The following is a 230,686-nucleotide window of genomic DNA, read 5'->3' on the forward strand; positions in this document are numbered from 1 at the left end:
CTTCCTCTTCCTCTTCCTCTTCCTCTTCCTCTTCCTCTTCCTCTTCCTCTTCCTCGTCCCCACCCTCGTTTTCGTCTCCTTCCGCTTCGTCCGCTGATTCATCGCGTTCCGTTTCGTCAGTTTCCGCGGCTTCGTCGGTGTCTTCCGCTTCGTCGTCCTCATCCGATTCCGTCACGCTGTCCGTGTCGTGAATCTCGATTTCCATCGGACCCCCTTCGGCTCCGCTGAACTCCCCCAACTCCTCACGGAAATCCGATTCGCTCCGACTCTTCCCGACGAGATAACCAGCGATGAATGCAAATCCGAGGAACAACAGCGTTCGGAGTTTCGACCCCGACCCTTCCGAACCTTCGCTTTCCTCCTCGTCGTCCGCCTGGCGGTGACGAATCTCATCGATGACGGAACGCTGATTCGCGTTCTCGTCCGTTGGCTCATCGTCCGTCGTATTCTCGGGCATACCGTTCGGTTTGCGGGTGAGTGACTTTTCCGTTGTGGTCGCCGAACGAAACGGGCCACTGCTCAAAGTCGGTCATTTCCGGTCGCCCACTCTCGTCGTGGTCGCCACCGTGATTCGATGGACTGCGGCTTCTCTATCGACCTGTTCTGAAAAGTGAAAATCCGTGTTGGGCCGGGTTTTCCCCCTGCCCCCCACAATCCGTTTATTGTGCTTCCGCTTCGGTTTCGACCGACGGGTTCGTCTCGGTTTCGGTCTGCGTCTGGGTTCCGGAGTCCTGCATCTCACGGAGTTCGGTCTCGACTTCTTCGCGACCTTTCTTGAACTCACCCATCGCCTCACCCGTGGAACGTGCGAGTTCCGGAATCTTGTTTGCACCGAACAGGAGAACTGCGATGAGCAGAATTACGACGAGTTCTGCTCCACCTGGAATCGGCCCGAACAGCGGAATCATTTCAACTACCATCTGTGTTAAACGATACCGTTCCGTTATTTATAGGCTTTTTGCCTCGTGTCAATTGTTACCATTGCGAGTGATCGATCAGTAGCGTTACGCAGCTTCGGACTTTCCGCCACGGATGACAGATATCAGTTAAATCCTACCGACTTCATTCACGGAATCGACGGAACGCGTCCCGTAACCCGTGGTTCCCCGTTCAATCGAGAATCCTATACATCGAAATATTTATATAATTTCCCTCATGGGAAACAGAACATGGAGTCAACAGCAACGACGGGCGTCGAATCTCCCCCGGTGCAGTCGAAACGGCTCGCACGGTTCTGCGCGCGTGGGGTCTCGTTCGGTATCCTCGCCTATCTCGTCGGCTACCTTCTCGTCGCCGCATTGTTCGTTTTCGGCCCCGCGAATATCGATCAAACCACACACTTGGACATCCAGCTCAAATGGTTCGGGTTCGTCTTCTACAACGCCCAATTCGTTCCGATCGCTGTCGCTGGCCAATCGTACAACTACATCACGCAGGCCGCGGATCCGGCGGTCCCCCCGCTCGTCTATCAAGCCATTCCGATCCTCGCGCTCGGCGTTGCGAGCGTCGTGTTCGCCGTCCGAAGCCGGTTGGAAGGATTCGTCCAGATGGTCGTCTACTCCGGAGCGAGCGTCGCCGTCGGGTACGCCGTGCTCGCCATCATGGGTGCACTGCTGTTCAGTATCTCTTCCTCGGGGATAACGGCACAACCGGAACTGCTCAAGGCGGCCGTCTACGGTGCCGCGTACCCCATCGTCATTGCGACTGTCGTCACGGGTATCGTCGTGTTCGTCCGTCGGTAAGCTGTTTTCTTACTCCCCCTTCGTTCCTTCCACGAACTGGATGACGGCCTCCGTTCCCTGGAACCCGTCGGCCATTCGTCCGACGAGTTCTCCGTCCTCGAACAGCAAGAGGGTCGGTACGCTCCGGATATCGTATCGCTCGACCAGCGAGATGTCGTCGCCGGGGTTGACCATCACGACCGTTGCGTCGGTCGCGCGGGCCACGTTCCCGACGACGGGTTCGATCGCCTGACAGAGCGCACAGCCGTTGGTGTAGCAATCGACCAGCACGAGGTCGTGGTTCGTGATGACCGAATCGAGTTCGTCGGCGTCCGCGACCCGTAACGGCTTCGTGGATTCGTCGCTCACGGCCGAGCTACGTACCCGTCGAACTTGGGGCGTTCGTTTTCAGATGTTCCGTTCGCCGATGTCCGCCATCTCGGAGAGGAGGCCCCCACGGCGGTCGATTTCCAGTGTGGTTTTCCCCATCTCCGTATAAATTTTCTCTCTGTAGCGGGCTATCGTTCGACACGACTTTGTGGTCCGACGCCGCCCATTCGAGCGATGACCGGCCCGGAAACCGACCCAGAAACGGATCCAACGCCCGATCCGAAAACGGACGTGGAACGCGCCGTCCGTGAGTTCTTCCGTTCCGAACACGCGGGGACGATTTCCGCTCTCCTTCGGTGTGCCGATACGGTCGCTGAAGGGTGGGCGGACGATTCGACGACCGACCGGAGTGCTGTCGTGGGACCCCTCAAGCGAGAACTGCGCGAGTCCGGATTGCTGGCTCGATTTCCCGACATGCTCGTGGGTGCGGCGGGGGCGGCGGGATTCTCGCTCCGAGCCACGCCAGTCCCCGCGCCGCCGTATGTGGCCGTGACAAGCCGTGGGCCGGTCCTCCGGGCGACGGTGTCCGGCGGCCGCCTCGTCGTCGCGTTTCGACTCTTCGACGTCGTTCGTGATGGGGACGTTCGGTACGTTCGAGGAACGAGTGACGCTCGAACCGCCGTTTCGGTCGAGTACAAATAGAGCCGAACGATTTGGCTATTGGCCGAACGTTTTCCCCTTCGTTCGGACTGATGGATGTCCCTCGTTATCCTTCGAATCCGTTGTCCGACAGAACGGATAGCAGATCCGTTACGGGACCGGTATCGTCCGACAGTCCGACCAAATCCCGTTCCTGCTCGTACTCCACGACTCCGTGCTCGCTCAACCGTGGAATATGGTTGTGATAGAGACTCAAATACACGTGTAACACTTCCTGTTCTTCTATGTCGGGGAGTCGAACGTCGTTCTCCGCTACGGCGACTTCCTCGGCCAGATCTGCCAACGTGAGCGCGAGATCGTGCTGTTTCAGGCGATCGATGACGAGACGTCGCCGCCGATTCGCGACGAGGCGCAGAACGGTATCGACCGACAGTTCGCCAGATTGTCGTGTAGCGGATGTCTCAGTTCGGGAATCAGCAACCATACTCCTAGTAACGGGTCTGTATTGGAAAAAATCATTGTGGAATTTCCACCGTCGCGGCTGTGGATTCAGCACTCAACCGCCGTTATCACGTCGGTTTCCACAACTCGTAGCGACGACGACCGATGGAGGTCTTCTCGTCGGTTACTCCTCGATGACTTCCTGTCCGAAGTGGTTGAACGGTTGGGTCCGTTCTACCTTTATTATATCCGTACTCACGATGTCCATCCCCAGTTCGTCTATCTGTTCGGTGATGGAGTCCACCGTGTCGGAGTTGACGGCGATGGCCTCGACGTGCAAGTTTTCGGTCCCAGTCAGCAACTCTCGGACGGTGACGACCCCGGTTATCCCCATCACTTGACCCGCGAGCCTCGAACGGTTGGAGGGAGGGGCACGACAGACGATGAGAACGTGTAACTGGTAGTTCGCCTTCTCGTAGTTGATATCCGGATGGTACCCCTCGATGACTCCCGCGTCCTCCAATCGTTGAATACGGTTTCTGACGGTGCTCGCCGACACACCGACTTCTTTCCCCATCTCCGCCGCAGTGCTGTTTCGGGCATCGTTCTGTAGCGCGTGGAGTATTCCCCTATCGACGTTGTCGAGCCGAACCGGACTCATATGACGGTCTACCTCCGTCTCACTGATCAGGGTTTTGGCGCTTCGAACACGTCTCCGAAACGTTACGTTCCAGCGCAGTGGTCTCTGCGTATGGCTCGGCAACTCGCACCCTGCGTGTGGCTACTCGAACTCGGGATACCCGTCGTCGGAGCCAACGCCTTCCTCGTGGACGACCGGACGGTAACGCGTGACGGTGCCGTAACGCTCGTGGACGCCGGTCTCCCGTGGATCGGCCTGCGCCGCGAACTCGGAGACGCCGGATTCCGTGTCGCGGACATCGACCGCGTGCTCATCACCCACTACGACATCGACCACGTCGGCGGCCTCCACGACCTTCCAGACCTCGACGCGCCGGTGTTCGTCGGCCGACGCGACGCCGACCTCCTCGCCGGAATCTACGACCCGCCGCTGTTCCACCACAAGGGGGCGTTTCACCGCCTCGTCCGGCGATTCGTCTCGGTTCCGTCCCGACTCGACGTGCGTTCCGTGGACGACGGCACGCGTATCGGCGGGTTCACGGCCCATCACACCCCCGGTCACAATCCGGGCCACACGGCCTACGTCCACGACGAACTGGGGGTCGGATTTCTCGGCGACCTCGTCTGGGAACGCGACGGGTCGTTGACGCCGCCCGAATGGTGGGATTCCTACGATACTCGCCAAATCAAACGCAGTATCCGGCGGTTTGCGGGTGCGGTTCCGCCGCTCGAACTCCTCTGCGTGGGCCACGGTCAACCGATCCTACGGGACGGTTCCGAGGCACTTTCGCGACTCGTCCGACGGTTGTGAACGCGTAAAACGATGTTTCGGTACGGTTCGCTCGGCTTCCGTAATCGGCCTACACCTCACTTCGCCTCTCCTCATACGCCCAGTTCGTCGGCCACGTCGTGAATCGAGTCCACGGTCAGGTCCGGTTCGCCGTCGAACGGTTCCCACGGCATGTCCTTTCGATTCAACCACACCCCTTGCAGTCCGGCGTGTCTCGCGCCGATCACGTCGAACCACCCGGCGGTGACGTGTGCGAGTTCCTCGACCGGCGTCCCGATTCGGTCGGCGGCGTGGCGGTACAGTTCGGCGTCCGGTTTGAACGTCCCGATCTCATCGGCGCTGATGGTGTCCTCCAGCAAGTCGCCGATGTCGGCGTGTTCGACCATCGAGTCGAGCATTTCGGGGTTGCCGTTGGAGACGACGTAGCAGTCGTACCCGCCGTTTTGCAGTCGCTCGATGCCGTCGCGCACGTCGTCGAACACGTCGAGTTCGTGGTACACCGACAAGATCTCGTCGCGTTCGTCGTCCCCGATGTCCGCGTCGTGGGCCGACAGGGCGTATTCGAGCGCGTCGCGGTTCATCTCGTAGAACGGTTGGTAAGCGTCCACATGGTTGGCGACGAACGTGTATTCGAGCGACCGGGCGCGCCACAGTTTCGATATTGGTTCGGGGTCGGACACGCGCTCTGCGAGCGCCTTCTCCGCCGCATCCACGTCCACCAGCGTGCTGTACGAGTCGAACGTCACCGTCGAAACCGCCTCGGGGTCGAAAGCCATCTCCTGACGGGTTGGTTCGGGAACGAGTTAATCGCAGGGGCCGGACCGAGAAAACGATTATTTCGCTTCCCGACGTAGTATCGGTATGGCCACATCGAACGACCACGATTCGCTGCTTCGACTGCTCGTCGGGTTGATCGTCGTTCTCCTGTTGCTTCCGCTGGTGATGATGGCGTTCGCGTTCCCGATGATGGGCGGATGGATGATGGGTGGGCGATACGGAACGGGATACATGCCGTTGTGGGGATGGCTCGTGATGCTGGTTCCGCTCGTCCTCCTCTTCGCGCTCGGGTACTTCGTCTATCGTTCCCTCCATCGCGGTGATTTCGGGAGCGACCCCGCGCTCACGGAACTACGGACGGCGTACGCTCGCGGGGATATCTCCGAGGAGGAGTTCGAGCAACGACGACGGCGACTCCGCGAAGAAAAGTGAGCGTTTTCGGTTCGCTCAGTCGGCGGCCTGTGCGCCGTCGTCGCGCATCTTCTTCGGGTTCATCATCCCCTCCTTGACGCCGAACCGGACGAGCGCGGTGTTCACCGGATAGGCGAACAGGAACCCGACCGAGAGCGAGAAGGCCAGCGACCCCCAGAACAGGGGGTCGCCGAATTTCGCCCCCTGTGCGAGCAGGAGGTCGGTGCCGATGGCCGTGATCTCCATGATGGTGATAGACGGCGTCTCGCTGTAGAACGCGTCGGAGAACGCCGTCCGGAAGCTTTCACCTTCCTGCATCAGCGGCCCCATCGTCAACGCGTAGCCGAAGGTGTACGCGAGCGCGAACGTGCCGACCGTCTGTACGAGCGTGCTTCCGACGGCGAGCGCGCCCGCGATGGCGACCATCCCGACGACTTCGCCAGCGCCGCACCCGGAATAACAGTGGGACGTGGAGCGAAAGCCCCGTCGCCAGAGCGAGTCGTTGGAAATCTGGGTTCGCCCGGAGTACCAGTAGACGGCGAGTCCGAACGGTCCGGAGTACGCCACGACGAGCGTCCAGACGAACTTCATCATCGACGGGAGTGCTCGGTTTCTCTTTCGAATATCCCACCAGAGGATCCCGACACAGACGAGGATGAGGACCCCCCAACCGGCGAGGTACGTCGGATTCGACAGTATCGGCTTCAGTACCTTCCGCGCTGGCTCGAACGCGCTCGTGAGGCCGTCGGTGATGGTGAGTAGTTGCATGAAACGTGACCCTCCTTTCAGCACCGCTGTTCTGGGATACAAGACTCCAGTACTACATTGTTCCGGCTAATGGAACAATGTGAGGATGGCGCGTGAGGTTAGATTTCGAACTTCAAGGCCTCCAAAAATTCATATTCAGAGGAAAAAACGCGGTCGGCATCGACGTTCGAATGTGGAGATTACTCGTGACCGGAGACGCGAAGCGGTTCGTACGGCTCTTCGAGATACGCCATGTCGCCGGACGAGAGCGTCACGTCGAGCGCTTCGACGGCCGCTTCCAGGTGTTCGACGCTCGTCGTTCCGACGATGGGGGCGTCCACCGCGTCCTTGTGGAACAGCCACGACAGCGCGATTTGTGCCATCGTGACGCCCTTCTCGGCGGCGAGTTCCTGAACTCGCTCGTTTATCTCCTCGCCGCCGCCCTCCGGATAGGGGTGTTCGCGCGCGTAATCGTCGGTCTTCCCACGCGTCGTGTCCCCGAACTCCTCGTGCGGTCGCGTGAGGTAGCCGCGAGCCAGCGGACTCCACGGGATGACGCCCACTCCTTCCTTCTCGCAGAGCGGGAGCATCTCGCGTTCCTCCTCCCGATACGCGAGGTTGTAGTGGTTCTGCATCGTCACGAAGTGGTCGAGACCGATCCGGTCGCTGGTGTACAGCGCCTCGGCGAGTTGGTGTGCCCACATCGAACTCGCGCCGAGATAGCGGACCTTCTCGCGCCGAACGGCGTCGTCCAACGCCCGCATGGTGGTCTCGATGGGTGTGTCGGGGTCCCACCGGTGAATCTGATAGAGATCGATGGTGTCCATCCCCAGTCGCTCCCGGGAGTTATCGAGTTCCTGTTCGATCGCCTTCCGTGACAACCCGCCGGAGTTCGGGTCGTCTTCGTTCATCTGGAAGAAGCCCTTCGTCGCGACGACCATCTCGTCGCGTCGTCCCTCCAAGGCTTTCCCGAGGATTCGTTCGCTCTCCCCCTCCGAATACATGTTCGCGGTGTCGAAGAAGTTGATACCCAACTCGATCGCCCGCTCGATGATGGGCATACTCTCGTCCTCGTCCAACACCCACTCCCGCCAGTCGCTCGTCCCGAAACTCATACAGCCGAGACAGATACGACTCACTTCCATTCCCGTGTCGCCGAGCGTCGTATACTCCATGCAGGGTGGGTCGCGTCGTGCGAGCAAAAAGCTACGGGCAACGGTGATTCACTCCCCCAACGCGCCGTTTTTCCCACGGCACGATCTCCACAGAGCGACGATAATGCCGTCGATTCCGATAATACTAATTATTAGGCAACGAATACGATAGTTGACAGAGGCGTTGGGACATTGACGAACGACATCCGTGTATTATTCGTTGACCCACTCTCCGACGCGGGTGTTTCGCCGGACCGCCTCTCCGACGCCGTCACCGATCTCACTGTCGTTTCAGCAGCAACCATGGACGACGCGCTCGGTACGCTTTCGGAAACGCGTATCGACTGTGTCCTGAGCGGTTATTCGCTTCCGGACACGGACGGTATCGAGTTGATCAACGTCGTTCGGCAAACGCGTCCGGACCTGCCGTTCATCCTCTGTACCGAATCCGGAAGCGAACACGTCGCCAGCAGGGCGATCTCCGCTGGTGTGAGTGACTATTTTCGGACACAGGAGACCGACGCCGACACGTTGGCGAAGCGAATCGAGCAGACGATACGGCCGTCGAGTTCGAACGAACCCGACCGACGATTCGACCACTATCAGTCCATCGTCCAAGCGATGGGCGATGGGGTATACACGCTCGATACAAACGGTCGGATGACTGCCGTCAACGATACGCTGGTGGAAATTTCGGGGTACGACCGGGAGGAACTCGTCGGCGAACACATATCGCTTCTACTGGACGACGTGGATGTCGAGCGGGGAAATCGAGTCATCAGGGCGCTGCTTGCGGACGATGAGGACGTCGGGCAGTTGCAGGCACACCTTCACACCGTCGAGGGGGGAACGGTGCCGTGCGAGGCTCGAATCGGCTTACTGACACACAACGATGTCTTTCGCGGGACGGTCGGCGTGTTTCGAAGCATTGCGGAGCACGAACACGTCAAACGGGCGCTCCGGGAGGAGAAACAGCGGATCGAGGAACTGCACGAAGTCGCCTCCCAGATGGAGGCCTGCCAGACCGCGGACGAACTCTGTGAGCTAACCATCGATGCCGCGGAAAGCATCCTGCAGTTCGACATCTGTGGAATCGACCTCGTCGACGGAGAATACTTCGCTCCGGCGGCGATTTCGACCGGAATGACGGACGACGGGTACGCCAGACTCCGTACCGATCAAGGGGTGGCAGGGAAAACGTATCAAAATCACGAAACGTACGTCATCGATGACGTGCGGGACGAATCGGATGCGGTCCCGGCGCAGTCCGAATATCGGTCGCTTCTCAGCGTTCCGGTCGGTGATGTCGGCATCTTTCAGGCGGGATCACGCGACTGCTCCGCGTTCGACTGTGAGGACGCCGAACTGGCCGAACTGCTGGTTTCACACACCGCGGAAACGCTTCGGCGCATTCGGTCACAGACCGCCCTCCGCGAGAGCGAGGAGAAGTATCGGACGCTCGTCGAACAGAGCCACGACGCGATTTACATTTATAACGATGACACGTTCGAATTCCTCAACAAGCGTGTCTGTGAACTCACCGGCTACAGCCGTGATGAACTCCTCGACATGAAGATTTGGGATCTGATCCATCCCGACGACCGGGCGGAAGTCGAGCATATCGCCAGCGGTCGTAATCACGAGGAGCGTCCGCCCCACTACGAGGCCCGTGTCGTGACCAAGGACGGCGACGTTCGACATATCGAGTTCAGCGTGCGCGTCATCACCTACGAAGGCGAGTTGGCGAACCTCGGATCCGCCCGTGACGTGACGGAGCGAAAGAAACGAAAGCAGGAGCTCAAGCGACAAAACGAGCGCTTGGAGGAGTTCGCAAGCGTCATTTCACACGACCTGCGGAACCCGCTGAACGTGGCCCAGGGGAACCTCGATCTCGCCAGGGAGCGCGGTGACGAACGACATTTCGAGAAGTCGGAAAACGCCCTCCAGCGAATGGAGAGCCTCATTGCAGACTTGTTGACATTGGCGCGACAGGGACAGGTCGTCAGCGGCACGGAGTCGGTCGAACTCACTTCCGTCGTCCGGCAGGCGTGGGCGAACGTCGAAACACGGGACTGCACGCTCGTCGTGAACACCCTCGAAACGGTCGATGCCGACCGAGGACGACTGCAGGAACTCTTCGAAAACCTGTTTCGAAACGTCGTCGAGCACGCCGGGGACGAGACGACGGTTCGTGTCGGGTCCCTCTCGGACGGTTTTTTCGTCGAGGATGACGGACCCGGGATCACTCCGGAGGAACGCGAGGCCGTCTTCGAGCACGGTCACACGACCGCCGAAAGTGGCTCCGGACTCGGCCTCTCCATCGTCAAGGGAATCGCCAACGCACACGGTTGGTCCATTCGAATCCACGAAGGAACGGACGGTGGGGCGTGCTTTCGAATTCGACGGGCGTAGCTACACCCACCGAAATCCGTCGACGGTCGGCGCTGGCAACGGACTCGATTGTAATCCCTCGCTCGGTTTCGGGTCGTTGTATCCCCGCGGAGCCACGTCGTTCGGCCCGTTCGGATAGAACAGCGACGCCACCAACTGAATCTGGCCGCGACCGACGCCGAGTTCGAATTGCCCGCCGCCGTACAATTCAATCCCGTGTTCGTCACAGTACTCCAGCGTGTCGAGCAGGGATTCGACGCTGCCGAACCGCGACGGTTTGATGTTCATCCACTTGGGTTCGAACGGACGCGATTCGATGCTCTCGATGCCCGTTATCGGCGCATCCCACGAAAGCCGCTCGCTCACGGAATCGAGTATGTCGGCCGTCTCGTCGGTGTACGCGGCGTCTTCGATGACGACGTTTGGGAGCCCCTCCGCGACGCGACGATAGAGGTCGGAATCCGGTGATTGGTTCACCTCCGCCTCGCCGTACTCGGCTTTCATGTCCACGATTCGGACCCGATCAGTGGAAGCCAGTTCGGCGACGAAATCGTCGTCCCATTCCGCTGTGGCGTCGAGTTTGAACCCCAACTCGGGGTCGATGTCGAGCCACTGTCGCACGCGTTCGGCACTTGGCGGGTCACCCAACCGCATGCTCACGACGAACCGCACGGGCTCGGGCGTGCGGTCGAGCAGGCTCGCGAGGTCGGTGTCCGCCTGTCGGAGCGCGAGGTCGAGTGCCGCGCTCTCGAAGGCCCACTGACGGTAGTGTCGGAAATCCGCACGGGACGGCCCGACGGGGAAGAGATCGATGTCCGCGAGCGCCTCCGAGAACTCGTCGAACGTGTACGACCCCGTCAGGTCGAACTCGGCGTCGGCCAGTCCGTGCTGGTCGTCGGCGTCGTACGTCACGTCCTCGCCACGCCCCGTTTCGCCGCCGCCACGCAGGACGATTTCGGTCGTGACGCGCGTGAAGTCGCTCGACGTCTCGCGCTCGTGGGGTTCGAACGAACAGGCATCGATTTCCAGCGGAAGGTCGGCCACCGCGTCGTAAAGTGTCATCCAGTCCTCGTTCGACGCCCAGCGAGTCAATACTTCGCATCGATTCGGTGACGCTCGGTCGTCGCTCGTCCGTCGCTCGTCCGCCGCTGACCGCAATCTCCGGTACCCCTAACAGAACTTGTGTAGCGGCGAGGCTTATGCCGCTCCGAAGCCTATGGACCTGAGACGTGTTCAGAGAAGACGGCCACTTCGCCCGCTGGTCCTCCACCCGACGCACTCCCGTCGAAACGAGACGGTCGGAATCGATTGGGGAGCGAACGTAGCGATGGTCCTCGCCGAGATTCACATCAGCCATCCCGACCTCACGCTAGTGCCAACGATACGTGAGCGGTCGGACGTACTGATTCGCCGGGAGTTCCAACCCGTTCGGAGCGGGTCCAAGCTACTGCTGTTTTTCTCCGTCGAGGGGGACGATTTGGACGGGTTTGAGGAGGCGCTCGACGCGGACCCGACCGTCACGGGTTTCCGTCTCATCGCGGATTACGGCACACAGCGTATCTTCCGGGTTCGGGTCTCGGACGCCGCGAAATCAGTCACGCCGATGCTCGCGGAGTTGGGTATTCAGATTCTCAACGTCCAAAGCGACACCGAGGGGTGGGAACTGCAACTCCAACTGCCGGACAACGACGCACTGGTCGCGTTCCGCGCGTACTGTCGGGACGAGGGCGTTTCGTTCCACGTCGGAACGCTCTACGTCGAAACCGACGGCGGCGGACAGACGAACTTCGGATTGACCGGTCGGCAGCACGACGTCTTGAAGATGGCGTACGAGCGCGGGTATTTCGATGATCCGCGCGGCGTAACTCTCCAGGAACTCGCCGCTAGCACTGGAATCTCCTCGACGGCGTTGGGCCGAAGGTTACGCCGTGGGATGAAACGACTCGTCGAGAAACTGCTCGACCTGTGATGGTCGTGGACGTTCGTAAACCCTTCCCCTCTTAAAGGCGCAGATAGTGAACGGCACGACTGACGTATGCTGGACGACTATCGTCTAACGTGAAGCGAATTGCCCCCAGACACACAGATAACCTCCTCCGAAAGTGTTGATAATATGACTGATATGGACGGTTCATCACCCGATAGGCTCGTGTTCGATCGTACGGAGTACGCCACGGTCAGCGAAGCGGTCGTGGATGCGGTCGCTTCCGTGACCGCCATCGATCCGCTCGAAATGGATCCGCTGTACTCCCTGATCGACTTGGACGCGCTGGAGCGAATCGTCGGCCCGAAACTCAACGGCCAGCGTCGAAACGGGAACGTCACGGTCGAATTTCAGGTGAACGGCCACGACGTCGTGGTGCGTAGCGACGGTCTCATCTACGTGTTCGAGCGGACGGAGACCCACCCCGAACGAATGGACGAACGATGACCGACGACCCCAACGCCAGCGTAACCACCACCGACCGATTCACCGCCCTTTTGGAGGCGACGCTGTCCGCGGCGTACCGAAACGACATCGACGTCGAAGGTGGCTGGTTGATAGAATCCCCATCGTCCGACGTCCCGAACTGGGACATTGAAATCTGGCGGACGGAGAACCCCGACAGTTCGGACTAAGCGCGGATTACCATCGCTCGGATCCCCGACGAGAACAACGTAACGGAAGACGCGTGTATCACAACACCGCCAGCGCTCGAAGTGGATACGGACGAGTTCTTCTCCGATGTGGTTCGATAGTCGAATAGTTGCTCATCTGTCCAATTATTCCGTTTTGACCGAACTTTCGTGAGCGAAGTGGGATCGATTGCGTCGAATCTGGGCGGCCGTTGTCGGTATCTTTCCCGTCAATAGGGCCGTAAAACTACTCCGTCGGAAACGATCCGTAGAGCGAATGGTCTCAAAACGTGCATAATAGTTAATGCCCGTTACGTCGAGTATATCATGGTTTATGGTAGCAATAGACATCGAAACGGAGGAAGGACAAAAGGAAGCGCTACGCCGAATGCTGACGATACGGGCATTCGACACGAAAGCGGGCGAGTTGTTCGGTGACGGGGAACTCCCGGGATTCGTTCACTTGTATATCGGCGAGGAGGCGGTTGCCGTCGGTGCGTGTTCCGCACTGGAGGAGGACGACTACATCACGAGTACACACCGCGGACACGGCCACTGCATCGCCAAGGGGCTCGATTTGGAGGAGATGATGGCCGAACTGTACGGCAAAGCGAACGGATACTGCAACGGCAAAGGCGGGTCGATGCACATCGCGGACGTGGACGCCGGTATGCTGGGTGCGAACGGTATCGTGGGCGCTGGACCACCGCTCGCCACCGGTGCCGCACTCACCTCGCAGATCAAGGACGAGGACACGGTGGCGCTGGCGTTCTTCGGGGACGGTGCGGTCGCACAGGGACAGATTCACGAGGCAATCAACCTCGCGGCGACGTGGAACCTCCCGGCGGTTTTCCTCGTCGAGAACAACCAGTTCGGCGAGGGGACGCCCGTCGAAAAACAGCACAACCTCCAAAACCTGAGCGAAACCGCGGAGGCGTACAACATCCCCGGGTTCACCGTCGATGGAATGGACGTGACCGCCGTCTACGAAGCCGTGAAGGAGGCCCGAAAGCGCGCGATGGACCGCGATGGGCCGACGTTCATCGAAGCGGACACCTACCGCTATCGCGGCCATTTCGAAGGCGACCAGCAACCCTACCGCACCGACGACGACATCGCGCTCTGGAAGGAAAACGACGCCATCGAATCCTTCAGACAGCGGCTTATCGACGCCGGAACGATCACCCAAGCGGAGTTCGACGAGATGGAATCGGACATCAGCGACCGAGTCGAGGCGGCAGCGAAAGAGGCGAAAGAAGCGGCGTATCCCGACCCAACGGAGGCGTACGACGACATGTTCAACGCGACCGTACCCGAGATCGATAGCTTTGCAAAACAGATGCGGACGGATGGTGGTGAGGACCGATGAGCACCGAAAGCGCGCCGTCGTCGGAACCGTCGGAGACCGAGGAGATGACGGTCAGGGAGGCGATTCGGTTGGCGATGCGGGAGGAGTTGGAGGACGACGACGACGTGTTCCTCATCGGCGAGGACGTCGGCGAGTTCGGCGGCGTCTTCGAGGTCACCAGCGGCCTCGTGGACGAGTTCGGGGAGGGCCGAATTCGGGACACGCCCATCAGTGAAGCCGGATTCATGGGTGCGGCTATCGGTGCCGCGGCGACGGGATCACGGCCCGTCGTGGAAATCATGTTCGCGGACTTCATGGGCGTCTGCTCGGAGCAGATCATCAATCAGATGGCGAAAAACCGCTACATGTTCGGCGGCAAAACCGAGATGCCGGTGACCGTCCGAACGACGGAAGGTGGCGGGATGGGTGCTGCCAGCCAGCACTCGGGAACGCTGCACACGTGGTTCGCCCACTTCCCGGGCATCATCGCCGTCGCACCCGGAACGCCGCGGGCCGCGAAGGGGCTCCTCAAATCCGCCATCCGCTCCGACGACCCGGTGTTCGTCTTCGAGAACAAGGCGATGTACGAGCAGACGGGCGAAGTGCCGCTCGATCGGGACTACACCATCCCGCTGGGGACGGCGAAGGTCGAACGCGAGGGGGACGACGTGACGGTCGTCGCGACCCAGCGACTCGTCGGAGAATCGCTCGAACTCGCCGAGGAACTGGCAGGTGAGACCAGCGTCGAGGTCATCGACCTTCGGTCGCTGTATCCGCTCGATACCGACACGCTCGTCGAGAGCGTAGAGAAGACGGGTCGTCTCGTCATCGCCGACGAAAGCCCGCTCTCGTACGGTACCCACGCGGAAGTGGCGACGCGCGTCATGGAGAACGCGTTCTTCAGCCTCGACGCACCCATTCAGCGCGTCGGTGTCGCCGACGTTCACATCCCGTTCAGCCCGGTCCTGGAGGAGGAAGTGCTCCCGGACGCCGACGACGTGAAGGCGGCGATCGACCGCATCGTCTAGTGTCCTCGATAGTCGGTCTCATCGTCAACCCCGTGGCCGGACGGGACATCCGGCGACTGACGGGTGGGGCGAGCGTCAGTAGCAACTACGCGAAACGCCGCACGGCACACTGCGTCCTCGAAGGACTCCGGATCGCCGACGATTCCGAGGTCCTCGTCATGCCGGACAACGCCGGACTCGCGGAGAGAATAGTCGCCGATGCGCCGGACGACCTCGCGATCGACGTGCTGGACGTGGCCGTCACGGATTCCGGACGTGATACGCGAAACGCCGCCGAACGGTTTTCGACCGCGGCCGACGCAGTGGTCGTCCTCGGCGGCGACGGCACCAATCGGGACGTCGCAGTCGGCATCGGCGAGGTTCCGATGGTGAGTATCTCAACCGGAACGAACAACGTGGTTCCCACGCCGGTCGATGGCACGATTGCCGGTGCCGCCGCGGGGTTCGTTGCGAGCGGCGCGGTTCCGGCGTCCGAGACGACGGTACGCCACGGCACAGTCGAAGCGGTCGTGGACGATGGAACGGAGGAACGACGGCTTCGCGGACTGGCGACGGTCGGCGTCCTTGACCAGCAGTTCGTCGGAACTCGGGCGATTCTCGATCCGGAAGACATCATCGGCGGCGTCGTCTCGCGGGCGTCGCCCGCGGAAATCGGTCTCTCGGCGATCGCCGGGGGGTTCGAGACGCACCGTCCGGACGAACCGGGCGGCATCGGATTCCGACTCGGGGATCGAAGCGAATCAGCGAATGAAGACGAACGCGAGGTGCGTGCGGTCACCGTCCCCGGGGTCGTTTCGGACGTTTCCGTCGCGGAGTTCCGTCGGTTGGACGACGGGGAAGCGTTCGCGTTCGACGTCTCAAGCGGCGTCGTCAGTGCCGACGGCGAGCGGGAACTCGAAGTCCGGGACGCGGCGGTCCGTCTCCGTCCCGTGAGCGACGGTCCGCGCCTCGTTCGAATCGACGCGGCGATCGAACGAGCGGCCGACGCGGGCTACTTTCGCGCCAACTGAGTCCCTCATCCTTATTTTTCGCCCGCCGCGATGACGAGCGGCCACGGGTTTTCGACGTGTTCGACCAACGTTCCGAGGAACCGCGCGGCGTCCGCGCCATCGACGATACGGTGGTCGAACGAGAGCGAAAACGAGATTTGCTTGCGGACGGCGACCCCGTCGTCGTCGGTCGGAACCACTTCGCGCCGTATCGCGTTGACGCCGAGGATGGCGATCTGCGGCGGGTTGATGACGGGGTCGAACCGCTCGACGCCGAGGACGCCGAGGTTCGAGACGGTTATCGTGCCGCCGGTGAGGTCGTCCATCGTGAACTCCCCGGAGAGCGCGCGGTCGGTGACTTTCCGCCGTTCCTCGGCGAGGTCGGCGAGCGACATCGAATCGACGTCGCGGATGACCGGTGCGATGAGTCCGGCGTCGATATCGACGGCGACGCAGATGTCGTGTGTCTCGTGGAGTCGATGGACCTCGTCCTCGAACGTCGCGTTGAACTCGGGATGGGCGTCGAGCGCGGCCGACAGCGCCGTCAGCAGTACGTCGGTCACGGACACGTCCGAGGAAAGGGCCTCGTCCGCGGCCGACGCCGCGGCGAGCAACTCCTCCGCATCGGCAGTGCGGTGTTCGGTGACGTGCACCGCCGTGCTGGCACTTTCCCCGAGTCTGTCGGCGATGGTTCGGCGCATCCCCGAAAGCGGTCGGTCCTCCTGCCGGGTTCCGGGGACCGTCTTCGAGTCGTCGCTCGGTTCTTCGGCCGCCGTCGAAGCGGCGACCGATTCGTCGCCTGCCGCCCGCCGAACGTCGGTTTCGGTGAGACGGCCGGTGTCCGCGGTTTCGATCGATTCGACATCCACGCCCAACTCCCGCGCGAGACGGCGGGCGCTCGGGGTGGCGAACACGCGTTCGGCGGGAACGTCGGGTTCGGTCGCTCCCGACGGACCGACATCGGTCGATTCGGCGGCGGCCGGTTCGGGTTCGCTCGCCGCGGCGACCGCTTCGACGTCCTCCTCCGTCACCGCGCCCTGCGGGCCGGTGCCGTCGGCGTCGTGAAGCGCCACGCCCAACTCCTCCGCCCGCCGTTTCGCCCGTGGCGTCGCCTTGACGTCCTCGTCCGACTCGGCGGCCTCGCCGTCGGCCGTCTCACCGTCGGCCGCCGCCTCGACGTCCGATTCGTCCACGGCCCCCTGTGGTCCGGTGCCGTCGATGGTCGTGAGGTCGACGCCGAGTTCCTCGGCCCGTCGCTTCGCTCGCGGCGTGGCTTTGACGCTCGCCGCCGTCGCCGACGAGGATTGGCTCTGAACGCCCGACCCGTGGCCACCATCCTCCGCGGCGGCCGTGGTGGCGCTCTCGGACGACGGTTCGCCCTCCACCGTCGTCGATTTCCCCTCGACCTCCGCGACCAGTTCGTCGATGTCCGCATCCGGCGCGGCGACGATCCCGAGCGGTGCCCCCGGGTCCGTCACGTCACCCTCCTCGACGAAAATCCGTCTCAGAACGCCGTCTTCCCGTGCATCGATTTCTGCCGTCGTCTTCTCCGATTCGATTTCGGCGATGGTCGCGCCCTCCTCGATCGTGTCCCCGACGGAAACCGTCCACGCGTTGAGCGTTCCCGAGTCCATTTCCAGTCCCAACTTGGGCATCTTGACGACATATGCCATGATACGAAAGCACATGGTCTATCATAATAAATGTCTGCTCCCGTCCGCAAATCGGGAATCGATTCCGTTCGTCGATTCCGTCCCTATTGACGAACTCTCGGCGACCCGACCGATTCCCCTCGTGCGTTGCCGTTTTTCACTGCCGTCGCCGACATGCAGTCCAGACAGCCGAACACTTCGTCGTCGTTGTTCCCGAAGACGCGGGCGAAGTCGGGCGTGACGAACGATCCGCAGTTGCGGCATCGACGGTCGCTGTGTTCGAACTCCTCCTGTGATTGTCGTGTTGTGGTCATCGTGATCGGATCAGACGTCGTTCATGCGCTGGCGCGATTCGGTTCCACACTGCACGCATTCCGTGACGCGGTACGGTTCGCGCGAGAACTCGGCGTTCGTTTCGCTGTCGCTTTCCGTGATGATGGTCACGAACACGCGATGGGTCGTCTTCGAATCGCAGTGTTCACACTGTTCGACCGTTTCTTGGGTATTCGATTGTGTCGTTGACATCGTATCTTTGGGCGGCAGTCGTTCTCGTCCCCGTGCTTGCTTCGGAGGGTGCGTTTCTCTATTCATTACTAGCGTTGCCCTCCTGGTCGGTCTACTCGTTGCCAATGCAAGGTGTTCTTTCGTCACTTTCCAAATGAACTGAGATTTCGCGTGAGTGACCTCCGTCTCCGCCCCGTTTTCACTGAGAACCGTTCGTGAATTCCCCGGTCGATATCGGTGAAATCTGCACCACCGTAACCGTTCTGGCGCGAGTTTATCCGGCTTGCAAAGAAACGTGAAAGTATGAAACTACGTGAGCCGACTGCGAGTGACGCGGAGCGGATTCACGAGTTGGCACGGAGTGCGATGACTGCATCGTACTCGCTGAGTCCACAGCAGATAGAGAACGTCATCACCGAGCAGTTCGCCGAGGCGAGGGTGACCGGTCTGGTCGACGCCCCCGACGATCGCGTATTCGCGCTCGAAGACGAGGAGTTCGACACGCTCGTGGGACTCACCGAGGGCCACCTCGACGGGAGTTCCGGCGAGATACGATGGTTGTTGGTGGACCCGGAGCACCGCGGGAAGGGTGTCGGGACGGAACTGTTCGAGACGATAGTCGAGAAGCTACGCGAGGACGGCGCGGAACGAATCGACGCGAACGTGCTCGACGCCGACAGGGAAGGCGCGCAGTTCTTCGAGGAGCAGGGCTTCGAGCGGACGGACGACCGGCAAGTCGAGTACGGCGGCGAACCGTTGGTCGAACACCGGTACTCCCTCGATGCGAGCGAACGGGAGATGTCCGACGACACCAGCGGGGACACCGACCCGACGGAAATGACGTTGGAGAATACGGAGACACACGACGGAACGACGACCGCCGCGACGGAGGACGGGGAGACGGTGTATCTGAACCTGGAGGAAACCAAATCGGGAACCGAACACCCGTTCTTCGTCACATACAGCGACGAAGCGGAGAAGAACAGGTACGGATACTACTGTAGCAACTGTGGGTCGTTGAAAACGACGCGCGACGCCCAAGACCACATCGAGTGTACCGAGTGCGGGAACGTTCACACGCCGAAATCGGCCGAATCGTACGACGATTCGTATCTGTAGTCCTCCCATTTTTCGCCCCCCTCGTCGGTAGCGATAAAATTGACGTGACCGCTCGTCGTAACGGTCGGGCCACGAGCACGGGAGAGTGGAGGGAACAGGGTGAGGTTGCATATTCCAGTAGAATCTTTTCACGGCTCGCGGATGAAAGGCAAAACATGGCAACCGAGTCCAACGAGAAGACGTATTCGTGTGAGTACTGTGACGACGAGTTCGAGGGGAAGGAGGACCTGCACGAACACATGCGAGAGACACACGACGAGACTCCGGACGAGAAGAGCGAGGAATCGGCGGCGGCCGGTACGGACGCGAGCGGGTCCACCGGTTCGATCACCGAGGAGAACAACGAGTCGCCGTCGGCGGCGGAACCGTCGGAGGCCGCTGGACCGTCCGGTAACGAGGACGAGATCGGCCCAGATTCGGACGACTGACGCCGATTCGGACGATTGACGACGGGACCACCATCGCTCCGGTGAGACCATCGGCTAACTACTTTTCGCACCGTTCGATCCCTTCGCCGTCCGGTGAAATCGAATCTCGAACGGTTACGGTCGACTGCGCCGCATCTCCCACAGATCGGAGTAGGTGATTACCTCGATACCGTTCGTCCCGTCGATGTGGGCGAGCAGTTCCTTGTACTCACTTCGGCTCATCGTGTTGTGCGAGTCGAAATTGTGGAAGTTGAGGATGGAACACTGACGGTGCTCGGCCGCCAGCGTCACCGCGCGCTTGGAGACTTCGAGGCGGCTACCGATGGTTCGGGGGAGCACGAGCGGGTCGAACCCGTGGACCCCCGTCATGTTGACGCTGGCCGATTGGTTCATCCCACCCATATAGAAGTATTTGCTGATGATCCTGAGCGCGGTCTTGTCGTAGTTGTTCCCCGGGTAGACGATGAAGTTCGCACCCTCGAAACCGTTGTCTATCATCCACTGTTTGTTTCGGCGCAGGATGTGCTCCAGTTTCTTCGTGGAGATTGTAGCGAACGGATCGCCAGTGCTGCCGTGAACCACGACTTCGTCGCCGTTCTCCTGTCGTTCTCGCAACTCCTCGACGGACATGAAGTACGAGGAGTCGACCTTGTCCGGTTCGATCGGCATCGTGATGACCGCCGGAAAACCGTACTCGTCGTTCAGTGGAGCGGCTTCGTCGTAGTAAATCTGATCCCCATCGTCCCAACTGAGAACGACGTATCCTTTGTCCGGTTTCGGGTGTAGTCGCATGTCATCGACGTGTGCCTGAACGCCGTTCGAGTTGTTGCTGCCGAGTTCGAGTTTGATACGGACGATGTTGCGACGGTCGGGTGGTGTCTCGCTGGTCTCGAACACACCCGGGCAGGTTCGAAACCAGCCGACATCCGGCGGTCGATACGTAACGTTCCGGAGTTCCTGTACGACCCAGTTGTCGTCTGCGTCGTACAGATACACCTGGAAGGAAACGTCCATCGGGGTTTCACTCCGGAACGCGAACGACACGTCGTGGGTGGAAATATCGAGCGGTGCGTCGAGCCGTCGTTCGGCGGTCACCCCTTCGTAACTGTCCGTACTGAGTTTGAGGCTCCGTGTCCCGACGAACGAGATGGAACTATCGGGCGTAACCGAGTTCCGTTTCTCGACCCACTTCGAGCTATCCTCGAAGTCGTCGAAACTCGTTCCGGGTTCGCCGAACCTCTTACGGCTGTTGTAGTCCGTCCGTAGCTTCGGCTTGGACGTCTCTTCGGTGGTCGTTTCCGTCGTCGTCCGTGTCGTGCTGGATTTCGTCGGTCGTCCTGTGGACGTGGACGTACCGGTGGAGGTGCTCTTCGATGAATTCCGTGAACAGCCGGCGAGCACCCCCGTAACGGCGGCACCGGTGAGTTGGAGGAGGCGACGGCGCGTCGTGATTTCGTTCGGGAACATTAGCTCCAATCGGAAACAATTTCACAACTCGTAATATGTTTGTTGGTATCCAATTGGCACACTAATCGTTTATTCTATGTGTGTGGAGTATGACATCACGGAGGATACAACGGAAACTTCCTCAAGCGGGATCGAAAAAAGGGACGAATTCGATGGGTGGACCCAGGTATCCTTCGTCGAACCGTCGGTCGTCAGTCGCTCCGGAGCGACGACGTTTCCTCCTCCGAGTAGCCGAACAGACCCGTCTCGAAATAGGCCAGTTCGAGGATGACGATGACGACGGTGATGGCCGTGACCGTGTAGAAGACGCCGCGCTGGGCGGTGAACAGGTGCCAGAGCATCATCGGGAGGAACAGCACCGCACCGATCAACCCGATTGCGGGCGGAATCGCGGACACGTCCTCGTGGTCACGTTGGGTCAACGCGAGGAAGCTCATCCCGCCGAAGACGACAATGAACGTCAGCGACGCGAACGACGTGATCCCCTCCAGACTGCCGACGACGGTGAACGCGGCGGTCAGCACGCCGAGGATGAGGATGATGCGTTTGGGTAAATCCTCGCCGACGTGGAACTCGTCGGGCGAACTGGCGTCGAGTTTCTTCGGAAGGAGTCCGTTCTCGATGAGTCGGTCCGAGAACTGCGCGCTGGTGAAGAGCGTCGCGTTGATCGCGCTGGCGGTCGAGAACAGCGCCGACAGCGAGATGATGAGTTCGCCCCACCTTCCGCCGAACTTCGAGGCGGCGGTCGCCAGCGCCACTTCCGGATGCTTGGAAACCATCCCGACGCCGACGATACTGGTGGTGACGATTGCGACGCCGATGTAGATCGCCACGGCGGTCGGAATCGAGAGGTAGATGGCGGTCGGGTTGGTGTCGCTGTGGTTCTCGATGGTTCCCTGTGAGTACATGAGCAACTGCCATCCCTGGAACGCCACGAACGACATCGCCGCCGCCATGATTGGGCTGAAGCTCAGCGAATCCGCCCCCGTCTTGATGCCGCCGTGCGACGTGCCGAACCAGAGACCGACCAGTGCGAAGCCGACGAGGACGGCTATTTTGACCACGACGAGCGCGATTTCGACCCAGCCGGACTCCTCCACGCCGACGAGGTTGAGACCGACGAAAATCCCGATGATGGCCAGCGACAGCACCGCCCGAAGCGGTAGCCCCGCGACGTGTTCGACACCGGCGATATCGACGGCGTAGCTCCCGAACGCGTAGGCGTACATCGCAATCGAGCCGACGTATCCGAACAACAGCGTCCAACCGGCCATTCCCGCGAGCGTGGAACTATCGGCGAACCACGCCAGATAGGTCGGCGACGCGCCTTCGGGGTCGCTTAACTGGTTCAACTTGATGTACGAATACCCCGCACACATCGCCACGATTCCCGCCAGGACGAACGAAAACCACGCCAACGGCCCGGCGACTTTCACGACGACGCCGAGGACGGCGTAAATCCCCCCGCCGATCATCCCACCGAGGGCCATCGACACCGCACCGGTCAATCCGAGCCCTCCACCTGCTGCTTCTTCGGTCATTTCGAATAGGTTGCCGACGGGAGATGCATCAGTGTTGTAGCCGAATACTAAACCCATTCATATTAGACGGGGAAACATCGACCTCAACGCGTCCGATAGTCGAAACTGTTTTGACGATTATATTAGACTTAAATCATATGTCCGATGTTGCCCTCCAAAAGACGATTCGCCGGTGTACTGCGTTGCTCGTTATCGCCCTCTCCTCGATTGCCATCATCCTCTCGTCGTCCGCATCGAACTCCGGAGACGGACTGTTCGTTCTAATCGCGTACGTGCTGTTTCTGGGCTCCATTCTGTATCTCGGCTGGAGCATCGTACTTGAGTTCGGCGCTCCGGTCCCCGCAGAGTCGTCCGACGCCGCCGACGAAAGCGAAAAATCAGGTGAACAACCGACCGAGTGAACGGCCCGGTTCTCAGTTTATCTCGTTGTGCATCGCCTCGATGACCTCGTCGAGGTCCGGTTCGCCGCCGCCCGGTTGTCGGCCGTAGGAGAACTCGCCGTTCCCGTCCACCGATTCGCCCTGCGTCCAGCGCTCGTCCGGGTTCGGGCGCTCGTCCTTGGTCGTGGACATGAACTCGTAGTTGAAGTCCTGGTTCTCCTTTTCTTGCGGGAAGCTGTTCGGCACCGGAACGTGGTCCTCCATCGTTTCGAGGGCGGCGTGCCACTGGTTCTGGTGCATCGTGTCGCGGGCGATGAGGTACGACAGCATGTCCTTCATGCCGGGGTCGTCGGTCATCTCCCAGAGCCGTGCGGCGAGGGTTCGACCGGTCGATTCGGCCATGACGTTCGCGTACATGTCCGCCGCGAGGTTGCCGCTGGCGACGATGTAGTTCCCGGTGAACGGCACGCCGTTGGAATCGACGGGCATCGCGTGCAACCCTGCCGAGAGAGCCTGCCGTGGCTGTCCGCTGTTCATCATCTCGGAGATGACCGCGTCCTCGCGCGCCGCCTCGCGCTGGGCGTCGGACGCCCCCTCCAAGTTCTTCGCCACCGCCGTCGCCAGCATCTCGATGTGACCGAGTTCCTCCGTCGCGGTCTCCATCAGCAGCCGTCTGTACTCGCTCTTGTCGGCGGGCACCGCGAACGCCTGAAACATGTACTGGAGCGCGACCCGCATCTCACCTTCCGCTCCCCCGATGGCCTGTTGGAGCATCTTGGCGAACCGTGGGTCTGGCTCTTCGACCGTCACCTCGTACTGGAGTTCGTTGTCGTGGTAGAACATTGTTTTCCCGTGCCGAGCGACAAGGGAAACGTGATTAGGCACACTGCCTGCTAGTGCACGTCAGTTAAACGACCACCTCCAAATCCCCCGCCCGTCCGGGATCGACGACCACCATCGGTCGGCACCGCAGGCACTACTTCCCGGCCACAACAGTTTGCAAGGAGGAGCCTCCTATCCCCAAGGACCATGGTCGACATTGATCTTGACGCCGTGCCGAGTCGTGGCCGAACTGGCTGGTGGGTTTTCATCCTGCTCCTCGTACTCGTCGCGGCGTACGTCGCGTACTCGTTCATCGGGATGGTGGTTCTGGGTGTCTTCGGCTACTACGCCACCCGACCCATCTATCGCCAACTCAGTGGCATCACTGACTCCGACGGGGTAAGCGCGGGACTGACGCTTCTCGTCGTGTTTCTCCCCATCGTCGTGCTCACGTTCTACGCCGGATTTCAACTCGTCAGTCGAGTGGGATCGGTGTTCGGAAACACCACCGATTCGGCGCTCGTGACCCACTATCTGGGGGCGCTTCCGAAGGGCCAACAGCGGACGGTTCTGGAAGCCATCCATCACCCACAACAGCTCCTCTCGAATCCGCAGACGACGGTCATGACCGTGCTCGACGCGGGACTGAAGGTCACCTCCGCCGTCGTCGGCGCGGGGATGCTCATCGCGCTCGCGGTGACGCTGTCGTACTTCCTGTTGAATCACGACGACCAACTCGCCGACGGTCTCGTCCAACTGTTCGACGGGAAGGACACGGCGGCCTACGGCTACGCCGTGGCCGTCGACGAGGACTTGGAGTCCGTCTTCTTCGGGAATTTGCTCTTCGTCATCGGCATGTCCGTCATCGCGTGGGCCGCGTATTCGGGGACGAACCTCCTCGCGCCCTCGGGGCTTCACATCCCGATGGTGTTCGTGCTCGCGTTCCTCACCGGCATCGCCAGCCTGATTCCAATCGTCGTCGGCAAAATCGTCTACATCCCCGTCGTCGGCTATCTGGCCTTTCAGGCGGTCGACTCGGGCGGAAACCATCTGGCGTTCGTCGGCGGGGTGCTCGTCGTCTACTTCCTCCTCCTCGACACGCTTCCCCAGACGTTCCTCCAACCGTACATCACTGGTCGTCAACTCGACATGGTGATGATGATGTTCGCGTACCTGCTCGGCCCGATTCTTTTCGGCTGGTACGGCTTCTTCCTGCTCCCGATACTGTTCATCATCATGCTCGAAGCGGTTCGCATCGTCCTTCCGGAACTCCTCCACGGAGAAGCGCTCACGCCGACCGTCTCGATGGGCGAGTCGGTCGGGACGAACCCGTCCTCCGCTCGAAATTCCCCGCCGAGTGCCGACGGAACGTCGGGTGACGGTTCGGATGCGGACGCCGAATGAGCGTTCGGTCCGACTCGACGCTGATGAGGTCTGACTTAAAGACCATTAGTAACCGGCCGGAAGATACAGCAGACGCAAGCGAATCTAGTAGCCAATGCGAGAGTTGCACGTTCATGCGTCGGCAGGCGAGCGGGAGGAAGTCGCCTCCATCCTCGACGAGTACGATGTCGATTATACGGTCGTGAGCGACGAGGGGGAAGGTGCGCTCTTTTTCTTCCCGCTTCCGACGGCGATGGTGGGACCGCTCCTCGACGAGTTCCGTGACGCGGATATCGAGGAGGACGCCTACACCGTCTCGACGAAGGCCGAACTGGCCGAGACGCCGAACTTCACCGAGCTTCGCCAACGGTTCTCCGACTCGATCCACAAGCTCTCGAAATCCGAACTGCACGCGAAGATCCGGGAGATGCAATGGCCGTACCAACTCTACTATCTCGGTACCCTCCTGAGCGTCATCGCGGCCGCCGCCGGGTTGTTGCTCGACCAACCGGCGCTCATCATCGGCGCGATGATCATCGCACCGCAGGTGAGTTCGGCCCTCGCCGCCCCGACCGGCGTCCTTCTGGGTGACTGGGAACTGTTCGTCAGTAGCGTCAAAGAGCAAGGGCTAGGCCTCGGGATGGCCATCATCGCCGCCGCGGCCTTCGGGTGGTTCGTTCGCTGGGTAGGCTTCGTCCCGCCGGGGGTGTCCGTCATACATATCGAACTCATCGGCGTTCGACTCGCGCCGAGTGCCCTCTCGACGATCGGCGCGATAATCGCCGGGGTCGTCGGTGCGTTCGGATACACGACCGAGCAGTCCACGACCATCATCGGCGTCATGATCGCAGCCGCGATCATTCCGGCCGCGGCGGTGGTCGGTCTCGCGATCGCGTGGATGGAACCACTGCTGGGTATCGGCGCGCTCCTGCTCTTGCTGGTCAACATCCTCGCCATCAACATCGGCGCGCTGTTCACGCTGATCGGGATGGGCTATCAGCCGAGATGGAGTGATTCGGACGGTTCGTTCCGGGAATCGATCCCGTCCGGCCAGCGAACGGCGGTCTACGCGACGCTGCTCGTCCTCCTAGTAGCGACCGTCGGTACTGGGGCGTTGACCGCGTCGAACATATCGTTCAGCCGAACGACGAACGAACAGGTGGAGACGACGTTGAACCAACCGTCGTACTCGAACCTCTCGATGTCCGGCGTCCAGACGGGATACGGCGGTATGGGGTGGGAATCGAAACCGGCGAACGTGACGGTGCACGTCAGTAGGAGTTCGAACACCGGGTACAGTGACCTTCCCAAACGGTTGGAAGGGCGGATCGAGCGAGGGACGGGACGAAACGTGTACGTCACCGTGGAGTACACGGAATCGGGAACGGCGAACGCGAAGACGAGCGGTTGATCCGGCAGTCGATCTCCGGATGGGATGGCAGGCGACTTTCGCTGGCAAGCATAGCGATGGAGTGAACGCTCGTCCAATCCGAACGCACCGATGCCACCCGAAGATCCACACGAAACCGGTCCGTCGGACCGTCCGGACGCGCCGCTGGACGAGCGGTATCCGGGTTTGAACGTTCTCACCGCGGACCCGGAGAACGCGGAAACGTCGGCACGAAGCCACCTCGAAGGCTATCTGACGCCGCGCGAGGAACACTACATCCGAACCCATCATCGAACGCCGGACATCGACGCGGACGACTGGACGGTTTCGCTGACCGGGATGGTCGAAGACGGGATCGAACTCTCGATGGACGAGATACGACACGACTACCCGACCGATTCGGTCGTCCACATGATGGAGTGTTCGGGGAACGGGCGGGCCTATTTCGACCCCGACGCGGCGGGCGACCAGTGGACGGTCGGTGCGGTCGGGAGCGCCGTCTGGACGGGGACGCCGGTGCGGGACCTGCTGAACGACCACGACGCCGCGACCGACGAGGGACTGTGGTTGTCCGTGATGGGTGGCGAAGCCAAGGAGGGTGAGGACGTGTTCTGCCGCTCGATACCGATGGAGAAGGCGCTCGACGACTGTCTGCTCGCCTACGAGATGAACGGCGACCCCATGACGCCGGAACACGGCTATCCGCTCCGACTGATCGTTCCCGGTTGGTTCGGCAACAACAGCGTGAAATGGGTCGATCGAATGCACGTCATGGAGACGATGGTGGCGGGAGAGGAGTGGCAATCACGGAACGGCCACGACTACACGGAGTACCAGCAGTCCTCCTATCGGATCGTTCCGGCACAGGACGACGACCCCGAGCGCCACGAGTCGGTCGAGACGTTCAGCACGTACGAACAACTGCGAAATCCCGAGGAGGTACGGAACGCCTATCTCTTCGACCAACTCGTCAAATCGCTCATCACGTCGCCCGCGGAGGAGACCGCGCTGTCGTCGGACGGGCGAGTCGAAATCACGGGCGTCGCGTGGGCGGGCGACGACGCCGTCGAGCGCGTCGAACTATCGGTCGACGGCGGCGAAACGTGGGACGAGGCTTCGTTCGTCGGTCCCGACCTCGGTCGCCACGCCGTCCGGAAGTTCCGCTACGTCTGGGACGCGACTCCGGGCCAGCACACGCTCCTCTCGCGGGCGACCGACGAGGAGGGACGGGAGCAACCCGCGACCGTCTCGACGCCGGACGAAGGGCTTCGCGGAATCTCCGACGGGAAGTATCCGTGGAACGAGAAGGGGTACGGAAACAACGCGTACGTACCGCTCGGAGTTTCGGTTGCCGTCGAGGAGTGATCTCACTCGATTCGGGACAGTCGCTCGAACATCGCATCGACCACCAGTACGCCGCCAGCGATGACGACCCACAGGAGCGGGACCGCGACCATCAACACGGCCCAGTGGGGAACCGGTGTGGGCGGCGACGATGGAACCGCGTGAAGCGGAATCGGTTGGAGCGGTTGCGCTACCATCGTGGATTCCGATCAGACGTTCTCCGAGGGCGATTCGTGCGGTTCGGGCGAGCGCGTTCGGTAGACGTACCAACCGGCACCGATGAAGAGCAGGCTGACGACGATCCAGTGTGGGTTGTACGCCCCGCCCTGCGAGAGCGGTTGGTGAAGCCCCAACAGGATGTGGTCCACGAGCGCGTCGTAGAGGTCGAACGCGCCGAGTCCGACGAGGATGGACCCGAAAATCGGTCGGACGGGTAACGGACTCGCCGCACGCCGCTCGGCTTTCCAGAGGAGTCCGCCCCCGATTCCCATGATGACGACCATGGCGATCGAGAAGACGCCATCCGCGAGGATGTTCGTTCGAAGCCCGGACATGGTCGTCTGCGGATACAGGCCCGAGAGCAGGTGGTGCCACTGCAGAACCAGATGGAGCAACAATACGTCGATGAGTCCGCTGAACCCGAACCCGACGATTCCCGCCGCGACGAGCGCTCGTCGCGCCACTCCGTCGTCCACCCTTTGGGACTGCTCCACTTCGGTCGTTCGACGCTGACTCATTGTTCTCGAATCAGTACCGTCTTCCTTAGCCGACCGGGCTATCTTTGCAGGTCGTTCAAGGGGGAACCAATCCCGTCGCCGGTTACGCGGCGGCGTCGCTCGCATCCAACCGACCGCGATGGGTGACGAGCAGACCGACGGCGGCACCGAGGAAGCCGACGACGGCGATGACGAGGTACATCTCCTGCACGCCGACGGTGTCGAGGAGGTGACCGGCGATCACCTGACCGATTGCGCCCCCGAGTCCGAGACTCAACCCGCTGAGGAACGTCTGGGCGCTCGATTGTATCCGCTCCGCGGCGACCGCGTGGACGAGGTTCACTGCACCGAGGCTGAGCAGGGCAAAGCCGATTCCGCCGAACGCCTGTACCGCGAGGATCAGTAACGGGTCGGTCGTCACCCCGTAGACGACGTTCGGAATTCCGACCATCGTGCCGCCGACCACGAGCAGCCATTTATACGAGAGGCCGAGACGGGCAGCGTAGACGAACGCACCCGCCTCTAATCCCGTGTTTAACGCCCACACGAGGCCGGTCAGACCGTCCGGCGACAGCGACCACGGGCCGACGACGAGGCTCGCGTGCACCGCCCGCATGTACACCGAGAGGAACGCTTCGCCGCCCATGAACGACAGTCGGAACAGGAACATGGCCGTGACGACGACCATGAAGTTCCAGTTCGTCACGAGCGCTTTCACTGCACGGGCTATCGACGGGTCGTCGGTGTCATCGTCCGCGTCGCCGGAGGCCGCCGACCCGTCCGACAGGGACCACGCGACTGCCATCAGGACGACCATTCCGCCGATGTAGATGTACACTATCGAGACGAGTCCGGCCGCCGCAACCACCAACCCGACTCCGAGACTCCCGATACCGAACGCGAGGGACCCGAAGCTCCGAATATGCCCGAAGTCGTACCCTCGGGAGAGAACCATCCCGGTCGCGATGGGGACGATGGGCGCTCGGAACGCCGAGAAAACGGCCGTCCCGACGGCGATGATCGTGAACGGATCCGTCAGGCTCGCCCCGAACGGATAGGTCAACAGGGCGACCGCGGAGACGAGTGCCCCGACGACGAGAATCGCGCGCTCGATGTGCCAGTAGTCGGTGACGAGGCCCCACAGCGGTTGCACCGCTACCCCGGTCGCCAGCATGAGGAAACCGATCACCCCCATCTCGGCTCCCGACATTCCCATCCCGTCGAGGTAGACGTTCCGAAAGACGATGATGCCGGACCCGGCCGCGAACTGCACGAAGAACAACAGCTGAAACCGTGCTTTTCGCCCGTCGAACTCGCCGCCGCCGAATCTCGCCAGAACACCCGTCCCGGCTTGGGATTTTTCCCCCGCGTTATCCATTCAACTCCACTCCGAATCGCCGAAAACGCGCTCGTCGTTAGTTGCTACCCGTTCCATCACGAGAAACGCAGTACACGAGAGGGGATATATTTTGTCAATTTTTCTAACTACGGTCGTTGTACTTGGAGAGATTGAGTTCCCCGATCTGTACTTTGCATATCTCTCTCGAATTTCCCCGGAATCTCATAGTTCGATCTCGTCCGTCATCCCGTCGATCGCTTCGATGGTGATTCGATCCGCACCGATATCCTCGATCACCGCCCCTTCGCCGCCGATGGTGTAGCTTCCCTCGTCGGTTTCGAGGACGAACGATGCCCGGCCCGCCAGTTGGGCGAGCGTTATCGGGCCGTCGCGGTCACCTTCACCTGTAATATCGACGCCCGTAATCGTCCCCGAAAGGGTTCGTTCCCGACCCGACCCGGTGTGGTAACCTTCAACACTGGCGGCAATCGTGGCACCATCGGACAGCAACGGTTCGATGAACCGGATACATTCGCGTATCGCCACGAAGACGAACGGCGGCGTGTCGTCACGATCGACGTGGATGGGCGGGTACACTTCCCAAAGACACGTCAGGAAGAACCAGTGGAACACGTACGCCGTGTCCCGGTCCTGGGCGAGCACCCCGTACTCCCGCGACGAATCGACGTGTGGCGCAAAGCAGAGTCGCGTCCGGTCGGTCAGCAGGAAAAACGCGTTCTGGAGTTCGCGGCGTCGCGCTTCGGTGCACGTTCCCTCGAAGGCCGATTCCTCGAACGGCAGGTCCTCGTCCGGAGGAACGTAGAGCGAGATTTGGATGTAGACGCCGCGGTCGTGGGCGTCGGCGAGGAGCGGCCGCAGTTCGAGGAACTGCTCCGGCGCGACGGCGAGTTGAACGTGCCGCTCGGCGGTCTCGATGTCGGCACGAGCGCGGCCCAACACCGTTCGAAATCGCCGGATGAGCGTGATCTCGTGGTCGTTCGAGTCCGGTTCCTGCCATCGATGCTGGATCTCATCGGCGGCGGTTTCGTACTGGTTGATCCGCGCCCGTAATCCCGAAAGCGCCTCTTCCGGGTCGGTCGCCCGTGCATACAGTCTATCCTGCTCGTAGGTTACCACGTACCCCTCGTCCTCCAAATCCCGCAGCACGTCGTAGATTCGCGGTCCCGGAACGCCGCTGGCGTCGGCGAGGTCGCTGGCGGACGCCGACCCGTGTTCGAGGAGGGTCACGTACGCGTTCGCCTGATACTGGGACAACCCCGCACTTTCGAGGACCGCTTTGAGTTCGCCGGTGTCCATACCACACAATCGGTGAGAACCACGTAAAACACTCGTTGATACAATAGTTGTCGAGGGCTGACGCGGACGACGGATCGATACGAACCCGTTTCCGATTCGTAGGCGGCCAATACCCTTTGCGCTCGGGATAACACCACGAACGACGGGTTTCGAATGGGGTATCGGTGGAAACTCTGTACGCAGTGGTCACGTCGTGACAGACTGACCATCGTCATCATCGCGGTAGCGACCGCCTTTCTCGTCGGGACGACGCTGTTGCTGGTCGCCGCGAACACCCAGACCTCGGCGATTTCGTCGGGGTTCAATGACTCGATGGACGTCACTCACTACGATTCGGTGGCCGCGGCGGATGCCGCGGCCACGAACGACGACATCGTCCTCCCGGTCGCCGCCGTGAAGCGGAACGGGACGACCGAGTACGTCGTCGGCGTGCCACCGGACGCGCCGACCGTTCTGAAAAAGGTCTCCGTCTCGTGGCGGGAGGCGCGGTTTCCACAGCCACCGTCGAACGCGACGTTTGCCGGTCCGGTCGGGGACCGGACACAGCAACGCTTCGTCGGAACCAATCACACCGAGACCGTTTCGGTCGCCCCGACTTCGACCGAAAAGTCCGTCTTCCCGCGCTCGTGGTACATCGGCAAGCCAGCCACGGTTCGGTCGTTGGGTACGACGGACGCGTACGTCGTCCACACGTCGTCCGCGTCGAACGGGGGGGGACCGGCTCCGTTCGGGAACGAGAATCATCACGCCCGGACTCTATCGGTACTTCATCGCCGGAATGCAGGGCGTGGTTTCCCTGTTGGGGTTGGCCGTCCTCGGCGGCGGCGTCCTCGTCCTCGTGGTCGTCTACAACGTCACCCGAATGAGCGTCCGCGACCGACTGGACGCCATCGAAGTCGTCCGTGCGACGGGAGGAACGCCGCGAAGACTGCTGGTAACCTTCGGCGTCCGTGCTGGTCTGCTCACGATAGTCGGAATCGCGCTCGGCTACGCGCTCGGCGTCATCGTCACCAGCGCTGTCGTCAACGCCGCGATCATTGTCGGCCTCCGGATTTCGCTCGCGCCGACGGTGAGTCCGGCCGTGCTCCGCATCATCGTTCCGGGTCTCGCCGTCCTGTTGTTCGCCGGTACCGGCGCGGGCGTTCTCGCGGTTCGTCCGGCGACGATCACGCCGCCATCCCGCCTCAAACAGGCGTACACTCCGGTCTCGAAGCCGAAACGAACCGGTAAACGGCCGATGCAGCGATTGCGAACGCTGGTCGATACGACCGTCCTCCGCTGGCGGGCGGTCGTTCCGGCGGCGACGATACTCACGATTTTCGTCCTCGTCGTCCTTCTCGTCGGGTCGCTGGTGGGCGTCCTCGCACCGCTCGCGAAGACGTCTGGCGGGACGATCACCGAACCCGGCGCGCCGTACCCGATGGCGAGCAGGATCGACGCCGGATACGCGGACTTGCTCCGGGACCAAGGCGTGAAAGCCAGCCCCGAGATCATCGTCGTCCAGGTCCGGAACGGGCAACCGTATTTGGCACGCGGGGCGGACTGGCGGTCGTTCGCGGCGGTGTCGGACGCGACCCTCGTCGCGGGTCGTCCACCGAAACACAAGTACGAAGCCGTTATCGGCCGCGACCTCGCGCGAACGTTGGGTCTCGGAGTCGGTGACTCGGTCACCCTCGGCGGTGCGTCCTCGCCCGCGTTCACGCAGGTCACGATCACCGGCGAGTTCACGGCGGACGGGATAGGGGACGACCAACTGATCGTGCCACTCTCGACCGCACACGACCTCTCGACGGACCCCGGAACCGTCCAGTTCATCCGGACGAAGGGAGAGGGTTCGCGTCTCTCGCGGTCCCAATCGGACGCCCCCGACGTCATCGTCAGCGGCGTTTCCGCTCCCAGTTCCGCCATTCGTGGACATCGAATACCGATCAGAATCGATATCAGGAACGCCCGTTCGACGGCACAAACCCGGACGCTGACGGCCAGATTCGGCTCCGCCTCGAAATCCCGAACCGTCACGCTCGGCGGCGGCGAGGAGCGTACGGTGCGGATGAACGTCTCGGCCTCGACGGTCGGAAGTCAGACGCTTCGAGTCGGTTCGTACACGCAGTCCGTGGACGTGTATCGTCACTCTCCGTTGGCGGTTCCTTCCCTGCCGTCACAGGCACCGCCAAACGGAACGATGGCGGTACCTGTTCGAACGGAAAGCGGCGCGAACGTCTCGGGCGCGACGGTTCGAATCGGGGACCGAACCACGACGACGAACGAGGACGGTATCGCGCTCGTCCATCTGCCGGGTCGGGAAGGCACCTACAACCTGACCGTCGAGAAGGGGAATCGGGTGAACAGGTCGTCGATTACCGTCGCTTCGGGTGCGGCACGTTCGCCCATGGGAACCGTCGATGTCACCTCGACGGACGTGAGTACCATGTCACACCCGACCGCGAATATCGTCCTGTTCAATCCGTGGAGTCAACCGATCACGCGAAACATCTCGCTCGTCACGCCGACGACCACGGTGACGCGGGAGGTTTCGATTCCTCCCTACAAGTCGGTCGTCACGACGAGGCAACTCGGGGGAACCGCCGACGCTTCCGAAACGGCCGAATCCGGCACGAACGATATGTTGTCGCCGGGTAACTACTCGGTTCGAGTGGTCACCGGCGGCCGAACGATTGCGACGGATTCGTTCACCGTTCACGGCGATAGTCGGACGTTCTCGACGCTCGCCCGAAACACCGACTACTCCAGCGGATCCGGAATCGGCGGGGCGGTCCGCGGCGTGTTCGGGAACTTCAACCTCCTTTTGTTGGTGATGGTCGTGCTGGCCGGATTGACCGCGGTCGGCGGGACGACGGCGACGTTCGCGCAAGCCGTCCACGCGCGCCGCCGCGCCGTCGGCGTCTATCGAGCGACCGGCGCGAACCGGTTGCGGTTGGTTCGAATCCTGCTCACCGACGCTTGTCGTCTCTCGATTCCGGCCATCATCGTCGCCATCATCGCCGCACTGTTGACGTTACGACTCCTCGCCGTCGCCGGGTTGTTCACCGTCTTCGGCGTCCGACTCTCACCGCAGATACCGCTCCCGATTCTCCTGCTCGCGGCCGGGAGCGCGCTGGTGTTGATGTGTCTGAGCGTTCTCATCGCGGCGATGCCCTACCTCGTCTCCGAACCGACGGCGGTTCAGCGCGGAACGACCCCCATCGAACCGGAAGAAAGTAGGGGGGAACGATTGTAGGGGTGATACCATGACCGAAACCGTGCTGGACGCGGATTCAGTCCGTGTCGCTCGGGGGGGGACGGGACGTTATCGAGGACGTGTCGATGTCGATTCCGACGGACGCCCAACTCCTCGTACAGGGACCGAGCGGGGCGGGGAAGACGACGCTGTTCAACGTACTCGGACTGCTCGACACGCCGACGAGCGGGACGGTCAGCATCCGCGGCGAGGACACCGCCGAACTCCCCGAACGAAAGCGCGCCAAGTTGCGCCGTGAGACGCTCGGCTTCATCTTTCAGGACTTTCAGCTCATCGAGGATTTGACCGCGTGGGAGAACGCCGCCCTCCCGCAGGACCACACCGGAACGCGGGACGAGGAATGGCTCGAAACGCTCTTTTCCAGACTCGAGATCAAGGACCGCGCGGACCAGTATCCTGCAACGCTCTCGGGTGGGGAAAAACAGCGCGTCGCCATCGCCCGCGCGCTGGCGAACCGCCCCGCCATCGTGCTCGCCGACGAACCGACCGGCCAACTCGACCCCGACACGACCACGCAGGTGCTCGATTTATTGTTCCGACTGCAGGAAACGGCCGAAACCGCGCTCGTCGTCATCAGCCACGACATGCAACTGCAACCGCGGTTCGACACGGTCGTTCGGTTGGAGGACGGGAAAATCCGGACCGAAGTCGCCTGAGAGGGTGGTTATTCGACGCGTTGAGGACTCGCGTTCCGCTCGACCCGACTGCCGTCGATCACTCCCAGAGTAGTACGAACAAAATCCCGAACAAACCGAACGCAACGACATACATCGTTGCGAAGACGACGCCGCGCACAAATGACCAGTAGCCCCAAAATCCTACGACGGCGAACGTGGCGATCGCTACGTACTTGTGTCGCCGACTTGGAAAATAACCATTGTATTGCCGTTGGTCGTGTAGCGACATCACTTCATGTTTCTCCATCCATCCACATTTATCTCACCTTAATATATCAAGACCAAAAACGATATAATTTTACGTGAAAGTTTATCCGTTTAAATGTTCCTCTCCTCGTGCTCGGTCACTCCCGACGTATCGACTCCGTCCGGAAACCGTTCGCGTGACCGCGGGTGGTTACTCTTCCCTCGATTCCTCCGACGTAGCGGCCTCGTACACCGTCTGTCGGTCGTCGAAGTACACCGGCGCGTCCGCGTCGGCCTCGAACCGGACGACACGGTCCAACGCTTCGCGTCCGTCGTCCACCTCGGAGCGGAGGTCATCGGCGAGGGACCCGTAGCCGTCCGCTAACTCCCGAAACGCCACGATTCGTGCGCGCTTGGCTTCCACGACGGCCTGCGTCTCTTCGATTTCACGCTCCAGTTCGGTCACCGCCGCGGTATCGATTTCTCTTTCGGGACCATCCGTCGATGGCGGGTGCTCCGCCGTTTCGACGTCCTCGGGGCTGTCTTCCAACCGAGCGCGCACCTCCGACACTCTGTCGTCGATGTCGTCCAGCAACGCGTCGGCTTCCGTCGTCATCGTTTCGACGTTTCCCATCAGCAACCCCGCCTGCGTATCACAGTAGTCCACGAACTCCGCGACAGACAGCGCGACGTCGTCTTCCCGGCCCATACGAACTCGTTCGGGCGTCCGGGGGAAACCGTTTGGGACTGGCCGTTACTGTTCCGGCCGTTGGTGTTCCGCCCGTTACTGTTCCGCCTGTTCCAGGTTCCCCCGTTCTTTGACCTGATCGATGCGCGAGCGGGCGGTTACCCGCGTCTCTCCGATCATCGCACCGGCGAAGGCGCCGAGCGCGCCGCCGGTACTTGCCGCGTTTTTGCTGATGAAGCCGCCGATAGCGCCGCCGATGGCGGCACCGATGGCGGCGTGACGAGCACGACTCAACGCGCGTGTAAGGCGAATGGAACGCATACGTTCCTAGTAGTCATCCAACATGATAAACCCACTCGCGCGTCGGCAGCGAAAACGAGGTTAAACTAACCCGAACGACGCACTACGTCCATCGCGGCGAACATGTTGCTGATGGGGTGGTAGCCCGGTTCCACCGCGACACCGCGGTTCGGGTCGTCGCGGTCGTTCGTCCGGTTCAGTCGCTCGAACCAGTTGCCGTGTTTGGGATTGACGAAGTTCTCCCGGGCGTACTCCCACAGTCGATCGTACCAGTCCAGATACGCGTCGTCGGTCCCCCCGAGGCGGGCCGCCGCCCCGATACCCTCCGTGACCGCCCAGCCGTATTTGTCCGCGACGACGGGCGTTCCGTCCGCCTCCACGGTGTAGTAGAACCCGCCGTTCTCGTCGTCCCACCCCATCTCGACCGCGTGGTCGAACAGGTCGCGCGCCGAGGCCCGAATCCAGTCCTCGTCCCTGAACTCGGCGAGGTGCGAGAGGAGCTTCGACCACTCGAGATGGTGGCCCGGTTGGTAGCCCCACGGGCGGAACTGGTGGCGCGGTTGGTCCTCGTTGTAGGCCATGTCGTGCGCCCAGTTCGAATCGTAGTGTTCCCACAACTTGCCGTCCGTTTCGGCCGCGAGGTCGCGGACGATTCCCTCCGCGATGGAGTACGCCCGGTCGAGGTAGTCGGGGTTCCCGGTAACCTCGTGGGCCACGAGCATCGCCTCGCAGGTGTGCATGTTCGCGTTCAACCCGCGGTACGGGACGACTTCGTTCCACTCCCCGTCGGCGCGGTCGGCGTACATCCCGTGTTCGGGTTCCCAGAAGTGACGGTCGATGGTTTCGACGGCCCGTTCGAGTTCGGCTTCCGCACCCGGGATTCCGGCTTCCAGCGCCCGCGCGCTGGCGAGGACGACGAACGCGTGACCGTAGCAGAACCGCGTGTCGTCCACCGTTTCCCGGCCTTCGAGGAGCCAATCGTACCCGCCGTTCTCGGCGTCCCATTGGTGATTCGAGAGGAAGGCGAGTCCGTGTTCGGCCGCCGTCCGGCACCAGACCGGTCCGTCGAGGAGCGCGCCGACGCTGAAATTGTGGACCGCGCGCGCGGTGGCGACGAGGTGTTTCGTGTGGCCGTCGTAGACGAACCCGTCTCGCTCGTCCAGTTGGGCGATGTATCCACCGTAGCGGGTGTCGATGCAGTCGGGATAGTAGAAGTTCAGGACGCGGAGTATCTCCTGTCTGAGACGCTGTGTATCGTGAAACGTAGTATGCGTTGCCATGGTTCGTGGTTCGGACTGTCTCTTTGTTTCGAGGGCGGGGAATTGGCTTTTTGCTTTCGCTAGACCGAACCGAAATGCGCGTCGAGGTGTTCGGCCCAGCGCTCGTTCGCGTCGCGGGTCCGCCCCGCGATGTGGGGCGTGTGCACGACGTTGTGGCGGTCGAGCAGTGGATCATCGAGGGGGAGCGGTTCCTCGTCCCACACGTCGGCGGCGAGGACGATTTCGTCGGCGAGCACGCGCTCCCGGACGGCGTCCATGTCGCAGATTCCGGCCCGCGTGATGAGTACTAGGATCGACCCCTCGGGAAGCCCGTGGATGTGCTCGGCGGTGATGACGCCCTTCGTCGCGGGAGTCAGCGGAATCGTCGGCGCGAAGATTTCGGCGTCGCTCACGAGTTCCTCCATGCTGTACACCTGCCGTGCGCCGGTGCTGTGGAAACAGGGTTCGTCCGCGAACGGGTCGTAGGCGGCCACGTCTGCCCCGAGGTGGTCCGTCGCCGCCGCGTAGCGACTTCCGATGTTGCCGATTCCGGCGACGCGAACGCGCTTTCGCGCGACCGTTCCGCTCACGTAGTTCGGGTCGTCGGCGAACTGGTGTCCCCGCGCACCGGGGATTTCGTTGTCCAGTTGGTCCATGTCCCACGGTTCGTGGCTCTCCGCCATCGCCGCGTGTTTCTGCGGAATTTGGCGAAGCGCGTCGATGGTGAGTCCGAGGCCGAACTCGGACACGGATTCGCTCCAGAAGCCCTCGTTCGTGTGATCGTGAACCGTCACGCCGCGGTCGGTGAGGTACTCCGAGAGTTCCTCGTCGGCGTTGTACATCGAGTCGGTCATCACGAACGCCTCCCGCAGGTTCGTGAATTCGGCGAGGTCGTCCTCGGAGGCCAGTACGCCGAGCGAGACGAGTTTTTCGACGGATTCGGGCGAGGAAACGGCCGCCGCGAGGCCGGTTTCTCTCTCCTCGGGGAGTCGGACGAACTCGACTTCGTCTCCGGATTCGGTCCAAAGGTGGTGCAGGTAGTCGGCCGCGAGCGGCCAAACGTCCTCGAACAGCGGGTCTACGACGATTGTGCGTGTCATTGTGTGATGTTGAAATTGGTTTTCGGTGGTCAGTCGCTCGGTTCGAACAGGTACCGCATGGTGTCGAGTTCGTCGGGCGGCATCCGGTGCGGCGCGGAGTTGTAGGGCGGAATCTCGGCGGAAATCCAACCGTCGTAGCCGACGTCGGAGAGCGCGGCGACGACGCTGTCCCAGTCGATGTCGCCCTGCAACAGGTACGTCGGTCGGTGGGCGTCCGTCAGCCAGTCCTTGACGTGGACCTTCGAAATCCAGTCGCCGAGTCCCCGAATCCAGCGGTCCGGTAGCCCCCAGCGGAAGCCGTTGCCCACATCGAAGTAGGCCGAAACCGGCCCGGAATCCTCGACGGCTTCGAGGAACTCGACGAACTCGCGGGGCGAGTACAGGAAGTCGTTTTGGACGTTCTCGACGGCGACGCCGACCCCGGCGTCCGCCGCGTATCCCGCGATTCCGCGGACGGATTCGACCGCCCGTCGGTAGTCGGCGTCGTAGCCAGCGCCGGGGAAGATTCGTGCCGGGACGATCAGAACCTCGTCCGCGCCGAGGGTCGCCGCCGCGTCGACCATCTCGCACGCGATGTCGATTCCCCGACCTCGTTTCTCGTCGTCGGCGCTCGACAGCGGGTACTCCCAGTGGAGCGTGGTGGAGACGGCCGGAACGGTGAGGCCGTTCCCGTCGGCGGCCTCCCGAACGCGTTCGCGGCCGTCCGCCGTCGTCAGCAATCCGCCCTCCCGATAGTTGGGTTCGACGCCGTCGTACCCCGCGTCCGCGAGGATTTCACACGTCGTTTCGATCTCCGACGCCGGAAATCCGGCCTGATTCAGTCCGTACCTGTGATTCATTTGGATGAATTCTCCTCGTCCGTTCCCCCGACGACCACGACCCGCAGGTCGTTGACGTTGGTTCCCGTCTCGCCGGTTTCGATCAGCGCGTCACGCTCGTCCAAAAATGGATACGTATCGTGGTCTCGCAGCGCCGCCCTCGCCGCGGCGCGGTCCTCGGGTTGGACGGTTTCGCCGTCCACGAGCGCGCCCGCGGCGTCCGTGCTTCCGTCCAACCCGTCGGTATCGACGCCCGCGACGACGATTTCGGATCCCTGGAGTTCGCGCGTCGCGCCGAGCGCGAACTCCTGATTCGGCCCCCCGACGCCGTCACCGTCCACGGTGACGGTCGTCTCGCCGCCCGACAGAATTACGGCGGGTGGCTCGACCGGGTTGCCGGTCGCCGCACTCTCGACGCCGATGGCGGCGTGGGTGCGGCCGACCTCGGCGGCTTCCCCGCCGATCCGCGAGGAGAGGACGAGCGTCGAATACGCCATCTCCCGCGCCCGCTCCGCGGCCGCGTCGATGGCCGTCCAGTTGTCCGCGAGGACGAAGTTCGTCACGTTCTCGACCCCCGAATCGCTGGTCCCATTCTCCGAATCGACGGCGTCGCCTCCGGCGACTGCCGCCGATTCCGATGGTGCTGCCGCCGATTCGAGCGTTTCGAGCGCGGTTTCGATGTCCGCCGGAACGTCGTCGAGGAACTCGTTCAGGATCGCGCTCGCGTCCTCGGCGCTCGCTCTGCTCGAATACGTCGGCCCGCTGGCGACGACCGCCGGGTCGTCGCCGATCACGTCGCTGACGACCAGTCCGACCACCCGAGCGGGGGCGGCGGCCTCGGCGAGGCCGCCGTCCTTCACGCTCGACAGCGCCCGCCGAACGGTGTTGATGTCGTGGATGTCCGCGCCGGAGCGGAGCAGTCCGTCGGTCACGGTGCGGAACGAATCGAGCGAGATTCCTTCCGCGGGTGCGGAGAGGAGCGCGCTGCCGCCGCCCGAAATCGGCGCGATGACGAGCGTTTCGTCGTCGGCCCCCTCGGCGGCCGAGAGGATGTCCTCGGTCGCGTCGCGGTTGCGTTCGCTCGGCAGCGGGTGGTCGCCGGGCCGCACCTCGATTGTCTCCGTTTCGGCGGGCGTGTCGGTGACGACGGTGCCGCCGGAGAGATAGTCTCCGAGGGTGGTTTCGAGGCTGGTCGCCATCTCCCCGGCGGCGTTGCCACCGCCGAGGACGAGGACGGTCGAAAACGAGTCGAGGTCGAACGATTCGCCGTCGACGGTGAGGACGCTTCCGTCGCGCGAGAGCTTTCGGCGCACGACGTGTCGTGGATGTGCGGCGTCGATACCCGCGTGCAGGCAGTCGAGCGCGACCTGTTCCGGCGTCGGCGAGTCTGGATGGTCGTGAGTCATGGATTATGGGAAAATGGGAGCGTCGTTTCAATTACGCTTCGGCGGCGTCACGGGTCAACAGTGCGGTCAGATACTCCGCGTGACACCACGCCAGCGGCATGGCGAACCGGACAACGTCTCGATCCGCCGTCTGGGCTTCGAGGTCGCTGTAGGCCTCCTGCATGTGGCCCAGTTCCTCGGCGACGAAGTCGAAGGACACGTCGCGCAACACGTCCTCGTCGAACTCCTTCTCGAAGTCCAATCCCGTACTCCACTCGTTCTCCACGAACGCCTCGAAGCGCCGTCGGGTCGTCAGGTGTTCCGGAATGTGTCCCTCGGCGTTGGTATAGGACGCGATGGTCGCCAACACGTCGTTTCCGCGGTCGGTCTCGCCGTTGGCGAATCGGTACTGTGCGTGCCACGCCGTGTACTGCAACCACGGCCCGTTGCCGCCGTGCTGGTGCACGTCGAAGTCGCGGTAGAAGCCCATGAATCGCTGAATACCACCGATTTCGGGGTCTTCGAGCGCGGTCGCGGAGCGGTTGGCCGCCTCGTGAAGCGCGTCCCCGAAGAGGTCTTCGAGGCCGAAGTAAAACGGCGCGAACAGCGTCACGTCGGGTCGGACGTCGAGTTTTCCGTCCGGCGTGTACCGCCGAGGAACCTGCGCCGGACTCGTGAACGAGCGTTTCACGCCGCCTTCGAGGTGGGACCGGAATCTTGCGATGTGGTCCTCGACCGTCTCCGAGTCCTCCGGCAGGAGCGAGAGCGCGCGTTCGATGCCGCGCAGGGCGGCGACGAAGACGCAGTTCACCCAGAGCGTGTAGCCCGATTCGATGCGCCCCTCGTGGATGCTCGTCGTGCTCTCGACGAGGTGGGCGTTCGGGTCGAAGAGTTCGTCCTGAACGTGCGCGACGGCCCGCTCCGTCGCGTCGATGATGTCCTGCCGGAATGCAGGATTGGCCGTCTCCAGCGAGTCCGTCGCGTCGAGCGCGAACACCGCGTGTGAGAGAACGTGCAGGCCGTGTCCGACGTTGTCCTCCTGTTGATAGATTCCCTTGTCGGTGCCGTCGAGCGCGTACCGCTGTCGCCAGCGCCCTCGGTCGTCCTGCGCGGCGAGGAAGAACCGTGCGGCACCGAGGATGTTCTCCTGACATTCGCCGGGGCGAACGTCCGCTTCGACCGCGTGAAGCCACGCCTTCGTGATGCACGCGATGTCGCGCGGATAGGCGTAGGGGTAGCGGTCGTCCGGGTCGCTCGCGAGCGGGACCGACCCGGCACACTCGGCCGGATAGACGAGGTCGTCCAACACGTCGAGGTGGAACGTCGGGTCGTCGAGGGCTGTCGTCGGCGAATCGTGGAGCGTCGTATCTGTCGTGTTTTCTGCCATTTATGGGTTGGAAACCGATCGTTTGGGGGGCTGTTCGTCGGGGAGACCGCGTGTCTTGTGCGCGATACCGCTGTCCGCGTCGAAGAGGAACACGTCCCGCGGGGAGACCGTCACGCCGAGCGTCTCGCCGGGGTTCGGGTAGACGTCCGAGGGAACGCGTGCCATCAGGTCGTGTTTTTCGACCGAGAGATGGATGAAATTATCGTTGCCTTGGTACTCCGAGACGGTCACGTCGGCCGCGAACGTCCCGTCCGTCGGGTCGTCCGACAGTCGAACGTCCTCCGGTCGAAGGCCGAGCGTCATCGGTTCGCCGTCGGCGCACTCGACCGTGTCGTGCGGAACCGCCGCGAGCGTCGTCCCGTCGTGGCGGAACTCGATCTCGTCGCCGTTTTCGACGGCGACCGTCTCGAAGGTGTTCATCGAGGGACTGCCGAGGAACGTGGCGACGAACTCGTTCGCCGGGTGGTCGTAGGCGACCTCCGGCGGCGCGACCTGCTGGAGTTCGCCGTCGTTCATGACGGCGATGCGGTCGGCCATCGTCATCGCCTCCGTCTGGTCGTGGGTGACGTAGACGGCCGTGACGTCGAGGTCGGTCTGCAACTGCTGGAGTTCGGTCCGCATCCGCGCCCGAAGCTTCGCGTCCAAGTTCGAGAGCGGTTCGTCCAGCAGGAACACGTCCGGGTCGCGCACGATGGCGCGGCCGAGCGCGACGCGCTGTTTCTGCCCGCCGCTCATTTCGTCCGGTTTGTCGTCCAACAGTTCGGTGATGTCGAGCAGTTCCGCGATGTCCTCGACCTCGCGGTTCCGTTCCGCCTTGCTCAGATCGGTCGAGTGTTTCAGCCCGTAGGCCATGTTCTGACGGGCGGTCATCTTGGTGTACAGCGCGTAGCTCTGGAACACCATGGCGATCGAGCGCGCGCTCGGGGCGAGATGTTGGACTTCGGTCCCACCGATTTCGATGGTGCCGTCCGTCACGGTTTCTAGCCCGGCGAGCATCCGGAGCGTCGTGGATTTTCCACAGCCCGACGGTCCGACGAGGACGAGGAACTCCCCGTCCTCGATGTCGATGTCGAGCGAATCGACCGCGACCTCGCGGCCCTGTGCGTCGTCGTATATCTTCGTCAACTCGTTCAGTTCAAGCGTCGCCATTCGTCTCACCTCCGTGGTTACGATCAGCAGTTCGATTCATCGAATCGCCTCCCCCGACGCGCCGAACGCGTGGAGTTCCGTGCGGTCGAAGGCGACTTCGACCGTCGAACCCATGGACACGTCCTCCGGAAGCGCCCGCAGTCGGGCGATGAAGGTGTCGTCCCCGCGTGCGAGTTCGAGTTCGTACGCGTTGCCGAGCGGTTCGATGACCGTCACCTCGCACTCGATGGCGTTCGTCATGTTTCTCGGGTCCGGTCGGGAGACGTTCGCCACGTCCTCCGCAGGGGTCGAGAGGAGATGCACGTCCTCCGGACGTACACCGAGACTCTCGGTGTCCATGGGGAGCGACGTGTCGAGGGTCGCAGTGTCGCCGTTCGGCAGGAGTTCCACGCCCATGCCGACGGAAACGTCGAAGAAGTTCATCGGCGGATTGCCGATGAACCCGGCGACGAACGCATTCTCCGGCGTCTTGTATATCTCCTCGGGCGTCCCGACCTGCTGGAGTTCGCCGTCGTTCATGACGGCGATGCGGTCGGCGACGCTCATGGCTTCCTCCTGGTCGTGGGTGACGTACACCGTCGTCGTCCCGAGTTCCTGCTGGAGTTCCCGAATCTCGAACCGCGTCCGAACGCGGAGTTGCGCGTCCAGATTCGACAGCGGTTCGTCCATCAGGAACGCTTTCGGCTCCCGAATGATGGTGCGACCGACCGCGACGCGCTGTCGCTGGCCGCCGGAAAGCTGTCCGGGTTTCTTGTCGAGCAGGTCGGCGATTTCGAGCATCTCCGCCGTTCGCTCGACCTTCGCCGTCTTCTCCTCGTCCGAGAGGTCCATCTTGCCGAGCGGGAATTCGAGGTTCCCCGCGACCGTCTTGTGCGGGTAGAGCGCGTAGCTCTGGAACACCATCGAGAGGCCGCGTTTCTGCGGGAGGGTTCTCGTTACCTCCTCGTCGCCGATTTCGATGGAGCCGCCGGTGGGCGTCTCCAGTCCGGCGATCATCCGGAGCGTCGTGGACTTTCCACAGCCCGATGGCCCGAGCAGGACGAGGAACTCGCCCGGCTCGATTTCGAGGTCGAGTCCCTCGACCGCCAGCACGTCGCCGTAGGATTTCCGCAGGTTCGAGAGGTCGATTCCAGCCTGTTCCGTCTCTATTTCGGCGGCGGTGTCAGGTGCCGACTCGCCGTCGGCTTGGGTGAGTTCGGAGGACACGAATCAGCCCTCCACCGACCCGAAGGTCAGTCCCTCGACCATGTACTTCTCCAGGTAAACGAACATGATGATGATGGGAATGCTGGTCAACAGCGATGCGGCCATGATCTGTCCCCACACTTGGTGGAACCCGGACGAGAGCGCGTCCAGACCGATTGGAAGCGTGAAGTTCGTGCGGGTGCTGAGGAAGATGCTGGCGAAGAGGTACTCGTTCCACGCGATCATGTACGTGTAGATGAACACGGCCACGATGGCGGGTGCCGAGAGCGGGAGCGTGATGCGGAAGATGACTTCCAGCCGCGAGTAGCCGTCCATCATCGCCGCCTCCTCTATCTCCGGCGGGACGCTTCGGAAGTAGTTGCCGAGCATGTACAGCGACACGGGCAGCGTCTGGACGAGGTAGGTGATGACCAGACTGCCGAGGTTGTCCACGAGACCGATCCAGACGATGATCTGGAACAGCGGGACGACCAGCAGGATGCCCGAGAACATGTACACGAGCAGGACGCCGCGCGAGAACAGTCCCCGTCCGGGGTAGTTCAGGCGGGCGAAACTGTACGCGCCGAACGTGGCGACCACGACCGACATCCCGGCCGTGATGATCGAGATGATGAGGCTGTTTTTGAAGTACGTCACGAACGGGAACGTCTCCGGACTGAAGACGCTCGCGTAGTGTTTCAGCGTCAGGTCGTGTGGCACGAACGACGGCGGGAGCGAGTAAATCGCGCTCTCCGGCATGAAGCTCGTGACGATCATCCAGTAGAACGGGAGGAGCGAGACGACCATCGTCAGCGCTATCGCGCCGTAGAACACGACCTTCTCCCAGAGGCTGGTTTCGATGCGACTTCGTCCGAAGGCGTTGGAAAAGCCGTCGGACACCGTAGCGAGTATCGTTCCTATCATGTTACCACTCCAGAATCCAGCTCACGTACACGAGGACGAACACCATGAGCGAGGCGAACAGCACCATGGCGATGGCGGCCGCCTGTCCGTGGTTGTAGTTCGCGAACGCGGTCTGGTACGCGTACAGCGATAGCGTGTTCACTTTCTTCGTCAACAGCCAGATGTCGGCGAACTTGTTGAAGTTCCAAATCCAGCGAAGCAGGAAGACGGTGGCGAGGACGTATTTGAGCTCCGCCAGCGTGATGTCCTTGAATCGGGCGATACGGCCCGCGCCGTCGATCTTCGCCGCCTCGTACATATCGCTCGGAATCGCTTGCAGACGGGCGATTATCATCAGGAACGCGAACGGGAAGTAGCGCCACGCGTCGAAGGCGATGACCGTCCACAGCGCCGTCTTCGCGTTGTTGAGCAGGTCGATGTCACCGGAGTAGATGCCGAGGGTGTGACTCAGGAAGTACGGAATCATCCCGTACAGCGGGTCGAGCAGCCACTGCCAGACGTACGCCACCGCGATGAGCGGGGCGACGTACGGCAGCAGCATCAGCCCTCGAACGAGCCGTCGGCCGCGGAATTTTCGATTGAACAGGATCGCCACGCCGAGGCCGCCGACGGTGGCGAGCACGTCGCTACCCAGCGTGAAGATGACCGTCGTTTTCAGTGCCGCCCAGAACTCGCCGCTCGAAAGCAGGGTTCGGTAGTGTTCGAGACCGACCCACGTCGGCGAGGCATCGGGCGAAAGCGGTACGTTCGTAAAGCTCAGATAGACGTTGTAAAGAACGGGATACACGATGACCCCGGCGACCAACAGCAACGCTGGCGCGATGAGCAGATAGCCCAGGATCGCCTCCTTCTGCTCGACGGTGTAGTCGCCGTCCAACGAGAGCTTCGTACGGTTTGCTAAACTCATAAATGAATTGGGGACTTGTGTGGTCGATGGTGGACGACTATTCCTCGATCGCGTCCCGCATCTTCTTCGCCTGCTCCTTCGCGACCGTGTCGGCGCTCTCGCCGTCGGTCACGCGCGAAATCGCCTCCGCGATGAGGAACTTGTTCGTGATGTTTCCGAGTTCCGGGAAGGCTTTGCCGTCGACGTAGCCGAAGCGTTCGATGTTCTCGAAGGCCGCGGAGACGTCCTCGACCGTCGAACCCCATGCCTTCAGCGTCTCGTCGTCCTTGAACTCCGAACTGCTCGCCGTTTCCTTGAGAACGGGGTTCATCCCGCCGGGGGCCATGTGGAGCCATTCGACGTACTTCTTCGTCATCAGGTACTCGGCCAGGTTCTTGCCGTAGTCCAGTTGCTCCTTCGAAGCCGATTCGAAGAGGTTGAGACCGACGATTTGCCCGAACGAACTCTTGCGCTTGTGCTGGACGTACGGGGCGAATTTGGTGTCCTTCACCATCTTGTCGCCCTTGTCCACGAGGTCGCTCATGATGAACGTCGAGTACTGGATCAGGTGGCTCTGCTCGTTGAGGTACGTGTTGTTCGCCGTCTTCCAGGTGTCCTTGCCCGGTGGCGTGTACTTGGAGAGTTTGCCGTAGAAATCGAGCGCCTCGATCATTTCCTTGCTGTCGAAGACGATCTTTCCGTCCTTGTCGAAGACGCGCGCGCCGTTCGAGCGGGCGAAGGGCGTGAAACACTGGCGGGCGAACGCCGTCTTCTTCGTCCCGATAACGATACCGTACTGATTGTTATCGGGGTCGTGAAGCGCTTTCGCCGCCTTCATCAAGCCGTCCCACGTCGTCGGGTCGTCGAGGTTCTTATCCTCGAAGCTACTCTTTCGGTACCACATTCCCTCGACCCAACCGTACATCGGAATCGAGTAGTGGCCGCCGTCGGGCGCTTTCGTCAAATCGAGCGCGCCTTTGTAGAATTTGTCTTTGCCGACGTTCTCGATGACTGCGTCGGCCGCCTTCGTCGAAAGGAGACCGCCACTGCCGAGTTTCTGCATCGGCGAGAGACCGAAATCCGCGATGGTCGGGAGCGTCCCTGATGCGCGTGCCGAAGAGATGCGCGTCGGCAGGTCGTCCTCCTGGACCGCGTTCAGCGTGCTGGAACCGCCGTTGTTCGAGTCGTACGACTTGAGAAGCTTCTTGATGACCTTCTGTCGGTCGTTTTCGACGTTGCTCGTCCAGAACGTGATGTCCTTGTTCTTGCCGTCGCCGCTACTGCCGCCGAGGCTTCCGACACACCCGGCAAGCGCGGCCACGCCAGCCGCTCCGCCGATAGATTGTAGCACCGTACGCCGCGTTTTTTCCCCGTTTTTGTGATCGCCTGTCATAGGAACTCTGTCCTACTCAACCATGAAGAATAAGAAATATATAAATCTTGCTCACGTATTTGATACAGGAGTGAATATGAGAATTCGTATGGACGAAACGGCACTGGATCGGGAACGTCAACTAAAAGATTCAACTCGATAAGATGGGAATCAACACACAGATGGATACCGACGAACTTCGACGTGGACTCCAGGAGGTGGGACTTTCGACGTACCAGATCGACGCCTACGTCACCCTCCTCGATTTGGGAAGCGCGTCCGCGACGTCGCTCGCGGAACGGGCGGATGTACCGCGATCACGGATCTACGACGTGCTCCGGGATTTGGAGGACGAAGGCTACGTCGAGACGTACAAACAGGACGCGCTCCGGGCGCGGGCCAGGGAACCGACGGAGGTTCTCCAGAACCTCAAATCGCGGGCTGAAACGCTCTCGAAGACGGCCACCGAGATTCAGGACAGATGGCAACAGGCCGGGGTCGGCGGACACCGCATCAGCATCCTCAAACGGGTCGAAACGGTCATCGAACGTGCTGAGGAAGCGATTCAGGACGCGACCAATCAGGTACAATTGTCGGTCACACCGGAGCAGTACGACCGCCTCGTACCCGCCCTCAAGACGTGCTACGAAAACGACGTGTTCGTCTCCGTTTCGATCAATACGAGCTACGAACAGCCGACCGACCTCCCGACCGACGAGGAGTTCACCGACGTCGTCACCGAGGCACGGCACCGTCACCTCCCCGCGCCGTTCCTCGTCCTCGTGGACCGTGAAATCGCGTGCTTCGCGCCGCACACGGAACCGACCGGGCAGTACGGTGCGGTGTTCGAAGACGAGACCCTCACGTACATCTTCCACTGGTACTTCGAGGCCGCACTCTGGGAGTCGTGGGCCATCGTCTACACCACCCACAGCGAAACGCTTCCGGCGGAATACGTGAACATTCGGCGGTGCATCCGCGACATCGCACCGCTGCTGGCCGACGGGGCCACCATCACCGCGACCGCTCGCGGACGGGAGATGGGTCGGCGACAGAGTATCACCTTGTCGGGCGAGATAACCGACATCCTGTACGCCAACGGCGACATCCGCGAGGGGGACCAAACGCCGTCACTCTCGACGCTCGCCGGGCAAGCGACCATCGTCCTCCGTACCGAGGACGGCGAGTTCGGTATCGGTGGATGGGGTGCCGTGCTCGAAGATTTGGAGGCCGACAGGATCATCATCGAAGCGGTAACGTACTCGGACTGTGAGGAGGACGCCTGATGCTTCCCGACGACTGTGCGCTCGTCATGGATTCGGGACGACAGATCGTGGTCGATGCACGCGGCGACGTCACGCCCACGACGCCCGAAACCGGCGTGTACGAATCCGACCATCGCTACCTCTCGACGCTCGAAATCGACCTCGACGGATCCGACGACTGGCACGTTCTCGGTCGCGAATCCAGCGACCGCGGCGTGACGACGACGCTCGCCAGCCCCACCGTCGGCACGGGCCGCGGCGAGGGACGACCCTGGATGCTCGGCAAACACCTCGAAATCACGGAATCCGGCTGTCTCGTCCGGGTCCGACTCACGAACAACACGCGGTCGGCCCGCGAGGCAACCCTCTCCATCTCGCTGGCCCCTGACTTCGGCCATATCTTCGAAATCCCTGCCTTCTTCTCGCCGCGTGAACACCAAACGCGGCCGGTCGAAATCGAACGCCGCACGTCCGGCGTCGCCTTCGTCGGCACGCTCGCCGACGACACCGAACGGCGAGTCGAGGTCACGACCGACTCCGACCTCGAAACGAGCGTTTCGGACGACTCGGCGACCTTTTCCGCGGACGTGACCGTCCCGCCCGCTTCGACCCGTTCCATCGAACTCGAACTCGAACTGCCGGATGGACGACGGAACACGCCCGATATCGAGACGAACATCGACTGTCCACGGTACGACCGACTCGTCGGGCGCGCCGCGAAAACGCTCGAATCGCTGACGCTCCCGTGTGGCGTTCCCGCGGCGGGTGCGCCGCGGTTTCTCGCCCCGTTCGGCCGCGATTCGCTCATCGTGAGCTATCAACTCCTGCCGTTCGACCCGACCGTCGCGGAACGAACGCTCCGTTTCTTGGCCGACGAACAGGGAACGGAAACCGACGCCGCGACGCTCGAAGCGCCCGGTCGAATCATGCACGAGAAGCGGTACGGCGACCTCCCCGTAATCGGGGAAAGCGTCCGAACGCCGTACTACGGGACCATCGACGCGACCCCGTTGTTCGCGGCGCTGTTCGCCGATACCGTCGAGGAGTCGGGCGACGAAACGCTGTTCGAGGAACTGTACCCCAACGCGAAAGCCGCCATCGAATGGACGCTTTCCGAACTGGACGACGACGGCTTCCTGTTCTACGAATCACACGACCACTCGCTGGGTCTCACCCATCTCGGATGGAAGGACAGCGCGGAATCGCTCGCGCGGCCGGACGGAACTCCAGCGGAGGGCGCAATCGCGCTCGCCGAAGTACAGGGGTACGTCTTCCGCGCACTGGAGCGGTTCGCGCCGCTCGCGGCGCGGGTCGGCGACGAATCGCTGGCGGACGACTGCCGGGAGACGGCGGGGACGCTCGCGGCGTCGTTCGAGGAGCGGTTCTGGCTTCCCGACGAGGGCTGTTACGCGCTCGGAATCGACGGAAACGGCGTCATCCCGAGCGTCGCCTCGAATCAGGGCCACGCCATCTGGGGCGGATTGGGAAGTGAACGACGCGTCGAACACGTCGCTGAGCGGTTGACGCGCGAGGACATGCTCACCTCGGCCGGACTCAGGACGTTCGCGGCGTCACACGATTCCTTCGACCCCCTCTCGTACCATCGCGGGAGCGTCTGGCCACACGACACGAGCATGGCGGCGATGGGACTCGCCGAGCGCGGCCAACAGGACGCGGCGAGAGCGCTCGCCGTTCGGGGACTGTCGGCGCTGGAGGACACGGTCCGAACCGACTATCCCGACGGGTTCGGCTTCCCGGAACTCATGGTCGGTTTCGACGAGGGCGTCTCGGTCGGCACGCTCCGCCATCCGGACTCCTGTATTCCGGCGGCGTGGAGCGCCGGAAGCGTGTTCGGATTCGTTCAAAGCGTGCTCGACTCCGATCCCGTCGAAGCCGAGACCATCGCGGAACTGATCCGGTAATCAGGTCCAGCGGCGGACGGCAAAAAGGAGCAACGCGGAAACGACGGTCATCGCGGCCAACAGTTCCCAACCGAGGCCGTACCCCGACCGTTCGACCAGCGCGCCGAAGACGGGCGGGGCGATCAGTCCGCCGACGTTGATGGCGGTCTGCCCTCCGGCCGTCGCGGCACCGATATCCTCGCCGTCCACGAGACCGCTCAGACACGAGTAGAACACGCCGGTCGAACCGTAGATGGAGAGTCCGAGTCCGGCGAACACGACGATGGCGAGGGGGAACGACGAGATACCGGTCGCGAGCGCGGCGAAGAGAACGGCACCCCCGGCGATTTGGACGAGTGCCACGGTCGCCGACCCGCGAGCGCCGCCGAGTCGGTCGGCGGCGCTTCCGGCACCGATGCGGGCGATACTCCCCATGACTTGTGTGAGGGCCAGCACGATGCCGCCGATGGCGGTGGTCTGTCCGAGGCCATCCTTGACGTAGAGTTCGATGTATCCGAGCATGGCGAAGATGGACGCGCCGAGGAAAAGCCCGGCGACGACGAGCAGCAGATACGGCCCGTTCGTCCGCAGATCGCTGAAATCGGGGAGGGACATCGTTCCCTCGCCGGACGTCCCGCCGTACGTCACGGCGAACCCGAGCGCGTAGCCACCCGCGAGCACGGCGATGACCCAGAAACCGAGTTGCCAAATCGTGACGGCCGCGATGCCGGTGATGACGAGCGAGGCGACGCCGCTCCCGGCCGTGACGCCGACCTGTTTCAATCCCATGGCGAGGTTCTCCCGTCCGTTCGGCGCGCTGGCGATGATGCCACGGTTCGACGCGGGCATCGCCGAGGAGTATGCGGCCCCCAACACGACGCCCGCGACGAGGAGGAGGGAGTACGACGACGCGAGCGAGACGCCGACGGTGGCGACCGCGAGTCCGGCAAGTCCGACGACCATCACGCGTTTTTCGCCGTAGCCGTCCACGGCCGCTCCGCTCGGAAACAGCGCAATCGTGTAGCCGAACAGCGCGGCCGTCAGGAAGAACCCGACGCTGGACGCCGACAGCGAGAAGGCGTCACGGACGACGCCCGTCGCGGCGAAGATGCTGTAATAACAGAGGCTTGCGGCCGTTTGCCACCCCGTGACCGTCGCGACCGACCGCCAATTTCCCGTTGTCGCCTTCGTGTTCCTCGTCACTGTTTTCGCTTCGAAACACGAACGGCGGTGCGGTAAGTATGACGACTCCGGACAACGATGCCTGGAGAGTGAAACCGGAAGCAGTCGCCGCTTTCCGCCGATATTGGCATTTCCACTTATCCGTCTCGCGCCCGATGTTCCGACTGCTATGTCAGATACGATGCGGGCGGTCGAAGTCGACGAACCGGGAGGGGAATTCGAACTCGTCGAACGGGAGGTTCCGACGCCGGACGCCACGCAAGTTCGCGTGGAAGTCGAAGCCTGTGGCGTCTGCCACAGCGACTCCTACGCGAAGGAGGGTGGCTACCCCGGACTTGCCTACCCGCGCGTCCCCGGCCACGAAATCGTCGGACGGGTCGATGCGGTCGGCGAGGACGTGGAGCAGTGGGAGGAGGGCGACCGCGTGGGCGCTGGCTGGCACGCCGGACACTGTTTCACCTGCGAAGCCTGCCGTCGCGGCGAGTTCGAACAGTGTGAGAACGCGGATATCCACGGCGTGACGGTTGACGGCGGCTACGCCGAGTTCGCCGTCGTCAACGCCGAAGCACTCGCGGCCGTCCCCGACGAACTCGACGCGGCGGACGCCGCGCCCCTGCTCTGTGCGGGAATCACGACGTACAACGCGCTCCGACACACGGACGCCCGACCAGGTGATCTGGTCGCCGTGCAAGGGATCGGTGGACTCGGTCACCTCGGCGTGCAGTACGCCCGACAGGCGGGATTCGAAACGGTCGCCATCTCGCGTGGCACCGACAAGGAGGAGTACGCCCGCGAACTGGGTGCCGACCACTTCATCGACGCGAAGGCCAACGACCCGGCGGAGGAACTCCAGAAGTTGGGCGGCGCGACGGTCGTCCTCGCCACCGCGCCGAACGCCGACGCGATTTCATCGGTCGTCCCCGGTCTCGACACCGACGGCGAGGTCGTCACCGTCGGCGTCCCCGGCGAACCCATCGACGTTTCCGTGGTTGACCTCGTCGGAAGCCGAAGTGCGGTTCGCGGGTGGGCGTCCGGCGACGCTCGTGACTCTCAAGATACCCTGGAGTTCAGCGCGCTTCGAGACATCACGCCGGAAATCGAGACGTTCGACTTGGCGGACGCCGACGACGCCTACGAACGAATGATGGACAACGAGGTTCGGTTCCGGGCCGTGCTGGAACCGTAAGGCCAAACCTCCGGAGGGCCGACACCGCGTCGTAGACCCGATATCGTTTCGTGAAGTCGTGGGTGACGTCGTTTCGTCGCACTACAACCGCGATCAGAAATCGGCTTCTCCCCGATAATTCTCGCGGAGATTACGATGGATAGACACGGCCTCATCTCCGCCCGAACCGAACGTGGCGGTATGGTAATTACCGGCGACGCGAGCCACTGTGATAGTTAAATCAGCTCACTTAGCCACAAAGCGAATGTACTCCCGTGCTGAACGAAAAATATGGCAACACTCAGTGGGGAAGACGAAGGGAAGTTCCTGATGGACAGCGAAGGGGAGCAACTCGGGATCGTGAGCGAGGTTCGGAGCGGGACGGCGTACGTCGATCCCGACCCCAACCTCGGTGAAGCGTGGCTGGAAGTGTTCGGATGGGGGAGCGCCGACGACGACGACCTGGCGGTTCCCGCCAGCATCGTCGATACGGTGACCGACAAGGAGATTCGCGTGAACAAGGACCTCTGATTTTTCGGAAGTCAGCTATCGATTCGACCGGAAAAAATCGAGTTCAGGGACTCGGACTCGGCGATCCGTGATCGCTGCTCGTGTCGAGGGCCGTACCCGTAATGGTCCTGAGTCGGTCGGTGAGGCTCTCTATTTTGGACTCGCCGACGAGCGCGACTTCGAGGACTTCGCTGATGTGCGAGACGGGGACGATTTCGATCATCTCCTTGTACTCGTCCTCGATCATCACGTCCTGCTCGTTGGCCTTCGGGATGATGACCGTCTCGATGCCGGTCTTCGCGGCCGCCTCGATCTTGTGCGTGACGCCACCGACCGGGAGGACGTCACCCCGGACGGAGAGCGATCCCGTCATCGCCACGTTCTGATCGATGGGGATGTCTTCGAGCGCGCTGATGACGCCGGTCGCCATCGTCACGGACGCCGAATCCCCTTCGACGCCGCTGTAGGTCTGGACATACTGGATGTGGATGTCCTTCTCGGAGATGTCCTCGTCGCTGAACTTCTTGATGATGGCGCTGACGTTCTGCACGGCCTCCTCGGCTATCTCCTGCAGTTTCCCGGTGGCGATTACCTTGCCGGAACCTTGTGCCGGGGAGACTTCGGTCATGATGGGGAGGACGCGACCGCTGTCCTCGCCCATGACCGCCAGACCGTTCACGCGACCCACTTCCGCACCGTCGGAGACGGTGAGTTCGTAATCCTTCCGACGTTCGATGTGGTCGTCGGCGATCTGTTGCTCGATGGAGCGCGAGCGCTGTTTCGCTTGCAGGACGTGATCTCGCGTGGTGAACTCGACGTCCTCCGCGCGAGCGATGTCACCGGCAACACGAACGAGGCCACCGAGGTTACGCAGTTTGAGCGTGAGGTGTTCCTTGCGACCGGCGCGGCGCTGAGCTTCGAGGATGATCTCTTCGACCGCCGTGTCCGTGAAGTGTGGAAGCTGTCCGTCCTTTTCGACCTCTTGGGCGACGAAGCGGGCGTACTTGCGGCGCATCTCCGGCGTGTCGTCGATGGTGTCGTCCATGTACACCTCGTACCCGTACCCCTTGATACGCGAGCGGAGCGCCGGATGCATGTTCTCCATCGCGTCGAGGTTCCCCGCCGCGACCATGATGAAATCGGTCGGGACGGGTTCGGTGTGAACCATCGCACCGGACGAGCGTTCGGACTGTCCGGTGATGGAGAACTCGCCCTCCTGAATCGCGGTCATCAGCTTCTGCTGTGAGCGGATGTCGAGGGTGTTGATCTCGTCCACGAACAGGACACCTTTGTTGGCCTTGTGGATGGCTCCGGGTTCCACGCGGTCGTGGCTCGGCGTTTCCATTCCGCCGGACTGGAACGGGTCGTGGCGCACGTCGCCTAGTAGCGCACCCGCGTGGGCACCCGTCGCGTCCTCGAAGGGAACGGTATCGACGTCGGAGTTGTCCACCAACAGGTTCGGGATCACGGCGTTCGTCCCGCGTGAACTGTAGTGGAACAGGAGGTACGTAACGCCAACCGCGATAACACCCAGTAAGAACTCTTTGGCGATGAAGAAGGCGTATCCGGCGACGAGTGCGATGATCGCCCACATCAGGAACGTGCGCATCCGATCACGCTTCATCGCCTCGTCCCTGTGAGCTTGGATTATCTGTTTACCCTTTCCGGCGGGAACGGTCCGAATCTTCGGCTCGTTTCCATCGTCGGGGTTGTGATAGACGAGGACGTCCTGTAACTCCTCCTTGGGGAGGAGCTGACTCATCGACTTCGCCAACATCGATTTCCCGGTCCCCGGCGACCCGATCATCATGACGTGACGACGTTGTGTCGCCGCGTTCACCACGGTTTCACGGGCGGACTCCTGCCCGATGACTTGATCGACCAGTCGGTCCGGAATGGGAATCTCATCGGTCGTCTCGACGTCCAAACCGCCGAGGAGATCGTCGTCCGTTTCGGGGTCGAAATCGTCGGCGACCAGCGATTCATCGACGCTCGTTCCGAGAGCACCTTCCTCAGACGGGACGGAATCGACGGTGGAATCGTCGGGGTCGGCTTCCCCGTCGGAAACCGAGCGCGCATCCCGCCGCTCGTCGGAAGTACCGTCAGAAGCGTCTATATCCGCCTCTGACTGGGAGGGACTGTCAGTGCGTTTTCCATTGCCCATTGACTATTCTTGCCGATAGTAAGCGTAACCCTGCCCGATATACTTTTTGAATCGTTCAACCTCCGTTAGACTATTTGACGACAATGGACCGGCGTTTCGAGGCCGAAACGCGTGTCTCGTACCCTTTCACTCCGATTCGACGCGTGGATCGAGCCCCACATAGGCGAGGTCCTGGAAGAGGTTGCCCAGAATTCCGACGAACGCGATGACCATCGCCACTCCGAGAATGAGCGGTAGATCACGCTGCTGAATCGCGCCGAGACCGAGGCTACCGATTCCCCCGACACCGGTGACGGATTCGAGGACGAAGACGTTCACCACGAGCGTTCCGATGAGGTCGGCGAAGAACAACGAGAGCAGTGGAATCGCGGCGTTTCGAAGGATGTGCCGGGCGACACGTCGATTCGATGCGCCCTTCGCGCGAAGCAACTTGACGAACTCGCGGTAGACGTACTCGCGCGATTCGGCTCGTGCGTACCGCAACTGTCCCGCGAGCAGCGAAATCCCCAGCACGCTCGACAACAGTACCGTCTGGACGTGTGGCGTGAACTGATGGAGCGTCTCGGTGAGCCCCAAGATGCCCGGACCGGCCACGACGACGATCCAGTAGCTCGGAACCCCGAGTCCGACGTACGACCCGCCGGTCACTATCCGTTCGACTATCGACCCCGGATGCAGCGCGGAGTACACGCCGAGCCCGATCCCCCCGACGAGCGCGAACAGCATCGCCGGAACGACGTAGCGTAACGTCGCCGGAATCGCGCCTTCGAGCAGCGTGATCACGGGTGTTCCGTGATGCGTGTGCGACCGACCCCAGTGGAACGTCGTGATATCGACGAGCCAGTTGAGATAGCTCTTCCACACCGGCTCGTTCAGATCGTGTTCCTCCTTGTACTGCTCGATGGCCTCGTGCACGTACGCCTTCTGCTCGGTCGCGTTCAGACGATGGTTTCTGGCCGATTGCGCGGCACCGTACGCCGCCTGAGCGACGCCGGGGTCGGCGGTCAACGCGATGAATCCGAACGTGACGGACAGCACGAGATAGAGGGCGAAGACGGAGAACGCGATCCGTTTGATGACGTAGGAGCGGCGACTCATGGTTTCGACATCAAAAATACCGACAATCGGTATAAAATAGTATCGACAGAAGTGAATTATCCATTCGGTATCTTTTTGTCATGAGGATATATACCACACAGGGAGTACATTCATGCAACCCCTCCCCGTCTACGTGTCGAATCGTCCCTCTCCACCGGGTGGTTTTCGGTGAGCAACGACACCGGCCGACGGTCGGGTGAAACGCCGCTTGCCCCCATCGACTGGGAACAGGAGAACAGTACGGACCGAACTGTCCCCTGGCGCTTCCTGCTATTCTCCGCCGGTCTCGTCGGACTGTGGCTTCTCTACCGATATACGAACTCCCACGGTATCGGCGTCGTCTATCCCTGGCGGCCGACGAAGTTGACGTGGCTGTTCCGGGTGAGTCTCCTCGCCCTCGTCTGTTTCGCCCTGCCGTCGCTCGTCCGAAACACCCGCCGGAATCGGCGGTACTGGGAACGGTTTCGGTCCAACAGGCTCGCGGTCGTCTCCCTCGTCTCCCTGATTCTGTTCGCCATCCTTGCGATGGTCGGTCCCGCACTCCTCGGGCGTCCAGCCACCGACCCAACGGTCGCCCGCCAACCGCCCCTCCTGTTCTCGTCGAAACTCGGGTTGGTGACGTCGACGTGCGTCGGCCCGACCGTCAACGGTTTCTGTCACGGGTCGTTGGCCTACCCGCTCGGAACGAGCACATTGGGACAGGACATGGTGTTGCTGGTGCTCTCGGGGATGCACGTGAGCCTCCAAGTCGGCGTCATTATCGCCGTCCTCATGATTCCGCTCGCGACGGTCGTCGGTCTCGTCGCCGGATACAGCGGCGGTGCGGTCGATACCGTCCTCATGCGATACGTCGACGTCCAGCAGTCGGTTCCGGCGTTCGTCGTCTATCTCATCTTCGTCTTCCTCGCCGGACCGAGTCTGTTCGTGTTCGTGGTCGTGTTCGGACTCCTCAACTGGGGGAGCATCGCCCGCCTCGTCCGAAGCGAGGTCATTCAGCGGCGGGAGGAGGAGTACGTCGAAGCGGCGCGGAGCGCGGGCGTGAGTCGGTGGACCATCCTTCGGAAACACTTGCTTCCGAACGTCTCCAACACGGTTCTCATCGGGACGACGCAGAAGATTCCGCAACTCGTCCTCCTCGAAACGGCGTTGACGTTCATCGGAATCGGTGATGTCGGTCGCTTTGCACCGTCGTTCGGCGACACGATTGCGACCGGCTTGTTGGACAATTTCTATACGATACCGATCAAGGTGTGGTGGATCTGGACGATACCCGTCGTCGTCCTCGTCTTCACCGTCGTCGCCTTGAGCATCGTCGGCGATACGTTGCGCGACGTGTTCGACCCGCGGGGTGACGTATGAGTCCCGACCCCCTGCTCTCGGTGGACGACCTCCGGGTGACGTTCGACACCGACCGCGGCGTCGTGCACGCACTCGACGGCGTTTCGTTCGACGTGAACCGCGGCGAGACGGTCTGTCTCGTCGGCGAGAGCGGTTCCGGGAAGACCGTCGCCTGCGAGTCGCTGACCCGTCTCGTCCCGTCGCCACCGGCGCGGATTTCCGGCACCGTCCGGTTCGACGGGCGTGATTTGCTGTCCGCCGGTACGAAGACGCTCAACTCGATTCGCGGCGGCCGAATCGCGTACGTGTTTCAGAACCCGCAGGACACGCTCGACCCCGTTTACACGGTCGGCCGTCAACTCGTGGAGGCGATCCGACTTCACCGAGACGTTTCGAGGGACGCCGCGCGACGGCGGGCGATAGAACTCCTCGACAGGGTCGGCATTCCGAATCCAGCCGAACGGTTCGACGAATACCCGCACGAGTTCTCGTGCGGGATGAAACAGCGGGTCGTCATCGCGATGGCGCTATCGTGTGAACCCGACCTGCTCGTCGCCGACGAACCGACGACGGCGCTGGACGTGACGACCCAATCGGGCATCCTCCATCTGCTGAAAACGCTCCAAGCCGAACGCGACATGGCGGTGTTGTTCGTTACCCACGACCTCGGCGTCGTTGCGCAGGTCGCCGACCGCGTCGTCGTACTGTACGCCGGGAAGGTGATGGAACGCGGGGACGTCTTCGACATCTTCGACCGTCCGGCCCACCCGTACACCGATGCCCTGCTCGACAGCGTGCCGCGGCGCGGGCGGACGCCGAAACCCATCGGTGGCTCGCTTCCCGACCCGACGGACCCGCCGGACGGCTGTCGGTTCCATCCGCGATGTCCGCACGCGACCGACGACTGCCGGGAGGGACCCCAACCGCCGCTCCAGGCGCTCGAAGGGGATGGCCACCGAGTATCGTGTGTCTACTACGACGACGACCACGACGCCGGGAACGTGAACGAACTGCGCGCGACAGCAGAAACGACGACGGCGACTACGATGGAAGGAACCGACGAGCCATCCGTGCGGGACGAATCGACCACGATACGAGGTGACGAACGATGAACACGGAGACGACGAATCATCAACGAGGAACCGACGACGCGGAACTGAACGACGAGACCGTTCTCTCCGTCCACGGCCTGAAGAAGCACTTTCCGATCACGGAAGGGTTGCTGGCCCGCGAGCGGGGACGCGTGCGTGCGGTCGATGGCATCAGTTTCGATCTACGGCGCGGCGAAACGCTCGGGTTGGTCGGCGAATCCGGCTGTGGGAAATCGACCGTGGCTCGAACCGTCGTTTCGCTCGAAACGCCAACTGACGGGGAAATCACGTTTCGGGACCGCTCGCTCGGGTCGCTGTCGAAGGACGAGCGAAAGCGGTACCGACGGCAGGTACAGATGGTGTTTCAGAACCCGTCGTCCAGTTTCGATCCGCGGATGACCATCGGCGAATCCATCGCGGAGCCGATGCTGACACACGGGTTGACGGACACCGAGCGGCTGACGAAACGGATCGAAACGTTGCTCTCGCTCGTCGGACTCTCGGAGGGCAAGCGCGAGCAGTACCCGCACGAACTCTCGGGCGGGGAGAAACAGCGTGCCGCGTTGGCGCGGGCGCTGTCGTTGGACCCGGAACTGTTGGTGTTGGACGAACCCGTGAGCGCCCTCGACGTGTCCGTGCAGGCCGAAATCCTGGCGCTCATCGAACGGCTCCAGGAGGCGTTGGATCTCTCCATCCTGCTCATCAGCCACGACATGAGCGTCGTTCACCAGCTCTGTGACCGCGTCGTCGTCATGTACGTCGGCGAAGCCGTCGAACACGGACTGACGAGCGACCTGTTCGAGGATCCGAAACACCCGTACACGAAGGCGCTGCTCGATACGGTTCCACGGCCGGACCCGCACGACCGGAACGAGATGGTGGAGTTGACCGGCGACGTCCCCGACCCGTCGTCGCCGCCGTCCGGGTGCCGGTTCCACACCCGTTGTCCGAAAATCGTCCCACCCGAGGAGTACTCGCTCGCCCAGCCGACGTGGGTCGGGATTTTCTCCCTACGTATCGCGCTCCGGGACGGGGAATTCGGTCTCGAATCCACCCGCGAACGGCTCGCCGACGAGCGGGGGGACGGTTCGGTCCCGGAAGCGGCCCTCCGGGAGGCGGTTCGGCGCGAGTACGGGATACCACCGACGGTCGATCACCAGCGCGTCGAAGGGACGGTTTCGAACGCGATCGGGCGCGCGATCGACGGGGACGAGGACGCCGCCGCGGAAACCCTCGGCGAGGCGTTTCCCACGGTGTGCGAGACCGAGCATCCGGATCAGCGGACGGTCGATGGCCGAGCCGTCGCGTGCCATCTGTACGACGGGCCAAACGCGGACCGGTAGCGGGACGATTCCAGCGATTTTGCCAGCCGCTCGTCCCAGCACGCAATCAGCTACTTTGATGTCGGTTCGCCCTCTCGAATCGGGCAGAGAATGCCTATCGAGTTGAACGGGTCGCACACGACCGCCCGCGTGATGGTCGAGGACGAGGCGCTGGTCGAATCCGGTTGTCTCCAACAGATTCAGGAACTCATCGACCACCGTGCGTTCACCGAACCGGTGCGGATCATGCCGGACACCCACTGGGGCGCTGGCGCGCCGATCGGCTTTACGATGCCGCTCCCCGACCGCGTCGTCCCGAACATCGTCGGCGTGGATGTCGGCTGTGGCATGTGCGCGACGAACCTCGGTTCCGCCCTCCCGCTCGCGGACGCCGAGCGCGAGCGTCGCGTCCGCGACGCCGTGCCGATGGGACGCGAAGTCCACGAGTACGACGACGCGCCGCACCTCGTGAACGAGTTCCCGTTCGACCGGGCGAACGAGGTCTTCGACCGCTTCGACGCCGCCTACCGCGAGCGATTCGGTCGCCCCATCGACCCCCTCGCCTTCGACTTCGACGGCTACGGAGAGGCGTACTTCAAATCCCTCTGCGAGCGCGTGCTGGCGGACCAGCGGCAGGGAATGGGTTACGTCATCAAGAGCGCGGGGACGCTCGGCGGCGGCAATCACTTCGTCGAGTTCGCGCAGGGTCGGGAGTCGGGTGACTTCTGGCTCGTGGTCCACAGCGGGTCGCGCTACCTCGGCAAGGCCGTCGCCGAGTACTGGCAGGGTCGAGCCTCGGACTACCGCTCGGCCGACGGGATCCGGAACGCGATTCCGGACGGGTACGGAAAATTCCTCAAGTTCGACCCCGAAACCGTCGGGGACGGCGAGTTATTCACGTGGGTCACCGGCGGCATGGGTGAATCACACATCCGCGCCGAGCGCGTTCGGGAGGCCTTCGACGGGAGCGACATCGAGGACGCGTTCGACACCCTCTCGGGGTCGAACCTGCGCCCCGGCGAGGAGCGAAGCGACGACCTCGATTGGCTCGACGGGCGGGAGGCACACGGCTACTACGTCGATATGCTGTTCGCCCAGCAGTACGCCCGCTGGAACCGCGAGTTGATGAGCGACGCCATCTGCGAGGCCATCGGTATCGACCCGACCGACCGCTTCCAATCGACGCACAACTACATCGATTTCCGCGACATGACGATCCGGAAGGGTGCCACGCCCGCCCGCGAGGGTCAGCGACTCGTCGTCCCGTTCAACATGGCGGACGGGTCGATCATCGCCCGGGGGAAGGGCAACGAGGAGTACCACTCCACGGCCCCGCACGGCGCGGGCCGGACCATGAGCAGAGGGGATGCCTACGACACGATTTCGATGGACGAGTTCGGCGAGGCGATGGACGGGGTCTACTCCGAGTCGGTCGTCGAGTCGGTGCTGGACGAAGCGCCGATGGCCTACAAACCGGCCGACGCGATTCGGGAGGCCATCGAACCGACTGCCGAAGTCGTGGAGTGGTTGGATGTCGTGCACAACCTAAAAGCGAAATAGCGCCGGGGACTCGGTTTGTGGGTTGCTTTTCGATTCTCGTTTCGTCGAGAATACTGGAAAGTACTGTTTTGTACTGATCTCTACTGAATGGTACTGTCGATTGAAGAGATATTTCGGAACTCGGTTTCGAAAGTTCTTGTCTACTCACTACGAGAAAACGTTGCAACTACTTCGACTGCAACTGCCAAGAACACTACCCCGAAAGCCCCCGCTCGCGAACGGATGAGGGCTTTCCTACTCCTCTCCTTCCGGCGCGTACGTATCGCCCGTAATAAAAACAGGCAACTCCGTATCGCGGGTTTCGCGGTCGATACCGTCCAGCCAGTTTCGCACCTTGTCGTGGAGGTCCCGCTTCGTCCGGAAACTGTCGTACTGCACGTCGTAGCCGTACGGCAGTTCGTCGACGGTCGCGCTGGTGAACGACTCGTCCAGATACAGACCGACCCGCTGGCCGGGCTTGTGCGTCGTCGCCGGGTTCCCACGTCGCAGATGAAACTCCCCCAGAATCCCGCCGGTTTCGGTGCCGACGCCGGTCGTGAGCCCCCCTTGCGTGAACAGGAAGAGCACGGCGTCGCTGTGGGCCGCGAACGCGACCGACTGGGCGAGCGGGTCCATTCCCGCCTTGCCCGCTTCGGCGGCCTGTTCGTGGGTCGGGATGTCGATGTCGGTGGCGATGAACGCCCGGCAGTTATGACGCTGGCGGAGTTCCGCACAGAAATCCCTGAGTGCGAGTTCCATGTCCCCACGACCGTCGGTCGTGACGTGGCGCTCGGGGTCGAACAGCGGGTCGGCCTGGAACGGCGTCCGGAGTTCGTCGCCGTCGTCGTAGGCGTACGCCGCACTGAACGCGGTGTACGGTCCCATCACGTAGACGGTGAAGTCGTTGTGACTGCCGAAATCCGGCGGCGTCGGTGCCTGTTCCGACAGAATATCCGCAATCGGCCGACCGTCGTACCGGAAGTTAGTCTCCCCGTCGAACATTTATTCGGGGTTTCGAGACGGCGATCAAATAGCTATCGACAGCCCAACCGACACCGTGAATGGTAATTCAGAAACAAAGAAAAATCTCTCTCTAATCGGTAGGCTGATGTAGTTGGCCGTCGTACACGTACCCATCATGGCCGCCGAATCGACGCCGACCCCAGACGACGAGCGGAACGTCGAGGAGTACGTGGACCAACGGCTGTTCGACGACAGCCTTGGAACGCTCGCGGATCACGTCGCACGGAAAGCCGCCCTCGGCGATACGCGGCGGTATTCGATCCTGTTTCTCCTCTACGAACGCGAGGAAGTCTCGCGGAAAACGCTCGCTGAAGCCATCGACGACGGGAGCTTCGACCTCACTCACCACGTCGGGGAGTTGATCTCCACGGGTCTCGTCGCCCGAACCGGCGCGCCGGAGGGTGCCGACGGCCGCCAAACGTTCTACAAAATCACGCACCTCGGACGGCAAGAGATCGAAGCGGATTACGAGAACGTCACCGGCCACGCGCCGTAGGAACCCGGTTATTGGATTCTCGCAGTTCGCTATTTCGCTATTCGACCGGCTCGAACATCGGCGCGGGCATTCCATCGAGTTCGACGGTGTCGGTACATTCGACGGTCGTTCCGATGTTGACTTCCTCGTCTCCGCCGATTCGGCCGAGGATTTTCGTGTCGCCGAGGTCCACGACGGCGACTTGATACGGCCCCTCGAACCCAACCGGTGGGACGGTTATCGTCGTCTCGCTGTGGACGACGCCGACGTTCGGCAGGGTGTGGGTGTCGAGGTTTCGGTCGCCGCACTCCACGCAGGCCCGCTTCGGCGTGGCCGTGACGTTCCCGCAGGACTCACATTCGAGTCCCACGAGGTCCCCGGCCTTGAGGTAGGCCCGCCAGTCGGCGTACGTCAGTGCTGGAACGTTGTCGCCATCTTCCGAACTCATGCTCGCGCCTCCAGTACGGTGACGACGGTGGTCGCGGCGTCGCCGCCGAGGTTGTGTGCCACCGCCGTTTTCGCGCCCTCGACTTGCCGGTCGTCCGCGTCGCCGCGGAGTTGTTCGGTCAACTCCACGAGTTGGGCCGTTCCGGTCGCGCCGATGGGGTGGCCTTTCGCCTTCAGACCGCCGCTCGGGTTGACGGGCATCTCGCCGTCGATGTAGGTGCGGCCCTCCGCCGCCGCCTGTCCGCCGGTTCCGTCCTCGAAGAGACCGAGCGCCTCGGTTGCGAGGACTTCCGCGCCGGTAAAGCAGTCGTGAACTTCGGCCACGTCGATATCGTCCGGAGTGATTCCCGCCTGGCCGTAGGCCTCGTCGGCGGCGTCACGAGCGGCTTGCGTGGCCGAGAGCGAGACCTTGTCCGCCAGCGGAACCGCGTCGGTTCGGTGGCCGACGCCGGTTACCGAAACCGGTTCTCCGGCGAAACTCTCGGCGAGGTCGTCGGAAACGACGAGGACCGCCGAAGCGCCGTCCGAGAACGGACAGCAGTCCATCAGGTGGAACGGATCCGCGACGATGGGACTCTCCAGTACCGATTCGACGTCCGTGTCGCGGCCGAAGTGTGCCTTCGGGTTGAACTGGCCGTGATAGTGGTTTTTCACGGCGACTTCCGCCAACTGGGCTTCGGTCGTCCCGTACTCGTGCATGTGGCGCTTCGTGAGCAGGGCGAACACGCCGGGGAACGTCAGTCCGGTCGGTTGCTCGTACTGGCGGTGTGAGGCTCCCGCGAAAATCGCGGTCATCTCGCCGGTTCCGAGTCCGGTCTCCGGCGTACAGCGTTCGACGCCGCCGACGAGGGCGACGTCGTGAACGCCGTTTTCGACCGCCTGTACCGCATGTTTGAACGCGTTCGATGAGGTCGCACAGGCGTCCTCGAATCGTTGACAGGGTATTCCCTGAATCCCGATGTGGGTCGCCAGTTTCGGCGCGAGATGGGTGTCGGATTCGGTCTGTCCACCCAGCGCGTTACCGAGATAGAACGCGTCGATTTCGTCGCCAGCGATACCCGCGTCGTCCATCGACGCGAACGCGGCGTCGGCAAACAGTTCCTCCAGCGGTCGGTCGTGCGGGCCGAATCGGGTCATCCCGCCACCGACGATGGCAGCTCGTGTCACTACCCTCATTTTTTCCGGAGCAATAAATAATCCTCCGCTGAACGGCGTCGGTGCTGACAACTCGTGTCACCTTGAATCGTCGTCACGCTGTAGCCGCCGAATGGTTCCGGGGTAGCCATCCGATTTTCCCGCGAGCACCGTTCCAATCATCCCACCATAACCGTCCTCTTTCCCGCATCTGTCGCTCAATCGTTCCGCGTCAGTCGCGCTATCGTCCCGTCGGAAACCCCAGCCTCGCGGAGGACGCTCGCCGTGTGCTCGCCGTGGTCCGGCAGTCGGGTCGGAACGGCCGAACCGTCTGCGTCCACGTCCGCATCGTGTATCGGGAACCCGATTCGCGGCGGGGAACCGTCCGACTCGACGACCATTCCGCGCGCCCTCGTCTGCTCGTGGTCGAACGCCTCCGTGACAGTGTAAACCCCGCCGACGGCCGTATCAACGCCGTCGAACTCGTCGAGCCACTCGTCCATCGTCCGCGTTTCGAAGACGGCTTGGAGGGTCTCCCGAACGGCTTCGCGGATCGCAGGGTCGTCGCTCAGGTGTTTTTCGACCAACTCGGGACGCTCGATCGTCTCGCAAAGCGCGCGCCAGAACTTCGGTTCGAGCACCGCGACCGTGAGATAGCGGTCGTCCGCCGTGCGATAAACGTCGTAGCAAGGAAATTCGCCGGTCAGCATCGTCTTCCCCGGTCGGGGTGTCCGCCCGGCGAATGCCCCGCTCGCGAACACTTGCGCGAACGACAGCATGGTGTCGGTCATGGCGAGGTCAAGGTACGTCCCGCCCACATCGCCTTCACCGTCTTCTCCACTTGCACCGTCACCGCCCCGTTCCCGGGCGAGGAGCGCGCTCACGATGCCGAACGCCGAAAACAGTCCGCTCGCCATGTCCACCATCGGGTAGCCGGGGATAACCGGTTTCGAATCCTCGTCCGGCCGCGTCATGTCCAACAGTCCCGTCTCCCCGGCGTAGTTCAGGTCGTGGCCCGCCCGCTCCGCGTTCGGTCCCGTCCCCCCGAACCCGGAGAGGGAGGCGTACACCAATTCCTCGTTGTACTCCACGAGCGTGTCGTAGTCGATCCCCAGTCGCTCGGTGACGCCGGGGCGAAACGTCTCGAAGACGACGTCCGCCGTCTCGACCAGTTCGTAGAACGCTTTTCGAGCCGTTTCGTCCGTCAAATCGAGCGAGACACTCCGCTTTCCCCGGTTCACCGCCTCGAAAATCTCGCCGTGGCCGCTCTCCCCGATGGGAGCCATCTTCCGCGCGTAATCGCCGCGTTCCGGTTCCTCGATCTTGATCACCGTCGCGCCGAGGTCCGCCAGGAGTTGTGTCGCGTACGGTCCCGGGAGAAGCCGGGAACAGTCGAGGATGAGTATGTCATCCAATTGCATACCTGGGGGATGGTCGGCCAGGAGTAAATCCTTCTGGGGCTACGATGGCGGCGTGGAATGGTCCTCGTGCGGTCGAACGACCGGGTCTCGTTATACACAACCGCACCGCTCTCCAACCGATTCCTCGCACGTCGTACCACAATCACCGCACGTCGTGCCACAATCACTTTGCCGGGCGCTCCCGAACGCCATCGCATGACACCTTCTGGAGCCGGAACGGGTATCGAAATAGCAGCGGGTGACGGTCCCGTCCGCACACCCCGACGTCGAGAACGCGGACGAGGACGCGCACCGTGACCCGCGTGGCCGTCGTGGGTGCCGGTGTGGCCGGGTTGGGCGTCGCGTTCGCGCTGCGCGACGACGCCGACGTAACCTTGTTCGAGCGGACCGAACGCGTCGGCGGGCGTGCGACGTCGCACGAACGGAATCGCTGTGTCTACGACGTCGGCGCGAACTACGTCAAGAGCGACGACGAACGCGTGTCCGAACTCGTCCGCGAACTCGACGAGGGATTGGTCGAAACCGAGGGACCGGTGTGGACGTTCGACGCCGACGAGGAGGTTTCCGAGGGCCGCGATGAGGACGACTCGAAGTGGACGTACAGAACGGGACTGCGAACGCTCGGGGGGCGACTGGCGGAGGCGAGCGGTGCGACGGTTCACACCGACACGCGAATTACGGGCCTCCGGCGCGACGAGTCGAGCGACGCCGAGTCGTGGTACGTCGGGGACGCGAACGGCGACGAGTACGGGCCGTGGGACGCGCTGGTGCTCACGCCGCCAGCGCCGATCACGGCGTCGCTGCTCGACCTCTCGGAGTGGGACGACGACCTGCGTCGTGACCTCCGTGAGACCATCGGGCACGTCCCGTACCGGCCCATCCTCTCCGTCGCGCTCCACTACTCGTTCGAAGTCGAGCGGCCGTACTACGCGCTGGTGAACACGGACAAGGAACACGAGGTCGGTTGGCTCTCCCGCGAGTCGTGTAAACCGGGCCACGTCCCGGAGGACGAGGAGTTGTTGATCGTCCAACTGTCGCCCGAGTGGTCGGCGAACCACTACGACGACGACGATTTCGACGTCGCCACGGCCGCCGCGGGGTACGCGGCCGACCTCCTCTCCGAGCACCCGCTCGCCGCGCCGGACTGGTTCGACGTGGTTCGCTGGCGGGACGCACAACCGAACGACGGGGCCGACGAGGAGGTACTCCGGCGGGCGAACGAAGCGGGTCTCTTCTTCGCCGGTGATTGGGTCGTCGGCGAGGGCCGGGTTCACCGCGCGCTCCGCAGCGGACTCGACGCGGCCGAGGAAATCCTCGACTGACTGCTGGCAAACGACCGTCTCATCCCGTCCAGTCGGCGTGGTCCTGAATTGGAATCGCTTTCTCGCGGTACTCCTCGTACAGGTCGTCGGCCCAGGTTCGAACCGCCGGGTCGTCCGTGTCGGCGAAAACGCGGAGGATGCCGGTTTCGTCGTAGCCGCCGACGCCGACGCGGTCGTCGAACATGACCAGGCCGAACGGCAACTCGTCGTGAACGAACAGCTCGAGCTGGCCGCTCTCGATGGCGTTCACGGTCGCCTCGTGGTGATCGTCCAGTAGCTGATCGATGACGGGAGAGAGGTAGATGACTTCGGTCCGCATGCCGTCGAGGATGCTGTTGCGGATCTCGTCCACGTACATCGGCGCGATAGTGGTGGTGTCGAACCCACGAAGCGTCTCCGACTCTCGCAGGAGGGAGATGAACCGGCGCACCGGCCGGTACGGGTCGCCGGGTTCCTGGACGGTTATCGTCGCGTCGGCGAGCAACTCAACGTCGATATCGGTTCGGTCGAGCGACGGAAGCAGGGGTTCCAACTGCAAGCCGACCTCGACGGTGTCCCGTAGATGTTCGACTTCGCCCGCGACGAGTTGTCCCAACGGGGTTAGTTCGTACAGGCCATCGACGCGGCGGATGAGCGACTTGTCGGTGAGTTCCCGCGTGATTCGGTGGGTCGTCGTCCGTGAGACGCCGATTTCGTCCTGTAGCTCGGAGCGTGCGACCGGTCCGCCGCGCAGTGCACGGAGGGTGTTCGCCCGCTTGACGGCAGTGATGACGATATCCGAGTTCTCACTGTCGCTCATGTTTCCTCCATGGCGTTTCTATGGTATAGTGTTTCACACCTCGAAACACGTTTCGCTTTCCGGACCTCGTTCCGTAAGCTGGGAAAATACCACTGCGTAATTATATCATTTCCTACTGCTAGTTATGTTCATGTCTGTCGAACCAAAAACGACGACCGACGTTACTGAATCGACCAGTTCGGAAACCGGCAGTGGACTCGACGAGAACCTCGCGGGGGCGCTCGCGTATCTGCTCAGTCCGATAACTGGGATCGTGTTCTTCCTGCTCGAAGGGGACAACAAATTCGTCAGATTCCACGCCGCTCAGAGTATCGTCTTCGGTGTCGGGATGTTCGTGATTTACATCGGCATGAGTATCGTCCAGATGCTCCTGCTGTTTATCCCGCGTCTGGGTGGATTGTTCTCGCTGTTGTTCTCGCTGGCGTACCTCGTGGTGGGCTTCGCGGCGTTCCTGACGTGGCTCTTCCTGATGTACAAGGCGTACTCGAACGAGCGGTTCGCGCTTCCCGTGTTCGGAAAATTGGCGGATCGACTCGCCTAAAATGCGACGGATCACGCTCACCCTGGCCGTCGCGGCCCTCGTCGTCCTCGCCGGTTGTACGGGTATTTCGAGTCACCTCGGAAACGCGCCCGATGCGGGGTCGACGGGGTCGGGATCCGGCGCTAACTCGAACGGCGACGGTTCGAACGACGCCTCGGACGCGTCGGAGGACGACGCTTTCACCCCGTTCGCGTTCCAGCATTCGGGCACCTACACGTACGAAACGTACGACGAGGAGGACGGCACCGGCAAACTCGTCTGGGACATCCGGTCGATAGACGGCGAGAACATCACCATGCGGAGTTCGTTCACGAACCAAGGGGAGACCCAGTCGAAGACGGCGACGTTCACCCGCGAGGAGGCCCTGGTTCAACTGGCGTTCATGCCGGGCGGACAGTACCTCATGACGACGATGTTCTCGCCGTCGGCGAACGGAATCTACGGTAACGACTTCCGCGTCGGAAACACGTGGACGGCCCCGTCCTCACAGGGGACGATGACCTACGAGATAACGAAACAGCGGACGATCGCGGGGATATCGTGCTACGACGCCGAAATCCGTATCAACGGCTCCGTCTTCACCGACGCGTGTTACTCCCCCGATCACGGGACCGCCATGTACGGCGTCATCTACGACGAGGACGGAACGAAAGTTCGCGAAATGAAACTGATCGCCTACGAGCGAAAATAACCCATTTTTGCACGCGCTCCGGTTTTCATTCACCTTTTTTCCACTGAACCCCACCAAAAGAACGATACTCCTCTGGTTCCCACAACATATCTCAGACGACCACGAAGAAAGGTATATCATGTTCCGACCTCGCCATCGTACAATCGTGGTGTTCACCGCCCTGCTCCTCGTTGCGACGGTCCCTCTCGGATTCGTCGTCCCAGCCGTCGCGAGTGCACCGGTAGCGGACACGCCGGTACACCACGCACCACCAGCACAGCGACATTCGAACGCAGCAACCCTCGATGACCCCTTCGGCATCGGTTCGCACGGCCACCCCTTCCCGAACGGACCCACGTCGGCGATGGAGTACGCCGATATCGACGAAGCACCCGGTTCGATAACCGTCGGGAGCTACAGTCGGTACGACGGGTCGAACCCGCTCAACAACGCCACGCGGGCCACGATATACGCCACCGTCGCCGAGGAACCCGGACTCTCCCTGTCGGCACTGAGCGAGGAAACCGACATTCCGCGTTCGACGGTTCGCTACCACGTCAGGATCCTGCAGGAGGAAAAGTTAGTCGAGACGACTACCGTCCGCGGAAAACGTCGGGTGAACCCCGCTGGCGACGACAACCCCGCGTTGGCCGCCTCGCTATCGGACGAGGCGACTGCCACCCTGCTCGAAACGGTCGCCCGTGACGGTCCCGCGAGCGTCTCCGACCTCGCGGACGCGCTCGACCGGACCCCCGGCACCGTCTCGTATCACTTGGAACGTCTCGCCGATGACGGCCTCGTGGAGCGGGAACGTGCTGGAAATGCGGTCGTCACGACGCTCCCGGATAGCGTCGCGGCCGCGGTGGGAACGACGACGGACGCCATCGACGCCGACTGAATCCGTTTTGAGAAACTGGTCAAAACCTCCTTTTAACTGCCGTGGTTCGATAGGGATGCGGACGGACGCAGGGAACTAAACGACACATAGTGACCTGACACACGGTATGGTGCCGTCTCCACGTGGCTCGCGTCTTCCAACCTGTAGACGACCCCTTGCGTCCACTCCGCGGACACGGCACCCGATTGCCCGAGGTCCGGACGAACAGAGGGACGAGAGAAACAGTAACGCCGAGTGCCCTTCGAGGGGTCGGCGAGAATCCGCATAGACACCGTCCGACCTCGGTTACCCGCCTTCGGCCTTCCGAGACGGTATTCGTTCGATTCGTGGCTGTTTTCACTTTCACTCCACTCTGATGAACTATTTGGTGCTCACCGCCGAAACGCGAGCCATGGGATTGCTACGACGGCTCGGTACGGACACGAAGCCGGATCGGCCGTACGAATGCAAACAGTGTGAGACTGCTTTCCCGGTGGAGTACCAAGTGTGCCCCGAGTGTGGGTGTTACTCCGTCGAGCGCGACGACTGGGCCTGACTCGTCACGAGTTCGTCACCCGGTCGGACGTTCTGCACGACACCACCCGAAAACTCGAACACACGATCCCCCGTTCCACGCGCCCTCCCCGTCCAGCGCGGCAATCGAGCGACGTTCGTTACTTCGCCGTTCTCCGTCCACACCACGTCGAGCGCCAGCGGCGTCGCCACCGTCGAAGCGCGATGGTCGCCGACCGAACCGATTTCGAACACCAACCCGTAATCGTCACGAAGGGCGAGTCGAACGAGCCCTCCGACGCGCGACCGAAGCGAATCCACGGGCTCGGCGTGTGCGGCGAGCGTCCGTTCCTCCCCATTCCGTCGGTGGACGACGTGCATGGTTCCGCTTCGAGACGATTCGCTTTGAACGTTACAATCCGGTGGCGACGTGACGGTCTATCTTTTATCTCCGGCCGGAGTGACTCACGCCTCCTGCCCTTGGTGGCCGTGTCCATGTCCGTGCCCGTGTCCGAGAAACAGCGTCAACCCGTGCAAGACGAGGAGACCGAAGAAGACTGGAAACAGGTTGTTTTTCAACCCGTGAAAGAGGATGGGGAGGTACACCAGCGGCAGCGACACCGACAGCCAGAAACTGACGAGTTGGACGGGTCCCGCGAGGAAATGGCTGAACGTGACGAGAACGTCGGCCCATGACATAAGATATCCTACACTGTGCGATATGAATACTATTGACCGGATAATCCGGTCTAACTGGCTATTAAGCCATATCTCGACCGTTACTAACTCCCGCATAATCGAGCTTCTCAGCCCGAAACGCCCGACTGCGGCCCGTAAGACAACATCACTCTCCGAACGAGTTCCCCCCGTCTTGCCTTTTCGCGCGTCGCCGTATGACCGACACCGGTCTTTTGTCTGACAATGATTTATGTTTTTTCAGGGTGTATGTGAGACAGACGAGCCCGTGTCCCACGGGGGGAGTTCCAAATGAGTAAATCAGAAAATCATTCGTGCCCGACGGAAACGATCACAGCGACGTATCACACGCGCCACGATTGGCAGGACGCGGAACCACTCAGTACGACGGTCACGACGGCCCTCGCCGAAGCGATGGACGCCGACCCGACCGAAATCGGTCCGCTGTACGACCAGTTCGACCCGGACGCGTTGGACGGGTTGTTCCATCCCCGTCCGGATGGGGTGGCTCGCACCGGCGGCCACGTCAGTTTCACCATCGACGGGTATCGGGTCTTCGTCCGAAGTGACGGTTTCGTCTCGGTGCATCCGATCGACGGGATCGACGGTGACGACTGACGGGACGTAGGTTTTTATCGTTCCCGCACCGACGGGACGGTATTGCGATGATTCAGCTACCGATACGGCGATGTCCGGCCTGTGGCTATCTCGGCCCGGTCGGACGCTTCGTCGATGCGGAATCGAACCTGACGTGTCCCCGGTGTGGAAACCAACTGTCCGGAACGTTCGATCCACGATTGGCATGACAGGAACGACACTGAGCGACGCGATCGAGGAGTACCTCGTCAGCATCGAAGCCGGGAACTACCGCGCCAACGCCGAATCCGCGCTGACCGCGTGGGCGAACTGGCTCGCCCGCGAGCGCGAGGTGACGGCTATCGAGAACGTGGCCGTCATCGATTGTCGGCGCTACGCCCGCCACCTCAAGCGACAGGTTCGGGAGGGCGAGTTGAAGTCCTCGACGGCCCACACCTACTACGCCTACGTTCGGGCGTTTCTGGGATTCTGCGAGGCGGACGAACTCATCTCCAGAAACCCGGCCGCGGCCTCGCGGGCACAGGCTGAACTGCCCGAGGACACCGCGGACGCCGACCGACAGTTCTGGTCGGCCCGCGACAGGAACGCGATTCTCGCCTTCATGGACCGACGTGTCGAGGAGGCGCTGGACGGCGAGGCCGATGTGTCGCGCGAACGTGCCTACCGCGACCGCGCGCTCGTCCGATTGCTGGCCCTCTCCGGCGTGCGCGGGGCGGAGGTGTTCCGCGACCCGGCGGACGACAAACGGAGCGGTATCGCGTGGGAGGATGTGGACATCGAGGGCGGTGCGGTTCGCGTCTTCGGCAAATCGCGGGAGTACGAGTTCGCCCAACTGCCGAAGAAGGCGGCCGACGCGCTGGAGCGATACCACCGTGTGTGTGATCCTCCAACACCACTGTTTCCGGTGTTTCCGACCGACCACGCACCGTCGAAGTACCGGACCGCCCGCGAGTCGTTGGGCGAGGAGTTCTCCGAGGGAACGGTCGAGAGAATCCTCGACGAGAACGACATCGACGACGTGATCCGGGAGTACGAGATCGTCCTCCCGGCGATTTCGACTCGCGGGGCGCGCAACCTGATGAAACGTCTCTGTGAGTCCGCCGGACTCGACATCGACGGCGAATATCTGAAACCGCACGGCGCGCGACGTGGACTGGGCCACCAACTGTACAGCGAAGGCCACGCGGAACTGGCCCAATCCGCGCTCCGCCACGCGTCCATAGCGACGACCCACGAGAGCTATTCGAACATCCGTGCCAGCGAGACGGCTGAACGGGTGGACGACGTGCTCGACGAACGCTGAATCCCGACACCGATTGCCATATTCCCCATCTCGGACATCCCTTTTCGATGGTCGTACCAGAATCCCTTTTCTCGCGGAATCGCTAGTGTCGAACGATGAGCGATTCGACGCGAGGCATCCCCCGACGCGAGTTCATGAAAGCGGCCGTCGCCATCGGTGGATCGGCCGCACTGGCCGCCTGCGTGGACCGGGGTGGAATGCCGGACGTGCCGAAAGGCCCGTCCGACCTCTCGACACTCCCGAAACGCCAGCACGCATGGAATCAATACCTCTCCACGGACGACTACGGGAACTTCGTCGCCGCTCGCCACAAGATTCTCCTCTTTCTGAACTACAGCGGCGACGGAACGCCGGACGAGTCCGAACGGAAGACGGTCGAGAAGTCGTTCCGGAGCCTCGAACACGCCTACAAACGCGGTAACGACGGGCTGTTGTTCTCCATCGGCTACTCCCCCGCGTACTTCGAGCGGTTCGGTGTGGACGACGTGCTGCCGAAACCGAAGGCGCTGGCGTCGTTCGAGTCCCCGAAACTGGACGAACAGGACGCGGTCATGCAGATCGAGAGCGACCACGCCCAAATCGCGCTCGCCGCCGAGCAGGCGTTGCTCGGCAACCGCGACGAACTGAACGGCGTTGACGTGAGCGGTATCACGGACGTGTTCGAGAAGGCCGACCGCCGGACCGGTTTCGTCGGACACGGCCTCCCCGCCGACAATCAGGACGTGAACGGCATTCCGGACTCGAAGCCGGTTCCGGAGAAGGCACCGCTGTACATGGGCTTCAAATCCGGCTTCAAGAAGAATCAGGCGAGCGAAGACAGCGTGACGATTCAGGAGGGTCCGTTCGAGGGCGGAACCACGAAACACGTCTCCCACATCAACCTGCATCTCGACCAGTGGTACGAACAGGACAGCCGCGACCAGCGCGTCGGCAAGATGTTCTGTCCGGTCCACGCCGAACAGGACAAGGTGAAAGGCGTCGGCAACAACCTCGGCGATTCGAGCGAGATGAATGACGAGTGTATCGACAACGTGAAAGAACACGCCCGCACCCGCGGCATCGTCGGCCACTCCCAGAAATCCGCGCGGGCCAGAAAGGACGACTCGCCGGTCATCCTCCGCCGCGACTTCGATTCGACGGACGGCGGACAGGCGGGACTCCACTTCGTCGCCATCCAGCAATCTATCGAGGACTTCAACAAAACTCGGACGGAGATGAACGGCGACGACCTCTCCGGCAACTCCTCGGTCGGCGAGCGACTCAACAATGGAATCCTGCAGTACATGACGGTCACCCATCGCGGAAACTTCCTCGTTCCGCCGCGCTCCCTGCGGTCGCTTCCGACGGCGAATCCGTGATACCCCTTTTCGACTACCGTACCAGAACCCCTTTTCGCCGCGGGTCGTAACTTCAAACCAATGAATCGCCGTAGTGTTCTGCGGACGACCGGCCTCCTCGGTGCCACCTCGTTGGCGGGTTGTTCCGGTCTGTTTAAAACGAAGGTGATGCCACAAGCGCCGCCGTTGGTCAAAAACCGACCGGACGCGGTGTACATCCCGACGCACAAGGAAGGCATGCAGATGGGCGGAATGGCGAAAAGCGGGCGGTATCGGGCCGCCGTGTTCTACTCCTACCCGCATCGCTTCTGGCTGATGAGCGGTGGGACGGCACAGGACGAGAAGAAGGTCTCCATCAAGGACGACGACGACCTGCACCTGATGGCGTCGGTCTGGGACTCCAAGACAAAGACGGTGCTCCCGACTGGAAACGTTCAAATCGATCTCTCGAAGGACGACTGGAGCACCACCCGGACGATGTGGCCCATGCTCTCACAGAACATGGGTTTTCACTTCGGGGACAATATGGGCCTCGATGGCGAGGGAAAGTACACGGCGAAGGTGAAAGTCGGCGGGTTGAACATCCGTCGAACGGGCGCACTGGAAGGCCAGTTCGGGAAGGGAGCGACCCTGTCGACGTCGTTCACGTTCGACAAGGACACGCTAGAAAAGATTCCGTTTACGCGTCTCGACAACAAGAAAGGGCAGAAGGGTGCCGTTCAGCCGATGCAGATGGACATGCCGATGAGCCACGTTCCGAAAAAGGCCGACCTGCCCGGCGAGTTCGTCGGCACGAACTCCAGCGGCGACGCGAAGTTCCTCGTCACGACCGACGAGAACAGCGACCTAGCGGAGAACACGTATCTGCTCGCCTCGCCGCGAACGCCGTATCGGCGCTATCCGATTCCGATGATGTCGCTGTCGGCGACGTTGAAACGGGGCGGTAAGACGGTGTTCGACGACGTACTGAACGCCACCATCGACCCCGACATCGGGTTCCACTACGGCGCGGACGTGAAAACCGTTCAGAAGGGCGACACACTCACCGTGAAGGTGGACTCCCCGCCCACGGTCTCACGTCACGAGGGGTACGAAACGGCGTTCCTGAAAATGCCGAAAATGCAGTTCTCTATTTAGGCCGCGATGCCATCCTGGCCCGCTTCGAGCAGTTCCTGATACCTGTTTCGAATCGTCACTTCGCTCACGTTGGCGACGTCGCTCACTTCCGACTGGGTTACCTTCTCGTTGCTGAGCAGGGAGCCAGCGTAGACGGCGGCGGCCGCGAGGCCGACGGGCGATTTGCCGCTGTGGACGCCCTGTTCTTTTGCCGTCTTGAGCAGTTCGTTCGCCCGTCGCTCGGACTCGTCACTGATGTCGAGGTCCGACGCGAACCGGGAGACGTAGCTCAACGGATCGGCGGGTTGGATTTCGAGACCGAGTTCGCGCACGATGTAGCGGTAGGTACGCTTGAACTCCATCTCGTCGATGCGGCTGACGGCCGCGACTTCGTCCAGACTGCGCGGGACGCCGGTCTGACGCGCCGCCGCGTACACCGCGGAGGTCGCGACGCCTTCGATGGAACGCCCCGGGAGGAGGTCGTCGTCGAGCGCACGGCGGTAGATGACGCTCGCGGTCTCCCGTACGTTCTTCGGGAGGCCGAGCGCGCTCGCCATGCGGTCGATTTCGCCGAGCGCTTGCTTGAGGTTGCGCTCCTTGCTGTCGCGGGTGCGGAAGCGCTCGTTCCACGTTCGGAGCCGCTGCATCTTCTCGCGCTGGCGTGCGCCGAGGGTGTTACCGTAGGCGTCCTTGTTCTGCCAGCCGATGTTGGTCGAGAGCCCCTTGTCGTGCATCATCTTCGTCGTCGGCGCGCCGACGCGGGACTTCTGGTCCTTCTCCTTGGCGTCGAAAGCTCGCCATTCCGGACCGCGGTCGACGGAATCCTCCTCGACGACGAGGCCACACTCTGCACAGACGGTTTCGCCGTGGCCTTCGTCGGTGACGACGTTCCCGCCACACTCGGGACAGGTTCCCTCCTCGTGCTCGTGTTCTTGCTCGTCCTCGTGTTCCCGCTCGTGGGTCGATACACCGGACTCGCTGTAGCGTTGGATTTTGGTTGTAGTCATGGTGGTGCGTTGGCGGAGGCTCCCGGTAGGGAAAACCCAAAGAATCCCGGAAGCTTAGTTCCTAACCAGGAGTTAGGACGAAATGTACTTAAGCGTTTCGGAATATGGTACGGTAATCACTCATCCATATTCATCGTTAATGACGCCCACACCGAGCGTTAATCGCAGTTTCAGTCTTTCATGATTGTCTGTTTCTGAATCGAAAGTAACAAAAGATTGTCGGTCGGCGTCATGCGATTTTGAACGGGGTTGTGTCGTAGGTATGGCAACAGTACGGGGAAGTGATCGAGTCGGTATCCTGGCCGGAACTTCGGGCAACGACTGTTCGCGGACCTGGCCGGTGACGGTGAAAATGAAGGGGCCGCCTCACTCCTCTAAATACGTCTTCGCCACTTCATCCGGTACCTGATCGAACACCCGGTAGAACTGCCCGACTGCACCGAACTGAAACGGCGTCTCCAGACAGAACACGTCGTCGGCCTCGCCGCGCAACCCCTCGATGGAACTCGGCGACCCGACCGGTACGGCGAGGGCGACGTAACTCGCCCCCGCCTTTTTCACCTGCCTGAGACACGCGATGGTCGTCGCGCCCGTCGCCACGCCGTCGTCCACGACGAGGACGCGTTTCCCTTCGACTGCCGGAATTTGTCCCTCCCCTCGATACTGACGCTCCTTCTCGCGGGCCGCCTCGCTCTTGCGCTCCTGCTCCGCTTCGAGGTACGTCTCGCCGACGCCGATCTGCTCGATAAGGTCGTCGTTCAGCCAGACGCTCCCGTCCGCCCCGACGGCCCCTATCGCCAGTTCCGGGTTTCCAGGTGCCCCCAGTTTCTTCGCCACCACGACGTCGAGCGGGACGTCGAGCGCATCCGCGACTGGTCGACCGATCGGGAGCCCACCGCGTGGAATGGCGAGCACGACGTCCGCGTCCACCCCTTCACGTGCGACGAGGGAGCCGAGTTGCGTCCCCGCATCCGTTCTGTCGTCGAACATGATCCTTCGTTCGAACGGAAGCGATTGACGCGGATAAACCTGTGCGCCGCTGCGAAACGGCGTCGAAATTCAACTCAGTAAACATAATCATTATGGCACTATACGCCAGTTATCGAACGAAACTGAGACATGGGCGAGATGGCACCTATCGTCGTCCTTCACGTGGACGACGACCCCGACGTGCTCGACCTTGCGGCGACGTCCCTCGAAGGGAAGTCGAACCAGCTCCGACTTCGAACCGCGTCGTCCGGCGATGACGCGCTTTCCATTCTCCGCGAGGGCGGGATCGACTGTGTCGTCTCGGAGTACGAGATGCCCGACACGACCGGCATTTCCCTGCTCGAATCGGTCCGCGAGGAGTTTCCCGACCTCCCGTTCATCCTCTTTACGGGCACGGGGAGTGAAACGGTCGCGAGTCGGGCGATTTCGGCGGGCATCACCGACTACCTGCAGAAGGAGATTTCGGTCGATGGATACGCCATCCTCGCCAATCGAATCGAAAGTGTGGTTCACTCGGCGCGGACCGAGCGTGCGCTTCAGGAGAGCGAGGAGCGGTATCGGACGGTCGTGGAGGGCAGCCACGACGCGGTGTACATCTATCAGGACGACCGATTCGCGTTCGTCAACGAACGGGCCTGCGAGATAACCGGCTACACCGCCGACGAACTGCGCGGAATGGACGTTTGGTCGCTCTTACATCCGGACGACCAGGACCGCGTGCGAACCATCGCCGAGAATCGGATGAACGGCAGGCACGAGGTTTCGACCTACGACGCTCGATTCCGAACGAAGGACGGGGAGATCAGATACGGGAACTTCTCGGTGCGCGCGACGACGTATCGCGGGACGACGGCGACCATCGGTTCGGTTCGTGACGTGACCGAGCGCAAACGGACCGAAAGCTGGTTGCAGGCGCTCATCGACCATTCGCGGGACATCGTCACGCTCCTCGACGAGACGGGAACCATCGTGTACGAGAGTCCCGCCGTCGAACGGCTCGGCTACGACCAGGACGAACTCGAAGGCGACGTCGCCTTCGAGTACATCCATCCCGACGACAGGGTACACGCCGCGGAGACGTTTTTCCGCGCCATCGAGAACCCCGAGGTCACCCCTACCCTCACCTACCGCTTCCAGCACGCGGACGGGTCGTGGCGCTATCTCGAAACGACCGGCGAGAACCACCTCGATACGACTTCCGTCAAGGGGTTAGTGCTGAACTCCCGTGACGTGACCGAACAGGTCCGGATGAAGGAGGAACGCGACGAAATCCTCTCCCGGATGACCGATGCCTTCCTCGCGTTCGATGAGGAATGGCGGTTCACGTACGTCAACGAGCAGGCCGAGGAAATCCTGAACCGGACCGCGCCGGAAATCATCGACGAGGTCGTCTGGGACGTGTTCCCCGAGGCCGTCGAGACACGGTTCTACGACGACAACCACGAAGCCATGCGAGTGCAGGAACCGATGACGTTCGAGGCGCACTTCGAGCCGTTCGATAGCTGGTTCGAGGTGAACGTGTATCCGTCCTCGAACGGAGTCTCGGTGTACCTCCGTGACGTGACCGAGCGGAAGAACCGGGAAACGACGCTCGAAGCGCTTCACAACGCGACCCGGACCCTCATGCAGGCCGAGACGAGCGCCGCGGTGAGCGAAATCGCGGTTCGCGTGGCTCGGGACGTGCTCGACCTTCCCGTGACCGCAATCTGGGACTGCGAGGATTCGACGGTCCGATTGGTCGCACGAACCGAACAACACCGGGCGGCGTACGGGGAATCCGTTCCGGAAGCCGACCGGGAGGCGATAGCGGACGCGTTCGAAGCGAACGAGACGGTCGTTCGAAAGCTCCACTACGGCGATGTCGGATCGGAAGCGTTCGTTCCGCTCGGTGCCCGCGGCGTGATGTCCTTCGCCGCGGAGCGACTGGACGATTTCGACGTGTATCACGCCCAACTCCTGGCCGCGAACACCGCCGCGGCCCTCGACAGGGCGGAACGGGAGGACGAGCGGACGGCCCATCAACGGGAGTTGGAGCGCCAAAACGAGCGGCTGGAGGAGTTCGCCAGCGTGGTTTCCCACGACCTGCGAAACCCCCTGAACGTCGCACAGGGCTATCTCGATATGTACCGCTCGACCGGGAAGCGGGAACATCTCACCCATGTCGAACGCGCGCACGAACGGATGGCCAACATCGTCAAGGACGTGTTGACGTTGGCACGGCAGGGACGGACGGTGAACGAGACGAGACCGATTTCGGGGGAGACCGTCGCCACGGACGCGTGGGCCTCGGTCGAAACGGGTCCGGCGACGCTCGATTCCTCGTGGGATTCGATCATCGACGCCGACGCGAGTCGACTCCAGCAACTGCTCGAAAACCTGTTTCGTAACGCTCTCGACCACGGACGGCCCGACGTGACGATCCGTGTCGGCGAACTCACCGGTGTTGTCGAGAACGGCGGTCTTCGGCAGAAAACGGCGACGGGTGGCGCTGCTGCCGGGTTCTTCGTCGAGGACGATGGGCCAGGAATCCCGGAAGCGGCGCGCAAAACGGTGTTCGAGTCGGGTTACTCCACCGCCGAATTCGGAACCGGCCTCGGATTGACCATCGTCCGACAGATCGCCGAAGCGCACGGGTGGGAGGTTTCGCTTGTGACAGCGGACGACGGGGGCGCACGATTCGAGTTCGCGGGCGTCGAACCGGTGAACGAGTGACGCGGACAGCAAGACGTACGGGGTAACGACCGTTCGAATCCGCCGCCCGACCACGTCGAACCAGACCACGTCCCGGTTAACGATTTTTCCTCTCCACCCGGAAAAATGTCTGATCTTCAGAAGATTACTTGACGGTGGCTGTAGTCAACCCGGTAGAATGAGTGACACGTCCGGTCCACGCCGAGTCCTCCGTCCCCCACTCGACCTCGTTTTCGTGGGCGTTCTGTCCGTCGTCGCCGCCGCCGCGCCCTTCGTCCCGCTTCTCGGTGTACAACCGATTCGACTCGTCGTGACGCTCCCGCTCCTCCTCTTTCTGCCCGGCTATGCGACCATCGAAGCGCTGTTTCCGGAACCGGCGACCGGCGACGAACGCTTCGGCGGTGTCGAACGGTTCGCGTTCGCCGTCGGAACGAGCGTGCTCGTCGTCGCGGCGCTCGCACTGGCGCTGGATTACGGCGGCGTGGGAATCCGAGCGGTTCCGGTGCTGTTCTCCACGTGTGGGTTCACCATCGTCGCATCCGCCGTCGCCGCGATCCGTCGCCGGACGGTGGACCCCGAACGGGACGGAATCGCGCCGCGCCGCTTCCGGGACGGCCTGACCGGGATTCGAGCGTCCGAAACGCGACTCGACCGAACCCTGAACGTCGTGCTGGTCGTCCTGATACTCGCGTCCGTCGTCAGCGTCGGTGTCGCGCTCGGCGGACTCGGCCACACCGAGTCGTACACGACGATGTCGTTGCTCACGAAGAACGGGTCCACGACGGTCGCCGCGGACGGCGGAAGCAGGGACCTCCTCGTCGGCATCGACAACCACGAGAATCACCGCGTTCGATACACGGTCGTCGTCCAGCGCCAGCAAATCGCGGCGGACGACCCGACGACGGTGACGAAGCGAACCCCGCTCACCAGGTTTCACGTGACGCTGAACGACGGCGAACGGAAACGAATCTCGTACACCGTTCCGCCGTCGCTGAGCGGGAACCACCGTCGAATCGCCTTCTTGCTCTACGAGGACCGGGTACCGGCGACACCGATGGCGGACAACGCGGCACAGGAGACCCACCTGTGGGTCACCCCGTCGAACGGATCCGAAGGAGATACGTCGAACCAGGGAGCGCGAGGATAACCCGTGGGATATCGACGTCTCCTGCTGACGCGATGGACACGGCGGGACGCGCTCGCGGTCCTCGTCGTCATCGTGACCGTGGCGTTCCTCACCGGAGTCACGCTGGTCGTCCTCGCCGCGGGAACCCAAACGACTTCGATAGCGAAGGAGTACGACGCCGGTGGCCACGCGACGTACTACGATTCAGTGGAGGCGGCCCGAACCCACGCCGATGGTGATGCGCTCGTACTCCCCGTCGCGTCGGTGACGAAACCGGACGGAACTTCGACGTTCGTCGTCGGCGTGTCGTGTCGCCAGGCGGAGAAATTCCGAAAAGGCTCCCAGTATTCGGTCCCCTGTCCGCCGGATTCCGGGGTGAGTAGCGGTCGCGTCGCGTCGAAAACCACACAGCACGTCGAAGGAACGAAGGGGGGCGAGACGGTCCGCGTTCACCCGCGGCATAGCGAGAACGCCATCCTCCCGCCGTACTGGTACGTGGCACACGAATCGGTCGTCTCCGACCTCGGTCGAACCGGCGCGTTCGTCGTGGAACGATCCGGGTCGGGGGGTGCGAGCGGCGCTGTTTCGGGAAGCGTCCCGCTCCGGTCGGCGCTTCCATTCTTCCTCGCCGGGATCCGGCAGGTGCTCACCGTCCTGGCCATTACGGCCGCCGGAACCAGCGTCCTCGTCGGGATTACGGTGTACGGCGTGACGCGGATGCACACCGAGGACAGACGGCGAGCGATCCGCGTCATCCGCGCGACCGGCGGCGAGGCCCGACGCATCGTTCGTCTGTACGGTCTCCGAGCGGGCGCGATCACCGCCGCCGGAACCGCACTCGGCTACGCCGTCGGCGTCGTCACGACGAACGTCGTCGTCAACGCGGCCATCTATCTGGGCGTCCCGACCTCGCTGGCGATTCGCGTGACGCCACGCACGGTGACGATTCTCCTGCCGCTGTACGCCGCTACCGTCGCTGTCGGGGCGATTGCTGGCGTCGTCGCCGCGTGGAAGGTCACCCGGGATTCGCCGGTCACGTCCGCATCGCGGCGTCGCTCGTCGAACGACGGGGCGAACGCGCGACTCCGGGGCTTTCTCTCCCGAGTACGACCCCTGTCGCTGCTCGATTGGCGGGTGCTCCTCCCGAGCGTCGTCCCGCTCGCGGCGTTCGCGACCGTCGTCATCCTCGTGGCCTCGATAACTGGCGTCGTCACGCCCCTCGTCCATCCCGGCGGATCGACGGTCACGGACCCCGGTGCCTCCAATCCGATCGCCAGTCGAGTTCCGGCGGGGTACGCCGCCGCGATAGACCGCCGTGGCACGGAAGCCAGCCCCGAAATCCTCGCGCTCGACGTACACGACGGCCACCCGATGGTCGTCCGCGGCGTCCGGTTCGGGTCGTTCGCGAACGTCTCCGACGCCACGCTCGTTCGAGGGCGTCGGCCGCACGGTCCGGACGAGGCGGTCGTCGGAACCGACCTCGCGCGGACGCTCGGCCTCTCCACGAACGATTCGGTGACGCTCGGCGGGAGCACGACGCCCGGCCTCGATAGGGTAAAAATCGTCGGCGAGTACGCCGCACCCGGGCCGTACGACGACCAACTGCTGGTCTCGCTCCCGACGGCGAGACATCTGGCGAACGTCCGACCGGGGAACGTGCAGATGGTTCGAACCGCGACCCGACTCGAAGGAACCGGAACGTCGGCGAGCAACGGAAACGCCAGCGACGGTATCGCCGTCGTCGGCGTCTCCGCACCGGCGCAAGTACGGCAGAACGCCTCGATTCCGATCCGTCTGCAACTGCAAAATCTCGGCTCGTCGCAGGCGAGTCGTGCGGTTTCGGTTCGCGTCGGCGACCGAAACCGCACGACCACCGTCTCGCTCGACGGCGGCGCACAGCGAGAGGTCCTCGTCCGCCTTCCGGCGGGACGACTCGGCACCGAACGGATTTCCGTCGCGGGACAACGCCGCACGGTTCGCGTCGTCTCCGGCGACGCGATCGAAATTCGGGGTCTTCCCGACCGCGCACCGCCGAACACCGATCCACTCGTGCGCGTCGTGGACGTGAGTGGAAACCCGGTGACGAACGCGACCGTTTCCGGCGGAAACGGTCGCGGGGGGATGAAAACCGGACCGAACGGTACCGTCCGGGTCCACCTCGGCGATTCCGGCCCCGCCACGATTCGCGCCACGGCCGGGGACCGAAGCGCGACGACGACCGTTCGGGTTTCACGAAGCGCGTCCCGGTTGCCGGTCGGGCGACTGCAAGTCCAACCGGACCGGCCGACGCTCCTCGGGCGGCCGACGGCGCGACTGGCCGTCTCCAACCCGTGGAACGAGACGATATCGCGGCGCGTGGCGGTGGTCTCGGGAAGTCAGCGATTCACTCGAAACCTGACGCTGGGTCCGGGCGAGCAACGGACCGTCACGCCGCAACTCGACCGTCGCTCGCCGGGGTCGTACGCCGTCACCGCGGCGGTGGATGGGCGGACCATCGCGCGGACGAACTACCGCGTCGTCGGCGACGACAGGGTCGTCAGCGCGTTGGCGAACAGTGGCCGGAGCGGCGGAACGGGAATCAGCCGAGCCATCACGACCGCGTTCGGCGACCTCAACCTGCTCATCGGCGTGTTCGTCTGCTTGGCGGGGCTGATGACCGTCGGGAGTACCACGGCGACGGTCGCCTACACGGTCCACTCGCGGCGGCAGGTGGTCGGCGTCCATCGCGCGACCGGCGCGTCGCCGCTCCGAATCCTGTCGCTCGTCCTCCTCGACGCGATCACGGTCGGGACGGTTGCGACGATACTCGCGTTCGTCGTCGCCGTGGCGGCGGTGTCGCTACTCGCCGAGGCCGGATTGCTGGTGCTCTACGGGGTTCGAATCACGCCGCTGTTGACCCCGCGGGTCGCCGCGAGCGTCGTCGCGGGCGGAATCGGCGTCATGTGCCTCAGCGCGCTGCTCGTCGCGTTCGCGCTCCTCAGAACGCCGCCGGATTCGCTCCTCTCGGGCTATGGGGCGACGGCGAACCCGAACGCGGAACTCGGGGGTGATTCGAATGAGTGACCGCGCTGGGAGTCGTTCGCGGCGAGGCACCGTTCTCGCCGCGCTGGCCGTCTTCCTGGTCGGCGTCGGGATGCGAACGCTCCCGCTCCACTGGACGCCGCTTCCGTACAACGTCGACGGCTTTCACTTCGCCGCGCTCGCCCACCGCGCGGGGAGGACGGGACATCTCTCCGCAGCGGCGCAGTTCATCCACCCCGACGAGTTCGTCTTCACCGCGTATTTGACCGCGGTGAGCCAAGCGACCGGCGTGGCCCCGCTCCATGTCGCGCAGTTGCTCGTCGCCGTCATCGGAACGGTTCCGGCGCTCGTCGTCTTCGTGCTCGTGTGGGGAATCTGTGAGCAACTCGGTTGGAGGCGTTCACACACCCGACTCGCGGCGGTTCTCGGCGGTTTGCTCCTGTCGCTCGACGGCGTCTACCTCGGTCGGTCCGCCGCAGTCAGCAGCGAGATGCTCGGACACGCGCTCGTCGTCCTGACGGCGCTCGCGTTCTATCGGGCGCTCCGAACGGAGCGCCCGGCATGGATGGCTCTGACGCTCGGGTTCGTCGTCGCCCTCCCCTTGACACACAACCTGAGTGCGCTGGTCGGGGCGCTCGTTCTGCTGGCGATTTTCGTCCGCTCGCTCGGCGTTCGAACCCACGTTCCAACGCGTCGGCGTGCGGTCTTCGGTTCCGCAATCGTCGCCCTATTCTGGCTGGACATGCTGGTGTACTACCAGCATACGAACCTCACGGCGGCGGGCTACGTCACCGCGCTCCCCGGTCTCCTCGTCGCGTGGATGGTCTTCCTCGTCCTCTTCGCGGGGTGGTTACCGAGTGCCGGGACCGTCGTCCAGCGATTCCTTCCCACCTTCGCCGTCGGCGGCGTCGGGACGTTGCTGGTCGCAAACCATTTCCTCCCGATATTCCCCGGTTCGGCATCGACGGCTCCGCTCCAGTTGGCGCTCCTGGTCCCGCTTGCGCTCGTCGGTCTCGTCGCGGCGTGGGGACTCCCGAAGTTGGCACGGGACGCCGGACCGTCCGTGGTCGTCGTGGGTCTCCTCGTCGGACCGCTGGTTCTCATCGGCTTCGCGATGACCGGGAGCCTCACCCACGAGTACGAGGCGCTCGCGGTTCGCGGACAGGTGTTCGCCCACTTCGCGTTGGCGGCGCTCGCCGCCATCACGGCCGTCGACATCGGTCTCCGACGGAAATCGTCGTCCGTTCCGACGCTCGGGCGACGAGCGGTCGTCCCGCTCGTCGCCCTCTGTGTCGTCGCCAGCGCACCGTTCGCGTTCGCGGGACTGCATGCGACCCCCGCACAGCCGACCGTCACGCCGACGGAGTTCGCCACGGGAACGTTCGCGGCGAATCACGTGCAGGGCGGGTGGATCGGCGACGGGCACATGGTCATCATGACCACGAACTACTACAAGGATCGGACGAGCGCGCAGTACACGCCGCTGTACGAGTGGTTGAAAAGCGGCGGTGGGAGTACGAAAGGGGGCACGGTAGCTCCTGATACACCGCCACCCGCCTGCCCGATCGTCGTCCAGCGATCGTGGACGACGCTCGGCGCGCAGGTCTTCCCGGCCTCGCCGACGAAAATCAGTGCCGACCGATACGACCACCTGACCGCGAACAGGAGCGTCGTCTACTCCGCCAGCGGGCGCGACCCGCTGGTCGTGACGACCCCGCGACGGGCGGGGAACTGTCCGGTCGGCCCGAACGAGGGCCCCGCGGCCGGGCTGAGTTCCCCCCGAAACGAGTCCGGGTCGTGATTCGGCCTCCGGTTTCTATTTGACAACGATCGGACAGCCGGTAGTTTGGTAACCCTGCCGATAGTATTCGGTTCGAATGCTGACAGAGCACCGCCGCCGGTTCATCTATGGACAGACCCTCTGGATGCTCCTCTGTCTGTTCGTCCTGAGTCTGCTCGGAACCTACTCGAACGAGATTTTCTTCGCGCTCGTGTTCATCGGGTTCCTCGTTCTCGTCGAACTCACCGCACCGACAGCCGTCACGCCACGATGGCGACGCCGTCTCCGATGGTTCATCGTCGTCGGGACCCTCGTGTTCGGGTACATCATCGTCCACAACATCCTCGAAATGCTCCCGGCGGGTGTGTTCTGAATGGGCCGGGACTGGCGCGAACGACTCCCTCGAATTGTCGTCGTCGGGTTCGCGGCCGTCGTCTTCCTCAGCGTGCTCGTCGCGGCGAGCACGTCGGCCGCGTCATTCAGTGCCTACAACGGCGGATGGAACGGCGCGTCGGAACTCCAGTCCCAGGCCGAGAAAACGGGTGCAACGAGCACCGTCATCCGGGACACGGCCGCCTACGACGGCGGGAACGCGAGCGAAACGGTCGCTATCGTCCTCTCCCCGACGAAACAGTACGACGTGCGCGACCGGACCCGTCTTCGGCGGTTCGTCCAGCGCGGCGGCACGCTCGTCGTCGCCGACGATTTCGGGCCGCACACCAACTCGCTGCTCGCCAACCTCGGAGCCAAATCGCGCCTCGACGGTCGTCTCCTCCGTGACGAGCGATACAACTACCGCTCGCCCCAGATGCCCGTCGCGCGAAACGTCGCGAACCGCTCGCTGGTTTCCAACGTCTCCACGCTCACGCTCAACCGCGGGACGGCCATCCGGCCGAACGGCGCGACGCCCCTCGTGAACAGTTCCGTCCACTCCTATCTTGACACCGACGGGAACGGGAAGCTGGACACCAACGAGTCGGTCGACCAGCGACCGGTCGCCACGGTGGAGAAAATCGGACGCGGCCGCGTCGTCGTCGTGAGCGATTCGAGCCTGTTCATCAATTCGATGCTCGACCGGCCCGGAAACCGTGCCTTCGTGGATGCGCTCGTCAGCGGCGAAAACCGTGTCCTCCTGGACTACTCGCACTCCACGTCGCTCCCGCCCGCAACGGTCGCGATGCTGATGCTCCGCGACTCGCTCACGCTTCAGTACGTCGTCACCTTGCTCTGTCTCGGCCTCGTTCTGGCGTGGGCGGGGCGCTCGTTCGACGATGTGGGGGACGGCATCCGGCGATACACTCGGAGCGTACGGTCCACGCCGGACGACGGGATTCCCGAGTTGACGAGGGGTGAAATCGTCTCCTACCTCGAAACCCGCCATCCCGAGTGGGATGACGACCGAATCGAGCGGGTCGTGGACGCGTTTCACGACCAGCGGCGATGAGTCAACGCGGTCGAACATCGTACAATCCGTCCCGCTTATCGAATTCGACATAGTATCCCCTTCGATGACAGGTCCCCACGAAATCCGAACGGCGATCCGCGACGAGATGACGACGGTTCTCATCGGAAACGAACGAATCATCGATTATCTGTCCATCTCGTTGCTCACCCGCGGTCACATCCTCTTGGAAGGGGTGCCGGGTGTCGCAAAGACGACCATCGCCAACGGGTTCGCCCGTGCGACCGGATTGGACTCGAAGCGCGTGCAGATGACTCCCGACCTCCTTCCGGCGGACATCACCGGGACGCACGTCTACAAGGAGGCGACCGGGGAGTTCGAACTCCAACGCGGTCCGGTGTTCTCGAACCTCCTCATCGCCGACGAGATCAACCGGACCACACCGAAGACCCAGAGCGCGCTCCTCGAAGCGATGCAGGAGGGGACGGTGACGATAGAGGGTGAAACGATGACGTTGCCGAAGCCGTTCATGGTCGTTGCGACACAGAACCCCATCGAGATGGAGGGGACCTACGAATTGCCCGAAGCCCAACGCGACCGATTTCAGTTGAAGGCGACCGTGGAACTCCCGAACGAGGAGAACGAACTGGCACTCCTGAAACGATTCGACGACCGTCCAACCCTTAGTCCGGCGGACATCGAGCGGACCGTCTCCCCCGAGGACATCCTCGCGGCCCGCGAGACGGTCGCGGAAACGCACGTCTCCGAGTCGGTGCGGCGATACATCCGGTCCATCGTCGCCGCCACCCGTGACCATCCCGAACTGGACTACGGCGGGTCGCCACGGGCGAGCCTCGCGTTCCTTCAGGTCGCAAAGGCGCACGCGGCGATTCACGGTCGAGAGTACGTGATTCCCGAAGACGTGAAACGGATGGCGGGGCCGGTGCTCGTCCATCGACTGGTTCCGAACACGCAGGCACAATTGGACGACCGAACGGCCGAGAACGTCGTCACGGAGATCGTCGCGGACGTGTCGCCGCCGAGCAGCGACGCGGCGAAATCGTCGCCGACGGCGACGATTTCGGAGGACGGTGGTTTCGTGGAGGATTCCGACGAGAATTCTGATGACGGCTAAGTCAGCTTCACCGACTTAGCCGTCTCGCTCGCTGTTTTCTTCGTTCCTTTCGTCGGAGGCATCCGCTTCCCACGAACAGCGCACCAGGTACTCCGTGTCCTCGCCGTTCGCCGCCAGTTGCTCGACCGAAATCGGTCGATCCAACGCGCGGGCCAACCCGACCGCGATGAACGACGGGATCGGATGGTCGAACCGCTCCACCGACCCGAAGGCGCTCCCGGAAACGCCGAAGGTCACGCTCCGTCCGTCGGCACCGACCTCGGTCGTGACGCTATCGGACAGCGCGAAACTCTCCACGAGCGCGTCGGCGAGTTGGACGGCGAGGTCCTCGGGGGTTTCCGCGACGCCCTTGACTTGGGAGGAAAACTCGGGATACAGGCCAGTGCCGGTCGGCCGAACGGCGAGACCGTGCCCCCGCTCGTCGTCGGCGACGACGAAGCCAGCGTCGAGCGTCGTCGGGTCGGGAAGTTCGTACTCGGCGTGTTGTGGCACGAACAGCAGGACGGATTCGAACTCGGTTTCGCCGCGTCCGGTCGGCAGATACAGCGTTTCGTCGGTCAACCCCAGTTGCGCGCGGAGCGTCGCGCCGAGCGCGCCGTAGGCCGCGTAGGTGCGCTTGCCGACCGATGCGGGGACGATCCGTTCCGGCGTGAGGAAGTAGGTAAGGATGGCCGCGAACAGGCCGGTCCCGGCGAGCGCGAACAGCGTCGAGCGCGCGTCGGGGAAGAGTACGCCTGCGAGGGCCGCGACCGCACCGCAGCCCACCAGTGCGAGCGCAGTCCGTCGATACTGTGCCTGTCGCGCTCGGCGATACTCGCGGCGAAGCCGCTCGTTCTCCTCGGCCAGTAGCGCCACCCGTGCGGCCAGTTCCTCTTCGTCGCCTGTGATGGCCGAGCCGTCGGGAATTTTGACTTCCGATCCGTCTTCGTCGGCCGCCGTGGCCGCAACGTCGGTGCTCACGTGTCAGCCCCCCTCACTCCAGCGGCGGACGTATGTGCGTCCGCCGCCTCCGTTTCGGATAACGTTTTTCGAACGACCGTCTCGTAACGAAGGAGTCCGTAGGACGCCAATACGAGAGCGATGACGAGGCCTACGGTCGGCACCCAGAGTGTCCCGGAACCGAGATACAGGAGCCACGTTCCGCCCCCGGTAACGGCGATGACTCCGACGCCGACGAGGATTCGTCTTCCGGCGAGGCCGCCCGTGCCGACCGTGGCCAGCGAACCGATCAGGAGCACCAGCAGTCCACACTCGCCCGCAGCGACCACGAAGGGCGCGCTCGTGGGGACCAACGTGGCGAGTCCGACCTGACCGAACGTCACGGCGTAGCGTGCGGCCGTCAGGTACCACAGCACCAGGGTGAGACCGGCGGCGAGCAGTCCGATGACCCCTCCGCCGACCCAGAAGGCGATGCCGACGACGAGCAGTCCGACTCCGCCGAGCGCGGCCCGTGGCGTCGTCGTCCGTTCCCACCTCGTCATCATCGGTTCCCTCCTCGTGTGCGTTGTGCGCGAGGCATCGAGAGTATCGTTTGTAGTCGGTCCTGTGGACCGACTTCGTAGGCCGCAACGTCGCCCGTTCCGGCGAGCGTCTTCCGGAACTCCTCGAAATCGACGTAGCGCTCGTAGGCCCGCGAGAGGTCGGTGAGTCCCGTCTGCTCGAACAGCACCGACGGCGTCAGAAACACCACGACCCGTTCGTATCGTTGCCGGGCGATTGCCACGGCCTCCTGTAACTCGGATCGGTGACCGTCGTCGGTGAGAAACACGGCGACGGCGGACTCCTGCGTGTTCGACAACTGCGTTCGGACCGCGTCGTAGAGGGGTTGTTCACCCGGTAATGGAACGGTCGGCGACTGCGTCTCGAAGAACGGACGCAGGGTGGAATCGAACGCCGTCCCCGAATCGAGGCGACGCGTCGCGGTTCGGACGTCCGTCGGCGACGGACGCCGAATGCTGCCGAGTTCGGGTTCGTCGGACTCGGGACGACGTTCGAAATCGGACTCGGACCCGGATCGAGATGTCCGTCGGTCGGCGGGTTCGTCCACCGTGGCGGGCGAAAGTCCGTGGAGATCCGTCCCCAATCGGTCGAAGTGACGTTTCGTGGCTGTCGGCAACCGACGTACCGTGATTCCTCCTTCGTCGATACCGTACAACCCGCACGGCGTGCTCGTGGCTCTCCCGTTCGCGACGAATCCGAGTGCCACCTGGCGAAGGTAATCGAGTTTCCGGCGACCCGGTTCCCCGGTTCCCATCGACGCTCGATGATCCAGGAGGAGGACGTTCGAGAGATCCGTCCTCTCCTCTAGTTCGCGTACGTAGAGCGATCCCATCCGAGCGGTCGCCTTCCAGTCGATGTGCCGCATCGTGTCGCCGGGGACGTACTCCCGTATCTCCGCCGGGTCGAAGCCGACGCTCCGAGCACCCGTATCCTGTTCCCCGAGCGACGACGTGGCCCGCTCGCCCCGGATTCCGACGTACAGGTCCTTCGGATAGCGCGGCTCAACCCGAACGCTGGGTGTCGTCCCCAGCGAGAGGTCCGTTTCGAACGTCCCCAGCGAATCCCGAACCGAAACCCTCGGTCGAGAAAACCGGAATTCACCGGCGACGGGCCAACGGAGCGAGAAATCCGTCTCCCCTCGCTTCTCGCCAACGTCGATGGTCAAGGTGTGCTCTTCGACCGTACTCCCCGTCGCGGCGATCGGCGGCGATGCGCGAATCGAGAGCGAGAACGGCGTCGGCGACGGAAGTGCCGCGTCGAGATGGACGTCCACGTCCGACCCGACGGTCGTCTCCTCCTGTGACACCGTCTGGGTGACGATGAGGTCGTCCGAGAGTCGAGTGACGCCGCGAACGAAGAGCCATTGCTCGGCGACGAGCGAGCCACCGATTCCCGCCGCGCCGACGAGCAGGAGCGGTTCGTCGAGCACCCACGCTCCGGCGAGAAGTACTGCCGCGAGGCTCACCGTCGCCCAAAACCGACGCGTCGTCTCCATTGTCACTTCGCCGACTACCCTCTCGCAGTTGAATCTACTGACCGTTCAAGCGGATGAACGGTTACAAGGGTCGGGGGTCGTGGAAACCCGACGACCGAAGGGTCAGCATAATTCGCTCTACGGGGGAAGGAGTTTTGATCAACTCCCCCGACTAGGGTGAGCGTGTCAGACAGATCCGACCGACCGAGAGCGACGGCCGCCCAGCGACTGATGGCCGTCGTGGTACTAACTGTCATCGTCGTGTCGGCCGGTTGTTCGTCGGTCGGTTTCGCCCGCTCGTCGTCCACCGGTGTGGCCGATTCGACGGTTTCGTCGCTTTCGGTCGCCGAACCGCTCGGCGTCCTCGATGCTGCGAAGGAGCCGAACAATTCGACAGCAGCGAATGGCTCGGCCGAAAGCCATCACGTGAACCCGTCGAAGGCGAAGGAAAACGGACAACTCACGGAACTCGATCGCTGGTATCTGTCGCATCTCTCCTCCCAACTCGGGTCGAGTACGGTGAAGATAAACCGCGGGCAGTACCGAAAGGCGCACTCGGTGGTGGGGTCGAAGTACGACGATATGCTGGGGCGCTACGTCGATGTCGCGGAGCGAACGGACTCGAAGCGTGACGATAGGATCGCGAAGCAGTTGAACGAGACGGGCACGCAACAGCGAACCTACGTAACTTCCGTTAGCCGCTACCATCGGCTACACGACCGGTATCAGACGGCCAAAGAGAACGGAAAGGAGCGGAAAGCGCGCAAGTTGGCGAGACGGCTGAATCACCTCCAGAAGAAGATATCACACACCAACGACCGACTCACCCACAGCTATGAGAACGTGTCTAACTCGACCGGGGAGCAGTTCAAGAAGGAAGTTCGGTCGGTTCACCGAGCGACGAACAACGTCACGAAACAGCAGATGGACGTACGGAAGAACGAGTTCACGAAAACGCGGCTGACGGTGCGCTCGGTCCAAGAGCGGACGTCATACCGAAATCCATTGCGCGTAACGGGCGTGCTACAGTCGGTCAACGGGACGACGCTCGCCAACCGAACGATCCGCCTCAGGCTCACGCCGAACCATACGGTCACCACGAAAACGGGGTCGGACGGGACGTTTTCGATCTCCGGACGGCCACGTGCGGTTCACCTCGGAAATCAATCGTTCGACCTTCGGTACGTCCCCGCCGACGACTCCGTCTACCTCGGGGACAACCGAACCGTCGAATCGACCGTGAACCCGACGCGGGCGAAGGTCGTCCTTCACCGGAGCGACGCCACGGCGTCGTTCCAGCGGCGCGTCACCGCCTCCGGGTCGGTACGGGCGGCGGGTGGGACGGTCACGAGCGTCCCCGTCGTCCTGTTCGCCGACGGTAAGCGCATCGGGTCCACGACGACCGGTTCCGATGGGACTTTTCATTTCAGCTCGAAACTGCCCGCGAACGTTTCGGCCGGAAAACGGACACTCCGGGTTCAGTTGCCGTATCACGGACAGGCGCTCCGCCGAGCGAAAGCCACGACCGCTATTCGAGTCCGCCAAACGCCGACTTCGCTGTCGCTTACGGGCAACGTCATGCAGGGACGCAACGTCACCGTCCACGGGCGATTGACGACGAAAGACGGGCGGGCCGTCCCGAACCGATCCGTCGCCGTCCTCGCCAACGGGACGCCGATAGGGACGGTGCAAACCGACGCAAACGGGACGTATCACTCCCAACTTCGGGTCCCACCGAGCGTCGTACACAACCAGTCGAACGGGACCGTCGTGCTCGCCACGAACTTCGGCGGTGGGGAGACGAACCTCGCCGCGAGTCGTACGCGAACGCGCGTGACCCTCCAGTTGCCGGGGACGGATTCCGTTCTCGACCGTGAGTGGCTTCCCCTCGTCCTCGGTGGGGCGCTCGCCGGATTGCTCGTCATCGGCGGCGTTTACGTCCGCCGCCGAGGCGACTCGACGGAATCGAACGGTGAGGGAGCGGTCTCGCCCGAGGACGCCATCACCGCCGATACCACCGACGATTCGACCGCCTCCGACTCAGACTCCGACGACGACCCGTCGGACGAACTGGCCGAACGCGCGAACGCCGCGCTCACCGCGGGAGACCTGAACCGCGCGGCCGAACTGGCCTACGCGGCCGTTCGGTCCCATCTCGAAACGACGACGGCGGTCGAACCTCGGTTGACACACTGGGAGTTCTATCGCGCCTGTACGACAGCGGATATCGACGAGGACGAACGGAGAGGGCTCGAAACCGTGACGAACGCGTTCGAGCGGGTCTCGTTCACCGGAACTACGGTGTCGAGCACGCTCGTCGGGGATGCGGTTCGGAGCGCCGAGAAAATCGGCCATGGTAGCGATTCTGACGGCTGATAACCGGCCGGAATCCGACGCTCGACGTGGTTCGTTCACGCTGATTCCAGTCGGTCCCCCTTCTCCCTCCCGTCGCTCCTCTTCCCCCTTCAATCGCTCCCGCGATAACGGCTACTGCTAGTGTAGAATGGTCATCCTATCACGTTAGCTGCCGTCTCGTGGCCGCTCGACGTTGGTTTGGGACGACCCCCCGACGCCATTTCTTCCCGTTTCGCACCGCCGGTTGCGCTAGAAACGGACGATGGAAGGCGGTCGAGCAGGACCGAACCATCGAAACGAAGGTCGGGGTTGAAATACCGTTCCGCCGACAGCATATTCTCGAAACAGTTGTCCGAGGGAGAACTAGCTGTCCAATTCCCAGTGACCTCACAACGGGCGTTGGAGACGTCGAAGGGGAGTAAATGAACAACAGTTCACAAATATTTCACCGGCTTTCCGGAACTCACGATACGACAGCGGTCGGCCTGATAGCTACGAAAACAAACGACGAGGAGACCGCCGTCTCGATCCGACGAGCGGTTCGACTCGGCTACGACGTGTTCGTCGCTCATCCGGGAATCCCGGACGCAAAGAGCGTTCGAACCGCGAAGCGATTCGGTGCCCGTCTCGTGGATTCGACGGACGGTGTCGGGAGCATCGATGCGCTCCACGCCGCCCTCCTCGAGGCGGCCGACGAAAACGACTACTCGGGTATCGTCGTACAAACCGATCCGTCCCAACCGATCGCATTCGAACGGAAAGCGGACCCGAACGGTCGTGCGTCGAAAACGGCGTTCGACGCCGACGAATCGGACGGGACCGATGCGTTCCTCGACGTCGATTCCGGCGATATCGTCGATGTCGCTCCGGACGACCGTTCAGCGACGACGACTGCCAGAATGGACGGTATCGTCGTCGGTATCCCAGCCTACAACGAGGAGGTCGGAATCGGCAGTACGGTCCTCTCCGCGCAACGATACGCCGAGCAAGTCATCGTGGTGGACGACGGGAGTTCCGACGGGACGGCGTCCATCGCGCAGAATGCGGGTGCCACAGTCATCGAGCACGAGACCAATCGCGGGAAGGGCGGGGCGATACAGACCCTGTTCGAGTACTCGCGGACGGTCGAGTTCGACGTGTTGGTGCTCATGGACGCGGACGGCCAACACGTGACGGGGGACATCCGTTCCGTCGCGAACTCGGTGCTCGAAGGCGACACCGATCTCGTGATCGGCAGTCGGTATCTCTCGCCGTCCGAGGACGACGAGACGCCAGCGTATCGACGGTTCGGGCAGAAGGTGCTCGACTACCTGACGATACATTCCTCGGACGTCTCGCTGACCGACACACAGAGCGGATTTCGCGCACTTTCGGCCGAGACGGTCGAGACGATTCGGCTCCGGACGAACGGCATCGGCGTCGAATCCGAGATGGTCGATCAGGCGGTACGAAACGGGTTGTCGATACGGGAGGTGCCCATCGACGTTCGGTACGAGGGTATCGACGGACAGACGTACAATCCGATCCACCACGGGTCGATCGTCGCGCTGTATCTCGTACAGTTGGTTCGCGACCGTCATCCGTTGGTGTTCTTCGGCCTGCCGGGTCTGTTGTTCATCCTCGCGGGGACGCTGTACGGGATGAACGCGATTCTCATCTACCAAGCGACGGATAACTTCTACCCGAGCAAGGTGCTCGTCGCCGGGTTCGTGACGATACTCGGCGTACTGGGCGTGTTCTGCGGGTTGATACTGAATCGCATCGCGGACCTGATTCGACAACAGGGGGTGGGGAGATAGATGGCGGACCTCGCCATCGCGCTCGTCCTCGGGACGCGCCCCGAGATCATCAAGCTGGCACCGGTGATCCGGGCGTGCGAGCGGGAGGACATCGACCACTTCCTGCTACACACCGGGCAGCATTACTCGGAGTCGCTCGATCGCGTGTTCTTCGAACAATTGAACCTGCCGACGCCGGAGTACAACCTCGATATCGGGTCGGGGTCGCACGGTCGGCAGACGGCGGGAATGATCTCGGGCATCGAATCCATCCTCGAAGACGAGCGGCCGGACGTGGTGCTCGTGCAGGGGGACACGAACACCGTGCTCGCCGGGACCATCGCGGCGGACAAACTGCCGACTCGCCTCGGCCACGTCGAGGCGGGATTGCGGAGTTTCGACCGGGAGATGCCCGAGGAATCGAACCGGCGCGTCGCGGACCATCTCTCGGATTACCTCTTCGCGCCGACGGAGCGCTCGGCGAACCTGCTCGCCGAGGAAGGGATCGACGACGAGCGCGTGTTCGTCACCGGAAACACCGTGGTCGATGCGGTGGAGCAAAACCGCACGCTCGCGGTCGAAAAGAGCACCGCTCTCGCCGACTTCGGTCTCGAACCCGGGAACTTCGTTCTCCTGACGGCACACCGCCAGGAAACCGTGGACGCCCCCGAGCGGTTCGCGTCCGTCCTCCGGGGAGCGGACGCGGTCGCGTCGTCTCTCTCCTGTCCGGTCGTGTATCCGATCCATCCACGCTCGCGCGAACGGTTGGCGGAGTTCGACATCGACGTCCCGGAAACCGTCCGACTGCTCGAACCGCGGGAGTATCTCGACTTCCTGAAACTGGAGAGCGAAGCGACCCTCGTCCTGACGGACTCGGGTGGCGTCCAGGAGGAAGCGTGTATTTTGGGAACGCCGTGTGTGACGCTCCGCGACAGCACCGAACGCCCGGAGACCATTCAGGTCGGGGCGAACAGACTCGTCGGGACGGATCCGGACGAGATACGACGAGGGTCACGAATCATGATCGAAACAGCAACCGAGTGGGACAACCCCTTCGGTAACGGAAGCACTGGGGAGTCAATCGTATCGATACTGCGGTCGAACGGGGCTGTTCGGGGGGAAACCGGATGAGCGATATTTTCGTTCACGGGTTGGGATACATCGGCCTCCCGACGGCCGCGATGTTCGCCAACTACGATCACAGCGTGGTCGGCTACGACACCGACGAAAGCGTCATCGAGGGATTGGAGGACCGCGAGTTGCCGATGGACGAACCCGGCCTTCGCGCGTTCGTCACACAGGCGTTCGAGTCCGGCAACCTCGACGTGACCTCGACCGTCGAACCGGCGAAGTATCACATCGTCTGCGTGCCGACGCCGTTCGACGCGGACGCGAAACGGGCCGACCTGAACTACGTTCGGTCGGCGGGCGAGGCCATTCGACCCCACCTGCGGGTCGGCGACACCGTCATTCTGGAATCGACGGTGCCGCCCGGAACGACCGAGGACGTGCTCCGTCCCGTCCTCGAAACCGACGGACTGCGGGCCGGTGACGAGTTCGCGCTCGTCCACTGTCCCGAGACGGTCCTGCCGGGAAACATCATCACGGAGATGCGCCAGAACGCCCGCATCATCGGCGGCGTGAACGGCGTCTCGACGGAGGCCGCCGTCCGTCTCTACGATTCGTTCGTGGAGGGGGAGATTCGGACGACCAGCGACGCCACGACGGCGGAGTTCGTCAAACTCATCCAAAACACGTTCCGCGACACGAACATCGCGCTCGCCAACGAGATAGCCAAACTCACTCGGGAGTACGGCATCGACTCGCGCGAGGCCATCGGTCTCGCCAACGAGCACCCGCGCGTGAACATCCATCGTCCGGGACCCGGCGTCGGCGGCCACTGTCTGCCCGTCGACCCGTGGTTTCTGGGCCAACGCTCGGACGAGTTGGACCTGATCGCACGCGCCCGGCGGGTCAACGACGGTATGGCTGCTTATGTCGCGGACCTCCTCGACGAGGAACTGGGTGGACTGGCGGGGACGAAGATAGCGGTTCTCGGCGTCGCGTACAAGGGGAACATCGGAGACGCTCGCGAGAGTCCCGGACTTCGACTCGCGGAGGCGGTGCGGAGGGCGGCGGAAGACGAACGCGAAGCGACGACGGGACCACCCGCGACGGACGGCGGCGGCGGAAACGGCCGACGAGAGGACGAAGCGAACGACGACCACGATCCCGACCCCGACCCGCGTTCGAACGCGGTCCGGGTGGGGCTACACGACCCCCATGTCGCAAATCCTGCGATTCGGCTGGATTCGCTGGCGGACGCCGTGGACGGGGCCGACGCGCTCGTCGTCACGACCGATCACGACGAGTTCGAATCGTTGGACACGAGGACGATTGCGGACGGAATGGCGGGGAACCTCGTCATCGACACGAAAGCGGTGCTCGACGCGGACGAATGGGCCGCGGTCGGGATCGAGGTGGAACGGATATGACGACAGCAACGACGACCCAAACGGCGTGGATAGACCTCGTGAGTCCGTCACATCCCTTTTTCTTCCGCGGATTGGTGGACTCGCTGACCGACGTTCGAACGGAAGTCACGGTTCGGGAGAAGACGGAGACCGTCGATTTGGCCGGGGAAACCGGCTTCGACTACACCGTCCTCGGCCGTGATTTCGACAACACCCTGCTCCGAAAGTTCGGCATCCCGCTTCGGACGATGCAACTCGCGGCGCAAGCACCGCCCGCGAGCGTCTCGTTGTCGTCCAGGAACGCGATGTGCGTCCTCGCGTCGAAAGCGCGGGGTATCCCGTCGATCCACTTCACCGACAACGACATCACGGCGCACGTGGACGGATTGGGCTTCGAGGAGTTGTACAACCGACTGGAGGCACAGGCGACCCACAACGTCGTTCCGGCGGCGTTCGAAACCTCGGAACTGACCAAGTGGCGCGTGGATTCCTCGCGGGTTCACACCTACGACGGCTACAAGGAGGACATCTACGTCGCCGACTTCGAACCCGACCCGTCGTTTCCCGAACGGCTTCCGTTCGAGGAGTACATCGTCGTCCGCCCGGAGGCCCTCGACGCCGCGTACGTCTCCGAGGAGCGGTCGCTCGTCCCCGACATCCTACGGGAGGCGACGGAGCGCGGAATCGACGTCGTCTACCTGCCGCGCGGTAGGGGCGACGAGGAGTTCACAGCGCCGTACGGCCCCAGCGATGTATTCGTCCCGGAGACGGCACTGAACGGCCTGCAACTCGCGTGGCACTCCGACGGCGTCCTCACCGGGTCCGGGACGATGGCGCGGGAAGCCGCGTGCATGAACAAACCGGCGGTGTCGTTCTTCCCCGAGACGCCGCTCTCCGTGGACCAACGGATGGCGCGCGATGGGGACATCCTGCTGACCCGCGACCACCGCGAGATATTCGACTATCTGGACGCCAATCGCGGAACCGAGGGAAGCCTCGGCGAGTCCAAGCGGGTTCGAGACGAAGTCGGAGCACTGGTCACACGGATTTGGGAGTCGATAGATGAGTGAACTGATTCACCCGACGACCGACGAGTTGCAGGACGAGGACATCTACGACCTGCTCACCGGGACGCTCCGGTACTCGTGGGAGCACGATTACGTCGGGTACGACTACTTCGACGGGATGAGCAGTCGCCTGCTCCGGGAAACTCCGGTCGATAACAAGTGGCTCAACATCCTCGTGCAGGAGGGAATCAAGCGCTCGCCGGTGAACGTCCGACCGCTTTTGCTGGTCGAACAGCGGCGGAGCTTCAAGGGAACCGCCCTCTTCGTCATGGCGAACGAGCGGTTGTTTCGGTTCTCCGGGGACGAACGCTACAGGGACGAGGCGATTCGGCTCGCCGAGTGGCTGACCGAGAACACGAGCGAGGGATACGTCGGGTTCTGTGGCGGCCACCGACACGCGATGCAGATGCTTCGGGAGAAGCGACCGCCGAACACGCCGAACGTCGTCCCGACCTCCTACGCGACCAAGGCGTTGCTGTCGGTGGGAGAGCACGACCCGAAATTCGGCGAGACGGCGGCCGAGGCGACCGATTTCCTCTACGACGAGTTGGAGTACCGCGAGATAGGCGACGCCGCCAAGATCAAGTACCAACCGCTGGAGAGCGGCGACTACTACACGCTCAACGGCGGTGCGCTCGGCGCGCGCCTGCTGATCGATCTGTACGGGCGGTTCGACGACGACGAACTGCGCCGCCGGTCCACGAAACTGCTCGACTACGTGGTCGAGCGACAGACCTCCCTCGGCGGGTGGTACTACCGCGAACCCCCGTCGGCGTCCCACCTGTCGATGGACAACCACCACAACGGTTTCATCATCGAATCGATGCTGCGATATCACGAGGTGACGGGAACGGAGCGCTACGCGGACGAACTCGCGGCGGCGATGGAGTTCTATCGAAACCGGCTGTTCGAGGCGGACGGCGCGCCCAACTGGGACGAGAACTCGAAGTTCCCGAAGGACATCCACGCGGCGACGCAGGGAATCATCGTGTTCAGCATGGCGGGCGAGTTCGAGTTCGCCCGCGCCATCATCGACTGGGTGCTCGAAAACCTGTATGCGGGAGACGGGCAGTTCTACTACCAGAAACGGCGCTTCTACACGAAGCGATTCACGCTGATGCGGTGGTGTCAGGCGTGGATGGCGTACGCGCTTTCGACGTATCTGACCGAACGACTGGCCCGACGAACGGAGGTGCCGACATGAGCGTAACCGACAAGATTCGACAGACGGCGGAGCACTACGACGACGAACGATGGTGGCGCACCATCGCGCTCCCGTTCCTGTACGAGAAGGCGGTATTGAAACCGTACTACCGCTACTTCGAGGGGGACGAGGGAACGGCGGTGATGAACGAGGAGTGGGACACGCTGGTCGTTCTGGACGCCTGCCGGTTCGACACGTTCCGTCGGGCGCTCCCTGGTTCGGGGCTGTCGGGGACGCTGAAACGGAAACGCTCGCTCGGGTCGAACACGCCCGAGTTCCTACGGGCGAACTTCGACGGCCGGACGTTCCGCGACACCGTCTACGTGACCGCGAACCCGCAAGTCGAGGTTCACACAGACGACGCGTTCCACGCTGTCGTGAACGTCTGGGAGTCCGACTGGGACGAGACCCACAACACGGTTCGACCGCGCGAGATGGTACGACGGACGCTCGAAGCGGCGGAGCGGTATCCGGACAAACGGATCATCGCCCATTTCATCCAACCACACTACCCGTTCATCGGGGAATTCGGGCAGGAGCACATCGGGGAACAGGCGGGCATCGAACTGTCGCGGCGGATGGCGAGCGGCGAGACGGCCGAGAGCGACCACTGGAACGTCTGGGACCTGCTGAAACAGGGCCATCTCCGAGAGGACGTCGTCCGGAAGGCGTATCGGGAGAACCTCGACCTCGTGCTTCCACACGTCCGGGAACTGGGGAACGAACTGGACGGCAAGACCGTCGTGACGGCCGACCACGGCAACCTGTTCGGCGAGCGTCTGGGTCCGGCGGGAGTTCGGGTGTACGGCCATCCCGAGGGTATCCACGCCCCCGACCTCGTCACGGTTCCGTGGTTTGAACTGGAGTGGTCGAATCGCCGGACGGTGGAATCGGGCGGGTCGTCGGAACGACGCCCGGAAACCGCCGGGGACGTTTCGACACGGCTCAAAGAGTTGGGGTACCTCTGAGATGTCCGATGTTTCCGAGTCACCCGACGTCGTCCTGCTCACCATCGACTGCTGGCGACACGACGCGCCCGACGAGATGGATTCCTTCGAAGCGCTGACCGCGGAGTACCGCCGACGGGAAGCCATCTGTCCGGCACCCGCGACGCGGGGCGTCTTCCCCGCCATCCTCGCCGGACAGTACTACCCCTTCGTCTACGACGGGTTCGACGAAATTCGGGACGGAGCGAGGCCGCTCATGGATCTCCTCGCCGAGGCTGGGTATTCGACCGGCGGGTTCGTCGCGTCGAACCCGTTTTTGAGCGCGTGGGAACCGTACTTCGACACGTTCTGGAACGACGGTTTGACCGTCGATTCGTCCCTGCTCCCGGCGAAACTCGACGCCGTCTCGGAAACCCTGCGGAACGCGACCGACTACGCTCGGTTCCGCGGTCGGGTGACGACGACCGAACTGGCGGAACGGGCGGAGCGATGGTATGGACGAACGGACGGCCCGAGGTTCTGTTGGCTGCACCTGATGGACGTCCACGTGCCGTTCCTCCCCGGTTTCAAGCGGTCGGTCGAAAGCGGTCTCGTGCGGACGCTACGCTCTCACTACGAGTTCTCGAAACATCACAGCGAGGTGGACGGGGAGACGCTCGCCACGTTGGAGGCGCTGTACTGGGAGTGTGTTGACTACTTGGACGAACAGATCGGGAAGGTCTTCGACTTTATCGACGACGACGCCGCCGTGGTCGTCGTCGGCGACCACGGCGAGGAGTTCAACCACGGGAAGTACGGCCACGCCCGCCTCTACGACGAATGCGTTCGGGTTCCCCTGTTCGCCAGTCCGACGGCCGCCGAGTGGTTTTCGGGAGCGGAGGAGGTGCGACAACTCGACATCCCCGCGACGATAGCGTCAAACCTGGGTCTCGACGTGCCGTCGAACTGGGAGGGTGCTCCGCACGGCGACGAAGCGCGGAGGAGTTTCCTGTTGAATCACTCCCCGATGCTGAATCGGGCGTACACGGGCATCAGGACGGAGGATCGAAAGGTCATCGAGACGTTCGACGCCGAGACGCGCAGACAGCTCCGGACCGAGGCGTACGATTTGGCGGCCAACCCCGACGAAACGAAGGACGTGTCCGGTACCGTCGAATGGGAGGGACGGTTGCGGGACGAGTTGGACGAGTTCACGTCGGCCGAGGAGGTCGCCGGGAACATGATGGAGGACGGTACCGACCTCCACGATTCGACGGTCGAGACGCGGTTGCGGACGCTCGGCTACAAGTGATCAGAACTCCCCGTTCACGAGGTCGGCGTAGATATCGTCGTACTCCTCGATCTTTCGCTCCCAGTGGAACGTCCGAGCGTGGTCGAGGATCGTTTCCGTGTCCCACTCCGTTCGAATCGCCGTTCGGATCGCATCGCGGAGGCTGGTGGGATCCTTCGGCGGAACTCGAAATCCGACCGCCTCGTTCGGAATCACGCTTTCGGGCACGTTCGTCGTTCCGATGACCGGCGTGCCACACGACATGGCTTCGGCGTAAATCAGCCCGAAGTCCTCGTGGTAACTGGGGACGACCAGCACGTCCGCTTCGTCGTAGTAATCGGCCAGTTCGGGGACGAACCCTTTCAGCTCCACCATTTCTCCGATGCCGTGATCTGCGATTCGCCGTTCCACTGCGGCCCGTTCCTCGCCGTCGCCGACGACGAGACAGCGAACGTCGGACGCCGAAAATCCGGAGGAAAGGGCGTCCAACAGCGTGAAGATCCCTTTTCGCTCTTCGAGTCGACTGACGTAGAGGAGCGTCGTGGTTTCGTCGCCGGTCTCTCGGGTTCCGGTGACTCCGGTGGCCCCGCCGTTCGGCCGGTATCGTTGGCCGTCGATTCCGTTGATGCCGACGGCGTAGCGTTTCGATTCCAGGTCGGGGAGGAGTTCGGTCGCTTCGTTCCGGACCTGACTGCTGTTGAGCAGGAGGTTGGACGAGAGCGCGTAGCCGTCCCGGATCAGTCGCTCGTGATTCGCCTTCGACCGCTCGTCGCCGAACATCATCCCGTGAAAGCCGTGAACGGACGTGAGGATCGGCGGGTCGGCGTCGAGGGTCGCGTCCCGCTCGTGGTGTACGATGGGGCATTTGAAGCCGAGATGGTGGTTGTGAATCACGTCGGGCGAGAGTTCGGCGAAGACGCTCCGGCAGTGAAGGTGATAGGCGAGATACTTCGCTCGTTCCGCGGGGGGAAACTGACCGAAGTAGTCGCGGTTGACGGCGTACAGGTCGCCCGGTGCCGAAACCGTGCCGAGGTGTCTCCCGAGACGCTTCCAGTTCACGCCGTAGATTTCCACGTCCTCACGGACGACCGGGTCCGACCTCGATTCGTACAGGTTGTGTGCCAGCACGCTCACGTCGTACCCCTCGTCGGTTAGCTGTCTCGACAGATCCCAGATGTGATTCGCGACGCCCCCCGTGTTCCGGCCGCCGACGCGTCTCGGCACCGGCCCCACCTGTAAAACGTGCATCGTCATGGGGTGGACAACCGAGTGTGGGAATACGTTTTCGGCCACTCGGGTCTACCCGCATGAGTTTCCACGGTGGCAGTCGTCCATCTCGCGAGCGAATTCCGGTCGGAAATCCGTCACGATCGCCCGGACCCGCGACCGCCATGGCCCGAAAACTGGACGACATCTATGCGGGAGTAGAAGGGATGGAATAGATATCCCACTGTGTGACGCTGGATTTTCCCGAACAGATATGTAATAGAAACGGGGTTTTATCGATACGTACGGAGTACGGGCGGTATGCAAAACGGGCGGCGACTGAAAGTCGCCATCAGTTGTGTCTCCCTCGCTATCGCCTTCCCCCTGTTCGCCCACATCATCTCCATCGACTCGTTCGCGCCACAGCACGTCGCTCGGGTCCAGCAAATCGTGGAGACGGGTCACATCGCGGGACGGGACGTCTACCTCTCGGGATTCTACTCGCTCGGGTCGATCATGACCCTGCTGTGGGGAACGAAAGCGACGCCCTTGCTGTACACGCCGCTGACCATCTTCCCGTACATCGCCCTCTACTATGCCCTCATCAAGCGCGTCTCGGGCAGTTACGTCGTCGCCGGCGTGCTGGTGTTGGTGCAGTTTCTCGCGTCGCTCAACGGAACGAGCAAGACGTTCTACTGGCCGCACGGCATCGGTGCCCTGCTCGAATTCACGATTCTCCTCCTGCTGTTCATCGAGATCGAGCGGCCGACGAAGCGACTGTATCCGGTCGGACTGCTGGCGGGGGCGACGTTGGTGTTCGTCTCCTACGACCGAACCGCCATCGTCCTCATGACCCTCGTGGCGCTCTGGGCGACACACCGGATACTGGACGACGACGTCGAGCGCGCGACGGTGAAACGGCGCATCGAGAAGGTCGTTCCCGTCCTGCTCGTCGTCGAGTTCGGCTTTCTCAACTTCGTCTATCTGCGATTCCTCCCGGTGTTTTTGGGTGCGGGGCCGTCGATTTCCAGCTTCGACAAACTGCTATTGGAGTGGTTCAAATCCGACGAGCAATCGAAACAGCTCGCGGGCTCGCTGTACTTCTCGCAACCGCCGGAGGTGACGTACATCGCGCTGGCGAAGTACGTCGTCATCGGACTCTCGCTGTTGTTCTTCGTCTCGATGTTCTACTACCACGTCGTGCGGGACGAACCGCGCGAGGACAGCATTCTCATTCACTCGTTCCTCGTCGGCATCGGAGGATTCATCTTCATCCGATTCGCCATGGGTCACCCCGCAGTCGCGTGGCTACATCCGCCAGCGGTGCTCTGTATCGCCTACTTCTGGCGGCTCAGTGATCGGTCGTTCCCGAAACTGCCGAAGCTACCGCGAGTGAGCCTTCGAAAGTGGAGCGCGCTGGCGCTCGCCGTGTTGCTCGTCACGCAACCGGCGTTCTTCGTCGCCAACGAGCAACACCACACCATCAACCGAACCGACGGCTACGAGGACTTCGACGCCACCTCTGTGTGGGCGATGCAGTACGCCAACGTCTCGGAGATACGGTCGAGCGTCGTCACGAAGTATCTCCTGCAACTGTACATGGAGGAGAACACGCCACAACCGGCGAAGAACGGCGCGTCGATACAGAAGATATCCATCGCGAACGTCGGCGCGCTCCGAAACGGGTCCGCGCTCCCGGCGGGCTACTACGCCATCAACTACGAATGGAACTGGCTGGCGCTGAAAAACTGGGTCAACCTCGAATCGTGGCGACGGTCGAAAGCGCGGATTCAGGCCAACGAGCACGTGGATAAGGTCTACCAAGCCGAGGAAACGACGATCTACTACAGCACGAACCGAACGGCGTGACGGGACAGGTCACGGGCGGGGTGAGAACGTGATTGATCTTGTGGCATTCTTGCAGTCTCATTGATCAATTTCGACGACTTCGACTCCTTCACTATTCAACCACACCTTCTTTTGATTGTCGAACGAACCGTATTAATGCGAAGTCACACTCAAATGCGTTTGCTCCCTGATGATGAAGGGGCCGCTTGAACCGGGTTCTACCGATCGTGCAGCTGTTCCCAGTTCTCTTCGCGTGGTTGGAACACGAAACGTAATATAGCAGACTGTCTGCGCTGCACGGATAGGAACTCATAATGAACGCATCTACTAACACGCCAATTGATACGCTGTTTGATGCCTTGCGTTCGTCGCACCGCCGCCACATCCTCTTGGAAATCCTCGATCATAATCCACGCGACGAAGACGAGTTTGCATCAAACTTAGACGACCCGGATGATACGACTGATGGCGAAGTCGAACAGCTGAAAGCGGAATTGCACCATAGACATCTTCCCATGCTAGCAGACGCGGGGTATATCGAGTGGAATCCCGACACCGAAACAATTCGTCGAGGGCCGAACTTCGATGAAGTTGCGCCGTTACTCACGTTGATGCTGAATCATCCGGATGAGTTACCCGATGGCTGGCCGTAATCTCCGTTTCATAGTTGACCATCCGATAATTTAGTCTACTAACGGCGAAATCGGGGGTTAGTTCGGTAGTACTATCCCTTCCCTTTGTACAACCCTGAGGTTGAGTATCTGGGTTACAACAGCCTTATTCCCCTCCATCTGTGGATATGACTTACGGAAACAGCAACAAAGACTCAGCGTTTGTACCCCACTCAGTGAGGGGTCGTTTGAACCGGGGTTACCGGCCATGCAGGGTTGTATGGTTCTTTCGCGTGGGTCGTCACGCGAAACGCATAGAGTCCGTACGTCCGCAACACAGGCCAGAAACCAATGTCACACGCAACCACATCAGCATCACTCGACGTCATGCTCGGCATACTGGGTGACTCACGTCGCCGTCGTATTCTGATCGCAGTCCTGAATCAGAATCCTCGTGATGAAGACGAGTTTACCCCAGACAAGATTACAACTGACGAGATGGATGATGCGGAGGTAGAGTCGCTGAAAACACAACTCCACCACACGCATCTACCCAAATTGGCGGATGCGGGCTATCTCGACTGGGACCCGGACACAGGGGTGATCCGTCGTGGACCCAACATTGACGAGATTGCTCCACTGCTCACACTGATGAGCGATCATGCGGACGAGTTACCCTACGATTGGCCTTAATCTGCAACCCTTCGAGTCTGGTAGAGATGACCACGAATTCCTCTTCGTCTCAGTGAGGACGACGGCATTCTAGCGGGACTGCTAGCGAACCGAGAGACGGTAGAATACTGACGCGTCGATCGAAATTTCGTCTAGCTCTCAGATGTGTCCTCGGTAGCATCCTCTCTGAAATGGAAGTGATTGAACGGTTGGATGTAGTGCTTTCGCAACATCTCGGCCGATTCGACCGTGAGTCCCATGTCGTGCAACACATCCGTGATGCGCGTGATATCTTTGGTACTCGTCCCGACTGCCTCGACGTAAATATTCTGGCGTCCGACCAGCATCTCACGAACGTCGATCACACCCTGTATCTCAAGAATCTCCTCGACGTACTCGGCCCGCTCGGTTGGCGGAGCCGTGCAGATAAATTGGATCCGGAGGGGAAGGTTCGCCGCCTCGTAATTGATTTCGGGATGATAGCCCTTGATGATCCCGTCCTCTTCGAGTGCTTCGATGCGATTACGGACCGTACTCGCCGAGGTACCAACTGTTTCGGCGATCTCTTGGGTGGTTGTGTTGCGTGCATCACGCTGGAGATGATACAGGATGCCACGGTCAACGTTGTCGAGTCCTCGACTCATATCTCAAGATAGATCATGGATGCCTAAAGAAGATATGTGAAAATCTGGGTGAATCCTGGACAGCGATTGCTTCGATGACGCGCTTTGCAGACTCAACGGTATCCGGGGTGTCAGTCTCTCCCCAGGCGTTGACGAGAGCAAAGCTCTCGTGAACGCTGTCTCTCCTCCCTATTCGCTCGCGGTGCTCGTCCTTGAGGACGGGGCTTCTTGCCTGTATTCAGGTAAGCAAATGGTGATGATCACACGCGAGCGATAGCGATGTCGCCGCGGACGAGTTGGATGATTCTGGGGGGCAGGAAATCGATGCGGAAACGAAGGGCCACAGTTCGACGAGACCAAACCGCTGTTCACAGCCCTCGCCGACTAATTCTGTGTGAGTCTTCCGATAAACCACCTGATTAGCGCGGGTGAGAAGCTGCCACAAAGGTGGCAGCCTTGGTACGGAGCAGTGATTGGTTGGGACCCTAATCGAACTCCGTACCATTTCGAGCTACATGCTCAGCGCGTATAGTCCTACTGTGATTATTTGAGTTAATGATGTTTTGTCAGATGGGTACAACGTGTGCGATACAGTCAGACTTGGACATCGTCAGATACTATTTAGCGAAGACAGTTGTGTATTGAATCACAAATCGATACGAACGGCGGAGGTTCGATCCGTGGCGATTCCGTGACGACTGCTAAATTAGCAGATTTAACCTCCCTATATTGCGCAATAACGATATATCTACTGTGTTATCTGGGTGAATAGCGGAATTTTTTGGTAATTCAGCAGTATGACAGTAGATAGAAAAGTGTCTTTGATACGTCTGGACAGAGAATGTCTACTGATGAAGTATCACTCTGTCGAGGACGCTCGGGGGGTGAGACAACAACTGACTTACGGGCGACGACAGAACGGTCTGAACAGCCCCAGAACTCCTGGGCAGATGGTTGGGACCCATGAATGAACGATCGAATCAACAACATGCAGTTGAATTGCTCCAACAGCTCGGGCTCAAAGAGTACGAAGCACGCTGTCTCGTCGCACTCTCACGCGTATCCAAAGCGACAGCCAAAGAGCTCAGCGATATTTCCGACGTGCCACGAACGCGCGTATATGATGCAATCAAAGTGCTCGAAGCCAAGGGCTTGGTCGAGATACAAAACTCGAACCCACGGCAGTATCGAGCGGTACCAGTCGAAGAGGCAACCGAGACACTGCGCCAAGAGTACGAGTCGCGAACTACCACGCTTGCGGAGACGCTGACTGCGATAGAACCAGTCGAACCGAATGGTGACGAAGAAGTCACCCACGACGTATGGGCGCTGTCAGGAACGACCCCCATTGCAAATCGGACTGGTCAGCTTATCGATGAGGCCACGGAGGAGATCGTTCTGATTATTGGGCGCGATGAGATTCTTACTCATCACTTAGGTGAGCAACTGCAAGCGGCTCAAGCGAGAGGTGTTGATGTGGTAGTGGGAACACTAACCGATACCCTCCGGGATCGGGTGACTACGGCAGTTCCCGGAGCAACGGTGTTTCACTCCGGCTTGGAGTGGTTGGATAGTTCATCGCTGGATATCGAGGATGAGACAACCATCACTCGATTGGTGCTCATTGACCGAGCCACGATCCTCGTGAGTACTGCACATGAGCGGCCAACGGATGGAATCGAATCCGAGCAGGCCGTCTTTGGACGGGGGTTTGATAACGGACTGGTTGTGATCGCTCGACGATTGATGGCGACGGGATTGCGGCCGATCGAAGATCCTGGAGTGGACGGCGAATAGTTTCGGTGCGTGGATCAGTAGAACTATTCCCGCAGGAGAATTCAATTGAATGATAGTTCTTTTCAGCGGCGGGAGTGTGCTGTGAGGCTGGATGGTGCGTTAGACGGGAGCAACGTGAACGGTACCAGTACTATCGGCAGTCACGGTATAGTTAGTGTAGGTAAATGAGATCGAAGTAGCCGAGTTGCGGGTTCGTGTCGAGTGTGTGGCAAGAACTCCATCGAGGGTCGCCGATTTCACGGGAATCCACTTTCCATGTCCCGTAATCCACTTTCGACGTCCCTACTGCATCGGTTGCAACAGTTTCCGATCACGCTTCTCGACGCCGAGGTAGTACATCAACACCGCGAACGTCGCGGTGTAGCCGAGGCCGCTGACGACGAGGTCGGCGAGGTGGCCGGAGAGCGTTCCCGACACCAGTTCGAGGACGACGATGGCGGCGACGATGGGGACGACCCCTTTGTAGTAGGTGGACGGGTCTGGCGCGATGTCGAGGAACACCCAACTCTCGATCACCCGGAGGGTGTTCAGCACGGCCAACGAGATCGAGGTGGACACCGCCGCGCCGACGATGCCGAATCGGGTGATGAGGACGTAGTTCAGGCCGATGTTCAGCAGAGCGATGAGGACGTTGTTGACCAATTCCACCCGCTCGTAGCCGGTCATGCTCAGGAGATACCCCGTCGGGCCGACGACGCCCGCGACGATGAACGCGATGCCGAGGATGACGAGCGCCTGCTGACTCCGGACGAACGAGGACCCGAAGAGGCGCAGTATCTCGTCGGATTTGATGACGATGAACAGGAACCCGACGACGGTCAGATACGTGATCCATTTCGTGACGATCTGGTAGGTGCTCCGCAGTTCGTCGAGTCGGTCCGTGTGATAGAGGTCCGCGGCGACGGACGGGAAGAGGGAGTTCACGCCGAACATGACGAAACCGAGGATCGCGACGGTCTGAAACGCCACCTGATAGTACCCGACGGCGGCGCTGTCCTTGAGGATTCCGAGCATCAGGATGTCCGTCCACGAGACGAGATACTGCGAGACGGCGGTGAACATCACCGGAATCGAGTAGAGAAACACCTCGCGGAACTGAACGTCGTACGCGAGCGAGTCGTACATGCCACTCTTCCGGGCCAACACGGCAATCGCGTACGCCAACCCTAACACGACCGAGACGACGTAGGCGAGGATGACTACCCGAATATCGTCGCGGAAGTACACCGCGACGGCGATGAGGACGGCCGCCGACCCGCCTTGGATGAAGTCCTTGGCGTACACCGAGTATTTGGTCTCCTTGAAGCCGAGCGTGGCGGCCATCGCCACCGTCAGCGCCGAGAAGGCCGGAACCCCGAGCAGGAACAGGAGCGCGGTTCGATCCACGTTGACGTGGAGGACGCCGTTCAGGGCGTCGTAGATGACGTACACGCCGGACGAGAGGAGGGTTCCGGAGACGACCGGGATCAACAGACAGATGATGATTATCCCGCGGATCTTCTCGTCCCGGTCGGAGTACTTCGGGATGAACTTCTTCGCCGCGTTGTCCAACCCCAACCGCGAGACGATGGAGGTGAAGTTCAACAGCACGTAGCCGAAGCTAAACACGCCGAGCGCCGCCGCCCCCAAGGTGCGCGAAATCAGGATGTAGACGAGATACTGCGTGAACCGCCCCACGATCCCCCCGACGAAGGTGACGGAGATCTTCTCCGTGAAACTCCCCTTCATCGGCGATCAGAGTTTGTAACCGAGTTGCTCCAATCGCGATTCGACTTCCGCCGACGTCGATCGCTCGTTATCGATTTCGTGCTCCGATTCTACCGGCGGTTCAGCCGTGACCCGCTTTTCCTCGTCCGAATCGAACACCAACCACGGGACTTCCGTCAAGCATGGCATGTACGTCTCCCGTGGGTGACCGTACTCCTTGATGGGGAGCGGGAAGGAGCGTTCGCCGAACGCCTGTCCGTGGTCCGCCGTGACGACCGTCCGTCCGGGTAGTTCCTCCAGGAGGGACCCAACGCTCGGAAGTGCGATTTGCAGGTTTTCGCGGTACGCGGCGTACAGTCGTTCCTCCGAAATCGAAACGTCGCCCTCCTTCACCTTCGTCCAGAATCCGGAGCCGAACCCGGATCCGAACTGCGACCGCCCGAACTTGCCGATGAACGGGAGGTGTGGTTGCAGGAAGTGGAGTATCAGCCGTTTGTTCGGAAACTCGTCGTTCGCCTCCAGTGCGCGTTTCGCCATCGCCTCGGGTGTCACCGACCCGACCTCCTCGTCCCAGTCGCTCTCCCAGACGTTGATGACCGAGTGAAAATCCGCGTCGAGGTCGTCGGACTTTCGCGTTAGCTGTGGGTTGGCGGTCACGTAGACGGTATCGTGGACCCGTCTCCCATCGAAGTTGTGTTCGAGAAACCCGACGGTGCTGCTCGCCTTCGACTGTCGCTTGTGCAACCGGCCCGGAAGCGTGTTCTCCGCCTCGAAAACGTCGTACCGACAGGCGTCCAGCAGTATCAGGTTGTCCCACGCCTCGTCCAGAACGGCAGTCCCGTAGACGCTGTTGTCCCTGTAAGTCCCGTAATAGAGTTTGTTGGTCTCCCGAGCCAGTAGATAGGGGTTCCGCAGAGCCTTGGATACGCGCTCGGCAGTTACTGTGTGCATCGTCATTTTGTATAGGGATACTCACATAACTCTGTCGTCCGTTCTACACCCCTCGACATCGGAAACGCGATACTGAACCGATTTTCAGGGACCGACATCTCACGATTTCCCACCGTTCGAAACGTTCACCCACAGGTGAAGTTCATGTGCTGCCGTCCGCTGGGACGGTTCGTTCGGGACGGGTCCCTCGTATAGCAAATACTGGACGCGAAGGTGGTCCCCCGTCATCCCTGGGTCGAGCGTCGTTTTGGTTCGCCACGTTTCGTTCGGGCCGACGACGGCGTGAACGCGGGTTAGTTCCCGTTGGTTCCGAACGCTCGCTCCGTTTCCGTTCCCGTTCGTGTCCAACCGTTGGACGAGCACGACGACGGTGTACCGATTCCGTTGGTGCCCGTGGTTTTTCACCCCGACGTACACCGATTTCCGCTCCTCCGTCGTGAGGTCGGTCGGATACCCACCAGCGGTGAGGGTGCCGTTGTCGGCCCGCGAGAGGAGATAGAACTCGGTGACGTTCTCCCCGTCGTTGGGAACCGTGACCGCGTACCCGACGCTCGCAACGGCGAGCAGGACACACAGCACGACGACGACGTTCAACGCCGCATCGACGCGCGTCTCCGGATGGAGGAACGACGTTCGAATCGCCGCGCCCCATCGACGGAACGGAACCGAAAACCGCTCCGCTTCGGGGACGTTCCACCGACGAACCACTGCGACGGCCGTCGTGAGGAGGGTAAATCCGCCGACTGCGACGACCACGGGAACCAGTCTGATTCCCCACGGGGTGAAATCGAGCACGAGTCCGATCAGCGGGACGACTGCGATGCTCGCGCCGAACGAGAGCGCGAAGCGGTCGAGGAGGCCGATTCCGGCGTCAAATCGGGAGCGAACCCGTTCGACGGTGGACCCGACTTCCGCCGTTCCTTCGGATTCTGCCGGTCGTTCCGATTCTGCTGATCGTTCCGGCCCCACCGAACTTTCCCGGTCCGCCGATTTCCCCTCCGGAAACAGCGCCGCGATGACGACGTACCCGGGAACGAACAGGACGAACGGCATCGCGAGGAGGAGTCGAATCGGCCAGTCGCGCACGACGGGGAGGAGAACCGAGAGACCGGTCACGAGAACGAAGCAGACGACGACCCCGAGGTCGGCGGGAATGCGCCGAACGGGTGCGGGGACGAGCAACCGGAGGTCGATGTCAGGGGGCATTCGGGAGTTCGTGACTACCTGCTCGCTTAAAAGACATTGCTCGCTACTCGTCCACCGGATGGAGTAACGGCTTGTTCTCGGCAATCGAACGACGAAGATCGTTCGCCGTCATGTCAGACCTGATACTGTCATCGAAACACCAAAAATCAGCCGACGAGGATGGTAGACGAAACGCAAAATACTCAAACAGTACGTCAACATGATTACGTTATGGACTTGACGGAGCGACTCCCACCGCGTGCTTGGCTCACGCGTGGGATCGTCTTATTAGTGGTCGTCGCCCTGCTTACGCCCTCCGTGGTCTCCGCAATCACGTACGACCCGAGCGTATCGAACCTCAAACCTGGAACCATCGATCAACCCGCGAACGGTACGACGATAATCAGCGTTCAAGGGTTCAATTTTCAGGGAGAAGGAAACAGGAAGAAACCTGCCCGGCTCGTCTCCGTCGGCCCCAAAGGCAACATAAACTGGGTGTACAACGGGTCGAAGGAAGGGGTATCGTGGTTCTACGACGTCGATCCGCTTCCGAACGGCAACCTCCTCGTCGTCTCGACACAGCGCGGCAAAACCGTCGTGTACGAGATGAATCCGGAGACGAAGAAGAAAGTCTGGTCTCGAACCCTTCCGATCAAGGACACCCACGACATCGACCTCATCAACAACGGCACGGAACTGCTGGTCGGTAACCTCCGCAACTACAATTCGAGCACCGGGGAGAACAACGACCGCGTGTACGTTTACAGCCTCGAAAAGGACAAGATCGTCTGGCAGTGGCATTTCACCAACTACTACGACAAGAACCAGGGTGGCGAATTCACCGGCGACTGGACGCACCTCAACAACGTCCAACAGATCGCACCGGGTAAGTTCGCGGTGGACCCGCGAAACATGGACCAAGTCCTCGTCATCGACCGGAAGACGAAGAAAGTCACGATGAAACTCGGTGAACCCGGGAACACCTCCATCCTCAACAAACAGCACAATCCCGACTATCTCGAAAGCGAGTCGGGCAAACCGACGTTCCTCGTCGCCGACTCCGAGAACAACCGCATCGTCGAGTACGAGAAGGACGGGAACGACTGGAACCGGACGTGGACGCTCGGGTCGTCCGACACGCTGACGTGGCCGCGCGACGCCGACCGACTCCCGAACGGCAACACGCTCGTCGTGGACTCCTCGGACCACCGCGTCATCGAAGTCACTCCCGAAGGAAAGATCGTCTGGGAGTTCTACGCGCCGTGGCTTCCGTACGACGCCGAGCGCATCGGTACCGGCGACGAATCCAACGGCCCGACCATCGCCGACCAGAACGCCTCCGGCACCTATCAAATCTCCGGCAGCGCGAACCTCGACCCCGGAACCGGAAAGAGCCTCAGGATGTCCGTCTTCCTCGGCCACGCTTTCGCCGGAACGTCGATGCAAGACACGATGCGCCACTACGGCGAGCGATGGGACCAGGTGACGCCGTTCATCCGCCCCATCTGGATGAGCGAGTACGCGTTCATCGCCGTCATCTTCGCCATCCTGCTCCTCGTCCTCTGGTTGCTCGGCGAACTGGTGTACCAGCGAAAACGGATTTCGAACGGGCTGAAGTACCGACTGGGCTGAGTTCCCTTCGGCGGCACCTCTTCTCTTGTAGCCGTACGGTCGGCAACGCTCGAAATTGAAAACCATTCTACACAAACGCGCTTTCGGGAGCGTTTAAGCCTATCCTGACGGATTTCTTTCGTATGCTCATCGCAGGAAGCGACGACGGCGTGTATCGAATCTTCGGCGTCCGCGAACCGGGTGAAACGACGGATGAAAAACTGCTCGACACCGAACGCGTGTTCCGAGTGAAATGGTTCGACGCGCTTCCCGGCCCCTTCGCGGCCGCGAAATCCGGACTGTATCACTCGCCGGACGGGAGCGACTGGACGAAACTTCCGTTCCCGGACGAGGAAGCGTACGCCATCACCGCCAGTCCATCCGGCGACAGGCTATACGTCGGGACGCGCCCCGCTCGCCTGTTCGTCGCTGACGTGGAATCCGAACTCCCATCCGAAGCCGATGATTGGGACGAGTTCGTCGGCTTTCGGGAGTTGCGCGAGCGGTTCGACTGGGGACTGGAGCGCCACGACGGACTCGCGCAGGTTCGAAGCCTCTGTACCCACCCGGACGCGCCCGCCCGACTCGTCGCGGGCGTCGAAGTCGGCGGCGTACACGTGAGCGACGATGGCGGCGAGAGTTGGCAGGAGCGGTGTATCGACCACGACGCGCCGAACACGGACGACATCCACCACCTCCACATGGCCGACGCGGAGACCCTCGTCGCCTCGACGGGCAGTGGGTTGTACCGCTCGACTGATGCCGGACGGTCGTGGTCGCGGTTGGACGGCGAGCACGAGCAGCGGTATTTCCGCGAGGCGTTCGTCCACGACGGCACCCTTTATGCGGGCGGCGCACCCGGTTCGTCCCCGTCGTGGGTCGACGGCGGTCACGCGCTGTTCGAGCGTCACGACGGGGAACCGCTGGAATCGGTGTCGTCACCGACCCCGGACGAGGTTGCGATCGGTTGGTGCGTGGTCGATGGCGACGTGCTGGCCGTGACCCACTGCGGGACGCTCCTTCGGCGTGAATCCGACGGCTGGAACGTCGTCGGATCGGTGCCGACGCCCGGACGCCTCAGGGGGCGATACCTCTCGCTGACGTGGTCTGATGACTGAACGTGTTGGAGTCCGCGGTTTCGGACGCTCGCGGAAGAAAAACGGGCCGAAAATCGCGGTTATTCCGTCGCCGTTTCGAAGTCGATCTCGTCGATTTCGTCGTCCTCGAGCATCTGTGGTTTGCCGAGCGGGAGCGAACCGAAGAGGACGTAGTGGACGGCGAACGCGACGCCGACGAGCGCGACGAGCAAGGCGAGGCTGCGTTTGAGGCTTGCCATATTCGGGACCTCGGAGGCGAAAAGAAAGAGTGCTTCGGTGTGTCCTCGGGTATCCTATCGGTCCACCTCGCCCAACACGATGTCGAGGCTGCCGAGCGAGGCGATAAGGTCCGGCACGAACTCCCCTTCGGCCATCTCCGGCAGCGCCGAGAGGTTGTGGAAACACGGACTTCGAATTTTGAACCGCGCGGGCTTGGCGGTATTGTCCGAGCGGATGTAGACGCCGAGTTCGCCCTTCGCCCCTTCGACCGCGCGATACGTTTCGGCGTCCATCGGCGGTTTCAGGGTTCGCGGCACGTTCGACTGCAAGGTCCGTTCCTCCTCGGGCCAGTTGGCCAGCAGTTCGACGCACTGCTCGACGATTCTGGCGGACTGTTCGACCTCGCGTAATCGAACCAACACGCGGGCGTAGTTGTCACAGCCGTCCTCGGTGACGACGTTCCAGTCGAGTTGGTCGTAGTAGCCGTACGGGTCGTCGCGGCGCAGGTCGTAGTCGATTCCCGACCCGCGGGCGACGGGACCCGTCACGCCGTACTGTTTCGCGACTTCCGGGTCGAGGATGCCGGTATCGACACAGCGCAGTTGGAAGAGTTCGTTCTCCGTGAGCAGGGCGTGGTACTCTTCGAGCGCGGCCGGGAGTCCGTAGACGAAGTCAAGCGTCTTGTCGAAGAACTCCTCCCGTGGCTCCGGAACGTCCCAGATGACGCCGCCGAGGCGGAAGTAGTTGAACATCATGCGCTGACCGGTCAAATCCTCCAGGACGTTCTGAACGATTTCGCGGTCGCGGAACGCGTACTGGAAGATGGCTGTGAAGTCGCCGTACACGTCGAGCGAGAAGGTGCCGAGCGCGAGGAAGTGACCCGCCATGCGCGAGAGTTCGACGCCGAACGTCCGCAGGATTTGGGCGTATTCCGGAACGTCGATGTCCGCGAGGTCCTCCGCGGCCCGCGCGTAGGCCCACTCGTTGGTCATGTTCGCGGTGTAATCCCAACGGTCGGGATACGGCATGATTTGGTGGCGATACGTGCCGTTTTGGGCCATCTGCTCCTCACAGCGGTGCAGGTAGCCGATGTCGGGGTGCACGTCGATCACCTGCTCGCCGTCGAGGACGGTCTCGATGTGGAGGACGCCGTGGGTCGCCGGGTGGTGCGGCCCGATGTTGATGAACAGCGTATCGGCGTTGTCCGCGTACTCGTCCTTCGCGATGGGATTCTTGTGCTTCTCGAACGGGACGATCTGGGTCTTGTACTGATCGTAGTCGAGCGAGAGCGGGTGGCCCTGCCAGCCCCGCGGGAGGAGAATCCGCCGCAAATCCGGGTTGCCGTCGTACTCGATTCCGACGAGGTCGAAGGCTTCGCGTTCGTGCCACTCCGCCGTCCGAAAGACGGGTTCCGCCGTCTCGCTCACGGGGTCGTCGGTCGTGGTCGGAACGACGATGCTCACCTCCTGTGTCGGGTCCGCGTACTTCTTGAGGTGGTAGATGCTCTCGTAGCGGTCCTCGTACTGCTGGGCGGTCAGACACGAGAGATGGTCGAATCCGGCCTCGTCCCGCAGTACGGTCAGGACTTCCTGCACTTCGTCCGGCCGAATCACGAACCCGGGTGCGTTCAGGTGGTCGTCGCGGGAGAGCACGTGATTGCCGAGCAGTTCCGCCAGTTCGTCGCGGTCGAACTCCTGCGGACGCGTTTGTCCTCGCTCCTCCGTCTGCGAACTCATTCTTCCACCCAGTTGTAGCGCATGACGAGGGTGTCCTCGTCGATTTCGTCCGCGAGCGATCGCACCAACTCGTCGGGTTCCAAATCGCCGAATCGCTCCAGTTCGTACGGTTTGACCACGACCGGTGCCGCCTCGCCGTTGGCGATTCGCTCCTGAAGATGGGTGATTCCGTAGATGAGCGCCTCGGGTCGCGGCGGGCATCCGGGAACGTGAATGTCAACCGGGATGACCTCCTCTGCGCCCTTGATGACGTTGTACCCCTGCTGGAACGGCCCGCCCGAGCAGGTACACGACCCCATGCTGACGACGAACTTCGGTTCGGGCATCTGGTCGTACACGCGCTTCATCCGCGGCGCGAATTTCGAAACGATGGTTCCCGGCACGATGATGACGTCGGCCTGTCGCGGCGAGGCGCGCGGAACCCCCGCCCCGAAACGGTCCAAATCGTGTTTCACGGCGTAGGTGTGCATCATCTCGATGCTACAGCAGGCGATGCCGAACTGGAGCATGAACATCGATGACCCCCTGACCCAGTTCATGAACTTGTCGAACTTCGTGAGAATGAACGGCGAGGTACCGAGCGAGTCCCGGAGTTTCGAGTCGAATCGCCCCGGCAGTTCCTCCTTGCCCTGTTCCCGACTCGTCGGGGCGACGAATTCCCGTTCTGACGCCCCCTGCTGTCGTTTCGGTGGCTGTGTTTCACTACTCATGGTCCCCAGTCCCCGTGCCCGTCGTGGGCATCGAACGAGATACGGGCGGGAACGGTATGAATATTCGGCCGTTACCCTCGGCTTACCATCGCGTCAGCCTTCGAAGTCGCTCGTTTCGCCACGGACGGGACGGCGGCGAACTCCACGACGACGCGCTCTCCCGACGGGTAGCACACCTCCTCGACGCGAGCGCGGTCGTAGAGCCACGAGAGCAGCGCCATGCCGTCGTCCGTGTTGGGAAGCCGTATCCGCCCCTCGTTCAACGCCGGGAGTTCGTCGGCGATTCGTTTTTCGAGAGTATCGATTCCGTCGTCCTCGATGGCGCTGATCACGACGGGATTCGACGCGAGGTCGGCCACGCCTTCGAGTCGCGCGTCGATTTCCGAGGAAGAAAGCTCGTCCGCCTTGTTCAGTACCGTCACGACCCGATCGACTTCGCCGTCGAGGAGGTCGTGTGAGGTTCGCAGTTTCTCGCGTAGTTCCGCTACCGGGTCGCTCACGTCGGCGACGAGACAGACGACGTCCGCCTCGTACGTCTCGGTCAGCGTCGTCTCGAACGATTCGACCAACCAGTGGGGCAGGTCCTGAATGAATCCGACCGTGTCGGTGACGAGCGTTCGCCGCCCGCGAATCTCGGCCCGTCTCGTCGTCGTTTCGAGCGTCTTGAACAACCTGTCCTCGACGCCCGCGCTCTCGTGGAGGTCATCGTGGCGTTCGGGGGAGACCTCCATCTCGTCGGCCAGTCTGCGCAGGAGCGTGGACTTCCCGGCGTTCGTGTACCCCGCGAGGGCGACGAGGGAGAACCCCTGGTCGCGGCGCTTTTCGCGCCGCTGTCCGTCGATATCCGAGCGGTTGTCGAGTTTCGTTTCGATAGTTTCGATCCGGTCCCGGATGTCGGTGACGCGTCGGTCCTCCTTCTCGCCGAGGCCGTTCCGCGACCGCCGCTCGTTCGCGACTTCCTTCTCCAACCTGATTTCGGCCTGCACGCGCGGCAGTTCGTACCGTAACTCCGCGAGTTTGACCTGTCGCTGTGCTTCCTTCGTTCCTGCCTGCTGGGCGAAGATTTCGAGGACGAGACGGTATCTGTCGATGATTCTGGTTCCGTCGGGACACAACTCCCCGATTTCGAACGTCTGTTGTGGCGAGAGCGGGTTGTCGAAGACCACGGAATCGGCGTCCGAATCGTCGATCCGCCCCGCCAGTTCCTCGGCCTTTCCGCGACCGAACTGATAGTTCGAGTCCTCCGTCCGCGATTGGGTTATCGTCCCGACCACTTCGTAGCCCGCCGCGTCGGCGAGCGCGCTGATCTCGTCCGTTTTCGGAAGTCCGTCGTCCACTCGTTTCGCGATGATTGCTGAACCTGATTGCATGCCTGAATTCTTTCGCAGTGCTTCGGCGAAGACGCCGCTCTACGCTTCCGGGTTCGAATTCCGACCGGGGAACGGGTCACTGACTGTCGTTACGCTGACGTAACGAACGGGCAAACGGCGAACTGACCCGTGATATCCGGTCAGTGAAGGAGAGAGGTGGTCATGGTTCGACCTTGGTCACTGAAATGGGCATCTTCGCAAAAAACCTTGCGAGAGTGTGGTAACCGGTGTCACTACAAAAAGGCAACCGCGATGAGAGGGGCCGATCTAGATGAGCAACTGCACGTCGGAATCGGCCATGTGTTCGAGGGCGGTAGCGGCCCCGACGCCCGAGACGACGCCGTCGTAGAGCTTGGACTCGTCGTAGTCCATCAGGTCCATCGTCATCTGACAGGCCTGCAGTTCGACGCCGGTCTCTATCGACACGTCGATGAGCTCCTCGATGGTCGCCGTCCCGTTCTCCTCGATCTTGCGCTCCATCATCTTCGTCGCCATCGAATCCATGTAGGGGAGCGCCGCGAGCGCGTTCGGCATCGGCATGCTCGGGTTGCCGACCGCGCTGAGTTTGAGGTTCTTCGATTTCTCCTGATGGAGGATGTCGAGCCCCCAGAACGTGTGGAAGACCACGACGTCCCAGCCGAACGCGGCGGCGGTGCTGGCGAGGATGAGCGGTGGGTAGGCCATGTCCAGCGTGCCTTTCGTGGCGATGATGGTCATCTTCTTCTGTCCGCCGACTTCTTCCTTCAGGTCGGCCAGTTCCTCCTCCAACTCCTCGATACGGTTGGCGAGAGCAGCTTCGTCATCGATGCCGTCGTCGGTAGCGGTCGTTGTGTCCGTGCTCATGGGTCACTCCGTCTTCCGAACGTAGTGGCGGAACACCGCTTCGCCGTCCTTTTCACCCTCCGCCTGGTCGAGGAGTTCGACGCCGTCGGTGGTGTCAGCCCATCCTTTCAAGTCGCTCATGCTACCCGAGTCGGTCGCTACGACTTCGAGGACCTCCCCTTCCGAAAGCGAATCGGTCGCCTGCTTGGTCTTCACGACCGGCATCGGGCAGTTCATTCCCATTACGTCGAGCGTCTCCGTGATATCGAATTTCGTACTCATGGTTCGTGTATTGGACGTATCGGACAATATCGGTTAGGACGTTAAAAGTGTGTTGATTATTGTAGAGACCATCCACTACCGATAATAAGTTATTGTACATTGTGCGCTCCTACACGCGATTAATCAGTTACGACAAATTCGGTATTGCGGGAAATTCGGAATACTATACGAACGTTTTTGTATCTGTAGGCGATAGCTGTGGATACACAATGAGCGAATCAGCGTTTCCAGACCCGGACGCCGAAGTGGCGTCTGTAACGCCGGACGAACTGTACGAGCGTATCGACGCGGGAGACGCCGTCACGATCCTCGACGTTCGGGCGACGGACGAGTACGAGAAGTGGCATATCGACGACGAGAACGTCGAAACCATCAACGTTCCCTACTTCGAATATCTCGCCGACGATCCGGACGACGAGCTTTTCGACCCCGTTCCGGAGGACGAGGAAGTCACCGTCCTCTGTGCGAAGGGCGGGTCGAGCGAGTATATCGCGGGACTGTTCGCCGAGCGGGAGTACGACGTGAACCACCTCGAAGACGGGATGAAGGGATGGGCACGCGTCCTCGAACGGACGGAAATCGAGAACGACACCACGGACGCGACGGTCGTCCAGTATCAGCGGCCGTCGAGTGGCTGTCTGTCCTATCTCGTGGTTTCGGACGACGAGGCCGCCGTCATCGACCCGCTTCGAGCGTTCGCGGACGAATACGTGGTGGATGCCGACGAATACGGGGCGGACCTCCGCTACGCCATCGATACGCACGTCCACGCCGACCACGTCAGCGGCGTGCGTTCCGTCGGAGACGTGAGCGATGCCGAGGTCGCGGTCCCTGCGCCCGCCGAGAACCGTGGCATCGACTACGAGGAGTCCTATCTGGCGGTCGAGGACGGCGAGGAACTTCCGTTGGGAGAGACTGAAATCGAGGTCATCCACACACCGGGTCACACGACAGGCATGACGTCCTACCGCGTGGGCGATGTGCTCTTCACGGGCGACGGCCTGTTCACCGAGAGCGTGGCCCGTCCCGACCTCGAAGAGGGTGACGACGGCGCTCCCGAGGCCGCAGGGACGCTCCACGAGACGCTGCAGGAGAAGGTCCTGTCGCTCCCGGACGGGACGGTCGTCGCACCCGCCCACTTCAGCGACGCGGCGACGACCGCGGACGACGGAACGTACACCGCGACCGTCGGCGACCTCCGAGCGTCGATGGACGTCCTCTCGATGGACCGCGAGGAGTTCGTGGAGTTCATCCTCTCGGACATGCCGCCGCGCCCGTCGAACTACGAGGACATCATCGGAACGAACTTGGGTCAACAGCACACAGACGATGAAGAGGCGTTCGCGCTCGAACTCGGGCCGAACAACTGTGCCGCGAGTAAGGGTTCGCTTACGGACGACTAACGCGGCAGGAGAAAACCATGCATCCACTGCCAGTATTTGCGTTAATGGACTTATTCCCCCACGAACTGTTTCCGAACGGCGTGAGTCGCTACGCCATCGGTGGCGTTTTCATCGGCCTCGGCGTCGCCGTCATCTACCTCGGCACCGGTATCATCGCCGGAGCGAGTACGTTCCTGGAGTCCACGCTGTCGTACGTCTCCGACGTACCGCGCTTTCAGAAACCGAAATACGTTGCCTCCCGTGACTGGCGTGTGCTGTTCACGCTCGGAATGGTCGGCGGAGCGGCCGTCTATCAGTTCACCTTCCACGGTGACATCTGGACGACCGACGTGCAGTGGTGGCGACTCCTCGGTGGCGGATTCCTCGTCGGCGTCGGCACGCGACTCGGTAAGGGCTGTACGTCCGGCCACGGCGTCTGTGGCGTCGGCTCAGCGTCGTTCACTTCTATCGTCAACGTGGCGACGTTCATGGTGGTGGCCATCGGCGTCGCACAACTGATGCAAGCTCTACAGGTGGTACCATGAGCGCGAAACCGGACCAGGGAGGGTTGCTGTTCTCCCTCCTCATCGTCGCGGGCGGCCTACTGTTCGGGTTCGGGCTGGGCTTCAGTCACATGGCCCAACCCGAGGTCGTACTGCACTTCTTGCAGTTCCAGGACTTCGGTCTCCTGTTCGTCATGGGCGGTGCGGCGGTCGTCACCGGGACGACGTTCGCGGTCGCGACTCGGCTGTTGGGACGGGCTCCGCTCACCGGAAAGGCCTACGTCCGCAGGCTGAAATCGTTCGACCGGAACGTTATCGTCGGTGGCGTCATCTTCGGCGCGGGTTGGGGCATCTCCGGCATCTGTCCGGGTGCCGCCTACGCCAGTTTCGGGATCGGGAACTTTCCCATCCTCTTCGCCATCGGTGGGATGTTCCTCGGCGCGTACGCACAAGGCGTCTGGCGGAAACTCGGCGCGAGCGATCGTTCGACGCCGTCACAAGCGGACTGAACTACGCTCCCTTCTCGCGGTACCCTACTGACTGATCCGAGTAACCGCCGTCGTCCGTTCTTCGAATAGTGGTTCTCATTTTGTGTCGTCGTTCTTGTCGGGAAGTACTAAAACGACGACTACGGGATGTGGAACGTACAATGTTGCTCAATGTGAACACAGCCATATGGACGATGGCGCTGGATGATCCAAACAGGTTCGATGAGATACAGAAAAAATACTCGTTAACGGCGTTCTTGAACCGATGATCCCCGGTAGACGCTAGCGAGACGGTTTCGCTCTCCCGTTATTGTATTGTATGATATTTACAAAACTATTAAGGGGCGTCGGCGGGTAGGCTGTAGCGAGCAGAAAAGTATGATCCATACACAACCGCGGTCAGTACGGAACGGAGGTCGATGACGATGTTCGAAGCACTGAGTGGATTCCACGCGGCCGGAACGGTCGGCCTCGTCCTCGGGGAAGCGGTCGTTCTCTACGCAGGATACGGTGTCGTCGTACAGTCGGTCGGTTCGAACGTGATCGAAGCGCTCACGGGTGAGTAATCGTGGACCCACTCATCATCGCCGTCTTCATCGGTTTCGGGCTGATCATCGGCATCCTGTTCGGGTTCTTCGGCATGGGAGGGTCGTTCCTCGTCACACCTGCCCTGTTGGTGTTCGGCTATCCGGCGAAAGTCGCAGTCGGAAGCGGATTGGCGTTCGTCTTCGGTACGTCGGTCATCGCGGCGCTCCGCCACCGGAACCTCGGACAGGTCGATTACAAACTCGCACTGATGTTCATCGTCGGCATGACGACTGGCATCAAGGTCGGGGAGCAAGTCGTGTTGTGGCTCGAAGCGACCGGTATCGCCGATGCGGTCGTGGGAATCGCCTACGTCTTCCTGTTGGCCGCAGTCGGTCTCTTCACTCTCCGTGACGCGCGTGGCGGCGGGGGTGATTCGTCGCTCCCGGACCGCTTCGACGTGCTCCAGATTCCGCCGATGGTTTCCATCAGCGGGGGTGTGGAAATATCGATTTGGCTCACGCTCGGCATCGCGCTGTTCGTCGGCATCCTGTCCGGTTTCCTCGGTGTCGGCGGCGGTTTCCTCCTGATGCCCGCGATGGTGTACGTCCTCGGCGTTCCTGCCGTCGTCGCCGTCGGGACCGACGTGCTCCAGATCACCATCTCCGGCGGTTTCGGTGCGTTCTCCTACGCACAGAACGGGGCCGTCGAACTCGCCGTCGTCGTGCCGCTGTTGGCGGGAAGCGCTCTCGGTGCACGCATCGGCGCGGCCGCGACGAGTCTCACCGACGAGGACGACATCAAGGGGTACTTCGCGGCCATGCTCCTCGCGGGCAGCGTCGCAGTCGCGAGCAACCGAATCGGGGATGTGCTCGGTATCCAAATCCTCGACAAGGTGAGCTTGGTGCTCATCTTCGGATCCGCGCTGCTGGTCGCCGCGGCGGTCGTTTACAGCGCGCTCGTCTCCCTGCGCAACCGCAAATCGCAGACGGTGGTGACCGCCGAATGAATGGCACGTTTCCAGGACGTGGTTTTGCACGAACCATGCAAAATCCTTATACGTGCGAATTACCTACTTCGACTCGATAATGGCGAACTCGATGGCCGAATACCTCCAGCAAGACATGGAGTGTGAAGGACTGCTGGAGTGTATTCACGGACTCAAGGAACTCGACAAGCAGTGTTATCAAGTCGTGATACGGAGCGACGACCCGTTGACCATCGACGACATCGCGGACCGCATCGACCGCGAACGCTCGACTGCCTACCGTTCCATCCAACGACTGCTTCAGTCCGGATTCATCCAAAAGGAACAGGTCAACTACGACCAGGGTGGCTACTATCACGTCTACAAACCGACCGACCCCGGCGAAGTGTGCCACAACATGCAGCGGATGTTGAACGAGTGGTACGCGAAGATGGGGCAGCTGATTCAGGAATTCGAGGACAAGTACGACGAGATAGAACAGCCCGAACAGGCAGTCTAATCTTTCGTCTTCGTCTTCGTCTCTCGTTTTTCGGCAGTCAGACGACGACTTTGACTCGGTTGTACGGTAGCATTCGCAAGTCGGCATCGAGATACTCCGCGACGTGTGCGACGAACTCGTCCTCCTTCAGCAGGCCACCCTCTTCTCCGTCCTCGCTCAACTGAAGGGTGACTTCGTCCACGTCGTCCAGAGCGTCGCTTCCCACCATGACGGAAAACAACTCCGCGGGAGTGACGGGTTTGCCTGCGTCGATGGCCGCCGTGACGTCGTCCACGGCGGTTTGTACCGTCGTTTCGACGTCGAACTGCACGTCCACCGACACCGCCTGTCCGAGCATTTTGGCCGCGTGTGCCTCTTCCGCCTTTCGAACGGCCGGTTCCAGCGCGTGGGAGAACTCGGCCCCGCTCCCTTCCATCCCGACGTAGACGAACGAGAGCATGGCGGTCAGTCCGTCCATGAACCCGTCGTCCTCCAGCGTTCGGTCGAACACCTGTCGTCGGTCCTTCTTCTTCAAGTGGTGGATGAGTATCGGGAAGTCGAGAATCGCGTCCGTGATTCGCTGGCGAATCCGCGCCTCCGCGTTGCGCTTGGACTGATCGTGTTCCATCGCCGCCTCGCCGAGCAAGTACGCTCGGTCGGCGGGCGAGAGTATCCCCCGACCTCTGTCTGTTTCGGGTTTCATAATCGAAATCGGATTATATAGCGTCCGATTCTATCCGAAGCTATTTGAAGAGTGTGGAACAACCACCGACAATGGCGCTTCTCAACGTGACGATGCGAATACTACACACGGTTTTCGAGGGGGCGATCTGATGGCGAGCGAAGATTCACCCGACGGGTCGGACGGGGGCTTCAACAAGGCTCTGGCGACGGTGTTCGCCATCGTCTTCGTCGACCTGCTCGGATTCGGGATTTTGATCCCCATCATCCCGCTGTACGCGGAACATTTCGGGGCGAACGAGTTCGTCGTCGGCCTGCTGCTCGCATCCTACTCCCTCATGCAGTTCCTCTTCGCGCCCGTGCTCGGCCGTCTCTCCGACGAACGCGGCCGCCGACCGATCCTCCTCCTCTCGCTGTTCGGCAGCGTCGTCGCGTGGACGTTGTTCGGCGTCGCGGACAGCCTCCTCTTTCTGTTCGCCGCCCGAATCCTCGCGGGCGTGATGGGCGGCAACATCGCCACCGCACAGGCGTACGTCGCGGACATCACCCCGCCGGAGGACCGGGCGAAGGGACTGGGTCTCATCGGCGCGGCGTTCGGTCTCGGTTTCGTGTTCGGCCCGGCGCTCGGCGGTATCTTCTCCAGCGACGCCGTGCTCTCGCTCGCCCGCACGTCCCTCCCCGCGTTCGTCCCGATAACGCAGTTCTCGCTCCCGAGTTTCGTCGCCGCCGTCATCTGCGGCGTGAATCTCGTCGTCGCCGCAGTCGTCCTCCCCGAAACGCGCGAACGGCAGGAGGAATCCGACGACGAAACGCCATCACACGACCGGGAATCACGCCTCAAACGTCTCGCAAAGTCGTTCTCCAACCCGGCACTCGCCGGACTCATCGCATCGTTCTTCCTCCTCTCGCTGGCGTTCTCCTCGATGGAGAGCATGTTCGTCCTCTTCACCGACCAGCAGTACGGCTTCGGCCCGGAGATGAACGGCTTCGTCCTCGCCTACGTCGGCGTCGTCATCGCCATCGTGCAAGGTGGTCTCGTCGGCAAACTCACGGATCGCTACGGCGAGCGAACGCTCGCGCTCGTCGGCGTCGGCCTCGAACTCGTCACGCTCTCGTCGCTCCCGTTCTCCCACGCCATCGGCAACTACTTCCCCTCCATCGGCCCGATTTCCGGTGGGCTGTTCGTCCTGCTGTTCATCCTCATGCCCCTCGCGGCGGGTAACGGCTTCGCGAACGTCTCGCTGACCACGCTCGTCTCGAAGAGCGCGACGGAGGACACGCAGGGCGGTGCGTTCGGCCTCACCCAGAGCGCGGGCAGCATCGCCCGCGCCGTCGGCCCGATCGTGGCGGGCGCGCTCTACGCGGCGGTCGCTTACTGGCTCCCGTTCGTCCTCGGCGGCCTTCTCATGCTCCCCATCGGTTACGTCCTGCTGACGACGTTTCAGGCCAAGGGCCGACCGATAGCGGCAGACTGAGCGTCCCGATTCGATTCTCGATTCCCGAATTTTATATACGAACACGCGGCCACTCGTTCCCGAATGTCGTGGACGAATCGAATCGTCGTTTGGAGACGAGCCAGCGAACTTCGGCTGGTTTGTCCGCTCTCGGTATTCCTCGGCCTCCTTTGTCCCGTATTCTACGCCGACTCAGAAGGCGTGTCGGTGCCAACCGCCATCGACGGGCAGCGTCGCGCCGGTGATGTACTCGGCGGCGGGCGAGGAGATGTACGCGACGGCGCGGGCGAACGACTCCGGCGTTCCGATGTCGGACAGCGGCAGTTCGTCCGTGCGACGCTCTTTCGCCGCCTCCTCGCTGATTCCCTCCCGCTCGGCCAGTTGTGCGATTTTGTACTGGATCCGGTCGGACATGACGCCGCGCGGGGAGACGCAGTTCACGCGCACGCCGTCCGCGCCGAACTCCTCGGCGAGTACCTTCGAGAGACCGTAGATTCCCGGTCGGAAGACGTTCCCGAGGACGCCGTTCGCGGACGGTTCCAGCGCGGAGGCGGCGACGAGGTTGGTGATCGCACCGCCGCCGTCGCGGAGCGCCGGAAGCGCCGTCTCGCAGGTGAGTATCGTACTCCGAAGGATACCCTGATAGGCCTCGTCGAATGCCGACAGGGACGTTTCGGAAAACGGTGCCGTCGATGGCCCGCCGTGGTTCGTCACGAGCACGTCGAGCCCACCGAGGCGCTCGATGGCGGTTTCGGTCGCGTTCCGAACCGAGTCCTCGTCGGCGAGGTCACAGACGACCCAGTCGATGGCGTCGGCGTCACAACTCGTCGCCTCCCGAATCGTCTCCGCGGCCGTTTCGAGCCGTTCCTCGTCTCGGGACGAGACGACGACGTTCGCGCCCTCCCGAACGAGCGCTTCGGCCACCGCGCGTCCCAGTCCGCTGCTCGCCGCCATCACGTACGCCCGCGTTCCGTCGTATCCGAGGTTCATACTCGCCACTCTCGCGTTGAGTCGCAAATACGTTCCCCTGAAAGGGTACCAAATTATACTCGCTTTTCGTGTGTGATTATAGAACACGATACGACGGAACGACGGCGCGCCGTCGTTCCGAATCCGACCATCGGTGCACCGGCAATCGGTACTCCCTACCGAACCGGCTCTGTCTCAGTACGTCTCCGAGGGCTCGGCGGGGCCGCGGAAGACGGAGTAGACGACGGCGAAATACACCACCACTATCGGCAGGATGAACGCGGCGGCGACGGTCAGCATCGTGAGCGGCAGGCTCGAAACGACGCCTTCCTGCACGGTCAACCCGGCGGCCGGGTCGATGGCTGGATACAGGAGGTTGGCGACGAACGCGACCAGCGCGTACGGGAGACCGGCGGCGGCGACGAATCCAGCCCGGAACCGCTCCGCTCTCGTGGCGACGACGAACCCGCCGACCAGCAGGACGGAGACGACGACGCTGACGATCGATATCGGCGATACGAGCGCATCACGCAGGTCCGGTCGTGTCAATGCCAGGTAGCCGATGACAACGACGACGAGCGCGAGGTACACGAACGAGAGACGGCGACCGTATCGCATCATCTCGGAGCGCAACCCGCCCCGCGTCTTCAGGCCGAGGTACGCGGACCCCTCGACGAGCGTGAGCGCGACGAGCGTCAATCCGAAGGCGAGTGCAGCGATGGAGACGATTCCCGAAGCACCGAGCACCCAGTTGGCCGCGAACATGCCGAGGAAGAACGGTGCCGTCGTACTTCCGACGACGAATGCCCGTCCCCACCATCGGTGCCAGCGGTCGTCCGAACGCTGTTCGTACAACTCCGGTGCGATTCCCCGGAGGATGAGTGCCGCGAGGATGGCGAACATCAGGAGGTAGTAGCGGCTGAACAGTCCGGCGTACGCGGCCGGGAAAACGGCGAAGAGCGCCCCGCCGAACACGACGAGCCATACTTCGTTACCGTCCCAAACCGGTCCGATGGCGGCCAGCAGCGTCTCGCGTTCCTCCTCGTCGTCGAGGGTGGCGAACAACATGCCGACGCCGAAGTCGAACCCGTCAAGGAACAGGAACGTCCCGAGGAGCACGAACACGAGCGCGAACCAGAGGTTGGCGAGATCAATCATCCACGGCCACCTCCTGACCGGGCGTCTCGCGGTGTGTCCGTTGCACCTCGGGTGCCCCGCCCCGGATGATACGGCGGACGACGTATCCGTACACGACGAGGAGCGCCGAGTACGCGCCGACGAAGCCGAGAAGCGTCAGCGTCGCTTCCCCGCCGGTGAGTCCGGACGAGACGCCAGCGCTCGTCTTCATCACGCCCTGCACGACCCACGGTTGACGGCCGACTTCGGTGACGATCCACCCGACCTCGACCGCGAAGAATCCGAGCAGGGACGACCAGATGAGTGCACGGAGGAAGCGGTTATCCTCGAACAGTTCGCCCGCCCGCCAGCGGAACCCGCCCCACAGTGCGAGGGCGATGAACCAGAAGCCCAACCCGACCATCAGGCGGAACGACCAGAAGACGATGGCGACCGGCGGAGACCCTTGGAACTGGTTGAGTCCCGTGATTTGAGCCTGTGAGTTGCCGCCGCTCACGAGCCACGATGCCCCACCGGGGATACCGATGCCGAAGATGTCCTTCGCCCGTGGGTTGAGGATGTCGCTGAGCGACGTCGGGAAGGCGACGATGTACTCCGGAACGTACGACGCGGTTTCCCACACCGCCTCCATCGCGGCGAACTTCTGTGGTTGCGTGATCGCGACGTGGCGGGCGTACGCGTCGCCGTGAATGACCTGCAACGGTGCGGTGATCAGCATGGCGACGAGCGCGATCTTGAGCGTCGCACGCCAGAATCGCTCGTCGTTGGCCCGTCCGCTTCGGATGTAGTACGCCGCGACACCGGCCATGAACAGCGCGACCGAGAGGACGGCCGCGTTCTGCATGTGAACGAACATCCACGGGAATCGCGGATTGGCGTACGCGGCGATCGGGTCTACGAGCGTGATAACTGGGTGTCCGTCCTTCATCGCCACCGAGTACCCGCGTGGCGTCTGCATCCACGAGTTGGCGACCAGAATCCACACCGCCGAAAGCCACGTGCCGAGTCCGACCAGAATGGAGGAAAGCAGATACAGACGGTCCGAAACGCGTTCCCGGCCGAAGACGAAAATCCCGAGGAACGTCGCTTCGAGGAAGAAAGCCATCATCCCTTCGACGGCCAACGGCCCGCCGAACAGGTCGCCCGCCGCCGCGGCGAACATCGCGAAGTTGGTCCCGAACTCGAACTCGAGAACGAGTCCGGTGACGGTCCCAACGACGAAGCTGACGGCGAATATTCGTACCCAAAACCGTCGGAGTTGTTCGTAGATTGCTTCTCCCGTCCGTACCTCCTTCCACGTGAAGTAGACGAGGAACGGAGCGAGCCCCATGCTCATCACGGGGAATATGATGTGTACGATTGTCGTCAGTGCGAATTGAAGTCGGCTTGCGGTCGTCGGATCGAGCATGATACCTCCTGTTTCGAACTTCGTGTAGTATCGGTTTTAGAACACGGCTGATTCTCGTCCCACGATAATCAGTTACTGGGAATCATAAATGTTCGGCCCATAACAAGTCCCACCAGTACAGCTTTGAGTCTCGGTGGCGTGTGTTATCCGGATGTACGAACGGATTTTACTGCCCACGGATGGAACGCCGTCCACCGAGCGGGCCATCGAGCAAGCACTCGAACTCGCGGACATGTGCGGCGCGAGCATTCACGTCCTGTCGGTCGTCGATAAGACCATCGTCCCGACGGACGTTCGTGCCGACATCCTTTACGACGAACTCGAATCGGAGTGTGCGGAAGCGGTGGCGGAGGTCGAAGCAGCGGCGAACGAGGCGGGAATCGACGTGGAAACGATGATAGAGCACGGAACCCCGTACAAGATCATCCTCGACTACGTCGACGAACACGACATCGACTGTATCGTGATGGGAACGCACGGGCGCAAGGGACTCGACCGATATCTCCTCGGGAGCGTCACCGCGAAGGTCGTTCGCCTCTCGAAGATACCCGTGCTGACGGTCAGAATGAACGGATATGGGTGAACGGGGAGAATAAGTCGGGAAGTCACGACCCCGGATCCGGTATAATCTTGCGTTTCAGGCCGTTAAGACGGGATTTATCGTCATAGACTTTTGTCGGATGACGCCGTAGACGGTTTCGGGTGTACGAGAAAATGAGAGACACGCGAATTGACACGCCGAGAACGGACACGGGCGGATGAACGTTCTCGAAAGCATTCGAATCAGCTGGCGGAACATCCGCGAACACAAACTCCGCTCGACGCTGACGACGCTCGGCGTCATCATCGGCGTGGCGGCGGTCATCACGTTCGTCACGCTCGGCGCGAGTTTACAGGCGGATATCGTCAACACCGTCGCGGGCGGAAACGCGGCGACGATGTACGTTTCGGCACAGTCGCCGAGTCAGAACGGTATCCCCAACTTCGGGGGCACTGGCGGACAGACGATCTTTACTCAGCACGATGTCGATGGCATCCGGTCGCTCGACGGCGTGCAAGCCGCCGTTCCGGAGAGTGGTATGGCTGCTTCGACGGTAGCGTTCAACGGGACGAGCGTCGGCCGTCAGTGGGTGGTCGTCACGTCACCGTCGTACTTCAGCGTGAAGGACCAGCAGTTTGTCGCCGGGAAGTCGTTCCGGAGCGGGAAACGTGAAGTCGTCCTGAACGAACCGGCCACGCGAATGTTCGGTGACGGCAACGTCTCCGTCGGGGACAAGATCACCGTTACCCGTGCGGCTACCGGTCAACAGATAAACGCGACGGTGACGGGAGTCGTGAAGGCCTCGGGCGAAAGCACGTTGGGTATCAGCAGCGGCCCGACACCGCGGATTTTCGCGCCGACCGATCCCTTCTATCAGCGAACGGTGAACAGTCCGGCAACGAACAGCACGCAGCGGGTGTACGGTCGCATCCTCGTGCTCTCGAACGACCCCGCCCGCGTGGATGCGGTCCAGGGCCGCGTCTACACGTACCTCGGGGAGCACTCGGACGCACGAAAACTGAAATCGCAGAATTACAAGTTCAAGGTGACGACACAGGAGGAACTCGTCAATCAGGTCAAACGGGTTAGCGACACGTTCACGGCGTACATCTCCGGCATCGCCCTGATCTCGCTCATCGTCGGTGCCATCGGCATCGCGAACATCATGCTGGTGAGCGTGACCGAGCGGACCCGCGAAATCGGGATCATGAAAGCCGTCGGCGCACAGAGCGCCGACGTCCTCCAGTTGTTCCTGTTCGAGGCGATACTCCTCGGCATGTTCGGGTCCGCGTTGGGTGCGCTCGTCGGGTACCTGGGCGGCTACGTCGCCGCACAACTCATCGGACTTCCGCTCACCTTCCGGGTGGAGTGGTTCGGAATCGCGGTGGTGGTCGGCGTCTTCGTCGGCATCGTCGCGGGAATCTATCCGGCGTGGGACGCGTCCCACACGAACCCCATCGACGCGCTCCGCTACGAGTGAGACGGGTGTGTTGGATCGCTGGGAGAAGATGTTTGGGCGGCCTTGGTCGCTCAAACCGTTCACGTGAACTGTTTCAGCAGTTCCAAAAACGACCGCGACGGAGCGAACTGTTTTTTTGCCGTTCGTTCGGAAAATCGGTCGCCTCACAACAGCGCGTTACCCAGTACGGAACCCGTACCTACCTTCCCTTCATCGTAGGTATTGCTTGCTATCTCACGGATAGCCACTGGATAACAAAGAGTGAATCCTGCGATAGTTTTCTCCGAACGAGAACCCGGCCGCTCCTCCGCTTCGGAGCGGTCGCTCCCCACTACACACTATGGCTAGTCATCAGACGGATTCGAAAACGACGCAGGAATCGCGAGGGTTGAGCTACGAGTTGCCATGGCTCATTCCCGCGCTTTTAGCCGGTGTCTGTGTGCTGTATTTCTACATCGGGACACATCCGTACGGGTCGTTCGGTGCCGGACTGTACTTTCACATCGCCGAACAAATACAGACCAACGGCTACGTTCTGCCGAAGACGATTCCGAATTACACCCCCGCTGGCGTCCCGTTCGCGTACCCGCCGTTCATGTTCTACGTGGTGGCTCTGCTCCAGAACGTGACGCATCTGGATGCGTTCACCATCGCACGGTTTCTCCCCGGATTGGTTTCGGTCGCTTATCTCGTCCCGCTCTACTTCCTTGCGCGAGACCTGTTCGGTTCGCGCCCGCAAGCGTCGCTCGCGACGCTCATCGTCGCCGTCAGCCCGCCAGTACTCCAGTGGCACATCTCGTCCGGTGGCATCGTTCGAGCCCCGGCGATGCTGTTCTCGCTGGTGGGAATATATGCCGGATTACACCTCTTCCGTGACGGGGATGAACGATGGCTCGCGCCCGCATTGATCGCGTTCACGCTCACCGTGCTCACTCACCCGATGTACACCATCTTCTTCGTCATCAGTTTTCTCCTGCTCTACGTGCGGTTCGACAGGTCGCTTCGCGGGATGGGGTACGGCTTGATCGTCGGTCTCGGCGGCCTCGTCCTCACGGCACCGTGGTGGTTGTCGGTCATCGCCATGCACGGTTCGTCCGTCTTCAGCGGCGCGGCCGGAACCCACGGCGGCCTCGGCGGTGCGGTTCCTGCGTTGTACGCGCTCCTCAGGCAGCAGATACACGAGCCACCGTTCCTCTCGGTGTGGCACTTGCTCCCCGTCGTCGGGTGTCTCTGGCTCGTCTGGCGGAAGGAGTACTTCCTCCCCGCGTGGCTGGTCGTCATCATGGCGACGATGGACGAGGCTCGATTCGTCTTCCTCATCGGGGCGCTCATCAGCGCCCGGTTTATCTTCGAGGGCATCCTTCGATGGATCCGGAAATCGGCGTCCGTCGGTCGGAACGAAATCGTCACCTTCTCGGTCGTGTTGCTCGCCACCATCGGCCTCAGCGGCGGGATGTTGTACGCGACGGGCGGACTGAACGCTCACGCTGGCAGTCCGTCGCTGCCGGGGTTCGTCGATAACAACGACGTGGAGGCGATGTCGTGGGCCAGCACGAACACCGACCCGTCGGCGCAGTTCGTGGTCCTCGGCGACGCGGCGGAGTGGTTCCCACAGCAGACACACAGGACCATCGCCGTCGGGCCGTGGGGCGTCGAGTGGAAGGGCCATCAGCAGTATCGCTATCAGTTACATCACTTCCGGACGTTATCCCGGAGCCACACCGCCGCGGCGCTGACGAGCAAACTGATGCGGATGGACGTTCACCCGCAGTACATCTACGTGCCGAAGGGAACGTACACGATTCGCGGCATGCGACACACCCAACCGTCGATGATGCTGTCAACGATGCAGTCGTCGCCGCAGTATCATCTCGTGTTCGAGAACGACGGCGTCGCCATCTACGAGATGGCTGACGGCTGGTATCCGTCGGGTCCCGGACCGAGCGGACCGATGCCGGTGTGAGAACGTGGGATTCCGTTTCGACGCGAATTTTCTATCGTGGCTGTGAACACCGGCGGGAAATCTGTCGCTCAAACTGCCATGAAAGATAAGTCATGACCCTTCCTATCCACGGGTCGTACAGATTTCTTCAAAACGGAGTAAATTATGTCAGGACATTCACCACAGTCGGAGAAGGTACGCGTCGGCGTCATCGGCGGCGGATTCATCGGAACGACCGTCGGCCGTGCGTTCGAGGAGGATCCACGTTCGACCGTCGTCGCCATCGCGGACGTGAGCGAGGCGGCGCGGGAGGAAGCAGGAAACGCCCTCTACGTCGGCCAAGGCGCGCGCTACGAAAGCCACGAGGCGATGCTCGACGAGGAGGAACTGGACGCGGTGCTCATCGGGACGCCGCACGTCTTCCACTACGAACAGATCATGGACGCGCTGGACCAGGGGCTTCACGTCCTCTGTGACAAGCCGCTCACGACCGACCGCGAGAAGGCCCGCGAAGTCGTTCAGCGGAGCGAGGCGGCCGAGGATCAAGTGCTGATGGTCGGCTACCAGCGGCACCTGAACGAGGCGTTCGTCAAGGCGCGCGAGCGATGGGCCGAAACCGATCTGTCGCCGAACTTCATCACCGCGGAAATCACGCAGAACTGGATCTCCCGGTTCGAGGACGCGTGGCGAACCGACCCCGACCTCTCGGGCGGGGGAAACCTCTACGATACGGGAAGCCACCTCGTCGACGCTGTCCTCTGGACGACGGGCCTGACGCCCACCTCCGTCCAGGCGAACATGACCTTCGCCGACGACGAGGACCGGGTGGACGAGTGTGCTCAGCTAACCGTCGAGTTCGAGAACGGTGCCTCGGCGAGTATTTCGGTGTTTAGCGACGCGCCGTGCGTCCGCGAGCACATCCACATCTGGGACGACGACGGTGCCGTCTACCTCGAAGGACGACAGTGGGAACCCCGGCAGTTGACCGAAATCCGTGCCGACAGCACGGACATCGTCCCGTACATCGACCACAAGTTGAGCGACGAGAAGGCGGCCGTCTTCATCGACTGCATCGAGAGCGGAGCGACGCCGCCAGCGACCGCACGGGACGCGTACGCCGTAACCGCGCTCACCGAAGCGGCCTACGAGTCGGCCCGGAGCGGCGAGCGCGTGTCGATAGACCTCGACTGACGGTCGTTTACCTCGCCGCTTTCATCCGTTTTTTCTCCTTCGAGTGACGACACTCGACAATGACGAACCGAGCGTGGAATCGGCTTTCGAGCGTGTCGGAGTACGATACGCTGTTGTTGACGGCCGGAATCTGGTTTCTGGCGAAGTTCCTCCGCTTTTCGTTTCCGGCGCTGTTTCCCACCTTCCGGACGGAGTTCGGCGTCTCGAACGCGTTTCTGGGCGGGGTGTTCACCGCGACGATGTTGGGCTACTCGCTCATGCAGTTCCCCAGCGGCGTTCTCGCGGACCGATTCGGGGCCGTTCAGGTCATTGCCGCCGGGGCCGTGCTCGCGGCCGCCGGAGCGCTGGTGCTCGGATTTCACATTCCGCTCGTCGTCCTCATCGTCGGCATGCTCCTCGTCGGCCTCGGGACGGGCGTCCACAAGACCGTCGCAATCCGGTTGCTCTCGCGCGTCTATTCGGAGCGAACCGGCCGCGCGCTCGGCCTGTTCGACACGCTCGGTGCCTTCGGCGGCGTGGCGGCACCAACGGCGGTACTGTTCGTCACCGGGATGGGAAACTGGCACGCGCTCTTCCTCGTCGGGGCGGTGATGGGTCTCCTGCTCGCGGTTGGCGTCGTCGTGTACGTTCCGCGCCGGACGGGAACCGCGGACGCCGCCGATTCGGCGGACGCGGCGAGCGCGACCGATGGCGGGGAATCGACGGGGTCGTTCGAACCGCGGCGCTACCTCGCACTGTTTCGAAGCCGCCGGTTCACGCTGTTCGTCGGCGTGACGGTTTGCTTCAGCTTCGCGTACAACGGCGTCGTCGCGTTTCTCCCGCTGTATCTCACCACGCACGGGCTCTCGGATTCGACGGCATCGCTGGTCTACAGCCTGTTGTTCGCCGTGAGTCTCGTTCAGATCCTTACCGGCGACCTCTCGGACCGGATCGGACGGCTTCCGTTGGCGATGGCCGTCCTCGCCGTCGCCGCGGGCGCACTGGGGGCACTGTCGGTGGTCGGCAACGCGAGCGCATTCGTCTTCGGCGCTATCGTCGTCGCGCTCGGACTCGGTAGCCACGGATTTCGTCCGATCAGGGGGGCGTACCTCGCGGCGTCGATTCCCGAGGACGTGGCCGGTGGCGGACTCGGCATCGCCCGAACTATCCTGATGGGTGTCGGTGCGCTGGCCCCCGCGGTCGTCGGGGTGCTTTCTGACGCTACCGGGTTCGGGGTGGCGTTCGGTCTCCTCGCGGTCACGATGGCAGGTGGGGCGCTCTTGGCCGGTGTGACCGCGATGGTCGAGCGCCGCGTGACGTCGCCGTTATCCGACGTAACGGGCGGCGACCCACGTTAGCAGTGCGAGCAGGGCGAACGGGACGATTACCAGGATGAGACTCAGATACTGGTAGAGTAGGTTCCGCGGGTACGGCGTATTGAAGAAAAAGAGGAGGAAGAAAAACCCGAGGATGACGAGGGGAACGATGTTCACCACGATGTCGAGGAGGGTTTCACGGTCGAACGGTGAGTAGGACATCAGTTCTCACCACCCGTGCTGTCCGATCCGCCATCGGTTCGCCCGCCGTCATCGCCACCGTCCGCCGCGAGGGCGGTTTCCTGCTTCTTCTCGAACCACACCCATTCGGGCGAGAGCATCCCTTCGGCTTCCAACTGCCACGGGTCGCCGGTCGTGACTTTCGCCCCGTCGAGCCACGACTGGGCGATGTTCCAGACGAAGATGACCTGACCGATGGCGAGGATAAATGCCCCGACGGTTGCGACCTCGTTCCACGTCGTGAATTGTGGAAGGTAGGTCGCGTACCGGCGCGGCATCCCACCGTAACCGAGGAACAACATGGCGAAGAACGTCACGTTCGAACCGACCATCGTCAGCCAGAAGTGCCAGTGAGCGAGCGACTTGTTGTACATCCGTCCCGTGATGAGGGGGAACCAGTAGTACACCGCTCCAAAGAGGGCGACGGCGATGGCCCCCATCACGAGGAAGTGGAAGTGACCGACGACGTAGTAGGTGTCGGTGAGTATCAGATCGACGGGAATCGCGGCGAGGAAGACGCCGGTGACGCCGCCGATGATGAAGTTCTGCACGAACCCGATCATGAACAGCATCGGCGCGGTCAATCGGAGGTTCCCGTTCCACATCGTCGTGATCCAGTTGAACGTCTTGACGGCGCTCGGCACCGCGATGGCCAACGAAACGGCCATGAAACTGAGTCGGAGTCGTGGGTCGATACCAGTAGCGAACATGTGGTGGGCCCAGACGCCGAACGAGAGCACGCCGATGGCCAGCGTCGAGTAGACGACGAACTTGAACCCGAATAGCTTCCGACCCGCGAACCGTGGTAAGATGAGGCTCACGAGTCCCATCGGCGGCAGGACGATGATGTACACCTCCGGATGGCCGAAGAACCAGAAGAGGTGTTGCCACAGAATCGGTCCGCCACCGCCGGTTGGAGCGTAAAACGCCGTCCCGAAGTTTCGGTCGAGCAGTATCATGATGATGGCGCTCCCGAGCATCGGGAATGCGAAGAGGACGAGACCCGCCTGCGTGAGCACCGTCCACGAGAACAGATCGAGGTTCTCCCAGCCGATGTTCGGGCCGCGCTCGGTGAAGATGGTGGCGATGAAATTTATCGCACCCATCGTGGTGCTGATGCCGGAGAGGTGTAATCCGAGGAGCATCAGGTCGGTCGCCGGACTCGGTTGTTGTACGGAAAGCGGCGTGTACATCGTCCAACTCGTCTGGGACGGTTGGATTCCTGTCCCGAGCGCGCCGAGCGGGAAGCCGACCCAGATGAGGGCCGCGCCCGCCGGAAGCATCCAGAACGCGATGGCGTTCAGTCGCGGGAACGCCATGTCGTCCGCGCCGATGAGTAGCGGGACGAAGTAGTTCCCGAACGCGAATATCATCGGGGTGGCGAACAGGAACAGCATGGTAAGCCCGTGCGTCGTCATCAGGGCGTTGTACTCCGTGGCCGAGAGGATCCACGATTCCGGCTTCAGGAGTTCGACCCGCATCAACATGACGCCGACGCCCGCCCACGCGAACGAGATCATCCCGAGCACGCCGTACAGGATTCCGATATCCTTGTGATCGACGGTCGTCAGCCAGCGCAGTACCCCCGATGGCTTCTGTTCGTAACCGGTTCGTTGCTCGCCGCCTTGCCTCACCCCCCCCTCCAGTGGGTGTGTACGACCGCCAATCTTCCACTTGGAGGATGAAGTAGAAGACCGCGATGAGGAACACACCCATCAGAATGGTGAGCGCTAATGATGTGCTGAACGCTGCCATCGTCAAACAGTCGGTCGGAAAGGAGTAATTCGTTTCGGTGGTTTGTCATTTATTCCGGGGCGACTCGAGTCCCATCTATGACCTGAATTGTGTTCGACGTGAACAGTCACGCGAAAAGAAGGGTCGTCGGAAAGGGGATTACCGGAACGGGAGGTTTCGCTCTACCGCCTCGCTTTTACGGGTCGGGGGAGAGAATCTCCGTCACCGGTCTCCTATTCATTTTGTCGATCGACCGGTTCGTGGACCAACGCGGAAGCATATCCGACGAAAGACCTCTCTTCGAGACGGTCAAAAAAGGTAACATATCGCATACCCATTCTCCCCCGACTCACATGGAACCGAAACGACACACCTGGACCCGGCGAAGCGTCCTCAAACGAAGCGGCCTCACCGTCGCGGGCACCGCTTTTGGGAGTTCGTCGGCCATCGGTGCGGCGAGCGCGACCGAGTGTTGTAAGACCTGTTGGATGGACGTGAAACCCGGTTGCTGTCCGAACAGGATCGACGCGAGGAAAAACGAGGTGTTCACCGTCTACATCGGGTGGCCGAACGTGAAACCCGAGAGCATCCGGTTGCGGCCGTCCTCGACGCGAGTAACGTTCGACACGCCGACCTGCCAGAAGTACCGTAATCCTCGATGGAAGCAGGTCTCCTGTTCCGATATCGAAGGACTCCTCGCGGAAACCGACGGTCGGGCGGCGAGTCCGTGTCACCTGACGGCCAAGGACGTCGATAACGACGGGGATAACGATACGGTGGTGCGGTTCAACAGTTGTGCCCTCGAACTGCGCCACGACGACTGCAACCTGCTCCTCGAAGCCGAAACGGGCAGCGGTTGTCGCCTGCTCGCCATCGATAGCGTCGCGCCGTGCAACTGCGGAACTACCAAGGGGAACTAATCGCGGAACTACCAAGGAGCGCTAATCGCGGAACTGCCAACAGGCACTAATCCTCGGTCGTCCTATTTCGACCGATGAAGGCATCCGATTTACTCGTGGAGTGTCTGGAAGCGGAGGGAGTCGAGTACGTCTTCGGCCTGCCGGGCGAGGAACTCGGCGACGTGCTCTTTTCCATCCGCGATTCCGACATCGAGTTCATCCCGGTACGGCACGAACAGGGCGCGGCCTTCATGGCCGACGTACACGGGCGCGTGACCGGGAAAGCGGGCGTCTGTCTCTCGACGCTCGGCCCGGGCGCGACGAACCTCCTGACGGGGGTTGCAGACGCCCACCTCGATAAGAGTCCCGTCGTCGCCATCACCGGGCAGGCGGGACTGGAGCGACTCCACAAGGAGAGCCACCAACTCATCGACGTGATCCACACGTTTCGGTCGGTGACCAAGTGGAACACCCAACTGAGCGATCCGGAAATCATCAACGAATCGGTGCGAAAGGCGTTCAAACTCGCCCAATACGAGAAACCCGGCGCGACGCACCTCGAATTCCCGGAGGACGTCGCGGCCGAGGAGACGGACGCGGAACCGCTCGCCACCCGTCGTCCGGTCCGCCGTTCCGACCCCGACGAACAGTCCGTCGAGTACGCCGTCGAACTGCTCCAGGACGCCGACCGACCGCTCGTCATCGCGGGTAACGGCGCGGTTCGGGAACAGGCCGCCGAAAGCCTTCGGGAGTTCGTCTCGGAAACGGCCGTCCCCGTCGCTGCGACGTACATGGGAAAAGGGGCGCTCTCCGACGCCGACGACCACTCGCTGTTCACGCTCGACTCGGGCGAAAACGGCGAAGCCGAGGACGCCATTCGGGAGGCCGACTGCGTGCTCACGCTCGGCTACGACATCGCCGAACACGACCCGGAGAGTTGGAATCCCGACCGCAACAAGGACGTCGTTCACCTCGATTCGGAACCCGCCGAGGTGTACGAACATTACAACCCGAACGTCGAACTGGTCTGTGACATCTCCGCCGGACTCGACGCGCTTCGGGACCGACTCGACGTCGCCTGTCCCGCCGGATGGTACCGTGAGCAGCGCGAAGCGCTCGTGGAACAGACGACGCGGTGGCCCGACGCCGACGACCCCCTCTCGGTACGAAACGTCCTCCCCGTCCTCCGCGAGGCGATGGCGGACGACGACGTGCTCGTCTCCGACGTCGGCAGTCACAAGATGGCGATCGCTCAGGATTTCCCGACCTACGAACCGAACACGGTCCTCGTCTCGAACGGCCTCGCCAGCATGGGTATCGGCGTCCCGGGCGGCCTCGCGGCGGACCTCGCGCTCGATTCCGAGGTCGTCGTCGCCACGGGCGACGGCGGATTCCTGATGAACGGCGCGGAGATCGACACGGCGACCCGCCTCGACTGCGATTACACCATCATCGTCTTCAACGACGACGAGTACAAACTCATCACCGAGGAACAGGAGGAGGAGTTCGGCGAACACTTCGGCACCGGACTGACGAATCCCGACTTCGTGAAGTTCGCCGAGAGTTTCGGTATCGACGGCGTCCGTGCCGAAACGTGGGACGAGATCGAGGAAGCGCTGACTGAGGCCGTCGAGAGCGACGGCATGACGCTGGTCGAGATTCCGGTGGAGTGAGTTCGCGTATGACGGATACGACGGAGCCGATTTCGCTCGACGTACTCCTGTTGCCCGCCTTCGCGGCGGACGATTTCGAGATGAAAAAAGACCTCCCCGACGAGTTCGAACGGTGGCTCTCGACGTACGAGTTCGAGAACTCTGCATCGGTTCCCGGCGCGAACATGCCGATTTACTACACCGACGACGGGATCGGAATCACGTCCACCGGGATGGGGAAACCCGAAGCGGCGGCGACCGTGACCGCCATCCTCGCTTCGCGGAAATTCGATTGCTCCTCGGCGTACTTCGTTACGGTTGGCGTCGCGGGGACGCCGCCGGACGTGGGAACGCTCGGGTCGGTGTTCGTCACCGACGCCATCGTCGATTGGGACAAGAAGCATCGCTGGGCGGCCCGCGACGGCGAAACGGAAGCAGAGCGGAACCATCCCCTCGAACTGTTCTCATATCGACCGCACGATTACGTCTATCACCTGAACGACGAACTCGTGGCGATGGCCCTCGAAGCGGGGAAATCGGTCGAGCTACGCGATTCGGGGGCTTCGAACGCGTACCGGGATCACTACTCGCAAGACGCCGCGCGGGCGGACCCAAGTGTGGCCGTCGGAACGACGCTCTGTAGCGACGAGTTCTGGCACGGCGAAACGGTCGCCGAGCAGGCCCAGTGGCTCGTGGACGAGTACGACGCGGGAACCTACGCGACGACGGAGATGGAGGAGATGGGAACCGCGACCGCCCTCGACCGATTCGGGTTGCTGGACAGATATCTGAGCGTCCGCGGCGTCGTCAACTTCGACCGGCCGTACGACGGTCAGTCGATTCGGGAGAGCCTCCACGACGGCGTGGAGAAGGAAACGTTCGACGCCACGCTGGACAACGTCGTCAGCGTCGGAGCGGCCATCGTGGACGAACTTCGCGCCGATGGTGCGGAGTTCGACGGATAGAACTTACCGTCCCAACCGACCGCGAACCATCGAGAGTCCGGTCTGAAGGCGGGATGGGCGAGCCACAATTGCCATCTCCGTTTCGGTCAACTCGAAGTCGAAGATGTCGAGATTCTGTTCCAGGTGTTCCTCGCTCGTGGATTTCGGAATCGTGATGACCTTCTCCTGTTGTGTCACCCATCGAAGCGCGACCTGTGCGGGCGTCTTGTTGTACTTGTTCCCGAGTTCGGTGAGCACGTGATCGTGCATGGCTCCGCCGTGTGCGAGCGGACTGTAGGCCGTCAATAGCACGTCGTTTTCCTGGCAGTATTCCAGTAGCTCTTCCTGCGGGTTGAAGGGGTGGAACTGGACTTGGTCGGTGAACACGTCCACCGTCGCTTTCTCCCGCGCTGTTTCCAGTTGCTCCGCGTCGAAGTTGCTCACGCCGATGTGCCGCGCCAATCCGTCGCTCTGGAGGTCCGACAGCGTTCGCATCACCTCTCCCGTCGAGGCGAGCGGGTTCGGCCAGTGGATGAGCAGCAGATCGACGTATTCGGTACCGAGTTTCGTCAGACTCTCGTTGACGGAGTTCACGATATCGGCCCGTTTGCGGTTCATCGGCCACACCTTCGTCGTCAGGAAGATCTCGTCACGGTCAACGTCCGAGTGTTCGATGGCCTGCCCGACCTCCCGTTCGTTGCCGTAGGCCTGTGCGGTGTCGATGTGTCGGTAGCCGAGGTCGAGCGCCGTCGAGACCGCATCGCGGCACGTCGAACCTTCCATCCGCCACGTTCCGAGGCCTATCTTCGGAATCTCCTCGCCGCCCATCGTCTCGTACTCCATGTGCTGTTGGTGGACGGACAACGGTAAATATCGACTGGCGGACTGGTGGGGTTCGGGTCGATCGCTCCCCCTCGTACGTGTTTCGAGGCTTCAATCGGTGCCGAACGTGACGGTGCGCCCCCAACTGTCGAACTTGCCCCACAGGCCGGAACGCATGCATTCGAGTTCGACGACTTGGGAGTTGTCGACGAACAGGTTGACGTTCGGGCCGAAGTTCTTGATGTACCACTCGAACATATCGGGGGCAGGTGCTTCGAACACCAGGTTTTCGATACCCAACTCGTTGGCGATCTGGAAGGCCACGTCCGTGCGCCATTCCGTGACTTCCTCGGTGATTCCTTCCGCTTCGACCATCAGTAATTCGGCACCGGCTTCGAGGTGCCGCTTCCCTTCCTCGATGGCTTGCTCGGGACTCTGCTGTCCGCCGCGCTCCAAGTCCTCCGGATCGGAGGCACCGCCCGCACCGAATTGGACGTTGATCTCGGGTTTCGGCTCGATGTCGTACTGCTGAACGAGTTCTGTGAGCCGAACCATATCGTCGGTACCTGTCGCAAGGAACCCGCTGGAAATCTCGACGATGTCGAAGCCGAGGTTCTCCGCTTCCTCGATGTACTCCTCGACCTTGTCGTGGTCGCGCACGAGGACGTTCTCGATGAATCCGCCGGTCGAGACCTTGACGTCGTGTTCGTGACAGATGTCGATGAGTTCGGTGACGGCGTCCTCTGGCATCAGCGCAAACGATCCGCCGCTGAATTTGTAGATGTCGATGTACCACCCCATCGTTTCGAGGATGTCCTTCAGTTCACGGGGTCCCATCGGGTCGTAGTATGGCCCCCGCATCTCGGTGATACCGGTCTCACGCGGTTTGTCTGGTCTGTCGTTGTGATGTAGGAAGTCGAACGCTCGATTTTCTATAGGCATGGTTATTGGTGGAACTATGGTTGTCGGTTACGGGGCGATTCGTGGCTCGTTACTTTGCAGAAAGTCGAATACCCTGTCGGTCATGAAACCCCCGAACGGGCTACGACGAACAGCTACAAAAGGAATTGGGCGGCACGCGTTCGTTGGACCCGGTCGAGAACCGAACTCAGTCACGGGTGTGGACGTAATGTATCATCCCGAAGACGACGATACCGGCGATCAAACCGGTCGGAATCCCGACCAGTAACGAGGGCCAGATGCGCTCCCGAAGGAGTTCCGTCACGAGCACGCCCACGACGAGAAACGAGAGCACCGCGATACCGACTTCGATCACACCGTCCTGAACGTTCATCGTTCAGTGATTCCGCTATCAAGTAGTAACGATTTCGCACGTCCGCTGCTGGAAAACGTGGGAGCTTGGTATCTTCCGTGTCGTTCGCTATTGCCCGGTGGTTACAGCGGCACCCACGGCGGGTCGCCGATGTGGTCTATCTGTTCACCTTCCGGAAATCGGGTAAACTCGTTTTCGTGACAACCCGCACCGTAGCGTTCGACGTGCCACGCAACGTGGTCGCCCGCTCCGGCGTCCGGGGAACAGCTAGTGGCGACCGAATCGGGGTGCTGCGGCGACGGTGCTCCCGAGAGGACGCCGACGCTCGTCATCGACGAGAGGACGACGACGAGAACGACCGCGGCGATGTGTACTCTCCGACTCGAACTCCTACGCCGTTCATCGCGCTCAGTCGAGTCGTCCGCGTTGGCCGGAATTCCTTCGTGTATGGTCATCGCTGGATGAAATGACGGATCTATCGTGCTTTGTTATTTGGCGACCACTCGACGCACAACACCGATTACTGGACGTCGTGACATCGACGGCCGGAAAAATTGACAAGTTGGATATCAGTTGGGGATGTATCCCCTGCGGTCAGTACCGCGTTGAAAGTTTAGTTTTCCTGTTCGTTCCAGTTGCCTGCTCCGGACCACGCGGCTTGCGTGTTGTCGTTGCTCTGGGCGCTCGCCTGAACCGAGTACGCGTTGCCCGATTCGGCTTCGCCACCGTTCCAGCCGACTGCAGCGGAGATCGCGTAGCTGTCTTCCTGCGAGTTGGCGTTACCCTGTGCGACGTACTGCTCTTGGTCTACGTGCGAACTTGCCCACTGGGCACTGTGCTGGGAGTCACCTGCGTGATGGTGTCCGCCATATGCAGCCGCGTTACCGGCGAATCCAACTGCGAAGACACTTGCCACGACGGCCATCACGAGCAGCGTTCTAATTCCTTTTTTCATTGTATCTACCTTTGGACGACACCGGCACGTTGCCTGTGTTCGTCGTCCACTTTCTCGTGTCGCCGCAACTGTATTTCAACCCCTGGTACCGTTTTATCGAACGATTCGTCGGGTACCATTCGGCTATCCATTCTCGAATCGAATAAGCGCGACATGACGCCTGAAGGGCCAAAATTCAGGCCTTTCAGACCGAGATCTCCGAGAGACCTTATCCGATAAAGCCAAGCCGACCGGATCTGTAGTGTCTGCCAATCGTCAGTATTGTCGAACTGACGGTCGAGTTATATGCTATCCATTCACAACATATACGCCGAGTAGCCTCACACGAATCACGATATTACCCCGGACTACTTCTGTCAGTCCAACAGTTCCACGAGGTCGGCGACGGTGTGTTCGTCCATTCCGCGTACCGTGCCCACGATTTCCTCGCGCCGTGCGTCGTCGTACACGCTCGCTATCCGGTCGAACTTCGATTCGACCTGTTCCCACGACATCGAGTTGTTCGGATGCCCCGCGAAATCGTCCTTCTCGACCCGGTAGGTCGTGCCATCGTCCATCTCGATGTCGATATTGGCTGGCATCTCACCCGCCTCGAAACGGTCGGTCAACGCCTCGTCCTCCTCGACTTCGACGGTTCGAAGCAGTTCTTGAACGTCGTCCCGCTGAATTCTGTCGGGATCGTACTGTGCGTTGGTCATCTCGCGGTCGATGAGCGCGGCGGCGAGCATGTACGGCAGGGAGTGGTCGGCCTGCGCTTTCGTCTCGACTTCGTAGCGCGACCCCTCGCCGCCGCCGATGATGAGCTTCGCACCCGCGAACGTGTCGAGACGGATCGACTCGACGTGCTCGGGGTCGATGTCCTCCTGCTCGGCCACTTCGATGATCCCCTCCACGGCGGATTGGGCGTACGTCTCGGCGACGTAGCGTTTCGTCATCACGTCGTGGACGCGCTCGCCCGGCGACAGATCCACGTCGAACTCCCCGGAGACGATGTGCTTCCACCCCTTCTGGCCCTCGAAGAGGTTCGTCGGCCCCTCCACGCCGTTCTTCGCCAGCATCGCTGAGTAGACGGCGTTTCGGGCGGCGTTCGCGGAGGCGAGTCCCTTCCACTCCGAGATCCCTTCGGTTCGCGTTACCCGGAGGGCGTTGTGCGCGGTCCCGGCGATGCCGATCGCCGACCGGGTTTCCTCCCGACTCAGGCCGAGCAGTTTCGACGCCCCCGCGGTCGCCGAGATGACGGTATGGGTGACGTGGTCCCACCCGCGGTCCCGAACCGGCGCGTTCCACGCCAGTTCCGCCTGTATCTCGTAGGCGATGGCTATCGCGGCGATGAGTTCCTCGCCGGTGCTATCGGCGTACTCACCGCAAACGATCGCGGCCGCGATGTTGTCGCTCGGGTGCGGCGTCTCGCCGGGCGCGAGAAACGAATCCATGTAATCGAGGTAGCGAACGTACGCGGTGTTCAGCATGGTCGCATCCGGTGGGGACGCATTGCCTCCACCCCAGAGGGTGCAATCTCCCCCATCGTTCATCTCCTCGACGGTCGCCCGCACCGCTTCCACGGGTTCCTCCCCCATCGCACCCACGGCGATTCCAACCGAGTCGAGCACGCGTTTTTTGAGTTCGTCCACCGTGTCCGCCGAGAGGTCGTCGTAGCTTGTTTCCGCCACGAAATCCGCCAGTTCGGCTGTCGTCGTCATGGGTCATGTGGGCAACGGGCACGGGTAAAAATACAGTGGGCGAGTTGGTCCGGGTCGAGCGACGGACTGCAAGCGAGCACGGCAAACCCGGCGACCCAGGCGATCCCGGCGACAGTTTCAGTGCACGCCAAACCGTTATGCATCTCGCCGCGAATTCCGACCGGAATGAAAAAAGTTGCAATCGAAAACCCCGATGAGGACGAGGGTTGCTCACGGTTTTTCCAACCGCTCTCGGAAGCGCTCGGGACGACCGGCCTCGCGATCAACTACTTCGAACGCGCTCCCGGCGAACACGTCGGTCATTGCTACCACCGTCACCTCGAACAGGAGGAGGTGTTCTACGTGCTCACGGGGACGGCGACGTTCGAAACCGAGGACGGTGACATCGTGGTTGCTTCGGGTGAACTGATACGGTTCGCGCCGGGCGAGTGGCAACAGGGACGGAACAGCGGCGACGAACGACTCGTCGTCCTCGCCCTCGGCGCGCCGCGCGACGACGAACCGATGGAACTCCGCCGCACGTGCCCGTCGTGTGACGAGCGGACCCCGGCAGTCCCCGAGGAGATCGATGGCGGAGTCGCGTTCTATTGTGGAACGTGTGGTGCGGAAACCGGGAGATACACCTGACCAGCGAGTCCGGGAGCGTTCGTGTGTCACCTTCCTCCTGATCTCGCATTTACTGACCAGTCAGTAAGTTACATTCTGATCGCCTATCGTCCGTTACGAAACGAAAGAAGATGTTGGATACACGCCCGATACTGGCCGCCTCCGGTCAGTGGTGACGAAACCAACAAGTTAAATGGGGAGTTAGACCTATGACTGTCCGATGAGTACATCTACACGAACAGTTACGGATCGTTTTTCCCCTGCCGTTCTGGCGACGGCGTTCGCGACGTTCGTCGCGTTTCTCGGAATCGGCGTCGTCGACCCGGTACTCCCCATCATCGGCGACAAGATGGGCGCGTCGGGAGCGGAAGTCGAACTGTTGTTCACCACCTACCTGATCGTGATGGCGGTCGCCATGCTCGTGTCGGGCGTTTTGAGCGCCAGATTCGGCAATAAACGAGTCATCATCGTCGGTCTCGCCATCGTCGTCGTGATGGCGACACTCGCAGGACTGTCGAACTCCATCACCGAACTCGCCATCGTGCGCGGCGGGTGGGGTTTCGGTAACGCGTTGTTCACCTCGACGGCACTCGCCGTCATCGTCGGCCTCGCGGAGGGCGGGACTGAAGAAGCCATCATGCTGTACGAGGCGGCGCTCGGCCTCGGCATCGCGGGCGGCCCGCTTCTCGGCGGCTATCTCGGTTCGTTCTCGTGGCGCTACCCCTTCTTCGGTACGGCGACGCTGATGGCGCTCGCCCTCATCGTCTCGCTCGCCTTCCTCCGTGAACCGGAAGGAAAGGAGCAAGCGACGCCCGCGGACATGATCATGGCGCTGAAAAATCCGCCCGTGCTGGTCAACGCCCTCATCGGTCTCTGTTACAGCTTCGGGTTCTTCACCATCCTCGCGTACTCGCCGCTTACGCTTCCGGACCTTTCGGCCACGGCGCTCGGCGTGACGTTCTTCGCGTGGGGTGCCCTCGTCGCGGTCTCCTCCGTGTTCGTCGTGAACTGGTTGACGAGCAGGTTCGACGCATCGAAAGTGCTGTTCGCTGACGTGCTTGGGATGGCCCTCGTCCTCGCCGCGGCCGGATTCGCGGAAGGACAGGCGGAACTACTGCTCCCAGTCATCGTGATTTCGGGTATCTTCTGCGGTATCGCCAACGCGATGTTCACGACGTTCGCCATTCAGGTGTCGCCGTTCACGCGCTCGGTCAGCAGCGGCGCATACAACTTCCTGCGGTGGTCGGGTGCGGCCATCGCGCCGGTCCTCGCCGGATACTTGAAGGACGCCTATTCGCCGGGAGTCCCGTTCTTCGTCGGCGCAGTCGTCGTCTTCGTCGGCGCGGTCGGTCTCTTCGGCGGTGGATCGTTCCTGCTCAACGCCATCAACCGAAACGCGGCGGAGCACGTTTCGGCTGACTGATCACCCCCGATCATTCTCCATCTTCGCGCTGACACCGCTCCAGCCGATGCTATCGACCCTGAAAACGGACATCGGCGGAATCGAGGCGGTATCGTGTCGAACTTCGCGTAAGGCGAGAAAACCGCCGCCGGTAGAATATCGGGACCGATCGAACTACTCGTCGCTATTCGTGGGGAAGCGATATGATCGTCGTCTCGCCCGAGAGCACCTGTCTGTCGGTTTCCGCGCTGATTTCTACCGTAAGGCGGTCCTCTCCCAAATCCTCGGTAACGGCCGCGGTTGCGCTGACGGTTTCGCCCGGCCGGACGGGGTTTTCGAACTCCAAATTTTGCGAGAGATAGACGATGTCACCGGGAAGCGCCGCGAGCGCGGCGCTGACGACGCTGGCCGTGAGCGCGCCGTGGGCGACGCGGCCGCCGAAGAGGCCCTCTTCGGCGTACGCTTCGTTCACGTGAAGCGGGTTTTCGTCGCCGGTGAGAGCCGCGAACTGGTCGATGTGTTCCTGTGTCAGTTCCAACGTCGCCGTTTCGGCGTCCCCGACTGATGCGACTGGCATATCCGAACTCGGTTCCGCGCCGGAATGAATCGCCGGGTTAACATGTGAAACAGGGGGTTGATTACGCGAACACGCGTCGCCCTATTTATGCCATTTACCGACAACGACGGCGTCTCGCTCTTCTACGAGGAGGGCGGTCCGACGGACGCCGAAACCATCGTTTTCGTGGAAGGACTCGGCTACGGACGATGGATGTGGCGTTGGCAACGCGAAGCGTTCGAGGACGACTATCACGTCGTCGTGTGGGACAACCGCGGAACCGGAACGTCCGACACGCCGGACGGCCCGTATAGTATCGAGGAAATGGCGAGCGACCTCGAAGCCGTCCTCGACGCTGTCGGCGTCGAATCCGCCCACGTCGTCGGGGCGAGCATGGGCGGGATGATCGCCCAGGAGTACGCTCTCGATTACGACCGTGCGGAGACGCTGTCCCTGCTCTGCACCACGCCGGGCGGCGAGAACGCGGTACCGACGCCGCCCGAGACGCAGGAGAGGATGTTCGACGTGCCCGAGGGGTACGACGAACGCGAGGCGATCCGCTACAAGATGGCCCCCGCGATGACCGACGAGTTCGCCGCGGAACACGACGACCTCGTCTCCGACATCGTGGACTGGCGTCTGGAGGGCGATGCCTCCGACGCGGGGAGGGAGGCACAGGCCATGGGTGTGATGAACTTCGACGACAGCGACCGACTCGATAAAATCTCGATTCCGACGCTCATCGCGCACGGAACCGCGGACCGCGTGCTTCCGGTCGAAAACGGGGAACTGCTCGCGGAACTGCTTCCGAACGCCGAACTCGAACTGTTCGACGGCGGCCCACACCTCTTCTTCATCGAACAGGCCGATGCGGTAAACGACCGACTCCGTACTTTCATCGACGATGCCTGATCACTCCACACGACCGTACGACTGGGTCGGCGCGTGGAGCGAAAAACGGGCGCAACTCTCACCCGAAAGGGTCGGGTTGGTGGACGCCACGACGGGCCAGCGCTACACCTATCGGGAACTCGACCGCCGGGCGAACCGAACCGCTCGTCTGCTCCGCGAGCACGGGGTCGAAAATGGGGAACGTGTCGCCGCTATCTCCCGAAACCGACCGGAGCTCATCGACTGTTTCTTCGGCACGGGGAAGACAGGTGGCGTGCTCGCGCCGCTCTCACACCGCCTCGCAGCGGGCGAACTGGTCCAGATGCTGAACGACGTGGACCCGGAACTGCTCGTCGTGGAGGAACCGTTTTCGACCCTCGCGAGCGACGTGCTCGCACACGACGACCGCGAGTTCGAGAGTTCGGTACTCCGTCTACCCACGAGCGATTCGGACTCGTTCGCCGAGTCCGAATCGCAGGTTTTGGAGGCCAATTCGTGGAATTCGGCGCTTCCGGCGGACGATTCGCCGGTCGAGACGGCCTCGCTGTCGATGGACGACCCGCACCTCTTCCTGCACACGGGCGGTTCGACGGGGGTCCCGAAGGAGACGGTCATCACGCACGGGTCCATCGTTTGGAACTCGTTCAACACGATTACGGCGTGGGGGCTTCGCCCGGAGGACGTGACGCCGATGGTGTTCCCGCTGTTCCACACCGGCGGGTGGAACGTGCTGACGGTTCCACTGTTCCACCTCGGCGCGCGGGTCGTCATCGCCCGCGAGTTCGACCCCGAATCCGTCCTCCGGATGGTCGAATCCGAGGGTGCGACGGTTCTCGTCGCGGTGCCCGCCATCCTGCGGATGATGTGCCGTCACGACGAGTGGGAGGATACCGACCTCTCGACGCTCCGCTTTGCCAAGAGCGGCGGCGGCCCGTGTCGCCATTCCGTGATGGAAGCGTGGTGGGACCGCGGCGTCGAACTCTCGCAGGGCTACGGCCTCACGGAGTGCGGCCCGAACAACTTCACCCTGCCCGACGGGTGGCCCCACGAGAAATCCGACAGCGTGGGCGTCCCGGCGATGCACGTCGATGCCCGCGTCGTGGACGACGACGGCGAACCCCTCACCGGCGAGATCGGCGAACTCGAACTCGCTTCGCCCCACGCCGCCGACCGCTACTGGAAGAATCCCGAGGAGAGCGCCGAGACGTTCGGTATTCCTGTGAGCGAAGCGAACGGGAGCACGGAAGGCGAGCGGAGCGAGTCTTCCGGCGACTGGGTTTCGACAGGAGACCTCGCGCGCGTGGACGACGAGGGGTACGTCTACATCGAAGGCCGGAAGAAGAACATGTACGTCAGCGGCGGCGAGAACGTCTACCCGGCCGAAATCGAGGACGTCATCGCTGACCATCCGAAGGTCGAGGAGGTCGTCGTCATCGGCGTCCCCGACGAGAAGTGGGGACAGGTCGGGAAGGCCGTCGTTCAGGGGGACGAGTCGCTCACGCTTTCGGACGTGGAGGAATTCCTAGACGGTAAACTTGCCCGGTTCAAGCGCCCGCGCCATCTCGCGTTCGTCGATGAAATGCCGATGTCCGGACCGTCGAAAATCGATCGGGAAGCCGTTACGGCGGAGTTCGGCGGGGAGTAGACTGGAATTCCGTTTTCACGGAAGTGGCGAACGGTTCGGATCCGAGGCTACCAGTACTGGTTAGTTAGTTGAAAATAATGCGACGTTCATGAAGACGATGCGCCCGGAAAATCCGTCGATATTCATACCCGGTATGGTAGTCTTCGGAATGGTGACGTGGCTACTCGTCGGTCTCTTATTTTCGGGTGACCCGGTCGATCAGGTGGTTTCGGGTGCCCAGACGGGGTTCCTTCTCTCCCTAGTCTTCATCCTCGAACGATGGATAAGACGACGGATATCGACGTAGTTGATCCGCGTGAGAGCTTTCGGCTTTTCTGGAGCGCCGCCGAAGTTTCCGTTCCTGCAGAATTTCGGTGGGGAACGGGCTTCAAGGGTGAACGATTCGGTGCACACCCCCATCTTCCAACATTTATTTGATTGTGTGAAACAAATATCGGGTATGGTGGAATTCAACCTCCAAAACCCGTGGATTTTCGTTCCGGTCATGGTCGTGATTTGGGCTGTCATCTGGGCGGCCATCGGGACGCTCGTCTTCGACAAACAGGGGTCTTACCAGTTGTTCATTGGTGGTCTAGGTGGCCTGGCGTTCGGACTCATGACCGTCTATCTCCGCCGAGACGAATGGAAAGCGCCGAAAAATAATTCCTAGTTTCGTTTTGACGTCGGTACGACTCCCTGACCGCCCTCGATTACCTCGCTCGGAAATCGACTGTCAGTAATCATCTCCCTTCAACAGATAAGAAAACTATTTTAACTCGTCTTACGTATGGTTCGCGGTAACAGAGTCAACGATAATGATAGACCTCACGATGGACATGGAGCAGTACGACTGCCCGTTCATCGACACCTCGGACGACTACGGGGTGACGTACTCCTCCGTCCACTGGGATTTCGACCGCTCGGCGGAGGAGTTGGAGACGCGACTGGTCGTGGAGGGGGAGGACAGGAACGAACTCGAACACGGGTTGCAGGCGCTCCGCGAACACGACAACATGCACGGCTGTTCGCTGCTGTCGAAGCGGGACAACGTCGCGCACATCCGTACCGTCATCGGACAGACGGAGGCGATGGAAGCGATCAGAAACCACGACGGCTACATCACCGGCCCGTTCTACATCGAGGACGGCCACGAGTTGTGGCACGTCGGCTTCGACCACGAGGACGTGGCCAACGGCGCGCTCTCGGAACTCGAATGGAAGAACGAGTTCGACGTGGTGTCACGCGAGACGCCCGACCTCCCCGACCTCCAGAACCTCGTACAGAACGCCGGGGCCGCGATGACGCTCATCGACGGTTGTCGTGACCTCTCGGACGTCGAGCGCGAGACGCTGGAACACGCGGTTCGGGACGGCTACTTCCAGAGTCCGCGCTCCGCGACGCTCGGCACGCTGGCCGACGAGTTCGGCGTCTCGAAACCGGCCGTCTCGAAGAACCTGCGACGCGGCCAACGAAAGATGATCCAGCGCGTCGTGGACGCGCTGGAACTGCTCGACTGATCTTATTCCTCGAACGCGTCCCGTAACCGTGCGCCAGCGTAAGCCAGAAATTCGTCGGTCCGGTCCACGGCGCCGACCATGCTCGCAAAGCCGTGGATCATCGCCTCGTAGTTGCGGTGCTCGACCGGCACGCCGTCCTCCGCGAGTCGGTCGGCATAGGCGATTCCCTCGTCGCGGAGTGGATCGAAACCGGCAGTCACGACGGTCGCCGGTGCGAGACCGCTGAGGTCGCGTGCCAGCAGAGGGTACGCGTACTCGTTTCGCGCGTCGGACGGTCGGGTGTGGTACTGTTCATCGAACCACTCCATCGCGTCGGCTTCGAGCAGGTAGCCCGTGGCGTTCTCCTCGATGGAATCCGGTGCCGGTTGGACCGGCGAGCGGACGACCGGATAGATGAGCAGTTGGTGGGCGAGGTCGGGGCCGCCGCGGTCCCGAGCGGCCAGCGCGACGGCGGCCGCGAAGTTCCCACCTGCACTGTCGCCAGCGACGGCGATTTTGTCGGAATCGACGCCGAGGACGGCGGCCTGTTCGCTCGCCCACGCGGCGGCGGCGTAGGCGTCCTCGAACCCGGCCGGGAAGGGGTGTTCCGGCGCGAGTCGGTAATCAACGGACAGGACGACGCAGTCGGCTTCGTTCACGAGTCGGCGACAGATGGGGTCCACGCCGTCCAAGTCGCCCAGCACGAACCCGCCACCGTGGTAGTACACCACCAGTGGTCGGTTATCGCCATCACCGTCGGGTTGATACAGTCGAACCGGAATCGGCTCGTCCGGGCCTTCGATCTCGAACTCCTCGATCTGCCCGACCGATTCCGGTTGGGCGAGGGTCGGCCGCTCCTCCATCATCGAGCGGGCGGCCGAAACCGTGAGGCCGCGACCCTGTAACCGGGCGGCCGTGGATTGACCCAGCAGCGAGAGGACGTCCTGCACCTGTGGGTCCGGTTCGTCTACCATGTGATCCGTCCGTCCTTTTGACGATCGATAAGTGATTCCTCCATTTCCGTGTACATTGCTGTCCTCACGGGTAATTATTTGAACGGGGAGCTATTGGAGGTTGGGTGTGTTCCGGAGTACTCCTGGCGACCGCGTCGGAACGACCGACGGACGATCGTTCGAACGTGTGTGTCGTCGTGGGAGTCGGTTCAATGGTCGCTTAGATCGTGCCAACGGACGGGAAACGGACACAAATGGGAACGTACCGATGAAATGTCGAATACGTCGCCGCCGCTCGGGGGATATGGTCCATCGAAACGGCTTCCATCACCCGACCGATCCCTTCGAATCGAAAAATACGATGTTCGCGTATTAAATCGGACATTCCCATGGGAATATAACGTGGAAATGACTCCCTCAGATACGATCTGATTTCGTGAACTGACGGGGGAGGGAAATAGGGTCGTCCCCTCTGCGTATGCGGGGGAAAGATATGGCAACCGAAGAAACCGAACAGAACGTATCAACCGAACAAGAGGACAACAGATCGTTGTTCGTCCGGTTCACGGAAGAGTACGCGGAAGAGGAGTTGGCAATCCTCCTGATCGCCGCCGGTGTAGTCATGCTGATCATTCCGCCGTTCCAACCGATCGGCATCGCATCAGTCCTCCTCGGCCTCGCCGTGTGGTTCACGGATTGGCTGTGGGGATGATCGAAGGGTAACACTGGGGAATTGCCCGCCGAATGACCACGTCGGCAGTTCGATGTGGTCTCTCGTTTTGGCATTATTTTCGTCCCGTCACATCGAAACCGCGTGTCGGGACTCAGTCGTAGGTCAGCGTCATGCCGCCGTCGAACAGCAGGTCGCCGCCGTTCAGATGACTCGCGTGCTTCGAGAACCCGAAGACGAACAGGTTCGCCACCTCCTGTGGCGTCATCATCTCCTTCGTCCGGGATTGGCCGAGCATCACGTCTTCGACCACCTCGTCCACCGAAATCCCGCGTTGTTCGGCGGTGTCCGGGATTTGATCCGTCACGAGCGGCGTCTTCACGTAAGCGGTACTGATCGAGAAGGCGCGAACGTTGCCGTCACCCTCCGCCGCGATGGATTGGGTGAGACCGCGGAGACCGAACTTGGAGACGTTGTACGCGACCTTGTCCGAGGTGACGTAGTGGCCGTGAACCGAGGCCATGTTGCCGATACAGCCGGTTCCGTCGTCGCTGTCGCGCATGTGGGGAAGGCAGGCTTTCGCCAACAGGAACGGGGCGCGAACCATCACGTCGTGGAGCAGGTCGAACTGCTCGGCCGGGAACTCGTCGATGGGGTCGATGTGCTGGAGTCCGGCGACGTTGACGAGATATTTCACCGCGCCCGCGTCCGCCGCGTGCGAGACGATGCGGTCGATCTCGTCCTCGTCGCTGAGGTCGGCGGCGACGGTCTCGACGTTTTCCGCGACGCCGTACTCCTCGGCCCGGTCGGTGGTCTCGCTCAGTCCGTCCTCGTCCACGTCTGTGCCGACCACGGTGAGGCCGTTCGCCGCCAGCGCGAACGCCGCCGCGCGTCCGATGCCGGAGGCCGCGCCCGTGACGATGGCGACGTTTTCGGGCCTGAAACGGTCGTCTTCGACGTACAGTACTTCGTCGGGGTCGAACTCGGGCGGCGTTACCGCGTCGTCTGCCATATCTACGAACGCGTGAGGCAACGACGAAAAGCTCCGGGTTGATATGTGAACCGCCGTATCGCCGGTCAGACAGAAGATCAACTCAACTCCATCTCTCACGTGTCGATACCGATATAGATGATCTGAAGGCCTAGTGGAGACGCTCTACCGAGCAATCTCGGTTCAACACACTACTGTCTCAGACAACTACTATCGTCATCGTTTACCGTCGGGTCCCTGCCGCCTCGACACGATCGTGTGTGGTTGTCGGTTCGTTATCGGCAAACACAACCGAGTACAGATGTCGCGTCTAAAACAAAATGCAGGGCGGAAAATTCCCTCACAGTCACGATGTTTGTCAAGCGGGGATCGTCGAAGAGAGAGGATGTCTATGCGCTTTCCCTTCGACAACTGTTCGTTAGGGTGAGCGGACCGTGAGCAAATTGGTTGCAAATGCTAACAATTTATCTCTACTTCTGAATCTGTAAACTCCCCTAACGAGCGTCAGTATCGAAAGACCGTGAGGAGCCATTGGGTGCACATGAGCGCTTCTCACGGTTGTCGGGAGGGAGCTAACCGATTCAACCACAATCATGGAGTGATGCCCCGACGAAATATTGTATTCCACCCACTCGAATCAGTTTTTTGGCTGTCTAATTGTGTAATTAAATTCGAGTTTATTTGCATATATCACGCTTGTTCACTCGGGATGGCTGCTTGCCCACGAGACCTCTATCCTCTATCTCAGTGATTGCGGAATTCAGTGATTGGTGCCGTTTGCCACTCCCATGCGCCAGTCAGTTCACATGTTAACCCAGCAGTATTTGCCACTTCTCGCACCCGGTATAGATGGTATGACGAACCGGAGACTGACACGGCGCAACGTCCTCACGTCGGCGGGTGCGGTCGGCATCGCTGGACTGGCAGGGTGTACTGGAAACGGAAACGATGACAACAACGATACAACGAGCGACTCGAAAGATGGTAACGATGCTGGAACGGGAGGTAAAACGACGATGAAGGACGTATCGGGAACGGTCAAGGTCGGTGTACTCCAACCGATTTCAGGGAGCCTGAAGTACTACGGACAACAGAGCCTGTGGGGTTTCCTGTCCGGACTGGCGTACAAAGCCGACGCGAAGCCGAAGACCGGCGTCAAGACCGGGAAGACAACCGTCTCAGTCGGCGACGTGGACTTCGAACTGTACGTCCGTGACTCGAAGTTCAAACAGGCGACGGCACAGAAGTTGGCGACGAACCTCGTCAAGGACCAGGACGTGGACATGCTGTTCGGCTGTGCGTCGTCGTCCTCGGCGACGACAGTCATCAAGACGGTGGCGAAAACGGCTGGCGTCCCGTACATCGCCGGTCCCGCGGCGTCCGCCGACATCACCTCGAACGGCGAGACGTGCAACAACCTCGTCTTCCGCGCGAGCGAGAACACCGCGATGGACGCCCGGAGCGGCGGGAAGTACGTCGCGACGCAGACGGACGTGAAGAAGGTGTACCTGTTCGGCGCGGACTACAGTTTCGGCAAGGCCGTCGTGAACAACTACGAACAGGTCCTGAAGGACGAGGGCGTGAAAATCGTCGGCAAGAAGTTCGTTCCACAGGGTCACTCCGAGTGGAAGGGCCTGCTCGACAACGCGCAAAAGGCGGGCGCACAGGGAATCGTCGGCGGGTTCACCGTCGCCACGCTGCCGAACCTCTTCACCGAGTACCTCTCCGGCGACTACGATTACCGCGTTTTCGGTGGCTTTGCGACCCAGATCACGAATCAGGTCGTCGGCCAGACGATGCAGAAAGTCCTCGGCAAGCCGCTGACGAAGGAGAAGATCGAAAAGGCGAAGCTCGGGCCGTTCACGACCCGCTACCACTGGAACCAGTACGACAACGAGATCAACTCCAAGTTCGTCGATTCGTACACCAAAGCCTACGGCGTCGTCCCCGACCTGTTCACCTCAGGAACGTTCACCGCGGCGTCGGCCATCGTGCAAGGCGTCCGCGAGAGCGGGTCCACGAAGGGAACCGACATCGCGGAAGCCATGCGCGGCATGACCGTGAAGGACACGCCGAAGGGTGAGGGCGGCTACGTCTTCCAGAAGTACAACAACCAAGCCCGCTCCTCGATGACCGTCGCCAATCCCGTTCCGACGACGGACGAGTGGGCTGATAGCTGGGACGCCGCCGTCATGCCCGGGAAGCCGCTCGCTACCATCGACGGCGAGGAAGCGACCATCCCGAAGGACGCGAGCAGCATGTCCTGCTCGCTCTAACATGCTCCGAACCACGGGGGTGACGCGGCGATTCGGCGGCCTCGTCGCCGTCGATGACGTGGATTTTTCGCTCGAAGAGGACGAACTCTGTTCGCTCATCGGCCCGAACGGTGCCGGAAAGACGACGTTTTTCAACCTGTTGACGGGCGTCCTCACGCCGAGCGAGGGCAGTATCGAGTTTCGAACGAACGGGTCGTGGCGGGATATCACCGATACGCCGCCGCACGAGACGGCCCGGTTGGGACTGCATCGTTCCTACCAGATAACGAACGTCTTCCCGACGAGTTCCGTCCTCGAAAACGTTCGCGTGGCGGTCCAGGCCCACGGAAACGGGTCGGCCAACGCGTGGCGGAACGTGCGCGCGTTTCCGGAACATACGGAGCAAGCCCACCGGATTCTGGAACGCGTCGAACTCGCGGAGTTCGCGGACACGACGGCGCAAAACCTGAGCCACGGGCAGACCCGTCAGTTGGAAGTCGCCGTCGCGCTCGCGGGCGACCCCGACGTGCTCCTGCTTGACGAACCGAACGCGGGCGTCTCCTCGGAAAGCGTCGGGACGATCATCGACCTCATCGAGGACGTGGCGGAAGACCACGCCGTCCTCTTGGTCGAACACAACATGGACATCGTGATGCGAGTCAGCGACCGCATCGTCGTGTTGAATCAAGGCTCGGTCATCGCCGACGCACCTCCCGAATCGGTGCGCGACGACGAACGAGTGCAGAAGGCGTATCTCGGCGGCTACGAGGCCGAGGAGGGTATCGCGTGAGTCTGCTTTCGGTCGAAGACGCTCACACCTACTACGGTGAAAGTCACGTGCTGGAGGGCGTTTCGATGGACATCGAGGAAGGCGAAGTCGTCGCCCTCGTCGGTAGAAACGGCGTCGGCAAGACGACGACGCTCCGCACCATCCTTCAGTTGACCCCCCCACGGAAAGGAAGCATTCGGTTCCGCGGGACCGAACTCGTCGGCAAGAGTACCCACGAAGTCGCCGAGATGGGAATCGGTTGGATTCCGGAGGAACGGCGCATCTTCACCCAACTCACGGTCGAGGAGAACGTCCGCGTCGCGGTGCCGAAAGGGAACGACGTGAACGACGCGCTCGCCGTGGCGTTCGAGACGTTCCCCGCCCTCGAAGAGCACCGCGACCGCGAGGCCGGAAATCTCAGCGGCGGCCAACAACAGATGTTGGCCCTCGCTCGCGGACTCGTCGGCGACAACGAAATTTTGCTGGTGGACGAACCGAGCGAGGGACTCGCCCCGCTCATCGTGGAGGCCGTCGCCGAGGCGTTGGCCGAGGCGGCGACCGACACCACGATACTGCTGGTCGAACAGAACCTCCCGCTGGCGCTCGACCTCGCGGACCGGTTCTACGTCCTCGATAACGGACGCGTCGTCGAATCGGGTGACGCGAACGACGTCTCGATGGACGACGAGCGATTCAGGAGGTATCTCTCCGCATGATTTTCCAAATACTCGCTCCGCTCGCTTCGCTCGTTCCGCTTGCCAACTTCGGCAGCGCACTGGGCGACTTCCTCGACCCATCGACGCTCGTGTCGGTGTTCGTTCAGGGTCTCGCCAAGGCCGCGCTGTACGTGATGATTGCGAGCGGTCTGACCCTCATCTTCGGCCTGATGGGCGTGTTGAACTTCGCCCACGGGTCGCTGACGATGCTCGGCGCGTACCTCGGCGGGGTGATAATGGTCGTGCTGGTTTCGGCGGGGAGCAGTTCGCTCACCCAGATGGGTGCGTTCTTCGTCGCCGTCGTCGTCACGTTCGGCTTGCTGGCAGGGTTGGGGACGACAGTCGAAGTCGGTCTCATCCGCAAACTGTACGACAGACCGCCGGTGTATCAAATTCTGCTGACGTTCGGGCTGACGCTGGTGTTGAACGAACTCGTCAGCATCGTCGTCCAGTTCTACGGTATGCAACCCCAAACCGCGTGGCAGGACGCTTTCGCGACGAAACCCGGCTTCCTGACCACGCAGGTCGGCTTCGCCGGGACTTCGGTGAACGGCCTCGCTCTCTTCGAAATCGCGTTCGGCGTCCTCACGGTCGCCGGAATCTGGGCCTTCCTGACCCGGACCCGCTACGGACTCGTCATCCGAGCGGGGAGCGAAGACGCGGAGATGACCGAAGCGCTCGGCATCGACGTTCGCCGGGTGTTCACCGTCATCTTCGCGCTCGGCACTGGACTGGCCGGCATCGCTGGCGTCCTGTTGATGTGGGACCCGAAGTGGGGTGCGAGCGTTCCGGTCGCTTCGCAGGCGTTGCTTCCGGCGTTCGTCGTCGTCATCGTCGGCGGCCTCGGGACGTTCCGCGGCACCGTCGTCGCGGCGCTTCTCGTCGGCATGGTCGATGCCATCACGACGTGGTGGTTCGATAACGCCATCAGTTTCGCCGGACTGCCGGAGATGACCATCTTCCTCATCCTCGTGGTCGTGCTCATCTTGCGGCCACAGGGCCTGTTCGGCGTCGAGGAGGTGGGGGGCCATTAGCACCGAAACCGGGACCGACGGACAAACCGTTTCGAAGGGAACCGAGAACTCGTGGGTCGCGGAGTACACCCGTGACCACATGGTTCACCTCGCCGTCATCCTCGTGCTCATGGCCTACCCCGCCATCTATACGGCGTTGAAAAACTCGCCAGTCGGAACGGAGGCGATGACCCTCCTTCCGCAGGTCGAGACGATGATTCCGGTGTTCTACTTCGGCCTGTTCGCCATGTCGTTCGACTTCATCAGCGGTTACACGGGCTACCTGTCGTTCGGCCACGCCGCGTTCTACGGCACCGGCGCGTACTTCGTCATCCTCACCGCCAACGACAAGGTTCCGTTCCTCCCGGCGAACACGCCGTTCATGATTTCGCTCGTGGTGGCCGGACTCCTCGCCGTCGTCCTCGCACTGGCAATCGGTTCGGTTTCGTTCCGCCTGACGGGCGTCTACTTCGCCATGATTACCCTCGGCTTCGCGCAAGTGCTGTACGTCTTCGTCAGCGGATGGGATTACGTCGGGCCGAACCCGCACGACGGAATTCTCGTCAACGGTCCGGCCGGACTCAACATCGGTGTTCCGGGTATCGATTCGCTGAATCTCGCTATTGGGGCGCTGACGGGCGACACCGTCTCGCTGGGGTTCGTTCACCTCGACCAGACCGGGGTGTCTTACTACATGGTCGGGTTGGTCGTGCTCGTCTGCTACTTCGCCATGCAGCGAATCATCCACTCTCCTTTCGGAAAAGTGATGATCGCCATCCGCGAAAACGAGGAGCGAGCAATCGCGGTGGGGTACAACACCTTCCACTACAAACTCGGCGCGTTCGCCATCAGCGCCTTCTTTGCCGCTATCGCGGGCGGTCTGCTGGCGGGCTATCAGCGAACCGTCTCGCCCGACGGGACGTTTAACTTCCTCGTGGCCGGCGACGCGTTGCTGGCCTCCATCATCGGCGGGTTCGGAACGCTCGCCGGACCGCTCTACGGGCAGTTGTTCGACGAGTCGGTCCGCGAGTTCCTGTCGAAGGAAGCCCAGGGCGTCGGACTCCTACCCTACCTGAGAGACCATCTCGGCGCGGGAGTGATGGGAACGACGATTTACAACGGACTAACGGTTCAGGGAGCCATCGAGACGTTCCTGAACGGTCACGCCGACCTGTACGTCGGCGCGCTGTTCGTCCTGTTCGTCTTGTTCGTTCCCAACGGACTGCTCGGCACCCTGCGTGACCGCCTCGGCGGTCCCGTCGGGAAACGACTCCCTGCGCGAATTCGGAGATATATACGATAATGGATACGATAATCGGTCTCACTGGCTACGGAATCGACGTTCCCGAGGACACCGTGACGGGCGAGGAAATCGCTCGCCAGAGCGGCATCCCCCAGGACGTCGTCGTCGAGAAGATGGGTGTGTGTGAAAAACACGTCTGTCCGCCCGACGGCGACCACGCGACGGACATGTGCGTGAACGCCGCGGAACGGGCACTCGACCGTGCCGGGATCGAGGCGTCGGAACTCGACGCGGTGCTGTACCACGGCAGCGAGTTCAAGGACTTCGTCGTCTGGAGCGCCGCCGCGAACGTCGCGGAGCGAATCGGTGCCGAGGGGGCGTTCGCCAGCGAGAGTTACGCGCTCTGTGCCGGTGCGCCCATCGCGCTCCGCCAGGCGAAGTCGATGCTCGTCGCGGACCACGTCGAACGAATCCTGCTCGTCTCCGCGAGTCGGGAGGAGGACCTCGTGGACTACGGGAACGAGGACTCCTCGTTCATGTTCAACTTCGGCAGCGGCGCGTGTGCGATGGTGCTCGAAGCATCGCCGGAGGACCCGCTCGCCACGGTTCGTGAGAGCGCCGCCGTCACGGACGGCAGTTTTTCCGAGGACGTCGTCATGCCCGCGGGTGGGTCGCGCAACCCGCCGAGCGAGGTGACGGTGCAGGCGGGACTTCACACCTTGGACGTTCCCGACCCGGACGGCATGAAGGAGCGGTTGGCCGACGTGAGTCTCGACAACTTCCTCTCCGTGGCCGACACCGCGCTCACGCGGTCGGGATACGAGCGGAACGAATTGGATTTCGTCGCGCTCACACACATGAAACGGTCGTTCCACGACTACCTCTGTTCGACGCTCGACGCGGAAAACTACTATCTGGACGAGTTCGGACACGTCCAAAGCGTGGATCAGATACTCGCGCTCGACGTGGGGGTCGAAAACGGCCTACTGGAGGCGGGGGACGTCGTTTGCTTCCTCGCGGCCGGAACCGGCTACACGTGGGCGGCGACGGTGCTCGACTGGCATGGGAGCGGTAATTCCACTTACTCTTTCGGATAGCGAACGTACGGACCCGGAAGCAGGGCACGGATCGAATAGGATCGACGGGACGTCTCCTCCTCGTCAGCGTGCTTGGTTTCGCCGTCCGCCTGGCTCGCTTCGTGTCCCGCCCGCCGCCAGTTGATTCCAAAGGTGCTCATCAAATTCATATGATACCTCATCTATCTTTATTATACGCCCGATAACCACCCGACAGGGACGGTGTGAATCGAAGTACCGAGCTGACTAATCGGATAATACGTCCGTGTGGACGTCCCATCCCCCGGCCGTGCGCCGCCGGTGTAACCGTCGTCACCCTCACCGTCGTCGTCGGTGGTGCCGTCCTCCTGTGCCGCCGCGTTCGGTCGCCGATCGATCGAATACGGGACGCTTCGCCTCGCCAATTTCTCGCTCGAAACGCTGTAGGTTCGGACTACTTTCGGAAAAACGACGTTACGATCGGCAAAACCCTGTCAGGGAAAACGGACGAACGCCGCCAGTTCGTCCGTTCGGGTTTCGCCCCGGGGGGACCGACCACCGCCAAACATATTTAATTCGAATGAGATGTGGGGATATATGAAACTCCGCGACGCTAGCTCGTCGGCCCGGTCGATCCTCCTCGACCGCCCGGCGACCGTCCTCCCGTTCTTTCTCGCCGGGTCGAGCATCAACTTGATCGCCCAGACGTTTCCGATCCTCGGGTTGGTGCTGTGTTACCTGCTTCTCGCCGGTACGGGGCGTCTCGACGCCGTGGTCACCGCGCTCAGACATACGGACCTGGCGGAAGCCGGAACGAATCCCGAGGGGGCAAATCGATTGGCGGACGCACTCCACGGCCTGCTCACACCCGATGTCGTCCTCATTCTCGTCGTGTCCATGTTGCTGGCATTGGTCGCCGTGTTCGTCGCTCGTGCCATCGTGGGTGCGGCCCAAGTCCACGCGGTGACGGCCGCCCTGCGAAACGAGCGACCCGTCCCGGCCGGTGTCGTCGGAGCGGGCGAGGACGCGACGAGGTTCCTCCTGCTTTCGCTCGCCAGATTGGCGGCGTTCATCGTCGTTTTCGTCGCCTTCGGAGTCGCTTTCCTCGTCTTCGTGGTTCTCGCGGTCCTCGCACAGGGGGATCCGACTGTGGTAACCCTCCTCGGAGGCCTCGTCCTCTCCCTCGTATTTCTCGTCGTCTGCCTCGTGGTCTACCTGCTGTTCATGTTCGTCCCGCAGGCCATCGTCATCGACGACGTCGGTATCTGGACCGGAATCCGTCGAAGCGGCGGGTTCGTCCGGCACAACGTGGCGCGCACCGCGGCGTACATCATCGTCGCCGTCGGGTTGTTCGGCGTGTTTGCCTTCCTGACGGCCGGGTTCGGACTCGTCGGCATCAGTCGCGTCTCGGGTATCATCCTGCTTTTCTTTTTGTTACCCGTGCTGAGCATGTTGAAGACGGCGGTGTATCTCGATGCGGAACCGACGCTTTCGACGGGTCGTGGGTCGCTTCGCGGCGCGTTAGGCCGCGGGCTTCACGAACTCAGGTCGTTTCTCGCACGGAAACCGCTCCTGTTTCTCGCCACGCTCGGGTTGTTCGCGCTCGGCGGCGTCGGCGGGTGGTTCGCGGCGCAACCGTTCACGCTCCGGAGCGTGCGTCCCGACCTGACCAGCAACGTCTTCGGCACGATTCCGGTGGACGTGTTCGTCAAAATCGCCGCGAACAACTGGTTGGTCGCCATCTCGGCGGCTTTCGCCGGGATCGGATTCGGCGTTCCGACCCTCGTCACGGTCCTGTTCAACGGCGCAGTCGTCGGCGCGGTTGTCGGCTTGCTCCCGAACCCGACCCTCGCGCTCGCCCTCATCCTCCCGCACGGCGTCATCGAAATCCCCGGCCTGTCGGTCGCGGGCGCGCTCGGTCTCCATCTCGGCGGCGTCTCGTGGTCGTACGTTCGGGGCCGAACGTCGGTCGAGGCGTTCTCGGACGAACTCGTCAGGGCCTACTACGTCGTGCTCGGACTGCTCCCCGTCTTCATCGTCGCGGCGTTCATCGAGGCGTTCGTGACGTGGTGGGTCGCCGCGCACGTCGTGTGAGACGAACGATTTATCGCATTCCGTTCGGACGATCGTGTATGAATCGAACCCGAACGATTCCCGAACTGAGTGGGCTTGCCGCCCCCCTCGTCACCTTCGGCGCGATCTTGCTCGCGGCTCTTATCTCGCCACGGTTCTCGTGGACGCTTGACGCGCTTTCGGACCTCGGTGCGGCGGGGGAATCGACGGCGTGGCTGTTCAACGGTGGACTCATCGTCGGCGCGATACTCGCGCTCCCGTTCGTCCGGGGACTTTGGGCGCGGCGTGAAAACCGGTTCGATGCGGTCGGAACGGTCGTCCTCCTCGTTTCGTTTGTCGGAATGGGTCTCGTCGGTATCTTCCCCGAGGGGACGAACCTGCACTTTCCCATGGCAATCACTTTCTACGCCGGACTCACCTACGCCCTCTTCTTCCTCGGGTCCGGGCGAATCGTGACCGACGAACGGACGTTGGGACTGGGAAGCGTTTGGCTCGCCGTCATCCATATCACGTCGTGGATTCTGTGGGCGGTCGGAATCCGGATCGGGTCGGGCTTGGCGATTCCGGAGACCGTCGGCGCGCTGATCCTCATCGTCTGGATGGTCGCCACCGTCCGGCGGTTCTGATCCGGTCCGAACTCACTGTGCGATCTCGGCGAACTCGTTCGTGTCCTCGTCGGTACCGGCGATGATGAGTTGGTCGTCCGCGCGAATGACGAAATCCGACCCGAGGTCGGTGATGACCTCGCCGTCGCGCTCGATCGCGATGACGGTACACCCCGTTCGCGTTCTCACGGCGGCGTCCCGAAGGGTTTGGCCCGCCAGCCGTGGTGCGGTCGTCCGCAGGATTTCGATCTGCTTGTCGGGGGAGATGATCTCCTCGCCTTCGAGGATCGTCGAGGCGAGCATTCGGCCGCTCACCGTTTCGAGGGCGAGGACGTAGTCCGCGCCCGCGCTGTACAGCTTTCCGATGTTGTCCGTCTCGTTCGCGCGGGCGACGATTTCGACCCCGGGTGCGAGTTCCCGGGCGATGAGCGTGGCGAAAATCGTCGTCGTGTCGTCCGCGAGCGCGAAGATGATCGCGTTGGCGTACTCGATTCCCGCCTCGAGGAGTACGTCTTCGTTCCGAACGTCGCCGAGCACGTCCACGCCGGATTTGTCCGCCTTGTCCACGACCGTCGTCCGCATCGACTTCTCCTGCATCGCTTCTCCGACCGTCGAACCGACCTCCCCGTAACCGGCGACGATTATCGACCCGCGGATGGGACCGCGGCCGTCCGAGATGGTCATCTCCTTCAGCCGTTCGAGTTGCTGCTCCCGCCCGGCGGCGAGCAGAATCGTGCTCTCGTCCAGTTCGGTCGTCGGCGAGGGAGAACTCTGGAACTCCCCACGTCGCCACAGGCCGATGATGCTCGCGCCGGTTCGTTCCCGAACGCCGCTTTTCGCGAGCTTCCTGCCCGCGATTTCCGACCCGGCCTGGATCGATAGCTCCAGGATTTCGAAATCCTCCCCGATGGTGACGGTTTCGCCGAGGTCCGCCGTCACCGACGCCGTGACCTTTTCGGCGAGACTGTGGCCGAGCAGGTGACGCGGCGAGAACACCTGATCCGCCCCGGCGTAGCGGAGGTAGTTCGCCAAATCCGGGTTCTCCACGAGGCTGATGACCCGAACCGTCTCGGATACCTCACGGACCGCGAGCGCGATACTCGCGTTCTGTTCGTCGGTCGCGTCGGCGACGACGGCGTAGGCGTCCTCGACGTGGACGTTTCGGAGCGCGTCGGCTGACTCCGGGTCGCCGTGGACGACCGAGATGTTCGCCTCGTACAGGTCGAGCGCCTCGTCCCGGTCGCGGACGACGACGACGAACTCCCTGTCCCACGACTGAAACTCGTCGATGAGCGTCTCGGCGCGCGGCGAATAACCACAGACGACCACGTGGTCCTCCACGTCGTCGATGGCCGTTGGAGGACTCACGCGCAGTGCTTCCTGTACCCACGGCGCGACGAACACCGGGAGCGCCATGAAGATGAGCAGTACCCCGGAGATCTGCATCGCCACCATGAGCAGGTGCATCTGCGGCGTCGTCCATTTCGAAGCATCGACGCCGAACCCCGTGGTCGTGAACGTCTCGATGACGATACCGAACGCCTCCAGCGCGGTTCGATGTACCCCTTCGTACGTCTCCATCCCCCACATGTACGCGACGGTGTACAGCACGATGACCCCGGCAAACGAAGCGAGATAGAGAAACGCCCGTCGTCGCTGCCGTGACACTTCGGGAAACACGGTGAACGGAACGCGTCGCGGTCGCGAAACCATTGTCCTAAGACTGTCAGTCAGGTGCCTTTATTCTGCCGTCTATCGGGATGGTTTCGTCTCGTTGATTGACGGATTCGGCCGCCATCTCACCGGACGACTCAACATCCCCCGGTCCGTTGTCCCATCAAATGACCCGCTATCGTGGCGCGATTCTCGACGTGGACGGGACGCTCGTCAGGGGAAACAACGGCGTCCCCGGTGCGGCCGAGGCCGTTCGAACGCTTCGAAACCTGGGAACGAACCTCCTGTTCTTCTCGAACAATCCGACGCAACCGCCGGAACACTACGTCTCACGGCTTGCCGCCGCCGACATCGCCATCGACGACGCCAACGTGCTCACGTCGGCGCTCGTCACGGCCGAATTCCTCGAAGCCGAGTACGAGGGACACGACGCCCTCGTCGTCGGCGAGGGGTATCTCTCCGAACTGCTCGAAGAACGCGGGTTCGTGGTGTGTGAGGACCCTGACGACGCCGAACTCGTCGTCGCCTCCATCGACCGCGAATTCGACTACGACGACCTCACCGCCGCGCTCTGGGCGCTCGAAGGTGACGTCCCGTTCGTCGGTACCGATCCGGACGTGACGATTCCAGTTCACGAGCGACTCGTCCCGGGATCGGGAGCCATCATCAACGCCATCGCGGGCGTCGCGGGCAGGGAACCGGACCACGTCCTCGGCAAACCGTCGCCGGACGCGGGGCGGGCCGCGTTGTCCCATCTCGACGTTTCGGCGGAGGACTGCCTCGTCGTCGGGGACAGACTGGACACGGACATCGCCCTCGGCGAGGAAATCGGGGCGACGACGGTGCTCGTCCGCTCGGGCGTGACGTCGCCGGACGTGCTCGCCGGATCGGAGATCCAGCCTGACCACGTAATCGACTCAGTTAGGGAGATAGACGAAGTGCTCGGGGACTGAATCGGGTGCATGGAAACCGCGCTCGTCTGGTTTCGAACCGACCTCCGCGCTCGGGACAATCACGCACTCGCCGCCGCGACCGAGGCCGAGCGACTCTGCTGTGTGTACTGTTTCGATCCGCGGGGGTTCGGTTCGCGGGAGTACGGGGGAACGAACTCGTTTCGGTACGAGAAGACGGGTAGCCACCGGACGCGATTCCTCCGGGAGAGCGTCGCCGACCTCCGAACGTCGCTTCGCGAGTTGGGGTCCGAACTGATCGTTCGTCACGACCGACCGGAAGCGGTCGTCCCGGAACTCGCGTCGGCCATCGACGCCGATTTCGTGAGCTTTCAGGCCACCTCAACCCCGGAGGAACGCGCCGTCGAACGGACGGTGACGGCCCGACTGAAAAGGACCGAAACGAATCCCGATGTCGAGTCGTTCCGGGGCCACACGCTGTATCACCCTGACGACTTGCCCGTCCCAGTCGCTCGAATCGAGGACACGTTCACCCCGTTTCGGCGAACGGTCGAAAATTCGGACGCGACGGTTCGTCCGACGGTCGAAGCGCCGTCGGCGCTTCCACCGATTCCGGAGGTGGCGGGGACGGCGGCGGAAGCGGACGCGTCCGCTTCCGCCGGGGCGCTCGACCCCGGCGAGATTCCCACCTTCGAAGCGCTCGGTGTCGAACCGGCGACGCAGGACGAACGTGCAGTCCTTCGGTTCGAGGGCGGCGAAACGGCGGGACTCGAACGACTGGAACGCTACGTCTGGAAGCGCGACCGGTTGCGGGAGTACAAGGAGACGCGAAACGGATTGTTGGGGTCCGATTACTCCTCGAAGCTCTCGCCGTGGCTCAATTTGGGCTGTCTCTCCCCCAGAACGGTGTACGAAGCCGTCGAACGCTACGAGCGCGAGCGTGTCGAGAACGAATCGACGTACTGGCTCGTGTTCGAACTCCTGTGGCGCGATTTCTTCCAGTTCCAGTTCGAAAAGCACGGGACTCAGCCGTTCGAACGGGACGGGATTCGACATCGGGCCGACATCCACTGGCGGAGCGGGACCGACGGGGAGAGCGAGGAAGAGTTCGAGCGGTGGAAACGCGGCGAAACCGGCATCCCGTTCGTGGACGCGAACATGCGGGAGTTGAACGAAACCGGGTACGTGTCGAACCGCGGGCGACAGAACGTCGCCAGCGTGCTGGCGAACGACCTCCGAATCGACTGGCGGAAGGGAGCGGCCTACTTCGAGACGAAACTCGTGGACTACGACCCCGCGAGCAACTACGGCAACTGGGCGTACATCGCGGGCGTCGGCAACGACTCGCGGAACCGCTCGTTCGACGTGGGGTGGCAGGCCGAGCGGTACGACCCCGACGCGACGTACGTCAAATACTGGCTCCCCGAACTCGACGGTGTGCCGGGCGAGAAGGCGCACGAACCGTGGACGCTGTCCCCCGACGAACAGGAGCGATACGGCGTCACGCTCGGCGAGGACTATCCGGAACCGCTGACCCAGTGGCTTGGGTCGAACGAGTGAGAAATTTTGGACCGTCTCGCTGTTACCGCGATCCAATTCGAGAGGCTACGGATGAACGCCGGGGTCGTGACGATAGTTGAATAGTTGTTCGTCTATTCAACTATCCTCATATCATCGTGTCACGAACGCGCTCGTGGGTCGAGGGGGTCGATGTCGCCCCCCGTCAAGCGACCTCAGTCACTCCTCCGCGAGCGGTTCGATGTTCTGGTTGACGTGGAAGATGTTCTCCGGATCGTATCTCTCCTTGATCTCCCGTAGTCGCTCGTAGTTGTCGCCGTAGGTCGCCTGGATTCTGTCCGTCCCCTCCTCCATCATGAAGTTGACGTACGCACCACCCATCGAGTGCGGGTGGGTTGCCTCCCAGTACCCCCGTGCCCACTCTGTTATCTCGTCTTTTTTCGCCGGGTCCCCGTCCACGCCGAAGATGACCATCGACCACGTGGCGTCGCGGTTCGACCACGCCGTTTCGTCCGGTTCGGGGCGGTGGGCCGCGCCATTGACCGGATACAGGTGCATCCCGGACTGCGGGGTCGGCACGTCCGCGAAGCGTCGGTGTTCGTCGATGGCCTCGTCGGTCAGGTCGTGGACGAAGTCGCCCTTCCAGTACCACTGGTCACCCGGCGGATAGAGGTCGTCGAACATGCTCTGGAGCGCCGGGTAGGGCATCTCCCCGACGTGCTCGAACAGCGGTTCGGCGACGTCGTGTGCGGGTCGTAGCACGCCGTCGATGTCGTCCGGATCACCCAGGTAACACCACATCAGCCCACACACCTTCTCGCCGTGGATTTCCTCCGGGAACGGCTCTCCCGGCACTTCCGCGATCAGATAGAACGCGTACACGTCCTCCGGCGCGTTCGGAAGCCACTCGCGGTACCAGCGCATGGTGTCTTCGAGTTCGTCGATGGGCCAGAAGGTCGGTCCGGCGACGACGGTGTCCACCGGGTGTAGTTCGAATTCGAACGCCGTGACGACGCCGAAGTTGCCGCCGCCGCCGCGGAGTGCCCAGAACAGGTCCGAATGCTCGTCCTCGCTGGCGTGAACCAGTCGTCCGTCGGCCAGCACGACGTCCGCGCCGAGCAGGTTGTCGATGGTCAGCCCGTACTTCCGGGTCAGATAGCCGTGTCCCCCGCCGAGGGTAAGCCCGGCGACGCCGGTGGTGGAGATGACACCGCTCACCGTCGCCAGTCCGTCTTCGTGCGTCGCCCCATCGACGTCGCCCCACGTACAGCCGGGTTCCACGCGGGCAGTCCGCTCCTCGGCATCGACGCTGATATCGGTCATGTTCGACAGGTCGATGACGAGTCCGTCGTCCACCAGCGCCAGGCCCGCACCGTTGTGACCGCCGCTCCGAATCGCCACCTCCATCTCGTTTTCGCGGGCGAACTCCACGGCCCTGATCACGTCGTCTACGGTGTCACAACGGGCTATCAGCTGCGGATGCCTGTCTATCATCGCGTTGTAGATCACGCGCGCTTCGTCGTACTCCGTCCCGTCTTCCGGTTGGAACACGTCCCCGCCGGAACGCCGTTTGAACTCCTCGATTACCGCTTTGTCTACCGGTTGACTTTCTGTCGCCATGATTCCCTCCCGTGTGGAAAAAAGACCGTGGACAAAAATGTAGCTATCTAGTGAAATTCTCGCACGTGGTGGGTCGATTGCAGGGCATGCAAGCGGGTCAGTGATTGCACGGATAGTGCCAGACCCGGTATTGGTCCGAGGCCCTCACCGCGGCCGTCCGTTACTACACTTCGAGGAGGTCGGGGCCGAGCGGTCGGGCCTCGTCCCGATAGGAGTCATAGAGGGCTTCCGCCCACTCCCGCGCTTCGGGTGAGTTCGTATCGACGACCGCCCGTAACATGCCGGTATCCGGGTCGTAACCCGTGAGGGCGACTCGGTCGTCGAAGAGGGTGAGTCCACACGGGAGCGCGTCGTGCATCAGGATGGTGAGGTTACCGCCCTCCAGCCCTTTCTTGGCTGCCGTCGGTGACCATTCCAGTACGGCTTCGACGATGGGTGGCGGATAGATGATTTCGGTGGTCATCCCCTCGCGGACGTTCCGATACAGGGTCCCGGCGTTGGCGGATTTGAGCGTCGCCGTTCCGAACGCACGCATCGTCCCCGCGTCCGCTATCAACTCGTCGTAACGACGCACGGGTTCGTACGGGTCGTCGTCATCGGCTACCGTGACGACGGCGTCGGAAAACGATTCCATCGAGATGCCGAGTTTCTCCGCCGGAAGCCATCGCGCGACGTCGCGCAACCGCTGTCTCGTTTCGATCCGATCGAGCAGGGTCGTGACCTCCCCCGCAACGAACAACCCGTCCGACGTCGCCCGATGCTGACAGCCATCCCGGCGAATCCAGCCGCGAGCTTCGAACTCGTGGAGCGTGCGCCCGATCGTCGAGGACGACGCACCGGTCAGCGCCTGTAGGTCGTCCCGACTGTGCGGACGCTCGGCAAGCGCGTCGAGGCACTCGATGCGGTGTTCTGACCGTATGAGAAACTCTATCTCGTCGAGTGCAGTTCCCATGGTTCTAGTTAGCACCCGACAGTATATCTTCGTGTGGGGTCGCTCGTCCGAATCGACATCGAGTGGACACGAAACGGGAAACCGTCGAACCGCCGCCCACCCGACTCGACGTACCCCTTTTTGTGCTCCGCCTCGCAACAGTTCGGAAATGGCTCCCGTGAATAGAACACTGCGGACGCTCGAAGACGGTGACGACGTCGTCGGCGCGTGGCTTCTCTCGCGCAGCACGCGTGCGGCCGAGGTCGTGGCACGAACCGACGTCGATTGGCTCGCCATCGACACCGAACACGCGCCCCATTCGCCCGAACGCGTCGAGGCATTGATTCGGGCCGTCGAACCCCACGCGACGCCACTCGTCCGACTTCCGTCGGTCGAAACGACCGTCTCTGGCGGGGCGAAACACGCCCTCGATTCCGGGGCGCAGGGTGTCATCGTCCCCGGCGTGGAATCCGCCGCGGACGCGGAACGGGTCGTTCATGCGACCCACTTTCCACCGGCCGGCGAGCGGGGCGTCGCCGGAACCACGCGGGCGAACGAGTACGGGGAACGGTTCGACGACTACGTCGCGAACGCGAACGACGAGACGCTCGTCGTCGTCCAAATCGAGTCGCCGTCGGCGGTCGAATCGGTCGAGGACATCCTCGCCGTCGACGGCATCGACGTCGCGTTCATCGGCGAAAACGACCTCTCGTCCGCGTACGGGTATCCGGGCGAAAAGGACTATTCCACCGTGACGGCGGCCGTTCAGCGGGTGTTCGAGGCGGCCGAGGCCAACGGCGTGTACCCAGGTATCGCCGGTCGAACGCCGACCACCCTGACGGAGCGGTCGAACCGTGGCTTCCAATTCTTCCTCCTCGGGGCCGACCTGAGTTTCATGCGCACCGGCATCGAGGAGTTCCTGGATGGGTAACGACGACTCGTCGGAGTCACGAATCGGACGAATATTATTTCACCAAAACAAAGGAAAAATAAATGGTCCTTCGGGTGGTATCTGTGTTCGAACATGGCAGCCAATACCGCCGGGACGACGCTCGAAGTCGAGGTAGCAACGGTCATCGATGGGGACACCTTCAAAGTCCACTTCGACGAGGCGACGACGGGGGAGTCCGACCTCGTGAACCTCCGTATTCTCGGACTCGACACCGAGGAAACGCACGCCGGTGTCGGAAAGCCGAAGACGCCGTGGGGTGAGAAGGCCAAGGAACACGCCAAAGGGTTGGTTCCGGAGGGGTCTTCGGTCACCATCGAGTTCCCGGGGACGGAATCCATCGACGAATGTCTTCGGCGCTACCGGGGCAACTACGGTCGGCCGCTCGTCTTCGTCCACGTCGATGGCGAGGATTATCAGGAACACATGATCCGGAAGGGATACAGTCCGTATTTCACGAAGTACGGCTACGCCGTCTTCGACGACCACCACCGGCGGTATCGTGAGGCGGAGCAAAACGCTCAAGCCGACGACATCGGCGTCTGGAACCAGTCGAAAGTCAACGGTTCGGTGATGCGCGAGTACGAACCGCTGCGTTCGTGGTGGACGCTGCGCGCGGAGATGGTACGTCGGTATCGGAGCGCGGCCGACGACGAATCGATACTCGATACCCGACAGGACTACCACGAGATCGAGACCAGCGTCGGGGAGGAACTCACCGTCTTCACCGAACTCGACGGCTACGAGCGCGCCGGGGAGAAACACGCCATCGTCAAGATCGGTTCGAAAGAGCAGCCATTCCAACTGTTCCTCCCGGACGCGCTGGAAACGGAGGGCGGCCAGCGACTCATCTCGCTGCTGGAAAAACGGTACATCGCCAAATCGGACGGCGAGTCGGTACAGCGCCCCAATCGAAGCTACGCGTTCGTCACGGGGACGGTGAAGCAGTACCCGGAGGAGGATGGCAACCCTGAAATCGTCGTCGAGTCCATCGACCAACTCGCAGACGTTCCGCCGGAAACGAGCGATTCCGCCGGGGAATAGCTCCGGAGAGCTGCTATTGATACAATATATCACTGAAACGGACACAACATAAATATAATCAAATATATAAAATTTTAGAAAGATTGATACGATATAATTAGAATGAGTGAACTGATGTCAGACGACACGGTACCTCGACGCAAGTTTCTCGCGCTGGGTGGAATAACAGGCGCAACGCTCCTCACCGGGTACGCCGCGGCGACGGGCCGGTCATCGACCGACCGACGGCAGGACCAAAGCGAGGGGGACGAATCGATGCACGCGGAGGATTCCAACCCGTCGTCCGATCACATCGAACTGTCCTTCCTCGGCCGATACGAGACCGGCCAGTTCGACGAGGGCGCTGCCGAGATCGTCAGCTACGATCCCGATCTCCAACGCGCGTTCTTCGTCAATGCCGAGGAGGCAACCGTCAACGCCGTCGATCTCGGCGATCCGTCGAACCCCGAAAAAGTCGGAACCGCCGACCTCTCGGACGCGTGGACGGACGCGGGGGACGCCACGAGCGTCGACGTTCACGACGGACTCGTTGCCGCCACGGTCGCCGCTGACGACGCGACGAATCCCGGGAAGGTCGTGTTTTACGACGGTCGAACGCTCGAACTGGACTCGATGGAGACCGTCGGCGCGAACCCGGACATGGTGACGTTCACGCCCGACGGAAAACGGGTGCTCACCGCGAACGAAGGCGAACCGAACGACGAGTACGACACCGACCCGCGCGGTTCGGTGAGCGTCGTATCGATCGCCGGACGGGACGGTAACTGCGCCGTCGAAACCGCCGGATTCACGGCCTACGACGGGAAGGAGGACGAACTTCGGGAACAGGGCGTTCGAATCTTCGGTCCCGACGCCAGCGCATCGCAGGACTTCGAACCCGAATACATCACCGTCTCCGCCGATTCGAAGACTGCGTGGGTCTCGTTGCAGGAGAACAACGCCCTCGCAGTCGTCGATATCGTGAGTGCGACGGTCACGGACATCCTCCCGCTCGGCCACAAGGACCACATGCTCCCCGGCAACGAACTCGACGCCAGCAACGAGGACGGCGGGATGAACATTCGCAACTGGCCGGTGTACGGCATGTATCAACCCGACGGTATCGCCTCGTACGAGGTCGGCGAGGCGTCCGCCGACGCCGCTGGTAGCCAGACTTCGTCCGGCGACGGCGAGACGTACATCGTCACCGCGAACGAAGGGGACGCCCGCGATTACGACGGCTTCTCGGAGGAGGTCTCGCTCGAAGACCTCGAACTCGACCCGGATGCGTTCGATTTCGACCGGATCGAAGGAATCGACGACGTCGAGGAACTGCAGGCCGAGGAGAACCTCGGTTCGCTCCACGTGACGAACCAACTCGGCGACGTCGACGGCGACGGCAAATTCGAGGAGATATACGTCTTCGGCGGGCGGTCGTTCTCGATCTGGAACGGGGAAGGGAAACTGATGTACGATAGCGGCAGCGAGTTCGCCCGTATCATCGCGCGTCAGTACCCCGACCACTTCAACACGGACAACGACGAGAACGACCCGGACAGTCGGAGCGACAACAAGGGTCCCGAACCCGAAGGCGTCGATGTCGGCGTCGTCGATGGTCGGACCTACGCGTTCATCGGCCTCGAACGAATGGGCGGAATCATGGTGTACGACGTCTCGAACCCACAAAACGCCGAGTTCGTCCAATATCTGAACGACCGTGATTTCAGCGTCGACGTGGGGGATCAGATCGACGACGGCGACCTCCCCGCCGGTGCCGCTGGCGACCTCGGTCCGGAGGGTGTCACGTTCGTTTCCGCCGAGGAGAGCCCCACCGACGCCCCGTTAGTGCTCACCGGCAACGAAATCAGCGGTACGATGGCCGTCCACCGCGTCGATTCGCTCTAGGTGCTCGAACACGGGCGTCCCTCGATAGTATCTAAAACAACATTCAGCCCCCAAATCGCTTAGAACAGTCGGTCGATGAGGCGGTTCGCCGTGATCGATCCCTCGATCAGATACCACCAGCGGTGGTTCCGCGAGGAGAGCGTCGCCGCGCCGAAGAGCAGTGCCCCTCGTCGCCGTTTCCCGCGGTGGAACGCGTACGCCGACTGCGTGAGCAGGGTGAGCACGTTCAGGTTCGACGCCGTAACCGCCGCGTCGATCCGCTTGCTCGCGCCCTTCGTGTAGTGATTGGCGCTGTGCGGAATCGGCGTCCGTCGTCCGTTGATCTCCGTCGTCCCGGATCGGAACGCCTCTACGATGGTGTCACAGTCGATCTCCGCCTTGTTCGACACGCCGTCGATGGTGAGTTCGGTGTACGCCCGTCCGACCATCGACGCGGTGTGTGCGTCGCTCGCCGCGATTCCCGGATAGCCGTGCTCTTCCGCGAACGCCCCTGCACGCCGGTTCTTGTACCCCGTGAAGAGCCACGAGTTGTACACCTCGATGGCGTCACACGCGACGAGGTCGCGTTTCCGAACGCCGTGGCGACTCCACTGGAACGGATGGGGAACGATGGCGACGCCGCCGAGTTCGTGGACGTCCTTGACGGTCGCCCCGAGCGATTGGCGCGGCGTGGGACGTTCGTCGACGCCGATGGCGAGGAGGTGACCGTCCGCCGTCGAAACTTCGACGCCTGGAATCCCTATCAGGCCGTATTCGGCGGCGAGCGCCGCGGCTTGCCGTGACTCCTCGATGACGTCGTGGTCGGTGATGACGATGGCGTCGAGACCGATGTCACTGGCCTGCTCCAGCAGCAGTTCGATCGAATCGTGCGCATCGTACGACCCCTCCGAGTGGACGTGGGGATCGATCCTGACGGTTACTCCGGTTGGCACTTTATTATTCCACGGTCGTATCGAATATCAATCTGTCTACTTCACCCCTGCCGAAATCGTTATCACCCGCCGTTCGTTGAACGCGGCTTCAAATCGGGACGTCCCCGACAGCGACGCTACCGTTCGTTGGAACGACGCCCGCGTGGAGGACATCGACGAGGGGTTACTCCCTTCCCCTCGCTTCCAGATGCCGAATTTCCCGTTCCCTTCCCGATATACGCCGTGTTTTGATGAACTGGTCAGAATTCCTTTTATCGAACCATCCGTGGATCGAAACGGGTCGGGATGCCACCACCCACTGTCGATTCGGACAGAGGCAAACACCTCGGCACGATACGCCCACAAGCGACGCTCGCTACCGGCTATCTGAACGTCACGTGGCTTACCACATCATCTCTCCCCGACCCATCGTGCCGGATCGTCCGGCCCCGTCGCCGGACGGTTTCTCAGCACCGGTAGACGAAGGCGGTATCGTGCCGATACCTGTCATCATCCTCGTATTCGGCCCTCGGTACTGACAGACGACGCCGCGAGACGAAGCGTTTTACTCGGGGAGAACGAGATGAAACCATGAGCCAATTGAGTCTCCACCACCACGGTGTCTCGGTAACCGACCTCGATCGTGCAGTCGAATTTTACAGCGACGTCCTCGGGTTCGACGTCATCGACCAGTACACCCTCTCCGACGACGCACTTTCGACGGCCGTCGACGGCGACGAACTGACGGGCCACTTCGCCCAACTCGACGGCGGAACGGGCCGCGTCGAACTCATCGAATACGAAGCCGACGATAACGACGACGGGAACGACGTTCGCGGCGCGGCGGTGTACGACACCGGGGCGAAACACCTCGGGATAGAAACCGACGACCTCGATACCGTGTACGAATCGCTCCCCGACGACGTCGAGGCCATCAGCGAACCGCAGACGACCGGCAGCGGCACGAAGATCCTCTTCATCCGCGACCCGGACGGCAATCCGGTCGAGATTCTCGAACTCTGAATCGGCTTTCTGTCTGTCCGACGCGCCGTATCCGAGGATGAACGTGAAAAGCGGTCAAACTGTGGGCGAACGCAGGAACGAAACGCTCGGGGATCGAACTCCCGACGAAAATGCGAGCCTACGAAGTCCAACGGACGGATTCCGAGTACGACGGGGTAGTACAGTCCGAGCGGTCGAAGCCGAGTCCCGACGCCGACGAGGCGCTGGTCCGCATCCACGCGTGCTCGCTGAATTACCGCGATTTGGCCATCGCGAACGCAGACCTCGTTTATCCCGGAGCGGAGCCTCCGGTGATTCCGCTGTCCGACGGGGCCGGTGAAGTCGTGGAAGTCGGGGACGATGTCGAACGAATATCGGCGGGAACCCGCGTCGCAACGCCGTTCGCCCCCGATTGGATAGAGGGGGCGGGAACGCCGGAAAAGCTGGCGCGAACGACGGGCGGTTCAACCGACGGGGCGCTGGCGGAGTACGTGACGTTTCCGGCCGAGAGCCTCGCCGTCCTCCCCGACTACCTCTCCTACGAGGAGGGCGCAACGCTCTCCTGTGCGGGACTGACGGCGTGGCGCGCGCTCGTCGAGGATGGGAACCTCCACGTCGGGGAGACGGTGCTCGCGCTCGGAACGGGCGGCGTCTCGACCTTCGCGCTCCAGTTCGCCGCGATGCACGGCGCGCGCACGGTCGTCACGTCGTCGAGCGACGAAAAGCTCGAAGCGGCCCGCGAACGTGGGGCGAACGAGACGATAAACTACGAATCGACACCCGAGTGGGGAGAAGTCGTCCAAGAACGAATCGGCGGCGCGGACCACGTCGTCGAAGTCGGCGGTCCCGGGACGCTCGAACAGTCGCTCGAAGCGGCGGCCGTCGGCGGTCACGTCCATCTCATCGGCGTCCTCGCCGGGCAGCAAGGACGCGTCGACCCCGGCCCGATCATGCACAAATCGCTCGACGTCGAGGGCGTGATGGGCGTCGGAAGCCGCGCGATGTTCGACCGGATGACCGACGCGATGGCGGTCGAGGAGATGCACCCCGTCATCGACCGCGTCTTCGACTTCGACGAAGTCCGCGAGGCGTACCGCTACGTGGACCGCGGCGAGCATCGCGGGAAGGTAGTCATCTCCGTCGAGTGATCGGGTGGCGCAGTTCGCTTCCCGGTTTCAGAACGGCCGGGCGACGCTCACGTGCATCCCGACGAAACGCCATTCTTCCGTTCCTCCTTCCTCGCTATCTCGCCGCTCCAGCGTGCCGCTCCAGCGCGTGTCGAACTCGTGGCGCGTTCCGGTTCCGGTTTCCGTATCCGTGCCGGTGTCGGTCCACGCCATGTGAACGTCGTCGCTGAACCACGCGTGGCGGTCGCGTTCGGTCACCCGCAGGTCGCTGCTCGTCACCGTCCAGTCCTCCGATTCGCGGGTCTGATCGCGCAATCCCTCGGCGACGGCCTCGTACCCGACGAGTCGTTCCGAGATTCCGAACTTGACCAGCGATTCGTCCGCCGCGAAAAACGGCGGTAACGGTTCGCCCTCACGAAGCGCCTCGTAGTACTCCCGTACCGTCGTCTGCATTCATTTCGGGCTGACATCGACCCGCGTGCTTCAAAGCTCTTGTTCGTGTGTGACCGTCGCGCCCCTGGAAACAGCGCGCTCGAAGTCGCCCACTTCGTTATCCGTTACTTAGTGGACTTGCCGCTGCAACCACGTTGTATCTGCCTCTGTGGAAAGGATTATAACTGTACGAATGGAGGGTATTATCGAAGAAAGAAGTTTGGATGGTCAACAAATGAAACATTACTTGTACGGATACCCACAACACGGTCTACAGCGGGACGACGACGAACGGTCCGTCTACGGTTCGCCGCAACACGAGGTGACGGACGCAAAAACGAGCGGTTCGACGGATTCGGAACCGCGACTTCGAGCACGGCTGTTTCCGTAATCGAGGTCCGGAATAACTGATAATCGCCGATCCGGCTACTTCTCGATTCCCCACGAGCGGGACGTCCCGACGACCTATCGGACGACGCTCACTGATTCCACGGCGCGTCGTCAGGATCGATGAACCGCTCCTCGCGCTCGATACCGTCGATGGTGGCGATGTCCTCCTCGCTCAGATCCAACTCGCGCGCCGCGAGGTTGTCCCGGAGGTGCTCCTCGCTCGACGTCTTCGGGATGGCGGCGACGTTCTCCTTCGCGGCGAGCCACGCCAGCGACACCTGATACGGGGTCGCGTCGTGTCGCTCGGCGACCTCCCGAATCTCGTCCACATCAGCGACTTCCCCGCGCGCGACCGGCGCGTAGGCGACGAGCCAGTGGTCGTCCTCTCGCGCGTACTCCTGCAGTTCCTCCTGTTGGAGCAGGGGATGCATCTCTACCTGATGGGCGAATATCGGCGCGTCGAGGACCGAACGCGCCTCGTCCAGTTGTTCCGGCGTGAAGTTGCTCAGGCCGACGTGCTCGATTTTCCCCTCCTCGCGCAACTCGTCGAACGCGGGGAGCGTTTCCTCCGCGTCGTAGGTGTCCCGCGGCCAGTGGACGTACAACAGATCGACCGTGTCCACGCCGAGGTCGTCGAGGCTCGCCGCCGCGCTGGCGAGCACGTCGTCGTGTGCGAGCATGTCGTCCCACACCTTCGTCGCCAGAAACACGTCCCCGCGGTCCACGTCGGCTTGCTCGATACCGTCGCCGACGTACTCCTCGTTGTCGTAGGCCCGTGCGGTATCGACGTGACGATAGCCGAGTTCCAGCGCGGCCGCGACGACCTCCGCACACTCCTCAGGGTCGGTGTTCTTGTACGTTCCCAATCCGATCGGGGGTAGTTCGTCCATATCGGTCCATGTTCCAGCGCGCTTGTGAATGATGTGGCCGTCGTGGCATCGGCTATTTTTCACACGCCACTCCACAGTACTATTGACCAGGTGACTGTTACTATGGCCAGGTAGCTCCCTCGTCTGTTCTCGACGATAGTACCCTGGAATACCGCAACCTCCACAACTATCCGTCGATACGACAGACGACGTTACGACGCTGGCGAGCGTACGAACGGGCGATGAACCCCATGGCAAACACCGTACGTCCGGTTTCCGTGATCCTACGTCCGGTATCCGTGAACCGACTCCTCGGCGGCGATTGCTGGGCGGTCGGTGGTGAAATCCCATGACCACGTTCGTCCTGATTCACGGTGCGTGGCTGACGCCCCGCAGTTGGGAGGGTTTCGAGGAGTACCTCTCCGAACGTGGTCACGAAGTAATCGTCCCGGCGTGGCCGGGACACGACCGCCCTGTCGAGGAAATCCGTGCCGACCCGTCGCCGATAGACGGTCTGACCCTCCAGGAAATCGTAGACCACTACGCCGACGTGATTCGAGACCTCCCGGAACAACCGGTCCTGGTCGGCCACTCGTTCGGCGCGCTGATCGTTCAACTGTTGCTGGATCGGGGATTCGGTGCGGCAGGGGTGGCCATCGACACCGCCCCGCCGAAGGGGGTTCGACTTCCGCTGTCCTCACTCCGGACGGCGTGGCCGGTACTTTCCAACCCCGCGAACCGTAACCGCACCGTGGAATTGTCCTTCGAACAGTTCAAATACGCGTTCGTCAACACGTGGCCGGACGACGACGCGCGCGCTGCCTACGACCGATACGCGGTGCCGGAAACCGGCCGTATCTTCTTCCAAGCGGGGACGTCGAGTCTTACGCCCAATGCGGCGAACACCGTCGATTACGGAAACGACGACCGACCACCACTCCTGCTCGTCGCCGGTGAGCGAGACCACACGTCGCCGCCGTCGCTCTCCCGTTCGATCAATCGAAAGTACGGTCGCAGTCGGGCGGTCACGGACCTCCACGAGTTCGTCGGGCGGTCCCACCTACTCATGGTCGGTGACGGCTGGAAGGAAATCGCGGAAGACGTCGAGCGCTGGGCGGACCGAACCCTCCCCGACGGCAGTCACTCCGACCGTCCCTGACGGCCGACGGGTCGGCATCCGTTTTCACAATCCTTCGTCAAGTTTCCACGGACGTGGCGTTGCTACCGCTCCGTCTATTCGTCCGGCACGAGCGTCGTTTCGATGAGACGCGACGTTCCGCGTCTGATTCGCCCGCCGACCGCAGTCGACGAGATACCCAACTGCTCGGCGAGTGCTTCGTGTGAGGTCTGGCGCGGTTCCTCGAAATAGCCCGCCTCGAACGCCGTCAACAGGGCCGTTCGCTGTGCCTCGGTCAGGGATTCCCCGTCGGCGGTCAGGCTCTCCTGTTGATACATCCGGTCCAACTCGAACGAGATGTCTTCCTCCCGACAGTAGTCCCACAGCTGTGACAGCGACTTTCGGTCGGGGAGTTGGAGACGGAGGAGCCATCCCTGCCGCACCGACCTCGCTTCGAGCATCAGGCCGCCGACCTTGGTCGTCTTCGGCGTGAGCAGTTTCGTGCCCGGCGTGTAGCAGAGGCGGTAGATTCGGGTGTCGCCGTGGTTCGCCACCATCTCGGACTTCTTTACCGTCGAATCGTCCCGTAGTGCGTCCTCGAACGGGCCGAAATCACCGTCCTCGGTTTCGACGAGGAAGAAGAACAGTCCCGTATCCGGGTCCGTCCCCGTCGTCGGAACGACCTTGATTGCGACGTTCGGTACTGCCGCTATCGTAGGTGCCAGCGCGAGGTCCGGATGGTGAACCGTAACGTGCGAGATGAACGACATAGCTATTACCGGTGATTCCCTCGACATCCGACCCTCGTCGGCATGCGTGTTAAACATTCGGTACCACGATCGGAATGAAAGGTTCGATACCACGGTCCGAATGAAACGTTCGGCACCACTGTCGGAATCGAACGCGATAGCCACATCCGGGCTTCGAAGAGACGGTAGCCCGCCCCGTCTCCCGGCAGAAAACGCGGTCGTCCGAGTGCGTTCCCCCGTTTAGAACGCGCTGACGTGATCGTCCTTCGGTTCCCACACGTGACCCGTCATCCGCAGTTCGTGGAGGTCGTCGAGCGTCTCGCCGATGGTTCGACCCCGCTCGCCCATCGCCGCCGTCACGAGACCGAGCGGGACGCCGTCCTCGAAGCTCTCGCCGAGTTCGAGGACCACGGATTTGAGGTCCGCGTTGTCAGGTGGTTTTCCGGCCGAACCGTAGTCGGCGTACTCCCATTCGACGTCGTGGCCCGTGAGCGACCGGTGGCGTCTGTAGAACTCGATGACTTCGTTGGGGGTTGTCGTCTCCTTTCGCTCCCCGCAGTCGGTACAGCTGGCGACGAACGGCGCTGGTTCCTGTTCGCTCATCGTCGGTTCAGGCGTTGTAGGCCTCTTGGGCCAGTCGGTGGAACTTGTGGAGTGTGTGCTCGTTCGGTCCGAGTTGGGCCTGTGCGAGCGCTCCCGACTTCAGCCCCTGGTACTGACGCTCGACCAACTCGAAGTCCTCCTCCTGCAGTTGTCGACTCGTTCGAACGAACTCCAGTTCCTCGTCGCTCATCTCCGCGTTCCTGAAGAAGTAGTCGGCGACGAGTTGGAACCGTTCCTCGTCGATGGGATCGATGATGTACGTCCCGTAGCCGTCCGCGGTGCCGTACATGTTCACCGTGAAGTTCGGCCACATGTAGTAGAACTTCGCCTCGTGCTCGTCGTGAATCCGGAGTTCGTCCTCGATGTCCTCCTCGTGAGTATAGTGGAGCACCCAGTGGTAGTCGTTCACCTCCAACTCCGATTCGTCGAGTTGAATCCCTTTGATCCAGTCTTGGTGATTCGCCTGGCAGTGGTCGCACTCGGAGTAGTTCCCGCCGAACGTCTTCCAGTTGCATTCGACCTCCGAGACGAACCGCGCGGCGTGTTCGTACTCGTCCAGCGGGAGCGCTTCGAGTTCCGTTTGCATCTTCCCGGCCTGTTCCGAGAGCGGTATTGGGTCGGTGTCGAAGTTGACGAACACCAGCGGTCCGATCCGGTCGGTCGAAACCTCCATCAGACCGTTCTTCCCGGCGTCGAGTTCCGACACGTCGTCGTCCTCCAGGTCCGGGTTGAGGCTTGCCTCCTCGAAGCTCTTCGGCGTCGTCGCGAGGTCCCCGTCCAGGTCGTACGTCCAGAGGTGGTACGGACACTGGATCCGATTCACGTGACTGGGGTCGCTCATCGGCGTATCGTCGACGATTTTCGACCCTCGATGCGCACAGACGTTGAAAAACGCCCGAACGTCGCCCTCGTCGTCCCGGAGGACGATGATCTCCTTGTCGCCGACGTTCCGGGTGAAGAACTCCCCGGACTCGGGGATGCAGTTGGCGTGGCCCGCGTACACCCAGTAGCGCGAGAACACCTTTTCCTTCTCCATTTCGAACACGTCCGGGCTGGTGAAGTACTCCGCGGGGAGGGCGTTCGTTTCGTCGGTGATGTCGGGACTGACCGCTTCGACCCGGTCGGTCCCGTCGTTCCATCGTGTCATGTGACAACTTGTCACTATCTGGGGGTATAAATATGAACCACAGATAGCTCCCCCATTCAAGTGCCCCCGGTTTCGAGACGGACCGTTCGAGCGGGGACGAACGCGGGTTCATCCGCTTTTCGCGGGGAAAACGTGAAGACGGTCGATTCGAAACTACGGGGACGAGTATGAGTGACAGTAACAACCGACGGGACGTCATCGTCATCGGCGTCGGTGGAATGGGGAGCGCCGCGACGTACCACCTGGCGCGGCGCGGCCTCGACGTCCTCGGATTGGAACGGTTCGACATCCCGCACACACAGGGTTCCTCGCACGGTATCACGCGAATCATCCGGCGTGCGTACTACGAACATCCGTCGTACATCCCGCTCATCGAGCGCGCCTACGAACTGTGGGACGAGTTGGCCGACCGGACGGGACGTCCGGTTATCCACCGAACCGGTTCCATCGACGCCGCCCCCGAGGGGAACGTCGTCTTCGAGGGGTCGCTACGCTCCTGTGAGGAACACGACATTCCGCACGAAATCCTCACCGGCGCGGAACTGGCCGACCGCTTCCCCGGCTATCGACTTCCGGACGACTACAAGGCGCTGTACCAACCGGACGGCGGGTTCGTCGTCCCGGAGGAATCGATCATCGGACACGTCGAGGCCGCACAGGAGGAAGGGGCGGATATTCGCGCCCGTCAACGCGTCCTCGACTGGACCGAAACCCCGGACGGCGGCGTACGAGTCGAGACGTCGGCCGGGTCGTACGAGGCCGACAGCCTCGTGCTCGCCGCCGGTGCGTGGAACTACAAACTCGCCGACGCGCTGGACGGACTCGCCGTCCCCGAACGGCAGGTTCTCGCGTGGTTCCAACCCGAAACCCCGTCGCTGTTCGAACCCGACTCGTTCCCGGTGTGGAATATCAGCGCCCCGGAAGGGCGGTTCTACGGCCTCCCGATATACAGCGTTCCAGGGTTCAAACTCGGCAAATACCACCACTTCGACGAACAGGTGGACCCCGACGACTGGAACACGGAACCGGGACCGGCGGACGAACGACTCCTCCGCGATTTCACCGAGAAGTACTTCCCGAAAGCCGCGGGCCAGACCATGCGATTGGCGACGTGCATGTTCACCAACTCGCCGGACGAACACTTCATCCTCGACACGCTTCCAAACCATCCGCAGGTCGCGGTCGCGGCCGGGTTCTCCGGCCACGGATTCAAGTTTTCGAGCGTCGTCGGCGAAATCCTCGCCGACCTCGCCGCCGAGGGGGAGACCGACCATCCCATCGGGATGTTCGAGTTGGATCGGTTCGAGTAGTGGTTTGAGTCGCGGTTCGAGTCGGACCGTTTCGAGCGACGATTCGAGCGAAGGCGTCCCGCTCGTCACCCTCGAACCGGGTACCTAATTTCAATACCTGTCTTATCTCACATTGACCCTTTTCACCCGGTCCGACGGACGTTCATGTGACAAATGAGTGCAAATAGCACACTTCCCGACGAAGTCGGGACGCTCGTCGTGGGAGCCGGTTGTGTCGGCTGTAGCGCGGCGTATCACTTGACGGAACTGGGCCGCGAGGACGTCGTCGTCGTCGATCAGGGACCATTGTTCGAGACGGGCGGATCGACGTCCCACGCACCGGGGTTGGTGTTTCAGACGGCCGGTAACAAGCTGATGTCGAAGATGGCCCAATACACGCGAAACCTGTACGAGGACCTCGACGGGTTTCGGACGTGCGGCGGCATCGAAGTCGCCTACACGGAGGACCGATGGGAGTTCCTCAAGCGGAAGCGCGAGCGAGGTCGTTCGTTCGGCGTCGAGGACGGGGAACTGTTGTCGCCGTCGGCGGTCGAGGAGCGCGTTCCGCAGGTGAACGCGGACGCCATCCACGGCGGTTACTACGTCCCGTCGGACGGGAAGGCCCACGCGGTCGACGTTTCGGAGACGATGGCGAACCTGGCGCGCGAACGCGGTGCCGAATTCTACGGGAACGCGAAGGTCACCGACCTCGACGTCGAGGACGGGGAGATCGACGCCGTCGTCACCGAACACGGCCGTATCGAGGCCGACGAGGTGCTTCTGGCGACGAACATCTGGGGGCCGCTGTTCGGCGAGATGGTCGACGTCGATGTCCCTCTCAAACCGTGTGCTCACCAGTACCTCGTCTCGGACGCCATCGACGAACTGGCCGGTTCCGAGCGTGAAATCGAACAGCCCATCCTCCGCCATCAGGACCGATCGCTGTACTTCCGCCAGCACGGCGACTCGTACGGCGTCGGGTCGTACAACCACGAACCCCTGCTCGTCGAACCCGAGGACATCTACGGCCCGGAGAAATTGGACGACCTCGGCCTGAAATACCCCTCGCTCCGGGAGTTCACGGCCGAACACTTCGTCGAGAACACGCATCCCGACCACGAGCAGACGGCGGCCGACGCCGCGAGCGAACTGATTCCGGCGTTCGAGGACTGTGAATGGGAAACCCAGATGAACGGGATGTTCTGCTTCACCACCGACGGAATGCCCATCTTGGGCGAAACGGAGGACATCGACGGGTTGTGGTGGGCACTCGCCGTCTGGGTCACCCAGTCGGGCGGCGTCGGGAACATCGTCGCCGAGTGGATGGCGAACGGCACGCCGCGACTCGACGGCGAGCGCGTGGACGTGACCGGCGCGTCCATCGACCGATTTCAGGGCCACCACGGGTCCGACGGGTTCGTCCACGACCGGGCGGCACAGCAGTACCGCGAGGTCTACCAACTGACCCATCCCCGCAACCAGCCGGAGACGCGACGCGGACTGCGGCGAAGCCCGTACTATCCGCGCCAGCGGGAACTCGGCGCGGAGTTCTACGACAGCGACGGGTGGGAGTCGCCACAGTGGTACGAGGAGAACGAGGCGCTGCTCTCCGAGTACGACGTTCCCGACAGACCCGATTGGCTCGGGAAGAACTGGTCGAAGGCCCACGGGGCGGAGCACCAGGCCGTGCGCGACAGGGTCGGATTGTACGACCTCACCTCCTTCACGGCCATCGAGGTACGCGGTTCCGGCGCGGAGCGGTTCCTGCAGGGATTGCTCTCGAACGACATCGACGTCTCGCCCGGTCGGGTGCGCTACACGACGATGCTCAACGAGGACGGCGGCATTTTGGCCGACTTGACCGTCTCCCGCCTCGGCGAGGACCGATTCTTAATCCTGACCGGCGGCGGCAGTTCCGGAACGACGCAGGGTCGCTGGATTCGAGACCACGCTCCCGACGATGGCACCGTCGAGGTCGTGGACCGGACCTCCGCTCGGTGCGGCCTCGGCGTCTGGGGACCGAAGGCGCGAGAGACCCTCGAAGGCGTAGTCGAGACGGACATCTCGCACGACGACTTCCCCTTCTTTTCCTGCCAGGAGACGTACGTCGGGGGCGTTCCGGTGACGATGCTTCGCGTCTCGTTCGTCGGCGAACTCGGCTGGGAACTGTACGCCCCGCAGGAGTACGGCGCGCAGTTGTGGGGCACCGTCTGGGAGGCGGGCGAGGACCACGGCGTCCTCGCGATGGGTGACGCGACGCTCAACTCGATGAGCATGGAGAAGGGGTTCCGGTTGTGGGGGACGGATATCTCCCCCGAGTACAACCCATACGAGGCGAACCTCTCGTTCGCGGTGGACATGGAGACGGAGTTCATCGGGAAGGAGGCGCTGGCCGAGGCGTCGGACGCCGGTATCGACCGAAAACTCGTCCCCGTCACGCTCGACGAACCGGGGACCGTCGTGGACACGGGCCACCCCATCGTCGACGGGGACGAGGTGCTGGGGTACACGACGCGTACCGATTACGGCTACACCATCGACGCCGGTATCGCCTACGCCTATCTGCCGACGGCGTACGCCGACGCCGGTCGGTCCGTCGATGTGGAGTACGAGGGCGAGCGATTCGCGGCGACGGTACGGGACGAACCGCTGTTCGACCCCGACCGGGAGAAGATACTGCGCTGACCGGGGACGGAGAATTACGGATGACTACCAACACGTCGGAACGACTCCCGTTTTCCGCTATCGAACAGGCCATCGACCGACTCGACGATCCGTCGGTCGTGAAACGAACGCCCGTCGAGCGAAGCACGTCCCTCGACGACCGAACCGGCGGCGAGGTGTCGTTGAAAATGGAGCACCTCCAGTGGACCGGTTCGTTCAAAACGCGCGGGGCGTACAACAAGATCGAACGCGACGTGGTGGGAACGGATGTCGACCGCGTCGTCGCGGCGAGCGCCGGAAATCACGCACAGGGCGTGGCGCTGGCGGCGACCGAACTCGGCATCGATTCGACCATCGTCATGCCGAAGACCGCCCCGCAGACGAAGATCGACGCGACGAGGGGCTACGGCGGCGAGGTGGAACTCGTCGGCCGGGACTTCCGCGAGGCGATGAACCACGCGGAGGACCTCGTCGCCGACGGCTCCGCTGAACTCATCCACGCGTACGACGACCCGGCGATCATCGCCGGACAGGGGACGCTCGGCGTCGAGATGTACGAGGACCTCCCGGACGTGGACACCGTCGTCGTTCCCATCGGCGGCGGCGGCCTCATCTCCGGCATCGCGACGGCGTTTTCCGAACTGTCCCCGGAAACGCGCATCGTCGGCGTGCAGGCCACCGGCGCGGCGACCGTTCCGAGCAGCCTAGACAAGGGGATGCCACAGACCCTCGACTCCGTCGACACCATCGCGGACGGTATCGCCACCGGCGGCATCTCCGAGTTGACGCTCTCGCTCATCGACCGACACGTCGACGAAATCGTCACGGTGACCGACAGCGAAATCGCGCGGGCGGTCCTCTTCCTGCTCGAACGGGCGAAGCAGGTGGTCGAAGGTGCCGGTGCGGCGAGCGTCGCGGCCATCATGGGCGAAGCCCTCGACGTGGAAGGGGAGACGGTGATGCCGTTGCTCTGCGGCGGGAACCTCGATATGACGATGTTACAGACCGTGCTGGTCCACGCACTGACGAACCGTGAGCAACTTCTCCGCCTTCGCGTTCGCATTCACGACCGACCCGGTGAGATGCAGGAACTGTCCGGTATCATCGCGGATCACGGGGCGAACATCCGAAACGTCCGACACGACAGGTCGGCCCCCGAACTAGACGTCGGCGAGGCGTATCTCGTCTTCCAGGTCGAAACGAGCGGCACCGGACAGGCGAGGAACATCATCCGCTCGATACGCGGTCACTCCTACGAGGTCGTCCACGTCAACTCCTGATTCTTATGGATTTTCTGACATCACGAACAGTTGCTCACCGTGCGTCGGCTACTCACCGATCTTGTAGGCCGGAGGGTTTTAAATGAAACCTTACGAAACGAAATTACGGTAAAACGAAACGGCCGTTAAATTTTCGTCCGTGCTTAAGTACACCACAGCATACAAACACGAGCTATTATTATCGATTCTCAAGAGAAACGTATGTAGTATTGTGTCATGGTATGACGGGGCACGGATTCGCGCACGCCGTCGAATCCGTTTCGTTCGTCCATCGTCTCGGGTCATGATCTGACGATCGTGATACAACCGGTTCGGAAATCACCGTCGAGGGGACCGCGATTCGCCGGAAGCAGAAGACATCGTCGCCGACCGCTCGAACGACGCAGTACGGCGTACTGCACACTCCGAGAGGAGTATGAGCAACATGAGCCAACAACAAGGTTACCTACGCGAGTTCGTAGACGAGATCGATCCGCTGGTGTTCGGGTTCGGTATTCTGACCGCGGTTGCGTTCCTTCTGTACGTCGCAATCGTCGGCCCGGAGGCAGCAGGAACTGCAATGAAAGGGGTCAACCACTGGTTGTGGTCCAACTTCTCGTGGTTTTACCTCTGGGCGATGTTGATATTCGTCGGATTCACGACTTCCTCATCTTCGGCCCGTGGGGGAAGATCAAACTCGGGCCGCCCGACGCGGAACCGAGACACAGTTTCCTCTCCTATTTTGCGATGTTCTTCTCCGCCGGAATCGCCGCCGGAATCGTCTTCTGGGGTCCGGCCGAGGCCATCTTCCACTACGGGAGCGGGACGCCTCTCGCCGGTGCGGACGCCCCCGCGAAACAGCGTATGTTGGGGTCGCTTCAGTACACGTTCTTCCATTGGGGCATCTCGGCGTGGGCGGCCTACCTCATCGTCGGCGTTCCCATCGGCTACTACGCACACAAGAAGGGTGCGCCGTTCAAGTTCTCGACGGTCATCGCGCCCATCGTCGGCGTCGATAACTTGGACGACAGCTACTTCGCGCGCGTCGTCGACCTCATCGCGGTGTTCGGGACGATGGGCGGCATCGCCACGTCGCTCGGGTTCATCGGCCAACAGTTGCTGATGGGGATGGACTACCAGTTCGGGTCGGTACGGACGCCGTCACAGGCGGCGTCAGCGCTTCCGATCGATATCTTCGGCATCCAACTCGGCGACCTCGGTATCATCCTCGTCATCATCGGTGTGACGACGGTGTTCACGCTTTCGGTCATCAGCGGCGTCGAGAAGGGTATCAAACGGCTATCGCAGTTGAACGTCATCGTGTTCGTCCTGCTGGGGGTGTTGGTCTTTTGCATCGGCATCTACAACGGGATGGCCTCGTTCGTGCTCAATCTGGGGACGCAGTCCGTCGGCCGGTATCTCAACCAGTTCATCAAGATGAGTCTGTTCACCGGCGCGGCGACCGGTTCATCGTTCGTCGGGGCGTGGACCATCTTCTATTGGGCATGGTGGTTCTCGTGGGCCCCATTCTCGGGGATTTTCCTCGCGCGAATCTCGTACGGACGAACCATCCGCGAAGTGACGTTCGTCGGCGTCGTCGCGACGACGCTGGCGACTGTCCCGTGGTTCCTCGTCATCGGTGGGATGTCGATGCGGATGCAGCAACTCGGTCGAGCGAACATCCTCGGCGTCCTCGCGAACTACAACGGAAACGAGGCCGTCGCCGGGTATCCGTTGTTCGGCGCGCTCCCGGCGGGTGCCCTGCTATCCGGTCTGTTCTTCCTGCTGGTCATCACGTTCTTCGTCACGTCTGCCGACTCCTCGACGCTCGGCATCGCCATGCTGACCACCGGCGGGGAGGAGCACCCCTCGGAACTCAACCGCCTCATCTGGGGCGTCCTTCAGGGACTCGTCGCCGCCGTCCTCATCGTCATCGGCGGAACCAGCGCGCTCCAGCAGGCCGCCATAATCACCGGCGGACCGGTCGCCATCGTCGGACTCATCGGCGTGTACGGCATGATAAAGGAGTTCAGCAGCTTCCAAGGACGCGTGCTCGTTCAGGAGGGTGCTTCGATCCGGGAGGACGACGACGTGCTGCTCGGGGGCGGTGGCGGCGGTGGGACTTCCGCCCGCCCCGCCGACGGTGACGAAGGGGACTAACGTCGCTGACGCGGCCAACCGCCTTCCATCCATTCCATCCCATCTATCCCATCCATTCCATCCCATCTATCCCATCCATTCCATCCAACCAATCCATCCGGTCGGCGACGGAGGCGGCTTCCTCCCAGGACAAACTGTTAACTTTCCGGAGGTACGAACGTCAACCGGAGGTACGATCGATGGTATCCGATACAGAATACCCGTCGGAAGAATCGGACGGTCGAAGCGCACCCGACCTCGGCGACCTGGTCGACCGCATTCTGAACGGCGGGAACGATCCATCGCCGTCCGCCGGTAGTCGGTAACTCCGACCCGGAATCCGCCGACGAGTTTGCCTTTTTTCGTTCCGAACCCCTCAGCGGACGGTATCCGAAATCCGATCACTGACGTTCGTCGCGACGACGGGGACATCGACTTCGGTAAGCGTCTCCCGGCCCGCGGTCCCGTTCGAGCGGGTGAGAACGGGGACCGGTCCTGTCGGAAAAGAGTCTCGGCAACGGTACCTTTGGCACTCGAAGCCGAAGGTGAGCCATGGAACTGCTGGATGAGTCCATCGTTCCCGAGGACGCCCGCGAGATAAAAGCGGACGCCCGGGCGTTCGCCGAAGAGTACATCGAACCCAACGCCGAGGAGTACTTCCGGAGCGGCGACTACCCGTTCGACATCCTCGAAGCCGGACAGGTGGCGGGACTGGTCGCCCAAGACCTCGGTCCCGAAGTCGGCGGACGAGGGTTGAACATTCGACAGATGCTCGCCATCGCCGAGGAGTTCTACCGGGCGGACGCCGGAATCGCGCTCACGCTCCAACTGGCGAGTTTCGGCGGGGAAATCGTCGAATCGTACGGAAGCGAGGTGCAGAAAGAGGAGTACCTCCGACCTGTAGCGGAATGTGAGGCGATAACGGGGCTCGCCGTTTCCGAACCGCAGACGGGGAGCGACTTGGCGGGGATGACGACGAGCGCCGAGAAAGATGGCGACGAGTGGGTGATAAACGGCGAGAAGTACTGGATTGGAAACGCCGTCGAAGCCGACTGGCTGACCGTTTACGCGAAAACCGGCGATTCGGACGACCGCTACTCGAACTACTCGATGTTCATCGTGCCGACGGACACGGACGGCTACGACGCCGAGCACATCCCCGAGAAGATGGGTTTCCGGGCGTCGAAACAGGGCCATATCGTGTTCGACGACTGCCGGGTTCCCGAGGAAAACCTCGTCGGCACCGAAGGGACGGGATTCTACATGCTCGCCGAGTTCTTCAACCACGGGCGGGTCATCGTCGGCGGTCACGCCTTGGGCTTGGCGGCGGCGGCCATCGAGGAGACGTGGGAGTTCGTCCACGACCGCAGCGCGTTCGGACGAAGCGTGAACGACTTTCAGGCCGTCCAACACGACCTCTCGGACATGCTCATCGAGTTCGAGCGGGCACGGGCGCTCAACTGGCGCGCCGCGGAAAAGGTCCAAAACGGCGAGAACCCGGGTTACTGGGCGGCGCTCGCCAAGACGACTTCGACGGAAGCGGCCGTCGAGTGCGCCGAAACGGGAATGCAACTGCACGGCGGTCGCTCGGTCCTCACCGACCGCAAAATCGCGCGGATCTATCGTGACGTCCGGATTCCGGTGATCTACGAGGGAGCGAACGGGATCCAACGCAACCTCATCTATCGCCAGCGTCCCTGATCGCTGGCGAGGTCACTTCCGAATTCGACATCTCGAAAAGGGGAACGAACGGGGGTGGATTCGAACCACCGGGGCTATCGATGATAGCCGCCATCGGTCGGACGAGAGCCTTCGTCCAACGATGGTGCTCTTACCAGCGAGCAACCCGTTCTCCGGGCTTCCATCGAAAACGCGAGTACGGCCGGCGCAATGCCGACCGTGCGAGCGTACGACGGATGACTACTGACAGACGGACACGTCGGCCGAACCAACGGCCGAACGGTGTGGCACGTGAGACCTGATTCAGTGCGACCTGCATACCAACCAATGGCCGGTTCGATCATTGTTATTCGGTGTCTGTCGTCCCGTCAGTCGGTGCTTGCGTCGTCGGTATACGGTGCCTGAACCGATATCGACCGTCACGCCCGTCGTCATTATCCCCGTCCATGACCAAGGACGCGTATGGCTCACATCACCGCGCTCTTCGTCACCGAGAACGGCTCAGAGCCGATGCGGTCGGTTTCCGACGTGCAGGCGGTCGCCGACAGGGGGCTCCTGAACGACCGTTATTTCAACGGCACCGGCTACTACTCGCCGTACGACGTCTGTCAGGTGACGCTGATCGCGTCGGAAGCGATAGACGAAATCAACCGGGAGTTCGGTCTCGATCTGACCGCCGGAGAACACCGACGCAACATTGTCACGGAGGGGATCGACGTCCACGACCTGCTCAAGCATCGGTTCCGAATCGGCGGCGCGGTGTTGGAGGGAACACGGCCGCGGCCGCCCTGTGCACACGTCGAGCAACTGAACGAGCAGGACGGCGTCGCCCGCGCGCTCAAGGCCGGACGAGGTGGCGTCTGTGCGGACGTGGTCGAAGGCGGGGAGATAGCCGTCGGCGACGAGATCACCGACATCGAGAAGATGGACAAGACCGACAGCATCATCGAGCGACTGCGGTCGAAGACTCGTTGACTATTACCGAAAAATCCGGTACGAAGTTCGTCCGACGGCCGTTTCCGTTCGTTCCCCGTCGGGTCCGAGCGTCCAGACGGTCACGCGGACGACGCCCATCGAATCCCCGGAGCGGACGACCCTCGCTTCCGCGAGGAGGTCGTCGCCCGCCGGACGGATGTACGAGACGTTGAGATCCGTCGTCACGAGACGCCCACTCTCGGGGTTGTCCAACGTCGTCCGGAGCGCGAAACCGCTCGCGGTGTCCACGAGCGTCGCCGCGATGCCACCGTGAACGACGTCGTCGTCGGCCACCGGATTGAGGAGTTTTTCGTCGAACGGCACCCGCATTTCGAGGTGTCCCTCTTCGACCGTTTCGACGCGGAGATCGAGCCACGAGAGGTACCCGTGGTCGTCGACGAACGACTGAAAGGGGTCCCGCTCGGTCATGGAGACCCTCCCGTCCACCGCCGTCTCCACCACCATCGTCCTCGTCGCTTCCCACGAGAAACGCGTATCATCGTCTTTTGCATCGGTGACCATCCGTTGTAAGTCTTTGCCGATACGAAATCGTTGGAAGACGAATTCGGGAATAAATACACCATCGTTTAGTATCTCTCCGAAGTTTTATTCCACAGTACGAAGTTGGTGGTCGTATGCATTCGAATCACGTCGGGTGTTCACGATGACCGACCCGGTTCCGCTGACAGTCGATAACGGCGTCGCGACGCTCACGCTGAACCGCCCCGACGAACGCAACGCGCTCACGCGGGAGATATCCGATGCCCTCCGGGACCGGTTCGTCGCGCTCGAAGAACGTGACGACGTTCGCTGTGTGATTCTGGAGGGAAAGGGCAGTGCGTTCTCGGCGGGTGGCGACATCAAGGCGATGCAGGCCCAACTCGAAGGCGACGGTTCGCTCGACGACGCCGTCGCCACGCTCGAACGGACGACGAGCGAGACGATGGCCCGCGTCGTCACCTGTTCGTACCCGACGGTCGCCAAAATCGACGGCCCGGCGGTCGGCGCGGGTGCGAACCTCGCCATCGCCTGTGACATCCAACTGGCGAGCACCTCGGCGAGCATCGGGTTTCTGTTCCGCCAAGTGGGTCTCAGCATCGACGCCGGAACGTCGTACCTGCTCCCGCGAATCGTGGGCGAGAACGTCGCCAAGGAACTCGTCTACACGGGCGAAGTGCTCGACGCCGACCGCGCCGACGAACTCGGTCTGTTCAACCACGTCTACCCCGACGAGGAGTTCGACGAGCGCGTCGCGGAGTTGGTCGGTCGAATCGCGAGCGGGCCGACCGTCGCGTTCCGCCACGCGAAACGCCTGCTCCGGGAGGGAACGGACAAATCGCTCGACCGCGCGATGGTGGACGAGGCGACGGCACAGGGCATCGTGTTCGGGACGCGAGACCACGAGGAAGGCGTCTCCGCGTTCTTGGAGGGGCGGACGCCCGAATTCGAAGGGCGCTGAGCTCGGAAGTTACTCGTTCCCGTTCCCGTTCTCGCCCTCGTCAACGAGTTTGAACTTCTGAACCTTGCCGCTCGCGGTCCGCGGCAGTTCGTCCACGAACTCGACGTCGCGGGGGTGTTTGTACTCCGCCAGGTTCGACAGGCAGTACTCCTTGATGTCGTCGGGGGTCACCTCCGCGTCCGGATTCGAATCCGTATTCGGCGTGGGTACGACGAAGGCTTTGACGGTCTCGTTGCGCCGGTCGTCGGGTATCCCGACGACGGCGGCGTCCGCGACGGCCGGATGCTCGAAGAGGAGTTCTTCCACTTCGCTGGGATAGACGTTGTAGCCCGCCGTGTTGATCATGTGCTTCTTTCGGTCCCTGATTTCGTAGTAGTTCTCCGCGTCCCGACGGGCGATATCGCCCGTCCGGAAGTAGCCGTCGTCGGTGAACGCCTCGGCGGTCGCGTCCGGCCGGTCGTGGTAGCCCGCCATCACCTGCGGACCGCGGACGAGCAGTTCCCCTTCCTCGCCGGTCGGGAGTTCCTCGCCGTCGGGTCCGACGATTTTGCAGTCGGTGATGCGCAGCGGTTGTCCGATGGTGCCGGGTTTCGGACCGAACGTGGTTCCGACGCTCGTGTGGGTCGCCGCCGTCGTTTCGGTCAGTCCGTACCCCTCCGACAGTTCCACACCAGCGATCTCCTCGAATCGCTCTTGAACCGCAACTGGCATCTTCGCCCCGCCTTCGTTTACCGTGTCGAGGCTCGTCAGGTCGTGGTCGCCGAAGGACTCGTCGTTGACCATGTCCACGAACATCGCGGAGACGCCGACGAAACTCGTGATACCGAACTCCTCGATGGTCCTCATCGCCTCCTCGGCGTCCCACTCTCCCGGATTTCGGAGATGGACGGTCCCACCCCGCAGTAGCGATTGCCACGTCGAGTGGACGAAGCCGGTGATGTGATAGAGCGGTAGGACGGCCAACGCCCGTTGCTCGTTGGGGGAATTCTCGGTGAACGTGAACCCCGAAAATCCCTGTGCTCGGAGGTTGCGGTGCGTGATGTGGACGCCCTTCGGGCGGCCCGTCGTCCCCGAGGTGTACGGTTGCATCGCCACCTCGTCCGAATCGCGGTCGATGAGGAGTTGCTCGCCGGTCACGTCGCCGAACGGAACGGCTTCGATTTCATCGTCGTCGCTCCCGACAGTGACGATGGTCGGGTCGTGGCCGGTTTCGGCACAGGCGTCGATGAGTTCCTCGCGCAGGGCCGGGTGCGTCACCGCGACCGAGGCGTCCGTGTCTTCGAGTTGGTAGGAGAGCTCTCTGGCCTTGTACTGCGGGTTGACGGGAGAAACGACGACACCAGCACGAAACGCGCCGAGGAGGACGACGACGTACTCCGGGCAGTTCGGCAGGTAGAGCAGGAGGCGGTCGCCGGGGTCGAACCCACGTTCGTGGAGTCCTCCCGCGAACACGGCCGCGCGTTCGTCGAGCGATTCGTACGATAGCTCACGACCGTCCATCTCGATGGCGACGGCATCGCCGCGGCGGTCGGCGGTCGCTTCGAACAACCGGGCGACGTTACCTTCTTCGACGGTTCGGAGGGATGCCGGTACGTCCATACATCGTATGGGACGGTATCGCACATTATTTTAACGGGATTAGAGGTTCGGCGAGATTATCTACCAATGCTGTGAAAATGGTGCTTTTCTTTACCGTCGCTTCCACCCGGTTTTCCAAACGAAATCACGTGCCGTTCCCCCTTCTTCTCCGTCGCATGATACCAACCCTCATATTTATTAGACGCCTATCCGATATTCCGGCCGCACCATGGTTAACGATGGTAATCACAAACCCAGGAACAGAACACAAAGTAAGAATAAAAGGCGTCCAAACAAACCAACAAACGAATATTCCCCGCCGACTCGACGGTCGGTATTGAAGGCGACGACCGTCGCCGGAGTCGCCGGTCTCGCGGGCTGTCTGGGAAGCGGCGGTGGCGGCCCGTCGGGACCGATGAAGGTCGGAGTGCTCGCCCCCGAACCGACCAAAAATCCCATCGGTGCGTCCATCGCAGGCGGTGCCAAGTTAGCCGCGAAACAACTCAACGAGGACGGCGGCGTGAACGGCAAGGAAGTGAAGGTCGTCGTCAAAGACACCAAGGAGGACCCGTCGTCGGGCAAGTCTAAGTATCAGAAACTTACCATCGGTGAGAGCGTGGATTTCACGACCGGCGTCTTCACCAGCGAAGTCCTGCTCAACATCATGGACTCCATCGCGGAACAGAAGACCGTCCACATGGGGTCGGGTGCGGCCACACCCGACGCGGCCGCGATGGTCAAACAGAACTACGAGAAGTACAAGTACTTCTTCCGCACCGGACCGGTGAACTCCCACTACCTCGGCATGAACATGGTCGATTTCGCGAAAGCGAACTTCGACTCGATGGGCTGGAAGTCCGTTGCCATCCTCGCGGAGGATTACGCGTGGACGAAACCGATTACGAAAGTTCTCACGAGCCAACTCTCGAAAACCGGGATCGACGTTCCGATCAGCAAGCGGTACGCGAGCGGAACGAAGGATTTCTCGCCCATCTACGACGACATCGAAAGCTCCGGGGCCGACGCCGCGTTCGTCGTCATGGCCCACACGGGAACCGCCGCCGTCGTGCAGTGGGCGAAGCAACAGCGCCAGTTCGAGTTCGGCGGTATCCACGTCCCGATGCAGTTCCCGTCCTACTACGGGTCGGTCAACGGTGCCTGTCGCTACGCGATCACCCAGAACTCCGCGACACCGACGGCGAAAGTCACCAAGAAGACGGTTCCGTTCTCCGAGAGTTATAAGAAGGAGAACGGCAAGTATCCCGTCTACACGGGCTACATCTCGTTCGATGCGGTCAAGCAGTACGCGTCGGCGGTCAAGGCCGCCGAGTCACGAAAAGCCGACGACGTCATCCCCAAAATTGAATCGTCCTCGTTCACGGGGACGACGGGGACGCTGAAGTACTACGGAAAGGATTCGAAGTACCCCCACGACGTGATGTATGGCAAGGACGCCGCGTGGCCGGTTTGGCTCCAGTGGCAGGGGAAAGGGGGCGACGGTGTCCAAGAAGCTATCTGGCCCTCGAACGTCGCCACGGGGTCGCACAAAAAACCGCCGTGGGTGTGATTTCGTTTCATGTCTGGATTGCTCAACACTGTCGTCAACGCGACCCTCATCAGCGCGCTCTACGCTCTCGTCGCCATTGGATTCACGCTCATCTTCGGCGTCGGCGGCGTTCTCAACCTCAGTCACGGCGCCATCATCACCATCGGCGCCTTCGTGGCGTATTTCGTGACGGGCGTCCTCGGGGCGAGTGTTTGGGTCGCCACGCTCGCCGCGCTTGCCGTCTCGGCCGTGTTCGCGGCCGTCCTCTACCTCGTTCTGATACGGCCGATTCAACACGATTCCATCACGGTGATGATACTGACGCTCGTGACTGCCATCGTCGTCGAGGAGGGCATCAAAATACTCGTCGGTACGCAACCACGGGCCGTCCCGTCACTTCTCGACGGACATCTGACGCTCGTTGGCGGCATCCAACTGAATCGGGTGTTCGCGTTCGCGCTCTCTTGGGTCGTCATCGGCCTCCTCTTCGCGGCCGTGAACTACTCCCGGACGGGAAAAGCCATCATCGCGACCAGCATGTCGAGTCGCGGGGCGTCGCTCGTCGGTATCGAAACCGACCGAATGTACCTCTACACGTGGGTCGTCGCCGGGGCGCTCGCCGGACTCGCGGGTGTCTTCCTCGCGTCGATACAGACCGCCGGATGGGCGATGGGTCGGGAACCGCTCGTCCTCTCGTTTTCCATCGTCGTGCTGGGCGGTATCGGTTCCATCCGGGGGAGCCTCATCGGCGCGTACATCATCGGATTTCTGGAGGTGTTCACGATTTCGTACGTGGACTCCAGCCTCAGCGGGTTGGCGTCGCTGGTCGTGCTCGTCGTCATCCTGCTCGTAAAACCCGAGGGCCTATTCGGCCGGGAGTTGGTGGAGTGATTCCATGAGCGAAGATGTTGAACGCTCCTACCCGACCGACCTCGTGTCGCTCGCACCCCGGTACAAACTCGGACTGCTAGCGCTCGTGCTGCTGGCGCTCTCGCCGTTCTGGCTTCGACTCCTGCTCGGCGAAGGACAGGGACTCCTCGCGGTCATCACGCTCACGACCGCGCTCTTTTTCGCCATGTTCGCGATGAGTTGGGACGCCGTCTCGGGCTACACCGGCCAGATAAGCTTCGGACACGCCCTGTTCTTCACGGTCGGCGGCTACGGATCCGCCCTGCTGAACCTCGAACTCGGCGTGCCGCCCATCGCGGCAGTGCTGTTGGGGACTCTGCTCGCGGCGGTCGCGGGGATACTCATCGGCGTTCCCGCGCTCCGCCTCGAAGGACCGTACCTCTCGCTCGTCACGCTTGTCGCTCCCCTCATCCTGCTTCAGCTTTTCATCGTCTTTAGCGGGGTCTTCGGCGGCGAGTTGGGGCTCCCGAGCCCCGACCCGCTCGTGTCGGTTTCGGGATTCACGGGACAGACCATGGCGGATTTCTACGTCGCGCTCATCGTGTTCGTCTTCATCCTCGCCGTCTTGCTCGCAGTGACGCGCTCGGACGCGGGGTCCGTCTTCACCGCGATTCGGGAGGACGAGCAGACGGTAGCGGCCGCCGGAATCAACCCGGCGAAGTTCAAGATTTTCGCGTTCGTACTCTCCGCCGCGGTTGGTGGACTCGCGGGGGCGGTATTCGTTCACACCGTCGGGAAACCCCAACCGAGTCAACTGCTCGTGATGAGCGTCAGCGTCGAGGTTATCATCGCCAGCATCGTCGGCGGGATGGGAACCATCACGGGCGCGGCCATAGGCGGCTTGTTCTTCAGCCTCTTCCGCGAATGGCTTTCGGGCGTCTCGACGGTCGTCCCTCTTCTGAACGTGCAGGTCGCATCGCTCGACCTGCTTTTGTTCTCTCTCATCACCCTTTGCCTGCTGTTTTTCCTCCCCGGCGGGGTCCTTCGCTGGGGAATCGAACGAGCTCGGAACGTCGTCGGCGACGAACCGAATCCGGTCGCGGACGGCGGACAAACGCCCTTCGAACGGACACTCGACGCCTATCGTGATGCACTCGACACGTTCGGTTCGCTCGGAGGTGAGGACCGTGAACGGTGACAACACCCAACCGGACGGGCTTCTCGTTCTCGACAACCTCCGGAAAGAGTTCGGCGGTCTCATGGCTGTCGACGACCTCTCCATCACCGTCGAGGAGGGTGAAATTCTGGGCTTCATCGGACCGAACGGGGCCGGGAAGTCCACGACGTTTAACTGCGTCACGGGGGCGTATAAACCGACTTCCGGAACCGTCCGGTATCACGGCAAGGACGTCACCGGCGAACCCGCGTACGAGATGGTCAAGCGCGGCATGGCGCGGACGTTCCAGTCGTTCCGACCGCTCACCGACCGGACGGTTCGGGGGAACGTCGCGCTGGCACTCGCTCCCGACCGAATCCTCTCAGTTTCGGGGTTACGCGGCGAGACGCGCGCCCGTGCGACCGCCATCTGCAACCGTGTCGGTCTCGGCGACCGCGTGGGTCAGTTCCCCGACGAACTTCCCCATGCCGGTCTCCTCCGCCTCGAACTCGCTCGTGCGCTCGCAACCGGCCCGGACCTGCTCCTCGTGGACGAACCGTTCGCGGGACTTTCGAGTCGAGAGGTCGGCGACCTCTCGAACCTCCTGTTGTCGCTCCGCGACGAGGGCGTGACGCTCGTCGTCGTCGATCACAACATGCGCGGCTTGCTCTCGCTTATCGACCGCGCGGTCGTCATCCAGTTCGGTTCGAAAATCGCCGAGGGAACGCCCGACGAGATTCGAGAGAACGAGACGGTTCAGGAGGCGTATCTCGGGGGTGCCGAGCAATGAGTTCCCTCGTCTCCGTCGAGGGCGTTCATGTCTCGTACGGCGAGGTCGCCGCGCTTCGCGGCATCTCCCTCTCCGTCACCGAGGGCGAAATCGTCGGCGTCATCGGCCCGAACGGGGCGGGAAAGACCACGCTCGTCGAGACGATTTCGGGATTCCACGACTACACCGGGCACGTTGAGTACCGCGGGCGAGAGGTCAGCGGTAAGGCCCCGTCGGACCTCGTGGCGTCCGGTCTCGTTCACTGTACCGAAAGCCGCGACCTCTTCGACTTTCTGTCGGTCGAGGATAACCTCGAACTCGGCGCGTATCGCCACCGGGACGACGTAGCGGAGCGTCTCGACTTCGTTTACGACCTCTTTCCGACGCTGGCCGAACGCGCCGACCAGACCGCGCGGACGATGAGCGGCGGCGAACAGCAGATGCTCGCCATTGGGCGGGCGCTCATGGGCGATCCGGACGTGCTCATCCTCGACGAACCCACGCTCGGTCTCGCACCGGTCATCCTACAAGACATCAGCGCTGGACTCGATACCATTCGGGAAACCGGCGTAACCGTACTGCTCGCCGAACAGAACGTGACGTTCACGATGAATCACGCCGACCGCGTCTACCTCCTGGAGAACGGTGCGATAGAGCGTGAAGGCGACCCCGACGCGCTTCGAGGCGACGAGTACATCCGGACGGCGTACCTCGGCGAGTGAGTGCTTGTTTCCCCCTCCACGGGGAGATTCACGGTTGACATGCCCTTTGATGCTGTATCGGAGACGGCGAGTAATCGGGATTTCACCGCCGATACGGCGAACCAGGACGTTCGGGAGGTCGCAGCGGTCGTCCGGGACTGTGTAGGAACGATGTTGACTGATTCCGGTCGAATTCCTGCAGGAATGCCATCAGCTAACTGAATCGTTCTCCCTCGAACTGTAACTTTCCACACAATACACTCATTTTCGAAGACGTGCACAATTAACCATGGTCGAAGCTACCATCGACGTGATCGACCGCGGGGGATTGGAATGTGACCTCAACTACCTCATCGAGGGGAACACGCTCGGAAGCCACGACGAGCCAAATCCGGACACCGACTACATCGAAATCCCGGTGTTCAACCTCGTCATCGACCATCCCGAGGGGACCATCCTCTGGGATACGGGCAACCACGAGGACGCGCTCGACGGTCACTGGCCGGAGGGCTTGAAACAGGCGTTCTATCCCCACGACGTCCGCGAACACGACCTTCGGGACGACCTCGGGGACGCGGGATACGACATCGACGACATCGACTACGTGTTCCAAACGCACCTGCACCTCGACCACGCTGGCGGTCTCCATCACTTCGACGGGACGGACACGCCGGTGTTCGTCCACGAGGAGGAGTTGAAGTTCGCCTACTACAGCACGAAGACGGACGAGGGAAGCGGTGCGTACATCCTCGGCGATTTCGACCACGACCTCAACTGGCAGGTGATACACAAGGACCGTGAGACCCACTTCGAGGACGTCGAATTCGTCCACCTCCCCGGCCACACGCCGGGGTTAACGGGAACGGTCGTCCATCTCGAAAACGACGGGACCGTCGCGTTCGCGGGCGACGAAATCTACCAGACCGAAAACTACGAGAACGGGACACCGCTGGGTGCTGGTCTACTCTGGAGCCATCGCCACTGGTTCGACAGCCTCCAGAAACTCAAGGAGATAGAACGCAAACACGACGCAGAAGTCGTGTACGGCCACGACCCCGACCAGTACGAAACCATCCAGGGCGGGTGGTCCTGAGATGAGTTACGAGCGGTCGGTTTCCGCGCCGTCCCACGAACTCTCGCCGGAAACCGTCTGGCACATCCAGATGCCACAGATCCGGTTCGGCAGGGATGCGACGGACGAACTCGCCTTCCAGTTGCGGGATTTGGGGGTTGACAAGGACGCCCACGGCCTCATCATCACCGACGAAACGCTCGCGGACATCGGCCACGTCGACCGCGTCGAGACGCACATCGACGACGCCGAACTCGCCGTCGATGTCTACGACGAATCGAACCGCGAACCGTCCGTTTCGGACATCGAGGACTGTCTGAAGTTCGTCCGCGACGAGAAGGGCGAGGAGGGCTACGACTTCTACGTCGGTCTCGGCGGCGGCAGTTGTATGGACACCGCGAAGACGACCCGCGCGGTCATCGCCAACGGCGGCGGTCCGCTGGACTACATCGCCGCACCGACCGGCGAAGGGGAGGCGCTCACGGAATCCGGCCCGCCGCTCGTCCTGATGCCGACGACGGCGGGAACCGGGGCGGAAATCTCGCCGGTCTCCATCCTCTCGGTGGAGGAAAAGGAGATCAAGGAGGGAATCTCCAGCAACCACGTCCGCGCCGACGCCGCGGTGCTCGACCCGACGCTCACGACCACGCTCCCGCCAGAGTTGACGGCGAAGACGGCGATGGACGCGCTCGGGCACGCCATGGAGGGGTACACCACCCACGAGTTCGATTCTCTCCTCCGGCCGACCGACCCGGCGGAGCGTCCCGTCTACGCCGGACGGACGCCGCTCACCGAGATGTTCTCCGAGAAGGCCATCGACCTCCTGTCGAACAACGTCCGAAAGGCGGTCCACAACGGGGACAATCTCGACGCTCGGGCGAACATGCTACAGGGTGCGCTCTTCGGTGCCATCGCCGGGTTAACGGCGGGCGCGAGCCTCTGCCACGCGATGGCCTATCCGGTCGGAAACAAGTATCACACCTACCACGGCGAAACCATCGGGGTGTTGACCCCCGCGAGTACCATCGACTACAACTCGGCGAGCGACCCGAAACGCTTCGCCGCGCTCGCCCGCCGGTTCGGCGTCGATACCACGGGAATGACCCCCGGCGATGCCGCGGACGAGTTGAAAGCAGAGTACATTCAGCTTCAGCGCGACCTGAACGTCCTGCCGAGCGGACTCAACGAACTGGCTGGAATCACCGAGGACGACGTCGATTGGCTGGCGAAACAGACCGTCGACACGCAGGCGCGACTGCTCCGCTGTAATCCCCGTCCGGTGACCGAAGAGGACGTCCACGGTATCTTCGTGGACGCGCTGTACAACTGGGATTAGGGCTCCGCTTCGCGGAGGTCCGCCCGTCGAATTTTACCCGTCGTCGTTTTCGGAAGTTCGTCGAGGAACTGGATTTCGCGCGGATATTCGTACTTCGCCAGCCGTTCTTTCACGTACGATTGGAGTTCGTCAACGAGCGCGTCGTCCGGGTCGTACCCGTCCGCGAGGACGATGAACGCCTTCGGTATCTCCCCCCGTTCGTCGTCGGGGACGCCGACGACGGCCGAATCGGCCACGCTTTCGTGACCGGCGAGGCTCTCCTCTATCTCCTCTGGGCCGATTCGATAGCCCGACGAGATGATGACGTCGTCCGTGCGCGAGACGAACGTGATGTAGCCGTCCTCGTCGCGCTTTCCGAGGTCCTCGGTCAGAAGCCAGCCGTTTCGAACCTTCCGCTCGGTTTTCTCGGGACGGTTCAGATACTCCTTGAAACAGACGGGGTCGCCCTCGTACCGAACGGCGATTTCTCCCACATCTCCGTCCTCGACCGTCGGTTCCGCCGTCTCGGGGTTCACGATTCGGACGTCGTGGCCGGGACCGCCGAGGCCCATTTTCCCCTCGCGGAACTCGGTGAGGGCGGTACAATCTCCGATGGTCAGGTTCGCCTCCGTCTGTCCGTACGCTTCGTGAACGGCCGCCCCGTCGAAGGTGGTCTCGCCCCACTCGACGATGCTCTGGCCGAGCGATTCGCCGCCGCTCGGGATGACGCGCACCGAATCGACGTCGTACCGGTCGGCGGGGGAATCGACGTTCATCATCATCCGAAGCGCGGTAGGCGGCGCGAAGAAGATCGAGACGCCGTAGCGTTCGACGGTTCGAAACGCCGCTTCGGGGTCGAACGGCCCGCCTTCGTAGGCGACGATGGGTCGGCCGTAGTACAACGCGGGGAAGACGATGTCGAACAGCGACGCGACCCACGCCCACTCGGAGGGCGTCCACGCCACGTCCGTCTCCCGGACGTCGAGATTACAGAACGAGGTCAGGAACAGTGGGAGGTGGCCGAGGAGCATTCGATGGGCGTGGAGGACCCCTTTGGGATTACCCGTGGTCCCACTCGTGTAGATGATGATGGCGTCGTCCTCGGCGTCGGTTTCGACGATATCGCGGTCCCGCGAGCTACGCTCCATCGCGTCCCAGATATCGGTTTCGTCGTCTTCTGGCTCGTCGACATCGACCGTGAGAACGGTTTCGAGCGTATCGAGGTCGTCGCGCACGGTCCGGAGTGTCTCGACGTTCGACTCGTCGACGACGCAGGCCACCGATTCGGAGTCGGCGAGTCGATACGAGAGGCCGTCGATTCCGAAGAGCGTGCTCAACGGAATCGAGACGGCTCCCAACTTCCACGCGGCGATGTGGGTGATGAGCGTTTCGGGCTTCTGCGGCGCGTTCACGCCGACCCGGTCACCGCGACCGACGCCGTGGTCCGCGAGGTAGTTCGCGAGCCTGTTCGTCAGGTTTCTGAGTTCCCAAAACGTGTAGGTTCGTTCCCTCCCGTCCCCGTCCGTGGCGAAGAGGGCGACACGGCCTCGCTCGTCCGCCCACCTGTCGCAGACGTAGTCGGCCATGTTGAACGCGGAGGGAACCTCCCACTCGAAGGAGTCGTGTAGGTGGTCGTAGTCGTTCCACTCCTTCTCGTAGAAGTGGTACGCATCGAGCCGCTGGTTGTGACCCATGCTATATTCCACCACATCGTTCGTGATAATACTGTCCTCGATTCAGGGAAGTGCGGGATCAGTACGATCGAACGATCGGTCGCTCGGAATGCCGATTCTTTGGCAGTGATAACCGAAATCCTCAGAAAAATAACGTGGATAAGTGCTATTGTGATAATTCCAACCATCGATAAACGCTTTTGCGATGGCGCTACGTAGCACGGACAACGTATGAATCTGGTTCAGCACGTGGCGGACGCGGCGACCGAACGCGGGGACGCACCGGCGATCGTCTACGAGGGACGGGAAACCTCCTACGAGGCGTTCTGGACGCGGACGGGGCAGTTCGCGGCCGGACTTGCCGAGCGCGGGATCGGGAGCGACGACCGGGTTGCGATCTATCTCCCGAACTTGCCGCAGTTCGTCACCGCATTTCACGGCACGCTCCGGGCAGGCGGCGCGGTCGTTCCGATGAACCCGCAGTACAAGCGCCGCGAACTTCGCCACCTCCTCGGCGACAGCGGCGCGAAAGCCGTCGTCACGCTTCCGGACCTCGTTCGACACGTCGATGCGGTTCGGGACGAAACCGACGTCGAAGCGGTCGTCACGGTCGGCGAGGGTGCGGAAGGGAACGACGTCGTCCGCTTCGAGGAGTTCCTCGCCGACGGGACGCTCCCGGTCGTCGAGCGCGCCGACGACGACGTGGCCGTCCAACCGTACACGTCGGGGACGACCGGGACGCCGAAGGGCGTGCTGCTCACCCATCACAACCTCGCGTGGGACGCGCGGGCGGCGACGAACCCCATCCCCGACGGAATCCGCCCGGACGACAAACATCTCGGCGTCCTCCCGCTGTTCCACATCTTCGGCATGACGGTGACGATGAACGCCACGCTGTTCGACGGCGGAAGCTACTATCCGCTACCGACTTGGGACGCCGAGCGGACCGCCTCGTTGATCGAATCGGAGATGCTGACGCTCAGCCACGCGGTGCCCGCGATGTACAACGACCTCGCGAACCTGCCCGAGGACGACGACTACGACCTCTCCTCGCTCAGGTTCGCGAACTCCGGCGGGAGCGCGCTGCCGAAAGAAGTTCGGCGGGCGTTCGAGGAACGGTTCGACGTCGCACTGTACGAGGGGTACGGACTCACGGAGACCAGTCCCGTCACGCACGCGAACCACGTCGGCAGTCGGCGGCCCGGCAGCATCGGCCAGTCGCTCGACGGCGTTTCGGCGCGAATCGTGGACGACGAGTTCGAAGAGCGCCCGCCGGTCGAACGCGGCCCAGTCGAGGAGGGGAGCGTGAACCTCGGCGAGATAACCGGCGAACTCGTTGTCTCCGGCCCGAACGTCATGAAGGAGTACTACGAGCGCCCCGAGGCGAACGCGGCGGCGTTCACCGAAGCGGACGGAAAGCGGTGGTTCCACACCGGCGACATCGGTTACTGGGACGAGGACGGCTTCTTCTTCATCGTGGACCGGAAGAAACACATGATCAACACGGCGGGCTACAACGTCTACCCGCGCGAAGTCGAGGAGTTGCTGTTCGAACACCCCGCCGTCGTGGACGCCGCGGTCGTCGGGATGCCGGACGAACGACGTAACGAGACCGTCAAAGCCTTCGTCGTGCCCTCGCCGGATGCGGACGCGACGCCGGAGGCGGTTCGGGAGTTCTGTCTCGACCGACTCGCGGCGTACAAACACCCCCGCGACGTCGAGTTCGTGGACGAACTGCCGCGGACGACGACCGGGAAGGTACAGAAGTTCAATCTGGAGAGCCAGAAGTGAGCGATTCGCCCGCACGTCGCGACGCGCGGGCGAGCGCCGAAACCATTCAGGGCGAGTGCCGAAACCATCACGATAATTTTTGATTGATGCGTGCGTTGGGTTCGGCGGACGATCCGGTCGGCGACTCCGCGTTCATCACGTGCCGACCGTACCTTGCGACTCACAACACATGACATCTGATCTGACAATTCGCCCGTTCTTCTGGCGGGCCACGAAGCTGTTTCCCGAGAAGGAAATCGTCTCTCGCACGCGCGACGGAACACACCGCTACACGTACCGCGAGTTCGGCGAGCGAGTACAGGCACTCGCCAGCGCGTTGGACGCGCTCGGCGTCGAATCGGGGACGCGGGTGGGAACCTTCGGGTGGAACCACTCCCGTCACTTCGAGGCGTACTACGCCGTTCCGCTCATGGGCGCACAGCTACACACCGTCAACGTCCTGCTCGGCGACGACCACGTCGAATACATCCTGAACGACGCCGCCGACGAGGTGTTGCTCGTAGACCCCGGCGACCCGTTCGAAACCGTCGAGCGCCTGTGGGATTCTCTGTCCCACGTCGAGGAAGTCGTCGTCATGGCCGACGAGATTCCGGACACCGACCTTCCGGCCCACTCGTACAAGGAACTGCTCGAAAATCACGACTCGACGGAGTTCGCGTGGCCCGACCTCTCGGGCGACCAACCGGCGGGAATGTGCTACACGTCGGGAACCACCGGGAAACCGAAGGGCGTGGAGTACAGCCACGAGATGATCTACGCCCACGCCATGATGGTGCTGACCCCGGCGGCAATCGGCATCGAGGAGGGCGACGTGGTGATGCCGGTGGTGCCGATGTTCCACGTCAACTCGTGGGAGTTCCCGTACACGATGACGATGGCGGGCGCGAAACCGGTGTATCCCGGGACGCAGCCATCGACGGAGGACCTCGTGAACCTCATCGAGACGGAAGGCGTGACGCTCACGGCGGGCGTTCCGACCGTTTGGATCGACGTGCTCGACTACCTCGACACGCACGACGCCGACATCTCCAGCCTCGACCGAATCGTCGTCGGCGGGAGCGCCGCGCCTAAGGGCGTCATGCAGCGGTATCAGGAGGAGTACGACGTGACCATCGAGCACGCGTGGGGGATGACCGAGACGATGAGCATCGCGAGCGTCTCCCGGCCGAAGGACACGATGACGGATTTGAACGACGAGGAACGCTACGGAATTCGGGCAAAACAGGGGTTGCTCTCGCCGGGCTTGGAGATGAAGGTGGTCGGTGACGACGGCGAGGAGGTGCCGTGGGACGGCCAGTCGGTCGGCGAACTGTTCGTCCGCGGGCCGTCGGTCGTGGACGAGTACTACAACCGCCCGGACGCGAACGAGGAGGATTTCGAGGGAGACTGGTTGAAGACCGGCGACATCGCCAACGTCGATTCGGAGGGCTACATCGAAATCGTGGACCGCACGAAGGACGTGATCAAGAGCGGCGGCGAGTGGATTTCCAGCATCGACCTCGAAAACGAGTTGATGGCCCACGAGGACGTGGTCGAAGCGGCCGTCATCGCCGTGCCGCACGAACGCTGGCAGGAGCGCCCGCTGGCCTGCGTCGTCGTCCGGGACGGGGCCGACCTCACCGCCGACGAGTTGCGAGCGTTCCTCGAAGCCGAACATCCCAGTTGGTGGCTTCCGGACGACGTCGTCTTCATCAGCGAAGTTCCCAAGACGGCCACCGGAAAGTTCGACAAGAAGGTGTTGCGCGATGAATTCTCGGACACAGACCTGCGATACACCCCCGGGACGTAGCAGGGTGATCGAACCGACGAACTGATCTTTTGGGGCGATCGAATCCATGAACCGGTTTCCGGCGGCAGTACTTTTATGCCACCATACACACGATAATCGTTGACGGCATCAACGAACACAGACCATGAACGTCATCAATCCCGCAACCGGCGACCGGATCGAAACGTACGAAGACGACGATATCGGCGATGCGAAAGAAGGACTCGAAACCTCGATGGACGCCTACGAATCGTGGCGGACCCGTCCGCTCCGTGAACGCGAGTTGCTCCTTTCCAACGTCGCGGACATCCTCGGCGAGAACACGGAGAAGTACGCCGAGTTGATGACTCGGGAGATGGGCAAGCCGATTTCGCAGGCCAGAGGGGAAATCGAGAAGTGCGAATGGCTGTGCAACCATTACGCGGAACACGCCGACGCGTACCTCGGGGACGACTACCACCCGAGCCCCGCCGGTTCCGCGGCCAAAACGTCCTACGAACCGCTGGGCGTCGTGCTGGCAGTCATGCCGTGGAACTTCCCGTTCTGGCAGGTGTTCCGGTTCGCGGCCCCGTACCTCACGGCGGGGAACGTCGGTATCCTGAAGCACGCCTCCAACGTGCCGGGGTGTGCGAAGGCAATCGAGGAGATTTTCCGCGACGCGGGCTACCCCGAGGGCGTGTTCCAATCCCTGCTCCTCCCCTCCTCGTCCGTCGAGGACCTGCTGGCCGACGACAGGGTGAAAGCCGCGACCCTCACCGGAAGCGGCCCCGCGGGTCGGGCCATCGCCTCGACGGCCGGTGAACACCTGAAAAAGACCGTCCTCGAACTCGGCGGGAGCGACCCGTTCGTCGTGCTCGACGACGCGGATTTGGACGACGCCGCGGAGACCGGGGCGTGGGCGCGTAACCAGAACAGCGGCCAGTCCTGCATCGCGGCCAAGCGGTTCATCGTTCACGACGACGTCTACGACGAGTTCGTGGACCGACTCGTGGACGAGTTCGACGCGCTGACCGTCGGAGACCCGATGGACGACGACACCGACATCGGCCCGCAGGCGCGCGTGGACCTGATGGAGGAACTTCACGAGCAGGTCGAGGAGAGCGTGGACGCCGGTGCGACGGTGGAAATCGGCGGCGAACCGCTCGACAGGGAAGGCGCGTTCTATCCGCCCACCATTCTCACCGACATCCCCGAAGGCTCTCCCGCCGACACCGAGGAACTGTTCGGCCCCGTCGCCTCGGTGTATCGCGCGACCGACGAGGAGGACGCCATCGAAACGGCGAACGACACCGAGTTCGGACTCGGCGCGAGCATCTGGACGCAGGACCGGGACCGCGGCGACCGCCTCGCCGGTCGAATCAATGCCGGTTGTGTGTACGTCAACCAACTCGTGAAGTCCGACCCTCGCGTCCCGTTCGGCGGCGTGAAGGAGTCCGGATACGGTCGTGAGCTCTCCGAAATCGGCATTCAGGAGTTCGTCAACCGGAAGACGATCTGGGTCGAATAATCGCGCGGACGGTCCGTTTCGGTCGAGGCATCCCGGCAAAAATTTCAATTTCTGTTTATGGCTTCTATGATAATCGTGGACAAATTATTTATAACTGTTTCGCATGGTATCGCGTATGACGTCGAGTCCACCGATAGACGAACTTCATTTCGAAGACGCACCGGACGTCGGAACCGTTCCCGGTCCGAACACCCGGGAACTGTTGGACAAACAGCGCGAGATCGACAGCAGCGCGGTTTCGTATCCGAACGACATCCCCATCGCGTTCGAATCGGGCAAGGGCGCGACGGTTCGGGACGCGGACGGCAACACGTTCATCGACATGTTCGCCGGTATCGGCGTGTTGAACGTCGGGCATTCGAACCCGTACGTGCTCGAAGCGGTCCACGAACAGACGGACAAACTCGTTCACACCGTCGATTTCCCGAGCGAGGCCCGTCTCGAACTCATCGAGAAACTCGACGAAATCGCTCCGGCGGGACTTCAGGGTAACAGCAAGGTGGTCTTCGGCGGACCGACCGGCAGCGACGCCATCGAGGCGGCGATAAAACTCGCCAAGCACAACACGGGCGGCGACGGCCTCATCGCCTTCCGCGGGGCGTACCACGGCGCGACCAGCGGCGCGATGAGCCTCACCGGGAACAAGGGATTCAAAGGCGATTACACGCCGCTCCTCTCGGACGTCGTCCACGCGCCGTATCCCCACCCGTTCGGACAGGACAAGACGCCGCAGGAAGCGGTGGACCACGCGCTCGAAGAGGTCCGAGCGATCCTCGAAGACCCGTACGGCGGGTTGGCGAACCCGGCGGGAATCTTCGTGGAACCGATCCAAGGCGAGGGCGGCGTCATCACGCCACCCGAGGGATTCCTCCGCGGCCTGCGCGAGATCGCGGACGACAACGACGTCGTGCTCGTCTTCGACGAGATCCAGTGCGGTCTCGGCCGCACCGGCCAGTGGTGGGCCAACGAGTGGTACGACGTCACGCCGGACGCGATGACGACGGCCAAAGCGCTTGGCGGCGTCGGCTTCCCGCTCTCGGCGACCATCTATCACGAGGACCTCGACACGTGGGGGCCGGGCGACCACGCGGGCACGTACCGCGGGCACGTCGTGGCCATGCGCGCCGGGACGCGTGCCATCGAATATATCCAGGACCACGACCTGCTGGCGCACGGACGCGACCTCGGCGAGTACATCCGCGGCCGACTGCAGGACGCGGCGACGGAGACCGACGTCATCGGCGAGGTCCGTGGCAAAGGGCTGTTCGTCGGTACCGAGTTCGTGGATGCGAACGGCGACCCGGACAGCGACATCGTGGACGCGATTCAGGACTACTGCTACGAACACGGCGTTCTCGTCTGGAAGGCCGGACGACACGGAAACGTGCTCCGCCTCCTTCCGCCGCTCGTCCTCACCGAGGGACTGGCCGAAACCGCGATGGACGTCATCGTCCAAGCGGTCCAGCACGTGAGCGAGGAACAACAACAGGTCGCCTGAATCGCCGGGACACGTTTTCGGACCCAAATGCACACGTTTTCGAACCCTACCAATGAGCCACACCGACCGAATCGTAACGGAGGATGCACCGCGCAACGACAACCCGTACTCGCAGGGCGTTCGCGCCGGAGAGACTCTGTACGTCTCCGGCTACGGCCCCGTGGACCCGGAAACCGGTGACGACGTCGAGGGCGACGTGGGAACCCAGACGGACCGAGTGCTGGACAACATCGCCGCTGTCGTCGAGGAAGCGGGCGGCGACGGCCTCTCCGACGTGGTCAAGGTGACCGTCTACCTGACGGACCTCGACGACTACGACGCGGTCAACGAGGCGTACGGCGCACGGTTCGCCGACACGCCACCCGCGCGGGTCTGCGTCGAAGTCGCACGGCTTCCGGGCGATGTCGAGGTGGAGATGGACGCCGTCGCGTATCTCGGATAGCCGGTAGCTCAGATAACCGGTATCTCGAATAACCGAGAAAAAATCAGTCGTTCAGTTCTTCGACGCGCTGGTCGCGCTGTTCCGTCGCGGCGTTGACCTTCTCGATGAACGCGCTCATCTGTTCTTTCATCTCCGAGCGCATGGACGTGGCAGAGAACTCCTCGGATTCGGTGAGGAGGCGGATGAACGCCCGGAGTTCCTCGTCGGTTATCTCCTCGAAGTCGCCGAATTCGAGTTTGTCGATCACTTCGTCCACGTCGATTTGCCCCACCGGTTCGACGTTGAAGTCTACCGTAACCATGCGATAGTCCGACCCGGCCAGTTCCTGCTCGGCCTCGTTGACGCCCTGTGCGAGCATGTCCTTGAACGGCGTGTAGTAGCCCATCGTCCCGAGATGGAGGAACGCCAGCATGTCGGTGATGCCCTGCGTGTAGGCGTCCCGCGCGTCATCGTCGGGGTTGAACACCGTTTCGCGGTCCCGCTCTTCGAGGTGTTCGAAGAGGATGGTGAAATCGAGGATCGCGTTGCGAAGGCGGCGGCGGATCCGGTTCCGCTTCTGCTTCTTCGAGTGTTCCGTGTAGTCGGACTTCCGTCCGATCAGGAACTCCCTGTCGCTCGGCGTGAGGATGCCACGGTCCCGGTCCGCGGAGTACGCGAGTTTATCCCGTGACTCCTGCTCGTCCGAACCATCGGTCATAAACGGATTTTGTGTACGACCATGATTAAGGGTTACGGACCACGCCCCGACGTTCGATCGAATCACGCGACTCGAACCGGACTATGGGGCGATTCGGGTCGAAATGATTACTCATCAGTAAGCTTTTTCATCATTTATTTTTCACCCGACCGTGTTACACCATACCAATGATATGTTCTGTTACTGTCGTACACAGTTAACGTTCTCCGTGCAATTTTGTAAACGTATTTTGTAACCGCTAGTAGCGATATCCGTAATATTTATGGGTGTCATCCACGATGGCTAAAAAGTGTGTCATAGCGCACCACGGCCAATGCCACCATACACTACTCATGAGATACAAATCGTGCAACCGGAACGTGTGCAGACCGATGAATCGGCCGCTGAAGACACGGGTTGAGCGACCTGAACTGCCGTCGCCGTCCGTACGAAACGGAGGTGGGATGATATGAGCCAATCCGACGAGCAGGGGGCCGTCTCGGAGTTCCTCGACGAAATCGAACCGACGATTTTCGTGTTCGGTGCCGTTCTCACGCTGATTTTCGTCGTCGCGTTCGTGCTGAATCCGTCCGGCTCATACGATTACGTCCTAGGTATAAAGAACTGGATTCAGCAGTACTTCAACTGGTTCTTCCTCTTGGTGATGTTGGCCTTCGTGCTCTTCCTCGCGTTCCTCATCTTCGGCCCGTGGGGGAAACTCAGGTTGGGTGACGAAGAACCGGAGTACAGCTACCTCTCGTACTTCGCCATGATGTACTCTGCCGGACTCGCGGCGGGAATCGTCTTCTGGGGTCCGGCCGAATCCCTGAGCCACTTCGCGGAAGTTCCACCGTTGTACGACGCGCCACCGAAATCCGCGGCGGCGATGCCCATCGCGGTGGAGTACGCCATCTTCCACTGGAGTCTCACCCAGTGGTCCTGTTTCACGGTGATGGGCCTCGCCATCGGTTACTTCGTGTACAACTACGACGCCCCGCTCCGGGTGTCCGCCGTACTGACGCCGATACTCGGTGCCGACAACGTTGACGGGTACATCGGGAAGACCGTCGACATCCTCGCGGTGTTCGCGACGCTCGGTGGCGTCGCCACGTCGTTGGGATTCGTCGGAAGCCAGTTCATCACGGGCCTCGACTTCCGGTGGGGTATCGCACTCGGTGACGTCGGAACCATCCTCATCATCACCGGGATGACCGTGATTTTCACCGCCTCACTCATTCTCGGGGTCAACAAGGGTATCAGGTGGCTCTCGAACTTCAACATGGTGCTGTTCTTCCTGGTGATGGTCGCCACCCTCATCTTCGGCCCGACGTTGCGCATCCTCGACCTCGGAACGCAAGCGTTCGGTCGGTTCGTCACCGACTTCTTTAGGATGAGTCTCTACACGCAGGCGTCTCAGCCACCAAGCTGGGATAGATGGGTCAACCAGTGGACCGTTTTCTACTGGTTGTGGCCACTCGCGTGGTCGCCGTTCGCGGGGCTGTTCATTGCCCGCATCTCACGCGGCCGGAGCGTCCGTGAGGTCGCGTTCGCCGGAATCGGAGCCACGTCGATGGCCACCGTTCCGTGGTTCATCATCGTTGGCGGGTCCGCGGTCATCTTCCAGAATTCCGGTGTCGCACACATGCTCGGCCCCGTCGACAAGTTCGGCCCGTCCGTCTCGGGATTCGTCCTGTTCAACGCGATACCGACCATCGGCCCGCTCTTGCTCGTCGCCTTCCTGATTTTGGTGACGACGTTCTTCGTCACCTCCGCTGACTCCTCGACGCTGGCAGTGTCGATGATAACGACCGGCGGGAAGGAACACCCCTCGTCCATCAACCGTATCTTCTGGGCTGTGGCGCAGGGTGCGGTCGCCTCCATCCTCATGGTCGTCGGTGGCGTCGAAGCGCTGCAATCCGCCGCCATCATCACCGGCGCACCGTTCGCAATCGTCTGTCTCCTCGCCATGCTCGGGCTCATCAAAACGTTCCAGAAGGAGTCCGGCGGCGTGCTCCTACAGGACCGCACGAAGCTCATCGGCGCGCCGACGACGAGGGAGGAGACGACGGACACACCGGGGGTGGCCGGTCAGGACGACGACTGATCGGTGACGGCCGTCACCGCTTGACGATAACAAGTTTTAATAACGGGATATACGAACATTGTGTATGGATAGGGACACGGCATATCCCGACGCGGCCACACTTCCCGGTCCGAACGCGGAGCGGTGGATCGATTTTCATACCGAACACGCGGCACCGAGCGAGTTCTCACACGAGTTCGTCTGGGACATCACGGGCGAGTCGCACGGCCCGTTCGTCTCCGACGTGGACGGCAACGTGTTGCTCGATTTTACCTGCCACATCGGCGCGGCACCGCTTGGCTACAACAACGAGAAGATTCTCGGCAAACTGCGCGAGTTCTCACTGGTCGAACCGATGAAAATCGCCGGGCAGGACATCTACTTCGGCGATGGCCCGGACCCGAAAACGGCGGAGTTCCCCGCGTCCAGTCACCTCATCGAGAAACTCGTGGACGTTTCCAGCCAATACGGAATGGACACCGTCTTCCTCTCGAACTCCGGGGCCGAGGCCATGGAGAACGCGATGAAGATCACCCACGACCACAACCCGGCCGCGAAGTACGCCTACACGTTCGACGGGAGTTTCCACGGGCGAACGCTCGGCACCCTCTCCATCACCCGCTCGAACGAGGTGTACACGAGACACTACCCCGAAATCGCCGGGGTTCGAACCGTCCCGTTCTGTGATGCACACGACGGTAACGATTCCTGTGACTGTGGCTTCTTCACCGGCAACGGCTCACAGCTACGAAATTCCCTCCAACCCGAAGGCGGCCACGTCAACCCCGACGAGGTCGCGTTCATGGTCATCGAACCGGTTCAGGGCGTCGGTGGGTATCGATTCCCGAGCGTCGATTTCATGGAGGAAGTGGGTGACGTCTGTTCGACGTACGACATTCCGCTGATCGCCGACGAGATACAGTCCGGCGTCGGTCGAACGGGGAAGATGTGGGCCTCGGACCACTACCCCATCGAACCGGACGTCATCGCCAGCGCGAAGGCGCTTCGAACCGGTGCGACCATCTCTCGGTCGGACCTCTTCCCGGCCGAGAAGAACCGTCTGGGTTCGACGTTCGGCGGCGGCGACCTGCTCGCGTCGATGCAGGGCACCTTCACGCTGGAGGCCATCGAGGAGTACGACCTGCTCCGCAACGCGACCGAACGCGGGCGGCAGGCCAAGGAGTTGCTCTGCGACGCCGCACCGACACACGTCGAGGACGTGCGGGGCAAAGGTCTGATGCTCGCCGTCGAGTTCGACACGGCGGAGCGACGCGACGCCGTCGTCCAGGCGGCGCTGGAACGGGGACTCCTCACGCTCGGTTGCGGGAAGAAAACCATCCGCCTGCTTCCGCCGCTGGATTCGACCGAGCGCGAAATCGAACTCGGCATCGGGATTTTGAACGAGGCCATCGCGGCGGTCTGAACGAACGTCCAATTTTTATCCGTCGAGGCTATCGCTGACGACCGCGATTCCGTTCCGGTGATCCAGCGCCATCAACACTGACGAAAGCTGTTCCGGACCGCTCCCCGTCACGCCGATTTTCACCGGCGTCCGGTTCGGTTCGTCCGCGTTCGTTCGACGCGTTCGCTCCAGTTCCTCCAGTTCCGCACCGTGGCTATCGACGGTGTCCGTAAGCGTCTCCAGACCGCTCGGCCAGTCGGCGACCGAGAGGTTCGCTTCCGCGTACCGGCCGAGTTCCATTCGGCCGGTACGCGTGAGTTCGGCGTGCTCGGCGAGGTTCACGTTACCGCCGGAGACGACGACCGCGACGTGTTCGTCCGCCACGTCCACCGCGCCGGAGCACAGCGCCGCGAGCGGCGCTGCGCCCGCGGTTTCGGCCACGGTTTTCGCCCGCTCGGCGAGCAGGGTCACGGCGACGCTCATCTCGCGGTCGGTGACGCTCACCACGTCGTCCACGCGCTCGCGGACGACGGCGAACGTCTTTTCGAGCAAGCGCGTGTCGGCGATTCCCTCCGCGACGGTGTCCACGTCCGGCAGTTCGTGAATCTCGTCGCGTTCGAGCGACGGCTTGGCGTGGAACGCCCCCTCGGGTTGGACGCCGACGACGCGGATGTCCGGGTCGTGTGCCTTGAGAACCGTCGCGATTCCCGAGATAAGTCCGCCGCCGCCGATGGAGACGAGGACGGTGTCCAGTTCCGGGTACTGTTCCAGCAGTTCGAGTCCGACGGTTCCCTGTCCCGCGATTATCGCCTCGTCGTCGAACGGGTGGACGAAGGTCAGGTCCTTCTCGTCGGCGAGCGAGAGCGCATGCTCGTAGGACCGCTCGTAGATGTCACCCTCCACCACGACGTCGGCACCGTACCCCCGCGTCGCTTCTATCTTCGAGGACGGCGTCACCTCGGGGACGACGATGGTCGTGTCGATGTCAAGCAATCCGCCCGCGAAGGCGACGCCCTGTGCGTGGTTGCCCGCGCTCGACGCGATGACGCCGCGCTCGCGCTCGGCCGGGGGGAGTTGCGCCATCGTGTTGTACGCGCCGCGACTCTTGAACGACCCCGTCCGTTGCATGTTCTCCAGTTTGAGTCCGACCGACGCCGCCCCGCTGCGCTCGGCGAACGTCGTCGAACGGTCGAGCGGCGTCCGATGGACCACCTCATCGAGTCGTTCGTCGGCCTCCCGCACGTCGGCGACGGTGACGATGTCGTCGGCCGCCGGTGGCCGGTCGTCCGTCCGCTCCGAGTTCATGGCCCGTCGTCCGCGACGGCGAGTATCGATTCGACCAACACGTCCACGCCGATGGGGAGGCTTCGCTCGTCCACGTCGAACGTCGGCGTGTGATGGCTCGTCGGATGGTCCGTCCCGACGATGAGGTACGTGGCGAGGCCGCCGTCCTCCTGCACGCGCTCCATCAGGAACGTGGCGTCCTCGCTCGCGCCGAAGTCCGCGGACGGGAGCACGGTCTCGACGCCCTCGACGTCCCGTGCAACGTCCGCCACCACCTCGGCGAGTTCCGGGTCGCTATCCGCTCGGGGGGATTTGCTCCGGACGTCGATGTCCACGTCACAGCCGTGCATCTCGGCGGCGGTTTCGAGCGTCCTGTCCAACCGGGACTGCATGTACTCCATGAGTTCGGTCGTCTCGCCGCGCACTTCCGCCTCCACGTGGGCGAAATCGGCGATGACGTTGCTCGACGTTCCGGCCTCCGCCCATCCGAGGTTCACGCGCGTCATCCCGTCCTCGTGGCGCGGAATCGCGTAGGCGTTTTGGATCGCCGTCCCGAGCGCCTGCATCGCGTTGTCGCCGTCTTGGGGCGCTTTCCCGGCGTGAGCGGTCGTTCCCTCGAACGTCACGTCGACGTGAGACATTGCCAGCGGCCGTTCGATTCCGGCGACGACCTCTCCCGTTGGGTGGTCGAGACCGACATGGACGGCGAACAGGTAGTCCAGGTCGTCGGCGAATCGGCTTTCGGCCATCGGGTGACCGCCGCCGGACACCTCCTCGGCGGGTTGGAAGAAGGCGACGAACTTCCCGTCGAAGTCGCTCTCCGCGATGGCTTCGAGGGTGGCGAGCCCCCACGTCATGTGTGCGTCGTGACCGCAGGCGTGCATCGTCCCCTCCCTTTCGGACCTGAATCCGGCGTCGGCGGGCGCGTGGTCGTCCTCCGACGATTCCTCGATGAACAGGCCGTCGATGTCGACGCGGAGGCCGACGACGGGTCCGGAACCTCGGTCGAGAACGGCGACGACGCCTGTGTTTCCCCCGTCGATTTTTTCGAGGAGGTCGGGGTCGGCACCGCGTTCGAGCGCCCGTCCCTGCCATTCCTCAACCTCGTCGGCGTCCGGAACGGCCATTCGCTCGTCGCTGTCGTACACGTCGGTGCCGACGGCGAGTTCGTCGACGCCGATGCCCCGAATCTCCTCGACGAGACGATGCGTCGTGTAGAACTCCCGCCACGCGGGTTCCGGGTACCGGTGGAATGACCGTCGGACGTCCGAAAGTCGATCACGGATTGACTCTGCCATGCGTGGTACTGGCACGCCCACCCACTTAATTGTAAACGCATTCCGTTGACAGCGACTACACAAAAGGACTAATATAGGGTCCCAACAATCGTACGATTATCGATTCGCGTCACTCGACGCGGTGGTTTACCATGAGCGAAAACCCGGATATCGTCGTCCTCCGCGAGGGGACGGAAGGACTCTCGATGGAATCGTACGCCGAAGCGTTGCGTGAACGCCTCCCGGACCGAACGGTCGCGCACGCCACGACGCCGAAGCAGGAACGCGAACTCGTCGCGGACGCGCGGGTCGTCACCGGCATCACTATCGAGCGGGACCTGCTCGCCCGCGCCGACCGACTCGAACTGTTCGCCTGTACCTTCGCGGGAACCGATCACGTTCCCATGGACGCGCTCGCGGACCGCGGCGTCGCGGTGACGAACGCCGGTGGAATTCACGCACCCGGCATCGCCGAGCAGGCCATCGGCAACATGCTCGTCTTCGCCCGTCGACTCCACGAGGGGTGGCGACGAAAGGAGCGCGGCGAATGGCGGCACTTCCAGTCCGGCGAACTCACCGGCAGCACCGTCACCGTCATCGGGTTGGGTTCCATCGGAGGGGAAATCGTCCAACGGCTTCAGGGGTTCGACGTCGAAACCATCGGCGTTCGGTACACGCCTGAGAAGGGCGGCCCGACGGACGAAGTGGTCGGCTTCGACGAGGACGCCATCCACGACGCCCTCTCCCGAAGCGAGTACGTCGTGGTCGCGTGCCCGCTCACCGAGACGACGCGCGGACTCATCGGAAAATCCGAGTTCGCGACGATGTCGCCGGACACCGTTCTCATCAACACCGCCCGCGGCCCAATCGTCGATACCGACGCGCTCGTTTCGGCACTCCGCTCCGAAAAGATCCGCGGGGCGGCTCTCGACGTGACCGATCCGGAACCGCTCCCCGAGGACCACCCGCTGTGGTCCCTCGAAAACTGTCTCATCACGCCGCACACGGGCGGACACACGCCGCTCCATTGGGACCGTCTCGCGGACATCGTCGCGGGGAACGTGGACCGCCTCGAAACCGGCGAAGCGCTCGAAAACGGGGTTCTCGCCCCGGAACCGAACTGAGTTACTTTTCGCTGATTTATTCTTCGCTGATATTTCCGATCACGTCGTGAAGAGCCGACGCGGGAAGTCCGCGAGCACTTCCGCACCGTTCGACGTGACGCGGAACGTCTCGCTCAACTCGACGCCGAAGTCGTCGAACCAGAGGCCGGGGATCATGTGGAAGGTCATGTCTTTTTCCAATATCGTCTCGTCGCCCGGCCGCATGCTGGCGGTGTGTTCGCCCCAGTCCGGCGGGTAGCCGAGGCCCATCGCGTAGGCGATGCGGTCCTCCTTTTCGAGGCCGTACTGCGCGATGGTGTCCCGCCAGACCTTCTCGACAGATTCGCAGGTGACGCCGGGTTCGACGGCGTCGATTGCGGCTTCCAGTCCCTCCACGACCACGTCCGCCCGCCGTTGCATCTCGTCCGGCGGGTCGCCGACGAACGTCGTCCGGGCCAGCGGCGAGTGATAGCGGTGCCGACAGCCCGAGAGTTCGATGATGACGGGGTCGCCGTCCTCGAATTCGCGGTCGGTCCACGTGAGATGGGGCGTTCCGGTGTGGTCGCCCGAAGGCATCAGAGGGACGATGGACGGGTAGTCGCCGCCGAACTCCTCGGTACCGCGGATGAGGCCGTCGTAGATTTCTGCCGCGGCCTCGTACTCGGGAACCCCTTCCTCGATTGCGTCGAGTCCGGCGAGCATCGCCTCCTCGGAGATGCGCGCCGCCTCCCGCATGTAGTCGAGTTCCTGCTCGCTCTTTTTGATTCGAATCCAGTTGACGAGCAGGGTTGCGTCCTCGAAGGTGGCGTCGGGGAGGTTCTTCTGAAGGCGGGTGTAGGATTTCGCGGTGAAGTAGTAGGCGTCCATCTCCAACCCGATGCGGCCGTCCTCGGCGTCGAGGTCCTCGATGACCTCCCCCAAGTGATCCATCGGATGAAGGTCGTACGGGGAGTGAACGTAGTCGTCGCTGTACGGGAGAATGCTCTCCTCGTCGAGCCAGGTGGTCGCACGCGCGCCGTTGGCGTCCATACCGCGGCCCACCCATACGGGTTCGTCGCGTTCCAGCGTGACCACGACGGCCTGATGGACGTAGAACGACCAACCGTCGTATCCCGACAGATAGTTCATGTTCGCGGGGTCGGCTACGACGAGCGCGTCGAGTTCCTCCTCGCGCATCCGCTCTTTCGTTCGTTCCAAACGCGTTTCGTACTCGGTATCGTCGAAGATTGTTCGTGGCATGCTAGCGGCACTCACCAGAACGTTCGTGGAATAGCTGTTTAACTTTTTTGTGTACGCAGAAAACGAATGTTGTGTACAACCGTGCACGTCGTCGACGACTGCGAGCGCCGCGTCCGGTGACGTCATCGTCAACGATCACGACCGCTGATAAGGGACGATTCTTTCTACTCCGCTTCCAGATACTCCCGTATCTCCTCGTCGTCCAACGCGTCCAGCACGCGTTCGGCCCCGTACGTCTCGACGAGGCGGCTCACCCCGCGTCGGGAGCGTTCCTCGACGGCGTCGTCGGGGACGCGCGTCTCGAACGCGCTGTCGATGTACCGCTCGCGCAGTTCCTCGAACCGCTCCTCGTCGATATCCGGGTCGTCCTCGACTTCGTCCTCGTACCATTCGCGCCAGCGGTCGCGGTCGCCCCAGTCGCCCGAGAACTCCGAATTCCGGCGGAGCCAGTCGTAGTGCGGTGCGACGCCGCCGGAGAACCCTTCCTCGTTTCGGAGGTCCTCCAGCAGACATCGCGCGACGTGTGCGCCGTGACCGGCGGCGATGATGGTTTGAACGCTCCGTTGTCCGGCGGGTGCGGCGACGTAGAGGCCGTCGATGGGCGTCCGGCCGTCGGCATCGGCGTATTCCGGATCGAAGTGTTCGTGCTCCTCGCCGTCGTGTTCGTGGCGTTCGAACATCTCGTCGCCGCCGAGCGGTCGGAGGTACTCGCCGTCGTACCACGCGGCCGCGATGACGCGGTCCGCCGTGACGCTACGGCCCTCTTGCGTTTCCACGACGAACGCCGAATCGTCTTCTCCTTGGGTGATGGATTCGACCATGTCCGGAACCAGTTCACACCCCGCCTCCTCGACGTGGGCGTGCATCAACTCGTAGAACGTGTCGATATCGACACCGGCGGGGAACCCGAGGTAGTTCTCCAAGTACGCGCATCGTCGAAGTGCCGCGTTCCCCCGGTCGAAGACGACGGTGTCGAGGCCGTACCGTGCGGCGAACACGCCCGCCGAACTGCCGCCGGGACCGCCGCCGACGGTGACCACGTCGTAGTCGGTCATCGAACTCGCCCCGCGGTGCTGTCCGTCCCGTCGTCCGACCGCGGGACTTCACGCGTATCCTGGTGCGGCGATTGCTTCGTCGTGGCCGAGCGATCTCCGAGTTCCGTCGGATGTCCTACCATGTTTTTAGGCTCGCCTAAAATTTTATAGAGGTTTCGGTCGGACCGTCGGTCGATCGATCCGATATCGGTGCCCCGATCGGTCGGCTATCGTTGTCTTCCGACACCTTCCGCTCGAACGGCAGTCTCTGCCGTAACCAACGCCGTTTTGTCATCGTCACGACGACGGGACAACATACGATGGTACATGCCAGCGTCGTCGGCTGCGGGAACATGGGCGGTGCGCTCGTGAGAGGCTTGTCGAGAAGCGGAAATCACGTCGTCACTGCCTGTGACGTGGACCCGGATGCACTGGAAGCGGTGTCGGAGTACTGTGAGAAAACGACGACGGACCTCGCGGAGGCGACCGAATCGAACGTCGTGTTCGTCGCCCTGAAACCGGATCTCGTGGGCGACATCGTCGCCGAACTCGACCTCTCGTCCGAACAGACACTGGTCTCCATCGCGGCGGGCGTCCCGACGACCGCGCTCGAACCGTTGACCGACGCGACGGTGGTCCGACTCATGCCGAACCTCGCGGCGGAGTCGGGCACCATGGCGGCGGCCATCGCCGGGGACGAAATCCCCGAAACCGTCCACGAACTCCTCGACGACGTCGGCGTGGTCGTCGAAATCGACGAATCGGCGATGGACGTCGCAACCGCGGTCAACGGCAGCGGCCCGGCGTTCGTCTTTTACTTCATCGACGCCATGGCACGGGCGGGAGTGAACGGCGGCCTCAGTCGGCAGGACGCGAGAACGCTCGCCGCACAGACGTTCAAAGGAGCGGCGGAGACGGTGCTCCAGTCCGACGAGAGCGTTCCCGACCTGATAGACGCCGTCTGCTCACCGAAGGGAACGACGATAGAGGGGATGGAAGTACTCCGCGACAGTTCGGTCGAGGGAACCGTCACCGAGTCGGTCGCCGCCGCCGAAAACCGATCCAAGGAGCTGATGGTCGATTATGACGATGAGTGATACCGTCGAACGAAATTCGCTCGAACGGGCACGGCAACGGGCGGCGACGGCCGACCGCGTCGTCGTCAAAGCCGGGACGAACTCGTTGACGGACGACACGTCGAACCTCGACGACGACAAACTCGACAAACTCGTCGACGACGCCGTCGCCCTGCTCGAAAACGGGAGCGAGGTGCTGTTCGTCTCCTCCGGTGCCGTCGGCGCGGGGAAGGGCCGGGTCGGCTACCCGGACGACACCGTCGAGGAGTCACAGGCGCTCTCGACCGTGGGCCAGTCCCACCTCATGCGACGCTACACGGAGAGTTTCGAACGCTACGATCGAAAGGTCGCCCAGATACTGGTGACCCAACACGACCTCGACAATTCGGAACGGTTCACCAACTTCCAGAACACGGTCGAAACGCTGTTGGACTGGGGTATCGTGCCCATCATCAACGAAAACGACGCCGTCGCGACCGAGGAGATACGAATCGGCGACAACGACATGCTGTCGTCGTCCATCGCCATCGGCGTGGATGCGGACCTGCTGGTGACGCTCACGGACGTCGGCGGCGTGTACACGAACAATCCGAAGGAGGACCCCACGGCCGAACGCATCGAAGCGGTCGGTCGCAACTACGCGGAAATCCAGGAACTGGTGGACCGGAGTTCGACCGCCAAGTTCGGCGGCATCCAGACGAAGGTGTCCGGCGCACGGTCGGCGAGCGAACACGGAATCCCGGCGATCATCGCAAAATCCACGAAGGAAGACGTCGTAGACAGAATCATCGACGGAAAACCGGTCGGGACGATTTTCGTCCCGACGGACGACGCGCTCGACGACTGACCACTCTACAAACGATGGCCGAGAAATCCACCGAATCCAAAGTCGAAGAAGCACAGACCGCCGCGCTCGCGCTCGCGCAGCGAACCGACGACGACCGCTCGACGGCGTTGAACGCTATCGCCGACGCCATCCTGGCGAGGGAGGACGAAATCCTCGACGCCAACGAGCGGGACGTCCGCGAGGCGGAGGAGCGTCTCGCCGCGGGGGAGTACAGCCGAGCCCTCGTCGACAGACTCGAACTCTCGCCGTCGAAACTCGAAAGCATCGCGGAGATGGTTCGGAGCGTCGCGACGCAGGACGACCCGCTCGGGAAGACGCTCACGGCGCGAGAACTCGACGAAGGACTCGAACTGTACAAGCGCACCGTTCCCATCGGTGTCGTCGGGACCATCTTCGAATCGCGACCCGACGCCCTCGTCCAAATCGCCGCGCTCAGCCTCAAGTCCGGGAACGCGGTGATACTGAAGGGCGGCAGCGAGGCGAGTCACTCGAACAGGGTCCTCTTCGAAATCATTCGGGAGGCTACCGACGAGATGCCCGACGGCTGGGCACAACTCATCGAGGCACGGGCGGACGTCGATACGTTGCTCGGCATGGACGATTCCATCGACCTCCTCATGCCACGGGGCAGTTCGGCGTTCGTGGAGTACATTCAGGACAACACGAGCATCGCCGTTTTGGGACATACGGAGGGAATCTGCCACGTCTACGTGGACGACGAGGCCGACCTCGGGATGGCGACGGAAGTCGCCTACGACGCGAAAGTGCAGTATCCGGCGGTGTGCAACGCCGTGGAGACCCTGCTGGTCCACGAGGACGTGGTCGCCGAGTTCCTGCCGGTGATCGCCGAACGATACGAGGAAGCGGGCGTCGAGTTGCGCGGCGACGAAGCGTCACGCGACATCGTCGCCATGGAGGCGGCGAGCGAGGACGACTGGGCCACCGAGTACGGTGATCTGATCCTCTCGGTGAAGGTCGTCGAGTCGCTCGATGCCGCCATCGACCACATCAACGCGTACAGTTCGAAACACACGGAATCCATCGTCACCGAGAACGGGGACCGCGCGAGCACGTTCATGCGGAGCCTCGACTCGGCGAGCGTGTTCCACAACGCTTCAACCCGGTTCGCCGACGGGTTCCGTTACGGACTCGGCGCGGAAGTCGGCATCAGCACAGGGAAGATTCACGCACGCGGACCCGTCGGCCTCGAAGGCCTGACGACCTATCAGTACTTCCTCGAAGGCGACGGACAGGTCGTGGGGACCTACGCCGGGGAGGACGCCAAACCGTTCGTCCACGAGGAGTTCGACGGAGAGTGGACCCCCGGTTCGCTATCCGACCGATAGGATTCGAAAACGTATCGTGCCGCTGTCTTCACTACTTTCTCCGACGTTCGGTAACTAACGATACTTGACCGATGAACGATACTCACCCCATGAGCGACATTTTACTACCCGAAGTTTAATTCAATTTTTCCGGTATTATATTTTCGATCTAATAACGTATTTCTTGTAGCGGTCGCAATTCGAGGTGGGGAAAGTAATGACTGATAATGACACAGGGTGCGGCAAGCGACGGAACTTCCTCCGAGCGGTCGGCGCGCTCGGTATCGCCGCCGTCGGCGGGACGGCGTCGGCGAACGAAAGGGCGGGAAAGCACGATGACCGTTGGTGTGGGGGTGGACTCCGCGCTATCGCTCGTCACCACTATCGATTCTTCGAGGCGTTCACTTCGGACCTCGGACTTCCCGACGACACCGTGGAGGAGACGGGCGAGGGGATTCGGCGGTCGAACCGAACGTCCCCGTCGAACATCGCGATGTACGTCGTCAGCACGGTCGGTGCCGCCGAACTCGGGGTGCTCTCGGAACGGGAAGCGAGGGGGCGCGTGGACGCCGTCGTCTCCACGTTGGAATCAGTGGAGACGTGGAACGGCCTCTTCCTCCGGTGGTACGACATCCGGACCGGGCGGCCGTGGATGGAGACCCACGACGGGACGAAGTACGTCTCGACGGTGGATAACGGCCACCTGACCGCCGCACTGACCATCGTCGGCCAAGCGTACGGAGGCGAACTCGGGCGGCGAGCGCGACGCCTCGTCCGGGCGCAGGACTACTCTCCGTTTCATCACCCGGACAACGGACGACTGATCGGCGGATACGATTACGAGAACGGACTCGACGACTGGACGTACGGGATGATAAACAGCGAACCCCGAGTCGCGAGTTACTGCGCCATCGGGATGGGCGACATCCCGAAGACGCACTGGTGGCGACCCCGCCGGACGTACACGCCGGACGCCGACTGGACACAACAGCGTTCGAGCGGCGAGTGGAGCACGTACGACAGCGTCGACGTTTTCGAAGGGCACTACGAGTACGATGGAACGAAGTTCGTCCCCAGTTGGGGCGGCGCGCAGTTCGAGGCGCTGATGCCCTCCCTGTTCATCAAAGAGCGGGAACTCGGCCCCCGCGGGTTCGGACTGAACAACGAACGCTGGGTGCAGGTCCAGAGAGACTTCGCGGATGCACAGAATTGGCCCGTCTG

General features: G+C 62.3%; 215 protein-coding genes and 2 pseudogenes (1 of these 217 cut by a window edge). 123 read left to right on the top strand and 94 right to left on the bottom strand.

The features are described from left to right. A partial coding sequence (locus NKF25_RS15600) for a hypothetical protein (protein ID WP_253227582.1) occupies positions 1 to 457 on the bottom strand: 457 nt, incomplete at its 3' end. A 202-nt stretch (positions 458 to 659) separates the two neighbouring features. After that, the gene (locus NKF25_RS15605) at positions 660 to 920 is read right to left on the bottom strand and encodes a twin-arginine translocase TatA/TatE family subunit (protein ID WP_253227583.1); all 261 of its coding nucleotides are present in this window, start codon (positions 918 to 920) and stop codon (positions 660 to 662) included. 249 nt (positions 921 to 1,169) lie between these two features. On the opposite strand from NKF25_RS15605, the gene NKF25_RS15610 reads away from it, so the two are divergent. Next, the gene (locus NKF25_RS15610) at positions 1,170 to 1,742 is read left to right on the top strand and encodes a hypothetical protein (protein WP_253227584.1); all 573 of its coding nucleotides are present in this window, start codon (positions 1,170 to 1,172) and stop codon (positions 1,740 to 1,742) included. Positions 1,743 to 1,751: 9 nt separating this feature from the next. Here the strand turns inward: NKF25_RS15610 and NKF25_RS15615 are convergent, their stop codons facing one another. Beyond that, on the bottom strand, positions 1,752 to 2,090 hold the full coding sequence (locus NKF25_RS15615) for a thioredoxin domain-containing protein (RefSeq protein WP_253227585.1): 339 nt from the start codon (positions 2,088 to 2,090) through the stop codon (positions 1,752 to 1,754). A 195-nt stretch (positions 2,091 to 2,285) separates the two neighbouring features. Between NKF25_RS15615 and NKF25_RS15620 the strand changes: the two genes are divergently transcribed. Further along, complete coding sequence (locus NKF25_RS15620) at positions 2,286 to 2,753, top strand: hypothetical protein (RefSeq protein ID WP_253227586.1); 468 nt, start codon at positions 2,286 to 2,288, stop codon at positions 2,751 to 2,753. A 64-nt stretch (positions 2,754 to 2,817) separates the two neighbouring features. On the opposite strand, the gene NKF25_RS15625 is transcribed toward NKF25_RS15620, so the two are convergent. Both NKF25_RS15625 and NKF25_RS15630 read right to left on the bottom strand, forming a co-directional pair. Continuing rightward, positions 2,818 to 3,195: a hypothetical protein gene (locus NKF25_RS15625; RefSeq protein ID WP_253227587.1), complete on the bottom strand. Its 378-nt coding sequence runs from the start codon at positions 3,193 to 3,195 to the stop codon at positions 2,818 to 2,820. A 141-nt stretch (positions 3,196 to 3,336) separates the two neighbouring features. Continuing rightward, a complete protein-coding gene (locus tag NKF25_RS15630; RefSeq protein ID WP_253227588.1) occupies positions 3,337 to 3,813 on the bottom strand; it encodes an Lrp/AsnC family transcriptional regulator in 477 nt (158 codons plus the stop codon). Between the two features lie 90 nt (positions 3,814 to 3,903). Between NKF25_RS15630 and NKF25_RS15635 the strand changes: the two genes are divergently transcribed. After that, entirely contained in the window at positions 3,904 to 4,602 is a 699-nt protein-coding gene (locus NKF25_RS15635) for an MBL fold metallo-hydrolase (RefSeq protein WP_253227589.1), read from the top strand. 71 nt (positions 4,603 to 4,673) lie between these two features. Here the strand turns inward: NKF25_RS15635 and NKF25_RS15640 are convergent, their stop codons facing one another. Next, the gene (locus NKF25_RS15640; RefSeq protein WP_253227590.1) at positions 4,674 to 5,357 is read right to left on the bottom strand and encodes a haloacid dehalogenase type II; all 684 of its coding nucleotides are present in this window, start codon (positions 5,355 to 5,357) and stop codon (positions 4,674 to 4,676) included. An 85-nt stretch (positions 5,358 to 5,442) separates the two neighbouring features. Here NKF25_RS15640 and NKF25_RS15645 point away from each other — a divergent pair, with 85 nt between their 5' ends. After that, complete coding sequence (locus NKF25_RS15645) at positions 5,443 to 5,790, top strand: SHOCT domain-containing protein (protein ID WP_253227591.1); 348 nt, start codon at positions 5,443 to 5,445, stop codon at positions 5,788 to 5,790. A 15-nt stretch (positions 5,791 to 5,805) separates the two neighbouring features. Here NKF25_RS15645 and NKF25_RS15650 read toward each other — a convergent pair whose 3' ends face one another. Continuing rightward, positions 5,806 to 6,537, bottom strand: a complete 732-nt coding sequence (locus tag NKF25_RS15650) for a DUF4396 domain-containing protein (protein WP_253227592.1) — start codon at positions 6,535 to 6,537, stop codon at positions 5,806 to 5,808. Between the two features lie 179 nt (positions 6,538 to 6,716). Continuing rightward, complete coding sequence (locus NKF25_RS15655) at positions 6,717 to 7,691, bottom strand: aldo/keto reductase (protein WP_253227593.1); 975 nt, start codon at positions 7,689 to 7,691, stop codon at positions 6,717 to 6,719. Between the two features lie 171 nt (positions 7,692 to 7,862). Here NKF25_RS15655 and NKF25_RS15660 point away from each other — a divergent pair, with 171 nt between their 5' ends. Next, positions 7,863 to 10,082 (top strand): PAS domain S-box protein, encoded by a 2,220-nt coding sequence (locus tag NKF25_RS15660; protein WP_253227594.1) that lies wholly within the window; start codon positions 7,863 to 7,865, stop codon positions 10,080 to 10,082. Here NKF25_RS15660 and NKF25_RS15665 read toward each other — a convergent pair whose 3' ends face one another. Then, on the bottom strand, positions 10,083 to 11,123 hold the full coding sequence (locus NKF25_RS15665) for a hypothetical protein (RefSeq protein ID WP_253227595.1): 1,041 nt from the start codon (positions 11,121 to 11,123) through the stop codon (positions 10,083 to 10,085). Between the two features lie 154 nt (positions 11,124 to 11,277). Between NKF25_RS15665 and NKF25_RS15670 the strand changes: the two genes are divergently transcribed. From NKF25_RS15670 to NKF25_RS15695, 6 genes are all read left to right on the top strand, one after another. After that, entirely contained in the window at positions 11,278 to 12,030 is a 753-nt protein-coding gene (locus NKF25_RS15670; protein ID WP_253227596.1) for a helix-turn-helix domain-containing protein, read from the top strand. Between the two features lie 180 nt (positions 12,031 to 12,210). Beyond that, a complete protein-coding gene (locus tag NKF25_RS15675) occupies positions 12,211 to 12,492 on the top strand; it encodes a HalOD1 output domain-containing protein (RefSeq protein ID WP_253227597.1) in 282 nt (93 codons plus the stop codon). Beyond that, complete coding sequence (locus NKF25_RS15680) at positions 12,489 to 12,680, top strand: hypothetical protein (protein WP_253227598.1); 192 nt, start codon at positions 12,489 to 12,491, stop codon at positions 12,678 to 12,680. Before NKF25_RS15675 ends, NKF25_RS15680 begins: the two co-directional genes overlap by 4 nt. Before the next feature lie 331 nt (positions 12,681 to 13,011). Then, the gene (locus NKF25_RS15685) at positions 13,012 to 14,046 is read left to right on the top strand and encodes a thiamine pyrophosphate-dependent dehydrogenase E1 component subunit alpha (RefSeq protein WP_253227599.1); all 1,035 of its coding nucleotides are present in this window, start codon (positions 13,012 to 13,014) and stop codon (positions 14,044 to 14,046) included. Next, on the top strand, positions 14,043 to 15,053 hold the full coding sequence (locus tag NKF25_RS15690; protein WP_253227600.1) for an alpha-ketoacid dehydrogenase subunit beta: 1,011 nt from the start codon (positions 14,043 to 14,045) through the stop codon (positions 15,051 to 15,053). Before NKF25_RS15685 ends, NKF25_RS15690 begins: the two co-directional genes overlap by 4 nt. Then, positions 15,053 to 16,063: an NAD(+)/NADH kinase gene (locus NKF25_RS15695; protein ID WP_253227601.1), complete on the top strand. Its 1,011-nt coding sequence runs from the start codon at positions 15,053 to 15,055 to the stop codon at positions 16,061 to 16,063. The genes NKF25_RS15690 and NKF25_RS15695 overlap by 1 nt, the downstream gene beginning before the upstream one ends. Positions 16,064 to 16,074: 11 nt before the next feature. Here the strand turns inward: NKF25_RS15695 and NKF25_RS15700 are convergent, their stop codons facing one another. The 3 genes from NKF25_RS15700 to NKF25_RS15710 all read right to left on the bottom strand — a co-directional run bounded on the left by NKF25_RS15700 (position 16,075) and on the right by NKF25_RS15710 (position 18,219). Further along, positions 16,075 to 17,715, bottom strand: a complete 1,641-nt coding sequence (locus tag NKF25_RS15700; RefSeq protein WP_253227602.1) for a 2-oxo acid dehydrogenase subunit E2 — start codon at positions 17,713 to 17,715, stop codon at positions 16,075 to 16,077. Positions 17,716 to 17,798: 83 nt separating this feature from the next. Then, a complete protein-coding gene (locus NKF25_RS15705; protein ID WP_253227603.1) occupies positions 17,799 to 18,008 on the bottom strand; it encodes a hypothetical protein in 210 nt (69 codons plus the stop codon). Positions 18,009 to 18,018: 10 nt separating this feature from the next. After that, positions 18,019 to 18,219: a hypothetical protein gene (locus NKF25_RS15710; protein ID WP_253227604.1), complete on the bottom strand. Its 201-nt coding sequence runs from the start codon at positions 18,217 to 18,219 to the stop codon at positions 18,019 to 18,021. 282 nt (positions 18,220 to 18,501) lie between these two features. On the opposite strand from NKF25_RS15710, the gene NKF25_RS15715 reads away from it, so the two are divergent. Both NKF25_RS15715 and NKF25_RS15720 read left to right on the top strand, forming a co-directional pair. Next, positions 18,502 to 19,317, top strand: a complete 816-nt coding sequence (locus NKF25_RS15715; protein ID WP_253227605.1) for a GNAT family N-acetyltransferase — start codon at positions 18,502 to 18,504, stop codon at positions 19,315 to 19,317. A 155-nt stretch (positions 19,318 to 19,472) separates the two neighbouring features. Continuing rightward, positions 19,473 to 19,745 (top strand): C2H2-type zinc finger protein, encoded by a 273-nt coding sequence (locus NKF25_RS15720; RefSeq protein WP_253227606.1) that lies wholly within the window; start codon positions 19,473 to 19,475, stop codon positions 19,743 to 19,745. Positions 19,746 to 19,859: 114 nt separating this feature from the next. Here the strand turns inward: NKF25_RS15720 and NKF25_RS15725 are convergent, their stop codons facing one another. Further along, positions 19,860 to 21,212, bottom strand: a complete 1,353-nt coding sequence (locus NKF25_RS15725; RefSeq protein WP_253227607.1) for a polysaccharide deacetylase family protein — start codon at positions 21,210 to 21,212, stop codon at positions 19,860 to 19,862. Between the two features lie 191 nt (positions 21,213 to 21,403). Further along, positions 21,404 to 22,753: an APC family permease gene (locus NKF25_RS15730; protein ID WP_253227608.1), complete on the bottom strand. Its 1,350-nt coding sequence runs from the start codon at positions 22,751 to 22,753 to the stop codon at positions 21,404 to 21,406. A 137-nt stretch (positions 22,754 to 22,890) separates the two neighbouring features. On the opposite strand from NKF25_RS15730, the gene NKF25_RS15735 reads away from it, so the two are divergent. Then, positions 22,891 to 23,154: a hypothetical protein gene (locus NKF25_RS15735; protein WP_253227609.1), complete on the top strand. Its 264-nt coding sequence runs from the start codon at positions 22,891 to 22,893 to the stop codon at positions 23,152 to 23,154. Between the two features lie 12 nt (positions 23,155 to 23,166). Here the strand turns inward: NKF25_RS15735 and NKF25_RS15740 are convergent, their stop codons facing one another. Beyond that, on the bottom strand, positions 23,167 to 23,976 hold the full coding sequence (locus NKF25_RS15740; RefSeq protein WP_253227610.1) for a manganese catalase family protein: 810 nt from the start codon (positions 23,974 to 23,976) through the stop codon (positions 23,167 to 23,169). 186 nt (positions 23,977 to 24,162) lie between these two features. On the opposite strand from NKF25_RS15740, the gene NKF25_RS15745 reads away from it, so the two are divergent. From NKF25_RS15745 to NKF25_RS15755, 3 genes are all read left to right on the top strand, one after another. Further along, positions 24,163 to 25,359 (top strand): AI-2E family transporter, encoded by a 1,197-nt coding sequence (locus tag NKF25_RS15745; protein ID WP_253227611.1) that lies wholly within the window; start codon positions 24,163 to 24,165, stop codon positions 25,357 to 25,359. Positions 25,360 to 25,453: 94 nt separating this feature from the next. Then, the gene (locus NKF25_RS15750; protein ID WP_253227612.1) at positions 25,454 to 26,749 is read left to right on the top strand and encodes a TIGR00341 family protein; all 1,296 of its coding nucleotides are present in this window, start codon (positions 25,454 to 25,456) and stop codon (positions 26,747 to 26,749) included. Between the two features lie 90 nt (positions 26,750 to 26,839). Continuing rightward, positions 26,840 to 28,093, top strand: coding sequence for a sulfite oxidase (locus NKF25_RS15755; RefSeq protein WP_253227613.1), 1,254 nt, complete (start codon positions 26,840 to 26,842; stop codon positions 28,091 to 28,093). Positions 28,094 to 28,095: 2 nt separating this feature from the next. Here the strand turns inward: NKF25_RS15755 and NKF25_RS15760 are convergent, their stop codons facing one another. The 6 genes from NKF25_RS15760 to NKF25_RS24250 form a co-directional block, all read right to left on the bottom strand. Beyond that, on the bottom strand, positions 28,096 to 28,269 hold the full coding sequence (locus NKF25_RS15760) for a hypothetical protein (RefSeq protein ID WP_253227614.1): 174 nt from the start codon (positions 28,267 to 28,269) through the stop codon (positions 28,096 to 28,098). 12 nt (positions 28,270 to 28,281) lie between these two features. Then, complete coding sequence (locus NKF25_RS15765; protein WP_253227615.1) at positions 28,282 to 28,809, bottom strand: DUF2243 domain-containing protein; 528 nt, start codon at positions 28,807 to 28,809, stop codon at positions 28,282 to 28,284. Between the two features lie 82 nt (positions 28,810 to 28,891). Further along, positions 28,892 to 30,166 (bottom strand): MFS transporter, encoded by a 1,275-nt coding sequence (locus NKF25_RS15770; RefSeq protein ID WP_253227616.1) that lies wholly within the window; start codon positions 30,164 to 30,166, stop codon positions 28,892 to 28,894. 183 nt (positions 30,167 to 30,349) lie between these two features. Next, positions 30,350 to 31,444: a TrmB family transcriptional regulator gene (locus NKF25_RS15775; RefSeq protein WP_253227617.1), complete on the bottom strand. Its 1,095-nt coding sequence runs from the start codon at positions 31,442 to 31,444 to the stop codon at positions 30,350 to 30,352. 326 nt (positions 31,445 to 31,770) lie between these two features. Continuing rightward, positions 31,771 to 32,010 (bottom strand): hypothetical protein, encoded by a 240-nt coding sequence (locus tag NKF25_RS15780; protein WP_253227618.1) that lies wholly within the window; start codon positions 32,008 to 32,010, stop codon positions 31,771 to 31,773. Beyond that, a complete protein-coding gene (locus NKF25_RS24250; protein ID WP_256490550.1) occupies positions 32,011 to 32,136 on the bottom strand; it encodes a hypothetical protein in 126 nt (41 codons plus the stop codon). Positions 32,137 to 32,222: 86 nt separating this feature from the next. Here NKF25_RS24250 and NKF25_RS15785 point away from each other — a divergent pair, with 86 nt between their 5' ends. Continuing rightward, positions 32,223 to 34,682, top strand: a complete 2,460-nt coding sequence (locus NKF25_RS15785; protein WP_253227619.1) for an FtsX-like permease family protein — start codon at positions 32,223 to 32,225, stop codon at positions 34,680 to 34,682. 10 nt (positions 34,683 to 34,692) lie between these two features. Continuing rightward, positions 34,693 to 35,359: pseudogene (locus tag NKF25_RS15790) on the top strand (ABC transporter ATP-binding protein). A 418-nt stretch (positions 35,360 to 35,777) separates the two neighbouring features. Here the strand turns inward: NKF25_RS15790 and NKF25_RS15795 are convergent. The 12 genes from NKF25_RS15795 to NKF25_RS15850 form a co-directional block, all read right to left on the bottom strand. Continuing rightward, a complete protein-coding gene (locus tag NKF25_RS15795; RefSeq protein ID WP_253227620.1) occupies positions 35,778 to 36,275 on the bottom strand; it encodes a hypothetical protein in 498 nt (165 codons plus the stop codon). A gap of 75 nt (positions 36,276 to 36,350) precedes the next feature. Beyond that, complete coding sequence (locus tag NKF25_RS15800) at positions 36,351 to 36,575, bottom strand: hypothetical protein (protein ID WP_253227621.1); 225 nt, start codon at positions 36,573 to 36,575, stop codon at positions 36,351 to 36,353. A 65-nt stretch (positions 36,576 to 36,640) separates the two neighbouring features. Next, positions 36,641 to 37,834: an AGE family epimerase/isomerase gene (locus NKF25_RS15805; RefSeq protein ID WP_253227622.1), complete on the bottom strand. Its 1,194-nt coding sequence runs from the start codon at positions 37,832 to 37,834 to the stop codon at positions 36,641 to 36,643. Positions 37,835 to 37,893: 59 nt separating this feature from the next. Continuing rightward, positions 37,894 to 38,913 carry an NAD(P)-dependent oxidoreductase gene (locus tag NKF25_RS15810; RefSeq protein WP_253227623.1) on the bottom strand — a complete coding sequence of 340 codons (1,020 nt, stop codon included), beginning with the start codon at positions 38,911 to 38,913 and terminating at the stop codon, positions 37,894 to 37,896. Positions 38,914 to 38,942: 29 nt separating this feature from the next. Further along, positions 38,943 to 39,752 (bottom strand): sugar phosphate isomerase/epimerase family protein, encoded by an 810-nt coding sequence (locus NKF25_RS15815; protein WP_253227624.1) that lies wholly within the window; start codon positions 39,750 to 39,752, stop codon positions 38,943 to 38,945. Continuing rightward, entirely contained in the window at positions 39,749 to 41,137 is a 1,389-nt protein-coding gene (locus NKF25_RS15820; protein WP_253227625.1) for a DUF4147 domain-containing protein, read from the bottom strand. Before NKF25_RS15820 ends, NKF25_RS15815 begins: the two co-directional genes overlap by 4 nt. A 31-nt stretch (positions 41,138 to 41,168) precedes the next feature. Then, a complete protein-coding gene (locus NKF25_RS15825) occupies positions 41,169 to 42,503 on the bottom strand; it encodes a glucoamylase (protein WP_253227626.1) in 1,335 nt (444 codons plus the stop codon). After that, on the bottom strand, positions 42,504 to 43,652 hold the full coding sequence (locus NKF25_RS15830) for an ATP-binding cassette domain-containing protein (protein ID WP_253227627.1): 1,149 nt from the start codon (positions 43,650 to 43,652) through the stop codon (positions 42,504 to 42,506). A gap of 36 nt (positions 43,653 to 43,688) precedes the next feature. Next, a complete protein-coding gene (locus tag NKF25_RS15835) occupies positions 43,689 to 44,858 on the bottom strand; it encodes an ABC transporter ATP-binding protein (RefSeq protein WP_342766336.1) in 1,170 nt (389 codons plus the stop codon). 3 nt (positions 44,859 to 44,861) lie between these two features. Beyond that, complete coding sequence (locus NKF25_RS15840) at positions 44,862 to 45,761, bottom strand: carbohydrate ABC transporter permease (RefSeq protein WP_253227628.1); 900 nt, start codon at positions 45,759 to 45,761, stop codon at positions 44,862 to 44,864. 1 nt (position 45,762) lies between these two features. Next, a complete protein-coding gene (locus NKF25_RS15845) occupies positions 45,763 to 46,668 on the bottom strand; it encodes a sugar ABC transporter permease (protein WP_253227629.1) in 906 nt (301 codons plus the stop codon). A gap of 37 nt (positions 46,669 to 46,705) precedes the next feature. Then, positions 46,706 to 48,040 (bottom strand): extracellular solute-binding protein, encoded by a 1,335-nt coding sequence (locus NKF25_RS15850; RefSeq protein WP_253227630.1) that lies wholly within the window; start codon positions 48,038 to 48,040, stop codon positions 46,706 to 46,708. 161 nt (positions 48,041 to 48,201) lie between these two features. Here NKF25_RS15850 and NKF25_RS15855 point away from each other — a divergent pair, with 161 nt between their 5' ends. Further along, entirely contained in the window at positions 48,202 to 49,305 is a 1,104-nt protein-coding gene (locus NKF25_RS15855) for a TrmB family transcriptional regulator (RefSeq protein ID WP_253227631.1), read from the top strand. Next, positions 49,305 to 51,206, top strand: coding sequence for a glycogen debranching N-terminal domain-containing protein (locus NKF25_RS15860; RefSeq protein ID WP_253227632.1), 1,902 nt, complete (start codon positions 49,305 to 49,307; stop codon positions 51,204 to 51,206). The genes NKF25_RS15855 and NKF25_RS15860 overlap by 1 nt, the downstream gene beginning before the upstream one ends. Here the strand turns inward: NKF25_RS15860 and NKF25_RS15865 are convergent, their stop codons facing one another. Beyond that, positions 51,207 to 52,388, bottom strand: coding sequence for an MFS transporter (locus tag NKF25_RS15865; RefSeq protein ID WP_253227633.1), 1,182 nt, complete (start codon positions 52,386 to 52,388; stop codon positions 51,207 to 51,209). A gap of 148 nt (positions 52,389 to 52,536) precedes the next feature. Here NKF25_RS15865 and NKF25_RS15870 point away from each other — a divergent pair, with 148 nt between their 5' ends. Next, entirely contained in the window at positions 52,537 to 53,553 is a 1,017-nt protein-coding gene (locus tag NKF25_RS15870) for an alcohol dehydrogenase (protein ID WP_253227634.1), read from the top strand. A gap of 270 nt (positions 53,554 to 53,823) precedes the next feature. Then, positions 53,824 to 54,063, top strand: coding sequence for a hypothetical protein (locus NKF25_RS15875; protein ID WP_253227635.1), 240 nt, complete (start codon positions 53,824 to 53,826; stop codon positions 54,061 to 54,063). Positions 54,064 to 54,106: 43 nt separating this feature from the next. On the opposite strand, the gene lonB is transcribed toward NKF25_RS15875, so the two are convergent. Together lonB and NKF25_RS15885 are read right to left on the bottom strand one after the other, a co-directional pair. Continuing rightward, positions 54,107 to 56,206, bottom strand: a complete 2,100-nt coding sequence (gene lonB, locus NKF25_RS15880; RefSeq protein ID WP_253227636.1) for an ATP-dependent protease LonB — start codon at positions 56,204 to 56,206, stop codon at positions 54,107 to 54,109. A 126-nt stretch (positions 56,207 to 56,332) separates the two neighbouring features. Beyond that, positions 56,333 to 57,304 (bottom strand): ABC transporter permease, encoded by a 972-nt coding sequence (locus tag NKF25_RS15885; protein ID WP_253227637.1) that lies wholly within the window; start codon positions 57,302 to 57,304, stop codon positions 56,333 to 56,335. 168 nt (positions 57,305 to 57,472) lie between these two features. Here NKF25_RS15885 and NKF25_RS15890 point away from each other — a divergent pair, with 168 nt between their 5' ends. The 4 genes from NKF25_RS15890 (at position 57,473) to NKF25_RS15905 (ending at position 62,615) form a co-directional block, all read left to right on the top strand. Further along, positions 57,473 to 58,663: an ABC transporter permease subunit gene (locus tag NKF25_RS15890; protein ID WP_253227638.1), complete on the top strand. Its 1,191-nt coding sequence runs from the start codon at positions 57,473 to 57,475 to the stop codon at positions 58,661 to 58,663. Further along, positions 58,660 to 59,754 carry an ABC transporter ATP-binding protein gene (locus NKF25_RS15895; RefSeq protein ID WP_253227639.1) on the top strand — a complete coding sequence of 365 codons (1,095 nt, stop codon included), beginning with the start codon at positions 58,660 to 58,662 and terminating at the stop codon, positions 59,752 to 59,754. The genes NKF25_RS15890 and NKF25_RS15895 overlap by 4 nt, the downstream gene beginning before the upstream one ends. Beyond that, positions 59,751 to 61,076, top strand: a complete 1,326-nt coding sequence (locus NKF25_RS15900; RefSeq protein WP_253227640.1) for an oligopeptide/dipeptide ABC transporter ATP-binding protein — start codon at positions 59,751 to 59,753, stop codon at positions 61,074 to 61,076. The genes NKF25_RS15895 and NKF25_RS15900 overlap by 4 nt, the downstream gene beginning before the upstream one ends. A gap of 90 nt (positions 61,077 to 61,166) precedes the next feature. Beyond that, positions 61,167 to 62,615, top strand: a complete 1,449-nt coding sequence (locus NKF25_RS15905) for an RtcB family protein (RefSeq protein ID WP_253227641.1) — start codon at positions 61,167 to 61,169, stop codon at positions 62,613 to 62,615. A 234-nt stretch (positions 62,616 to 62,849) separates the two neighbouring features. On the opposite strand, the gene NKF25_RS15910 is transcribed toward NKF25_RS15905, so the two are convergent. Further along, positions 62,850 to 63,596, bottom strand: a complete 747-nt coding sequence (locus tag NKF25_RS15910; protein ID WP_253227642.1) for a hypothetical protein — start codon at positions 63,594 to 63,596, stop codon at positions 62,850 to 62,852. A 136-nt stretch (positions 63,597 to 63,732) separates the two neighbouring features. Here NKF25_RS15910 and NKF25_RS15915 point away from each other — a divergent pair, with 136 nt between their 5' ends. Next, positions 63,733 to 64,113 carry a transcriptional regulator gene (locus NKF25_RS15915; RefSeq protein ID WP_066139516.1) on the top strand — a complete coding sequence of 127 codons (381 nt, stop codon included), beginning with the start codon at positions 63,733 to 63,735 and terminating at the stop codon, positions 64,111 to 64,113. A gap of 37 nt (positions 64,114 to 64,150) precedes the next feature. On the opposite strand, the gene NKF25_RS15920 is transcribed toward NKF25_RS15915, so the two are convergent. From NKF25_RS15920 to NKF25_RS15930, 3 genes are all read right to left on the bottom strand, one after another. Further along, entirely contained in the window at positions 64,151 to 64,540 is a 390-nt protein-coding gene (locus NKF25_RS15920; RefSeq protein ID WP_253227643.1) for an OB-fold domain-containing protein, read from the bottom strand. Beyond that, the gene (locus NKF25_RS15925) at positions 64,537 to 65,715 is read right to left on the bottom strand and encodes a thiolase domain-containing protein (RefSeq protein WP_256487518.1); all 1,179 of its coding nucleotides are present in this window, start codon (positions 65,713 to 65,715) and stop codon (positions 64,537 to 64,539) included. Before NKF25_RS15925 ends, NKF25_RS15920 begins: the two co-directional genes overlap by 4 nt. A 176-nt stretch (positions 65,716 to 65,891) precedes the next feature. After that, positions 65,892 to 67,094, bottom strand: a complete 1,203-nt coding sequence (locus tag NKF25_RS15930; RefSeq protein WP_253227644.1) for a CaiB/BaiF CoA-transferase family protein — start codon at positions 67,092 to 67,094, stop codon at positions 65,892 to 65,894. Positions 67,095 to 67,387: 293 nt separating this feature from the next. Here NKF25_RS15930 and NKF25_RS15935 point away from each other — a divergent pair, with 293 nt between their 5' ends. Beyond that, positions 67,388 to 68,416, top strand: a complete 1,029-nt coding sequence (locus tag NKF25_RS15935; RefSeq protein WP_253227645.1) for an FAD-dependent oxidoreductase — start codon at positions 67,388 to 67,390, stop codon at positions 68,414 to 68,416. Between the two features lie 19 nt (positions 68,417 to 68,435). On the opposite strand, the gene NKF25_RS15940 is transcribed toward NKF25_RS15935, so the two are convergent. After that, positions 68,436 to 69,215 (bottom strand): hypothetical protein, encoded by a 780-nt coding sequence (locus tag NKF25_RS15940; protein WP_253227646.1) that lies wholly within the window; start codon positions 69,213 to 69,215, stop codon positions 68,436 to 68,438. A gap of 130 nt (positions 69,216 to 69,345) precedes the next feature. Between NKF25_RS15940 and NKF25_RS15945 the strand changes: the two genes are divergently transcribed. From NKF25_RS15945 to NKF25_RS15955, 3 genes are all read left to right on the top strand, one after another. Continuing rightward, entirely contained in the window at positions 69,346 to 69,756 is a 411-nt protein-coding gene (locus NKF25_RS15945; protein WP_253227647.1) for a DUF4870 domain-containing protein, read from the top strand. 1 nt (position 69,757) lies between these two features. Further along, entirely contained in the window at positions 69,758 to 70,447 is a 690-nt protein-coding gene (locus NKF25_RS15950; protein ID WP_253227648.1) for a hypothetical protein, read from the top strand. 118 nt (positions 70,448 to 70,565) lie between these two features. Continuing rightward, entirely contained in the window at positions 70,566 to 71,324 is a 759-nt protein-coding gene (locus NKF25_RS15955) for a helix-turn-helix domain-containing protein (RefSeq protein ID WP_253227649.1), read from the top strand. A 504-nt stretch (positions 71,325 to 71,828) separates the two neighbouring features. Here the strand turns inward: NKF25_RS15955 and NKF25_RS15960 are convergent. Together NKF25_RS15960 and NKF25_RS15965 are read right to left on the bottom strand one after the other, a co-directional pair. Beyond that, positions 71,829 to 72,197, bottom strand: a complete 369-nt coding sequence (locus NKF25_RS15960; protein WP_253227650.1) for a DUF192 domain-containing protein — start codon at positions 72,195 to 72,197, stop codon at positions 71,829 to 71,831. Positions 72,198 to 72,281: 84 nt separating this feature from the next. Further along, the gene (locus NKF25_RS15965) at positions 72,282 to 72,515 is read right to left on the bottom strand and encodes a hypothetical protein (RefSeq protein ID WP_253227651.1); all 234 of its coding nucleotides are present in this window, start codon (positions 72,513 to 72,515) and stop codon (positions 72,282 to 72,284) included. Positions 72,516 to 72,803: 288 nt separating this feature from the next. Here NKF25_RS15965 and NKF25_RS15970 point away from each other — a divergent pair, with 288 nt between their 5' ends. The 4 genes from NKF25_RS15970 (at position 72,804) to NKF25_RS15985 (ending at position 76,886) form a co-directional block, all read left to right on the top strand. Next, on the top strand, positions 72,804 to 73,130 hold the full coding sequence (locus tag NKF25_RS15970; RefSeq protein WP_253227652.1) for a HalOD1 output domain-containing protein: 327 nt from the start codon (positions 72,804 to 72,806) through the stop codon (positions 73,128 to 73,130). Positions 73,131 to 73,314: 184 nt separating this feature from the next. Further along, the gene (locus tag NKF25_RS15975; RefSeq protein ID WP_253227653.1) at positions 73,315 to 74,412 is read left to right on the top strand and encodes a tyrosine-type recombinase/integrase; all 1,098 of its coding nucleotides are present in this window, start codon (positions 73,315 to 73,317) and stop codon (positions 74,410 to 74,412) included. Positions 74,413 to 74,507: 95 nt separating this feature from the next. Continuing rightward, a complete protein-coding gene (locus NKF25_RS15980) occupies positions 74,508 to 75,770 on the top strand; it encodes a Dyp-type peroxidase (RefSeq protein WP_253227654.1) in 1,263 nt (420 codons plus the stop codon). Between the two features lie 60 nt (positions 75,771 to 75,830). Then, positions 75,831 to 76,886: an iron transporter gene (locus tag NKF25_RS15985; protein WP_253227655.1), complete on the top strand. Its 1,056-nt coding sequence runs from the start codon at positions 75,831 to 75,833 to the stop codon at positions 76,884 to 76,886. On the opposite strand, the gene NKF25_RS15990 is transcribed toward NKF25_RS15985, so the two are convergent. Both NKF25_RS15990 and NKF25_RS15995 read right to left on the bottom strand, forming a co-directional pair. After that, positions 76,883 to 77,872, bottom strand: coding sequence for a transcription initiation factor IIB (locus NKF25_RS15990; RefSeq protein ID WP_253227656.1), 990 nt, complete (start codon positions 77,870 to 77,872; stop codon positions 76,883 to 76,885). The two genes, NKF25_RS15985 and NKF25_RS15990, sit on opposite strands and share 4 nt — an antisense overlap. Positions 77,873 to 78,238: 366 nt before the next feature. Beyond that, positions 78,239 to 78,862 (bottom strand): phosphoribosyltransferase family protein, encoded by a 624-nt coding sequence (locus tag NKF25_RS15995; protein WP_253227657.1) that lies wholly within the window; start codon positions 78,860 to 78,862, stop codon positions 78,239 to 78,241. 138 nt (positions 78,863 to 79,000) lie between these two features. On the opposite strand from NKF25_RS15995, the gene NKF25_RS16000 reads away from it, so the two are divergent. From NKF25_RS16000 to NKF25_RS16030, 7 genes are all read left to right on the top strand, one after another. After that, positions 79,001 to 81,574 (top strand): PAS domain S-box protein, encoded by a 2,574-nt coding sequence (locus NKF25_RS16000; protein WP_253227658.1) that lies wholly within the window; start codon positions 79,001 to 79,003, stop codon positions 81,572 to 81,574. A gap of 157 nt (positions 81,575 to 81,731) precedes the next feature. After that, complete coding sequence (locus NKF25_RS16005) at positions 81,732 to 82,700, top strand: DUF1616 domain-containing protein (RefSeq protein WP_253227659.1); 969 nt, start codon at positions 81,732 to 81,734, stop codon at positions 82,698 to 82,700. Positions 82,701 to 82,703: 3 nt separating this feature from the next. Continuing rightward, positions 82,704 to 85,742: an FtsX-like permease family protein gene (locus tag NKF25_RS16010; RefSeq protein WP_253227660.1), complete on the top strand. Its 3,039-nt coding sequence runs from the start codon at positions 82,704 to 82,706 to the stop codon at positions 85,740 to 85,742. Further along, complete coding sequence (locus NKF25_RS16015; RefSeq protein WP_253227661.1) at positions 85,735 to 87,501, top strand: sodium/phosphate symporter; 1,767 nt, start codon at positions 85,735 to 85,737, stop codon at positions 87,499 to 87,501. The genes NKF25_RS16010 and NKF25_RS16015 overlap by 8 nt, the downstream gene beginning before the upstream one ends. A 76-nt stretch (positions 87,502 to 87,577) precedes the next feature. Beyond that, a complete protein-coding gene (locus NKF25_RS16020; protein ID WP_253227662.1) occupies positions 87,578 to 87,853 on the top strand; it encodes a hypothetical protein in 276 nt (91 codons plus the stop codon). After that, on the top strand, positions 87,854 to 88,924 hold the full coding sequence (locus NKF25_RS16025; protein ID WP_253227663.1) for a DUF4350 domain-containing protein: 1,071 nt from the start codon (positions 87,854 to 87,856) through the stop codon (positions 88,922 to 88,924). After that, the gene (locus tag NKF25_RS16030) at positions 88,872 to 90,017 is read left to right on the top strand and encodes a MoxR family ATPase (protein WP_256490551.1); all 1,146 of its coding nucleotides are present in this window, start codon (positions 88,872 to 88,874) and stop codon (positions 90,015 to 90,017) included. Before NKF25_RS16025 ends, NKF25_RS16030 begins: the two co-directional genes overlap by 53 nt. Positions 90,018 to 90,032: 15 nt before the next feature. Here NKF25_RS16030 and NKF25_RS16035 read toward each other — a convergent pair whose 3' ends face one another. The 3 genes from NKF25_RS16035 to NKF25_RS16045 are packed head-to-tail and all read right to left on the bottom strand — an operon-like array spanning position 90,033 to position 93,012. After that, positions 90,033 to 90,977, bottom strand: a complete 945-nt coding sequence (locus tag NKF25_RS16035) for a hypothetical protein (RefSeq protein ID WP_253227665.1) — start codon at positions 90,975 to 90,977, stop codon at positions 90,033 to 90,035. Then, a complete protein-coding gene (locus NKF25_RS16040) occupies positions 90,974 to 91,501 on the bottom strand; it encodes a hypothetical protein (RefSeq protein WP_253227666.1) in 528 nt (175 codons plus the stop codon). The genes NKF25_RS16035 and NKF25_RS16040 overlap by 4 nt, the downstream gene beginning before the upstream one ends. Next, a complete protein-coding gene (locus NKF25_RS16045; protein ID WP_253227667.1) occupies positions 91,498 to 93,012 on the bottom strand; it encodes a DUF58 domain-containing protein in 1,515 nt (504 codons plus the stop codon). Before NKF25_RS16045 ends, NKF25_RS16040 begins: the two co-directional genes overlap by 4 nt. Before the next feature lie 162 nt (positions 93,013 to 93,174). Between NKF25_RS16045 and NKF25_RS16050 the strand changes: the two genes are divergently transcribed. The 8 genes from NKF25_RS16050 (at position 93,175) to NKF25_RS16085 (ending at position 104,107) form a co-directional block, all read left to right on the top strand. After that, the gene (locus NKF25_RS16050; protein WP_253227668.1) at positions 93,175 to 95,367 is read left to right on the top strand and encodes a hypothetical protein; all 2,193 of its coding nucleotides are present in this window, start codon (positions 93,175 to 93,177) and stop codon (positions 95,365 to 95,367) included. A 401-nt stretch (positions 95,368 to 95,768) separates the two neighbouring features. Further along, positions 95,769 to 97,145, top strand: coding sequence for a glycosyltransferase family 2 protein (locus NKF25_RS16055; RefSeq protein ID WP_253227669.1), 1,377 nt, complete (start codon positions 95,769 to 95,771; stop codon positions 97,143 to 97,145). Beyond that, complete coding sequence (wecB, locus tag NKF25_RS16060) at positions 97,146 to 98,255, top strand: UDP-N-acetylglucosamine 2-epimerase (non-hydrolyzing) (protein WP_253227670.1); 1,110 nt, start codon at positions 97,146 to 97,148, stop codon at positions 98,253 to 98,255. After that, positions 98,252 to 99,619 carry a nucleotide sugar dehydrogenase gene (locus NKF25_RS16065; protein WP_253227671.1) on the top strand — a complete coding sequence of 456 codons (1,368 nt, stop codon included), beginning with the start codon at positions 98,252 to 98,254 and terminating at the stop codon, positions 99,617 to 99,619. Before wecB ends, NKF25_RS16065 begins: the two co-directional genes overlap by 4 nt. Further along, entirely contained in the window at positions 99,616 to 100,668 is a 1,053-nt protein-coding gene (locus NKF25_RS16070) for a DUF354 domain-containing protein (protein WP_253227672.1), read from the top strand. Before NKF25_RS16065 ends, NKF25_RS16070 begins: the two co-directional genes overlap by 4 nt. Continuing rightward, complete coding sequence (locus tag NKF25_RS16075; RefSeq protein WP_253227673.1) at positions 100,661 to 101,869, top strand: antibiotic ABC transporter permease; 1,209 nt, start codon at positions 100,661 to 100,663, stop codon at positions 101,867 to 101,869. Before NKF25_RS16070 ends, NKF25_RS16075 begins: the two co-directional genes overlap by 8 nt. Continuing rightward, positions 101,866 to 102,837 carry a hypothetical protein gene (locus NKF25_RS16080; protein ID WP_253227674.1) on the top strand — a complete coding sequence of 324 codons (972 nt, stop codon included), beginning with the start codon at positions 101,866 to 101,868 and terminating at the stop codon, positions 102,835 to 102,837. Before NKF25_RS16075 ends, NKF25_RS16080 begins: the two co-directional genes overlap by 4 nt. A gap of 1 nt (position 102,838) precedes the next feature. Beyond that, the gene (locus NKF25_RS16085; RefSeq protein ID WP_253227675.1) at positions 102,839 to 104,107 is read left to right on the top strand and encodes a sulfatase-like hydrolase/transferase; all 1,269 of its coding nucleotides are present in this window, start codon (positions 102,839 to 102,841) and stop codon (positions 104,105 to 104,107) included. Here the strand turns inward: NKF25_RS16085 and NKF25_RS16090 are convergent, their stop codons facing one another. Then, entirely contained in the window at positions 104,108 to 105,334 is a 1,227-nt protein-coding gene (locus tag NKF25_RS16090; RefSeq protein ID WP_253227676.1) for a glycosyltransferase family 4 protein, read from the bottom strand. A 279-nt stretch (positions 105,335 to 105,613) separates the two neighbouring features. Between NKF25_RS16090 and NKF25_RS16095 the strand changes: the two genes are divergently transcribed. The 3 genes from NKF25_RS16095 to NKF25_RS16105 all read left to right on the top strand — a co-directional run bounded on the left by NKF25_RS16095 (position 105,614) and on the right by NKF25_RS16105 (position 108,444). After that, on the top strand, positions 105,614 to 107,161 hold the full coding sequence (locus NKF25_RS16095; protein ID WP_253227677.1) for a hypothetical protein: 1,548 nt from the start codon (positions 105,614 to 105,616) through the stop codon (positions 107,159 to 107,161). A gap of 293 nt (positions 107,162 to 107,454) precedes the next feature. Continuing rightward, the gene (locus tag NKF25_RS16100; RefSeq protein ID WP_253227678.1) at positions 107,455 to 107,793 is read left to right on the top strand and encodes a transcriptional regulator; all 339 of its coding nucleotides are present in this window, start codon (positions 107,455 to 107,457) and stop codon (positions 107,791 to 107,793) included. A gap of 309 nt (positions 107,794 to 108,102) precedes the next feature. Next, complete coding sequence (locus NKF25_RS16105) at positions 108,103 to 108,444, top strand: transcriptional regulator (protein WP_253227679.1); 342 nt, start codon at positions 108,103 to 108,105, stop codon at positions 108,442 to 108,444. Positions 108,445 to 108,575: 131 nt separating this feature from the next. On the opposite strand, the gene NKF25_RS16110 is transcribed toward NKF25_RS16105, so the two are convergent. After that, the gene (locus NKF25_RS16110; RefSeq protein WP_253227680.1) at positions 108,576 to 109,067 is read right to left on the bottom strand and encodes an Lrp/AsnC family transcriptional regulator; all 492 of its coding nucleotides are present in this window, start codon (positions 109,065 to 109,067) and stop codon (positions 108,576 to 108,578) included. A gap of 942 nt (positions 109,068 to 110,009) precedes the next feature. On the opposite strand from NKF25_RS16110, the gene NKF25_RS16115 reads away from it, so the two are divergent. Beyond that, a complete protein-coding gene (locus NKF25_RS16115; RefSeq protein ID WP_253227681.1) occupies positions 110,010 to 110,843 on the top strand; it encodes a helix-turn-helix domain-containing protein in 834 nt (277 codons plus the stop codon). Between the two features lie 282 nt (positions 110,844 to 111,125). Here the strand turns inward: NKF25_RS16115 and NKF25_RS16120 are convergent, their stop codons facing one another. The 3 genes from NKF25_RS16120 to NKF25_RS16130 all read right to left on the bottom strand — a co-directional run bounded on the left by NKF25_RS16120 (position 111,126) and on the right by NKF25_RS16130 (position 114,707). Further along, positions 111,126 to 112,571, bottom strand: coding sequence for a flippase (locus tag NKF25_RS16120; protein ID WP_253227682.1), 1,446 nt, complete (start codon positions 112,569 to 112,571; stop codon positions 111,126 to 111,128). A 6-nt stretch (positions 112,572 to 112,577) separates the two neighbouring features. After that, entirely contained in the window at positions 112,578 to 113,501 is a 924-nt protein-coding gene (locus tag NKF25_RS16125; protein WP_253227683.1) for an LTA synthase family protein, read from the bottom strand. A 99-nt stretch (positions 113,502 to 113,600) separates the two neighbouring features. Then, the gene (locus NKF25_RS16130) at positions 113,601 to 114,707 is read right to left on the bottom strand and encodes a DUF1616 domain-containing protein (protein WP_253227684.1); all 1,107 of its coding nucleotides are present in this window, start codon (positions 114,705 to 114,707) and stop codon (positions 113,601 to 113,603) included. A 210-nt stretch (positions 114,708 to 114,917) separates the two neighbouring features. Here NKF25_RS16130 and NKF25_RS16135 point away from each other — a divergent pair, with 210 nt between their 5' ends. Continuing rightward, complete coding sequence (locus NKF25_RS16135; RefSeq protein WP_253227685.1) at positions 114,918 to 116,318, top strand: aryl-sulfate sulfotransferase; 1,401 nt, start codon at positions 114,918 to 114,920, stop codon at positions 116,316 to 116,318. Positions 116,319 to 116,440: 122 nt separating this feature from the next. Continuing rightward, the gene (locus NKF25_RS16140) at positions 116,441 to 117,415 is read left to right on the top strand and encodes a WD40 repeat domain-containing protein (RefSeq protein ID WP_253227686.1); all 975 of its coding nucleotides are present in this window, start codon (positions 116,441 to 116,443) and stop codon (positions 117,413 to 117,415) included. 59 nt (positions 117,416 to 117,474) lie between these two features. Here the strand turns inward: NKF25_RS16140 and NKF25_RS16145 are convergent, their stop codons facing one another. From NKF25_RS16145 to NKF25_RS16170, 6 genes are all read right to left on the bottom strand, one after another. Then, positions 117,475 to 117,633 (bottom strand): hypothetical protein, encoded by a 159-nt coding sequence (locus tag NKF25_RS16145; protein WP_190303877.1) that lies wholly within the window; start codon positions 117,631 to 117,633, stop codon positions 117,475 to 117,477. Positions 117,634 to 117,687: 54 nt separating this feature from the next. Then, complete coding sequence (locus NKF25_RS16150) at positions 117,688 to 119,349, bottom strand: NADH-quinone oxidoreductase subunit D (RefSeq protein WP_253227687.1); 1,662 nt, start codon at positions 119,347 to 119,349, stop codon at positions 117,688 to 117,690. Next, positions 119,346 to 120,059, bottom strand: a complete 714-nt coding sequence (locus NKF25_RS16155) for an NADH-quinone oxidoreductase subunit B (protein WP_253227688.1) — start codon at positions 120,057 to 120,059, stop codon at positions 119,346 to 119,348. The genes NKF25_RS16150 and NKF25_RS16155 overlap by 4 nt, the downstream gene beginning before the upstream one ends. Before the next feature lie 71 nt (positions 120,060 to 120,130). Beyond that, positions 120,131 to 121,429 (bottom strand): GTPase HflX, encoded by a 1,299-nt coding sequence (hflX, locus tag NKF25_RS16160; protein WP_253227689.1) that lies wholly within the window; start codon positions 121,427 to 121,429, stop codon positions 120,131 to 120,133. Between the two features lie 267 nt (positions 121,430 to 121,696). Beyond that, positions 121,697 to 122,272 carry a DsrE/DsrF/DrsH-like family protein gene (locus tag NKF25_RS16165; RefSeq protein ID WP_253227690.1) on the bottom strand — a complete coding sequence of 192 codons (576 nt, stop codon included), beginning with the start codon at positions 122,270 to 122,272 and terminating at the stop codon, positions 121,697 to 121,699. A 3-nt stretch (positions 122,273 to 122,275) separates the two neighbouring features. Beyond that, positions 122,276 to 122,533 carry a sulfurtransferase TusA family protein gene (locus NKF25_RS16170; RefSeq protein ID WP_253227691.1) on the bottom strand — a complete coding sequence of 86 codons (258 nt, stop codon included), beginning with the start codon at positions 122,531 to 122,533 and terminating at the stop codon, positions 122,276 to 122,278. 209 nt (positions 122,534 to 122,742) lie between these two features. On the opposite strand from NKF25_RS16170, the gene NKF25_RS16175 reads away from it, so the two are divergent. The 6 genes from NKF25_RS16175 to NKF25_RS16200 all read left to right on the top strand — a co-directional run bounded on the left by NKF25_RS16175 (position 122,743) and on the right by NKF25_RS16200 (position 126,918). Continuing rightward, positions 122,743 to 123,936 carry an MBL fold metallo-hydrolase gene (locus tag NKF25_RS16175; protein WP_253227692.1) on the top strand — a complete coding sequence of 398 codons (1,194 nt, stop codon included), beginning with the start codon at positions 122,743 to 122,745 and terminating at the stop codon, positions 123,934 to 123,936. A gap of 44 nt (positions 123,937 to 123,980) precedes the next feature. Next, positions 123,981 to 124,460 (top strand): YeeE/YedE thiosulfate transporter family protein, encoded by a 480-nt coding sequence (locus tag NKF25_RS16180; RefSeq protein ID WP_253227693.1) that lies wholly within the window; start codon positions 123,981 to 123,983, stop codon positions 124,458 to 124,460. Further along, on the top strand, positions 124,457 to 124,927 hold the full coding sequence (locus NKF25_RS16185; protein ID WP_253227694.1) for a DUF6691 family protein: 471 nt from the start codon (positions 124,457 to 124,459) through the stop codon (positions 124,925 to 124,927). The genes NKF25_RS16180 and NKF25_RS16185 overlap by 4 nt, the downstream gene beginning before the upstream one ends. Before the next feature lie 404 nt (positions 124,928 to 125,331). Next, a complete protein-coding gene (locus tag NKF25_RS16190; protein WP_253227794.1) occupies positions 125,332 to 125,472 on the top strand; it encodes a hypothetical protein in 141 nt (46 codons plus the stop codon). Between the two features lie 2 nt (positions 125,473 to 125,474). Then, positions 125,475 to 126,440, top strand: coding sequence for a TSUP family transporter (locus tag NKF25_RS16195; protein ID WP_253227695.1), 966 nt, complete (start codon positions 125,475 to 125,477; stop codon positions 126,438 to 126,440). Positions 126,441 to 126,519: 79 nt separating this feature from the next. Next, positions 126,520 to 126,918 carry a helix-turn-helix domain-containing protein gene (locus NKF25_RS16200; protein ID WP_066148912.1) on the top strand — a complete coding sequence of 133 codons (399 nt, stop codon included), beginning with the start codon at positions 126,520 to 126,522 and terminating at the stop codon, positions 126,916 to 126,918. 37 nt (positions 126,919 to 126,955) lie between these two features. Here NKF25_RS16200 and NKF25_RS16205 read toward each other — a convergent pair whose 3' ends face one another. Further along, on the bottom strand, positions 126,956 to 127,600 hold the full coding sequence (locus NKF25_RS16205; protein WP_253227696.1) for a hypothetical protein: 645 nt from the start codon (positions 127,598 to 127,600) through the stop codon (positions 126,956 to 126,958). Between the two features lie 130 nt (positions 127,601 to 127,730). On the opposite strand from NKF25_RS16205, the gene NKF25_RS16210 reads away from it, so the two are divergent. Beyond that, positions 127,731 to 129,053 (top strand): MFS transporter, encoded by a 1,323-nt coding sequence (locus NKF25_RS16210; protein WP_253227697.1) that lies wholly within the window; start codon positions 127,731 to 127,733, stop codon positions 129,051 to 129,053. A gap of 171 nt (positions 129,054 to 129,224) precedes the next feature. Here NKF25_RS16210 and NKF25_RS16215 read toward each other — a convergent pair whose 3' ends face one another. The 3 genes from NKF25_RS16215 to NKF25_RS16225 form a co-directional block, all read right to left on the bottom strand. Further along, complete coding sequence (locus tag NKF25_RS16215) at positions 129,225 to 130,022, bottom strand: SDR family oxidoreductase (RefSeq protein ID WP_253227698.1); 798 nt, start codon at positions 130,020 to 130,022, stop codon at positions 129,225 to 129,227. 174 nt (positions 130,023 to 130,196) lie between these two features. Continuing rightward, positions 130,197 to 131,159 (bottom strand): cytochrome d ubiquinol oxidase subunit II, encoded by a 963-nt coding sequence (gene cydB, locus NKF25_RS16220; RefSeq protein ID WP_253227699.1) that lies wholly within the window; start codon positions 131,157 to 131,159, stop codon positions 130,197 to 130,199. Further along, entirely contained in the window at positions 131,152 to 132,546 is a 1,395-nt protein-coding gene (locus NKF25_RS16225; protein ID WP_253227700.1) for a cytochrome ubiquinol oxidase subunit I, read from the bottom strand. Before NKF25_RS16225 ends, cydB begins: the two co-directional genes overlap by 8 nt. Before the next feature lie 151 nt (positions 132,547 to 132,697). On the opposite strand from NKF25_RS16225, the gene NKF25_RS16230 reads away from it, so the two are divergent. From NKF25_RS16230 to NKF25_RS16250, 5 genes are all read left to right on the top strand, one after another. After that, positions 132,698 to 133,129, top strand: coding sequence for a universal stress protein (locus NKF25_RS16230; protein ID WP_253227701.1), 432 nt, complete (start codon positions 132,698 to 132,700; stop codon positions 133,127 to 133,129). Positions 133,130 to 133,304: 175 nt separating this feature from the next. After that, positions 133,305 to 134,567 (top strand): ABC transporter permease, encoded by a 1,263-nt coding sequence (locus NKF25_RS16235; protein WP_253227702.1) that lies wholly within the window; start codon positions 133,305 to 133,307, stop codon positions 134,565 to 134,567. Positions 134,568 to 134,886: 319 nt separating this feature from the next. Beyond that, a complete protein-coding gene (locus tag NKF25_RS16240) occupies positions 134,887 to 136,509 on the top strand; it encodes a glycosyltransferase family 39 protein (RefSeq protein WP_253227703.1) in 1,623 nt (540 codons plus the stop codon). A gap of 144 nt (positions 136,510 to 136,653) precedes the next feature. Then, complete coding sequence (locus NKF25_RS16245) at positions 136,654 to 137,679, top strand: Gfo/Idh/MocA family oxidoreductase (protein WP_253227704.1); 1,026 nt, start codon at positions 136,654 to 136,656, stop codon at positions 137,677 to 137,679. A gap of 59 nt (positions 137,680 to 137,738) precedes the next feature. Next, positions 137,739 to 139,016, top strand: a complete 1,278-nt coding sequence (locus NKF25_RS16250; protein WP_253227705.1) for an MFS transporter — start codon at positions 137,739 to 137,741, stop codon at positions 139,014 to 139,016. On the opposite strand, the gene NKF25_RS16255 is transcribed toward NKF25_RS16250, so the two are convergent. Together NKF25_RS16255 and NKF25_RS16260 are read right to left on the bottom strand one after the other, a co-directional pair. Next, entirely contained in the window at positions 138,984 to 139,196 is a 213-nt protein-coding gene (locus tag NKF25_RS16255) for a DUF6684 family protein (protein ID WP_253227706.1), read from the bottom strand. The two genes, NKF25_RS16250 and NKF25_RS16255, sit on opposite strands and share 33 nt — an antisense overlap. After that, positions 139,196 to 140,969 (bottom strand): annotated as a pseudogene (locus NKF25_RS16260) (cbb3-type cytochrome c oxidase subunit I). Before NKF25_RS16260 ends, NKF25_RS16255 begins: the two are co-directional and overlap by 1 nt. A gap of 332 nt (positions 140,970 to 141,301) precedes the next feature. Here NKF25_RS16260 and NKF25_RS16265 point away from each other — a divergent pair. The 3 genes from NKF25_RS16265 (at position 141,302) to NKF25_RS16275 (ending at position 144,464) form a co-directional block, all read left to right on the top strand. After that, the gene (locus NKF25_RS16265; RefSeq protein WP_253227707.1) at positions 141,302 to 141,868 is read left to right on the top strand and encodes a hypothetical protein; all 567 of its coding nucleotides are present in this window, start codon (positions 141,302 to 141,304) and stop codon (positions 141,866 to 141,868) included. 74 nt (positions 141,869 to 141,942) lie between these two features. After that, complete coding sequence (locus NKF25_RS16270; RefSeq protein WP_253227708.1) at positions 141,943 to 143,520, top strand: acetolactate synthase large subunit; 1,578 nt, start codon at positions 141,943 to 141,945, stop codon at positions 143,518 to 143,520. Between the two features lie 8 nt (positions 143,521 to 143,528). Continuing rightward, complete coding sequence (locus tag NKF25_RS16275; protein WP_253227709.1) at positions 143,529 to 144,464, top strand: purine nucleoside permease; 936 nt, start codon at positions 143,529 to 143,531, stop codon at positions 144,462 to 144,464. 3 nt (positions 144,465 to 144,467) lie between these two features. Here NKF25_RS16275 and NKF25_RS16280 read toward each other — a convergent pair whose 3' ends face one another. From NKF25_RS16280 to NKF25_RS16305, 6 genes are all read right to left on the bottom strand, one after another. Next, positions 144,468 to 145,286, bottom strand: coding sequence for an aldo/keto reductase (locus tag NKF25_RS16280; RefSeq protein ID WP_253227710.1), 819 nt, complete (start codon positions 145,284 to 145,286; stop codon positions 144,468 to 144,470). A gap of 90 nt (positions 145,287 to 145,376) precedes the next feature. Beyond that, positions 145,377 to 146,207: a phosphosulfolactate synthase gene (locus tag NKF25_RS16285; protein ID WP_253227711.1), complete on the bottom strand. Its 831-nt coding sequence runs from the start codon at positions 146,205 to 146,207 to the stop codon at positions 145,377 to 145,379. A gap of 166 nt (positions 146,208 to 146,373) precedes the next feature. Continuing rightward, positions 146,374 to 146,559, bottom strand: coding sequence for a hypothetical protein (locus tag NKF25_RS16290; protein ID WP_253227712.1), 186 nt, complete (start codon positions 146,557 to 146,559; stop codon positions 146,374 to 146,376). Positions 146,560 to 146,660: 101 nt separating this feature from the next. Then, complete coding sequence (locus NKF25_RS16295) at positions 146,661 to 146,993, bottom strand: hypothetical protein (RefSeq protein WP_253227713.1); 333 nt, start codon at positions 146,991 to 146,993, stop codon at positions 146,661 to 146,663. A gap of 158 nt (positions 146,994 to 147,151) precedes the next feature. Then, the gene (locus NKF25_RS16300; RefSeq protein ID WP_253227714.1) at positions 147,152 to 147,493 is read right to left on the bottom strand and encodes a hypothetical protein; all 342 of its coding nucleotides are present in this window, start codon (positions 147,491 to 147,493) and stop codon (positions 147,152 to 147,154) included. A gap of 356 nt (positions 147,494 to 147,849) precedes the next feature. Further along, positions 147,850 to 149,193, bottom strand: a complete 1,344-nt coding sequence (locus NKF25_RS16305; protein WP_253227715.1) for an MmgE/PrpD family protein — start codon at positions 149,191 to 149,193, stop codon at positions 147,850 to 147,852. Between the two features lie 165 nt (positions 149,194 to 149,358). On the opposite strand from NKF25_RS16305, the gene NKF25_RS16310 reads away from it, so the two are divergent. Continuing rightward, positions 149,359 to 149,820, top strand: a complete 462-nt coding sequence (locus tag NKF25_RS16310) for a cupin domain-containing protein (RefSeq protein ID WP_253227716.1) — start codon at positions 149,359 to 149,361, stop codon at positions 149,818 to 149,820. A gap of 199 nt (positions 149,821 to 150,019) precedes the next feature. After that, positions 150,020 to 151,222: an MFS transporter gene (locus NKF25_RS16315; RefSeq protein WP_253227717.1), complete on the top strand. Its 1,203-nt coding sequence runs from the start codon at positions 150,020 to 150,022 to the stop codon at positions 151,220 to 151,222. A gap of 163 nt (positions 151,223 to 151,385) precedes the next feature. Here NKF25_RS16315 and NKF25_RS16320 read toward each other — a convergent pair whose 3' ends face one another. Further along, positions 151,386 to 151,778: a MaoC/PaaZ C-terminal domain-containing protein gene (locus tag NKF25_RS16320; RefSeq protein WP_253227718.1), complete on the bottom strand. Its 393-nt coding sequence runs from the start codon at positions 151,776 to 151,778 to the stop codon at positions 151,386 to 151,388. A gap of 87 nt (positions 151,779 to 151,865) precedes the next feature. On the opposite strand from NKF25_RS16320, the gene NKF25_RS16325 reads away from it, so the two are divergent. The 4 genes from NKF25_RS16325 (at position 151,866) to NKF25_RS16340 (ending at position 155,789) form a co-directional block, all read left to right on the top strand. Beyond that, positions 151,866 to 152,669, top strand: coding sequence for an alpha/beta hydrolase (locus tag NKF25_RS16325; protein ID WP_253227719.1), 804 nt, complete (start codon positions 151,866 to 151,868; stop codon positions 152,667 to 152,669). Continuing rightward, entirely contained in the window at positions 152,662 to 154,293 is a 1,632-nt protein-coding gene (locus NKF25_RS16330; protein WP_253227720.1) for an AMP-binding protein, read from the top strand. The genes NKF25_RS16325 and NKF25_RS16330 overlap by 8 nt, the downstream gene beginning before the upstream one ends. A gap of 439 nt (positions 154,294 to 154,732) precedes the next feature. Then, positions 154,733 to 154,942, top strand: coding sequence for a hypothetical protein (locus NKF25_RS16335; RefSeq protein ID WP_253227721.1), 210 nt, complete (start codon positions 154,733 to 154,735; stop codon positions 154,940 to 154,942). A gap of 145 nt (positions 154,943 to 155,087) precedes the next feature. Continuing rightward, the gene (locus NKF25_RS16340) at positions 155,088 to 155,789 is read left to right on the top strand and encodes a helix-turn-helix domain-containing protein (RefSeq protein ID WP_253227722.1); all 702 of its coding nucleotides are present in this window, start codon (positions 155,088 to 155,090) and stop codon (positions 155,787 to 155,789) included. Positions 155,790 to 155,791: 2 nt separating this feature from the next. Here the strand turns inward: NKF25_RS16340 and NKF25_RS16345 are convergent, their stop codons facing one another. Further along, a complete protein-coding gene (locus NKF25_RS16345) occupies positions 155,792 to 156,742 on the bottom strand; it encodes an alpha/beta hydrolase (protein ID WP_253227723.1) in 951 nt (316 codons plus the stop codon). Positions 156,743 to 157,214: 472 nt separating this feature from the next. On the opposite strand from NKF25_RS16345, the gene NKF25_RS16350 reads away from it, so the two are divergent. Then, positions 157,215 to 157,433 carry a hypothetical protein gene (locus NKF25_RS16350; RefSeq protein ID WP_066148865.1) on the top strand — a complete coding sequence of 73 codons (219 nt, stop codon included), beginning with the start codon at positions 157,215 to 157,217 and terminating at the stop codon, positions 157,431 to 157,433. Positions 157,434 to 157,545: 112 nt separating this feature from the next. On the opposite strand, the gene NKF25_RS16355 is transcribed toward NKF25_RS16350, so the two are convergent. Beyond that, on the bottom strand, positions 157,546 to 158,403 hold the full coding sequence (locus NKF25_RS16355; RefSeq protein ID WP_253227724.1) for an SDR family oxidoreductase: 858 nt from the start codon (positions 158,401 to 158,403) through the stop codon (positions 157,546 to 157,548). Positions 158,404 to 159,236: 833 nt separating this feature from the next. Here NKF25_RS16355 and NKF25_RS16360 point away from each other — a divergent pair. The 6 genes from NKF25_RS16360 to NKF25_RS16385 all read left to right on the top strand — a co-directional run bounded on the left by NKF25_RS16360 (position 159,237) and on the right by NKF25_RS16385 (position 165,475). Next, complete coding sequence (locus NKF25_RS16360) at positions 159,237 to 160,658, top strand: ABC transporter substrate-binding protein (protein ID WP_253227725.1); 1,422 nt, start codon at positions 159,237 to 159,239, stop codon at positions 160,656 to 160,658. Position 160,659: 1 nt separating this feature from the next. Further along, complete coding sequence (locus NKF25_RS16365; protein ID WP_253227726.1) at positions 160,660 to 161,427, top strand: ABC transporter ATP-binding protein; 768 nt, start codon at positions 160,660 to 160,662, stop codon at positions 161,425 to 161,427. After that, positions 161,424 to 162,122, top strand: a complete 699-nt coding sequence (locus tag NKF25_RS16370; RefSeq protein ID WP_253227727.1) for an ATP-binding cassette domain-containing protein — start codon at positions 161,424 to 161,426, stop codon at positions 162,120 to 162,122. Before NKF25_RS16365 ends, NKF25_RS16370 begins: the two co-directional genes overlap by 4 nt. Then, positions 162,119 to 163,156 carry a branched-chain amino acid ABC transporter permease gene (locus tag NKF25_RS16375; protein WP_253227728.1) on the top strand — a complete coding sequence of 346 codons (1,038 nt, stop codon included), beginning with the start codon at positions 162,119 to 162,121 and terminating at the stop codon, positions 163,154 to 163,156. Before NKF25_RS16370 ends, NKF25_RS16375 begins: the two co-directional genes overlap by 4 nt. 109 nt (positions 163,157 to 163,265) lie before the next feature. Further along, positions 163,266 to 164,438 carry a branched-chain amino acid ABC transporter permease gene (locus NKF25_RS16380; RefSeq protein ID WP_253227792.1) on the top strand — a complete coding sequence of 391 codons (1,173 nt, stop codon included), beginning with the start codon at positions 163,266 to 163,268 and terminating at the stop codon, positions 164,436 to 164,438. After that, on the top strand, positions 164,438 to 165,475 hold the full coding sequence (locus tag NKF25_RS16385; protein ID WP_253227729.1) for a 3-oxoacyl-ACP synthase: 1,038 nt from the start codon (positions 164,438 to 164,440) through the stop codon (positions 165,473 to 165,475). Before NKF25_RS16380 ends, NKF25_RS16385 begins: the two co-directional genes overlap by 1 nt. Here the strand turns inward: NKF25_RS16385 and NKF25_RS16390 are convergent. Both NKF25_RS16390 and NKF25_RS16395 read right to left on the bottom strand, forming a co-directional pair. Beyond that, positions 165,460 to 165,615: a hypothetical protein gene (locus NKF25_RS16390; RefSeq protein ID WP_253227730.1), complete on the bottom strand. Its 156-nt coding sequence runs from the start codon at positions 165,613 to 165,615 to the stop codon at positions 165,460 to 165,462. The two genes, NKF25_RS16385 and NKF25_RS16390, sit on opposite strands and share 16 nt — an antisense overlap. Before the next feature lie 30 nt (positions 165,616 to 165,645). Beyond that, positions 165,646 to 165,858: a hypothetical protein gene (locus tag NKF25_RS16395; RefSeq protein WP_253227731.1), complete on the bottom strand. Its 213-nt coding sequence runs from the start codon at positions 165,856 to 165,858 to the stop codon at positions 165,646 to 165,648. Positions 165,859 to 166,030: 172 nt separating this feature from the next. Between NKF25_RS16395 and NKF25_RS16400 the strand changes: the two genes are divergently transcribed. Then, entirely contained in the window at positions 166,031 to 167,527 is a 1,497-nt protein-coding gene (locus NKF25_RS16400; protein ID WP_253227732.1) for a stage II sporulation protein M, read from the top strand. A 38-nt stretch (positions 167,528 to 167,565) separates the two neighbouring features. Further along, on the top strand, positions 167,566 to 168,132 hold the full coding sequence (locus NKF25_RS16405) for a DUF998 domain-containing protein (protein ID WP_253227733.1): 567 nt from the start codon (positions 167,566 to 167,568) through the stop codon (positions 168,130 to 168,132). A gap of 12 nt (positions 168,133 to 168,144) precedes the next feature. Here the strand turns inward: NKF25_RS16405 and NKF25_RS16410 are convergent, their stop codons facing one another. Next, entirely contained in the window at positions 168,145 to 169,824 is a 1,680-nt protein-coding gene (locus NKF25_RS16410; RefSeq protein WP_253227734.1) for an NAD-binding protein, read from the bottom strand. A gap of 128 nt (positions 169,825 to 169,952) precedes the next feature. Here NKF25_RS16410 and NKF25_RS16415 point away from each other — a divergent pair, with 128 nt between their 5' ends. Continuing rightward, on the top strand, positions 169,953 to 170,738 hold the full coding sequence (locus NKF25_RS16415; protein ID WP_253227735.1) for an HAD-IIA family hydrolase: 786 nt from the start codon (positions 169,953 to 169,955) through the stop codon (positions 170,736 to 170,738). Between the two features lie 9 nt (positions 170,739 to 170,747). Continuing rightward, positions 170,748 to 172,256 (top strand): DASH family cryptochrome, encoded by a 1,509-nt coding sequence (locus NKF25_RS16420; RefSeq protein ID WP_253227736.1) that lies wholly within the window; start codon positions 170,748 to 170,750, stop codon positions 172,254 to 172,256. Positions 172,257 to 172,433: 177 nt separating this feature from the next. Here NKF25_RS16420 and NKF25_RS16425 read toward each other — a convergent pair whose 3' ends face one another. Beyond that, entirely contained in the window at positions 172,434 to 173,834 is a 1,401-nt protein-coding gene (locus NKF25_RS16425) for an FAD-binding oxidoreductase (RefSeq protein ID WP_253227737.1), read from the bottom strand. A 163-nt stretch (positions 173,835 to 173,997) separates the two neighbouring features. Next, positions 173,998 to 174,786 (bottom strand): MarR family transcriptional regulator, encoded by a 789-nt coding sequence (locus tag NKF25_RS16430; RefSeq protein WP_253227738.1) that lies wholly within the window; start codon positions 174,784 to 174,786, stop codon positions 173,998 to 174,000. A gap of 148 nt (positions 174,787 to 174,934) precedes the next feature. Between NKF25_RS16430 and NKF25_RS16435 the strand changes: the two genes are divergently transcribed. From NKF25_RS16435 to NKF25_RS16445, 3 genes are all read left to right on the top strand, one after another. Further along, the gene (locus tag NKF25_RS16435; protein WP_253227739.1) at positions 174,935 to 175,696 is read left to right on the top strand and encodes an aldolase/citrate lyase family protein; all 762 of its coding nucleotides are present in this window, start codon (positions 174,935 to 174,937) and stop codon (positions 175,694 to 175,696) included. A gap of 93 nt (positions 175,697 to 175,789) precedes the next feature. Next, positions 175,790 to 176,758 (top strand): thermonuclease family protein, encoded by a 969-nt coding sequence (locus tag NKF25_RS16440; protein ID WP_253227740.1) that lies wholly within the window; start codon positions 175,790 to 175,792, stop codon positions 176,756 to 176,758. 114 nt (positions 176,759 to 176,872) lie between these two features. Continuing rightward, a complete protein-coding gene (locus NKF25_RS16445; protein ID WP_253227741.1) occupies positions 176,873 to 178,642 on the top strand; it encodes a choice-of-anchor I family protein in 1,770 nt (589 codons plus the stop codon). 59 nt (positions 178,643 to 178,701) lie between these two features. Here the strand turns inward: NKF25_RS16445 and NKF25_RS16450 are convergent, their stop codons facing one another. Then, entirely contained in the window at positions 178,702 to 179,574 is an 873-nt protein-coding gene (locus NKF25_RS16450) for a CehA/McbA family metallohydrolase (RefSeq protein ID WP_253227742.1), read from the bottom strand. A gap of 570 nt (positions 179,575 to 180,144) precedes the next feature. Here NKF25_RS16450 and NKF25_RS16455 point away from each other — a divergent pair. Next, positions 180,145 to 180,576 carry a VOC family protein gene (locus NKF25_RS16455; protein ID WP_253227743.1) on the top strand — a complete coding sequence of 144 codons (432 nt, stop codon included), beginning with the start codon at positions 180,145 to 180,147 and terminating at the stop codon, positions 180,574 to 180,576. 110 nt (positions 180,577 to 180,686) lie between these two features. After that, positions 180,687 to 181,703 (top strand): NAD(P)-dependent alcohol dehydrogenase, encoded by a 1,017-nt coding sequence (locus tag NKF25_RS16460; protein ID WP_253227744.1) that lies wholly within the window; start codon positions 180,687 to 180,689, stop codon positions 181,701 to 181,703. A gap of 27 nt (positions 181,704 to 181,730) precedes the next feature. On the opposite strand, the gene NKF25_RS16465 is transcribed toward NKF25_RS16460, so the two are convergent. Beyond that, on the bottom strand, positions 181,731 to 182,135 hold the full coding sequence (locus NKF25_RS16465) for a nuclear transport factor 2 family protein (protein WP_253227745.1): 405 nt from the start codon (positions 182,133 to 182,135) through the stop codon (positions 181,731 to 181,733). A 214-nt stretch (positions 182,136 to 182,349) separates the two neighbouring features. Here NKF25_RS16465 and NKF25_RS16470 point away from each other — a divergent pair, with 214 nt between their 5' ends. Next, positions 182,350 to 182,505, top strand: coding sequence for a hypothetical protein (locus NKF25_RS16470; protein ID WP_253227746.1), 156 nt, complete (start codon positions 182,350 to 182,352; stop codon positions 182,503 to 182,505). An 88-nt stretch (positions 182,506 to 182,593) separates the two neighbouring features. On the opposite strand, the gene NKF25_RS16475 is transcribed toward NKF25_RS16470, so the two are convergent. After that, positions 182,594 to 183,394 (bottom strand): aldo/keto reductase, encoded by an 801-nt coding sequence (locus NKF25_RS16475; RefSeq protein ID WP_253227747.1) that lies wholly within the window; start codon positions 183,392 to 183,394, stop codon positions 182,594 to 182,596. Between the two features lie 328 nt (positions 183,395 to 183,722). On the opposite strand from NKF25_RS16475, the gene NKF25_RS16480 reads away from it, so the two are divergent. After that, complete coding sequence (locus NKF25_RS16480) at positions 183,723 to 184,532, top strand: alpha/beta fold hydrolase (protein WP_253227748.1); 810 nt, start codon at positions 183,723 to 183,725, stop codon at positions 184,530 to 184,532. Between the two features lie 74 nt (positions 184,533 to 184,606). Here the strand turns inward: NKF25_RS16480 and NKF25_RS16485 are convergent, their stop codons facing one another. The 3 genes from NKF25_RS16485 to NKF25_RS16495 form a co-directional block, all read right to left on the bottom strand. Further along, positions 184,607 to 185,260: a helix-turn-helix domain-containing protein gene (locus NKF25_RS16485; RefSeq protein ID WP_253227749.1), complete on the bottom strand. Its 654-nt coding sequence runs from the start codon at positions 185,258 to 185,260 to the stop codon at positions 184,607 to 184,609. 219 nt (positions 185,261 to 185,479) lie between these two features. After that, positions 185,480 to 185,842 carry a hypothetical protein gene (locus NKF25_RS16490; protein WP_253227750.1) on the bottom strand — a complete coding sequence of 121 codons (363 nt, stop codon included), beginning with the start codon at positions 185,840 to 185,842 and terminating at the stop codon, positions 185,480 to 185,482. A gap of 7 nt (positions 185,843 to 185,849) precedes the next feature. Continuing rightward, the gene (locus tag NKF25_RS16495; RefSeq protein WP_253227751.1) at positions 185,850 to 186,989 is read right to left on the bottom strand and encodes an SRPBCC family protein; all 1,140 of its coding nucleotides are present in this window, start codon (positions 186,987 to 186,989) and stop codon (positions 185,850 to 185,852) included. A gap of 167 nt (positions 186,990 to 187,156) precedes the next feature. Between NKF25_RS16495 and solA the strand changes: the two genes are divergently transcribed. From solA to NKF25_RS16525, 7 genes are all read left to right on the top strand, one after another. Beyond that, on the top strand, positions 187,157 to 188,299 hold the full coding sequence (gene solA, locus NKF25_RS16500; protein WP_253227752.1) for an N-methyl-L-tryptophan oxidase: 1,143 nt from the start codon (positions 187,157 to 187,159) through the stop codon (positions 188,297 to 188,299). 153 nt (positions 188,300 to 188,452) lie between these two features. Continuing rightward, complete coding sequence (locus NKF25_RS16505; RefSeq protein ID WP_253227753.1) at positions 188,453 to 190,963, top strand: FAD-dependent oxidoreductase; 2,511 nt, start codon at positions 188,453 to 188,455, stop codon at positions 190,961 to 190,963. Positions 190,964 to 190,983: 20 nt separating this feature from the next. Then, positions 190,984 to 192,222, top strand: a complete 1,239-nt coding sequence (gene ilvA / locus NKF25_RS16510; protein WP_253227754.1) for a threonine ammonia-lyase — start codon at positions 190,984 to 190,986, stop codon at positions 192,220 to 192,222. Between the two features lie 597 nt (positions 192,223 to 192,819). Then, positions 192,820 to 194,361, top strand: a complete 1,542-nt coding sequence (locus tag NKF25_RS16515; protein WP_342766337.1) for a BCCT family transporter — start codon at positions 192,820 to 192,822, stop codon at positions 194,359 to 194,361. A gap of 179 nt (positions 194,362 to 194,540) precedes the next feature. Continuing rightward, complete coding sequence (locus NKF25_RS24255) at positions 194,541 to 194,666, top strand: hypothetical protein (RefSeq protein ID WP_256487613.1); 126 nt, start codon at positions 194,541 to 194,543, stop codon at positions 194,664 to 194,666. A gap of 226 nt (positions 194,667 to 194,892) precedes the next feature. Continuing rightward, positions 194,893 to 196,041: an acyl-CoA dehydrogenase family protein gene (locus NKF25_RS16520; protein WP_253227755.1), complete on the top strand. Its 1,149-nt coding sequence runs from the start codon at positions 194,893 to 194,895 to the stop codon at positions 196,039 to 196,041. 441 nt (positions 196,042 to 196,482) lie between these two features. Continuing rightward, a complete protein-coding gene (locus NKF25_RS16525) occupies positions 196,483 to 196,995 on the top strand; it encodes an MOSC domain-containing protein (protein ID WP_253227756.1) in 513 nt (170 codons plus the stop codon). Between the two features lie 3 nt (positions 196,996 to 196,998). Here the strand turns inward: NKF25_RS16525 and NKF25_RS16530 are convergent, their stop codons facing one another. Beyond that, positions 196,999 to 197,424: a PaaI family thioesterase gene (locus NKF25_RS16530; protein ID WP_253227793.1), complete on the bottom strand. Its 426-nt coding sequence runs from the start codon at positions 197,422 to 197,424 to the stop codon at positions 196,999 to 197,001. Positions 197,425 to 197,659: 235 nt separating this feature from the next. Between NKF25_RS16530 and NKF25_RS16535 the strand changes: the two genes are divergently transcribed. Next, complete coding sequence (locus tag NKF25_RS16535; RefSeq protein WP_253227757.1) at positions 197,660 to 198,454, top strand: enoyl-CoA hydratase; 795 nt, start codon at positions 197,660 to 197,662, stop codon at positions 198,452 to 198,454. A gap of 9 nt (positions 198,455 to 198,463) precedes the next feature. Here the strand turns inward: NKF25_RS16535 and NKF25_RS16540 are convergent, their stop codons facing one another. Next, positions 198,464 to 200,053, bottom strand: coding sequence for an AMP-binding protein (locus tag NKF25_RS16540; RefSeq protein WP_253227758.1), 1,590 nt, complete (start codon positions 200,051 to 200,053; stop codon positions 198,464 to 198,466). Between the two features lie 208 nt (positions 200,054 to 200,261). On the opposite strand from NKF25_RS16540, the gene NKF25_RS16545 reads away from it, so the two are divergent. From NKF25_RS16545 to NKF25_RS16575, 7 genes are all read left to right on the top strand, one after another. Then, on the top strand, positions 200,262 to 201,599 hold the full coding sequence (locus NKF25_RS16545; protein ID WP_256487616.1) for an ABC transporter substrate-binding protein: 1,338 nt from the start codon (positions 200,262 to 200,264) through the stop codon (positions 201,597 to 201,599). Between the two features lie 9 nt (positions 201,600 to 201,608). Then, complete coding sequence (locus tag NKF25_RS16550; protein ID WP_253227760.1) at positions 201,609 to 202,469, top strand: branched-chain amino acid ABC transporter permease; 861 nt, start codon at positions 201,609 to 201,611, stop codon at positions 202,467 to 202,469. A 4-nt stretch (positions 202,470 to 202,473) separates the two neighbouring features. Continuing rightward, positions 202,474 to 203,625 (top strand): branched-chain amino acid ABC transporter permease, encoded by a 1,152-nt coding sequence (locus tag NKF25_RS16555; RefSeq protein WP_253227761.1) that lies wholly within the window; start codon positions 202,474 to 202,476, stop codon positions 203,623 to 203,625. After that, on the top strand, positions 203,615 to 204,373 hold the full coding sequence (locus NKF25_RS16560) for an ATP-binding cassette domain-containing protein (RefSeq protein ID WP_253227762.1): 759 nt from the start codon (positions 203,615 to 203,617) through the stop codon (positions 204,371 to 204,373). The genes NKF25_RS16555 and NKF25_RS16560 overlap by 11 nt, the downstream gene beginning before the upstream one ends. Beyond that, positions 204,370 to 205,074, top strand: a complete 705-nt coding sequence (locus NKF25_RS16565) for an ABC transporter ATP-binding protein (protein ID WP_253227763.1) — start codon at positions 204,370 to 204,372, stop codon at positions 205,072 to 205,074. The genes NKF25_RS16560 and NKF25_RS16565 overlap by 4 nt, the downstream gene beginning before the upstream one ends. Before the next feature lie 268 nt (positions 205,075 to 205,342). Then, a complete protein-coding gene (locus NKF25_RS16570; protein ID WP_253227764.1) occupies positions 205,343 to 206,146 on the top strand; it encodes an N-acyl homoserine lactonase family protein in 804 nt (267 codons plus the stop codon). Between the two features lies 1 nt (position 206,147). Continuing rightward, positions 206,148 to 207,461, top strand: a complete 1,314-nt coding sequence (locus NKF25_RS16575; RefSeq protein ID WP_253227765.1) for a hydroxyacid-oxoacid transhydrogenase — start codon at positions 206,148 to 206,150, stop codon at positions 207,459 to 207,461. Here NKF25_RS16575 and NKF25_RS16580 read toward each other — a convergent pair. Then, entirely contained in the window at positions 207,458 to 209,134 is a 1,677-nt protein-coding gene (locus tag NKF25_RS16580) for an AMP-binding protein (RefSeq protein ID WP_253227766.1), read from the bottom strand. The genes NKF25_RS16575 and NKF25_RS16580 overlap by 4 nt on opposite strands. A 210-nt stretch (positions 209,135 to 209,344) precedes the next feature. Here NKF25_RS16580 and NKF25_RS16585 point away from each other — a divergent pair, with 210 nt between their 5' ends. The 5 genes from NKF25_RS16585 to NKF25_RS16605 all read left to right on the top strand — a co-directional run bounded on the left by NKF25_RS16585 (position 209,345) and on the right by NKF25_RS16605 (position 216,119). Continuing rightward, on the top strand, positions 209,345 to 210,904 hold the full coding sequence (locus NKF25_RS16585) for a long-chain fatty acid--CoA ligase (protein WP_253227767.1): 1,560 nt from the start codon (positions 209,345 to 209,347) through the stop codon (positions 210,902 to 210,904). 169 nt (positions 210,905 to 211,073) lie between these two features. Continuing rightward, positions 211,074 to 212,693, top strand: a complete 1,620-nt coding sequence (locus NKF25_RS16590; protein ID WP_253227768.1) for a long-chain fatty acid--CoA ligase — start codon at positions 211,074 to 211,076, stop codon at positions 212,691 to 212,693. Between the two features lie 124 nt (positions 212,694 to 212,817). After that, positions 212,818 to 214,179, top strand: coding sequence for an NAD-dependent succinate-semialdehyde dehydrogenase (locus tag NKF25_RS16595; RefSeq protein ID WP_253227769.1), 1,362 nt, complete (start codon positions 212,818 to 212,820; stop codon positions 214,177 to 214,179). Between the two features lie 115 nt (positions 214,180 to 214,294). Then, on the top strand, positions 214,295 to 215,677 hold the full coding sequence (locus tag NKF25_RS16600) for an aspartate aminotransferase family protein (protein WP_253227770.1): 1,383 nt from the start codon (positions 214,295 to 214,297) through the stop codon (positions 215,675 to 215,677). 52 nt (positions 215,678 to 215,729) lie between these two features. Further along, positions 215,730 to 216,119: a Rid family detoxifying hydrolase gene (locus tag NKF25_RS16605; protein WP_253227771.1), complete on the top strand. Its 390-nt coding sequence runs from the start codon at positions 215,730 to 215,732 to the stop codon at positions 216,117 to 216,119. A 43-nt stretch (positions 216,120 to 216,162) separates the two neighbouring features. On the opposite strand, the gene NKF25_RS16610 is transcribed toward NKF25_RS16605, so the two are convergent. Then, complete coding sequence (locus NKF25_RS16610) at positions 216,163 to 216,816, bottom strand: hypothetical protein (RefSeq protein ID WP_253227772.1); 654 nt, start codon at positions 216,814 to 216,816, stop codon at positions 216,163 to 216,165. 448 nt (positions 216,817 to 217,264) lie between these two features. Here NKF25_RS16610 and NKF25_RS16615 point away from each other — a divergent pair, with 448 nt between their 5' ends. Together NKF25_RS16615 and NKF25_RS16620 are read left to right on the top strand one after the other, a co-directional pair. Then, positions 217,265 to 218,899 (top strand): BCCT family transporter, encoded by a 1,635-nt coding sequence (locus tag NKF25_RS16615; protein ID WP_253227773.1) that lies wholly within the window; start codon positions 217,265 to 217,267, stop codon positions 218,897 to 218,899. 64 nt (positions 218,900 to 218,963) lie between these two features. Continuing rightward, positions 218,964 to 220,301 carry an aminotransferase class III-fold pyridoxal phosphate-dependent enzyme gene (locus NKF25_RS16620; protein WP_253227774.1) on the top strand — a complete coding sequence of 446 codons (1,338 nt, stop codon included), beginning with the start codon at positions 218,964 to 218,966 and terminating at the stop codon, positions 220,299 to 220,301. A gap of 15 nt (positions 220,302 to 220,316) precedes the next feature. Here the strand turns inward: NKF25_RS16620 and ilvA (NKF25_RS16625) are convergent, their stop codons facing one another. Together ilvA (NKF25_RS16625) and NKF25_RS16630 are read right to left on the bottom strand one after the other, a co-directional pair. Beyond that, positions 220,317 to 221,585: a threonine ammonia-lyase gene (gene ilvA / locus NKF25_RS16625; RefSeq protein WP_253227775.1), complete on the bottom strand. Its 1,269-nt coding sequence runs from the start codon at positions 221,583 to 221,585 to the stop codon at positions 220,317 to 220,319. After that, positions 221,582 to 222,862 carry an amidohydrolase gene (locus NKF25_RS16630; RefSeq protein WP_253227776.1) on the bottom strand — a complete coding sequence of 427 codons (1,281 nt, stop codon included), beginning with the start codon at positions 222,860 to 222,862 and terminating at the stop codon, positions 221,582 to 221,584. Before NKF25_RS16630 ends, ilvA (NKF25_RS16625) begins: the two co-directional genes overlap by 4 nt. A 131-nt stretch (positions 222,863 to 222,993) precedes the next feature. Between NKF25_RS16630 and NKF25_RS16635 the strand changes: the two genes are divergently transcribed. After that, the gene (locus NKF25_RS16635) at positions 222,994 to 223,965 is read left to right on the top strand and encodes a D-2-hydroxyacid dehydrogenase (protein WP_253227777.1); all 972 of its coding nucleotides are present in this window, start codon (positions 222,994 to 222,996) and stop codon (positions 223,963 to 223,965) included. A gap of 39 nt (positions 223,966 to 224,004) precedes the next feature. Here the strand turns inward: NKF25_RS16635 and NKF25_RS16640 are convergent, their stop codons facing one another. The 3 genes from NKF25_RS16640 to NKF25_RS24260 all read right to left on the bottom strand — a co-directional run bounded on the left by NKF25_RS16640 (position 224,005) and on the right by NKF25_RS24260 (position 226,360). Beyond that, entirely contained in the window at positions 224,005 to 225,183 is a 1,179-nt protein-coding gene (locus NKF25_RS16640; protein ID WP_253227778.1) for a M24 family metallopeptidase, read from the bottom strand. A gap of 164 nt (positions 225,184 to 225,347) precedes the next feature. Next, positions 225,348 to 226,238, bottom strand: coding sequence for an FAD-dependent oxidoreductase (locus NKF25_RS16645; RefSeq protein WP_253227779.1), 891 nt, complete (start codon positions 226,236 to 226,238; stop codon positions 225,348 to 225,350). Then, on the bottom strand, positions 226,235 to 226,360 hold the full coding sequence (locus NKF25_RS24260; protein WP_256487635.1) for a hypothetical protein: 126 nt from the start codon (positions 226,358 to 226,360) through the stop codon (positions 226,235 to 226,237). The genes NKF25_RS16645 and NKF25_RS24260 overlap by 4 nt, the downstream gene beginning before the upstream one ends. Positions 226,361 to 226,537: 177 nt before the next feature. Here NKF25_RS24260 and proC point away from each other — a divergent pair, with 177 nt between their 5' ends. The 4 genes from proC to NKF25_RS16665 form a co-directional block, all read left to right on the top strand. Next, positions 226,538 to 227,314, top strand: a complete 777-nt coding sequence (gene proC / locus NKF25_RS16650; protein WP_253227780.1) for a pyrroline-5-carboxylate reductase — start codon at positions 226,538 to 226,540, stop codon at positions 227,312 to 227,314. After that, positions 227,307 to 228,140 carry a glutamate 5-kinase gene (proB, locus tag NKF25_RS16655; RefSeq protein WP_253227781.1) on the top strand — a complete coding sequence of 278 codons (834 nt, stop codon included), beginning with the start codon at positions 227,307 to 227,309 and terminating at the stop codon, positions 228,138 to 228,140. Before proC ends, proB begins: the two co-directional genes overlap by 8 nt. 14 nt (positions 228,141 to 228,154) lie before the next feature. Continuing rightward, the gene (locus NKF25_RS16660) at positions 228,155 to 229,486 is read left to right on the top strand and encodes a glutamate-5-semialdehyde dehydrogenase (RefSeq protein ID WP_253227782.1); all 1,332 of its coding nucleotides are present in this window, start codon (positions 228,155 to 228,157) and stop codon (positions 229,484 to 229,486) included. 196 nt (positions 229,487 to 229,682) lie between these two features. Next, positions 229,683 to 230,686: the 5' portion of a glucoamylase family protein gene (locus tag NKF25_RS16665; protein ID WP_253227783.1), read on the top strand. Its footprint extends 382 nt past the window's final position; the window shows 1,004 of its 1,386 coding nt (coding positions 1-1,004); it begins with the start codon at positions 229,683 to 229,685; the stop codon falls past the right edge of the window.

It is taken from the genome of Haladaptatus sp. AB643 (genome assembly GCF_024136975.1).
In the GTDB taxonomy this organism is placed as follows: domain Archaea; phylum Halobacteriota; class Halobacteria; order Halobacteriales; family Haladaptataceae; genus Haladaptatus.

Coding starts and splice junctions, on each gene's coding strand:
- NKF25_RS16305 (WP_253227715.1), bottom strand. CDS start 149,193: ATGACGACGACAGCCGAACTGGCGGATTTCGTGGCGGAAACAAGCTAC.
- NKF25_RS15905 (WP_253227641.1), top strand. CDS start 61,167: ATGCCTATCGAGTTGAACGGGTCGCACACGACCGCCCGCGTGATGGTC.
- NKF25_RS15740 (WP_253227610.1), bottom strand. CDS start 23,976: ATGTTCTACCACGACAACGAACTCCAGTACGAGGTGACGGTCGAAGAG.
- NKF25_RS16480 (WP_253227748.1), top strand. CDS start 183,723: ATGACCACGTTCGTCCTGATTCACGGTGCGTGGCTGACGCCCCGCAGT.
- NKF25_RS16080 (WP_253227674.1), top strand. CDS start 101,866: ATGAGCGTAACCGACAAGATTCGACAGACGGCGGAGCACTACGACGAC.
- NKF25_RS15690 (WP_253227600.1), top strand. CDS start 14,043: ATGAGCACCGAAAGCGCGCCGTCGTCGGAACCGTCGGAGACCGAGGAG.
- NKF25_RS15685 (WP_253227599.1), top strand. CDS start 13,012: ATGGTAGCAATAGACATCGAAACGGAGGAAGGACAAAAGGAAGCGCTA.
- NKF25_RS16505 (WP_253227753.1), top strand. CDS start 188,453: ATGAGTGCAAATAGCACACTTCCCGACGAAGTCGGGACGCTCGTCGTG.
- lonB (WP_253227636.1), bottom strand. CDS start 56,206: ATGGGCAATGGAAAACGCACTGACAGTCCCTCCCAGTCAGAGGCGGAT.
- NKF25_RS16555 (WP_253227761.1), top strand. CDS start 202,474: ATGAGCGAAGATGTTGAACGCTCCTACCCGACCGACCTCGTGTCGCTC.
- NKF25_RS16620 (WP_253227774.1), top strand. CDS start 218,964: ATGGATAGGGACACGGCATATCCCGACGCGGCCACACTTCCCGGTCCG.
- NKF25_RS16005 (WP_253227659.1), top strand. CDS start 81,732: ATGAGTGACACGTCCGGTCCACGCCGAGTCCTCCGTCCCCCACTCGAC.
- NKF25_RS16040 (WP_253227666.1), bottom strand. CDS start 91,501: ATGATGACGAGGTGGGAACGGACGACGACGCCACGGGCCGCGCTCGGC.
- NKF25_RS16245 (WP_253227704.1), top strand. CDS start 136,654: ATGTCAGGACATTCACCACAGTCGGAGAAGGTACGCGTCGGCGTCATC.
- NKF25_RS16605 (WP_253227771.1), top strand. CDS start 215,730: ATGAGCCACACCGACCGAATCGTAACGGAGGATGCACCGCGCAACGAC.
- NKF25_RS15610 (WP_253227584.1), top strand. CDS start 1,170: ATGGAGTCAACAGCAACGACGGGCGTCGAATCTCCCCCGGTGCAGTCG.
- NKF25_RS15910 (WP_253227642.1), bottom strand. CDS start 63,596: ATGTTCGACGGGGAGACTAACTTCCGGTACGACGGTCGGCCGATTGCG.
- NKF25_RS15940 (WP_253227646.1), bottom strand. CDS start 69,215: ATGAGCGACAGTGAGAACTCGGATATCGTCATCACTGCCGTCAAGCGG.
- NKF25_RS16435 (WP_253227739.1), top strand. CDS start 174,935: ATGGCTCCCGTGAATAGAACACTGCGGACGCTCGAAGACGGTGACGAC.
- NKF25_RS16495 (WP_253227751.1), bottom strand. CDS start 186,989: ATGACACGATGGAACGACGGGACCGACCGGGTCGAAGCGGTCAGTCCC.
- NKF25_RS15845 (WP_253227629.1), bottom strand. CDS start 46,668: ATGAGTTTAGCAAACCGTACGAAGCTCTCGTTGGACGGCGACTACACC.
- NKF25_RS16375 (WP_253227728.1), top strand. CDS start 162,119: ATGATTTTCCAAATACTCGCTCCGCTCGCTTCGCTCGTTCCGCTTGCC.
- wecB (WP_253227670.1), top strand. CDS start 97,146: ATGGCGGACCTCGCCATCGCGCTCGTCCTCGGGACGCGCCCCGAGATC.
- NKF25_RS15720 (WP_253227606.1), top strand. CDS start 19,473: ATGGCAACCGAGTCCAACGAGAAGACGTATTCGTGTGAGTACTGTGAC.
- NKF25_RS15860 (WP_253227632.1), top strand. CDS start 49,305: ATGCTTCCCGACGACTGTGCGCTCGTCATGGATTCGGGACGACAGATC.
- NKF25_RS15965 (WP_253227651.1), bottom strand. CDS start 72,515: ATGTCATGGGCCGACGTTCTCGTCACGTTCAGCCATTTCCTCGCGGGA.
- NKF25_RS24255 (WP_256487613.1), top strand. CDS start 194,541: ATGGTATCCGATACAGAATACCCGTCGGAAGAATCGGACGGTCGAAGC.
- NKF25_RS15970 (WP_253227652.1), top strand. CDS start 72,804: ATGAGTAAATCAGAAAATCATTCGTGCCCGACGGAAACGATCACAGCG.
- NKF25_RS16520 (WP_253227755.1), top strand. CDS start 194,893: ATGGAACTGCTGGATGAGTCCATCGTTCCCGAGGACGCCCGCGAGATA.
- NKF25_RS16410 (WP_253227734.1), bottom strand. CDS start 169,824: ATGGTTTCGCGACCGCGACGCGTTCCGTTCACCGTGTTTCCCGAAGTG.
- NKF25_RS15605 (WP_253227583.1), bottom strand. CDS start 920: ATGGTAGTTGAAATGATTCCGCTGTTCGGGCCGATTCCAGGTGGAGCA.
- NKF25_RS16325 (WP_253227719.1), top strand. CDS start 151,866: ATGCCATTTACCGACAACGACGGCGTCTCGCTCTTCTACGAGGAGGGC.
- NKF25_RS16115 (WP_253227681.1), top strand. CDS start 110,010: ATGAATGAACGATCGAATCAACAACATGCAGTTGAATTGCTCCAACAG.
- NKF25_RS16355 (WP_253227724.1), bottom strand. CDS start 158,403: ATGGCAGACGACGCGGTAACGCCGCCCGAGTTCGACCCCGACGAAGTA.
- NKF25_RS15975 (WP_253227653.1), top strand. CDS start 73,315: ATGACAGGAACGACACTGAGCGACGCGATCGAGGAGTACCTCGTCAGC.
- NKF25_RS16135 (WP_253227685.1), top strand. CDS start 114,918: ATGGACTTGACGGAGCGACTCCCACCGCGTGCTTGGCTCACGCGTGGG.
- NKF25_RS15920 (WP_253227643.1), bottom strand. CDS start 64,540: ATGAGTTCGGAAGATGGCGACAACGTTCCAGCACTGACGTACGCCGAC.
- NKF25_RS16075 (WP_253227673.1), top strand. CDS start 100,661: ATGAGTGAACTGATTCACCCGACGACCGACGAGTTGCAGGACGAGGAC.
- NKF25_RS16205 (WP_253227696.1), bottom strand. CDS start 127,600: ATGAAACCCGAAACAGACAGAGGTCGGGGGATACTCTCGCCCGCCGAC.
- NKF25_RS15785 (WP_253227619.1), top strand. CDS start 32,223: ATGCAGGGCGTGGTTTCCCTGTTGGGGTTGGCCGTCCTCGGCGGCGGC.
- NKF25_RS16275 (WP_253227709.1), top strand. CDS start 143,529: ATGACGGATACGACGGAGCCGATTTCGCTCGACGTACTCCTGTTGCCC.
- ilvA (WP_253227754.1), top strand. CDS start 190,984: ATGACTACCAACACGTCGGAACGACTCCCGTTTTCCGCTATCGAACAG.
- NKF25_RS16630 (WP_253227776.1), bottom strand. CDS start 222,862: ATGGCAGAGTCAATCCGTGATCGACTTTCGGACGTCCGACGGTCATTC.
- proB (WP_253227781.1), top strand. CDS start 227,307: ATGAGTGATACCGTCGAACGAAATTCGCTCGAACGGGCACGGCAACGG.
- NKF25_RS15810 (WP_253227623.1), bottom strand. CDS start 38,913: ATGACACGCACAATCGTCGTAGACCCGCTGTTCGAGGACGTTTGGCCG.
- NKF25_RS16250 (WP_253227705.1), top strand. CDS start 137,739: ATGACGAACCGAGCGTGGAATCGGCTTTCGAGCGTGTCGGAGTACGAT.
- NKF25_RS15650 (WP_253227592.1), bottom strand. CDS start 6,537: ATGCAACTACTCACCATCACCGACGGCCTCACGAGCGCGTTCGAGCCA.
- NKF25_RS16490 (WP_253227750.1), bottom strand. CDS start 185,842: ATGAGCGAACAGGAACCAGCGCCGTTCGTCGCCAGCTGTACCGACTGC.
- NKF25_RS16165 (WP_253227690.1), bottom strand. CDS start 122,272: ATGAGCACGGACACAACGACCGCTACCGACGACGGCATCGATGACGAA.
- NKF25_RS16465 (WP_253227745.1), bottom strand. CDS start 182,135: ATGCAGACGACGGTACGGGAGTACTACGAGGCGCTTCGTGAGGGCGAA.
- NKF25_RS15750 (WP_253227612.1), top strand. CDS start 25,454: ATGCGAGAGTTGCACGTTCATGCGTCGGCAGGCGAGCGGGAGGAAGTC.
- cydB (WP_253227699.1), bottom strand. CDS start 131,159: ATGATTGATCTCGCCAACCTCTGGTTCGCGCTCGTGTTCGTGCTCCTC.
- NKF25_RS15875 (WP_253227635.1), top strand. CDS start 53,824: ATGGCAACACTCAGTGGGGAAGACGAAGGGAAGTTCCTGATGGACAGC.
- NKF25_RS16185 (WP_253227694.1), top strand. CDS start 124,457: ATGAGCGCGAAACCGGACCAGGGAGGGTTGCTGTTCTCCCTCCTCATC.
- NKF25_RS16070 (WP_253227672.1), top strand. CDS start 99,616: ATGACGACAGCAACGACGACCCAAACGGCGTGGATAGACCTCGTGAGT.
- NKF25_RS16155 (WP_253227688.1), bottom strand. CDS start 120,059: ATGAGTAGTGAAACACAGCCACCGAAACGACAGCAGGGGGCGTCAGAA.
- NKF25_RS16150 (WP_253227687.1), bottom strand. CDS start 119,349: ATGAGTTCGCAGACGGAGGAGCGAGGACAAACGCGTCCGCAGGAGTTC.
- NKF25_RS16105 (WP_253227679.1), top strand. CDS start 108,103: ATGTCACACGCAACCACATCAGCATCACTCGACGTCATGCTCGGCATA.
- NKF25_RS16300 (WP_253227714.1), bottom strand. CDS start 147,493: ATGAAAAAAGGAATTAGAACGCTGCTCGTGATGGCCGTCGTGGCAAGT.
- NKF25_RS16125 (WP_253227683.1), bottom strand. CDS start 113,501: ATGCACACAGTAACTGCCGAGCGCGTATCCAAGGCTCTGCGGAACCCC.
- NKF25_RS15930 (WP_253227644.1), bottom strand. CDS start 67,094: ATGCAATTGGATGACATACTCATCCTCGACTGTTCCCGGCTTCTCCCG.
- NKF25_RS15820 (WP_253227625.1), bottom strand. CDS start 41,137: ATGACTCACGACCATCCAGACTCGCCGACGCCGGAACAGGTCGCGCTC.
- NKF25_RS15760 (WP_253227614.1), bottom strand. CDS start 28,269: ATGGTAGCGCAACCGCTCCAACCGATTCCGCTTCACGCGGTTCCATCG.
- NKF25_RS16100 (WP_253227678.1), top strand. CDS start 107,455: ATGAACGCATCTACTAACACGCCAATTGATACGCTGTTTGATGCCTTG.
- NKF25_RS15635 (WP_253227589.1), top strand. CDS start 3,904: ATGGCTCGGCAACTCGCACCCTGCGTGTGGCTACTCGAACTCGGGATA.
- NKF25_RS15815 (WP_253227624.1), bottom strand. CDS start 39,752: ATGAATCACAGGTACGGACTGAATCAGGCCGGATTTCCGGCGTCGGAG.
- NKF25_RS15700 (WP_253227602.1), bottom strand. CDS start 17,715: ATGGCATATGTCGTCAAGATGCCCAAGTTGGGACTGGAAATGGACTCG.
- NKF25_RS15805 (WP_253227622.1), bottom strand. CDS start 37,834: ATGGCAACGCATACTACGTTTCACGATACACAGCGTCTCAGACAGGAG.
- NKF25_RS15960 (WP_253227650.1), bottom strand. CDS start 72,197: ATGCACGTCGTCCACCGACGGAATGGGGAGGAACGGACGCTCGCCGCA.
- NKF25_RS16265 (WP_253227707.1), top strand. CDS start 141,302: ATGGAACCGAAACGACACACCTGGACCCGGCGAAGCGTCCTCAAACGA.
- NKF25_RS16540 (WP_253227758.1), bottom strand. CDS start 200,053: ATGGACGTACCGGCATCCCTCCGAACCGTCGAAGAAGGTAACGTCGCC.
- NKF25_RS16590 (WP_253227768.1), top strand. CDS start 211,074: ATGACATCTGATCTGACAATTCGCCCGTTCTTCTGGCGGGCCACGAAG.
- NKF25_RS16390 (WP_253227730.1), bottom strand. CDS start 165,615: ATGAGCACCTTTGGAATCAACTGGCGGCGGGCGGGACACGAAGCGAGC.
- NKF25_RS16550 (WP_253227760.1), top strand. CDS start 201,609: ATGTCTGGATTGCTCAACACTGTCGTCAACGCGACCCTCATCAGCGCG.
- NKF25_RS16445 (WP_253227741.1), top strand. CDS start 176,873: ATGTCAGACGACACGGTACCTCGACGCAAGTTTCTCGCGCTGGGTGGA.
- NKF25_RS15945 (WP_253227647.1), top strand. CDS start 69,346: ATGTCTGTCGAACCAAAAACGACGACCGACGTTACTGAATCGACCAGT.
- NKF25_RS16170 (WP_253227691.1), bottom strand. CDS start 122,533: ATGAGTACGAAATTCGATATCACGGAGACGCTCGACGTAATGGGAATG.
- NKF25_RS16065 (WP_253227671.1), top strand. CDS start 98,252: ATGAGCGATATTTTCGTTCACGGGTTGGGATACATCGGCCTCCCGACG.
- NKF25_RS16595 (WP_253227769.1), top strand. CDS start 212,818: ATGAACGTCATCAATCCCGCAACCGGCGACCGGATCGAAACGTACGAA.
- NKF25_RS16315 (WP_253227717.1), top strand. CDS start 150,020: ATGAGTACATCTACACGAACAGTTACGGATCGTTTTTCCCCTGCCGTT.
- NKF25_RS16175 (WP_253227692.1), top strand. CDS start 122,743: ATGAGCGAATCAGCGTTTCCAGACCCGGACGCCGAAGTGGCGTCTGTA.
- NKF25_RS15830 (WP_253227627.1), bottom strand. CDS start 43,652: ATGGCGACGCTTGAACTGAACGAGTTGACGAAGATATACGACGACGCA.
- NKF25_RS16545 (WP_256487616.1), top strand. CDS start 200,262: ATGGTTAACGATGGTAATCACAAACCCAGGAACAGAACACAAAGTAAG.
- NKF25_RS15985 (WP_253227655.1), top strand. CDS start 75,831: ATGAATCGCCGTAGTGTTCTGCGGACGACCGGCCTCCTCGGTGCCACC.
- NKF25_RS15655 (WP_253227593.1), bottom strand. CDS start 7,691: ATGGAGTATACGACGCTCGGCGACACGGGAATGGAAGTGAGTCGTATC.
- NKF25_RS15725 (WP_253227607.1), bottom strand. CDS start 21,212: ATGTTCCCGAACGAAATCACGACGCGCCGTCGCCTCCTCCAACTCACC.
- NKF25_RS24260 (WP_256487635.1), bottom strand. CDS start 226,360: ATGGTAGGACATCCGACGGAACTCGGAGATCGCTCGGCCACGACGAAG.
- NKF25_RS16085 (WP_253227675.1), top strand. CDS start 102,839: ATGTCCGATGTTTCCGAGTCACCCGACGTCGTCCTGCTCACCATCGAC.
- NKF25_RS16600 (WP_253227770.1), top strand. CDS start 214,295: ATGACGTCGAGTCCACCGATAGACGAACTTCATTTCGAAGACGCACCG.
- NKF25_RS16090 (WP_253227676.1), bottom strand. CDS start 105,334: ATGCACGTTTTACAGGTGGGGCCGGTGCCGAGACGCGTCGGCGGCCGG.
- NKF25_RS16015 (WP_253227661.1), top strand. CDS start 85,735: ATGAGTGACCGCGCTGGGAGTCGTTCGCGGCGAGGCACCGTTCTCGCC.
- NKF25_RS15645 (WP_253227591.1), top strand. CDS start 5,443: ATGGCCACATCGAACGACCACGATTCGCTGCTTCGACTGCTCGTCGGG.
- NKF25_RS16565 (WP_253227763.1), top strand. CDS start 204,370: ATGAGTTCCCTCGTCTCCGTCGAGGGCGTTCATGTCTCGTACGGCGAG.
- NKF25_RS16110 (WP_253227680.1), bottom strand. CDS start 109,067: ATGAGTCGAGGACTCGACAACGTTGACCGTGGCATCCTGTATCATCTC.
- NKF25_RS15680 (WP_253227598.1), top strand. CDS start 12,489: ATGACCGACGACCCCAACGCCAGCGTAACCACCACCGACCGATTCACC.
- NKF25_RS16570 (WP_253227764.1), top strand. CDS start 205,343: ATGGTCGAAGCTACCATCGACGTGATCGACCGCGGGGGATTGGAATGT.
- NKF25_RS16255 (WP_253227706.1), bottom strand. CDS start 139,196: ATGTCCTACTCACCGTTCGACCGTGAAACCCTCCTCGACATCGTGGTG.
- NKF25_RS16530 (WP_253227793.1), bottom strand. CDS start 197,424: ATGACCGAGCGGGACCCCTTTCAGTCGTTCGTCGACGACCACGGGTAC.
- NKF25_RS16240 (WP_253227703.1), top strand. CDS start 134,887: ATGGCTAGTCATCAGACGGATTCGAAAACGACGCAGGAATCGCGAGGG.
- NKF25_RS15870 (WP_253227634.1), top strand. CDS start 52,537: ATGTCAGATACGATGCGGGCGGTCGAAGTCGACGAACCGGGAGGGGAA.
- NKF25_RS15925 (WP_256487518.1), bottom strand. CDS start 65,715: ATGAGGGTAGTGACACGAGCTGCCATCGTCGGTGGCGGGATGACCCGA.
- NKF25_RS16350 (WP_066148865.1), top strand. CDS start 157,215: ATGGCAACCGAAGAAACCGAACAGAACGTATCAACCGAACAAGAGGAC.
- NKF25_RS15620 (WP_253227586.1), top strand. CDS start 2,286: ATGACCGGCCCGGAAACCGACCCAGAAACGGATCCAACGCCCGATCCG.
- NKF25_RS16385 (WP_253227729.1), top strand. CDS start 164,438: ATGGATACGATAATCGGTCTCACTGGCTACGGAATCGACGTTCCCGAG.
- NKF25_RS15995 (WP_253227657.1), bottom strand. CDS start 78,862: ATGTTCGACGACAGAACGGATGCGGGGACGCAACTCGGCTCCCTCGTC.
- NKF25_RS15895 (WP_253227639.1), top strand. CDS start 58,660: ATGAGTCCCGACCCCCTGCTCTCGGTGGACGACCTCCGGGTGACGTTC.
- NKF25_RS15745 (WP_253227611.1), top strand. CDS start 24,163: ATGGTCGACATTGATCTTGACGCCGTGCCGAGTCGTGGCCGAACTGGC.
- NKF25_RS16310 (WP_253227716.1), top strand. CDS start 149,359: ATGAAAAAAGTTGCAATCGAAAACCCCGATGAGGACGAGGGTTGCTCA.
- NKF25_RS15915 (WP_066139516.1), top strand. CDS start 63,733: ATGGCCGCCGAATCGACGCCGACCCCAGACGACGAGCGGAACGTCGAG.
- NKF25_RS16610 (WP_253227772.1), bottom strand. CDS start 216,816: ATGACCGATGGTTCGGACGAGCAGGAGTCACGGGATAAACTCGCGTAC.
- NKF25_RS16340 (WP_253227722.1), top strand. CDS start 155,088: ATGATAGACCTCACGATGGACATGGAGCAGTACGACTGCCCGTTCATC.
- NKF25_RS15795 (WP_253227620.1), bottom strand. CDS start 36,275: ATGGGCCGGGAAGACGACGTCGCGCTGTCTGTCGCGGAGTTCGTGGAC.
- NKF25_RS16580 (WP_253227766.1), bottom strand. CDS start 209,134: ATGGGTCACAACCAGCGGCTCGATGCGTACCACTTCTACGAGAAGGAG.
- NKF25_RS16210 (WP_253227697.1), top strand. CDS start 127,731: ATGGCGAGCGAAGATTCACCCGACGGGTCGGACGGGGGCTTCAACAAG.
- NKF25_RS16460 (WP_253227744.1), top strand. CDS start 180,687: ATGCGAGCCTACGAAGTCCAACGGACGGATTCCGAGTACGACGGGGTA.
- NKF25_RS15670 (WP_253227596.1), top strand. CDS start 11,278: ATGGACCTGAGACGTGTTCAGAGAAGACGGCCACTTCGCCCGCTGGTC.
- NKF25_RS15710 (WP_253227604.1), bottom strand. CDS start 18,219: ATGTCAACGACACAATCGAATACCCAAGAAACGGTCGAACAGTGTGAA.
- NKF25_RS15855 (WP_253227631.1), top strand. CDS start 48,202: ATGGATACCGACGAACTTCGACGTGGACTCCAGGAGGTGGGACTTTCG.
- NKF25_RS16215 (WP_253227698.1), bottom strand. CDS start 130,022: ATGAACCTCGGATACGACGGAACGCGGGCGTACGTGATGGCGGCGAGC.
- NKF25_RS15850 (WP_253227630.1), bottom strand. CDS start 48,040: ATGACAGGCGATCACAAAAACGGGGAAAAAACGCGGCGTACGGTGCTA.
- NKF25_RS16280 (WP_253227710.1), bottom strand. CDS start 145,286: ATGGAGTACGAGACGATGGGCGGCGAGGAGATTCCGAAGATAGGCCTC.
- NKF25_RS16635 (WP_253227777.1), top strand. CDS start 222,994: ATGAGCGAAAACCCGGATATCGTCGTCCTCCGCGAGGGGACGGAAGGA.
- NKF25_RS15840 (WP_253227628.1), bottom strand. CDS start 45,761: ATGATAGGAACGATACTCGCTACGGTGTCCGACGGCTTTTCCAACGCC.
- NKF25_RS16440 (WP_253227740.1), top strand. CDS start 175,790: ATGGCAGCCAATACCGCCGGGACGACGCTCGAAGTCGAGGTAGCAACG.
- NKF25_RS16660 (WP_253227782.1), top strand. CDS start 228,155: ATGGCCGAGAAATCCACCGAATCCAAAGTCGAAGAAGCACAGACCGCC.
- NKF25_RS15765 (WP_253227615.1), bottom strand. CDS start 28,809: ATGAGTCAGCGTCGAACGACCGAAGTGGAGCAGTCCCAAAGGGTGGAC.
- NKF25_RS16420 (WP_253227736.1), top strand. CDS start 170,748: ATGGAAACCGCGCTCGTCTGGTTTCGAACCGACCTCCGCGCTCGGGAC.
- NKF25_RS15640 (WP_253227590.1), bottom strand. CDS start 5,357: ATGGCTTTCGACCCCGAGGCGGTTTCGACGGTGACGTTCGACTCGTAC.
- NKF25_RS16290 (WP_253227712.1), bottom strand. CDS start 146,559: ATGAACGTTCAGGACGGTGTGATCGAAGTCGGTATCGCGGTGCTCTCG.
- NKF25_RS16285 (WP_253227711.1), bottom strand. CDS start 146,207: ATGCCTATAGAAAATCGAGCGTTCGACTTCCTACATCACAACGACAGA.
- NKF25_RS16575 (WP_253227765.1), top strand. CDS start 206,148: ATGAGTTACGAGCGGTCGGTTTCCGCGCCGTCCCACGAACTCTCGCCG.
- NKF25_RS16330 (WP_253227720.1), top strand. CDS start 152,662: ATGCCTGATCACTCCACACGACCGTACGACTGGGTCGGCGCGTGGAGC.
- NKF25_RS16095 (WP_253227677.1), top strand. CDS start 105,614: ATGCAAAACGGGCGGCGACTGAAAGTCGCCATCAGTTGTGTCTCCCTC.
- NKF25_RS16645 (WP_253227779.1), bottom strand. CDS start 226,238: ATGACCGACTACGACGTGGTCACCGTCGGCGGCGGTCCCGGCGGCAGT.
- NKF25_RS15900 (WP_253227640.1), top strand. CDS start 59,751: ATGAACACGGAGACGACGAATCATCAACGAGGAACCGACGACGCGGAA.
- NKF25_RS16120 (WP_253227682.1), bottom strand. CDS start 112,571: ATGAAGGGGAGTTTCACGGAGAAGATCTCCGTCACCTTCGTCGGGGGG.
- NKF25_RS16535 (WP_253227757.1), top strand. CDS start 197,660: ATGACCGACCCGGTTCCGCTGACAGTCGATAACGGCGTCGCGACGCTC.
- NKF25_RS16190 (WP_253227794.1), top strand. CDS start 125,332: ATGTTCGAAGCACTGAGTGGATTCCACGCGGCCGGAACGGTCGGCCTC.
- NKF25_RS16180 (WP_253227693.1), top strand. CDS start 123,981: ATGGACTTATTCCCCCACGAACTGTTTCCGAACGGCGTGAGTCGCTAC.
- NKF25_RS16455 (WP_253227743.1), top strand. CDS start 180,145: ATGAGCCAATTGAGTCTCCACCACCACGGTGTCTCGGTAACCGACCTC.
- NKF25_RS15800 (WP_253227621.1), bottom strand. CDS start 36,575: ATGCGTTCCATTCGCCTTACACGCGCGTTGAGTCGTGCTCGTCACGCC.
- NKF25_RS16525 (WP_253227756.1), top strand. CDS start 196,483: ATGGCTCACATCACCGCGCTCTTCGTCACCGAGAACGGCTCAGAGCCG.
- NKF25_RS16380 (WP_253227792.1), top strand. CDS start 163,266: ATGGCCTACCCCGCCATCTATACGGCGTTGAAAAACTCGCCAGTCGGA.
- NKF25_RS16360 (WP_253227725.1), top strand. CDS start 159,237: ATGACGAACCGGAGACTGACACGGCGCAACGTCCTCACGTCGGCGGGT.
- NKF25_RS16365 (WP_253227726.1), top strand. CDS start 160,660: ATGCTCCGAACCACGGGGGTGACGCGGCGATTCGGCGGCCTCGTCGCC.
- NKF25_RS16585 (WP_253227767.1), top strand. CDS start 209,345: ATGAATCTGGTTCAGCACGTGGCGGACGCGGCGACCGAACGCGGGGAC.
- NKF25_RS15665 (WP_253227595.1), bottom strand. CDS start 11,123: ATGACACTTTACGACGCGGTGGCCGACCTTCCGCTGGAAATCGATGCC.
- NKF25_RS15955 (WP_253227649.1), top strand. CDS start 70,566: ATGTTCCGACCTCGCCATCGTACAATCGTGGTGTTCACCGCCCTGCTC.
- NKF25_RS16430 (WP_253227738.1), bottom strand. CDS start 174,786: ATGGGAACTGCACTCGACGAGATAGAGTTTCTCATACGGTCAGAACAC.
- solA (WP_253227752.1), top strand. CDS start 187,157: ATGAGTGACAGTAACAACCGACGGGACGTCATCGTCATCGGCGTCGGT.
- proC (WP_253227780.1), top strand. CDS start 226,538: ATGGTACATGCCAGCGTCGTCGGCTGCGGGAACATGGGCGGTGCGCTC.
- NKF25_RS16615 (WP_253227773.1), top strand. CDS start 217,265: ATGAGCCAATCCGACGAGCAGGGGGCCGTCTCGGAGTTCCTCGACGAA.
- NKF25_RS15885 (WP_253227637.1), bottom strand. CDS start 57,304: ATGAGTCGCCGCTCCTACGTCATCAAACGGATCGCGTTCTCCGTCTTC.
- NKF25_RS15625 (WP_253227587.1), bottom strand. CDS start 3,195: ATGGTTGCTGATTCCCGAACTGAGACATCCGCTACACGACAATCTGGC.
- NKF25_RS16225 (WP_253227700.1), bottom strand. CDS start 132,546: ATGCTCGATCCGACGACCGCAAGCCGACTTCAATTCGCACTGACGACA.
- NKF25_RS15755 (WP_253227613.1), top strand. CDS start 26,840: ATGCCACCCGAAGATCCACACGAAACCGGTCCGTCGGACCGTCCGGAC.
- NKF25_RS16335 (WP_253227721.1), top strand. CDS start 154,733: ATGGTGGAATTCAACCTCCAAAACCCGTGGATTTTCGTTCCGGTCATG.
- NKF25_RS15705 (WP_253227603.1), bottom strand. CDS start 18,008: ATGACCACAACACGACAATCACAGGAGGAGTTCGAACACAGCGACCGT.
- NKF25_RS15770 (WP_253227616.1), bottom strand. CDS start 30,166: ATGGATAACGCGGGGGAAAAATCCCAAGCCGGGACGGGTGTTCTGGCG.
- ilvA (WP_253227775.1), bottom strand. CDS start 221,585: ATGAACTCGGAGCGGACGGACGACCGGCCACCGGCGGCCGACGACATC.
- NKF25_RS16295 (WP_253227713.1), bottom strand. CDS start 146,993: ATGACCATACACGAAGGAATTCCGGCCAACGCGGACGACTCGACTGAG.
- NKF25_RS16640 (WP_253227778.1), bottom strand. CDS start 225,183: ATGCCACGAACAATCTTCGACGATACCGAGTACGAAACGCGTTTGGAA.
- NKF25_RS16270 (WP_253227708.1), top strand. CDS start 141,943: ATGAAGGCATCCGATTTACTCGTGGAGTGTCTGGAAGCGGAGGGAGTC.
- NKF25_RS16055 (WP_253227669.1), top strand. CDS start 95,769: ATGAACAACAGTTCACAAATATTTCACCGGCTTTCCGGAACTCACGAT.
- NKF25_RS16320 (WP_253227718.1), bottom strand. CDS start 151,778: ATGCCAGTCGCATCAGTCGGGGACGCCGAAACGGCGACGTTGGAACTG.
- NKF25_RS16130 (WP_253227684.1), bottom strand. CDS start 114,707: ATGCCCCCTGACATCGACCTCCGGTTGCTCGTCCCCGCACCCGTTCGG.
- NKF25_RS16230 (WP_253227701.1), top strand. CDS start 132,698: ATGTACGAACGGATTTTACTGCCCACGGATGGAACGCCGTCCACCGAG.
- NKF25_RS15715 (WP_253227605.1), top strand. CDS start 18,502: ATGAAACTACGTGAGCCGACTGCGAGTGACGCGGAGCGGATTCACGAG.
- NKF25_RS15630 (WP_253227588.1), bottom strand. CDS start 3,813: ATGAGTCCGGTTCGGCTCGACAACGTCGATAGGGGAATACTCCACGCG.
- hflX (WP_253227689.1), bottom strand. CDS start 121,429: ATGCAATCAGGTTCAGCAATCATCGCGAAACGAGTGGACGACGGACTT.
- NKF25_RS15775 (WP_253227617.1), bottom strand. CDS start 31,444: ATGGACACCGGCGAACTCAAAGCGGTCCTCGAAAGTGCGGGGTTGTCC.
- NKF25_RS16235 (WP_253227702.1), top strand. CDS start 133,305: ATGAACGTTCTCGAAAGCATTCGAATCAGCTGGCGGAACATCCGCGAA.
- NKF25_RS16025 (WP_253227663.1), top strand. CDS start 87,854: ATGGGCCGGGACTGGCGCGAACGACTCCCTCGAATTGTCGTCGTCGGG.
- NKF25_RS16475 (WP_253227747.1), bottom strand. CDS start 183,394: ATGGACGAACTACCCCCGATCGGATTGGGAACGTACAAGAACACCGAC.
- NKF25_RS15730 (WP_253227608.1), bottom strand. CDS start 22,753: ATGACCGAAGAAGCAGCAGGTGGAGGGCTCGGATTGACCGGTGCGGTG.
- NKF25_RS15980 (WP_253227654.1), top strand. CDS start 74,508: ATGAGCGATTCGACGCGAGGCATCCCCCGACGCGAGTTCATGAAAGCG.
- NKF25_RS16200 (WP_066148912.1), top strand. CDS start 126,520: ATGGCGAACTCGATGGCCGAATACCTCCAGCAAGACATGGAGTGTGAA.
- NKF25_RS16345 (WP_253227723.1), bottom strand. CDS start 156,742: ATGGTAGACGAACCGGACCCACAGGTGCAGGACGTCCTCTCGCTGCTG.
- NKF25_RS16415 (WP_253227735.1), top strand. CDS start 169,953: ATGACCCGCTATCGTGGCGCGATTCTCGACGTGGACGGGACGCTCGTC.
- NKF25_RS15990 (WP_253227656.1), bottom strand. CDS start 77,872: ATGACTACAACCAAAATCCAACGCTACAGCGAGTCCGGTGTATCGACC.
- NKF25_RS16425 (WP_253227737.1), bottom strand. CDS start 173,834: ATGGCGACAGAAAGTCAACCGGTAGACAAAGCGGTAATCGAGGAGTTC.
- NKF25_RS16020 (WP_253227662.1), top strand. CDS start 87,578: ATGCTGACAGAGCACCGCCGCCGGTTCATCTATGGACAGACCCTCTGG.
- NKF25_RS15950 (WP_253227648.1), top strand. CDS start 69,758: ATGCGACGGATCACGCTCACCCTGGCCGTCGCGGCCCTCGTCGTCCTC.
- NKF25_RS16000 (WP_253227658.1), top strand. CDS start 79,001: ATGGCACCTATCGTCGTCCTTCACGTGGACGACGACCCCGACGTGCTC.
- NKF25_RS16485 (WP_253227749.1), bottom strand. CDS start 185,260: ATGTCGTTCATCTCGCACGTTACGGTTCACCATCCGGACCTCGCGCTG.
- NKF25_RS16400 (WP_253227732.1), top strand. CDS start 166,031: ATGAAACTCCGCGACGCTAGCTCGTCGGCCCGGTCGATCCTCCTCGAC.
- NKF25_RS16405 (WP_253227733.1), top strand. CDS start 167,566: ATGAATCGAACCCGAACGATTCCCGAACTGAGTGGGCTTGCCGCCCCC.
- NKF25_RS16045 (WP_253227667.1), bottom strand. CDS start 93,012: ATGGAGACGACGCGTCGGTTTTGGGCGACGGTGAGCCTCGCGGCAGTA.
- NKF25_RS16470 (WP_253227746.1), top strand. CDS start 182,350: ATGAAACATTACTTGTACGGATACCCACAACACGGTCTACAGCGGGAC.
- NKF25_RS16145 (WP_190303877.1), bottom strand. CDS start 117,633: ATGGCAAGCCTCAAACGCAGCCTCGCCTTGCTCGTCGCGCTCGTCGGC.
- NKF25_RS16030 (WP_256490551.1), top strand. CDS start 88,872: ATGACGACCGAATCGAGCGGGTCGTGGACGCGTTTCACGACCAGCGGC.
- NKF25_RS15825 (WP_253227626.1), bottom strand. CDS start 42,503: ATGGCAGAAAACACGACAGATACGACGCTCCACGATTCGCCGACGACA.
- NKF25_RS16140 (WP_253227686.1), top strand. CDS start 116,441: ATGCTCATCGCAGGAAGCGACGACGGCGTGTATCGAATCTTCGGCGTC.
- NKF25_RS15735 (WP_253227609.1), top strand. CDS start 22,891: ATGTCCGATGTTGCCCTCCAAAAGACGATTCGCCGGTGTACTGCGTTG.